The following is a 230,686-nucleotide window of genomic DNA, read 5'->3' on the forward strand; positions in this document are numbered from 1 at the left end:
AAGATGAGATATCCCTACGAAAGTAGTAAGACCCCTTGAAGACGACAAGGTAGATAGGGCAGAGGTGGAAGTGCAGCAATGTACGGAGCTGACTGTCACTAATCGGTCGAGGGCATAACCAAGAGGTAGGAAGGGAAAAATGGATGGAATGATTAGATTTGTATGCGGTTTTGAGGGTACACCGAAAGCAACTTAGTGAATATACAATATAATAGACAGACTAGCCTGTGGACTTTTTGTTCACAGGTTTTTTAATAACACAGATGGAGAACGGATATGCAGGAGAAGAGGTATACGGTCGGCGAGGTGAGCAAGATTACGGGGGTATCGAAGGATACCTTGCGGTTTTATGATAAAATTGACTTGTTTAAGCCATCCTTTGTGGACGAAAATAATGGTTACCGATACTATACATATGACCAATTTTGGAAAATAGATATCATTGTTTGCTGCCGTAAGCTAAATATTTCCACTCAGAAAATCCGGGAGATTCTGTCTTCTGAGGATAATGACATTGTCGTCAAGTTAATGAAAGAGCACCAAAAGGAGGCTCTGGATTTAAGTAATTATTTTAAACATGTGGCGGAGGACATCGAATGGTATGTGAAGCAGCACAGTCAAATATGTCAAGCGGAGCTGCACTAGGCGGTAAAGGTGAAAAAGCTTCCTAAAAAGACTGTTATTTATGGAAAAAATACGCAGGACGCACGGGCATATCATTTGAAACTTCAAGAGATATGTCGTGACGCTATTCACCATAATGATTCTATCAGACGGAATTATGGCTTTATCCTTGACTATAACCAGATCAGCCAAAATAAGTTTGTAAAACAAGGAGAGTACATAGAATTACCAGAGAGCGCACTTGCCTATGTGGATACGGAGTATGTTGTCACATTACCAGAAGGGTATTATGCCTGTTATATGACTCATGTTGTTCAGGATTCTGCGGATTTTACTGCGCTGCTCCAGTGGCTGCAGGAACATAAAATCAAGCCTCAATTCGTTGTAGCCGATGAAGTGGGGCTGCAGCTCTTTGAGTATCTTGAACATGGATATCCTTGTGAGGTAAAAGTTTTTTTAGGGGAAACGATGAAATGTGATTGACCTTGTAGTAACTCCAACCTTTATACTGAAATCAGAAAAGGAAACAGGATGCTGATTATAGTGTAAAGGAGGTTTTATTATGTCTTACAGTGCGACGAAATTGCAAGTCGAGGCGTTTCAGAAGGAGCATGACGAGTTAGGGACGAAACTGAATTTAGGAAAAGAAGTTTTGTGGCTGACGCAGGAAGAGTGTATCAAAGCGGGACCTAATGTGGAGGAAACCATTGAATTGATCAGGCAGGCGTTGGAGGCTCATGGGAAGAAGGAGTATGAGATGCCGGCTAAGATTGGGATACATCCATTCTCTGATGTGTTCTTTCATGCGATGCCTGCGTATGTTCCCAACAATCTGGCCTGCGGCATGAAATGGATAGAATGTTTTCCGAGAAATCCGTCAGAGTACGATCTGCCCCAGACTACAGGCCTTCTGATACTGAATGATATTCTTACAGGGATACCGATTGCCGTTATGGATTCCGCATGGCTTACCGCAATGAGAACGCCCGCGGTTACTGCTCTCGCGGCGGAAGCGCTCCATCCGGATGCAAAGACATTCGGAATGTTCGGCTGTGGTGTGCAGGGAATTGGGCATATTAGATATATCACCAAAACTTTAAAGAACCTTGAGAAAATATTTATCTACGATGTCAATGATAAGAGCATGGAAAATTTGATAAGTGAGGTGTCAGAAGAAGTTTCCGTTCCTATTGTCAAAGCATCAGGGCCGGAAGAACTTGTGAAGAGCTGCGAGGTGATAAGCTCGGCCACAATTATCTTGCTGGGGCCTTTAAAGGTAGTGAAAAAAGAATGGGTCAGAAAAGGGCAGACGATATTACCGTGTGATTTGAATACATTTTGGGAGCCTGAAATCTGTAGAATGGCTGATAAGTATATTGTGGACAGCATCGATGAGCATAAATTATTTGAGAACATGGGATATTTCCCGGACGGTCTGGCGGACATAACCTGTGAAACAGGAGAAGTGATTGCGGGGCTTCATGCGGGACGGACGAATGAAAATGAACTGATCGTCTGCAGCAATATCGGAATTTCAGTTAGTGATGTTATTATGGGGAAAGCAATATTAGACAGAGCATTTGAGATGGGGCTTGGAAGGAAAGTACCCCTATAGTCAAACATAAGATTTTTGAGGGTAAAATCAACAAAATGATTTTACCCTCTTTTATTTCTATTCAGAAGTCAGTTGATCAAGAGACTTGAAAGTATATCCCATTTCCTCCCATTTGGTGAGTAGTTCATCAAGAATTGCAGCGTTTGTGGAAGAGGTGCTGTGGAGAAGTACAATAGCTCCGGGATGAATACGGGTCAGCAGCTTGTCGAAGGCTTCTTCTTTGCTGGGCTGGTTATCTTGATACCAATCCACATAGGCAAGGCTCCAAAAAAATGTTTTATAGCCTAACTCCTGAGCCATTTTTAAATTATTTTCACTGTATTTTCCTTGAGGAGGACGGTAGTATTTAACCATTTCCTGCCCGGTAGTTTCCTTATACATCTTTTCTACAGATTGGACTTCCTCGGCAAAAGCTTCTTTTGTAGAAATCTGCGACATATCCTTGTGGTGATTCGTATGATTTCCAACAGTATGCCCCTCCGCAGCCATTTGTTTAATCAAGTCTGGATTCTCGGAGAGAAATGTACCAACGACAAAAAAAGTGGCAGGTACTTTATGCTTTTTGAGGGCCTCCAAAATGGGGGCAGTATTGCCATTTTCATAACCGCAGTCAAAGGTAAGATACAGAACTTTCTCCTCGGTATCCTCGGCGTAATATGCGTCATATTTCTTTAACTCCTCGAATGTAGCGTTAGCTACAGGAGGCTGCCCTTCGTCTTGAAAACTTAAGCCCCAGTTACCTTCGGCTGAAGTCATAACTGTTTCTGGCGCAATCTTTTCTTCAACACGCCCAGCTATATCACCTGCTAAAAAGGCCAGAGCAAAGACAAAGGCAACGGTGAGAATCTTTTTGATACGGGATTTGGGTATCATAAGCGCTCCATTTATGTACATAGTCTTTATAAATACTATGCATCTTTTCGGCCTGTTAAAACTAAAAATTCCCCCTTTAAAACAAAAGATTTTACATTTCCTACAAAATCTATTGCTCAGTTGTAAAAAATATATAAAATATAGATATAAACAGAACATATCCGGCCGGAATATGAGAGCAGAGTTCAAGAAAAAGGAATTAGGAAAAGGGGAAAGAAAAAGTGGAAAAAAAGAAAAAATTGTCAATATCCCTCACGACCCAGATACTTATAGCGACAGTAGGAGGTATTGTATTCGGTGCTGTTGTAGGTCCATGGGCTTCAAATTTAAAATTTATCGGTGATATCTTTATCCGGTTGATTCAAATGTCTGTTATTTTGCTGGTTATGTCTGCTGTCGCGGCGGCTGTAGGAAGTGGAGACGGACAGGATGTAGGAAAGATGGGATTCCATACTTTCAAATGGATTATTTTCTTTACTATTATTTCTGCAAGCTTAGGTATACTTTTATCGATGCTGGTACGGCCGGGCGTTGGAATACAGATCGCAAGTGCCGAAGAGATTGCGAAGGCCACGGTAGAATCTACGTCTCTGCAGGATACGGTATTAGGATTTGTATCTACAAACATTATAGGCTCTATGGCTGACAGCGCTATGGTGCCCTGCATCGTCTTTGCATTATTCTTTGGTGTGGCTATGGGTGCGTATACAAGACAGAGCGGCAACCGGAATATGGTAGAGTGGGTGACTGGCTTTAACTCAATTATCACGAACATAATTAAAACGGTCATGAACATAGCGCCAATCGGTATTTTTTGTCTTCTGGCAGACGTTGCCGGCTCCACCGGATTTAAAGTCATTATACCAATGATGAAGTTCTTAGGCGTACTTTTTATAGGCGATGTCATTCAGTTCCTTATTTATGGGCCTTTGACAGCCACTTTATGTAAAGTGAATCCAGCAAAGATGCCTAAGAAGTTCGCAAAGATGTCAATGATGGCTGTCACTACCACGTCAGGCGCGATTTGCCTGCCTACAAAGATGGAAGATGCGGTTACAAAATTCGGTGTGAGCCGTAAGGTGGCTGATTTTACTGGGCCCATCACCATGTCCATGAACAGTTGTGGCGCTGCAATGTGTTATGTCGTTGCAATTTTCTTTATGGCACAGTCCACAGGTATTAACTTGACAATCTATCAGATGGGGATGGCAATTCTCCTTTCCTGCCTCATGTGCATGGGAACCATCGTAGTGCCCGGCGGTTCTGTGATTGTATATACGTTTTTGGCTTCATCACTGGGGCTGCCGCTGGAAAGCATAGCTATATTGATTGGTATCGACTGGTTCTCAGGGATGTTCCGTACATTGATGAATGTAGACGTGGATGTCATGGTCGGAATGCTGGTTGCAAACAAACTGGGTGAACTTGACCGTGATGTCTATAATGGTAAAAAAGAAGTTACATATTAAAATATTTGAATTAATGTATGTCGACGTGAAAAAAATCATACAAAGCCTTGTGGCCTCCGGTATATCTCTGGGATGTACCGGGGGCTGCACATGTTTCTTGTCCCTTTATTTAAGATGTGCTATGATAGATTTACAAAAGTTATCTTTGGTACAGTGAGGGCGGAGCAGAGAGGAAGTTTATGCAAGCAGATAATTTGGTATTTCAACTGATATTAAATATTGGGCTGTTGGCGCTTGTGGCCAATCTCCTTTCTAAATTAAGGATTATCCAGAATATCATCCTGCAGGAGCGCAGAAGTGTCAAGAGTCAGGCGCTTTTATCACTGGTGTTTGCCGGAATTATTATATTGTCTACATATACAAGCATTGACATTGGAGGTTATAGCCTGAACACCCGGGTAATCGGGGCCATGGCGGCCGGAGTACTGGGTGGTCCTATTATAGGTTTGTACGCTTCTTTTTTGAGCGCTATCTATGTTTATTTTTTTTCACAGCCTCAGATGTTCGCGATGGCTTCCGCATTTTCCACTGTTTTGTTTGGATTGCTGGGGGGAGGTTTTTATCCCTATTTTCAACGGGGCAAATGGAAGTACCGGGATTTGTTTCTCTTGACGTGTTTTGCTGAAATCTGTGATATGATTGCCCTGCTAAGGCTCTCCTCTCCGTTTGACATTGCATTGAATACGGTGCTGGAGATTGCGGCTCCTATGATTTTGCTCAACTCAATCGGGATATTGATATTCATCTCCAGTTTTAATAATGTGTTTATTTTACAGGATATAGAGAGCAGCCGGCAGCTTCAGCAGGCTTCTGAGCTGTCTAGAAAATGCCTTCCATTACTGAGCCATGGGTTTCACGAAGGGGAGGACATGCATGAGCTGGCCTCGGTTATATTGAGAGAGACCGACTGGATGGGGGTCATGCTTACTGACAGAACAAAGATTTTAGAATGGCAGCAGAAGGGAATCGAATATCAGCCGGAAGATTTGACCCGGATTCCCAGAGTCGGGAAAGATGCTATGCGGGCCGGTGAGCTGATGACGATGTACCATGTGCCTAAGAGCAGTTCTTGGTACGAGTGGATGAAGGAATATTCTATGGTCGCCGCTCCGTTCATGCTGAAAGAACAGGCGGTTGGATGCTTGATTGTGTGGATGAAAAAGACGTGGGTCTTCCGGACAAGTGAATTGGAACTGCTCCAGCATGTCGTCACATTAGGCTCCTATCAGATTGCCATGGCAGAGCTGGAGCACCAGAAAGCTATGTGGCAGCAGGCAGAATTAAAGGCCCTACAATTTCAGATTAATCCTCATTTTCTGTTTAACGCACTTAATACTATTTCCAGCGTATGCAGGGAGGACTCGGAACGTGCCAGAGAGCTGCTGGTAATTTTGGCCAATTATTTCCGCTATAATCTGGATGGGACGACGGGCATGGTGCCGATGGAAGAAGAAATACGGCATGTAAGAGATTACCTTGCGCTGGAGAAGGGGCGATTTGAAGAAAAGCTGGAAGTAACTTACGAGCTGCCGCCCCAAATGGATATTCTGATTCCCACTTTGATTTTGCAGCCTGTCGTGGAAAACGCGGTAAAGTATGGCATTAATCATGAAGGGCGCCGAATCGTCAAAATAAAGGTGGAAGAAAACAAAGAAAAATTTGTAGTCAGTATCAGCGACAAAGGAAAGGGATTTCCGCCGAATGTGATTCAAGCATTAGAATCGGGAGAGAGCATGGGGAAGAGCGTAGGATTGAATAACGTGTATAAGCGAATGGAAAGTATCTATGGAGATGACTGTAGACCAAGGATAATTAGTTCTGACAAAGGAAGCTGTGTGCAGCTTACTTTCAAGAAAGGATGTTGAAACTATGGCTGTGAGGATAGGGATTATCGATGATGAAAGACCGGCGAGAAGTGAGCTCAGACACCAGCTAAAGGAGCTATTGCCGGAGGCTGTAATCGAGGAGGGGGACTCAGGCGCAGCGGCATTGGAACTTGCGGGAGAAGCTAAGTTCGATCTTTTTTTTCTGGATATAAATCTGGGCGATATCAATGGCACACTTCTGGTGAATGCACTGAAAAACATGAGACCGAAGATGAAAATCATCTTCGTGACGGCATATTCTGAGTATGCTGTTAAAGCTTTTGAGCTTGGTGTGGAAGATTACATATTAAAGCCCTATGACAAAGAACGCTTAAAAAAAGTCCTTAGAAGATTACATATGGAGTTCGCCAAAGAACAAGACAAAGATAACGGGCTGCTGAAACGCATCGCGATTAATTGCGAAGGGAAAACAATATTTGAAGAAGTTGACAATATTATATTTGTGGAGACTTACAATAGAGGATGCATTATCCACACAAAAGAAAAAGAATATTTTGAAGGCAAAAATATAGGAGAATTTGAAAAGAAACTGCCGGAAGAAAAATTTTTCAGGTGTCATAAAAGCTATCTTATTAATCTCGAAAAAGTAAGAGAAGTTTTTCCGTGGAGAAACAATAGCCTAGGGCTTAAACTGGAAGGATATGACAAAGATATCCTGCCGGTTGGAAGAGAGAAGACAAAAGTACTCCGCCAGCTGCTCGGAGGGTAGGATTACAAGAACTTCTAAATTTAGGGTTGACATTTAAAAAAAATGAGCATATACTATAGAACATCAAAGTGATAAACCGATGAACAAGAGAAGTAAGTAGAGATATTTATTCACAGAGAGCTGCAGGTGGTGTGATTGCAGTAATAACAGTTTTTACCGAATGGACTTGTGAGGGCAGCTTGAAACTGAGCATTCAGGAGTAGACGCTGACGGGATTCTCGCCCGTTACCAAGGAGATGTGTATGTCAGTACATAAAAGAGCGGTCGATATAATCGGCAATTTGGGTGGTACCGCAGAAGTAGATTACAAAGCTTTTGTCCCTTTCAACAAGAAAGGGGCAGAAGCTTTCTTTGCGTGCAGGAACTGAGCCGTGCGCCATCTTCGAAAAGACGGAAGCGGAATCGAGGTGCGTGCGCACGGCGGATGTCTCTTTTACATACACGAAGCAATATAAACATGAAAGCAGCAGGAGGACGAAAGTATGTATCCAGATTGTGACCAGATTCAAAAGCTAGCTTCGAGCTATGATATTATTCCAGTGAGCAGGGAGATTTTTGCCGATGTTATTACACCGATTACCCTTCTCGGGAAAATTGCAGCAGTCAGCAAGCGGTATTTTTTGTTAGAGAGTGTAGAGGGCGGAGAAAAATGGGGACGTTATTCTTTCCTAGGATTTGACCCACTTATGAGGATATCCTGCAGAGACAGAAAGGTAACGATTGAGACAAAAGATAGTACTGTAGAGCAGGAGAGTGAACGGCCGCTTGATGAAGTGAGAAGGATTCTTCAAAAATACAGGGCTCCAAAGCTACCGGGTCTTCCCCCCTTTGCCGGCGGGTTCGTGGGATATTTTTCTTATGCGATGATTGGATATACGGAGCCAAAGTTAAAAATAAAAAAAGGCGCCTTTGACGATTGTGATTTGATGCTTTTTGATAAGGTGATTGCTTATGACCATTTGAAGCAGAAGATCAATGTCATCGTAAATATGAAGACCGATAAAGTGATGGAAAACTATGGGAAGGCAGCGGCTGAGATAGAGGGATTGGTCAATTTGATAAGAAACGGAGAGGCGCCGGATATTTCAGGAGGGAACACAAAGGCAGACTTTACATGCAATGTAAGTAAAGAAGAATATTGCAGGATTGTAGAAAAAACAAAAGAATATATTGTGGAGGGCGACATTTTTCAGGCTGTAATATCCCGGCAGTTCACGGCTCCTTTTGAGGGAAGCCTGATGAATCCTTATCGTGTCCTTCGGACTACAAATCCTTCGCCTTATATGGTTTATTTGAACTTAGACGGTCTAGAGATTATGAGTACATCTCCTGAGACGTTAGTAAGGCTGCAGGACGGCCGGCTCACTACTTTTCCAGTGGCTGGCTCAAGACCGAGAGGAAAGGATGAGGGGGAGGACCGGCAGCTGGAAGAGGAACTTCTGTCAGACGAAAAGGAACTCTCGGAGCATAATATGCTGGTAGATTTAGGGAGAAATGATTTGGGGCGTATCTCGAAGTTTGGGACTGTTGAGGTCACGAAATATAAGATGGTGCACAAGTATTCGAGAATCATGCATATATGTTCACAGGTGGAGGGCGATATACGTAAGGAATGTGATGCGCTGAGTGCGATTGAGGCGGTGCTCCCGGCAGGAACTCTTTCTGGGGCACCCAAAATCAGGGCATGTGAGATTATTGAAGAGCTGGAAAGCGAGGCGAGGGGAATCTACGGAGGAGCACTTGGTTATATTGATTTCACCGGTAATATGGACACCTGTATCGCCATTCGAATGGCGGTGAAAAAGGACGGAAAAGTTTATGTGCAGGCAGGGGGAGGTATTGTGGCAGACAGCGTTCCGGAGATGGAGTATGAAGAGTCTGCCAATAAGGCCGCGGCTGTGATGAACGCCGTGAAAGCTGCGGGGGAGGTGTTGAAGTAATGGTACTTTTGATTGATAACTATGATAGCTTTTCCTATAATTTAGTTCAGCTTGCAGGAAGCATCAATCCTGATATCAGAGTCATACGTAATGATGAGATGGATGTGCAAGAGATAAGCGCAATGAAGCCGGAGCAGATTATTCTTTCACCCGGACCGGGATATCCAAGGGATGCGGGTGTCTGTGAAGAAGTGGTGAAAAATCTGCAGGGGAAGGTTCCAATCATGGGGGTATGCCTAGGGCATCAGGCTATCTGTGAGGCCTATGGCGGCCACATCCGCCATGCCAAGAAATTAATGCACGGAAAGCAGAGCCTGATTGAACTAGATTGTGAAACTTCATTATTTCAAGGACTGGAAAATACAATAGAGGCGGCAAGGTATCACTCTCTGGCCGTACTGGAGGAGAGCCTTCCGCAGGAACTGATTGTGACAGCGAGAACGGCGGATGGAGAGATTATGGGAGTGAGGCACCGGAAGTATCCGGTCTATGGGCTGCAGTTCCACCCGGAGTCTATATTGACACCAAAAGGAAGAGCAATACTAGAAAATTTTTTACAGGAGGCAGTGAGATGATTAGGGAAGCGATTGCAAAATTGACAGAAAATCAAGATTTAACATACAGTGAAGCGAAAGCGGTGATGGAAGAAATAATGGATGGCACAGCGACACAAGGACAGATGGGAGGATTTCTTATGGCCCTGAGCATGCAGGGGGAGACCATTGACGAGATTACGGCTTTTGCCACGGTGATGAGGGAGAAAGGTGTGAAAATCCAACCGGAACGTGAGGTGATTGACATTGTAGGCACAGGGGGAGATAAGGTAGGGACATTTAATATTTCTACAACAGCGGCCTTTGTGGTAGCAGCAGGCGGTGTGCCTGTGGCAAAGCATGGAAACCGCAGTGTATCCAGCAAAAGTGGAGCGGCGGATGTACTGGAAAAGCTGGGAATCAACGTGTCTTTAAGCGCCGAACAGAATGAGCGGATTCTCAATGAAACCGGAATGTGCTTTATGTTCGCCCCTGTCTATCACGCCTCCATGAAATATGCGGCTCCCGTCAGAAAGGAGCTGGGCGTGCGGACTGTATTTAATATTCTCGGACCGTTGTCCAATCCGGCGGCAGCTACCATGCAGCTTTTGGGCGTATATGACAAAAAATTAGGAAAACCATTGGCACAGGTGCTGGCAAATCTTGGAGTGACCAGAGGGGTTGCTGTCTGCGGGGAAGATGGATTGGATGAGATAACATTGACTGGAGAGACGGAGGTTCACGAGATTCGTTTCGGAGAAATCACTTCCTATTCTATCACTCCAGAGCAGTTTGGTTTGAAACGCTGTCCGCTGGAAGACTTGATAGGTGGCTCGCCGGAGGAGAACGCGGGGATTACGCTGGACATTCTTACTGGCAGAGAGACGGGGCCCAAGAGAGACGTAGTACTTTTAAATGCAGGGATGAGCCTGTATCTCGGAATCGATGGGATTACGCTGGAGGAGGGAATCCACATGGCAGAGGAGCTTATCGACAGCGGCGCCGCAATGAAAAAATATGAAGAATTTCGTATGGCCACACGGAGGTAATTATGATTTTAGATAATATAGCGGCGGACACAAAAATCCGTGTAGAAAAAGCAAAAAAGAAAGTGCCGTTTTCCGAGATGAGAATGCAGGCACATTTAAAAAACAGCAATACCGGATTTCCTTTTGAAAAAATGCTGGCAAAACCGGGTATTCATTATATTTGTGAGGTGAAAAAGGCATCGCCCTCGAAGGGAGTGATTGCGGAGAAATTTCCTTATCTTGAGATAGCGAAGGAGTATGAACATGCTGGAGCAGGGGCAATTTCCTGTCTGACAGAGCCGAAGTACTTTCAAGGACGAAACGAATATTTAATGGAAATCTCCGAGGCTGTCGATATCCCTGTCCTGAGAAAGGATTTTATAATTGATGAATACATGATTTATGAGGCGAAAGTATTAGGAGCCGACGCGGCGCTTCTGATCTGTGCGCTTCTGGATGACGAGTTACTAAAGCGGTATTTGCGCATTTGCCACCGGCTGGGGCTGTCGGCCCTTGTGGAGGTTCATGATGAGGAAGAGATGGATAGGGCGCTGGAAGCAGGTGCGAGGGTAATCGGCGTGAATAATCGGAATTTAAAGGACTTTACGGTAGATATAGAAAACAGCCTTCGTCTGCGGAATAGAGCGCCGGAGGAAATTCTTTTTGTGGCTGAGAGTGGGATTCAGACTGCGGAAGATGTTGCCCGGCTTCGGGCTGCGAAGGTGAATGGAGTATTGATCGGTGAAACATTGATGAGGAGTGAAGATAAAAAAGCTGCACTCTGTGCTTTGAACGGAGGCGGACTTTAGATGGTCAAGATTAAAATATGTGGTCTGAGACAGGATGCGGATATTAAGACGGTCAATAGATATCTTCCGGATTATGTGGGCTTTGTATTTGCCGAAAGCAGGAGGAAAGTAAGCGAGGAGCAGGCAGCAGAGTTAAGAAAGAATCTGGATGAGCGGATTATCCCCACAGGGGTGTTCGTGAATGAGCAGCAGGTAAAGATAGTCCGTTTAGTCAGAAAGGGGATAATTGATGCGGTTCAGCTTCATGGAGATGAAGGAGAAGCGTACATAAGGAGTCTTAAGGCGGAGATTCCCGAAGTGCCCATTATCAAGGCCGTAAGAGTACGAAATGGAAGTCAGATATTGAAGACAGAGAAACTGGATTGTGACTATCTGCTGCTTGATACCTTTACGAAGGATGTATATGGAGGCAGCGGGAAACAATTTGACAAAACCTTGATACCAGAACTGAGAAAACCTTATTTTTTGGCCGGGGGACTGTCTGCTGTTAATGTTATAGATAATTTGAAACTGTGCAGTCCCTATGCCGTAGATATAAGCAGCGCGGTTGAGACAGACGGCATGAAGGATGAAGGTAAAATAAAAGATTTTATAGAAAGGGTTCGAAACTATGAGTAAAGGAAGATTTGGAGGATATGGCGGGCAGTATGTTCCAGAAACACTGATGAATGCAGTGAATGAACTGGAAGAAGCTTATGAAATGTATAAAAATGACCCTGAATTTCAGGCAGAACTTGCTGATTTGTTGAAAAATTATGCCGGAAGGCCGTCACTCCTGTACGAGGCAAAGAAGATGACGGAGGATTTGGGAGGAGCTAAGATATATTTAAAAAGAGAAGACTTGAACCATACAGGGGCACATAAAATCAATAATGTATTGGGACAGGTGCTTTTGGCAAAAAAGATGGGGAAGACAAGAGTCATCGCTGAGACCGGTGCGGGGCAGCACGGAGTGGCCACGGCCACAGCCGCGGCGCTCATGGGAATGGAATGTGAAGTATTTATGGGGAAAGAGGATACGGACCGTCAGGCGCTCAACGTGTACCGCATGGAGCTTCTCGGGGCGAAAGTCCATCCTGTGACTTCTGGGACTATGACTCTCAAGGACGCGGTGAATGAGACCATGCGTGAATGGGCGAATCGCATGGATGATACCTTATATGTTCTCGGTTCTGTCATGGGGCCGCATCCATTTCCTACAATTGTGCGAGATTTTCAGAAGGTAATAGGTCAGGAAATAAAAGAACAGATGCTGGCAAAAGAAGGGCGTCTGCCGGATGCTGTAATCGCCTGTGTGGGCGGTGGCAGCAATGCCATAGGAGCCTTCTATGAGTTCATACCGGACGAGGAGGTACAGCTTATCGGATGTGAGGCGGCAGGTTTAGGAATTGACACAGAGAAACATGCTGCGACCATCGCCAAGGGGAGTGAAGGGATTTTCCACGGCATGAAGTCATTGTTCTGCCAGAATGAATATGGGCAGATCGCTCCGGTATACTCTATTTCAGCCGGGCTTGACTATCCGGGAATCGGGCCGGAACATGCTATGCTGGCGGCCGAAGGACGGGCGCAGTATGTGCCGGTAACAGACGAAGAAGCAGTGGAGGCCTTTGAGTATCTATCCAGAACGGAGGGAATTATTCCTGCGGTAGAAAGTTCACACGCGGTGGCATACGCCATGAAGCTAGCCCCTGAAATGGGAAGAGACAAGATTATCGTGATCAATATTTCCGGGCGGGGAGATAAGGATGTAGCGGCAATTGCAAGATATAGAGGAGTGGACATTTATGAATAGAATTAAAAAAGCGTTTGAAAATAAAAAAGCATTTATCCCCTTTATAACAGGCGGAGACCCGAATCTTGAGGTGACAAAAAAGCTGCTCATCGCCATGCAGGAGGCGGGAGCGGATTTGATAGAGATTGGAATTCCTTTTTCAGACCCCATCGCAGAGGGCGTGGTCATTCAGGCCGCGGACGAGCGGGCGTTAGCCGCCGGATGTACGACCGACAAATTGTTTGATATGGTAAAGACAGTACAGGATGAAATGAATGTGCCAATAGTTTTCATGACTTATGTGAATCCAATTTTTGCATATGGAAAAAGAAAATTCATGAAACGCTGTGTGGAATGTGGGATTGCGGGTGTTATTGTACCGGATCTGCCGTTTGAGGAGAAGGAAGAACTTGCAGAGAGCTGCCGGGAATACGGTGTAGAATTGGTGTCGCTGATAGCCCCCACATCCCATGACAGGATTAGGATGATTGCAAAAGAGGCGGAAGGATTTTTGTATTGTGTGTCGTCATTGGGTGTAACGGGGGTGCGGAGCGAGATTACGACTAATATAGAAGATATGATTGATAAAGTGCGCGAAGTTACCGACATACCCTGTGCGGTAGGGTTCGGCATAGCGGCGCCTGAGCAGGCCGAGCGGATGGCAGCAGTGTCTGACGGGGCAATTGTGGGTTCTGCAATTGTGAAGATAATAGCGCAGTATGGTGAAGAATGTGTGCCGTATGTAAAAGAGTATGTGAAGAAGATGAAGGATGCAGTATTGAGGGCTTAGAGACGGCCGCTGGGATTCTGCCCCAGCGGCCGGGAGTTTTACAGCTGTCTTATATTGAAGGCAGTGGTTTGTGGAGGAATACTGGCTGTTTGGAAATTTGCGTGTGTAACTCGAACCATCTGCCCCGGCATCAGATTGCGGAATCTTATGGGAGCGCCAGAGCGGTTTGTGAAAGTGGTTTCATTTGTAATATTGAATCTAGTTTGATTATTAATATTGTCGGGGTTCGCTGTAATGAGATAGTCATTGTCAAAATCAATCAGAACAATCCGTCCGGTCGTTACCGATGAGGGGCGCTGGGGCGGAGAGGGTGGACGCTGGGGCGTCATTTGAACCATGACCACAAGTGCGTTGGACTGAGGCGGTATACTTTTTGTCATGCGGGCGGAAAATATAACATTTACCCACATGCCTTTTTGAAGGCAGCACACACACATACTTTGTCCGAAGGAATTTAGAACGGTGGTGTTTCGTAACAAATTTAAGCGGAGTGTCTGTATGGAAGTTGTATTGTTTCTCTCGGGTACAGAATAAGAGACTAAGATATATCCGGTAGAATTATTAAAACAGGAAACCTCTTCGATAAAAGCGTTGTTTATCCGGCTGATGTTTCCTTGGGTAATTATAGTTCCCCTAGGATCATTGCGCATAGAATTCACCATCTGTAATTTTTATATATTGTATGTGTTTCAAGAAAAAAGGTGAGTTCAAACATGAAGAAAGAAGTGAAAAAATATTGACAATACTACAGGATTATGATATAGTATAACTCGGCTGTGAGTGAGCCACATACCATAAAGGGGATTGGTCAAATGGTATGACAGGAGTCTCCAAAACTCTTAGCGGGAGTTCGATTCTCTCATCCCCTGCTGGAAAAGCACCGTATTTACGGTGCTTTTTTAATGCAAATTTTTAGAGATTCTCTAGTAATATGATATACAGTGTTGTATCATAAACTAAAAGGAGGATATAGTAAATGGATAATAGAAATATGAAAGTACTTGGTGGTGTTGGAACAGTTATAGGTGCAGGAATCACAATCTTCGGAAAAACAAAATACGATGCGGCAGCAGGCCAGTACAGAGTGTCAGAAGAATTTGGACACGTTAATAGTGCCGATATTTGGTCAGGACATATGTCAAACTATAAAATTTGCATTATTATTGGAGCCATCGTATTATTGATTGGAATAATTATTTTAATAGCAGGTTTTTTGGCGGCTGGAAACAGTCAAGTCAATGAAAACGAAAATGTAAAAGAAAATAACAAAACTGCATCACAAAGATTAAAAGAATTACAGGAAATGAGAAATGAGAATCTAATAACTCAAGAGGAGTTTGACGAAAAGAAAAAACAGATTTTAGAATCAATGTAAAGTACTAGCATTCAAGCTGCAATAGTGCTCAGGAGGTGAATTGTATGTTTCAGATTTTAGTAGTAGAAGATGACAAAGAGTTACGTGACCTTTTCTGTACCGTTCTTGCAGAGAATGGCTACACCGCAATCCCGGCATCCAACGGCTTGAATGCATTTGACATTCTTGAGAAGAACTATGTGGATTTGATTATTTCAGATGTCATGATGCCTGTTATGGATGGGTTTGAAATGACAAGGACGATTCGTGAAGCAAAATATACGACTCCTGTGCTTATTATATCGGCAAGAGAAGATGCGCCCGATAAGCAGGAAGGATTTCAGGCCGGTATCGACGACTATATGGTTAAGCCGATCGATGTCAATGAAATGATTTGGAGGGTAGAAGCATTACTCCGCCGCTCGCAGATTGTAAGCCAGCGTAAAACGCACCTCGGCGCTACAGAATTTGACTATGATGCACTGACTGTCAGAACTCCCGAATCAGAGACGGAGCTGCCCCAAAAAGAATTTTTACTTCTTTTTAAGCTCGTGGCTTCCCCCAACCGTATCTTTACCAGAAGGCAGCTGATGGAAGAAATCTGGGGGCCTGACTCCAAGACGGACTCCCATACGCTTGATGTGCATATCAGCCGTCTGAGGGAAAAGTTTAAGACGAATCCCGACTTTGACATTTTGACAGTCCGGGGGCTTGGCTATAAGGTGGTGAAAAAGCAACATGAATAAACACTCATTTAAGGTCTCCGCCATGTTCTCCATTTTAGTTTTCATCATCCTGTTTATAACAATCGCTCTGATGGGATTTTTTACGATGATACTGCTGAACTTGGGAATTATCCATAATCCGCGGCTGGAAGTGATTTTCATTTTATCCGGTGTAGTAAGCATTCTGGCCGGTACTTTTTTCTCACGGGTTTTAGGTAAACGCCCTTTAAGTATTATCCTCGAGATTAATGAGGCCACAAAAGAAGTTGTAAAGGGTAACTTTGAGGTTCAACTAAATGAAGACATTCAGGTCACAGAGCTGCGCTCCATGGCCCACAACTTTAATGTCATGGTAAAAGAGTTGGAAAATACGGAAATCTTCCGGAAAGATTTTATAGAAAATGTATCCCATGAATTTAAGACACCGCTTTCGGCTATCGAGGGGTATGTGACGCTCTTGCAGAAAAGGTCTTTACCGGAAGAGCGGCGCGCTGAATATACGGAGAGAATTCTTTTAAATACCAGACGGCTTTCTACCCTGACGGGCAATATTTTGCTGCTCGCCCGGCTGGAGAATCAGGAAATTGCGGTGAAAAAGGAAACCTATTCTCTCGATGAACAGCTCCGTGAGGCAATTCTGCTTTTTGAATCCCAGTGGACGGACAAGGAACTGGAGCTGGATATCGATCTTTGCGCTGTCGATTACAGCGGCAATAAAGAACTGCTCATGCAAGTCTGGCAGAATATTTTAGAAAATGCCATCAAATTCGTACCACGCCAAGGTGAAATACATATTATTTTAAAGGATGAACACTCCAATGTGACAGTGTCTATTATGGATAACGGCATCGGTATGGATGAAGATGCGAAGAAAAGAATTTATGAAAAATTTTATCAGGCGGACTCCTCCCGCACAAATGCCGGAAACGGTTTGGGATTGACACTGGCGAAACGGATTGTGGATTTGCATAACGGCACGATAGAAGTTTCCAGCAAAATAGGAAAGGGCACTGCCTTTACCGTCACGCTTCCGCTTGCCGATTGCAGTGCCCCTTCTTCTTTTATTCAACCCTGAGTGCTGTCACCGGGTCATTCTTCGCCGCCTTGCTGGAAGGAATCAATCCTCCGATTATCGTCAGCAGTACACTGAGAAGAATCAGTATCACTGCAGACGGTACCGGCAGAACCGCGCTGATAGATGTTGTGTCAGCCAAATGATGAATCAATGCATTTCCCGGTATCAACAGCAGAAGCGTCAACACGATACCGATAATGCCCGCGCACAAACCGATGATAAATGTTTCTGCATTAAATATCTGGGAGACATTTCCTTTTGATGCCCCGATGGCGCGGAGGATTCCAATTTCTTTTTTCCGTTCCAACACGCTGATGTAAGTGATGACCCCAATCATAATAGACGAAACTACAAGTGAGATTGCCACGAAAGCAATCAGCACATAACTGATAATATCAATGATATTGGTCACCGATGACATCATAGTTCCGACGATATCCGTATAAGAAATCACCTGTTCCTCTTTTCCCTCTTCCTCCATACGGGCGTTATAATCGTCCAAGATGTCAACCACTTTTTCTTTACTTTCGAAATTCAGTGGATAAATGCTGATTCCGGTCGGCTGCTCAAAGTCCACATAGCCCAGCTTTTCCAGATTCCCTTCATAGGTTGCTCCTTTTGTAGACATAAGCGACATCAGAAGTTCTGTCATTTCCTCCTGATCCATGTTCATTTGGAATGCATTCGCAAAGGCAGTTTCATCAATTTTCATCGCCCCACCTAGAGCGTTCTCAAGCTGCCCGGCTATCTGATTCATGACTTTCTGGAGGGCGCCTTGCATATTGCCGCTGATTTGGCTGACCATCTGCTGCATCAAAGAAGAAACCTGACGCTCCAAGGTCTGTGATACAGCTTCCGTAAGACTGCCCATGGTTTTCTGCATATACTCCTGAATAACAGCCGAAATCTGACGTTCCAGACTGTCTGTATCGACCATGCTGTAAATCCCGTCGGACAATTGTTTCCGCCCCTCATCTGTATTCAGATATTCCATAAAATATTGCGCCAGCATAGCCGGTTCCGGAAGTCCGTTGTCTTTTGCATACTGGGGGTAGCCGGCCGCAATTTCCCCGGCCAGTTTCTCTATCTGCTCTTGAGAAACCGTTATATTCGAATTGTTCTGAAAAATCTCGTTTCCCCAGCGGATAAGAATCTCCTGTGCCTGTGCTGTCTGCAGATATTCAATCAGATACTGGTCGAACTTGTCTGCATCTGTATAGCCCTTCTCCGCTGCATACTGCTGATAGCCGGCCATGAGTTCCTTGACCATTGCCTGAAGCTGTTCCGTTGAAACCGTGATGCCGCCGTTTTCCTGAATGATGTCCCGTATATTATCTGACAAGATTTTCTGCACTTGCGGGGAGGCGAGATAGCCGGCTATTGCATCCCCAAGCTTCGTATAATCAGCCTGCGGATTCCCTGCGGTATACTTCTGATAGCCCTCCAGAAGACCGCTTACCATCTGCTCCAGTCCTTCTCTTGAAACTGTGAGATTCAGGCCGGACAGCAGCGTCTCCAAACTAAGTCCATCCATCTCCGGCAAATCCATGTTCAAATCTCCCATTTGGAGCATGCTGGATAAATCCAGAGAATTTCCGTCCAGCTGAAAAGCCCCGGAGAGATCCATAGAATCTGGCAATCCGCCGGAAAGAGCGCTCCCATCAAACTGAAAGGCCTTCTGAATCGCCTCTGTATCTACAGAAAACAGAGATTCCATATTCAAAGCATTCTGATTGTCTCTTTTATCGAAAGGCTCGTTGGTAAATACATTGACATCTGGCTGTTCCAGCTGTTGTTTTACGATTGTGCTGTTACCCGCCTGCTCTGCCGCATGCCGTGTCAGGGATACCGGATAGCCGATACCTGTTTTTAAGGCCGCAGCATTGGCGTCTTCTGACGGCTGTACTACCCCTACTACCTTTAAGTCTTCTCCGTTTGCCACCAGCTTCTTCATATAGTTTTCATTGTCCGTCTTGTCCGTCCAAACTTGATGCTGTCCGTCATATTCATAATAGTCTGTACTGTTCACTACCTTGAACGTGATTCCAAGTATATCTTCATAGTCATAATTTCCCATGTCTGAGGGCGTCTTTATGGCTTCCTCTTTGGCGAACTGCTGAATCATTTCATCCAGCTCCATAGCGTCTCTCAATCCGAGGCTGTAGAGCATGAAATCACTGATTCCGCCGCTTCCGCTCAGTACTACCACACATTCATTATAATTACTGGGCCAGCGTCCGGCTTTCACGTCATACTGACTGTCATATAAAGCGTCATTTTCCGGCATCTCATAGAACACATCCGTACTCATCATGGAGGACATCATGCTGTTTGAGCCTGCCGAAGAGCCCAGACCCAGCGAATCGAAGGACTTGTCGGGATTGACTTGACGAATCTTATCTCCATCCTGACGGTAAATCTGCGGTACGCCATTGTAGGAATATTCGATTGCTTTTGTATACTTATCCATCCCGCTGTCACCGCTGTCCAAGTACTGCTTCAAGGATTTCAGGTCATTGGAATTCATGGTGGAAAACATATCCGTCACCATCTGTACAACATGGATATCTCCCGAATCCTCTTTGCTTTTCCCGGGCCCACCATTGCCGACCATCAGCGAGGAAATATCAAATCCGGTACTCTGAATCTGCAGCGGATACTCGGAAAGTGTCTCCTCCTCCACAGACTGGATATAAGTATTTGCCCCCGTAGAAAGGGATAAAATCAAGGCGATTCCTATAATTCCGATAGAACCTGCAAAGGAGGTCAAAAGTGTCCTTGCCTTTTTCGTCCGAAGATTATTAAAACTCAGTGACAGTGCCGTCAGAAATGACATGGACGATTTTCCCATGTTCTTATGGACGGCCTCGTCAAGGCTTCCTTCCTCTATCTGAAAGGGGTTGGTATCAGACTGGATCACTCCGTCTTTCAGCCTTACGATGCGGTTGGCATATTGGTCTGCCAGCTCCGGGTTGTGGGTGACCATCACAACAAGCCGGTCTTTGGCCACTTCTTTTAAAAGCTCCATGACTTGTAAGCTGGTCTCACTGTCCAGAGCGCCTGTCGGCTCATCCGCCAGCACGATATCTGGATTATTCACCAGCGCTCTGGCAATCGCCACCCGCTGCATCTGTCCGCCCGACATCTGGCTGGGCTTTTTATGGAACTGTTCCCCCAGTCCCACCTGTTCTAAAGCTTCTTTGGCCCGTTTTCTGCGTTCTGCCTTGCTGATTCCCGAAATCGTCAGTGCAAGTTCCACATTTGCCAATATATTCTGGTGGGGAATCAGGTTATAGCTTTGAAATACAAACCCAATCGTATGGTTCCGGTAGGAATCCCAGTCCCGGTCTTTATATTTCTTCGTAGAAATTCCGTTGATAACCAAATCACCGCTGTCATAGCGGTCCAGTCCACCAATGATATTCAGAAGCGTTGTCTTTCCGGAACCACTGGGACCCAGAATTGCGACGAATTCATTATCTCTTAAATTCAGACTCACCTGATTAAGGGCCGTCTGAATCAAATCTCCCGTCTTATACTGTTTGCTAATTTCTTTTATTTGAAGCATATAGGTTTCCTTTCCTTGCTGGATGTTTCTGTATTCTTAACAAGAATACTTTCATATTCTCAACTGAACCTCAACTTTTAGGGGAGATTCCGTTTTTTATAAAAATTTAATGATGCAGGGATGTGGATAAGTTCATTTATTTACTCAACCGCTTTATCTAGGAAAATTTCTCCGTCCAAATGCTCTAACTCATGGCAAAAGCACTTAGCCATTTCGTCTTCAACAGTCATTATGACCTCTGCACCATCTTCATTCAGTGCTTGGACAGTGACTTTTTGAGGACGGATTGTTTTGACAAAACGATTCGGAAAACTAAGGCATCCTTCTATACATTCTTGAACACCACTGCATTCGATTATTTGTGGATTGACTAATTTGAGGACATAGTCGTAATAGTCTATCACAACTAACCGTTTTAAAATTCCCACCTGATTTGCCGCCAAAGCAGCGCCATTTTCAGTATTGTGAAGTGTGTCCATCATATCATCTAAAATCTGCCTGATTTTATCATCTATACAAGGTACTTTTTTACACTTTAAACGTAAAATTTTGTCGTCGTTATATCGAATATTCCTTATTGCCATTGGTATCCCTCCTGCTTCTGTCTGCACGTGACTTTCTAGGACTTTCTTCAAATAAAAATACTTCTTCGATAGGGCACTCAAATACTTGGGAAATATCATACGCGAGCCAGATCGAGGGTTCAAATTTTTCTGTTTCAATAGCGTTAATCGCCTGTCTGGAAGTTCCTACCATTTCGCCCAACTGCTCTTGAGTCAGCCCTTTTTGTTCTCTCAATTCCTTGATTCTATTTTTCACTTAATAATCTCCTTTGTGTCATGTTAACATTACTTGCAGTATAGCCACATTTGAGTGTAATGTCAACCTTACAGAGGAATATTTTATGGTATATATAAAACAGCCCCTTTTCCATGAGATTAGGGGCTGTTTCATTTGCTGTAAAATAGTTCTTATAAGGCTGTCGATTATACGGCATTAATATCCACTTGCAGCTTCTTCGCTAAGTGCATGATATCTTTTGACACGCCGGTATCGGTGATAATTTTATGGACTTGCCCAATAGGACATACCGTAAATAAATTGCTGCTCCCGAATTTGGTACTGTCTGCTATGACATATGTCTTACGGGCGCTCCGTATAATGGCTCTTTTCGTCTCCATCTGCGGCGTACCGATTGAAGTGAGCCCCACTTCCAGATTAATACCATTAACACCGACAAACGCTTTATCTACGTTAAAAGACTGCAGTGCGCTGATGGCAAAGCTGTCAAGGGTAGATGGGGGAGTGCCGATTGCCTGTCCTCCGATAACGAAAAGATCTACATGTTTTGCCAGAGATAATTCTGCCGCGGCATACAGAGAATTGGTGACAACAATGAGATGCTTATCAGAATGCTCCTTGATATAGCGGGCCAGATAGCATCCAGTGGTAGAATCATCAATAATAATAGAATCCCTGTGCTCAATACAGTCATAAGCCTTCTGGGCAATACGCTGTTTGGCGGCGCTGTTTAAAAAGAATTCGCCGGGCACGAAGGATACGGTAAGCCCATCTTCTTTGGGGACTGCGCCCCCATATGTTTTTTTTAGTACACCCTGCTCGTCCAGTTTTCTGATATCTGTACGGATAGTAACTTCCGAGCAGCCTAAAAGTCTGCTGATTTCAGATACTTTTACGATTCCGTCTCTCTGCAATGTTTCTATGATTTTCTCCAGACGTTCGCTCTGCTTCATATAGGTACCCTCTTTCAAACGAAAATATATATAGATTCATTATATAATGTTTGAAAGAAAAAGTACATAAAAATCTTGTTAGTAAAAATCCACAAAATATTCGATTGAAGAATGATGTATATTATAGCTATCGATTGAAAGTACAGGAGGTATAAAGGATTTATGAATGAAAATGAGTACAGACCGGTGCTTGCCATAACAATAGGTGATCCCTCAGGAATTGGACCGGAAATCATCTTGAAAGCACTGAATGAAGAGGAGATTTATGAGACATGCCGTCCACTGGTAATTGGTAGTGAAAAAGTATTAAGACGCGCGGCTGCCGTCATCGGCGCTTCTGAAATGAAGTTTCACACGATTGAAGAGCCGGAAGATGGGAAATATGAGTTTGGACAGGTAGATGTATTAGAAACCGCCGACTATGATATCACCGGGCTTCAATGGGGAAAGGAACAAGCGCTGGCCGGGCAGATTGCCATTGATGCTATTGAGAAATCAATTGAACTCGGAATGGCTCGAAAAATTGATGCAGTCACCACGGCACCTATCAACAAAGTTGCAATCAAGATGGTGGGCACAAAGCAGGAAGGGCATACTGAGATTTACAGGGATCTGACCGGCGCGCCATTTGTCCTGACTATGTTCGATTGTTTTAAGATGCGGGTCTTTCATCTAAGCAGACATATGTCTCTTAGCAATGCAATCAAATATGTAACAAAGGAACACGTCTTCAACGATATTGTCCGTATCAATCAAGAACTAGAAAAGGCCGGAGTTCCTAAACCGCAGATTGCAGTCGCCGGACTTAATCCTCACTGTGGAGAGGGGGGATTATTTGGCTCAGAAGAAATTGACGAGATAATCCCGGCAATTGAAAAGGCGCAAAAGCTGGGAATTAATGCGGTAGGGCCTGTATCGCCGGATACAATCTTTGCAAGAGGAAAAGCAGGTGAATTCGATGCTATCCTTGCACTTTACCATGATCAAGGACATATTCCGTGCAAGACTTTAGATTTGGAGGAATCTGTTTCTATTACGTTAGGACTTCCATTCCTCCGCGGTTCCGTGGATCATGGAACTGCCTTTGACAAAGCCGGAAAAGGCATCGCAACCAACAAGAGTATGGTAGCTGCTATTCATTCTACAGTGAAATATGCAAAAGCCATGCATGATTCAACGAAGTAAGAGGTGATGATATGGCAGTAATAGGTGTAGTAACAGATGATTTCACCGGAACCGCCAGCGCCGGTATGCTGATGGCCAAGGCACATGTTGAAACCGGCCTTTTCTCTGATGACGCTCAGATGAAGGAATTCAAAGAACTTAATCAATTGGAAGCTGTCTATGTCAGTACAAACAGCAGACATCTTCCGCCGCCGGAGGCATATCGGGTTGTATCTGATACGACTAGAACATTGGGCACTATGGGAGTAACCTACTTCTCCAAAAAGATTGACACCACTCTTCGAGGAGGAATCGGATATGAGATTGACGCAATGCTGGACTACCTTGGACAAGACGCCATCGCGGTCATGGTAACGGCAATGCCGCAGTCGAAACGAATCTGTGTGGGAGGATATTCCATTATTGACAGTGTGATTTTGAATGAAACACCTGTCGCCAGAGATGTAAAAACACCGGTAAAAGATTGTTATGTGCCGGAATTGATTGAGGCGCAGAGCAGACGTAAGGTGGACTGGATTTCAATAAGGGATGTGAAGAAAGGAAAGTCCCATTTGATGGAATGCCTGAGACAGAGCCGGTGCAGCGGCAGTGGTATTATTATCGTTGACGCTGTCAGCATGGAGCATGTACAGGTGATTGCAGAAGCATGTGCGGCGCTTCAGTGGCAGAATTTACTGGCTGTAGATCCAGGACCGTTTACTATGAAGCTGGCAGCCGTGAGGGGGATTGCGGATGAGACACCTGATCCGCAGACAAAAGAAGAAAACATTTCCTGTGATAAAACCACCCTCATGGTAGTCGGGAGCGCCAATCCACAGACCGGACTGCAGCTTCGTAAACTTTGTGAAGATGACGCGCAGAATATTCAGCTGAGTGCCGACCCAAAAGCTTTGGCAGGCGGTGGAGAGTCAAAAGACAGGGAAGTAGATAGGGTGGTAACGGAGTTTAGTATTTTGATGAAACAGCCACTGCCCCCAAAGTGTATTATTATTGAGACTGCATTTCACGGTTCACTCGTGGATCTTCAGGAAGAAGACCGGAGAAACGGGTATGAGAGCGGGAGGAGTTCTGACCTGATCAATCAAGGTCTGGCGGCTATAACTGAAAAAGTTTTGGAGAAATACAGCCAAAAGTTAACAGGACTCATGCTTACCGGCGGCGACACGATGGAATGTGTGGCTAGGAAAATAGGTGTAAGCTGCATCAAGGCTGTGGACAATATTGTCGCGCAGGTTGATGTGGGAAGAATCCTCGGTAAATATGAAGGGATGCCGATTGTCGTAAAAGGCGGTTTCTGTGGCTACGACACAATCGGTATAGATATTGTAAAACGTCTGCAGAAAGAAGCTGCAAAATAAAACAAATCAGGAAGGAGCTTTATTATGATACTTAATTTTTTAAAGAAAATCCCGGCGGGTATGATGGTAGTACCTCTATTATTAGGCAGTATTATTACAACGATTTTCCCGAATATCTGGGAGATTGGCGGACTCACGGCAGCTGTATTTTCCAGTGTGGGGACGAATACACTGCTTGGGGCACAGCTGTTCTGCATGGGAACGGCACTTCAAGTCAAAGATATGCCGGCTGTGCTAAAGCGTGGCGGAGTCCTTCTTATTGCGAAATTTGCAATCGGCGCAGGACTCGGAATATTAGTCGGAAAACTCTTCGGGGACGCCGGATTTTTTGGTCTCTCTACGCTGGCTATAGTCAGTGCGGTCACTAACTCCAACGGCAGTGTTTACCTGACATTGATGGGCAATTACGGCGACCGGGCTGATGCAGGATGTTTCCCGCTGCTGGCGCTCAATGACGGACCATTTTTTACACTGGTGGCACTTGGCGCGTCGGGTCTTGCCAATATTCCGTTCATGTCCCTGCTGGCAGCCATTATACCGGTAGCGCTGGGCATGCTTATCGGTAATCTTGACCACGGCATGAGAGATATTTTTGCTCCTATGGGAACGGCGATTATACCATTGATTGGCTTCGCCCTCGGTACAGGAATCAATCTGATGAATATTGTAAAGGGCGGTGCATCCGGAATCATTCTCGGTCTCATCACCGTATTTATCGGCGGTATCTTCATTGTTCTCTGTGACCGTTTTATATCCCGGCGGCCGGGGTATGCTGGATGGGCTGTCGCTACCACCGCGGGGAATGCAGTTGCGGTTCCGGCAGCAGTAGCGCTGGTAGATCCAAGTCTGGAAGCGGTTGCTGCAACTGCAACTGTTCAGGTCGCCGCGTCGGTAGTGGTAAGCTGTATTCTTGTACCGATTATCACGAGCTGGTGGGCCAAAAAATATGGATGTCCCCAGATGCCTTTAGAGGGTCAGGAATTCAAGTAAAATTATAGTACATATAAGAGTTGTTAAAGAGAGGACTGGTAAGGCTGCGGCATTACCAGTCCTTCTTTAGAATTTCTTTCGTTTTTTATTCTGCCGCATTTAAGATATTGCAGTTATATTAGTCTTATTAAGTTCCGGAGGTCTATCAGAAAGCGGCAGAATGTAGTATAATCTCTACGAAGACTATCAATCAGGCATAGTGCCGGCATATAGAAATAATGAGAGGGAGATATAGAAAGATGGAAATGAATCATGTATTAGTTGTAGAAGATGACAAGGAAATTCGGGAAGGTGTTGAGATATATCTGAGAAGTCAGGGATATGAAGTATTTCAGGCGGCAGACGGTGTGGAAGGGCTGGAAATTATTAATAAGGAAGAAATCCATCTTGCCATAGTAGATATCATGATGCCTCGGATGGATGGAATCGCCATGACCATTAAGCTGCGGGAAAAGTATGATTTTCCGGTAATCATGCTGTCGGCAAAGTCAGAAGAAGTGGATAAAATTATGGGACTGAACATTGGGGCGGACGACTATGTCACGAAACCATTTACACCGATGGAGCTTCTTGCGAGAGTGAATTCCCAGCTTCGCAGGTATAGAAAATTTGCAGAGCGTTTGGAGCAGAAGGAAGTCAAATCAAACATACATGTAATCGGCGGCTTGGAGCTGAATGAGGATACAGTGGAAGTGACGGTGGACGGGGAGCCGGTAAAGCTGACGCCGACAGAGTATAAAATATTGCTTCTACTGATAAAAAGCCCGGGACGTGTATTTTCAGCAGAGGAGATCTATGAGAGAGTATGGAACGAATATGCTATCTCTACAGATACAATTATGGTTCATATCAGAAACATCCGGGAGAAGATTGAAATCAACCCGAAAGAACCAAAATATTTGAAGGTGGTGTGGGGCGTTGGATACAAGATTGAAAAACAGGCATAAATTAGCAGTATTTTTAATAGTTTTGCTCATAATAATACCGGCCTCCGTGATAACGGGGGAATACGGTAAATTTTATTCTGAGACGGTAAAAGAGAAAGAAGTAACCGGAACGGACTACCGCAGTTCGGAGCAGTTCCTAACCCTTTTTATTGATAGTAATTATGTTCTGTTCAACCGCGGGAGCGGGCAGGATGAAGCGGCATTGGAGAAGACCTTCAGTAATGTTTGGAAAGCGTTTGACAGCATTTATCCCTATATGGATTATCAGGTGATGGATGAGAATAAGAAGATTCTTCAAAAAAGTATTTCCGGGTCAACGGAAGAGATGTCCATTGAGCAGATGGAAGATTATGAATTAGGTTTTATTATCAGCTATGATGCCCAAGGCACGCCGCAGGTGGAGGTTGTCACAGATGATGACAATGGAACACAAAACATCGTGTTGAAGCGGCTTGCAAATAATCCCCAAATAGAAGAAACTCATGGACAGGAAGAAGTTTCAGGGGAGGAGCTTGTACTGGAAACACCAAAAAACAGGACATTTATGTATGGAATTACAGAGGATAACCTTCTGAAGTTTATGGAGGAAGGGGATTATATTTACTATTATAACAGTGATAATGCACTTCCCTTGATGTCGGCGGAGATTATGGTACTTGTATTGATAGTGGGGGCGGGTGCCCTTCTGCTTCCGCAGTGGAAATCACTCAACACCGGACGGGAAAAAATCTTTCAGATGTCTTTTGAGATACCCGCAGTGTTATGTCTGTTCCTATCTTCATTCCTTGCGGAGAATATGCATTGGCTGGTCACGCGAGAGGGCGGGAACTCAACAGTTCTGGATTTTTGGATTTGGACAGTTTTCTTTGCGATAATATACTGGCTGGCAGGTTCTCTGCGCTGGGCGGGAGAATATGGATTCAAAAGATACGCAAAAGAGCGTCTGTGGACGTATAAACTTTGGCACGGCTTTAAGAGAATCTTTCCAAACATCAAAAATTGGAGCGGAAAACAGTTAAACCGTTTATACCATACTTTGGATGATATAAATTTAGACGATAAAAATAATAGAATCATTTTTAAAATAGTTCTTATAAATTTTGTCATATTAGTTATATTTTGTACGTTTGGGTACTATGGGACGCTGGGATTGCTTATATATTCTGCCATTCTATTCTATGTACTTCGCAAGTATTTTAATGATTTGAAAAATAAATACCGTCTTTTGTTAAATGCTACCAACGAAATTGCAGAGGGAAATCTTGATGTCCAGATAGAGGGGGAATTAGGAGTATTCAGTCCCTTCAGAACGGAGATAGAGAAGATTCAGTCCGGCTTCAAAAAAGCAGTGGATCAGGAAGTAAAAAGTCAGAAGATGAAAACAGAATTGATAACCAATGTGTCCCATGATTTAAAAACACCGCTGACCGCTATCATCACTTATGTCAATCTTTTGAAAGAAGAAAAAGATGAGGAGAGACGGAAAGATTATGTGGATGTGTTGGAGCGCAAGTCCCTGCGGCTGAAGGCGTTGATAGAAGACTTGTTCGAAATCAGCAAGGCCAGCAGTCAAAATGTGACGTTGGACTTGATGAGTGTTGACATTATCAATCTGTTCAAACAAGTAAAATTAGAACTGGACGATAAAATAAAAGAGGCGGATCTTGATTTTAGAATGACTTTGCCGGAGGAAAAAATTATTTTGACGCTGGACAGCCAGAAGACATACCGCATTTTTGAAAACCTGCTCGTCAATATTACAAAATATGCGCTGCCCCATACGAGGGTCTACATTGAGATGATGACAGAAGGGCAGGATGTTGTGATCCGTATGAAAAATATCTCGGCTGCAGAATTGAATTTTAATCCGGAAGAAATTACAGAGCGGTTCGTGCGGGGAGACGTTTCTCGAAATACGGAAGGCTCAGGGCTTGGGCTGGCTATAGCCAAAAGTTTTGTGGAGCTGCAGAGAGGCACGCTTAAGATAGAGACAGAAGCAGACCTCTATAAAGTGGAGATTAGATTTAAAAGGATAGAGATTCAAAACGAATAGTAAAAAGAAGCTTCCCTATATGGGAGGCTTCTTTCACGTTCATTCGATAAACCCTTCCGTGGTCTCACGGCGGATGAGGATTGGAGTTATCATTTTATGAATCGGCTCATTCAAAGGTACCGGTTTTCTTTTTTTACGCTCGTTCATCTGTTCTACGAGCAGGCCGACTGCTTCATAAGCCAGTTTTTCAATCTGCTGTCCTATTGTACTGATGGGGATGACTGCCTCCTCGGAAACAGGAGAATTATCAAAACCTATAATAAGATAATCATCCGGCAGGGTTCCGTATCTGCGGAACAAAAGATTGAGCAGTACGTTGGCATAGGTGTCGCTTGAGACGAAGATACCTTTTTTCTGATTTGGATAGTCCTTTTCTATCTCGCTGAGGATCCGCAGCATCTGTCTTTGACTGATTTCATGTGTGCTGCCTAATTCTTCGATGATTACCCGGTGGGGAAAGTGATGTTCCTCACAGAAATCTTGAAATCCTTTGATACGTCCGTAAGCGGGGCGCTCCTCAGGCGTGGGAGTATTTATGTGTATAAGGACATCACATTTATGTCTGGCCAGAAGGCTTGTGGCCTGAACAGCCCCCATATAGTTGTCGGTGTTGACACTGCAGACACGGCGGTCTTCACGCTCAATAGCAACAATAGGTATCTGGAGCCCCGCCAATTCTTCGGATGGAATCGTGTGGCTTAGGATAATCATGCCTTCTATCTGATAACTAAGCAATTCCTGAATGTAGCGGCGTTCACTTTCCTCGTTCCCATTACTGATAAAGACAAGGAATTTGTAACCGAAGGTCTCGTAGGTCGAGAGTATCTGATCCAGCATATCGGAGTAATATCTGAGGTAGAGATTGGGCACGATAATACCTATGAATTCTGTTTTGCCGCTTGCTAAGATACGCGCTACTTTATTTTCTTTGTAGTCGAGTTTTACAAGCGCATCGGAGATAATCTGCTGGTTTTCTAAGGTCAAAGAATCTGGATTGTTAAAATATCTGGAGATGGTTGTCTTAGAAAAATTTGTATATTTTGCAATATCGTCAAATGTAACTTTTTTTTTCGGAGTCATTGGATCACGCTGCTTTCTTTATAATGATTTCATGTAGTATTCTTATGTACAAGTATAACAAAATTCAAATATATGGGCAATAAGTAATCGGTTAAGTAACCGGTTTTGTGACATGTTTACAAATTTTGACCGTACCACTCGTATATAATTGCTGAAAATTAGCTTGCAGATTGACGGGGAAAAATATCTATGCTATGATATAAGCATAAAGTAACCGGTTACTTTACCGGTTACTGGAAAAAGAAAATGTTGGCATAATCGGAAGAAACATTATTCCGGAAAGAGCGATTAGGAGGATTGATGGAATGAAGAAGAGTGCAGGGGCAAAAGGGATAGCAGTGATTCTTGCGGCAGCGATGGCCGCAACGATGCTGACTGGATGCCGGTTTGGGTTTGCGAGCGATCCGGACGACCCGAATGAAGAGGTGAAGGAAGTGCCGATTGATACGTCTATTGACACGTTTGTGTATGACAGCAGCCTGCAGGGGACGAAAATTACTCTGCTGAATTCTAAGGCAGAGATACAGGTGGCTTTAGAGAAAATGTCTCAGGCATTTGAAGAGAAATCCGGGGTGCATGTGGAAGTTATGCCGGTGACGGACGGCGATTCTCCGTATACTAAGGTAGTCAGCATGTACAATTCAGGGACACCGCCTACAATGGCAATCTTAGACACAACAGATGTCATTGCACTGGCGGAAGAAAAGGCGGCCGATTTGACCGGGGAAGATTGGAATGCTGAGGCAGAGGAATACTTGACTGAGGTGAATGGAAAAATTTATAGTTTTCCACTTTGCATTGAAGGCAGGGGGATTATTTACAATAAAGCTGTAATTGAAGAGGCGCTGGGCAGGGAATTTGACCCGGAATCCATCAGAAGTCTGGATGAATTTGAAGAACTGCTGGAGACGTTGAAAGAGGCCGGAATAGAAAAACCGGTGTCGCTGGCAAAAGAGGATTGGTCCCTTGGAGCCCATCATCTGCAGTATATTTATGAGACATATGACGGCACATCAGAGGGAGCACAGGGAATTATCGATGAAATTAAAAACGGGAAGCTTAAGCTGGATACCTATGGGCGTCTTGGTGAATTTCTTGATATGTTCGATGTCTTGAAAGCGTATAATGTGGCGAAAGGTGACCCGCTGGGAGCAGATTATGACGAGATGGCTATCGATCTGGCAGACGGAAAGACAGCCTTTTGGTTCAATGGAAACTGGGCATGGCCGAATCTTGCCGAGGCCGGAGCAGAAGAGGAGGACGACTATGGATTTCTTCCTTACTTCCTGAATAATGATACCGATGATTTTGCCAATCAAAAAATACAGGCATCGCCGTCAAAACAAGTGATGGTGGACGGCCAGATGTCGTCGGAGAAAGAACAGGCTGCGGCCAAGGAATTTTTGAATTGGATTGTATTTTCAGAGATTGGACAGCAGATGCTTGTAAAGACTTGCAACGTCATACCGCCGTTTATCAATAACCCTTATGAGCCGGCGGACCCGCTGAGCCGGGATATCTACGAGAAGGTGCAGTCTGGAGGGACATTTAACGCATCGGCGATTGTGCCGAATGACCATTGGGCAGTACTTCTCTCCGCAATGCAGAAATACCTTGCGGAGAGAAGCGACCGGGAAGAACTGACTGAATCTATTATAGAATACTGGGCAGAGCAGAAGTAGGAAAGAAGGGAAAAGGATGAGAAATAAAAATAAAGGAAAAGATTTCTGTATGTTTGCATTACCGGGTATGTTTTGCTTCTTTGCCGTGGTAATCATACCGTTCGTCTATGGTGTTTATCTTACTCTGACAGATTGGAATGGTGTTGCGAAAGTAAAAAACTTTATCGGCCTTGAGAATTTTAAAGGAGTCATGAAGGACGGCCAGTTCTGGACTTCCTTGGGGCTGACTTTCAAATATGTAATATTGGTAGTTCTGCTCGTCAATGTAATCGCATTTTTACTGGCGTATTTACTGACCAGAGGAATCAAGGGACAAAACTTTTTCCGGGCAGGATTTTTTACTCCGAACTTGATAGGGGGCATTGTTCTGGGATATATTTGGCAGTTTGTATTTTCCAGAGTGTTCGTAAATGTTGGAGAGGCCACAGGCTGGAAGCTGTTCGGCGTATCTTGGCTGTCCGATCCGACGAAAGCCTTTGTGGCGTTGGTGGCTGTATCTGTGTGGCAGCTGTCGGGTTATATGATTCTCATCTACGTGGCAGGCTTTATGGGGCTCAGCGAGGATGTTATGGAGGCCGCAAGTATTGACGGAGCGTCCGGGTGGGTCAAGATGAAGAGCATTATCATGCCTCTTATGATGTCATCCGTTACCATTTGTTTATTCCTCACACTGTCCCGCGCATTTATGGTATATGACGTGAACCTTTCCTTGACGGCCGGCGCGCCTTATGGGACAACGGAGATGGCGGCAATGCATGTATATGAGAAGGCGTTTACATCCAGACAGTTTGGCGTAGGCCAGGCGGAGGCATTTATTCTCTTTATCATTGTTGCATGTATCAGCGGTATTCAGGTTTATCTGACGAAGAAGAAGGAGGTCGAAGCATAATGAAGCAGACATCTATTGGCGGAAATAAAAGAAAAGCGGCAAACATACTGGCTACCACTGGTTTGGTCATTATTTTCCTTGCATACATGTTTCCTTTTGTGATGGTAGTGATTAATTCTTTAAAACAGAAGCGGGACATCATCAAGAGTCCTTTTTCATGGCTCTATACAATTAAAGGCCTGTCTTTTGACAATTTTGTGAAGGCATTCACTCAGATGGACTTCCTCAATGCTTTTAAGAATTCATTGATAGTTACAGTATCCGCTACTTTGCTTGTCACACTGTTGGCAGCTATGCTGGCATACTACATTGTACGGCACAACAATATGATTTCTAAAATAACATTTGCCCTCATGGTGGCGTCGATGATTATTCCTTTTCAGGCAATTATGATTCCGCTGGTCAGCATTTATGGAGGGACTTTAAATGTTTTGAACCACAGGCTGACTTTGATATTCATGCATACTGGTTTTTCTATGGCAATGTCCGTGTTCATGTTCCACGGTTTTATCAAGGGCAGTGTACCGATAGCGCTGGAGGAGGCGGCTTACATAGATGGCTGCACACGGAGACAGACATTCTTTAAGATTGTATTTCCGCTTTTGAAGCCCATTATTTCTACCATGGTGATTTTAAATGCGCTTGCATTCTGGAATGACTTCCTCCTTCCGTCTCTGGTACTGACGGATAAGAAACTTCTGACACTGCCATTGTCCACGTACAGCTTTTACGGTACTTATTCCGCGGATTACGGAACAATCATGGCAGGGCTGCTCTTATGTGTCGTTCCGATTCTCATATTGTATATTATCTTGCAGAGACAGATAATCAGCGGTGTTGTTGCCGGTGCGGTAAAATAATAAATAGAAAGAAAAGGAAGAATATGATAAAAGATAGTTTACATCTCAAGGCTCCGGGAAACTGGATGAACGACCCCAATGGTTTTATCTATTATCAAGGAAAATATCATCTTTTTTATCAGCATTTCCCCTACGCTCCGGCGTGGGGGACCATGCATTGGGGGCATGCTGTCAGTGAAGATTTGGTTCATTGGCAGCATCAAGACATTGCATTGTTTCCGTCAAAAGACTATGACAGGAACGGAATCTTTTCGGGGAGCGCTGTGGAAAGAGACGGGCGCATGCTGCTCTATTATACAGCGGTGCGGTATCTGGAAGAAGACGCAGAAAATATACACAGATGCCCCGAGGGAAGATTTGAGAGCAGTCAGGCCATGATAAGCTCGGCGGACGGTTATATCTTCGACAATTGGATGGACAAAAGGCAGATTATTCCGGTTGTCAGAGACAGGAGATATGCCGATGCCACCCACACGAGGGATCCTAAAGTGTGGAAGTACGGAAATCAATATTATATGGTGCTGGGAAGTACTTTGGACGGACAGCAGGGACGTGTGCTGTTTTACCGGAGCGAGGACGGGAATGACTGGGAGTATGTCAGCCAATACAGCGACAAATCGTTCGGGGAGATACTGGAGTGCCCGGATATTTTCCGTGTTGGTGACAGATATGTATTTATCGGTTCCCCCATGGGAATTATGAATGACGGATTAGAGTATTCTGCTCATTCTATCTGTACAGAAGCGGAATTCACAGAGGAAGTCTGTGAGCTTAAGCTGGCGGGACAGCATCAATTTGTGGATTGTGGGCTGGATTTGTATGCGCCTCAGACTTGTCTTGACAAAGAGGGCAGGAGGGTCATGGTTGCGTGGATGAGGATGCCTTATGCGGCAGAGGCGGATGACAGAGCGATGTGGAGAGGGATGATGTGCCTTCCGAGAATTGTAGAACTAAAGGAGAGCCATGTTTATTTCTGTGTTCATCCCGAGGTCGAGTCATATTTTTGCAAAAGGGTGGAAGACAGAGAAGAGCTTGATTTCCGCACACCCTTTCGCCTGAAGACTAAGGTTCAGGCAGGGGAAACAATTGACATCGGCGGATACCGCATCTGGGTAGAGGATGACTGTATCAGGACAGACCGGAGCAAAGTGTTTGTAAGGACAGACTATGGAGCGGATACGAAGGACGTAGATAATTACCGTATGATAAGCAGTACGCCGGCACTTCATGGAAAGTATGAGCTGGATATTTTTGTTGAGCCGAACCTGATCGAGATATTTGTCAATGGAGGACAATATGTCTTGAGTAATATAGTGTATGGTCTGGGGAGCCGGCTTGACGGACATATTGAAGAGATTTATATAGGAGCGAGCGGTGACGTGTAGGGAGAGAGGATATGGGCAAAAAAGCAGATATTTTTGAGAAAAGAATGAAGCAGCACCATGACGAGCTTCGGTGGCTGTACATGGAGCTGTACCAGAACGGAGATATGTTTGCGGAACTGTGCTCCCAGATGTATGCCTATTATAATATGCGTCGTCAAAAGTTACATAACCGTGACGAAAGACGGGTGCGGGAGCCGGAATGGTTCAAGAAAAACGATATGCTGGGGATGATGCTTTATATTGACAATTTTGCGGGAGACCTGAAAGGGGTACAGAGGAAGCTGGATTACCTGAAGTCCTGTAATGTGAACTGTGTGCATCTGATGCCGTTTTTAGATTCACCCGAGGGACGCTCGGACGGCGGGTATGCCGTAGCAGATTTTCGGAAAGTGAAACCGGAGCTAGGGACGATGGAAGACTTGTCAGAACTCACGGACGCATGCCACACAAAAGGGATGAATGTCTGTATGGATTTTGTGATGAATCATACCTCTGACGAGCATGAGTGGGCAAGGCGTGCCAGAGGCGGGGACGGAGAATATATGAGCCGTTATTTCTTTTATGACAGCTATGAGATTCCCAGCCGGTACGAAAAGACAGTTCCTCAAGTATTTCCGACCACTGCGCCGGGGAATTTTACATACCTTCCGGAGCGGAACGCACATGTGCTGACTACGTTTTATCCATATCAGTGGGATTTGAATTACCGGAATCCACGGGTATTCAATGAAATGATGTACAACTTTTTATATTTGGCGAATCGGGGAATCGACATTATCCGTATCGATGCGGTGCCTTATATTTGGAAGGAGCTTGGAACATCCTGTCGTAATCTTCCGCAGGTACATACGATTGTCAGGATGATGAGGATAATCAGTGAGATTGTGTGCCCCAGTGTCATTCTTCTGGGGGAGGTAGTGATGGAACCGGCAAAGGTGGTCCCGTATTTTGGGACAGTTGAGAAACCGGAATGTCATATGCTCTACAATGTAACGACGATGGCTACTACTTGGAACAGTGTGGCGGCAAATGATATACGGCTCCTGAGAAAGCAGATGGATGTGGTGAACAGCCTACCCAAGGAATATACATTCTTGAATTATCTTAGATGCCATGATGACATTGGCTGGGGATTGGACTATGATACTTTAGAATGGTGGGGGATGAAAGAGATACCCCATAAGAGATTTTTAAATGACTTCTTTACCGGCAGAATACCGGGGAGCGTAAGCAGAGGTGAGTTATATAACGATGATCCGGTGACTCAGGACGCAAGATTTTGTGGGACAACGGCTTCCATGTGTGGAATCGAGAGTGCGGGATTCGAGTGCAACGCACTTAAGCTTAAGGAAGCAGTCCAGATGGATATCATGCTTCATGCCTATATGCTGACGCAGACAGGTATTCCCATGCTATACAGCGGAGATGAGATTGGGCAGGTCAATGATTACAGTTATAAAGAAAATGCGGCTAAATACATGGATTCACGGTACGTGCACCGTGGAAAATTCCACTGGGAGCTGGCGGAACTCCGTGACGATACAGCATCTGTAGAAGGCCAGATATTTCAAGCTCTTTTAAAATTAGAGAATATACGAAGGCGGGAAACGGTATTTTCACCGGCGGCAAATGTCTATACTTATGATGTAAAAGACGATGCGGTGCTCTGCATCATGCGGGAGCTGGGAGAAGATAAATTTTTTGCCATTTTCAACTTTGGAAGTCAGATGCGGACGGCTTGGATGCAGGAAGAGGGAGATTATATAGATTTGCTGACGGGGGAGGACAGGCAGATGAAAGATGTCTGGCTGCCGGCCCATGGCTTTGTGTGGGCGAAAAGGAAACCGGTAAAGAAGGATGAGAAAGGGGAATAAGTATATGGCGGATAACAGGAAAAAGGATTGGTGGAAGCAGGCGGTAATCTATCAGATTTATCCCCGCAGCTTTCAGGACAGCAACGGGGACGGTATCGGAGATATCCAAGGAATCATCGGCAGGCTTGACTACCTGCAGGAATTGGGTGTGGATGCGGTCTGGCTCTCCCCGGTATGCTGTTCGCCGCAGGATGACAATGGTTATGACATCTCGGATTATCAAGATATAGATCCCATGTTCGGCACACTCGCGGATATGGAGGAGCTGATCGAGGAGGCCGGAAGACGGAACATAAAGATTATCCTTGACTTAGTCCTCAACCATACTTCTGACGAGCACCGATGGTTTAAAGAGGCGCTGAAGGGGAAAGAGAATCCATATCATGACTATTATATATGGCGTGACGGGAAGGCAGGAATACTTCCCAATGGGCTGAAAGCAGGCTTTGGCGGATCTGCGTGGGAATGGGTGCCGGAACTTGAGCAGTATTATTTTCACCAATTTTCTGTAAAACAGCCGGATTTAAACTGGGAGAATCCGAAAGTACGCAGGGAGATATATGATATGATTCTCTGGTGGATGGAGAAAGGGATAGGAGGATTCCGGCTGGATGTCATCGACCAGATTGCCAAGGAGCCTGACCGGCTGATTACAAGCAATGGGCCGAGACTCCATGAGTACATCCGTGAACTGAGCAGAGAGACCTTTCAAAAGGGCTGTCTGATTACTGTAGGGGAAACTTGGGGGGCAGATGTGGAGCGGGCGAAGCTCTACAGCAGCCCGGACGGCAGCGAGTTCTCCATGGTGTTCCAATTCGAGCATATGGGTATTGACCAGCAGGAAGACGGTGAGAAGTGGGATATGGCGCCCTTCTCTCTGTCACGTTTCAAGGAGATTATGGAGAAATGGCAGACCGGGCTTTATGGATGCGGATGGAACAGCCTGTTCTGGGAGAATCACGATTTGCCCAGAAGTGTCTCCCGCTGGGGGGATGACGGGGAATACCGCAGACAGTCGGCCAAGATGCTGGCTATCCTGCTCCACGGGATGCAGGGAACACCCTACATATATCAGGGAGAAGAATTGGCCATGAAGAACGTAAAGTATGGGGAGGAGGACTATCGGGATATTGAGACGCTCAATATGTATAAAGAGCGGCTGGCAAAAGGGTACAATAAAGCGGATGTGATGCATGCTATCCATGCCAGAAGCCGGGATAATGCCAGAACACCTATGCAGTGGAGTGGGGAGGAGAATGCCGGATTTACAGAAGGGAATCCTTGGATAAAGGTGAATCCGGATTATACGGAAATCAATGTCAGGCAGCAGCTGGCAGATACCGATTCTGTTTTTTATTGTTATAAACAGTTGATTGCGCTGCGGAAGCAATACGCTGTATTCACGGACGGCAGGTTTGAAATGCTGATGAAGGAGGATGAACAGCTTTTTGCGTATACAAGAAGCAGTGAGAAGGATGAGATTCTGGTGTATGTCAATTTCAGCGGGGAAGAAGCCGCATTCACACTGCCTGAAAAGTGGGTAGGAGCAAAAGTTCTGATCTGCAATGAGAGAAGTAAGAAAAAAGAGGTAGTCAAACCATACGAGGCCGCTATTCTTTATAGGAAGAAATAAGTTCAATGATTCATTTATCGACTTATGCCCCTTTCTGTGATATTATAATCACTGTATTATAGAACACAGAAAGGGGCATTTTCTATGGAAAATACATCCGACAATAAACCAAAAAAACATATTTGTCTGGGGCTTCTGGCTCATGTGGATTCGGGAAAAACTACATTGTCAGAGAGCATCCTGTATATGAGCGGGGCAATCCGAAGTCTTGGACGGGTAGACCATAAAGATGCTTTTTTAGATACACATGAATTGGAAAGGCAGAGAGGGATTACTATTTTTGCCAAACAGGCGGTATTTCCCCTTGGGGACACGGAAGTGACACTTCTCGACACACCGGGGCATGTTGATTTCTCGGCGGAGATGGAGCGCACGCTTCAGGTGCTTGACTATGCAGTGCTTGTCATCAATGGAGCCAGCGGGGTGCAGGGTCATACGGTTACGCTCTGGAAGCTGCTGGAGCGATATGGGATTCCTGTTTTTCTGTTTATTAATAAGATGGATCAAGAAGGAACGGACAGGGACAGACTTTTAAACGAGCTGTCAAGTGAGCTGGATAACGGATGCATTGATTTTATATGTATAGGGGACGGCAAAGGGCAGAGTGTATCCGAAGCCAAGAGAGAGAAGGCTCTGGAGCAGCTGGCAATGTGCGATGAATCTGCTTTGGAGCATTATCTGGAGCACGGGTCGGTGAATAAGGGCGATATTATCAGGATGATTCATGAACGGAAGGTATTTCCCTGCTATTTTGGATCGGCCCTTAAGCTTACCGGGGTGGAGGAATTGCTGGAAGGTTTGAATCATTACACAGAAGCTCCTGAGTATCCGGATGCGTTTGCCGCCAAGGTATTTAAGATATCGAGAGATAAGCAGGGAAGCCGTTTGACCCACATGAAAATCACCGGCGGGACTCTGCGGGTAAAGGATGTGATCGGTGAAAAAATCAACCAGATACGCGTCTACTCCGGTGACAAATATGAGGTGGTAAATGAGGCGCCGGCGGGGGCAGTGTGTGCTGTCGCAGGATTGGAATATACCTATCCCGGGCAAGGGCTGGGGGCGGAGGCGGCGTCCGAAGCGCCGGTGCTGGAGCCAGTGCTCAGCTATCAGATCGTGCTGCCGCAGGGGGCGGATGTACATACAAGTTTAAAAAATTTGCGGCTGCTCGAGGAGGAAGAACCTCAGCTCCATATTGTCTGGAATGAACAGTTGAGTGAGATTCATGTTCAAGTCATGGGGGAGATACAGATTGAGATACTGAAAAGCCTTATGAAAGAACGTTTTGATATGGAGGTGGAATTTGGCGCCGGAAATATTGTATACAAGGAGACCATCTTAAATCCAGTGGAGGGAATCGGCCATTTTGAGCCTCTTAGGCATTATGCGGAAGTACATCTTCTTTTGGAACCGGGGGAACCCGGAAGCGGGCTAGTATTTGGCACAAAATTAAGTGAAGATGAACTGGACGGCAACTGGCAGCGCCTGATTCTCACCCATTTGAAAGAGCGGGAACATCTGGGAGTCTTGACCGGCTCTCCGATTACAGATATGAAAATTTCTCTGATTGCGGGACGGGCCCATAAAAAGCATACAGAGGGGGGAGATTTCCGGCAGTCTACCTACCGGGCAGTACGGCAGGGCTTAAAGAAGGCGGAGAGTATTCTTTTGGAGCCATATTATTCCTTCCGGCTTGAGATGCCCTCGGAATGTGTGGGAAGGGCTATGGCTGACATTCAAAAGATGAGCGGCAGCTTTGAACCGCTCCAGCCCGGGACAGATTTGGCAGTCTTGTCAGGCAGCGCACCCGTATCAGAGATGCGGGATTATCAAAGAGAATTTATTGCTTATACAAAAGGCAGAGGTCGTATGTCCTCCCGAATCAAGGGATATGAGCCTTGTCATAATACGGAAGAAGTTATAGAGGCTATAGGATATGATTCAGAGCGTGATCTGGATAATCCCACAGGTTCTGTCTTCTGTGCTCATGGCGCCGGATTCACAGTGAGCTGGGATGAGGTGGAACAATACATGCACGTGGAGAGCGGCTGGGAAGACGCGGACAAAGTGAGTGGAAAGAATGAGAGCAAAATAGTGGAACAGCCGGTATATGATGCACAGAAGTATGGGCAGAATGAAAAGGAGCTGGAAAGAATCTTTGAGCGGACGTATGGGCCCATCAAAAGAAGGCAGGTACCGGAGATAAGAAGAACAGCCGCAGGCGCGAAGGAGAGCGAGTATCGTCCGCCTAAAAAGAAGAAGCAAGAGGAAGAGAGTTACCTGTTGGTGGACGGTTATAATATTATCTTTGCGTGGGAAGAATTAAAAGAACTGGCGGAGATAAATATCATGAGCGCAAGGGATAAGCTGATGGATATTTTGAGTGACTATCAAGGCTATCGCAGGATGACATTAATTCTTGTATTTGACGCCTATAAAGTGGCGGGAAATCCGGGGACTATTTTCAAATACCATAATATTCATGTGGTCTACACAAAAGAGGCTGAGACAGCAGACCAGTATATAGAAAAGACAGTGCACAAAATCGGGAAAAAATATCATGTAACGGTGGCTACGTCAGATGCTTTGGAGCAGGTGATCATCCTCGGCCAAGGCGGACATCGGATTTCGGCGGAAGGGCTGAGGCAGGAGGTAGAAGCCGCAAAGACTGAATTGAGGGCGGAATACTTATCGAAAAAGCTGAGCGGACGCAGTTACTTGTTTGACAATCTGACCGGAGAGACAGCGGAGGCGGTTGAAGAACTGCGCCGCAGCGAGGAATAAGGGGAGTAAGCATATGCGGATAAAAGATTTGATATTATTTGAAAATCTAACAGAAGAAGAGATGCAAAAGAGTATCGCCTGTTCCCAGTCGACCACACAGACGTACAGAAAAGGAGAGATTATTTATCATGAGGAGGATAAGCCCGGTAAACTGTATTTTATATTAGAAGGAAGTGTGGAATTAGGGCAGAATAAGCCTATGGGCAGACTCAGCAATATTGAGCATCTAACGCAAGGACAAGCCTTTGGTGAAATTGAATTGTTTCTGGAGCACGAAACACATGCGTATTACGCAAAAGCAGAAGACGAAGTGACGCTTTTTGCAATATCCAAACATTTCTTTAAAAGTACTTGTGCTAAAAACTGTGCGCATCATAACAAAATTATCTATAATATGCTGCGCCTTTTTGCGCAGGAGGCGGAAAAGAATATCCAAAAATTACAGCTTTTGACGAGCGGCACTCTCCGTCAGAGGATAGCGCACTATCTCATGAGCCAGAGTCAGGGCAGCAAAACAATCGTGCTTTCGATGAAAAGAGAGGAATTGGCCGCCCATCTCAACACTACACGTCCCAGCTTATCGAGAGAATTGTCCGCCATGCAGAGAGAGGGAATGATAAAAATTAAAGACCGCACGCGTGTGCAGATACAAGACTTTACATGTCTGCAGAAAGAAATAGACGGCGTCTTTCATTGATTCAAGACGCCGTCATTAACAGATATGTATTATTCAACAATAAATACTTCTTTTCCCATGCCGCAGATAGGACAAACCCAATCATCCGGAATATCTTCAAAGGCTGTTCCCGGTGCGATTCCGCCGTCCGGATCACCTACTTCAGGGTCATATACATATCCACAAGGTTCACAAACATATTTTTTCATTTTAATATCCTCCTGATAAATTAATCAATTTTATATTTACAGAATACATAAAATGGAATTGAATTTCTGTAACAAATGTTACGAAATATAAAAATTAATACAAAAGTAGAGAAACAAATCCGGCAAATACTTGTAGGGACTGTTAGAATGGATTACAATGAGAGGATAGAAACAAATGAGCGGTTCACGAGGTAGCAAGTTATGGGAAAAGATAATTTATATGAACAGTTACTGCTGGAAACGGCTGCGTGGGACGAAATGACTAATGTGGCAAGCCGAAGATCAGGAAAAGCAAAATTAGAGAGAAAACTGCAGAAAGCAAGAGAAGAAAATAAAATTATTACGGTCGCTATGTATGATGTGAACGGATTACAGTCTATTAATGAGGTTTATGGCCGCACAGAGGGCGATAAGGTCTTGCGTTTCCTTGCGGATATGACCAAAAAAAATCTCGATGAACAGGATTATATATTCCGTCTAAGCAGTGATGAGTTTATTGTAGTCTTTTATGGGAAGAGCCGTAAAGAGGCTGACGGCCGCATAAAGAAAGCGTTGGAACAGATTAGAGATAACACGGGGTATTACTCCGGCCAGTCAGAGGTAGGGTATTGTTATGGACTGAAAGAGGTATGCCCGGAGGAGAACATTACAGTGTCCAACATTATCTCTGAGGCGGATGGGCAGATGTACCGTCAGAAGAAGCAGTACCACATTCTGCGGGCGCAGCGGGATATCCAGACAATGACAATCGGAGGCATGAAAGCGGAACTCTTTGAATATGACAAGGAGCATCTATACGAGGCTCTGATCGAGGGGACGGACGATTATATCTTTGTTGGAAATATGAAGACAGGGACGTTCCGTTATCCTCCTGCCATGGTAGATGAATTTGGGCTTCCGGGAGAAATCGTAGAAAATGCGGCGGCGTTTTGGGGAAAACTGATACATCCCCATGATGAAAAGGATTTTCTTGAGAGTAATCAGGAAATAGCTGACGGGCGCACAGAATATCATGACATTCAATACCGTGCCCGCAATGTTCTGGGAGAATGGATATGGCTCAGGTGCAGAGGGAAGATGATTCGTGACACGAACGGTGAGCCGGCATTATTTGCCGGAATGATATCTAATCTAGGAAAAAGGGATCAGATTGACCACATGACCGGTTTGATGAACCGATTCAAATTTGAGGGTGATATTAAAAAATATCTGGTAGATTATGAGAATGTGAAATCTCTTGGAATTATGATACTTGATATGGACACATTCCGGAATATTAATGATCTCTATAATCGCTCTTTCGGGGATGAAGTACTCCGGATAACGGGGCAGAGGATTGCGGACATGCTCCCTCAGGAAGCAGAGATTTACCGTTTGGACGGGGATGAATTCGGAATTATTATTGTGAACGGTAATGCAGAGGCGTGTGGCGGTATCTATGAAAAAATACAGAAAAAGTATAGAAAGCAGCAGGAGTATCTTGGGAAGAAATATTATTGTACGCTTTCCGCGGGTTCCGTATGTTATCCGCAGAACGCAGACACATACCTTGACTTGATGAAGTTTGCCAACTATTCGCTGGAGTCATCAAAGCATGCCGGAAAGAACAGAAATACTATTTTTTCCGCAGACATATTGGAGGGGCGAGAACGTAAACTGGAATTGACAGAGCTTCTTAGGGAAAGCGTGGAGAGAGGATTTGCAGGATTTTCTGTATACTATCAGCCACAGATTGATTCTCAGACGAGAGCGCTGTATGGAGCGGAAGCGTTAGCGAGATGGAAGTGCCCTAAATTCGGAACTGTTTCGCCGTTCGAGTTCATTCCAATATTGGAGGAGACCGGTATGATTATACCGTTCGGGGGATGGATATTCAGGAAAGCTGCAGAGCAGTGTAAAATATGGTGCCAGAAGATTCCGGATTTTCATATGAGCGTAAATCTTTCCTATCTACAGCTACTGGAAGGAGACATTACTTCGTTTGTGTTTGATACACTTGAGGACATTGGCCTTTCGCCGTCCAATATTACACTAGAATTGACGGAAACGTATCTTGTGAAAGCGGATAGAGACATCTTGGATATGTTGTGCGAAATGCGGGAAAAGGGAATCCGGATAGCCATGGACGATTTCGGAGTGGGATATTCTTCCCTGTATTCCTTGAAAAATATACCGGTGGATATCGTTAAAATAGACAAGGGATTTGCCAAAGATATTGTAAAAGATTTGTTCAGTGTGACTTTTGTCCGTTCCATCACGGAACTTTGCCATAATGTAGGGAAAACGGTCTGCCTTGAAGGGGTGGAGACGGAACCTGAATATTCCGTGGTAAGGGGGACGGGGCTGGAATTAATCCAAGGTTATTTTTTTGGAAAGCCAGTTCCGCCGGAAGTATTTGAGCAAAACTTTATCATATAGAATGAATGTAGATAGAGGGTGTGTATCTAAAAAAATAATAAAATTCTATTGACATTTATGAATTCGGAGTCTAAACTGAATAAGAAAACAAAAGAAACGGGGTGCTGGCGCGAAAGCCGGCTGAGAGTAAGACTGTAAGTGTCTTTAACCCATATACCTGATCTGGATAATGCCAGCGTAGGAACAAAAAATAACATTCATTTTTTGAGCGTAAAACCCTGTCAGGTTGTAACAGTAACCCGGCAGGGTTCTTTTGATTGCACGCATGTGCAATCTATTATACCATAGGAAACTTCGTTTCAGATTCTGCCGGAGAGATTAGAAAGAGGAGGAAATAAGATTATGAACGCAAGTGTAGCAATTCAGACACTGCCGGAAGCGGCAAATGACGAGGAGTTAATCCGTATTGTGGATGAGGTGATTGCCTATATTAAGAGCACCGGGCTTAACTGTTATGTAGGCCCTTTTGAGACGGCAATCGAAGGCGACTACGATGAGCTGATGGATATCGTTAAAGAGTGCCAGCACATCGCTGTCAGGGCGGGGGCGCCATCTGTGGCCGCTTATATCAAGGTGTCTTACAAACCGGAAGGAGACGTGCTGACCATTGAAAAGAAAGTCACAAAACACCACCAGTAAGATATGGCCGTTACTGGCTGTTGTGATGATTCTGGCTGTCTGGCAGACGGCGAGCGGTACCGGGCTCATATCGAAATTTATGCTGCCCTCGCCGCTTGATGTGGTGAAAGCATTTATTCAGGATTTCCCGCTTCTGATGGATAATGCAAAAGTAACACTTTTGGAAGCGTTTATCGGTCTGGCGATGGGAATTCTGATTGGATTTCTGATGGCCGTGCTCATGGATAGGTTTGACAAGATGTATCAGGCGATGTATCCGCTGATTGTGCTGACTCAGACCGTGCCTACGGTGGCGATTGCGCCGCTTTTGGTGCTGTGGTTCGGTTATGAGATGCTTCCCAAGGTGATTCTGATTGTAATTGTGACATTCTTCCCGATTACGGTCAGCCTGCTGGACGGATTCCGCGGGGCGGACAGAGATACAATCAGCCTCATGCGTTCCATGGGTGCATCAAAAATGCAGATATTTTGGTTCGTGAAATTCCCCGGTTCTTTGAGCCAGTTTTTCGCTAGCCTCCGTATTGCGGTCTCCTATGCGGTTGTAGGAGCGGTGATTTCGGAATGGCTGGGGGGATTTCAAGGACTTGGCGTATATATGACAAGAGTAAAGAAGGCATTTTCTTTTGACAAGATGTTTGCGGTTATTTTTTTGATATCTGCGATTAGTCTGCTGTTGATGTGGGCTGTAAATCTGCTGCAGAAGAAATGTATGCCTTGGGAGGAGAAGAAGTAGAATGAAGAAAAGAATATTAGCAATCGTATTGGCGGCTGCCATGACAGGCGCGCTGATTGGCTGTGCGGATAAAGGGAAAGATACGGAGAAAAAAGAGAAGATTACTTTCGTGCTTGACTGGACTCCGAATACCAATCATACGGGATTATATGTGGCGCAGGAAAAGGGATATTTTGAGGAGGCTGGTTTGGAAGTTGAAATCGTACAGCCGCCGGAAGACGGGGCGGAGGTGCTGGTGGCATCTGGAAAAGCCCAGTTCGGCGTATCCTTTCAGGACAGTATGATGCCGGCCATTACTGGAGAGGATGCCATGCCTATCGAGGCCGTGGCCGCCATTCTTCAGCACAACACGTCAGGAATCGTATCACGCAAAGGGGAGGGGATGGACCGCCCGAAGGGAATGGAAGGTAAGAAGTACGCTACATGGGATTTGGATTTGGAGAAGGCTACTATCAAAAACGTGGTGGAAGCCGACGGCGGAGACTTCAGCAAGATTGAGATGATTCCGAGTACGGTCACAGATGAGGTGTCCGCGCTGGAGAGCAAATCGGTGGACGCTATCTGGATATTCTATGGGTGGGCCGGAATCGCCTGTGAAGTAGCTGGACTTGAGACAGACTATTTTGCGTTTAAAGACATCAACCCGGCGCTTGATTTTTACACCCCGGTTATTATCGGCAACAGTGATTGGATGAAAGAGAACCCGGATTCAGCCAAGGCGTTTCTGTCCGCGGTTCAAAAGGGATACGAATATGCCGTGGAGAGTCCGGACGACGCGGCCGACATCTTGCTGAAGGCATCTCCTGAGCTTGACGAAGAACTCGTAAAAGCGAGTCAGGCGTATATGAAGGAACAGTACATCGCAGACGCCAAACAATGGGGCTATATTGAACCGGCACGCTGGAATGCATTTTATAACTGGGTAAATGAAAATGGCCTGTCTGAGTCAGAGATACCTGAGAATACCGGATTTACCAATGAATATCTGGAGAAATAAAACTTATGTCAGATTTAATAGTAACAGATGTTACGCTTTCATACGAAAAGAAGAATGTCATCGAAGATATTACCATTGAGCTCCATGACAATGAACTGGTCTGCCTTCTGGGCGCCAGCGGGGGCGGGAAGACTACCTTATTTAATGTAATCGCAGGGCTCAATACGCCTGATAAGGGGACGGTAGTGCTGGACGGGGAAGATATCACCGGACAGCCGGGGCATATCAGCTATATGCTGCAGAAGGATTTGCTGCTTCCATATAAGACAATCGAGGACAATGTGGCTCTGCCGCTTTTTATCAAAGGCGAAAAAAAGAAGGCGGCACGGGAGCGGGTAGGCGGATTCTTTGAGGAGTTCGGGCTGGAAGGAACACAGAAAAAGTATCCTCATCAGTTATCCGGCGGTATGCGCCAGCGGGCGGCACTTCTCAGAACCTACATGTTCTCAAGGAATATTGCGCTTTTGGACGAGCCTTTCAGCGCACTGGATACATTGACAAAGGCCGAGATGCACAAATGGTATCTGGATGTAATGGATAAGATTCACCTGTCTACGCTGTTCATTACACATGATATCGATGAGGCCATTCTTTTGTCGGATCGAATCTATCTTCTGACCGGGGTCCCGGGGCGTATTACGGAGGAGATTTTGATAAAAGAACCAAAGCCCAGACGGAAGGATTTTAATTTGACGGAAGAATTTCTTGATTATAAAAAAGAAATATTAGCAAAGCTTTAGGGAAAAAGAGCATTTCGGGTTGCGAAATGCTCTTTTCAAGTCTAAAATAGAGTCAGACAGTCACGAAAGGGAGAATGACATGATAAGAGATGCAGTCATAGAAGATTTGCCAGAGCTTCTGGAAATCTATAATTATGAAGTGCTTAATGGAAACGCGACCTTTGATGAGGTGGAGGAAACCTACGGGCAGAGGAAAGAATGGTTTTCTCATTTTACCGGTAAATATCCGCTTTTGGTCGAAGTGCGGGACGGGAAGGTCGTCGGATATGCAGGCGCTTACGAGCTGTTCCCAAAGCCTGCTTATCATATTTCTGCGGAGGTAACGCTTTATATTGCAAAAGAGTTTCGCGGTCAAGGCATCGGAGAAAGGCTCTTGGGAGCTTTAATCGAACGAGTGAAGGGGGAAGGGCAGATTGAAGCGCTGTTCTCACTGATTACCGCGACGAATGAGGGGAGTATCCGTCTTCATGAAAAGATGGGATTTTCCCACGACGGGGTCCTGCGCAGCTCTGGCATAAAGTTCGGGGAACGTCTGGATGTGGAAATTTACCGCTTAGATGTACGCACTGAGCGGTAGAGTATATAGAGAAGGAAAAGAATGAAAGAGAGGATTTTACAATGATTCTATTTAATTGCGATTACACAGAAGGAGCCCATCCGAGAATCATGGAGCGGCTCATGAAAACAAATATGGAGCAGACAATGGGATATGGCGAGGACGAATACTGCGAGCGGGCTCGCACGGCCATCCGTAAAGCCTGTGATGCTCCGGATGCGGATGTGCATTTTCTTGTGGGCGGGACACAGAGTAATCTGACCGTCATTTCATCCGTGCTTAAGGCACATCAAGGTGTGCTGTGTGCGGATACGGGACATATCAATGTACATGAGACGGGCGCAATCGAAGCGTGTGGCCACAAAGCGTTAGCGCTGCCCTGTGAAGAGGGAAAAATCACGGCAGAGCAGATTCAAAAGGAATACGACCTCCACTGGAGCGACGAGTCCCATGAGCATATGGTACAGCCGAAAATGGTTTATATTTCTCATCCTACAGAGTTGGGTACACTGTATACAAAGGCGGAGCTTCAGGCCATCCGCGAAGTGTGTCTGGCCTGCGGTCTTTATTTGTTTTTAGACGGAGCACGTATGGGGTATGGCCTTATGGCTCCGGGAACGGATGTGACCCTTGCTGATATCGCAGAGCTTACAGATGTTTTCTACATAGGCGGAACGAAGGTTGGAGCGCTGTTCGGGGAGGCTGTCGTTATCACCAATTCGGCAATGAAGCCTGATTTTCGCTATGTTATCAAGCAAAAGGGCGGCATGCTGGCAAAGGGCAGACTTCTGGGAATCCAATTTTTAGAGTTATTTGAGGACGGACTCTACTATGAAATATCAAAACATGCCATTGACATGGCGATGCTGTTGAAAGAAGGACTGAGAGAAAAGGGATATCCGTTCTTTATGGAGAGCGATACGAACCAGCAGTTTATTATAGTGGAGGATGGAAAGATAGAAGAAATCAGGAAAAAATACGGTGTGACCTATCTCCAGAGATATGACGAGTCACGCAGCGTCATCCGGCTGTGTACGAGCTGGGCGACGAAAGAGGAGAATGTAAAAGAATTTTTGTCAGATATGTAACAAAATAGAGAGAGTATTTGGCGCAGAAGCTCGTTCTAGGAACTGGCTCCTGCGTCTTTTTAATTACTTAGGTATGTAAACAAATATTTGGTAAAAAATATTATAAAATTATAAATTATATAGAAATCAGGTTGACATTTTTGGGTAATAGACATAGAATAACCGTTAGACATCTAACTAATGGAGGTGATAATGTGGAACCGGAGGATTTTGATCCGAAGAATATGAATCTTGAAAATATGCCATTGCAGATGTTGTTTCATCAAGTAGGGCATATGCATAAACATTATTTTATGCAGCTTCTGCAGCAGATGAACTTGAAGCCGGGGCAGGCGGGAATATTATTTGTGCTGAATAGATATGGAGAGCTTTCTCAGCGGGAGCTGGCGGACAGGATAGGTGTGAAGCCCCCGTCGGTGACGGTAGCGCTGCAGAAGATGGAGAAGAACCAGTATATAGTCAGGCGGCCGGATGAATGTGACCAGCGGATTACCCGCATCGGAATTACGGATAAGGGGAAAGACTGTGTAAGTAACATGAGCCAGATCGTAGGGCAGACGGAGGAGCTGCTTTTCTGCAATATGAGCAGTGAGGAGCTTATGCTTTTGCGGAGGCTGCTGCTCCAGATGCGTGACAATATTTTGGCTGTGAAGGGCTTTGACATGTCAGGTATTAGGAAGCCACCCCATATGGAGTGTGAACACGATGAATTTTAAGGATGACTGTTTTGACGCATCCATTATGTAAGAACTAGAAAGGAAGGACAACAGGTGTATGAGTAAATTATTTAAGTATTTGAAGCCTTATGCCGCATCGATTGCAGCGATTGTCGCTATTTTGATTGTGCAGGCATTTTGCGACTTATCTCTGCCGGCTTATACGTCCGACATTGTAAATGTTGGAATCCAGCAGGGGGGGATTGATGATAAAATTCCGCAGGCTTTGAGGGAAGAGGATATGGATAAGCTTCTTCTTTTCATGAGCGAGGAAGATGCCGCGGTTGTGAAACAAGCGTATGAGCTGAAGAGCACCGACACCGGGTATGACTATGACGGGGCCGTGTATGTACTGGATTCCAGTAAAAAGGAAGACGAGGAGACAGTAGATAAACTGGTTGAAATCATGGGAAAACCAATGCTTCTGACATCCGGTTTTGAGTCTGACAGCGATATGACAAAACAGATGGAAGACTCAATGAAGGAGAACATGAAGTCTGCCATGGAGCAGCAGGCGCAGGCTCAGATGGAGGCGGCGCAAAGCCAGATGACCGATGAGCAGAAGGCAATGCTTGCGGCAAATCCGGAGGCGGCACAGAAGCAGCAGGAAGAAGCGAAGGCAAAAATCGACGCTCAATTAAAGAAAATCGATGATGCAGATGCGTTCCAGCTCTTAGAAATGATTCCGGACGAACAGCGCTCGGAGATTACTGAAAATATAAGCAAGGGTATGGCAGATATGCCTGAGACGATGGTGGAACAGGCGGCTACGGCCTATATTAAGACGGCATATAAGAACCTCGGTGTAAACACAAATTCCATACAATATAAATATATTTTAACTACCGGGGCAAAGATGATTGGCCTCGCATTCCTTGGAATGGCGGCAAGTGTATTAGTTGGATTTCTCGCATCCAGAGTCGCTGCCAGCACTGGACGTGATTTGAGAGGAAGAGTATTCAAGAGAGTAGTTGGATTTTCTAATGGAGAATTCGATAAATTCTCCACCGCTTCGTTAATTACAAGAAGTACGAATGATATTCAGCAGATTCAAATGTTGGTAGTCATGCTCTTGAGGATGGTGCTCTATGCGCCGATTATTGCTGCGGGTGGTATCTTCAAAGTATTCCATACGAATGTGGATATGTCCTGGATTATCGCGGTGGCGGTAGGACTAATTCTCTTGATTGTTATTGTTCTCTTTACAACGGTCATGCCAAAATTCAAGATTCTGCAGAACTTGGTCGACAAACTGAATTTGGTGACAAGAGAAATTCTTACAGGCCTCCCGGTCATCCGTGCATTTAGTACAGAGAAGTACGAAGAGGGGCGGTTTGATTCCGCTAATAAAAACTTGATGAAGACACAGTTGTTTGTCAATCGTGCGATGACGTTCATGATGCCGGCCATGATGCTGGTAATGAATGGAATTTCTGTACTGATAGTATGGACCGGAGCGCACGGAATTAATGACGGACAGATGCAGGTCGGTGACATGATGGCGTTTATCCAGTATACGATGCAGATAATTATGGCCTTCTTAATGATTTGTATGATATCGATTATGCTTCCGAGGGCGGCCGTTTCCGCTAATCGTGTGGATGAAGTGCTCACCAGTAAAACAGCGATCCGTGATCCGGAGAATCCGGCACATGTACCGGAAAGCGGGAAGGGAGAAGTGGTATTCGACCATGTATCCTTTAGGTATCCACAGGCGGAAGAGGATGTACTCCATGATATCAGTTTTACCGCAAGACCCGGGCAGACAACTGCTATCATAGGAAGTACCGGAAGTGGTAAATCTACGATGATCAACCTGATTCCGAGATTCTATGACGTGAGTGAAGGGAAGATTACACTGGACGGAATGGACGTACGGGATATTTCCCAGCATGAACTTCGGGAGAAATTAGGCTATGTTCCGCAGAAGGGTGTACTTTTCTCAGGAACGATTGCTTCTAATATCATGTATGGAAACCCGGACGGTTCGGACGCGGAGATGGTAGAGGCAGCCGAAATCGCACAGGCGACAGAGTTCATCGAAGAGAAGAGAAAGAAATATGACAGCCCGATAGCCCAAGGCGGCTCTAACGTGTCGGGAGGACAGAAACAGCGTTTGTCCATCGCCAGAGCAATCGCGAAGAAACCGGATGTCTTTATTTTTGACGACAGCTTTTCCGCATTGGATTATAAGACCGATATCACCCTGCGTACGGCACTCAAGCAGAAGACACAGGACAGCACGGTGATTATCGTAGCACAGCGAATCAGTACCATTTTACATGCAGAGCAGATTATCGTACTGGACGAAGGAAAAGTAGCCGGAATCGGTACGCACAAAGAACTTTTGAAGTCTTGCGAGGCCTATTATCAGATAGCGGCTTCCCAGTTGTCGGAGGCAGAGCTTGCTGACCATATGGGAAATGACAGAATAGAAAACGACGGAAAGGGGGAGGCAGACTATGAGTAATCAGGGAACAAGACCAAGAAGAGGCCCGATGGGCCGAGGCGGAATGGGCCACGGAATGGGAGCCGGGGAGAAGGCAAAAGATTTTAAAGGTACCATGAAAAAACTGTTGAGCTATATGGGTGCATACAAAATCGGTATCTTCTTTGTGATGGCATTTGCCGTAGGAAGTACGATATTTACCATTGTCGGCCCCAAAGTTCTGGGAAAGGCGACCACAGAGATTTTCAATGGTCTGGTAGGTAAGGTTTCCGGAGGAGACGGAATCAATTTTACCAAAATCGGACAGATATTGTTGACCGTTCTCTGCCTGTACGCGGTGAGCGCGCTGTTCTCCTTCATACAGGGATATATTATGACCGGAGTCTCTCAGAAGATGACTTATCGGATGAGAAAAGAGATTTCTGAAAAAATCAACCGTATGCCGATGAATTATTTTGATACGACCACCCACGGCGAAGTGCTGTCCCGTGTCACCAACGATGTGGACACATTGAGCCAGAGTCTCAACCAGAGCGCCACACAGATGATTACCTCTGTCACAACGATTATTGGTGTCCTGATTATGATGCTCAGCATCAGCCCGCTCATGACACTGATTGCACTTTTGGTTCTTCCGCTCTCGATGGTCCTGATTTCTGCAATAGTGAAGCGTTCACAGAAGTACTTTAAAAACCAGCAGGAATATTTGGGACACATCAACGGACAGGTGGAAGAAGTATACGGCGGACATAATATTGTCAAGGCTTTTAATAAAGAAGAGGATGTCATTCAAGTGTTCGACGAGACAAACGCCGTGCTGTATCAATCAGCGTGGAAGTCACAGTTCCTTTCAGGAATGATGATGCCCATTATGCAGTTTGTCGGTAATCTGGGCTATGTAGGCGTATCTATCCTTGGGGGCTATCTGGCAATCAAGAATGTGATAGAGGTGGGAGATATCCAATCCTTTATCCAGTACGTCCGCTCCTTTACCCAGCCGATCCAACAGGTGGCACAGGTGGCAAACATGCTGCAGTCCACCGCTGCCGCATCAGAACGTGTTTTCGAATTTTTGGATGAGGAAGAGGAAGACCAGTTTGCGGAGAATCCCACTCCAATCGAAGGCTTGAACGGCAATGTGGAATTTGAGCATGTACACTTTGGATATCATCCAGATCATATAATTATCAATGATTTCTCTGCCAAAGTAAAACATGGACAGAAAATCGCAATCGTTGGACCGACAGGAGCCGGAAAGACAACAATGATTAAACTGCTGATGAGATTCTACGATGTGAACAGTGGAGCCATTATGGTAGACGGCCACAACATCAAAGATTTTAACCGAAGTGAACTGCGCCAGATGTTCGGCATGGTACTTCAAGACACTTGGCTTTTCAACGGGACAATCGAAGACAACATCCGCTACGGAAAACTAGACGCGACCCATGAAGAAGTAGTAGCAGCGGCCAAAGCAGCCCACGTACACCGCTTCGTCCAGACACTGCCAAACGGCTACAATATGGTACTAAACGAAGAAGCCAGCAACGTATCCCAAGGACAAAAACAGCTTCTCACCATAGCAAGAGCCATACTGGCAGACCCCAAAATACTCATTCTCGACGAAGCCACAAGCTCCGTAGACACAAGGACAGAAGTCCAGATACAAAAAGCAATGGATAACCTCATGAAAGGCAGAACCAGCTTCGTCATAGCACACAGACTATCCACAATCCGCGACGCAGACCTAATCCTAGTCATGAAAGACGGAGACATCATAGAACAAGGCAACCACAACGACCTAATAAAACAAAACGGATTTTACGCAGAATTGTATAATTCACAGTTTGCACAAGCATCAAGCTGTGCATAAAACAGAAGAGGCAGAAAGTATGTTTACATACTTTTCTGCCTTTGATGTTTTATATACGGCGCAAGCCGTCACCGAGATGAAGCGAAGCGGAATCGAGGTGGGCACAGCGTAACCATGAAACTGCTAAGTTAAGAGTTATCTTGAATCTTGATCATAATCTTCGTGACATATTCTGCTGAGTCAGAGATAGCAAATTCGTTCAAACCTATCTCGTAAGCATAGCCTGTAAGGATTAAGTTATTTTGTTTGGCATAATCAATCATTTTCTTATACATACATGGTAACTTGTCCCACGTTCCTTTTTGGTAACCACATAAATATTTGCCTTTTGGTTTGATTCGCTTCTTTGTTGATGAAGAATCTCTTAAAGCAGGGGTATAAAGTCCATCATATTTTTCAAAGTCTTCATTGATAACTTTATCGAGGGAAATAACCCCTCCAATTCCCATACGGATTTGTTCCATACTCCATATATCTTTCAGATAAACAAATAATTCTGATATATCAGCTTCGTCAAAATCAATAGGCACAAACAAAATACTTTCAGACGGGTACTCTTCAATTCTAATTGTTTGTTCCTGCAAGTTTTCGCAAAGAGTTATACTGTCTTTCTTTGCTTGCAATATCTTTTTGATAGTTTTCAATTTTTGAATTTCTACATCAATCTCTTTTATTTTGGAATTTGCGATTTTGAGAAAACTGTCATTAGTGGGATTTTTACGATATGCTTCAATTTCTTCGATACTCATATTCAATTCTTTCAGCATACGGATATACTCGAAGGCAATGCTTTGTGATAAGTCATAATATCTATACCCGTTATCTTTTTTGGTGTTAGGGGAGAAAAGACCGATACTGTCATAATAATGCAGTGTACGTTTATTCACTTCATGAAGTTTTGCAAACTGGGCAGTAGTTAACTGAATGTTACTTTTTTTCACTTTTTAATCTCCTTATTGACTTTACAGTAACTGTAAAGACTATTATACAAATTATAAACGGAAATGACAAGGAGGATTAAAAATGCAAATTACATTAAGAGAGTATCAAAAAGAAGATTTTAAAGTGTTAGAAAACATTATCCGTGAAACGTGGCACTATGATGAGTTTAGTAGTCCTAGGACAGCGGTAAAATTGGCAAGAGTATTTTTAAGCAGTTGCTTAACAAATCATACTTTTTCCCGTGTAGCTTTAATGAATGATAAACCCATTGGAATTATTCTAGTCAAAAATATAGCCATTCATAGGTGCCCTCTAAAATATAGATTGAAACAAATGAAGTCTATTTTATCGCTGTATCTTTCCAAAGAGGGAAGAAAAGTAACACAAATATTTGCTAACGTAAATGGTATTGATAAACGGCTTTTAGCTGATGTGGATAAATCCTATCCAGCCGAACTTGCGCTATTTGCGGTCGATACCTCTTGCAGAGGAAAAGGTATAGGAAAAAGATTGTTTGACTCTGCCCTTGGATACTTAAAAGAGCAAGGTCTCAATGAGTTCTATCTGTTTACAGATACAAGCTGCAACTATGGATTTTATGAACATCAAGGAATGGTTCGCCGCTGTGAGCGAGAACATGTTTTTATAATAAAAGGACAACAAGCAAAAATGAATTTTTTTATTTATGACTATAAAGTCTGAATGTTAACATGCGTTGCTTGTAGCAACGGGCAGTTTCCCATACAATAGTGGTAACGACAAAAAGAAAGGAAGTTATCACTAATGCTGAACGAAAACATAAAAGCAATCAGAAAATCAAAAGGTCTCTCACAAGAAGAACTTGCTGTCAAGCTGAATGTGGTGCGGCAAACCATCTCTAAATGGGAGCAAGGATTGTCAGTTCCTGATTCTGACATGTTAATTTTCATATCGGAAGCTCTTGAAACACCCGTAAGCACTTTACTTGGAGGGACGGTTGTGCCGGCAGAAGTTAGTGACTTAAAAGCGATTTCTGAAAAACTGGAGATTATAAACTTGCAGCTTGCACAAAAAAAGACTATGAGACGAAAAATACTTCATTGGCTGCTTATCTCATTGTGTGTGGCCATAGTAATCATTTCTGCAGTCTTAATTGTATTAAATAGTCCTTATTTGAGTTGGAATTATAATGACCCTGAAACCGCGGTCGCAGGGTCAGCTTTTCACGTGTTTGAATGGCTGTTTGTCAGGTTAGCGCCGGTTATTTTTGTAGGAGCCGCCGCTGGAATTTTCTTGACACGGAAGAAAGTATAAAGCCCTTCCCTTTTATTTCGCTGGGCGGCCGTATTCCACTGCCGCTTCAACGAAGCCTTTAAACAGGGGGTGGGGCTTGTTCGGACGCGATTTAAGCTCCGGATGTGCCTGCGTAGCAATAAACCAAGGATGTTCCGGAATTTCTATCATTTCTACAATCCTTCCATCGGGAGAAAGTCCGGACAGTTTCATACCGTTCTTTACCAGTGCCTCACGGTAGTCGTTATTTACCTCATAGCGATGACGGTGGCGCTCCCTAATCTCCTTGGTGCCATAAAGTTTGTAAGCCTTAGAATCTTCGTCAAGGATACAGGGATATGCGCCTAGCCGCAGCGTCCCTCCAATATCCTCAATACCTATCTGCTCCGGCATAATATGAATGACCGGATGGGTTGTATCCGGCTTCAATTCCACGCTGTGGGCATCATGATAGCCGGCCACGTTTCTGGCAAATTCCACTATTGATAACTGCATGCCAAGGCAAAGGCCAAGGAAAGGAATTTTATGAATCCGAGCGTATCTAATCGCTTCCAGCTTGCCGTCGATTCCTCTGTCGCCAAAGCCTCCCGGTACAAGGATACCGCTGACATCTTCGAATAGATGGGGCGCTGTCTCGCCGGTCACTGTCTCAGAATCAATCCATTTAATGTTGACGGTAGTGTGACTGTAGATTCCACCGTGTTTGAGCGCCTCTACCACACTGATGTAGGCATCGTGGAGCTGGATATATTTTCCCACAAGTGCCACGGTCACTTCTTGAGTCGGGTGGTGTAGGCAGTCAACCATCTCGGCCCAGTCCTTCAAATCTGGTTCCGGGCACTGCAGATGCAGACATTCACATACGACAGAGGCCAAATGCTCTTTTTCCATTGCCAGCGGTGCCTCGTAAAGATATTCCACATCAAGATTTTGAAGGACATGGTCTGCGGGCACATTGCAGAAGAGTGCGATTTTGTCCTTGATGCCGTCCTCCAGCGGGTATTCAGAACGGCAGACTATAATGTCAGGCTGGATTCCCATCCCTTGAAGTTCTTTTACACTGGCCTGTGTAGGCTTTGTTTTCATTTCCTGAGATGCTTTTAAATAGGGAATAAGAGTCACATGGATAAGGATTGCGTTATCCCGCCCGATATCATGCTGGAACTGCCGGATAGACTCGAGGAAGGGCTGGCTCTCAATATCGCCAACGGTGCCGCCAACCTCTATAATGGCAATCTCTGTGTCCTGAGCGGCAGGATTGCGGTAGAAACGACTTTTGATTTCATTGGTTATATGGGGAATGACCTGAACTGTGCCGCCGCCAAAATCACCCCGGCGCTCCTTTTGAAGAACAGACCAGTATATTTTTCCGGTTGTCACATTGGAATTCTTTGTAAGATTTTCATCGATAAAGCGCTCATAGTGTCCGAGATCCAAGTCCGTCTCAGCACCGTCTTCTGTCACAAATACTTCTCCGTGCTGTACCGGATTCATCGTACCGGGATCGATATTGATGTATGGGTCGAACTTCTGCATGGTAACGGTGTATCCACGGGATTTCAACAAACGTCCCAGAGAAGCGGCGGTGATGCCCTTCCCCAGACCAGATACAACTCCTCCGGTAACAAAAACGTATTTTACTGCCATAGTGTCCTCCTTAGCTGTCATTGCATGGTTATCTTGTTACATATAAAATAGAGATAAGCCACAAAAATAAATATTTATGTGGCTCACTCGTCATTTTCATGTTCTTTTTTGAACATGTCTTATATTAAGTTTTCAAAAAATACTTTTGAATTATACACCTTTTAGCAAAAAAATGAAACACCTATTTATTGGTAAATTGGTTTTTTTTCATATTTTGGTTCCGATGTGGCTTGTATGGAAAGTTTTTGGAATAATTTTACGTCCACACTTGCCAGCATAACGGAGGTATGCGCCTGACATCCTTTCAGCTTGGGAATCTGATTCAACGCTAATCCGGCTACCGGGTCAGCGGAGGCACTAATAGACAGGGCAATCAGTACTTCATCAATATGAAGCCGTGGATTTTTACTGCCAAGATATTCGGTCTTCACCTTCTGAATAGGCTCTATGGCTTCCGGAGAGATGACATGGACTTTATGGTCTATTCCTGCCAGCTCCTTCAGTGCATTCAAGATTAAGGAAGCAGAAGCGCCTAAAAGCTTAGAGGTCTTCCCCGTGACGATGCTGCCGTTGGGGAGTTCGAGCGCTGCCGCCGGTCCGTCGGTCTCCTCGGCCCTTGCAAGCGCGGCATCCACAACCCTGCGGTCATGGACAGTGACACCGGCCTGATTCATCAGCAGTTCAATCTTATACACTTCATCTTTCGGGCAGTCCCCCGTCAGAAAACGGTCCATAGTATGATAATATCTGCGGATGATCTCCTGACAGGATGCCTCACGGCACACCGCGTCATCACAGATACAATTTCCGGCCATATTAACGCCCATATCGGTAGGAGATTTGTAAGGGTTCTCTCCATAGATACGCTCAAAGATGGCGCTGAGAACCGGAAAAATCTCTACGTCCCGGTTATAATTGACTGTAGTTTCCCCATAGGCCTCCAGATGAAAGGGATCGATCATATTCACATCATTCAAGTCGGCAGTGGCGGCTTCATATGCCAGATTGACAGGATGCTTCAGTGGTATATTCCATATGGGAAATGTCTCGAACTTGGCATATCCGGCTCGGATGCCGTGCTTATGCTCATGGTAGAGTTGGGAAAGGCAGGTGGCCATCTTGCCGCTTCCCGGGCCGGGCGCCGTGATGACTACCAGTGGCCTTGAAGTCTCAATATAGTCGTTGCTCCCATAACCTTCATCGCTTACTATCAGCGGGATATTAGACGGATATCCCTCTATTACATAATGAAGATAGACTTTGATGCCCAGCTTTTCCAGACGCCCCTTAAAGAGGTCGGCGCTGTTCTGGCCGGAATACTGGGTGATGACAACACTGCCCACATAAAGCCCGCTCTCTTCGAATTCGTCTTTCAGGCGAAGTACGTCGGAGTCATAAGTGATACCAAGGTCACCGCGCATTTTATTGGTTTCAATATCAGAGGCGCTGATAACAATGACTATCTCAGCCATATCGGACAATTCCTTAAGAAGTCTCAGCTTACTGTCGGGGCAAAATCCCGGGAGAACACGGGAAGCGTGATAATCGTCAAAGAGCTTGCCTCCGAATTCAAGATACAGTTTATTGTCAAATTGATTGATTCGTTCACGTATATGTGAAGACTGCATTTTCAGGTACTTATCGTTGTCAAATCCAATTTTCATACAAAAATCCATCCTTCTCTGCTGTAATTAACATTACTAGTATACTATAAATTATGGCTAGTTTACAATCTTTTCATAATCTTTTTATTGATTTATGATTTTATGCTCCTTATAATAGAAGAGACAACGTGTAGGAGGTACTTATGGATAATCAGAATAATCGGAATAATCCGAATAATAGAAATAATAACCAGAACAATAAGAATAATAAGAATAACAAGCAAGGCTGGGGAGTTATCGCCATGACTGCGCTTATTGCGCTGGTTCTTGTTTTTGCCCTGAACCAGCTGAGACAGGATACGGGGGCGCAGCAGATAAGCTATGACCAGTTCCTTGATATGGTGGATGCAGGGGAGGTCAAAAAGGTAGTTGTACAGAATGACCGCATCGTCATCACGCCGAAAAGCGAGAAGGAGATGAAAAAAGACAGCTCCAAGAAAAACGATGAAAGTGATGTGGTGGAAGGGACGCTGGATGACAGTAAAACATCAGATTCAGAGGAGGAAGAAGGAGGACTGTTCAGTTCTCAGAAGCAGTACTATACCGGTATAGTAAGAGATGATACGTTGTCAGACCGTCTCTACAAAGCAGGTGTAAAGTATGAGCAGCAGATTCCGGATTCTACATCTGCCATGATGCTGAATATTTTTATCAGCGTGATTCTTCCAATCGGAATGTTCGTGATTCTGGCCAGCTTCATCATGAGAAGGATGTCCAAGGGCGGCGGTATGATGGGCGTTGGAAAGAGCAATGCCAAGATGTATGTGGAGAAGCAGACCGGTGTGACCTTCAAAGATGTAGCGGGGCAGGATGAGGCGAAAGAGTCCCTGCAGGAAGTTGTTGATTTCCTGCACAATCCGGGAAAATACACAGGGATTGGGGCAAAGCTTCCGAAAGGAGCGCTTCTAGTCGGTCCTCCGGGAACAGGTAAGACTCTTCTTGCGAAAGCAGTTGCTGGTGAGGCGAAGGTTCCGTTCTTTTCACTGTCAGGCTCCGCCTTTGTGGAGATGTATGTAGGTGTAGGTGCTTCGAGGGTACGTGACTTGTTCAAGCAGGCCCAGTCTATGGCGCCATGTATTATTTTCATCGATGAGATTGACGCCATTGGTAAGAGCAGAGATAATGCGATGGGCAGCAACGACGAGCGTGAGCAGACATTGAATCAGCTTCTTGCAGAGATGGATGGATTTGATACGAATAAGGGACTTCTTCTGCTGGCGGCTACAAACCGCCCGGAGATACTGGACCCGGCCCTTCTCAGACCCGGACGCTTTGACCGTCGTATTATTGTAGACAAGCCGGACTTGAAGGGGAGAATCGATGTACTAAAAGTACATTCCAAAGATGTAAGAATGGACGAGACAGTGAATTTGGAAGAGATTGCGCTGGCTACGTCCGGAGCGGTAGGCTCAGACTTAGCGAATATGATAAATGAAGCCGCCATCAATGCGGTTAAGAATGGACGGCATGTTGTTACGCAGGCAGATTTGTTCGAGGCCGTAGAAGTCGTTCTTGTAGGTAAAGAGAAGAAGGACCGTATCATGAGCCAGAAGGAGCGGCGCATTGTTTCCTACCATGAAGTAGGGCATGCACTGGTCAGCGCACTGCAGAAAGATGCGGAACCGGTACAAAAGATCACGATTGTGCCCAGAACTATGGGCGCGCTGGGCTATGTAATGCATACGCCTGAGGAGGAGAAATTCCTTAACACCAAAGCAGAGCTGGAAGCGATGCTGGTGGGGATGCTGGCAGGGCGCGCTGCGGAAGAACTTGTCTTCGACACTGTTACGACCGGGGCCTCCAATGATATTGAACAGGCCACAAAGGTCGCAAGATCAATGATTACCCAGTATGGTATGTCTGAGAAGTTTGGGCTTATCGGTCTGGAATCTATACAGCACCGTTACTTGGACGGCCGGGCCGTTATGAACTGTGGAGAAGCTACAGCCGCAGAGATCGATCAGGAAGTAATGGCAATGTTGAAGGCGTCTTATGCGGAGGCAAAGCGTCTTTTATCAGAACATCGGGAGACAATGGATCAGATTGCCGAATTCCTGATAGAAAAAGAAACTATCACTGGAAAAGAGTTTATGAAAATTTTCCGTAAATGTGAAGGGCTGCCGGAGCCGGAAGAGAAGGATACGGATAAAAAGGAACAGTTGCTGGAATCTCCGAAAGAAGAGGAACAGCATGAAGATACGACAGAGGATGTGAATCACCAGCTGCCAGAGCCGGAACAAGATAGTCCTAAGACAGATGAAAATGGGTTCATTCTTCCAGAATAGACTCTGAATATTGCGCAGGAGACAAAGAAGGTATCTTGAAAAAGGATACCTTCTTTTAGTATAATAAGCTTATGGAAAATCAAACATTTATTATTGAAGAAGAACTAAAAAAGCTTCCGCAAAAGCCGGGAGTATATTTGATGCACGATGAGAAGGATGACATTATCTATGTAGGTAAGGCCATAAGCCTTAAAAATCGTGTGCGCCAGTATTTCCAGAGCAGCAGGAACAAAGGAGCCAAAATAGAGCAGATGGTGACTCATATCTGTAGATTTGAGTACATCGTTACAGACTCTGAGCTGGAGGCATTGGTGCTGGAATGCAACCTGATCAAGGAACATCGTCCCAAATACAATACGATGCTGATGGATGATAAAAGTTATCCTTTTATTAAAGTCACAGTAAATGAAGCATACCCTCGGATTATGATGGCCCGGCAGATGAAGAAGGATAAGTCCAAATATTTCGGCCCGTATACCAGCATGGGAGCGGTGAAGGATACCATCGAGTTGATAAGAAAACTCTATCACATCCGGAGCTGCCACCGGAATCTGCCTAAGGATGTGGGGAAAGAACGGCCCTGTCTTTATTATCACATTAAGCAATGCGACGCCCCTTGTCAGGGGTATATTTCTCAGGAAGAATACAGACGTTCTATCGATGAGGTGGTACGTTTCTTGAATGGAAATTATGAGAAACTTTTGAAAAGTCTGGAAGAAAAGATGATGGAAGCTTCCGAAGAGCTTGAATTTGAGAAGGCGATAGAATACAGGGAACTGCTCAATAGTGTCAAGAAAATTGCACAGAAGCAGAAAATTACGGATACGGGAGGCGAGGACAGAGACATACTCGCAATTGCTTCGGAGCAGGAGGACGCAGTTGTACAGGTATTCTTTATACGAGGGGGCAGGCTGATAGGAAGAGACCATTTTTATCTGAAAATCGCGGAAGGCGACGGCGAAGGAGAAGTGCTGGGAAGCTTTATTAAGCAGTTTTACGGCGGCACCCCCTATATTCCCGGAGAGTTGATGCTTCCTGTGGAAGTGGAAGACAAAGAGGTGCTGGAGGAGTGGCTTAGTTCCCGCAGAGGGCACAAGGTCACGCTTAGGGTTCCTAAAAAAGGGGAAAAAGAGAAACTGGTGGAACTGGCAAAAAAGAATGCGGAGCTGGTATTGAGCAAAGACAAGGAGCGTCTAAAGCGTGAGGAAGGACGCACAATCGGGGCAGTGAAAGAGATTGAGCAGCTTCTGGGCTTGAAAGGAATCGTAAGGATGGAAGCGTTCGATATCTCAAATACCAATGGATTTGCTTCGGTTGGCTCCATGGTAGTGTACGAGAAGGGAAAACCGAAGCGTAATGATTACCGCAAATTCAAGATCAAGGGTGTGGTGGGAGCCGACGATTACGCCAGCATGGAAGAAGTGCTCACACGGCGGCTCCGGCATGGACTCGAGGAACAGGAGAGCGGAAAAGAATTGGGAAGTTTTCAAGTGTTCCCTGATTTGATTCTTATGGACGGGGGAAAAGGACAGGTCAATGTAGCTCTCAAAGTGATGGATAAGCTAAAACTTTCGATTCCAGTGTGCGGCATGGTCAAAGATGACAATCATAGGACGAGAGGGCTGTATTATAATAACGTTGAACTTCCAATCGACCGGAATTCCGAGGCTTTCCGTTTGATTACGCGGATACAGGACGAGGCCCATCGTTTTGCTATTGAGTTCCATAGAAGCCTCAGAAGCAAGGGACAGGTACATTCTATTCTGGACGATATTCCGGGTGTAGGGCCTGCAAGGCGCAAGGCGCTGATGAGACATTTTATGAGTCTTGACAATCTGAAAAGTGCAAGTGTGGAAGAGTTGAAAAAAATACCGTCTATGAATGAAAAATCCGCACAGGATGTCTATAATTTTTTTCATGAATGTGGTATGCTAAATAACAGTAAAGCTGATAAAAATGAAGAAGGAGAAAGAGATAATGGGAGTGAAACTGCAGAACGTAGTAGAGAAAATGAACCTGAAGAATCTGACACCTGATGTAGATATGACAAAGCGGGAGGTAAAGGTACCGGATATCAACCGTCCGGCGCTGCAGCTGGCAGGTTTTTTTGACCATTTTGAATCAGAAAGGGTACAGATTATCGGGTATGTAGAATACACATATCTGGAAACCTTGTCCGAAGAGCATAAGATGAAGATATATGACACCCTTCTTTCTTATGCTATACCATGTTTTATCTTCAGCAGGAACCTGCAGCCGGAGCCGGCGTTTCTTGAAAAAGCGGTTGCCAATGATATTCCGGTGTTCAGTACGGACCAGCAGACGTCTTCTTTTTCCGCGGAAATTATCCGCTGGCTCAAGGTGGAACTAGCGCCCTGTATCTCTATTCACGGAGTGCTTGTGGATGTTTACGGAGTCGGTGTTTTGATTATGGGAGAGAGCGGAATCGGTAAAAGTGAAGCAGCTCTGGAACTGATTAAAAGAGGACATCGTCTTGTCACCGACGACGTTGTTGAAATCCACAAAGTAAGCGATGACACTTTGGTGGGAACCGCTCCGGATATCACGAGGCATTTTATAGAGTTGAGGGGAATCGGAATCGTGGATGTCAAGACATTATTCGGAGTTCAGAGCGTCAAAGAGACACAGAATATTGATCTTGTCATTACACTCGAAGACTGGAATAAAGATAAAGAATATGACAGATTGGGATTGACGGAAGAATACACGGAATTTCTGGGGAACAAAGTGGTATGCCACAATATACCAATCCGTCCGGGAAGGAATCTGGCGATTATTGTTGAATCTGCGTCTGTCAACCACAGGCAGAAACAGATGGGATACAATGCAGCGCAGGAACTTTACCGCCGGGTGCAGGAGAATCTGAAGAGGAAATAGGAGGAGAGAGGCAGAATGAATTATTGTTTTGGGATTGATATCGGGGGGACGACCGTCAAGATGGGATTGTTTCAGTTTGACGGCAAGCTGGTAGATAAATGGGAGATTAAAACCCGCACTGAGAATAAAGGGGAGGCGATTCTTCCTGATGTGACAAAAGCAATCAATAAGAAAATGAGTGAAAAAGGCCTGACAAAGGATAATATTCTCGGAATCGGACTTGGAATTCCCGCCCCTGTGACGGAAGCGGGGATTGTACCGGACACGGCGAATCTCGGCTGGGGATACAAGGAAGTAAAGCGCGAGATGGAAGAGCTGACGGGCATGCATGTAGAGGCTGGAAATGATGCCAATGTGGCGGCGCTTGGAGAGATGTGGCTCGGCGGCGGACAAGGACACCGTAATATGATTATGGTGACCCTTGGAACTGGTGTGGGCGGCGGAGTTATCATAAACGGTGAGTGTGTGGTAGGAAAGCATGGGGCCGGCGGCGAGATCGGGCATACATGCGTGAACTACGAGGAGGAGGAGCACTGTGGATGCGGCGGAAAGGGCTGTCTGGAGCAGTATGCCTCCGCAACGGGAATTACCCGCCTTGCCAAGAGAAGACTGGCGGAGGACAGCGAGCCCAGCATCCTGCGTGAAGAGAACGCGCTGTCAGCTAAGGCTGTGTTTGATGCGGTAAAGAAAGGGGACAGGGTGGCAATAGAGATTGCCACTAAATTTGGAAAGATTCTTGGGTATGCGTTAGCCAACATCGCGGCCGTATGCGACCCGGCTGTAATCGTAATAGGAGGCGGAGTCTCCAAAGCGGGTCCTATTCTTTTTGAGTACATTGAGAAATCCTTCAAAGAGAAAGCATTTTTTGCGAACCGTGATACAAAGTTCGCTCTCGCAGAGCTGGGCAATGATGCCGGAATCTGTGGGGCGGCCAAGCTGATTTTGAAATAACAAGAATTTAGCATTTAAAAGCAGACAGGAATGGAGAACAATATCAATCCACCCTGTCTGCTTTTTATATGTATAAATTTTCATTGACAAAACAAACTGTATATGATATTGTTACAGTATAAAGTGTAACTAAAAAAATTACAGATATAAGAAAGGGTGAATGCAATGAAAAAATATACACATGTTATTATTGGTTTTGGAAAAGGTGGAAAGACATTGGCAGCGGCTTTGGCGGCTAAAGGAGAATCTGTCGCTCTCATAGAAAAGTCTGCAGATATGTATGGAGGTACTTGTATAAATGTTGCATGTATTCCCTCGAAATATCTGGAGGGAAAAGCCCGTTTTTCTATGGCGAGAGGCGGCAGTTTTTTCGATAAATCAATATTTTACAAAGAGGCAGTGGAAGAAAAACGTAAGCTGACGGCAGCGCTCAGACAGAAAAACTACGACAAGCTGATTGGGAGTTCGGCAGATGTATTGACGGGAATGGCGTCATTTATCGATGCGAATCATATAAATGTCAGCTATTCAGACGGGACATCTGAACAGATAGAGGCAGAAAAGTTCTACATCAATACAGGAGCCAGACCGTTTATACCGGATATACCGGGACTGGTGGAGAGCCGTTTTGTTTATACGAGCGAGAGCCTGATGGACGAGGAAAAACTTCCCCGGCATTTAGTTATTTTAGGGGGAGGTTATATTGGTCTGGAATTTGCCTCATACTATATTAACTTTGGAGCGGAAGTTACGGTTCTACAGAGGGGGAATGGATTTTTACCCAGAGAAGATGAAGAGGCTGCAAAGTATGTATATGACAGTCTAGTAGAGCGCGGTGTAAAGATTGTGGGAGAGGCGGAGATTGAAAAAGTAGAAGACTTAGAAGACAGGGCGGAAGTAGCATATCGGAGCCCGGAAGGCAGGCATGTGGTCATTGCGGACGCAGTTCTTGTGGCAGCGGGAAGGCGGCCTAACGTTGAGGGCCTGAATGTAGAGGCGGCAGGAGTTGAGCTTGACCGTCGGGGAGGCATAAAAGCAGACGCATATTTGCGGACCACAGCCCCTAACATTTGGGTCATGGGAGATGCAGCAGGAGGACAGCAGTTTACCTATATTTCACTGGATGATTCCAGAATTGTAAAGTCACAGGTGATCGGGGGAGCGGAAAGAAGTACGGAAAACCGTGGCGCTGTGCCATATAGTATTTTTTTGGATCCTCCATTTTCCAGAGTAGGATTGACTGAGAAAGAAGCTAAAGACAAGGGCTATCATATAAAAGTGGCAAAACTGCAGGCGCAGGCAGTCCCCAAAGCACAAGTGCTGGAAAAAACTACTGGTTTTATGAAAGCAGTTGTGGATGCAGACACAGGGCGTATATTAGGCGCGCATTTATTCTGCGCTGAGTCCCATGAAATCATAAATATAATTAAGCTTGCCATAGACGCAGATTTACCATACAATGTATTTCAAGACGGTATTTTTACGCACCCTACAATGTGTGAGGCTTTGAATGATTTGTTTGGCACATTGAGATAATAAAGTATCATATAAACATAGTTTAGATGGAGGTTGTTATGAACTTATCAATTAACACAGGAGTCCCGTTTCTTACGGTCTTCCTTCAGGGGCTGCTTAGCTTTTTCTCCCCTTGTATACTTCCGCTGGTTCCTCTATATATCAGTTATTTAGCAGGGGGGACAAAGACGGTAGATGAAAATGGAAATGTCCGCTATCCGAGGAAAAAAGTCATGATAAACACCGTGTTTTTTATTCTGGGTATCGGGTTCGCTTTTATATTGCTGGGGCTTGGATTCACAGCAATCGGACATTTTTTCAGTGGATACCGGGTCTGGTTCGTGCGGGCCGGCGGGATGATCATGATTCTCTTCGGGCTGTACCAGCTTGGTGTACTTGGAAAGGCAAAGGCTATTGAACGCGAACACCGCCTGCCTTTTAATATGGGGAAATGGGCGATGAGCCCAATCATGGCACTTTTACTTGGATTCACTTTCAGCTTTGCTTGGACGCCCTGTGTGGGGCCGGTGCTGGCAAGTGTACTTCTCATGGCATCATCGAGCAGTTCTGCTGTATCTGGATTTTTATTGATAGGTGTCTATTTGATAGGCTTTGTGCTTCCGTTTTTGGCGGTGGGACTGTTCACCAGCACGGTTCTGGGCTTTTTCAAGAAGCATCAGGGAGTCATCAAGTACACCGTAAAGGTTGGCGGCATACTTTTAATATTTATGGGTATTATGACCATAACGGGATGGATGAACGGTTTGACCGGATATCTGTCTTCCTTTGGCGGCGGGAGCAGCAGTGTCAGTGAGGAGAAGGATACCGTGAAAAAGGATGCCGGCCAAGATGAAAAAAAGGAGGAGAAGAATACTTCCAACAAAGAGGATTCGAAAGAAGAGAAGTCGGATGCCAAGACGGTAGCGGCTCCGGATTTTACTTTGACGGACCAGTCAGGAAAGACACACACCTTGTCGGAATATAAAGGGAAGACGGTATTTCTTAATTTTTGGGCTACTTGGTGCGGGCCATGCCGTCAGGAAATGCCCCATATACAAAAAATATATGAGGAGTATAATAAGAATGAAGATGATTTGGTAGTACTTGGAGTGGCAAATCCCAGAACAGATTCCCATCCTAAGAACTCTGATGTGAGCGAGGAAGAAATAAAGCAGTTCTTAGAAGATAACGGATATGACTATCCGGTCGCTATGGATACCACGGGAGATGTTTTCAGCACGTATGGCATCAGTTCATTTCCTACTACCTTCATGATAGATAAAGACGGCAATGTATTTGGATATGTGTCTGGCTCCTTGACCGAGGAGATGATAAGAAATATTATTGAACAGACAATGGAAGGAAAGACTTCCTCATAAGAAGGAAGGAGGTAAGAAATGATGAAAAGAAATAAGGTGATTTTGGGGGTCATGCTGGCGGCACTGGCATTTGGCTTTTCAGGGTGTGGCTGAGAGCGTGATAAGATTGCAGATAAGGAACCCAAAAAAGCAGGGTATAAAAAAATATCTGCAGAAGAAGCAAAAGAAAAAATGGACAATGACGAAAACATCGTTATATTGGATGTCCGCACACTGGAAGAGTATGATGAAAAGCATATTCCGGGGGCGGTGGTAATTCCCAATGAGACTATAAAAAAAGAAACTTTGAAGGAATTACCAGATTTGGAGCAAGAGATATTAGTGTACTGCCGGAGTGGAAACAGAAGCAGACAGGCGGCAGAAAAGCTGATAGAGGCCGGATATACGAATGTATATGATTTCGGGGGAATCAACGAATGGACGTATGAGACAGAATAGGAGGGGATGAAATGACAAGTGAATTCACAATAGCGGTACATGCGTTAGTATATCTTGACCATAAGAATACAACGCTTTCCAGTGAAGCGCTTGCGGAGAATGTATGTACAAATCCTGCGAGAATACGCAAGGTCATGGCCTGCATGAAGAGAGCGGGATTTGTCCATACCAAAGAAGGAATGAACGGTGGATATCAGATGGCGGCGCCTGCTTCGGATATCACACTTGCTAAAATCAGTAAAGTGCTGCATGCGGATATGGTCAAAGCGTCTTGGCGCTCCGGAGATCCGGATATGGAGTGCTTAGTAGCATCAGGAATGGCTGGGATTATGGACGGTATCACCGCTGAATTGAACACGGTATGCGTGGACTATTTGTCTCACATTACCATTCAAAATATTGAGGATTTAATATTTACAAATGAAAATTGACGACTGAGAGCGGAAAGACCGTATCTCCTGCTGAGTGCTGTAACTGCAGGAGGTACGGTCTTTTCGCTTTTAGTAAATTGATTTAAAATCTAAGCCTCTTGTCCCTGCGCCGCAGTAATATTTTCAGAGGCGGTGCGTTTCTTGCTCATATCAATACAGATGAACATCACGACAATCGTCAGTGCAGTCAGTGCAGCCAATATAATCAGGGCAGGCCTGTAAGACCCGGTAATGTCATAAATAAGGCCGATGCCTGAGCTTCCGATAGCGCTTCCGGTCATGGTGAAAGCGGAGACGAAGCCATAGAGTTCACTATAATTTTTAGCGCCAAAGATATTCGTAGTCATAATCGGGACGGCGATGGTCGCAGTGCATGTCCCGAAGCCATAAAGGACAGCAGCCACATACAACATGAGCGGACTGCCTTGAACCATGATAAACGCAACCAGAAAGAGGAAAAAGGTTCCACATCCGAAGAGAATACCGCCCTTTGGGCCAAAGCGGTCAAATATATGTCCCAAAACAAGCTTACCGATGATTGCAACGGCAGAGAAGAGTGAAATATAGGTCGCGATTGAAGCAGCGCTGAAACCTGTAGTCTGCAGATAATAGCTCATATGTCCCATGATACAGGAGGTGAAGTAGATTAGGAATCCACCGACAGCGAACATCCAGAGAATAGGCGTCTTTCGTGCTTCTTTCAGGGTCGCGTTCCAGCTGCTGGCAGGAACATTTTTTGTCTTTTTCTGCTTGCCTGCCGATTCTTCGCCGTGGCCATATGGGAGCAGCCCTACATCCTCAGGAGAGCGGCGGACAATAAAAGCAGAAATTGGAATCAGGACAATTAAGCTTGCCGCGCCAAGGATAAAATAAGCCTTGCGCCAGCCGTAGGAAGTGATTACCCATGAGAGGACTGGGCTTAGTACGGTTCCCCCGATACTGATGCCCATCATGGCAATGCTGATCATGAGACCGCGGTTTTTCTCAAACCAATTTGTGATAAGTACGGTTACCGGTATGGTGCAGGCTCCCATGGCGAAAAAACCTTGAAGCGCGCCTACCAGATAGAATTGCCAAAGTGAATGGCAGAGTCCGTAGCAGGAATAAAAGCCCATAGTCCCGATACAGCAGATGACGAAAGTAAGGCGCATATATTTACCGCGCAGCAGCTTACCGGCAACGGGACCAGTAAAAATACATATGACACTGGCAATAGTCGTACACAAAAAATAGGCGCTTGTTGCAAAGCCAGTCTCTTTGATAATTTCTGTGGTGAACAGCTGGGACAGGCCAAAACGTGTGGAATAGGCGAACATTAGCGTCAATACACAACAGACCAGTATTACCCAGTGATAGATGCTTTTATTCTTCTTAGTTGTTTCCATAAAAAATTCCTCCAATCAATATGATATGTGTTGTGCGGTTTGTTTGGTTTTGCACAATTATTTGGAAATTTATGCATAAAATTTGTTGAAATTATCTTAACATATATTTATGGCAAACGACTATTCTCAAATTTTTATTGACTATAAGCAATTACTTATAGATAAAATAGTTTTTAATATTAAAAAGAGCTGTGTATAATTTCTTATACACAGCCCTTCTGATATTACTGGTGACCAGATGCTACGGGGTAGTGGTGCTTCCTCCGGGATCCGGATTCGGATTCGGGTCAGGAGTGGGCTCGGGATCCGGAGTAGGTTCGGGATCCGGAGTGGGGTCAGGGTTCGGGTTCGGATTTGGATTTGGATCCGGAGTAGGAGTTGTCGGAGTCTGGTTGTCCGGATTTTCCAGATCCTTGTCTTTGTCATCGTCTTCCTCTTCCTCATCGGTAGAACCATGTCCCGGACAGCTTTGAGTCGGCGCTGTATCAGCAGCGAACCATTCAGTAACCGCTGGGCAGGAACCTGCCACCGCCAGAAGACCGGTCTCTGTACAGATTGTCTTTTTCACCAATGAGCTTGGCATGGTGAAATCTTTATACTGAAGCCCCATAGTGCTGTTAATACGATTCATAACATTGGCCCATATTTTAAAGTGATAATTCCACTGGTAGTCGGAAAGTTCTTTGTTTTCGTCATAACCTGTCCAAATAGAGCAGGTGTAGTAAGGAGTATATCCACAGAACCACAAATCCTTGTTGTCGGATGTGGTACCGGACTTACCGGCCGCCGGCATGTTACTGAGCTGTGCGTCGGTAGCGGTTCCTTTTGTCACGACATCTTCCATTGCGCTGGTAAGAAGAGCGGCTGTAGAATCCTTAAGCACGGTCTTAGATTCTCCGGTATTGTCGATCAGGACATTGCCGTCGTGATCCAGTACCTTTGTATAGAGAACCGGCTTGTTGTAAACGCCGCCATTGGCAATTGCGGCATAAGCTGCGGTAATCTCATAGTTATATACACCGTGGGTGATACCGCCCAGAGCCAGAGCCTGTACCTTATCGGTATCATCCATTGTTGTGAGGCCGAAATTCTGCGTACAGTAATCATAGCCGAGGTTAATGCCGATGTCATCCAGCATCTTGACCGCACAGATATTCATGGACTGCTCAATAGCTTTGCGCATGGTCACATTGCCGCGGTAGGAATCGCCCCACCAGTTACGGACAGATTTACCGTTTTGATACTTATATGGTTCATCCTTTATAACAGTCGCCAGAGACTTTCCGGCGGAGTCAAGGGCCGGAGCATACACGGCGAGAATCTTAAAACAAGAACCAGCCTGTCTCATAGAACCCTTGTAGGCACGGTTCAACCCGCGGTTCGTCGTCTTAGCGCCACGGCCGCCCACGAGGGCTTTAATTTGGCCGGTGGCCTGATCCATGACGGTGAGCGACGCCTGCGGCTGCGGGGATAGGTTCATATATTCATCGTAGGTATCCCCCTCCTGTGCGATGCTTGCCTTAAATGCATCAATACGCTCCTGAGCAGCCTCCTGAGAAGAGAACAGCAGCGGCTGGTCGTCGTTGTACTGCTCTTTCCCGAATTTTTTGATGTGCCCTGCACTGTAATTTTCTACAGTTCCGTCTGCCCGGGTAACGGTAAGCGCATAGTCAAGGCCCCATTCGACACCGGAAGGATAGTTGGAATCGTTGTTCATCTCTTCATCACAGATAGACTGGATGGTCATATTCTGGGTAGAGAAAATCGTCAATCCGCTGCTGTAGATCGTGTTATAAGCCTGTGTATCTGTGTAGCCCAGTTTAGTAGTAAAGTCATCCATGAGCTGCTCGGACAATGCGTCAACAAAATAGGAAGTGACGGTACTCTGCTGTTCGATTTCCGTGTTCACGGTCTGAATCCGGGCATAGACATCGTCTGCCAGAGCTTCGTCATGAGCCGCCTGATCGATATAGCCCTGCTCCAGCATATCATCCAAGACTTTTGTACGTCTCTTTACATTTTCCTCCTGATTGGTAATCGGGTTAAATCTTCCCGGATTCTGTGTGATTCCGGCGATTGTCGCACATTCGGACAAGGTCAGCTCGGACACGTCTTTCCGGAAGTATCTTTTTGCGGCGGACTGCACGCCCAGCGTGTTCTGCCCAAGATTGACCGTGTTCATATAGCTTTCGAGAATCGTGTCTTTGTCCATCTGCTTTTCTGCCTGAATAGCAAGATACTGCTCCTGAATTTTACGCTCCAGACTCTGCCAGAATGTATTTTCATTGACAAAGTTCGGGAATACGTTATTTTTAATCAGCTGCTGTGTTATCGTACTTGCACCTTCGGAAAAATTTCCTCCATTCTGCAAGCCGACTACAAAGGCACGGGCGATACCTTGAATATCAATACCGTTGTGTTTGTAAAAACGGGAGTCCTCGACAGCTACAAATGCATGCTGCAGATCCAAGGGTATCTCATCGATAGTTTTATAGACACGGTTAGCGCCGGCGGCGGTAAAGCTGGCTGTCGCTGTGGAACCGTCATCTGCGAGTACGGTGGACGAAAATTCGGACGGCTTAATACTGGCCGGTGTTATTTCCGGAGAGTCATCGATGATTTTCTTTAGAAAAACACCGCCCCCGATTACTCCGATTATACAAAAAGCCAGCAGACAGAGCAAAAATCCTTTGAACAGGCGAACGCCTATTTTTTTCTTTCGCATATTGGATTTTGATGTGATATCTTTTTGCTTTTTAGAAGCTTTTCTTTTTCCATAATTCATGAATATTTGCCTCCTTCATACTGCAATATTATAACAAACTTACCTATCTAAATAAAGCAAAATTTGAAAACTTCGTATTTCCTATGAAAAATTTAAGAAAAAGTTTGGAAAATTCTGTTGAATAAAGTCGGATGTAACATTTTTGTAATTTTCTTGCATCTTAATTCTAAGCTTTGTATACTGTTTATAGCAGATTTTATAATAGAAATATAAGGGACGACGGAGCGGGTGAATTTTAATGTTGTTGGAATATAAGACAGTTTATGAGGGAAAAGAATCAGAAATTGTAGAAAAGAAATCCAGATTTATTGCATCGGTAGAGGCGGTTGCCACGGAAGAAGAGGCAGTTGAATTTATAGAATATGTAAGAAAAAAATATTGGGATGCGAGACACCATTGCTTTGCCTATGTGATTGGAGAGAACCATGAGTTAAAGCGCTATAATGACGATGGGGAGCCGGGGGGAACGGCAGGGAAGCCGATGCTGGATGTGCTTCTGGGCGAAGATATCCATAATACAGTGGTTGTTGTAACCAGATATTTTGGAGGTACCCTCTTAGGGACCGGCGGGTTGGTCCGGGCATATCAGGGAGCGACAAAAGCAGGTATCAATGCCAGTGACATTATCACGAAGAAAAGAGGACACATGCTGGAAATTCTTACCGATTATACGGGGCTTGGCAAGATTCAATACATCTTAGGACAGCGAGGCCTGCGTATTATGGATACAGAGTACACGGACAGCGTTAAGCTAAGTGTATTGATACCGCTGGATGAAGAGCAGGCTGTCATCGGGGAGATAACAGAGGGAACGAACGGACAGGCAGGACTTACCGTGGGGAGAGCGTGCATGTTCGCAGAGCATGAGAAGGAAATCTTGATTTTTGAGGAATAGAAGAGGAAAGAAAAGTCAGATTCCATCCAAATTAACTCTATGTAACTAAAACAGTAAGTAAAGTTCTATAAAGGAGGGCTCAGCCATACAAGGGAATGGGGTTAAACTTCAATGAGAAAAAGAAGGAAAGTAGTTTTTGTGGTTTTAGTTATTATTGTAAGTAGCGGCATATTTCATTGTTACAGTGCTTTTAAAGATGTTGGTGTCTCTAATGCGCACCTATATTTTGTGGAGGCGACAATTATTAGTGTTAATAAAAATGAGAAAGAATTAACAGTGGAATTGTGTAATCAGTTTGAATTGTATGAAGAAAAGATAGTTATATTAGAATGTGATGAATATGAGAACTTAAATTTAGTAAAAGGAGATAAAATAGAGTATTCTGTTTTTCCCGGTGCGTTAAATAAGGTATTTGATTTAACGGTTATTCCGCATAAGGAGTACCATTATAGGTTCGTGTCCAGATAAGGAATGGGTGGCCGAGTTATTCGGCCACCCAAAAAAATTAATAAATTTACACACTTTACTTGACAAATCCTACGGACATTTATTGGAATTCAGGTTCAATTAATCCGTAAGTTCCATTTTTTCTCTTATATACAACGTTGACTTCGTCTGTCTCGGCATTGCTGAATACATAGAAGCTATGTCCAAGAAGCTCCATTTGGATGCAGGCATCTTCCGGAAACATAGGTTTGATGCCAAAACGTTTGGTACGGACAATTCTAATCTCATCTGCATCAAAACTAGAATTATCTTCTTCGATGAATTCCTGACGAAGGTCGTGCCCGCCCTGATGCTTAGCGACCAGTTTGGTTTTATACTTTCTCAGCTGACGCTCAATAATCTCTTCCACTAAATCAATCGATACATACATATCATTGCTTTCCTGCTCGGAACGGATGATATTACCTTTTACAGGTATCGTGACTTCAATTTTCTGGCGCTCTTTTTCTACGCTCAGAGTTACAATAATCTCAGTTCCAGGAGTAAAATACCTTTCTAATTTGCCTAACTTCTGTTCGATGGCTTGCTTTAAGCCAGGTGTGATGTCGATGTTTCTTCCGCTAATGATAAAATTCATACAGCTCAACTCCTTTTTTGGTATTTCCCGTGTAAGCAGAAATCAACTTTCACAGGAGTAGTACTAAGGGAGTATATATTCCTTAGCTATGACCATATTATACTCTATTTAGCTATGGACATGCAACGAAATTTCGGAAAAAAATCTTAAAAAATAATAAAAGACTGACAATTAGTGGATAGAACGGATAACTTCGACTCTGGAGATTTCACCATTGTGCATCTTAGCTACTCTCAGGCCAAAATTGTCATAGTATGTACATGCGCCGACACCGACATCGGTCTTTTCCTGAGCAAAGCGCTCTTTAAGGACATCCAGCAGTGTCTGCTCGTCGTGATAAGGGATGTGGACATGAATGATGCTGTTTACATGGCGCACTTTTGATGTAGCTCGGAAAATGACTTTCTCTGATTCTTCGAATTCTGAGAATAAAAATTTTCTTGTGGCAAATAAAATTGCGATGGCGATGACGCCGATTAAACTGTTGAGAGGATTGGCGTGGTCGATGATAATCTGTCTTGCGATGGCGAACAACAGCACTTCAAACACAGTTGACGGCCGGTGCTGGTAAAGCATACGGATTAATTCTACGCCGATTATTAAGTTAAAACATGTCTCAAGTAAATCTTCATAATTCGGGTAGATATCCAGATATGGGATATTCCGCAAAGAGAAAGCAAGTTTTATTGCCAGTAAAGTGATACCTACGGCAAGCATTAGAGATATGAACATTTCCAAAAACACAGAAACCTTCCGCAAAAAGGCAGTGGCATACTTTTTCATAAATGTCCCCCTTTTATCAAGTGTATAAATAAATTGTATCGAATAAAAGGGGAACTGTAAAGATAAAAAATTATTTTTTGAGTTTGCTGAAAATGCACGGATATAAAAAAATAATCCACAAGATTACTATAAAATGCTGTATTGTTTTGCCCGCCAGTGTGTGCCCGATCAAAGCCTTAAGTCCGAATTGAAGCGCGGCGGTAACGGCGAGGCCGGCGATAAAGCGGAGAATTTTTTCTGCACGTGTTCCGGTATGCGCCGAAAAATCTAAGTATTTTTGCTCAAGATACCATCCGGCCGCAAATCCTAGTGCGGCGCCGGAGGCTTTGAAACAGTCTGAGGCATAACGGGCTTCAATCACGCCGCCATGATACAAGATATAGGAATAGATACAGATTCCGACAGCGGCAGCAGTCACCAGCAGCGCTATCAAGCCGACATGTGAATCGGGACCTACAAATAAATCTTTGTATTTCCAAATCAGCCACGAAAACAGTAAGGAAACCCCGATGGCGGTCAATACATCTTTTGGAGTATGGCATCCCAGATACATGCGTGAAAACCCAATCAAAAGAAAAGCTGCCGTACATAAAAGCTTTATGCTGAGTTTCTTGGCATTCAATGCCAGCGGGGCAAAGAGGCTTGTGCCGCCCTGCGTGTGCCCGCTGGGAAATGAATATCCGGTTGCTGCGGGAATGGCGCTTTCTACAGCTTTAAAATCAGGATCTAAGACCCAAGGGCGGGGGATGCGGAACGTGATTTTTAGGCCTTGTACGCATAACCCTGCCGTGACATAGGTGAAGCCGATCTGAGTGGCCAGTTTTTTATCAACGCACCAATAGAGTGCGCAGATAACACCTATGAGGAGTAATTCCTGACCAAAATAGGTGATAAACTGAAACAAAGTATCCAGAAAGGGAGTTCTGATTTCAGACAGTGCCCATAAAAAATTCATACTATTTGATTCCTCGTTTTCTCATTTTAGAATCCAGAATTTTTTTGCGGATTCTCAAAGATTTGGGGGTTACTTCCAAAAGTTCGTCGGTGTCGATGAAGTCCAGAGCCTCCTCCAGACTTAAAATGCGGGGAGGTGTCAGCTTCAGAGCCTCATCGGCGCCAGATGAACGAGTGTTGGTCAAGTGTTTGCTCTTACATACGTTGAGCTCAATATCTTCGGCCTTTCCGTTTTGGCCAATGACCATACCGGCATATACTTTCTCGCCGGGCCCGATAAAGAGTGTTCCGCGCTCCTGTGCGCTGAACAGGCCATAGGTGACAGATTCTCCCGCCTCGTATGCTATCAATGAACCCTGACTCCGGTATTGGATATCACCTTTATATGGGGCGTAGCCGTCGAAGGAGGTATTCATGATGCCGTTACCTTTCGTATCCGTCAAAAATTCACCACGATAGCCGATGAGGCCTCTTGAAGGTATGGAAAACTCTAAACGTGTATAGCCGCCGTTAGACATTCCCATATTCTGAAGTTCCCCTTTTCTCTGGCTCAGCTTGTCGATGACGGTTCCGGTGAACTCATCCGGTACATCAATGTAAGCCAATTCAATTGGCTCCAGCCGCTTACCGTTCTCATCAGTTTTGTACAGAACCTCTGCTTTGCTGACCGCAAATTCATAGCCTTCACGGCGCATATTTTCAATCAGTACTGAAAGGTGTAGTTCTCCACGTCCGGCTACGGTGAAGCTGTCGGTATTCTCTGTCTCGGTAACACGGAGGCTCACATCGGTGTTCAGTTCACGGAAGAGACGCTCACGCAGGTGGCGTGAAGTGACATATTTGCCCTCCTGACCTGCAAAGGGGCTGTCGTTGACAACGAACTGCATTGCGATAGTCGGTTCGGAAATCTTCTGGAATTTGATAGGGCTCGGATTATCGGGAGAACAGATACTGTCCCCGATGGAAATATCTGCGATTCCGGAAATTGCCACAATAGAGCCAATACCGGCTTCTTTTACTTCTACTTTATTCAATCCGTCGAATTCATATAACTTACTGATTTTTACTTTTTTCTGTTTGTCCGGCTCGTGGTGGTTGACAACAATCACGTCCTGATTGACAGAAATCGTTCCGTTGTCTACTTTACCGACTCCGATACGCCCCACATATTCATTGTAATCAATCGTACTGATCAGCATCTGTGTGCCTGCATCCGGGTCTCCTTCCGGAGCGGGGATATAGTCAAGGATTGTCTCGAACAGGGGAATCATATCGGCAGGTTCATCCTCTTCGTTATATGTCGCGTACCCGTCTCTTGCGGATGCGTAGAGAAATGGACAGTCCAGCTGCTCGTCGGTGGCGCCCAGATCCATCAAGAGTTCCAGAACTTCGTCGATTACTCCATCAGGTCTTGCCTCCGGGCGGTCAATTTTGTTGATGCACACAATAACAGGGAGTTTTAACGCAAGCGCTTTTTTCAGCACGAATTTAGTCTGTGGCATTGCGCCCTCAAAGGCGTCAACAACGAGAACCACTCCGTTGACCATTTTCAGCACACGCTCGACTTCTCCTCCGAAGTCAGCATGTCCCGGTGTGTCGATGATGTTAATTTTTGTGTTTTTATAAAATACAGCTGTATTCTTAGAGAGAATTGTAATTCCACGTTCACGCTCAATATCATTGGAATCCATGACACGTTCTGCCACATCCTGATTTTCTCTGAATACGCCGCTTTGTTTCAAAAGTTCGTCCACCAATGTTGTCTTTCCGTGGTCAACATGGGCTATAATAGCGATATTTCTGATGTCTTCACGCTTTGTCTTCATATTAATATGTCCTTCTTCCTACCTATTTAATGTTGTAACCCGTATAGTGTATCACATTTTCGAAAATTTACAAGTACTAAAAAATTTTTTTGGATTTTAGTTCTAAATATGGAATTCCAATCATAGATTAAGTATTGACTAAAAAATACGTAAACGAAAAGGAAGGAGATTTACATTAAAATGTCAGATAAGATTATTGAAAACAATCAGGTAACTATTATGGGAGAGGTGGCGACAGGATTTACGTTCAGCCATGAAGTGTTCGGAGAAGGGTTCTATATGGTGGAGGTGAACGTAAAACGCCTGAGTAATTCCTGCGACACCATTCCGCTGATGATTTCCGAGAGGCTCATTGACGTGACACAGGATTATACCGGGGAATTCATCTCAGCACAAGGCCAGTTCCGCTCATACAACAGGCATGAGGAGCAGAAGAACCGCCTGATATTATCTGTTTTCGTAAGGGAAGTTTCATTTGTAGAGGAGGAGCCGGACGGGTCAAAGACGAACAGTATCCTATTGGACGGCTACATATGTAAAGAACCTATTTACAGAAAGACACCTCTTGGCAGGGAAATCGCGGACCTTCTGCTTGCAGTGAACCGTCCTTATGGGAAATCCGATTATATTCCCTGTATATGCTGGGGACGTAATGCCAGATATGCGTCCAGCTTCGAAGTGGGAGAGCACGTACAGGTTCTGGGACGGATTCAGAGCAGGGAATATGTGAAGAAATTATCGGAGACAGAAACCGATAAACGAATTGCCTATGAGGTTTCTGTGAGCAAGCTGGAATGTTTGGAAGAGGCAGAGTTGTAATACCCAAAGACAGGACTTCTTTGATTGACACGAGAATTAATTAATGATACACTTAATTTAGTCGATTAAAGCATGCGTGCCGCGCTGCTAATGGTCAAAAAGGTATAGTCAGGAGGTCATATTATGTCTATTTTTACGGGTTCAGGGGTTGCGATCGTTACGCCGTTTCATGCGGATGAGAGCGTTAACTATGATAAATTGGATGAACTGATCGAGTTTCAGATCAGTAACGGAACAGACAGTATTATTATCTGCGGTACCACGGGTGAATCTTCCACCTTGTCGGAAGAAGAACATATGGACTGCATCAAATTTGCTATTGAGAGAGTGAAAGGACGGGTGCCGGTCATAGCCGGAACCGGGTCCAACAGTACATACACGACGATTCAGATGTCGAAAGAGGCAGTGGAAGACGGGGCCGACGGATTACTTCTTGTCACTCCGTATTACAATAAGTGTACACAGGCCGGACTTGCGGCACACTATACGGCGGTTGCCAAAGAAGCTAAGGCGCCGATTATTTTGTACAGCGTAGCGAGCCGTACAGGTGTTAATATTGCACCGGAGACAGTGGCGTCCCTTGTGAAGGACGTGGAGAATATTGTGGCGGTAAAAGAAGCGTCAGGCAATATTTCTCAGATCGCGAAGATCATGCATCTCACGGACGGGAATGTTGATCTGTATTCCGGCAATGACGATCAGGTTGTTCCTCTTTTGGCGCTGGGAGGCAAGGGCGTGATTTCCGTACTTGCCAATATCGCACCGAAGTATACACACGAGATGTGTGCGAAGTATTTTGCCGGTGACACGAAGGGAAGCTGTAAGATGCAGCTGGATGCGATTCCTCTGATAGAGAAATTATTCTGCGAAGTAAACCCGATACCGGTGAAGAAGGCGCTCAACCTTATGGGGATGGAAGCCGGCCCGCTTCGTATGCCGCTCACAGAGATGACAGAAGCTAATGCGGCTAAGCTTGCCGGGGAGATGAAGGCTTTCGGTCTTAAGCTCGCATAAATATAGAAGGAACACAGCATAAAGTATAAGGCGAAATGTCGAAAGATATTTCGCCTTCATTGTATGTAGACAATTGTGAAAATATTTACAAAGGGAGGAAACAAAATGGTAAAAGCAATTATGCACGGATGTAACGGGAAAATGGGTCAGGTGATAACCGGGCTCGTCAGAGATGACAGTGGAATTGAGATTGTGGCCGGCATAGACAAGTACCGGGGAGTCGAGAACACTTATCCTGTATTTGATACGCTGGAAGCGTGTGATGTGGAAGCGGATGTAGTGATTGATTTCTCCAATGCCGCGGCGGTGGACGAGCTTCTGGCTGTCTGCGCGGAGAGGGTGCTTCCGGTGGTACTGTGTACAACAGGGCTTTCTGAAGAACAGCTGCAGAATGTACAGCGTATCAGTGAAAAAACGGCGGTGCTGCGCTCTGCCAACATGTCGCTTGGCGTGAACCTTTTAATGAAACTGCTGAAGGAGGCGGCGTCCGTACTTGCGCCGGCCGGATTCGACATTGAATTGGTGGAGAAGCATCATAATTTGAAAGTGGACGCACCCAGTGGTACGGCCATTGCTATGGCGGATTCTATCAATGAAGCGCTTGACAATGAATATGTCTATAATTACGACCGCAGCAAGGAGCGGAAAAAGAGAGAAAAGAAAGAAATCGGCATTGTCGCGGTGCGTGGGGGAACAATCGTAGGACAGCATGATGTAATCTTTGCGGGGGCAGATGAAGTCATTGAGTTCCAACATACAGCGTACTCTAAAGCTGTCTTCGGCAAGGGGGCTGTGGAAGCTGCTAAATTCCTCGCGGGAAAGCCTGCGGGGAGATATGATATGAGTGATGTTATCCAGTTCTAAATAGAAGAGATATACATTTGGGAGGAAATGAAAATGGAAATGTTGATGGAGAAGTATTTGGAAAGGCTGTCAGAGCTGTATCCGTCCATAGCGGCGGCTTCCACGGAGGTTATCAACCTGCAGGCTATTCTGAATCTTCCGAAGGGGACGGAGCACTTTCTTACCGATATTCACGGAGAGTATGAAGCGTTTTCTCATGTGCTGAAAAATGGCTCGGGTTCTGTGAAACGGAAAATTGATGATGTGTTCGCGAACACGATGAGCGCAAGAGATAAACAGACGCTGGCGACGCTGATATATTATCCGCGGGAGAAAATAGAGCGTATCAAAAAGGAAGAGCCTAATATGGACGATTGGTATAAGATCATGCTTTACCGGCTGATCGAAATCAGCAAAGGCGCGGCAAGCAAGTATACACGCTCCAAGGTGAGAAAAGCGCTTCCAAAGGATTTTGCCTATGTAATCGAAGAATTGATTACGGAAAAACAGGGGATGATGGATAAAGAATCTTATTATGCTTCCATCATCAGTACGATTATCCGCATCGGGCGTGCGGAAGAATTTATTGTGGCGCTTTGTGAGCTGATTCAGAGGCTTACGGTAGATCATCTGCATATTGTGGGGGACATTTATGACAGAGGGCCCGGACCGCATATCATTATGGATAAGCTTATGGAGCATCACTCTATCGACATTCAGTGGGGAAATCATGATGTGCTCTGGATGGGGGCGGCAGCGGGACAAAAGTGCTGCATCGCAAATGTGATCCGCATCTGCGCGCGCTATGGGAATCTGGATATCCTTGAGGATGGATATGGGATTAACCTCCTGCCTCTGGCAACCTTTTCCTGGAAAAAATACGCAAAGGATCCATGCGAGTGTTTCAAGCTGAAAGGCCAGGGGGAAGAAAGACCGCAGGAGACAGAGCTGAATATGAAGATGCATAAAGCCATCTCGATTATCCAGTTTAAAGTGGAAGGACAGATTTCACAGGAGTATCCGGAATTTGGATTTGAGCGGCGTAATTTTCTGCATCTGATTGATTATAATGAAGGTGAGATTACGATAGACGGGGAAGAGTACAGCCTGCTGGACGATTATTTCCCGACGATAGACCCGGAGAATCCATATGCCCTTTCGGAAGAAGAAGAGCATATTATGAACAGGCTTGTCAGTGCGTTCCAGAACTGCGAGAAACTTCAGTGCCATATGCGTTTCCTCCTGAATAAGGGGAGTCTGTTCAAGATTTATAATTCAAACCTCCTCTATCATGGCTGTGTGCCACTGGATGAAGAAGGGAATTTTAAAAGCGTTGTGGTCGATGGGAAGCGTTATAAAGGGCGTGCGCTCTATGAAATTTTAGAATCTTATGTGAGAAAAGGTTTTTTTGCCGTTGATCAAAGAGAAAAAGAGCTGGGCAAGAACTTGATGTGGTATATTTGGCAGGGAGAAAACTCCCCGCTGTTCGCCAAGGATAAGATGGCCACCTTTGAGCGGTATTTCCTTGCGGAGGAAGAACTGCATAAAGAGAAGAAAAATCCATATTATAACTTTTTGGAAAATGAGGCGGTCATGAACAAGATACTCACGGAGTTCGGCCTGTCCACAGAGCGGTCCCATATTATCAATGGACATATTCCCGTGAAAACAAAAAATGGAGAGAATCCTATCAAATGTAACGGGAAAGTTCTGGTCATAGACGGCGGATTCTCGAAAGCGTACCAGAAAGAGACGGGCATCGCAGGATATACCTTGATTTACAATTCATACGGATTGATTTTGGCCGCCCATGAGCCATTTGAATCCACAGAGGCAGCTATTGAAAAGGAAAAAGATATCCACTCAGACAGTGTGATCGTCAAGCGGGTCGTATCGAGAAAGACGGTGGGCGATACGGATGTCGGCAAAGAACTCCGAGAGCGTATTGAGGATTTGGAGGCTCTTCTGGCTGCTTACCGAAGTGGTACAATCATTGAAAAAGTTTAAGTTTGTAAAATTTTCCAAGGCATATTTTTCTGTAATCTGCAAATAGTATTAGTAACCTAAAATTTACATTTACAGAAAGGGAGATTAGGAAAATGAAACACTTAAAGAAAATGATAGCATTGCTTATCTGTGTACTGGCAATGGGATGTATGACAGCATGTGGAAGTAATAAGGACACAACAGACGGAACTACAGAGAATGGAACTACTGAAAACGGCACAACGAATAATAACGGAACCACAGACGGCGCCAATGATAAAAAGGACAACAACGTAAATGACGCTACAAATGGTTCAGACGATAATGGAAATCTTTTGGATGACGCGGCTGACGACGTGCGTGACGGCATAGATGACGCGGCTAATCATGTAGATGACGCAAAAGACAATGCTACCGACGGGAACAGGACACCGGCAGCAGAGTAACACAGTGAAAGGGAGCAGGGGAACCGGGAAACCGGTTCCCCCCTTTGTCTTTTTATTATGGAAAAATGTCCGCAGCTGTGATACAATTAGCGGGTAACAGAGGAGGAAATAAGATATGAAATTCCGGCCATGCATAGATATACATAACGGGGCGGTCAAACAGATTGTAGGTGGCAGCCTGAAAGACAAAAATGATACGGCCCAGACAAATTTTACATCGGTTTATGGAGCGGATTACTACGCGGATATGTATAAAAAGGATGGACTGAGGGGAGGGCACATTATTCTGCTCAACCCGGCCACATCTCCTTATTATGCAGATACAAAGGCGCAGGCTTTTAAGGCGCTTCGTGCATATCCCAGTGGAATGCAGCTGGGCGGTGGAATCACGGCTGAAAATGCGGAAGAGTATCTTGAGGCGGGGGCAAGCCATGTGATTGTGACTTCTTATGTCTTTCGGGACGGGGAAATTAAGTGGGACAATTTAAAGGCGCTGGCACAGGCCGCAGGGCGGGATAAGACTGTTTTGGATCTGAGCTGCCGCAGGCGGGGGAATGATTATTACATCGTGACTGAACGGTGGCAGACATTTACAAATGTATCGCTGAGCAGCGCACTGTTGGATACGCTTGCCGAATACTGTGCCGAATTCCTCATACACGGTGTTGATGTGGAGGGGAAAGGGGCAGGCATGGACGAAGGTCTGGTGCGCCTGCTGGCAACATGGGACGGTCTGCCCATCACCTACGCGGGAGGAATCGGGACGGTGCAGGATTTGGATAGATTCGCGGAGCTGAGCCAAAAGAAGCTGGATTTTACAATCGGAAGCGCGCTGGATTTGTTCGGAGGGAGTATTCCCTATGCGGACATAAGAAAGTTATGAACAAGCAGGAAAGAGTTTGTTAACATATTATAAATTGATTGAAGAAGTTAGCAAATAGTGCTAGAATGTGGAATAGAGTTGTGGATAAGGAGTTAATAAAATGGGCTTAATTGAAAAAATATTTGGAACACATAGTGAAAATGAGTTAAAAAGGATTTATCCGATTGTAGATCACATTGAAGCGTTGGAGCCGGAGATGCAGCAGCTGTCCGACATGGAATTAAAGGCCAAGACACGTGAGTTCAAGGAGCGTTTGGAAAAGGGTGAGACTCTGGATGATATTCTCCCGGAGGCATTTGCCGTTGTGCGTGAAGCGGCGGTCAGAAGCATTGGCATGCGCCATTACCGCGTGCAGCTCGTCGGTGGTATTATACTGCATCAGGGCCGTATTGCCGAGATGAGAACCGGTGAAGGTAAGACACTTGTCTCTACACTTCCGGCTTATTTGAATGCGTTGACCGGCGAGGGCGTACACATCGTCACGGTCAATGATTATTTGGCAAAGCGTGATGCTGAGTGGATGGGTCAGGTACATGAGTTTTTAGGACTTACGGTGGGCGTTGTGCTGAACTCTATGGATAATGATGAGCGGCGTGCGGCGTATAATTGTGATATTACTTATGTGACGAACAATGAATTAGGATTTGATTACCTGAGGGATAACATGGTAATTTATAAGGAACAGCTGGTACAGCGGGGGATGAAATTTGCCGTCATCGATGAGGTCGACTCTGTCCTTATTGACGAGGCGAGAACTCCTCTTATCATTTCCGGACAGAGCGGAAAATCTACCAAGCTTTATGAAGCTTGTGATATTCTTGCAAGACAGATGGAAAAAGGGGAAGCCAGCGGAGAATTCTCTAAGATGAACGCTATTATGGGCGAGGATATCGAAGAGACCGGAGATTTTATTGTCAATGAAAAGGAGCGCAATGTCAATCTGACAGAAGATGGCGTCAAGAAGGTGGAGAAATTTTTCCATCTTGACAACCTTGCCGATCCTGAGAATCTTGAAATCCAGCACAATATCATTCTGGCCCTCAGGGCACATAATCTGATGTTCCGTGATCAGGATTATGTGGTCAAGGATGACGAGGTTCTGATCGTGGATGAGTTCACCGGACGTATTATGCCGGGACGCCGTTATTCAGACGGCCTGCATCAGGCCATCGAGGCGAAAGAACATGTGAAAGTTAAACGGGAAAGCAAGACGCTTGCGACTATTACTTTCCAGAATTTATTCAATAAGTATGATAAGAAGAGCGGTATGACCGGTACTGCTTTGACAGAAGAAAAGGAGTTCCGTGACATTTACGGGATGGATGTTATTGAGATTCCGACCAATGTACCTGTACAGAGAATGGATTTAGATGATGTCGTATATAAGACAAAAAAAGAAAAATATAATGCGGTAATCGAGGAGATAATTGAGGCCAACAAGAAGGGGCAGCCGGTACTGGTCGGCACGATTACGATTGAGACTTCCGAGCTTCTGAGCAAGATGCTCACAAGACAGGGCATCAAGCATAATGTATTGAATGCCAAATTTCATGAGATGGAGGCTGAAATCGTCGCGCAGGCCGGACAGCATGGGGCAGTTACTATCGCTACCAACATGGCCGGACGTGGTACGGATATCAAGCTTGACGATAAGGCGAGGGAGGCAGGCGGCCTGAAGATTATCGGTACCGAGCGCCATGAATCCCGGCGTATCGATAATCAGCTGCGCGGCCGTTCCGGCCGTCAGGGCGACCCGGGTGAATCCAGATTTTATATTTCTCTGGAGGACGATTTGATGCGTCTGTTCGGCTCCGAGAGGCTGATGGATGTATTTACCACATTGGGAGTGGAAGAAGGCGAGCAGATCGAGCATAAGATGCTTTCCAATGCCATTGAAAAAGCACAGAAGAAGATAGAGAACAATAACTTTGGTATTCGTAAGAACCTGTTAGAATACGATCAAGTCATGAATGAACAGAGAGAAATCATCTACGAGGAGCGCCGCCGGGTATTGGACGGAGAGAATATGCGGGATTCCATCTTCCATATGATTACGGAGTATGTGGAGAATACAGTGGATTCCAATATATCTCCTGACGTGGACTATGAAGAATGGGATTTGAAGCCGCTGAATGTAGATTTGTTGAATGTCATTCCGATTCTCAAGCCGGTAAGCACGGATGACGTCAAAGGCATGGAGGTCAATCAGCTCAAGCACATGCTCAAAGAGCGGGCAGCAAAGGCTTACGAAGAAAAAGAAGCGGAATTCCCTGAGGCAGAGCATCTTCGTGAAGTGGAACGTGTATTCCTGCTGCGTGTAATTGACGCGAAGTGGATGGACCATATTGACGATATGGATCAGCTCCGCCAAGGAATCGGACTGCAGGCTTATGGGCAGAGAGACCCGTTGGTAGAATATAAGATGCTGGGATATGATATGTTCGGAGAGATGACCCGGGCTATCACTACAGATACAGTCCGTCTTTTGTTCCATGTGAAGATCGAGCAGAAGGTAGAACGTGAGCAGGTTGCCAAGGTGACTGGAACGAACAAAGATGACAGCGCCGTAAAAGCGCCTAAAGTGCGTTCCGAGAAGAAAGTATATCCAAACGACCCGTGTCCGTGTGGAAGCGGGAAGAAATATAAACAGTGCTGTGGACGCAAATAGGCAGATGCGGCAGCGGATAGGCGTTATCCGAAAAAAAGATTTGAGGTGAGAATGTGGTTGAATTAGACGGATATAAAATGACTTTGAATGCGTACGAAGAACCTCTGAAAGAATTGAGGGATTCACTTTGACTTACCGGCAAAAGAGCAGCGGCTGGAAGAGTTGGAAAGAAAGATAGAAGAACCGGGCTTTTGGGATAATGCCGATGAATCTCAAAAAATCATGAAAGAGATGAAAAGTCTGCAGGATTTTTTGAAAACGGTAGGCGGGTTAACTGCGTCGTATGAAGATATGGGGATGCTGATCGAGCTTGCCGAGGAGGAAGAGGACGCGGATATGATTCCCGAAATCAAAAAGGATTTGGAGGAGTTTGAAAAGAATTTTGAAGACTTTCGAATCCAGACATTGCTTTCGGGAGAATACGACCGCTGCAATGCGATTGTCACTCTGCACGCCGGTGCAGGCGGAACGGAAAGCTGCGATTGGGCGAATATGCTCTATAGAATGTATACACGCTATGCGTTTGCAAAAGGATTTTCCCTCACAGTGCTGGACTATCAGGATGGTGACATTACAGGACTTAAGGCCATTACGTTTGAAGTGAATGGGGAGAATGCTTATGGGTATTTCCAGTCCGAGAAGGGAGTGCACCGGCTTGTGCGGATATCACCCTTTAATTCGGCCGGCAAGCGGCAGACGTCCTTTGCGTCCTGTGATGTGATTCCGGATATAGAGGATGAAATCGATATCGAAATCAACGACGATGATTTGAAAATTGACACTTACCGCTCCAGCGGCGCGGGAGGCCAGCATATCAACAAGACCTCGTCGGCTGTGCGGATTACCCACCTTCCCACCGGGATAGTGGTGCAATGCCAAAATGAACGTTCGCAGTTGTTTAACAAGGACAAAGCGATGCAGATGCTGAAAGCAAAGCTTTATCTGCTGAAAAAGCAGGAGCAGGAAGAGATGGTTTCCGGTATCCGGGGCGAAGTCCGGGATATTAATTTCGGGAGCCAGATACGGTCGTACGTCATGCAGCCCTACACTCTGGTGAAGGATCACAGGACTAATGTGGAAAACGGTAATGTGAATGCCGTGCTTGACGGCGAACTGGACGGATTTATTAATGCGTATCTGAAGCAAAGGAGCAATCATGGATAATACCAAGTATTTTGTGCTGAAAAAGAAGGCGGTTCCGGAAGTGCTGTTAAAGGTAGTAGAGACAAAGCGTCTGTTAGCGACGAACAGAGGGATGACTATTCAGGAAGCAACAGACCAGATCGGAATCAGCAGAAGTTCTTTTTATAAGTATAAGGATGATATTTTTCCATTTCATGAGAATGAGAAAGGACAGAACGTTACCATGGTCATCCAGATGGATGACACACCGGGCCTGATGGCGAAGCTGCTGGGCAAGGTGGCCGATTATGGGGCTAATATTCTGACGATTCATCAGAGTATTCCAATCAACGGTATAGCCACCCTGACAATCAGCGTGGAAGTTCTCTCTACAACAGGCAATATGTCGGAACTTGTGGAGGAGCTGGAAGAAAACACAGGCGTTTATTATCTGAAAATAGTAGGCAGGGAGTAATGAGGATGAAAATAGCAGTATTGGGTTATGGGACGGTAGGCTCCGGTGTCGTGGAAGTTCTGGATGTGAACAAAGAGCTCATCAAGGCGCGTGCCGGGAAAGAAATTGAAGTTAAATATGTGTTGGATCTCAGGGACTTCCCCGGAGATAAAATTCAGGAAAAAATTGTACATGATTACGACTTGATTCTGACCGATGATGAGATTGAGGTCGTGGTCGAGGTGATGGGCGGAGTGGAGCCGGCCAATACTTTTGTGAAAAAAGCGTTGCTTGCGGGCAAGCATGTGGTCACATCCAACAAAGCATTGGTGGCAAAGACGGGAGCCCAGCTGCTGGCTGTGGCGAGGGAACAGGGAGTGAATTTCCTGTTCGAAGCCAGTGTGGGCGGAGGCATTCCTATTTTACGCGCTCTCGGCTCTTCTTTGACGGCAGATGAGATAGAAGAAATTACAGGTATTTTAAATGGTACTACTAATTATATGATGACAAAAATGTTCTATGAAGGCGCCGACTATCAGACGGTGCTCAAGGAAGCTCAGGCCAATGGGTATGCGGAGGCAGACCCGACGGCTGATGTGGAGGGGCATGATGCCTGCCGGAAGATTGCCATACTTTCTTCTATTATTTCCGGTAAAATGGTTGATTTTCAAGATATCTATACAGAGGGGATCACAAAGATTACTACGGAAGATATGGCTTATGCCAGAAAGCTGGGCATGAATATTAAGCTTCTGGCACAGTGCAGGCGGGAAGGCAGCCAGTTATCCGCAATGGTTGCCCCGTTTCTAGTGGGGGCTGAGCATCCGCTGTACAGTGTAAATGATGTGTTTAATGCGGTGTTTGTAAAAGGAAATATGCTGGGAGACGCGATGTTTTATGGAAGCGGCGCAGGGAAGCTGCCGACTGCGAGCGCAGTGGTGGCGGATGTGATCGCGGCGGTGAAGAACCCGGATAAAGATATTATGAACTTTTGGAGCATGGATAAATTGGAGCTCGAGAGCTACAAAGACACGGTGAAAAGATTTTTTGTCCGCATGGAAGGCGAGAGAGAAGCGCTCGAGGCGCGTGTGCGCTCGGATTTCGGCGCTGTAGAATTTGTGGAAGCCGGCGGGCTCAGCGGAGAGTTTGGTTTTATTACGCCGATGATGGACGAAAAGGGATATGAAGAAAAAGCAGATGCATATCGGAATATCCTGCATATGATAAGAGTAGAGTAGTGAACGATAGGGCTTAAGATGAGGTGGACTGGATGAAATATGTTATCGTACTGGGTGATGGAATGGCGGGGGAGCCTGTCGGGCAGCTGGGAGGCATGACCACACTGGAGGCTTCCAAAACTCCGGTTATGGATAGACTGGCTAAAATGTCGGAGCAAGGAATGGCCCGCATGGTGCCGAAGGGAATGGCTCCGGGGAGTGATACGGCTAACTTATCAGTGGCCGGATATGACCCGCAGGTATACTATACCGGCCGTTCGCCGCTTGAGGCACTAAGCATCGGGGTGGATATGAAGGCGGATGATGTCGCTTTCAGGTGCAATTTTGTGACACTCAGTGAAGAGGCGGGTGCATATGAAGACCGCATTATCATAGACCATAGCTCGGATGAAATCAGCACGGAGGATGCAGTCATTCTTTTAGAGGCACTGAAAAAGGAGTTCGCCCGGGAAGGCTACCACTTCTATGCAGGGACCAGCTATCGTCATCTGCTGATTCAGCATGGAGGAGAGGTTCTGGAACTTACGCCGCCTCACGATATTTTGACAAGACGAATTGGAGCATATCTTCCAAAAGACCCGGTACTTTTGGAGATGATGAAAAAAAGCTTCGATATACTTGAGAATCATCCGGTCAACTTAAAGCGTAGGCGGGACGGACTTCATCCCGCTAATTCCATCTGGTTCTGGGGCGCGGGCACAAGGCCGGCCTTGTCTTCTTTTTTAGAAAAGACAGGGAAAAAGGCGGTTATGATATCGGCAGTGGATCTGCTCAAGGGAATCGCTGTGGGCGCCGGCATGACGCCTCTCTTTGTGGAAGGGGCCAATGGAGGCCTTTATACGAACTACGATGGGAAGGCTAAGGCGGCTCTGAATGCACTGCTCAATGACGGATATGATTTTGCGTATATCCATGTGGAAGCGCCGGATGAGATGGGGCATCAAGGCAGTGTTGAAAATAAGATTCAGGCCATTGAGTGGCTGGATGAAAAGGTAATCAAGAATGTGGTAAAAGGACTTGGAGAAGCAGGGGAGGATTTTCGGATTTTGATACTCCCGGATCACCCCACGCCGATCTGTGCCAGAACGCATACAAAAGAACCTGTTCCCTATCTGCTTTACGACAGTAGAAAAGCAGTGGAAGGACAGGAGACATACAACGAGAAGAAGGCAAAGATAAGTGGAATTATGTGGGAGGATGGATATCGTCTCATAGAACATCTGCTGGGCGATTAGGAGGAAGTTATGCTGGTAGTGAAAAAATTTGGAGGCAGCTCCGTTGCGAATAAAGAACGAATTTTCAATGTAGCAGGACGCTGCGCAGAAGAATATCAGAAGGGGAATGACGTGGTCGTCGTGCTGTCAGCTATGGGGGACACGACGGATGAGCTTCTGGATAAAGCGGAGGATATTAATCCCAATGCGTCAAAAAGAGAGCTGGATATGCTGCTTACGACAGGGGAGCAGATATCGGTTTCGCTTATGGCCATGGCCCTTCAGGCGATGAATATACCTGCTATATCCTTGAACGCGTTTCAAGTTCAGATGCATTCCACATCAAGAAACGGAAATGCCCGGTTCAAACGGATAGACACGGATAGGATTCAGCATGAGCTTGGCAACCGTAAGGTCGTGATCGTGACTGGATTTCAAGGGGTGAACAAATACGATGATTACACGACCCTTGGACGAGGCGGCTCAGATACAACTGCGGTCGCGCTGGCAGCGGTGCTCCATGCGGACCAGTGCGAGATATATACAGATGTGGAGGGAGTGTATACGGCGGATCCACGGGTAGTAAAAAATGCCAGAAAGATTGAAGAAATTACATACGACGAGATGCTGGAGCTTGCCACATCGGGGGCAAAAGTCCTGCATAACCGTTCTGTAGAGATGGCAAAAAAATATGGAGTAGAACTGGTAGTACGTTCCAGCTTAAATACAGAAGAGGGAACCGTAGTCAAGGAGGTAGTGAAAGTGGAGAAGATGTTAATTACCGGCGTTGCGGCGGACAAAAATACAGCAAGAATTTCTGTGATCGGTGTGGAAGATAAGCCGGGAATTGCTTTTAAAATATTTAATACACTGTCCAGAAACAATATAAACGTGGATATTATTCTTCAGTCTGTAGGAAGGGAAGGAACGAAGGATATTTCATTCACTGTCTCTCAGGACGATTTGAAAGAGGCGCTTGCGGTGCTGGAAGAAAGAAAGCAGGCACTGACTATTAAAGATATTACTCATGATGAGAAGGTGGCAAAGATTTCAATTGTGGGCGCGGGCATGCTGAGCAATCCGGGTGTCGCAGCCACCATGTTCGAGTCACTTTGTAATTCAAATATTAATATAAACATGATTTCTACTTCTGAAATCCGCATCACCGTGCTGATTGATGAAAAAGACGCAGACAATGCGCTGGTAGCTGTTCATGATGGCTTTGGCCTAGAAGATTAATGCTAATATATAAAAGGCTCTGATCAGTTCAGAGCCTCTTTCATTTTACCTGAGATTCAAGAAAACCAACTACGATTTTCCTGCTATCCGGTGGTAAATCGCGATATTTCATAATTAAGTGAGTCTCATCGTCTGTAAGATATAAAGTATGCTTTGTCGTAATGTCGATAGCCGGCAGATCCGGCAGTGGATCCTCCGCTGATGAGCCACCAATGTTACGATTAACCAAATGGTCTAGCGTTACATTATAGAGACGGGACAAGTGAATCAAAGAATCTAAGTCAGGCGTACGCTTGCTATTCTCATAATTTGAATAGGCTTGTCTTGAAATATTCAATATTGCACTCAAATGAGCTTGAGTCAGATGGTGCATCTTGCGAAGCGTGCGCAAATTCTTTGACAATTGAATGTTGGGCATCGCTGTACCTCCGTTCCCTGTAAAATTACCCTCTCACACCAATACAGTATATCAGTTTTTATAACAAAAGTGGCGACAGGCAACGAAACGCAACATATACATTGGTGGCAACAAATTAGTTACGGTATTTCCCGGCTTAACATACTGTTATGGTACTTTTGAGAATAGGTGACTTCCTCGCCAAACCAGGAAGGAGGCTGGAATTCACTGGCAGATGTTTCGCTTTGGAACTCCACTTCAGCCATCACAAGAGGCGATAAGTCTCCTTTGAAAATATCCAGTTCAATTGTAAGATTATCTGCAAACGGGATACAATACCGCTCCTTTTGAATCAGGCGGCCGTCAATTTTCTCCCGCAGGTGTTCGTAAGATTCTTTTGTCAGGGGAAGATTATATTCTTCTCTTACAAGAAAGCCCTTGGACTTGTAAGTCAGAACATAGCTATCATCATCTTTCCGCACCCGCACCACTGGCTCTGTGGACAGATAACCTTGTTCAAGGGAACGGTGAGGGTAGTCGTCCAGACGGAAGGGGATAGAATGAATGAGGTATTTACGTTCGATTTCCATAATTTCTACTCCTTGCTATAGTATTTACTAATAGTATAAGAAATTATACAAGAGTTTACAAGTGCAAAGGATTTTGATAGAATCAACATATTAATTAAGCGTGGAAAGGATGGTACAATAAATCATGAGTGAAGTTTACGTGTTTTTGGCAGATGGCTTTGAGGAGATTGAAGGCTTGACAGTAGTGGATCTGTTGAGAAGGGCGGATATACGGGTCCAAACTGTATCCATCATGGGAAGGAAAGAGATTACAGGTTCACATCACATTAAAGTAGAAGCGGATATTCTATTCGAGGAGGCGGATTTTGCGACTGCAGAGATGCTGGTGCTTCCGGGGGGACTGCCGGGGACTGATTATTTAAAGGCTCACAAAGGGCTGCAGGAACAGATTCTGGCATTTAACAGCGAAGGCAGGAAGCTGGCGGCTATCTGTGCCGCGCCTACGGTCTTCGGAGCGCTGGGACTTCTGAAAGGGATGAAGGCGACCTGCTATCCGACGATGGAAGATGGGCTGACCGGAGCGGAGGTCGTGCGGGAGAGCGCCGTTACCGACGGCGCCATAACGACCGGAAGAGGCATGGGGGCAGCCATTGATTTTTCCCTGCGGCTGATTGAGATTCTCAGGGATAAAAGGACGGCCGATATGACGGCTGAAAAAATTGTATATAGACGAAACTAAGAGAGGCAGGAAATCAATGAAAAAATATGCGGCGGCCGGCATTGCTGTGGTCATAGTTGTGCTGGTGGTTATTCTGGGATTGAGAGCGTGCGGGGGAAGCAAAGTGGATGCGTCGGGATATGTGCAGGCGCAGTTAGATCTTACGTTTCAGGGTGAAACACAGGAAGCCCACCGGCTGACCGGAGCGGCAGTATCCGGGCTGGAGCAGATTTATGAGGACGGTATCAATGCATTTGTGCAGAGTTACCTCACGGGAGGGGTAGACACCGGGGAAGCATTTTCAGAGACCTATGGAAAAATAATCAAGAAAATATTTCTTGTTATGCATTATCAGGTCGGAGAGGCTCAGAAAAAAGATAAAAATACTTATGAGGTGACGGTTACCTATGAACCGGCTGATGTGTTTACTTCTTTTATTCCAAAGCTGAAGGAGAAATCGGCAGAGATAGAAGAGAAAGCGAAAAATGGAGGATACACCGGAACGGAAGATGAGATTCAGTCAGCGATGATTCTAGATTATATGAGCGAATCCTATACGCTTTTGGAAAGCGCATATCTGGACATACAGTACGGCGGAAAGCAGGAGTTTACCTTCACGCTCACCAAAGGAAAGGGAAGCAAGGTCACTATGGATAACGAGGAGATTGCCGCGTTTATTGAGAAGATTTTAGAACTTGATAAACTGTAAGAACTGTGTTATAGTAATAAAATGAGTGTAATGTAGATAAGTCTGCCCGACTTTTCTCATATAGCATATTAGGAGGAAATGGTAATGAGTTTACAAGTTGAGAAGTTAGAACACAATATGGCAAAACTTACAGTAGAAGTTTCAGCAGAAGAATTAGAGGGAGCGCTCCAGAAGGCATACCAGAAGCAAAAAGGAAAAATCAGTGTCCCGGGATTCCGCAAAGGCAAAGTTCCACGTCAGATGATTGAAAAGATGTACGGACCGGAGATTTTTTACGATGATGCCGCTAATGCATTGATTCCGGAAGCGTATTCCAAAGCTTATGATGAGAGCGGGCTGGATATCGTATCACAGCCGAAGATTGATGTTGTACAGATTGAAAAAGGAAAAGCATTTATCTTTACAGCGGAAGTGGCTGTTAAACCGGAAGTGACTCTTGGACAGTACAAAGGTCTGGAAGTAGATAAGATTTCCAACCGTGTAACGGCAAAAGAAGTAGATGCTAAATTAGAAGAAGAACAGCAGAAGAACGCGAGAACAATCACAGTAGAAGGACGCCCGGTACAGGATAAGGATGAAGTTATTCTTGACTTCGAAGGATTTGTTGACGGCGTAGCTTTCGAGGGCGGCAAAGGAGAAAATTATCCGCTGACTATCGGTTCCGGCGCATTTATTCCGGGATTTGAAGAACAGCTGATCGGAGCTGAACCGGAAAAAGAAGTGGAAGTAAAGGTTACGTTCCCGGAGGAATATCAGGCGGAAGAACTTCAGGGCAAAGATGCCGTGTTCAAATGTACAGTACATGAAATCAAAGCAAAAGAGCTGCCGGAACTTGACGATGAGTTTGCTTCCGAAGTTTCTGAATTTGATACATTAGATGAATATAAAGCAGATATCAAGGTTAAAATCAAAGAGCAGAAGACGAATGAAGGCAAGAGAGCTCAGGAAGATCAGGCGGTGGAAGCTATCATTGCAAATTCCGAGATGGATATTCCGGAGGCTATGGTTGATACGCAGACAAGACAGATGGTGGATGACTTTGCACAGAGACTGCAGCAGCAGGGCTTGAGCATGGAGCAGTATATGCAGTTCACAGGCATGACTGCGGAGAAGATGCTGGAAGAGATGCGTCCGCAGGCTGAGAAGCGCATCAAGACGAGACTGGTTCTCGAGGCAGTTGCAAAAGCAGAAAATATTGAGATATCTGACGAAAAGCTCGACGAAGAGATCGCTAAGATGGCAAAGGCATATCAGATGGAAGCCGATAAGCTGAAAGAGTTCATGGGAGATAAAGAAAAAGACCAGATGAAGCAGGATATGGCTGTTCAGGAAGCGATTACATTCGTTGTGGAGAATGCTGTAGAAAAATAAATAATTGTTAGTCAAGATTAGGAGGCGTGTACATGAGTTTAGTACCTTATGTCATTGAACAGACAAGCCGTGGAGAACGCTCTTACGACATTTATTCAAGACTTTTAAAAGAAAGAATTATTTTCCTTGACACCGAGGTGAATGATGCTTCAGCCAGCGTTATAGTTGCACAGATGCTGTTTTTGGAGGCAGAAGACCCGGAAAAGGATATTCAGTTCTATATCAACAGCCCGGGCGGCTCTATCACGGCGGGTATGGGGATATATGATACCATGAATTATATAAAATGTGATGTTTCCACTATGTGCATGGGGATGGCGGCCAGCATGGGCGCGTTCCTGCTGGCAGGAGGAGCTAAAGGCAAACGTTTCGCACTCCCTAATGCTGAGATTATGATTCATCAGCCATCCGGCGGCGCTCAGGGACAGGCAACAGAGATTGAAATCAATGCCAAACACATTTTAAAAGTGAGAGAGCGCATGAATAAGCTGATGGCCCAGAATACCGGTCAGTCATATGAGACGATTGCGGCAGATACGGAAAGAGATAACTGGAAGACTGCAGAAGAAGCAAAGGCTTATGGTTTAATCGACGAAGTAGTAGTAAGCCGTTAGAAAGGAAAGGGGGTGTCCGAAGAACCGGACATTCCCTTTACGTGTAAAATATGAGGTGAGAGTATGGCAGGTAGAAATGAAGACATTGTAAGATGTTCGTTCTGTAACAAGACGCAGGCGCAGGTGCGTAAGATGATAGCCGGGCCGAATGGTTCCTATATCTGTGATGAGTGCGTTGAAGTCTGTGCAGAGATTATTGAAGAAGAATTAGAATATGAAGACGCGGGAAAGTTTGACGATATCAACCTTTTGAAGCCTGAAGAAATCAAGGCGTTTCTGGATGAGTATGTAATCGGACAGGAGGAGGCTAAAAAGGTACTTTCCGTGGCTGTCTATAATCATTATAAAAGAATTATGGCGGAGAAGGATTTGGGGGTAGAGCTGCAGAAGAGCAACATCCTCATGGTGGGCCCTACGGGATGCGGAAAGACATTTTTAGCGCAGTCCCTTGCCCGCATTCTTAATGTGCCTTTTGCCATCGCCGATGCCACTGCTTTGACAGAGGCCGGTTATGTCGGTGAGGATGTGGAAAATATCCTTTTGAAAATTATTCAGGCGGCCGACGGTGATGTGGAACGGGCGGAATATGGAATTATTTATATCGACGAAATTGATAAGATTACAAGAAAATCTGAGAATCCGTCCATAACCCGTGATGTATCAGGAGAAGGCGTACAGCAGGCACTTTTGAAAATTTTGGAGGGCACTGTGGCCAACGTTCCGCCTCAGGGAGGAAGAAAGCACCCGCATCAAGAGCTGATTCAGATAGACACTACCAATATCCTGTTTATCTGCGGCGGAGCTTTTGAAGGTATTGACAAGATTGTGGAAAAGCGTGTGGACAGAAAGTCTATCGGCTTTGGCGCGGAGATCGGTGCGAAGCATGAATATGACATCGACCACCTGCTTCACCAGATTCTTCCGCAGGATTTAGTCAAATTTGGATTGATTCCGGAGCTGGTGGGACGTGTCCCGGTAAATGTTTCACTGAATCATCTGGATAAAGAAGCGTTGATGCGCATTCTTACAGAGCCCAAGAATGCTATCGTCAAACAATACCAGAAGCTTTTGGAGCTGGATGATGTGGCGCTGGAATTCGATAAGGAAGCATTGGAGGCAATTGCGGAGACTTCCCTCAAAAGAAAGACGGGGGCCAGAGGGCTTCGGGCCATCATGGAAAATGTTATGCTGGATGTCATGTACCGTGCGCCTTCCGATGAGGAGCTTAAGTACTGCAAAATTACCAAAGATGCGGTTCTAGGCAAGGGAATCCCTGAAACAGAGCAGGAAGATATAAAATCGCAGAGCGCATAATCAGCCTCGCAGGAGATGATGCATGTAACTGCGTTTATGAAAAGAGATTAACGGGTGCAAACGGGGAAACCAGATGCACCCTTTTCTTATAACAGTAGGAAACTTTGTTCAATTACAGAAGGAGATTACAAGATGAGGAAAAAGATAAGTATTCCCATGGTCGCACTTCGTGGAATGACGATTCTTCCGGAAATGGTGGTTCATTTTGACATCAGCAGAGAGCGGTCAATTGACGCGGTACAGGAAGCCATGGCGGAAGAGCAGAAGATTATGCTTGTGACGCAGAGGGACATTGAGGTGGAGAACCCGGAGGAGAGCGACCTCTACCGAGTGGGAACAATCGCGACGGTCAAACAGATTCTCAAGCTTCCACGTCAGATTCTGCGTGTGCTGGTTGCGGGAGAAGAACGTGCGATTCTTGATAACATAGAGGTGACCGACCCTTATATGCGGGCGAATGTCACTGTGATCGGAGAGGATGAACCTGAGATTGCCGGTGACATCAATAAAGAAGCTATGGTCCGGGGATTAAAAGATATGTATCTTGAATATGCCATGAGAAATCCCAAGGTGACAAAAGATATGGCCAATCAAATCAAGGATATTACAGATTTGAAGAAGCTGGTGAATCAGGTTTCTGCCAATCTCCCCATACACTATACAGAGCTGCAGGAGATTTTAGACGAAACGGATTTTATGAAGCGCTACGAACTTCTGGCTTTTAAGCTGGTAAATGAAGTCCAGATCATGAATATCCGCGATGAGATTCAGATTAAGGTGAAAGAGCGGGTGGACGAGCATCAGCGGGAGTACATTCTCAGGGAACAGTTGAAGCTGATTCGCGAGGAACTGGGGGAGGATACTACGATTTCGGATGCAGAAGAATTTGAGCAGTCTGTAGCGGAAATGCAGGCCCCGGACGAAATCAAAGAAAAACTGAAGAAAGAAATCAATCGATTTAAAAGTTCTATGCAGAGCCCGGCAGAGGCGGGCGTTATCCGCACCTATATTGAAACAATGCTGGAGATGCCTTGGGATAAGCGGGTTGATGACTTTACCGATATCAAATACGCGAAGGAACTTCTGGAGGCGGAACACTATGGACTGGAGGAAGTCAAGGAGCGTATTCTGGAATATCTTGCAGTCCGTGCATTGACAAAGAAAGGGGACAGCCCGATTCTCTGTCTTGTGGGGCCGCCGGGAACTGGGAAAACTTCTATCGCAAAATCATTGGCGAAGGCATTGAAAAAGCCGTATGTCAGAATCTCTCTGGGCGGTGTAAGAGATGAGGCGGAAATCCGCGGACATCGAAAAACATATGTAGGAGCCATGCCGGGGCGTATTGCCAACGGGATTAAAAGCGCCGGGATAAAGAATCCTTTGATGCTTCTGGATGAAATTGACAAAGTAAGCACAGACTATAAGGGGGATACATTTTCTGCACTGCTGGAGGTATTGGACAGTGAGCAGAACAATAAGTTCCGCGACCACTATCTGGAAGTGCCTCTGGATTTATCTGAGGTAACTTTTGTGACGACTGCCAATACGCTTCAGACGATACCACGGCCGCTGCTTGACCGTATGGAGGTAATTGAAGTCAACAGTTATACGGAGAATGAAAAGCTCCATATAGCGGAGCGCCACCTTATACCAAAGCAGCTTGCCCGCCATGGGCTGACAAAAGAACAAGTAACTATCAGCAAAGGCGCTGTGTGGAAGATGGCCCGCAATTATACAAAAGAGGCCGGTGTTCGTCAGCTTGAGAGGGAAATAGGCAATATATGCAGGAAAGCCGCAAGAGAAATATACGAGAGTAATAAAAAGAAAGTACAGGTGACGGAGCGGAATCTCTGGAAATACTTGGGGAAAGAAAAGTTTACATACCAGATGGCCAACGCGGAAGACGAGATAGGAATTGTCCGTGGCCTCGCGTGGACGAGTGTGGGTGGAGACACGCTTCAGATCGAAGTGAATGTTATGCCGGGAAAAGGCGATATCATGCTTACCGGACAGCTTGGCGATGTCATGAAAGAGTCGGCACAGACCGGAATCAGTTATATCCGCTCCATCAGCAGCAAATACAAGGTGCCGGAAAACTTTTTTGACGAGCATGATATTCACATCCATATTCCGGAAGGCGCGGTGCCGAAAGACGGTCCGTCGGCAGGTATAACTATGGCTACAGCTATGATTTCGGCAATCACCGGACGCAAAGCCCGGGCAGATATTGCTATGACCGGGGAAATTACACTTCGGGGAAGAGTGCTTCCCATCGGCGGCTTGAAGGAAAAGCTGCTGGCGGCGAAAAACGCAGGTATAAAGACGGTGCTGGTTCCGAAAGAGAATGAAAAGGATATCGAAGAGATTTCCACAGAAATCACAAAGGGTCTGGAGATAATCTTTGTATCCCAGATGGACGAGGTGTTGAAGGCGGCGCTCAAAGGCCGGTCGTCAGACTCCAAATAGAGAGGACATAAAAGATGGTAATAAAAAATGTAAACCTAGAGACAGTATGTGGAATTACAAGCGTACTGCCCGACAACCAAATGCCGGAGATTGCTTTTGCAGGAAAATCGAATGTAGGGAAATCTTCTTTAATTAACGGATTGATGAATAGAAAGGCGTATGCCCGGACTTCGGCAAAGCCGGGGAAGACCCAGACAATCAATTTTTATAATATTAATGAGGAATTGTATCTTGTGGATTTGCCGGGCTATGGCTATGCAAAAGTTTCGGTGAAGGAAAAAGAGCAGTGGGGAAAGTTGATCGAGCGTTATCTCCACGGCTCCAAGCAGTTAAAAGCGGTGTTCTTGTTGATCGATATCAGGCATGACCCGTCTGCCAATGACAAGTTGATGTATGACTGGATTGTCAGTCAGGGATTTGAGCCGATTATCATTGCCACGAAACTTGATAAAATCAAGCGGAGCCAGATTCAGAAGCAGCTAAAGGCCGTGAAGGACGGATTGAAGCTTTTGCCCGGAACCACTGTGATTCCCTTCTCGGCTGAGACGAAGCAGGGACGGGATGAGATTTGGGAATTGGTCGAGAGAGAGTTTTTATAGAATTTAGTTTACAACAGAAGAAGAGCGTGAACGGGGGGGCGTACTGCCTTCCCGCTCACGCTCTTCATTTGTCGTAAATAGAATCATTACCTTATTCCAGCACCTTTTTCTTGCGGTAAAAGTAGTAAGGGATCAGCAGCAGCGCTGTGGCTGACCATGCCATAGGGTAGCTGAAGAGCAGGGTAGATACCTCGTTGCGCATAGGTGTGACAAAAAGCACCCATGGAATCCGCACGAGCAGAACACCGCCCATGGTAATCAGCGCCGGTATCAGGACATCTCCGATTCCCCGCAGGGCGCCGGAATATATTTCTACGAATATGTAGATAAGGTAGCTCGGTGTAATCAACTTGAGCATGTATACTCCGATGTCGATGACCGCCTGATCGGAGGTGAATATATGGTAAAGGGGACGGCAGGCAATCATAAGGAAGACGACCATTGCCCCGCATATGGACAGCGCCATTAAGAGACAGACGCGTACACTTTTGCGTACACGGGCATACTGCTTTGCTCCGAAATTCTGACCGGCAAAAGTGGTGATGGAGATTCCGAAGGCCCCACATATCGTCCAGAAGATAGCGTCCAGTTTTCCGAAGGCGGCCCACGCCGCCGCTGTGTCTGTCCCAAAATTGTTGATAGATGTCTGAATGATGATGTTAGTTATGCTGTATGCGCATGATTGAAGTCCGCTGGGAAGACCGATGCGGAATTCTGCTTTCAGCAAATCGGGATGGATTTTTATGGCTTTTAGCCGCAGCTTCAACATGTCGTAGGAGCGCATAAGTGAGAAGGTGACCAGAAGAGCACTCACTGCCTGTGCGATAATAGTTGCAATTGCGACTCCGGCAATACCTAGATGGAACACCAGTACCATGACAATGTCCAGTACAATATTTAAGAAACAGCATACAATCAAATAGTAGAGCGGGCGTTTCGAATCACCGATCGCACGCATGATGCCGGAACCCATATTATAAATCAGTACAAATAAAATGCCAAGAAAGTAAATGCGCAGGTACAAAATAGAATCTGGCAATACATCCGCCGGTGTTTTCATCATAGTGAGAAGGGCAGGAGCGGAAAACCAGCCCACGACGGAGATGACCACGCTTGCTAAAATTGAGAAAGCGTATGCCGTGTGAAGTCCCTTGTTTAGATTCGCTTCATCTTTTGCACCAAAATATTGGGAGATGATTACCGTTGCTCCGGCCGAAAGTCCGGTGAAAAATCCAATGACTAAATTGGAGAGCACCGCCGCCGACCCTCCTACACTTGCCAGCGCCTGCTTGCCGATAAAACGCCCGACGATAACGGCATCTACCGTATTATATAGCTGCTGAAAAAAAGTTCCTATGACAATAGGAAAGAAAAAGATAAGTAATTGCTTCCAGATAACACCTTCCGTTATCTGATTCGTATTTGATTTCTCTTTTCTCATGACATATGTTCCTCTCGCTCTGTATAATAATTTGTGTAGACTCGGTTTAGACCAGTGTACAATCCCTATCTGCATCATATCACAGTATTGCTGAAAGGTCATTCATTTTCTCGATAAAGTGTGGGAAAAATAAAAGACAGCACCGTCCTGTAGTGGAAAATCCACCATAGGGCGATGCTGTTTTTGATTCATGATGGGGGGATACTTATTTATCTGCTGCGTGGGCGTCAAGCCAGTCCATGGCAGATTTTGCGTAGACAGCGGCGCCTAAAGGCAGACAGTCATCATTAAATAAAACCTTGGGATTGTGCTGTCCTACCCATTTGCTCTTATCCGGCACGCCTGCCCCCAGACAGAAGTAAGCGGAGGGAACTTTCTCACAGATAAAAGCAAAGTCCTCGGAGCCCATTACATGATACAGCGGATAGGTTTTAATAGAATCGCTGAGGCTGTGAATGCTGTTCAGACAAGCGTCTACCATCTGTGCGTCACAGGTGACGGCAGGCACATCACTCAAGACTTCTATTTCATAGGTAGTTCGGTAGGCCTTACAGACCGCGTCGATGACGTCATGAATTCGCTGTATGAGGTTGTCTCTCACCTCTGGTTTAAAGGTACGCAGTGTCCCTTCAAGTATGGCCCGCTCGGGGATGATGTTTGAGGCAGTTCCTGACACAAAGCGTCCGATTGTAAGAGCGGCCTCCTCGGCGGAAGAGACTTCCCGTGCAATCAATTCCTGCAGTCCAAGATATATGTGGACTCCCGTGTTGATAGGGTCGATTCCCAGATTTGGCGTTGAGCCATGAGCGCCTTTTCCTGTCAGAGTTACTTTGAAGCCGTAGACGGATGACATGGGCTGCGGTCCGTAGATGATGATATTGCTGGCCATCTCGGAAGCCACATGCATTCCAAAGGCTGCGTCCACCGTCGGTTTTTCTAGTATTCCGGCTTCAATCGCGGCCGATGCGCCGGCGAATATTTCCTCGCCGGATTGAAAGAACAGCTTTACGATTCCACTCAAATCCTCTTCGTGTGCTTTGAGCAGCTTGGCGGCCCCGAGCAGTGTGGCGGTATGCAGGTCATGTCCACAGGAATGCATGCAGCCATTCTGTGAGGCAAAAGAGACACCGGACTCTTCCGGCATAGGGAGCCCATCCATATCGCTGCGCAGTAAAAAGCATTTGTTTCCTTTTCCGATGCAGGCGGTGATACAGGAACTGTCTTCATAGACATGATAGTCGATTTCCATTTCTGTCAGTTTCTCTTTGACAAAGTCTACGGTTTTGGGGAGGTGCAGACCAAGTTCGGGGATTTGATGCAGCGCCCGGCGCCATTCGCTCAATTGTGCCTGCATTGCCTGAGCTTCTTTTAATAATTGATTTTCCATAGTGACTTCTCCTTAATCCTAGTTATTTTTTTGGCGCTTCCTTGATAAATCCAATTTTATACATACCTAGATAACATAGGAAGCTGACTACGATGAATCCAAGCATAAAATAGCTGTAGTTTGCCGACATAAAGCTGTAGCCCAGAATGAGATAGAGCAGGACAGCCGCTATGATGGTGGGTATGGATAGCTTTTTGTTCTTCATAAAATAGGGGGCTGCCAGCGCGCCTGTCAAAGCCGGCGTTACGTTGTTGAAAGCCGGCGCGAGGGCAGGGCCGGTGATAATCGGCACCAGCAGATTGCCCAGAAAGAGCATTCCCAGAAATAGGATGAGTGTGGTGACAATAGAGGATGCTCCGATGGCAAGTGTAGTGATGACTTCACCTTCATCTGTTCCGCGTTCCATGTCGTTGACACGAAGCGCGTTGGTGGCAGCAGGCAGCTTCATATTCATAATGTTACCGGTGATAAAAGACAGGTATGTACCGGCAGAGCCAAGAAATGGAGAGAAAGAGACAACCTCCACTATGCTGACTACACCATAAATTGCTGTTAAAGTAACGATTGCGCTTACTGTTTTAGGAATGTCGAATTCGATATCCTTGCCGTAAACGGCTGTTATGACGGTAGGAACCATGAGAATCAGTAAAATCGCGATGACAGTGCTGATTTTGCCGAGACGGTGCGTCGTATTGAGGTAAGCTTCGCTTTTATTCGTATCTTTATTTTTCATTATTTTCCTCCTTCATAAAAAGATTTACAGGAACAGATTGGCGATGTAAGAGCCGAGCATACCAATCAGCATACCGCCCGGAAAAGACATTTCCATAAAAAAATGCCGTCCTGTTTTTTTAGCCAGCCAATTCAGTACAAGTGCAGATATTCCGGCGGTGATAAGGGCAACCAAGGCAAGAATCTGCTCCGGTTTTTCCGTCCAGTAAGTTAAATATGGTGCACAGAACCATCCCATCATAGCGATAAAAATGCCGTCGATCAGAAGCGTGTAGACAACAGGCTTATGCTTGCGCAGGCTGGTCATGCCGCGGTCGAGGCTTTTTTTGCCGAAGACTACAAGCAGTGGCTCGTAGAGGATGCAGATGGACATTGCCCACATAGTGCTGACAAAGATAGAGGCATTGTATCCGCTGTCGGTGTATGACAGGAGTCCGAATGAACGCGCGGCGATATTGGCTGCCACATTTTCATAGGAGCTGGAGCCGATTACGGATAAACGCAGCCAAGGAAAATAATTTCCCAGTACGGACATCAGCATAACCAGTATAATTAGGATTGGTATGCTGGGAACAACGGAAAAAAGCCCGCTGCCAAGAATAGTGCTCTTCATTACCTGCGTTGACAGCCCGATTTCTTTGCCACGTTTCCAGGCACGCCTCATAAAGACGAAAGACTGGATGAAGACGTAGAGTATAACAATGGAACAGACAAAAAACATAACTGGTGAGTTTGCTATTGACAGATAGTTTTTCATAGGGCCTCCTTTGAGATGTGATTTTTTCTCTTTTAGTTTCTCCTTCACAATTCTTGCATTCGCCTGAATACTTATATATAATGAATGTTAATAAATAGAATTGATTTATGGCAAAAATGCATAATTGTTATAATAAAAATATACTATGTCTTGTGAAAAATTGGTAATCTACAAAATTTTAATATCTATAAGTTATTGGTTATGGACAATGGCATATTTAGAGAGAAGGGTGCAGAGGCTGAAACGTGTCTGCGGGGAGGGAACGAGATGAATTTTAACCATTTGGAATATGTTGTAAAGACGGCAGAATATGGCTCTATCAGCAAAGCGTCGGGGAAACTTTACCTATCTCAGCCATATTTGAGCGGGGTGATAAAAGGGCTGGAGGAAGAGCTGGGATATAAGATTTTCCATAGGAGTAAATCTGGAATTGAAGTGACAGAGCTAGGGGAAGAATTCATAAAAAGTGCAAAAATAATTTTGCTGGAATTAAAGAAAATCAGGGAACTGAACTATGCGGATGAAAAACCTTTAAGTATTTCCTGCTATTATGCAACGTACATAATGGAAATGTTCCTTAAATTTAAAAATAGTACGAAACTTAGGCTCCCGGATAAAATTCGGGAGATGGGCAACCGAGAAGTGCTGGAATCCGTTCTGGCGGGAGAAAGTACAATGGGAATTGTATTTTTTGCTCAAGAGAAAAAAGGAAAGTATTATAAATTAGCTGAAAATATGGGACTACAGATGGAGGGACTGTTTCAGCCTATGCCCATGTTCGCTATGATGTCGGAAAACCATAAGCTGGCAAAGACGGAGGAGATAGAGATAAAAGAATTGGGCGGGTATCCCTATGTATCTTACGATGATACTAGCTCCAAGATGTTCTTAAAACTATTAGGTATAGAAGAAAATGAACAGCTGTTGGAGGTCTCGGACAGGGGGAGTTTTTACGATGCGGTGATGAGCGGAGAATATCTCACTATCATGGCCTACAAAAATATTCCTCAAAAAAGTGGGGTGAAACTTATCCCCATAAGGGACAAGAAGCTTTACTTAACTTCCTGTTACGTGATTTCTAAGAATTATCAGCTTACAAAGAGAGAAAAAGAGTTTCTGGAATTTATGACGACGGATAGGAGAAAAACTGACGGCAACCTGTAGAATTGGGTGATTGACAGCTTTATTAAAGGAGGAACAGAAGATGCAGGCTAATGTGTTGGAACGGGAGCTGACAAAAGCCAATGAGAAGATGCAGGATATTATCAACGCCATACCGGGCGGGGTAGCAATATATAAGGTTTCTGACATTTTTGAAACGGTATATTTCTCCGATGGCGTGCCGGAACTGTCGGGGTATACGGTGGAAGAATACCATGAATTAATTAAGAAAGACGCGGCGGAAATGACTTACTGGGAGGACACAGAGATGGTGGTGTCAAAAGCCAGAGAAGTCATCCGTACTCATGAGGTTTCCCAGATTGAATTTCGTAAACAGCACAGAGACGGGCATATTGTCTGGGTACGTGTCCAAATCAAATGGATAGGGGAAGAGGACGGGTGCCCGCTTCTGCATTGTGTGTTCCATAATATTTCTGATTTAAAAGAAGCGAAACTGGAATTGGATCATCTTGTGAATTCCATTCCCGGGGGTATTGCCAGCTATCAGATTGAGGAATCACGCATTTCCCTTACCTACTTTTCTGATGGCGTTGCGTCATTGACGGGCCATACGAGAGAAGAGTATGAGCAGATAGTACGGCAGGATATGCCCGGTATTGTCTATTCTTGTGATAAAGAGAGGGTAAAAGCAGCGCTCAAGACGGCGCTTGAAAGCGGGGAGACGATGGATATATCTTTCCGGGTGTGGCACAAGGAAGGGAGGCTGATTTGGATTCACCTCAATGCCCGAAGAATGGGTCCGAGGGCAGGTAATATGAAGTTCTATGCTGTCTACACAGGAATGTCGGGTGAGTCACATTTGATGCAGGCTATTTCTAACGAAACTGCCGAGGGTATTTATGTGATAGATAAGAGCAACTATGATCTGCTCTATGCCAACGAAGCAAGCGGACTATTTCTGGAGGGAAGAGACTGTGTGGGGCAGAAGTGCTATGCCGCTCTTCACGGAAAAGATGCTCCTTGTGAATTTTGTACTCTGCAAAATCATGCGCCGGATGGGAAGGAGCATGTGATGAAAATCGAGGAGACCGGGAGATATTACAGTACCCGGTTCCGTGAGACAAATTGGAATGGTCTGGAGGCTTATGTCAGGTCTGTCAGGGAAATCACCGATGAAGTGCTGAGCCGCATGGAGAAAGAAAGGCTTGAAAAATATTTTCAAACTGTACTGCAGCATCTTCCGGGAGGGGTAGCGGTAGTCTGTTATGATAAAAAAGATGGTGTCATGAAACCAGAGTTTTTATCAGAAGGATTTGCCGCAATGACAGGCATGCCGCTGGAGGAGGCATGGGATTTATACCGGAACGACGCTATGTCGGGAGTGCATCCGGAGGATCAGAGATATGTCAATGAACAGATGGAGCTGTATATAGCCAGCGGGGAAAGCCACTGTGAGATTGTATACCGCATAAAAAAGGGCGCCGATGAATATGTGTGGGTGAAAAATGTACTCTCACTGATTGAAAGTAAGGGTGGAGAGAGAAGAATATATTCCGTATATCAGGATATGACAAAGCAGCTGGAAGAACAGAGCAGGCTTCGGCAGCAGTATCAGGATTTAATTATGCAGCATTATCGTGTTCAGGAGCCAAACACACTTGTTTTGGGACACTGTAATATCACCCAAAATTTAATTTTGGAAATTATCGACCACACGGATTCTGATCTGCTGGAGACATTCGGTGTTGTAAGGGAAGAATTTTTTACTGGAATAAGCAGCCTTATTGTAGAGGAAGAAGAGCGCAGTGCGTTTTTGAAAATGTACTTGAACAAGCCGGCGCTGGAAGCGTTCGAGAGGAAAGAAACGGAACAGAAACTTTCTTGTTTTGTCAAGCTTCCAAAGGAAGAGCGGGGAAGATATGTCCAGATAGTGGTAAATCTTGTGGCTACGCCGGACAGTGGAGATGTCACGGGGATTTTGACTATCACAGACATTACAGAGAAGACGATAAGGGAACGTATATTACACAGATTGTCGGCGGCTGGCTATGATTTTATCGTAGATGTGGATTTGACAGAGGATACTTACACGGTTTTAATGAGTAATGATGAGGATGGTTTGTCTCCCAAAAACAAAGGAAGCCATTCACAGTGGATTGCTTATATGATGGAGAAGAGAGTGGTTCCAAGCGACAGGCAGCGGTACATCGAAGGGCTGGCGCCTGAGCATATGCTGGAACGTTTGGAAAAAAGAGGGACTTATACGTTTGCGTTTTCGGTCTATGATGATTGTGGAAACATCCGGACAAAGAATATCACGGTTTCAGCCGCCGACCTCCGTCTGGGAAGGGTATGTCTTTCAAGAGCGGATATTACGGACTCGGTCAGGGAGCAGCAGGGGCTTTTGCATGTGATAGCTTACACGTTTGAATTGGCTGGTTTCGTCAATATTGAGAACCACAATCTCACTTTGTATTCAAGGAAGACGGTACTTGCCAATTTGCCGCCTTACTTCGTGGAAGATTATACGGAGGCGATTCAGCGTTTCGTGGGAAAGTATGGTGCGGATACGAATCTTAGTAATGCCCGCGAGGAGTTCCAGATTGATACGATGATAAGATGCCTGCGTGAAAAACCGCAGGGATATGATTTCCTTTTTTCCTATAAGAATGGGGAGGAGCGGTATAAACAGATAAATGTTATGTGGGGAGATGTGAACCACAAGACAATCTGTCTTGTAAGAGCGGATGTCACGGATATGCTTGCGGCCGAACGGCAGACAAAGAAGACGTTGGAAAATGCGCTTGCGTTGGCGGAGGAAGCAAGCAGAGCAAAAAGTGAATTTATGTCGGCCATGAGCCATGATATTCGTACGCCGATGAATGCTATCATGGGCATGACCACGCTGGCACAGGCTAATTTGGGGGACAGAGAAAAAGTAGAAGGATATCTGCGTACGATTGAGCTCTCTTCCAGACATTTGCTCAGTCTTATAAATGATATCTTAGATATGAGCAAGATTGAGCGGTCTCAGATAAGTTTGAACAGGATGAGAATTTCCATCAGAAAATTGATAGAACAGATTTCTGCCATTATGGAGCCGCAGGCGAGGGAGGCGGGCCTTGAATTCACAGTGGACTGCGGAGAGATAGAGCATACTTGGTTTTACGGGGACGGGCTGCGCATCAATCAGATTCTGATTAATATACTCAGTAATGCAGTGAAATACACACCCGAGGGAGGCAGCGTAGAGTTCAAGGTGGAGGAGATTCCATCCTTGAAGGATAGTGCTGGGATACGCTATCGTTTTATCGTGAGCGATACGGGGGTAGGGATGTCGGAAGAGTTTCTTGCCCATGTTTTTGAACCGTTTATGAGGAGCAAGAGTTCGTCGCTGGTGGAAGGCACAGGGCTGGGGCTCAGTATCACAAAGGGGCTGGTCGAGCTTATGGGAGGCCAGATTTCTGTGGAGAGCACAGTCCATCAGGGAACCAGATTTCAAGTAGAACTGGAAGTGGAAGGCCTGAAACAGTGGGAAGAGAATCCCCGGGAAACTGATACGGGACGTTCTCTCGATGTTGCGGATAAAGCAATATTTGAGGGACGTTTGTTTCTGGTGGCGGAAGACAATGCAATCAATGCGGAAATTTTGTGTGAGCTGCTGGCGATGTATGGGGCAAAGGCTGTGGTGAAGCGGGATGGATTTCAGGCAGTTCAGGAGTTTGCTTCTAAGCCGGCCGGAATATATGATGCAGTGATGATGGATATACAGATGCCTGTCATGAATGGATATGAAGCGGCCCGGGCTATCAGGAAGATGGAAAGGCCGGACGCCGCAGGCATTCCAATTATTGCGATGACTGCTAATGTCTTTGCGGAAGATGTGAGGGAGGCTGCTGCCGCCGGAATGAATGGACATATAGCTAAACCTATTGATATTGAAGTGATGAAGCAGACCCTTTGGAAGGTATTGAACTGCAGTTAGCCTTTCATGTTTGGAAAATAATAAAATTTATTGGAGGAGAACAGGATGTTTAAAGACAAAGCCGTGATTGGCATTATGCCTTTATATGATACGGAAAGAGATAGCTATTGGATGCTTCCCGGCTATATGAAGGCGCTGGAGGAGCAAGGGGCGGTTACACTTATGCTGCCCTTGACGGATAAGGCTGAGGAATTGGAGTACTTTCTGGAGACTTGTGACGGGTTTCTTATGACGGGAGGGCCTGATGTGGATCCGTCTTTATATGGCGAAGAGAAGAGCAGCAACTGCAAGGAAACGGTGCCTCTCCGTGATGCAATGGATAAGTATATTCTTATCCATGCAGTAAAGAAGAATAAAGCGGTGCTTGGAATCTGCAGAGGAATGCAGATGATGAATGCGGTTTTTGGGGGAAGCCTATACCAAGATTTGGGGACGGAGGTTCCGGAAAATATAGGACATCGCATGGAAGCCCCCTATGACAGAAAGGCCCATTGTGTGAAAGTGCTGGCGGATACGCCGTTGGCAGCAGTGCTGGGGGCTGAGGAATGCCCCGTTAACAGTTGTCATCATCAGGCAGTAAAGAAGCTTGCGGAGCCGTTCGGGATTATGGCGCAGGCCGAGGACGGGATTATTGAGTCCATCTACATGCCGGAGAAGCGTTTCGTATGGGGCGTACAGTGGCATCCCGAATTTTCGTATCGCAAAAGTGGGGAGAGCCGGAAGATCTTAGGAGCTTTTTTAGAAGCGGCAAAAGAGGATGATGCAAAGTAAAATGGCAAACAGAGATTTTAGGAGGTACATAACATGAGGAATATGATTGGATACTGTGGGCTGGACTGTGAAAAATGTGACGCATATATTGCAACAATCAATGACGATCAGGCATTGCGTGAGAAGACTGCAAATTTGTGGGCCGAGTTAAATAATGCCCCCATTCTCCCTGAACATATCAACTGTGAGGGCTGCCGTGTTGATGGGGTAAAAACGGTATACTGCAATAGCCTTTGTGGCATTCGTCAGTGTGCGTTGAAAAAAGGTATGGCAACATGTGGCGAATGTCCAGATATAGAAAAGTGTCAGACTGTTGCAATGGTAATCTCAAATGATCCGGACGCTCTGAAAAATCTGAAAGGATAAACGGTGTCATTTGAAGATAATATATGAGTGAATGGTAAATTCCGGTTCGTAGCACAGCGGGGTAGGTCAAACCTACCCCGCTGTGCTGGTTATGTCCACAAGTGTGTATATGGAAGAAAAACACAGAACAAATGTTCATATTTGCTCTATACTTTTTTTTGTTGTTATGGTATACTATCTACGTTAGTGAACAAGTATATTTTTAGGACTTTTTTACAGGTCACAGACGGAGGTGGATATATGCCAGAGTTTAAATTACAGGCCCCATATCAGCCGACAGGCGATCAGCCACAGGCTATTGAAGCCTTAGTAAAAGGTTTCAAAGAAGGCAATCAATGCCAGACTTTACTAGGGGTTACGGGTTCAGGAAAGACATTTACAATGGCGAATGTCATTCAGGAATTACAAAAACCAACGCTCGTAATCGCTCATAATAAAACACTTGCTGCTCAGTTGTATGGGGAGTTCAAGGAGATGTTCCCAGAGAACGCGGTGGAGTATTTCGTCTCCTATTACGATTATTATCAGCCGGAGGCATATGTTCCGTCTTCTGACACATACATTGCCAAGGATTCGGCTATCAACGATGAGATAGATAAGCTGCGCCACTCTGCCACAGCGGCACTTTCAGAGAGAAATGACGTTATCATCGTAGCCAGCGTATCTTGTATATATGGATTGGGAAGCCCCATCGACTATCAGGAGATGGTTATCTCACTGCGCCCGGGGATGACGAAAGACCGGGACGAAATGTTAAAAAAACTAATTGAGATTCAATATGAACGGAACGATATGGATTTTAAGCGTGGTACTTTCCGGGTACGGGGGGATGTGGTGGAGATTTTTCCTGCATACTCTGAAAAGATTGCGTTCAGGATTGAATTTTTCGGCGACGAGATAGAACGGATTACAGAAATCGATGTTTTGACCGGAGAGATTCTTAATTCGATTGGCCATGTTCCTATTTTCCCGGCCTCGCACTATGTTGTATCTAAGGACAGCATGGAGCGTGCTATCGTGGAAATTGAGAAGGAACTGGAAGGGCAGATACGCTATTTCAAAGGCGAGGACAAGCTGCTCGAGGCACAGCGTATATCGGAGCGGACGAATTTTGATATAGAGATGATGCGTGAGACAGGATTTTGTTCAGGAATTGAAAACTATTCCCGCCATTTGACCGGGTTGAAAGAGGGAGAGCCGCCCCACACGTTAATTGACTATTTTCCGGATGATTTTTTGATGATTATTGATGAATCCCACAAAACAATTCCTCAGATTGGAGGCATGTATCACGGAGACCAGTCGAGAAAATCAACCTTGGTGAATTATGGGTTCCGCCTTCCCTCGGCCAAAGACAACCGGCCGTTGAATTTTGAAGAGTTCGAGGGTAAAATTGATCAAGTCATGTTTGTGTCCGCGACTCCCGGGACGTATGAGGAGGAGCATGAGTTGCTGCGTGCAGAGCAGGTCATCCGGCCCACGGGGCTTCTTGATCCGGAGGTGGAAGTGCGCCCGATAGAGGGACAGATCGACGATTTGGTCGGGGAAGTCAATAAGGAGACCGCAAAGAAGAACAAGGTGCTTATTACCACGCTCACGAAACGAATGGCGGAGGATTTGACGGACTATATGCGGGAGCTGGGAATCAGAGTCAAGTATCTTCATTCCGATATCGATACACTGGAACGCTCTGAAATTATCAGGGATATGAGGCTTGATGTGTTTGATGTCCTTGTGGGAATCAACTTGCTGAGAGAAGGACTGGATATACCGGAGATTACGTTGGTTGCCATACTGGATGCGGACAAGGAAGGATTTCTGCGTTCTGAAACTTCACTGATTCAGACGATAGGGCGTGCGGCACGTAACGCGGAGGGACATGTTATCATGTATGCCGATAAGATTACGGATTCTATGCGTGTTGCTATCGATGAGACAAAGCGCCGGCGCGCGGTACAGATGGCCTATAACGAAGAGCATGGCATCACTCCTCAGACAATCCAGAAGTCTGTTCGTGATCTTATCAGCATCTCGAAGAAGGTGGCGGCCGAAGAGCTCCGCATGGAAAAAGATCCAGAATCTATGAGCAGACAGGAATTGGAAAAACTAGTGAAGGATATCACAAAACAGATGAAGAAGGCGGCTGCGGAACTTAATTTTGAGGCGGCTGCGGAGTTGAGAGATAAATTAATAGAGCTGAAAAAGCAGCTCAATGATATGGAGTAACAGAGGTAAAGAGATGACGATGAAAAAGGATAACAGACAATATATTAAGATAAGAGGTGCCAATGAGCACAATTTGAAGAATCTGGATGTCAATATTCCCAGAAATGAATTGGTAGTGTTGACAGGGCTCAGCGGCTCAGGGAAATCTTCCCTTGCGTTTGATACGATTTACGCGGAGGGACAGAGAAGATATATGGAATCTCTGTCCTCTTACGCGAGGCAGTTTCTTGGACAGATGGAAAAGCCGGACGTTGAAAGTATCGAGGGGTTGTCGCCGGCCATTTCCATTGACCAGAAATCAACAAACAGAAACCCACGTTCTACGGTTGGGACGGTGACGGAAATCTATGATTATTTTCGTCTGCTTTATGCCAGAATCGGAATTCCCCACTGCCCAAAGTGCGGGAAAGAGATAAAAAAACAGACGGTAGACCAGATGGTGGACCATGTGATGGAACTGCCGGAAGGCACGAAGATCCAAGTGCTTGCACCTGTCGTAAGGGGAAGGAAAGGAACCCATGCTAAGCTGTTTGAACGGGCAAAGCGCAGTGGTTATGTGCGCGTGCGTGTGGACGGTAATATGTATGAGCTGACGGAGGAAATAACCCTCGACAAGAATATTAAACATAATATTGAAATTATTGTGGACAGACTTGTAGTCAAGCAGGGGATAGAGAAACGGCTCACGGACTCCATAGAAAGCGTACTGGCTTTATCAGAAGGGCTGCTGGTGATCGATGTGATCGGTGGGGAACCGATGAATTTCAGCCAGAGTTTTTCCTGCCCGGATTGTGGCATCAGCATTGATGAGATTGAGCCGAGGAGCTTTTCGTTTAACAATCCCTTCGGAGCGTGCCCGGAGTGTTTTGGTCTGGGGTATAAGATGGAATTTGATGAAGACTTGATGATTCCGGATAAAAGCATGAGTATTAATGAAGGGGCAATCGCGGTGACCGGCTGGCAGTCCTGCACGGATAAGTCGAGCTTTACCCATGCCATTTTAGAAGCACTCTGCGAGGAATATAAGTTCAGTCTGGATACGCCCTTTGAAAATTATCCGAAAAAGATTCACGACGTGTTGATTTACGGAACGAACGGGAAGGAAGTAAAGGTTCATTATGCCGGGCAGAGGGGCGTTGGTATATATGACGTTGCTTTTGAAGGCTTGATAAAGAATGTGGAACGGCGTTACCGTGAGACTGGCTCGGAGACGATGAAGGCAGAATACGAAAGTTTTATGCGTATTACGCCATGTCGTGAGTGTGGGGGGCAGAGGCTGAAAAAGGCAGCGCTGGCCGTGACGGTCGGGGATAAAAATATTTTTGAGGTGACGTCCATGTCCATTGAAACTTTGAAGACATTTATGGACGGTCTGGAACTAACAAAGACTCAGCTGCTGATTGGCGGACAGATTTTAAAGGAGATTACTGCGAGGATTCAGTTCCTTATTGACGTGGGATTGGATTACCTGACGCTTGCGCGTGCGACAGCCAGCCTGTCGGGCGGGGAGGCACAGCGAATCCGTCTTGCCACACAGATCGGATCAGGTCTGGTCGGAGTGGCCTATATACTGGATGAGCCAAGTATCGGGCTGCACCAGAGAGATAACGATAAACTTCTCGGCACATTGAAGCACCTGCGGGACTTGGGGAATACCTTGATTGTCGTAGAACATGACGAAGACACCATGCTGGCTGCGGACCATGTGATTGACATCGGCCCCGGCGCCGGAGAACACGGCGGCAGACTGGTCGCGCAGGGGACTGCCGAGGAGATTATGAAGGTGAAGGACTCCATTACAGGCGCTTATTTGAGCGGCGCAATCAAGATACCGGTGCCGAAGGAGAGGGCGGTGCCCTCCGGATGGATTAAGGTAGTAGGAGCGGCAGAAAATAACTTGAAGAACATTGATGTAAAATTCCCATTGGGAGTCATGACTTGCGTGACTGGTGTTTCGGGCTCAGGGAAAAGCTCCCTTGTCAATGAAATTCTATATAAGAAAATGGCCCGCAAGCTGAACCGGGCAAGGGTGATTCCCGGTAAGCATAAGGCCGTGGAGGGATTGGAACAGCTGGATAAGGTCATTGATATTGACCAGTCCCCTATCGGAAGAACACCCCGCTCTAACCCGGCTACTTATACCGGGGTATTCGATTTGATTCGTGATTTATTTGCGGCTACCGCGGATGCCAAGGCTAAGGGTTACAAAAAGGGGAGATTTAGTTTTAATGTGAAGGGCGGCAGGTGTGAAGCCTGCAGCGGAGATGGTATTCTTAAAATCGAGATGCATTTTTTGCCGGATGTTTACGTGCCCTGTGAAGTCTGTGGAGGAAAACGGTATAATAGAGAGACTCTGGAGGTAAAATATAAGGGAAAGAGCATCTATGATGTGCTGGATATGACGGTGGAGGAGGCGCTGCACTTCTTCGAGAATGTGCCCAGTATCCGAAGAAAGATGGAGACACTGTACGACGTTGGCTTGTCCTATATCAAGCTGGGGCAGCCGTCTACGACTTTGTCGGGCGGAGAGGCACAGCGAATCAAGCTGGCCACAGAGCTGAGCAAGCGCAGCACAGGTAAGACAGTGTATATTTTAGACGAACCTACCACGGGGCTTCATTTTGCGGATGTGCATAAACTGACGGAAATCCTGCATCGGCTGTCTGCGGACGGCAATACGGTGATTGTCATTGAACATAATCTGGATGTCATCAAGACGGCGGATTACATTATTGATATTGGCCCGGAGGGAGGAGACAGGGGCGGCACGATAGTGGCTACCGGAACACCGGAAGAAATAGCCGCCAATCCTAAGTCCTACACAGGAAAATATATCAATGCGATGCTGAAAAAGGGATAAACCTTAAGAAAATCTAAAATTAAAAAAAGTTCTTTCCATTTATTACAATTTTTATTATAATGAGATATGTATGTGACCCATACAGGTTTGTGGAGATGAAGTAACGAAAGATAATGGATATAGATAGTATAATGAAAGGGGAATCAGCATGTCAGTTGATATAGGAATCGATTTAGGAACAGCGAGTGTGCTCGTTTATGTAAAGGGCAAAGGTGTTGTGCTGAAAGAGCCTTCTGTAGTTGCATTCGACAGAGACACCAATGTTATCAGGGCTATCGGTGAAGATGCAAGAATGATGCTTGGACGGACTCCGGGCAATATTGTGGCTGTAAGACCGCTGAGACAGGGAGTTATTTCCGACTATACAGTTACTGAGAAGATGATTAAATATTTTGTTCAGAAGGCGCTGGGCAAGCGTACCTTTAAGAAGCCGCGCATCAGTATCTGCGTACCCAGCGGAGTTACGGAGGTAGAAAAGAAGGCGGTGGAGGAAGCCACCTTTGCTGCCGGAGCGCGAGAAGTGAATTTGATTGAAGAGCCGGTGGCTGCGGCTATTGGCGCAGGCATTGATATTGCTAAGCCATGCGGCAATATGATTGTGGATATCGGAGGAGGGACTTCTGATATTGCAGTTATTTCATTGGGCGGAACGGTTGTCAATACTTCTATTAAAATTGCAGGGGATGACTTCGATGAAGCCATTGTCCGTTATATGCGTAAAAAGCACAATCTTTTGATTGGAGAGCGCACAGCGGAGGATATCAAGATTAAAATAGGGACAACTTATCCTCTCGTGGAGGATGAGATGCTTGAAGTGCGTGGACGTAATCTGGTGACTGGCCTTCCTAAGACCGTGACTGTCACTTCCTCTGAGACAGAGGAAGCGCTCCGTGAGACTACGAGTCAGATTGTTGAGGCAGTTATTGCGGTTCTGGAGCGCACCCCCCCAGAGTTATCAGCGGACATTCTTGACAGAGGGATTGTCCTTACGGGTGGAGGCGCCATGCTGCGCGGGCTGGAGGAGTTGATTGAAGAGAAGACAGGAATCAATACTATGACAGCAGAAGATCCCATGAAGGTAGTGGCAATCGGTACAGGCCAGTTCGTGGAGTTCATGAGTGGAAGAAAGGACCTTTAATTGATAGCTGATAAGGTCTTGGGTTAGTTTGATATTGTCGCATATACATGTAGGCTGTCTCTGAGTAGGAGACAGCCTTTTTGGCAGGAGACTATATGGAAGTTATAAAAGGCTACGTGGAGCATATCGTGTTCCGCAACGAAGACAATGGTTATACAGTTTTTAATTTGAATAATGATGACGGTGATTTGACTTGTGTGGGCAGTTTTCATTATATTGCTGAAGGTGAGATGCTGGAACTGAAAGGCGAATATACGATGCACAGCGTTTATGGGATGCAGCTTAAAGTAAGCTCCTATGAAGTCAAAGCGCCGGAGGATCTGCTGTCAATTGAGAGATATCTAGGTTCCGGCGCTGTAAAGGGAATCGGAGCGGCGCTGGCAGGACGTATCGTGAAGAAATTCCGCGAGGACACATTCCGCATCATTGAGGAAGAGCCAGAAAGACTTGCGGAAATCAAGGGAATCAGTGAGCGTAAGGCCAGAGAGATCGCGGAGCAGGTGGAAGACAAAAAGGATATGCGTAAGGCCATGATCTACCTTCAAAAGTATGGAATCAGCACTACTCTGGCCGCTAAGATTTATCAGCATTACGGCCAGAATATTTATAAGGTGATGGAAGAGAACCCTTATCAGATGGCGGATGAGATTCAAGGAATTGGCTTTAAGACGGCGGATGAGATAGCGGCCCGCATTGGTATTCATACAGATTCAGATTTCCGTATTCGAAGCGGTATTTTTTATACACTGCAGCAGAGTGTGGCAGAGGGACATATTTACTTGACAAAAGATGCGCTCCTCTGCCGTGCAGCAGAATTGCTTGAGGTGGAAATACCAGATATGGAAAAATACCTTATGGACTTATCCATGGAGAAGAAGATTATTCTAAAAGAAGGAAATGACGGACTCCGGGTGTATGCGGCCCATTTCTACTACATGGAGCTGAATACAGCCAAGATGCTCCATGACTTGAATCTGGATTACGAGGAGGCGGATGTGGTAATCACGAACCGGTTATCGCAGATAGAGAAGAATACCGGGATGGAACTGGATGAGAAGCAGCAGGAGGCAGTAATCTCAGCCGTGAGGCACGGCATTATGGTGCTAACCGGGGGACCCGGAACAGGTAAGACCACCACGATCAACACGATGATTCATTATTTTAAGAGCGAAAATATGGAGTTGATGCTGGCAGCGCCTACAGGGCGTGCCGCCAAGAGGATGACGGAAGCTACCGGCTATGAAGCCCAGACAATCCACCGCCTTCTGGAGGTCAGTGGGAATCCGGAGGATGAGAATGCAAGAAATGGATTTGCGAAAAATGAGGAAAATCCGCTGGAAGCCGACGTGATAATAATCGACGAGATGTCCATGGTGGATCTGCCTCTGATGCATGCCCTTCTCCGTGCGGTTATTCCCGGAACAAGGCTGATTCTAGTGGGAGACTGTAATCAGCTGCCCTCCGTAGGCCCGGGGAGTATTCTCAAAGACCTCATTGCGTCACAATGTTTTTCGGTGGTGATGCTTACGAAAATATTCCGGCAGGCAAGGGAAAGCGATATTGTGGTCAATGCACATAAGATAAACAGGGGAGAACCCGTTGTACTTGACAATCAAAGCCGTGATTTCTTTTTCCTGAAGAGACAAGATGCCAATGTAATTATCAGTGTCGTGCTCACGCTTATACAAAAGAAACTGCCCAAGTACGTGGATGCCCAGCCATATGATATTCAGGTGTTGACGCCTATGAGAAAAGGACTGCTGGGCGTGGAGAGATTAAACGGAATCCTGCAGGAGTACTTAAATCCGCCGTCTCCCCAGAAGGCAGAGAAAGAATACGGGGACAGAATCTTCCGTGTCGGGGATAAAGTGATGCAGATAAAGAATAACTACCAGCTGGAGTGGGAAATCACCACTAAATTCGGGCTTGTTGTAGACCGAGGGACTGGGATATTTAATGGCGACATGGGAATTATTCGTGAAATCAATGCATATACTGAAACGTTGGAGGTCGAGTACGATGAGAAGCGTAAGGTGAAGTATCCGTTTGAACTGCTTGAAGAGCTGGAGCTTGCCTACGCGATTACGATACACAAATCTCAAGGCAGCGAGTATCCGGCGGTAGTGATTCCCCTTCTAAAAGGGCCGAGACAGCTGTTTCATCGGAACTTACTTTATACTGCGATAACAAGGGCAAGAAAGTGCGTGACATTGGTTGGAAGTGAGGAGACATTTCAGGGAATGATACAGAACACCAATGAACAAAACCGGAATACAAGTTTAGATGAAAGAATACAAGAATTTATTTTATGAGCTGCTCTATCCAAATGTATGTCCCTTCTGCGGCAGCCTTGTCAGGGAAGGAATGTGCGGAAAATGTGAGGAAAAAGTGGTCTATGTTCAAGAACCATATTGTAAAAAATGTGGCAAGCCCGTGCGTACAGAGGAGCAGGAATACTGCTTTGACTGTGGGAAAAACAGACATTATTTCACAGAGGGCAGAGCATTGTTCTTACATAAAAGTCCAGTTTCAGAAGCAGTTTATGCCATGAAATATCAAAACAGGAGAGTGTATGGACAATTTTTTGGCAGGGAGCTGGCAGAGAAGTATAATGGATTCATGGAAAAAAGAGGGGTTGAGCTTATCATACCCATACCGCTTCATAAGAGCAAAAAACGCCTGCGGGGATATAACCAGTCTCAAATTGTTGCCGGTGAATTGGCCAAACGGACTGGAATTCCTATGGATATGACGAAACTGGCGCGCAGAAAAAAGACAAAACCCCAGAAGAGCTTGGATGATAGACAAAGGAAAGCAAATATCAGCGGCGCGTTTTCCCTAAAGGGGGAGCTGGGGGGGAAGAAAAATATTCTGCTTGTAGACGACATATATACAACGGGGAGTACTCTTGATGAGGCGGCACGTGTGCTGCTGAACGGAGGGGCTGAAAATGTCTATTTTTTGACCATTAGTATTGGACAAGGATACTGATTTTTGCTATACTAAAAATAGCGCATATACGAGAGGAAAATATATCGAGGTGACTCTATGCTAAATGAAGACAAAGTAAAACTGATGACAAGAATGGCGATGTACGAAAGCAAGGAAGGCACGGAAGATTTTAAAATCAGTGCTTATTATAGAAAGGATTATTCGGGATTTCATACAATAGTTACGATAATATGGGTGACTATCGGCTATATCATTGCCGTAGGAATCGGGGCGGTCGCCTTTATGGATGAGATTATCAAACGCTTCAACATGTCGTTTCTCATTATGCTCTGCATTTGTCTGGTGACCGGATATATTGTAACGGTTGTCCTATACGGGATAGTTGCCTCCCAATTTTATCAAAAAAAACATAACGACGCCCGTCAGCGGGTGAAAAAGTTTAATCACGATTTGACCAGATTGAACAGAATGTATGAAAAGGAGATAAGATAATGAGCAGTTTGTTGGAATGGAAAGAGAAGTTACAGAAGTTTTATGCAAACCAATCCATTTATGTCGATAAAGCAATTCAGTTCATTCTGGGTTTTGTGACATTTTACTTGATTAATTCCAATATTGGATTGATGAAGGCCGCGTCAACGCCGGTGGTCACGGCGGCACTGGCAATCATTTGCATGTTTTTGCCGCCAGTATTTACCGCTCTCGCAGCGGCAGCGTTAATTCTGGCCCACTTATTTACACTCTCCATCGGAGTGACTGCAGTTTCAGCGGCAATCTTTATCATGATGTTTATCTTTTACTGCAGATTCACGCCGAAGCGGGCGTTGATCCTGCTGATTGTCCCGGTTGCGTTTATGCTGAAGATTCCTTATGTGGTGCCGATTGCCTGTGGGCTCGTGATGACTCCGGTAACGGCAATTCCTATTGTCTTTGGTACGATTGTTTATTATATGATATTTTGCGTAAAGAACTCAGCGGCGGCTATCACCGGGGCTGAAGGAATTAACGGACAGATTTCTTTGTTTGTCAAACTGGTTTTCCAGAACAAGGAGCTGTGGATAACGGCAGTTGCATTTATTATATGTGTTTTTGCCGTATATTTTCTGCACCGCATGTCCGTTGACCATGCGTGGAAGATTGCCGTGGCAGCGGGAGCTGTGATTAATATTGTCGTTATAGTGATTGGTGATATTGCGTTCAATATACATACATCTTATGCCCAGCTTATATTGGGCAATGTGGCAGCAGTGGTGATTGGGCTTGTGCTGGAATTCTTTGTGTTTTCTGTGGACTATTCCAGAACCGAACATTTGCAGTATGAAGATGATGAATATTATTACTATGTAAAAGCCGTACCAAAAATTTCTATTGCGGCGCCTGAAAAAACTGTGAAACGAATCAATGAACGGCGCAATACGCAGGATTTGGAATCCGAGGAAATCCGCAGAAGGGCACCGCGCAAATCAGAGGCCAGAAGGAATGTGAAAAGACGTCCTGATAGAGTAGAGCGCAGACCAGTGCAGCAGCGCAGGCCTCAGGTCTTGGATAACACAGATGAGCTTCTGCTTGCAAAGAGCCTGAAGGAAGAATTGGATATACAGAATATTGTCAATAAAGAATTAGAAGATAAATAAAACGTATACTGACACAGTATACAGGAAGGAGAATCAAGAATGAAGCAGTTCATCATGAAGTATTTGAATGAGTATATGACTGGATTTTATCTGCCCACATTGCGGTTGACAGATATTCTGGAAATCATTATCATTGCTTTTCTGCTTTATCAGATTATACTCTGGATCAAAAATACAAAAGCATGGATGCTTTTAAAAGGAATTCTTGTATTAGGTGTGTTCATTCTTGGCGCTGCAATTTTCCGTATGTACACCATATTATGGATTGCACAGAATCTTCTTCCAGTCATGGCCACTGCGGCTGTTATTATTTTCCAGCCCGAGCTGAGGAGAGCGCTGGAAAAGCTTGGGGAGAAGCAGTTTCTTACATCGGTCGTTCCGTTTGATAAAAAAGGGAGAGACAATGTACGTTTCAGTGAAACGACGGTAGACGGAATCGTGGAAGCTTCATTCGCCATGGGAGCTGTAAAGACAGGAGCCCTTATCGTGGTAGAACAGGCTATTATGCTCTCGGAATATGAAGTGACAGGAATCCGTCTGGACTGTATCGTGTCTCCGCAGGTTCTGCTCAATATTTTTGAGCATAACACACCGCTTCACGACGGCGCGATTATTATACGTGGGGACAGAATTGTATCGGCAACATGTTATCTGCCGCTTTCCGACAATATGGGAATCAGTAAGGAGCTGGGAACCAGACATCGCGCCGCCATCGGAATGAGCGAGGTGAGCGATGCTATGGTAATCGCCGTGTCAGAAGAGACAGGGTATGTATCGGTCGCGCTTGGCGGACAGCTGGTGCGCAATATTACTCCGGAATATTTGAGGGAAAGATTGGAGTCAATCCAGAATAGAAGGGCAGAAACAAGTAAATGGAAGACATTGTGGAAAGGAAGGCAGAAACATGAAAAAGGCGCTGACTAAGAATCTGGGTCTTAAAGTTTTGGCTTTGGTCTTTTCTGCACTTCTTTGGCTGCTCGTAATGAACATGGAAAATCCAATCATGAAAAAGACTTTTACCGGAATTCCGGTGGAAGTCATTCACGGTGAAGTGATTACCAATAAGGCCAAGACCTATCAAGTGTCGGATGATACAAAGACAGTATCTGTGGAGATTGAAGCGAAGCGTAAGACATTAAACTCAATACGAAGCGAAGATATAAAAGCTATTGCAGATATGCGGAACCTTACTAACAATTCGCTGGTAGAAATCAATGTAACAGTACCAAAATATGTAATAGAAGATGCCAAGGCGACACCGGCCAACGTTCAGGTGTCTATTGATGCCAACAAAAGTAGAAAAATGGCAATTACTGCCGTTACTTCAGGAACTCTGCGGGACGGGTATGTACTTGGTGAAGTGAAGGCTGATCCGGAGAAAGTGGAAATCAGCGGTCCGGAGACTTTGGTGAACTCAATCAGCAAGGTGGTTGCGGAAGTGGATGTATCCGGCTTGTCTCAGGATGAAGAGCTGAATGCAGAATTAATTATGTATGACGCAAACAACAAGATTATTGATTCTACTATGCTGGAGACCAATATTGGGCAGAAGGGTACCATTGTCAAAGTCAGCGTGAAGAAGACTGCAGCCGTAAAATTGGACTTTGATACCTCGCTGGTCAAGGCGGCAGCAGGATATCAGGTGGAGGAGATTACGATAGAGCCGCAGACCGTGCGTATTTCAGGGACAACGGAACAGCTGGCGTCTATAAGCAACATCGAGATACCAGCGGGAGTACTGGCAGTGAGCGGTTTGGAAGAGAAAACAGAAAAGAATATTCCACTGGAAGAAATCGCAGAGTACCTGCCGGATTGGGCAGAGGTGATAGAAGACAACCCGGGCAACATCGTGGTGACAATAGGGATTTCCATGCAGGGTACTAAGAATTTTGAAGTTCCGTTCAGCTCCATTTATTTGAAAAATGTACCGACTGGATTTAAAGCGGTTCTGGGCACTACGGGTTCTGTTGAAATTGTGGTTCAAGGGCCGGAAGAAGAACTGGAAAAATTGGAGCTGGATCAATCGGATGTGTCAGTGAACCTGCTGACGTATACGACCGCGGGAACGTATGAAGTGCCGCTGGAAGTCAATCTTCCGGAAAAGTGTTCCTTGGTATCGAATAATTATACTATTCAGATTACCATGGAAAAACAATAGAGGAGGCAGTTTATGGTTAGTCAAAAAGTAAAAATAATCAATCCTACGGGCTTGCATTTGCGCCCGGCAGGGCTGTTTTGTACAAAAGCATTGTGCTTTGAATGCAAAGTGACATTTTTGTACAAAAATGCAGAGGCAAATGCCAAAAGCGTTCTCAGCGTTCTGGGGGCTTGTGTGAAAGAAGGCGATGAGATAGAAATTATCTGTGATGGTGCCGATGAAGTAAAAGCTCTAGAGGCAATGGTGGAGCTGGTGGAAAGCGGGCTGGATGAATAATGGATATACGAGTAGGCCTGATTTTACGGGATATAGGGATAACGTCCCGGTATTCGGGTTATAGATATTTGCTGGATGCTGTACTTCTTGCCGTTGAGAACAAGGAAGGTCTGGAGCATATCACTAAGGACATATATCCTGAGCTTGCGAAACAGCATCATGCATCTGTCTGGATGATAGAGACTGATATACGTAAAGTGATTGAGAATTGCTGGAAAAAGACAAGGCCGGAGCGGCTTGAAAAATATTTTGATGAGAAAGCTTACGACAAACGGCCCACGAACACAGAATTTATTGGACGTTTGGCAGATTATCTGAGTACCGATAGTAATTAAAAGGTTAACATAATAAAAAGTGCCCGATGTGGCACTTTTTATTATGTTATGTGAAAGTAGTCCAAGAATGTCCGATATACAATATCCACGGGCAACGTGCTGCACAGTGGTGCTGGGCTGATATAGCCTGTCTGCATTAGCATAGAATCTGGATTATGTATCCAAAGTCCTACAATAACCGACCAAAGCATCAATCAGTTCGCTGGCACTTGGGCGGGATACTAATGGATATGGGAATATGGTCTCAAGGAGAGCTCGATTCCCCCTCTCCCAACAAGCATTAATTACCGTACGTAGATTGCGCTCCACGTTGTCCGGTGTGGTATGAAATTTCTCAGCGATTATCGGGTAGAGCTTTGTGCATACGGAGAGGAGAATGTCCTCGTTTTCTGATGCAAGATATACAGCTTCGATTAAGTAGCGGTATCCCAGATAAGTGGCGTTGATGCCGAGTGCGCGCACAGTTTGAGTTACTGTATCCATAATACTCCTTTCTCCTTACATTGAAAATCATATATTATAATACAACAAAAAAGCCAAAAAAGTAATATGGGGACGTAAAAAGTCATTGTTCGACAAAGAAAGACAGGCGATTATAAAATGCTGCATAAATTCGTGGAAACACAACTACGAAAGCTCAAACAGAGAAAAGGTTTTCAAGAATAAATGAGTATGTTATAATAAAAAATGTCAGTTGTAGATTTTTTTTAGAAACGAGGAGCATTAGAATATGAAAAAAAAGGGAATTGTATGTGGAATAATGTTACTTTTGATTAGTTTGACATCATGTGGACAGCAGAAGAATGCTAATAATGAGGTGGACAAACCGCAAGATTCTGTTGTGAGTGAAAAGGATAATGAACAAGAAACATCCAAGGAAGAAGATGAGGAGAACGGTAATAATGAATTGAATGAGCCGGACCATGAAGTAGAAACGGAATCGCAAGGTACTATAAGTATTAGTGTGTATTATCCACACGAAGAAAGCGGAGAATTAGTTTCTAAGTCTGTGGCGATAGAAAAGTTAGATGCACAACTTATATGGGAAGAGTTGCAGAAAGTGGGAGTGGTAGAAGATAAGACAGCCGTTCTGGGAATAGAAATTAACAGTGGTAATAGCACAATAGACTTGGATTTGAACGAGGCATTTGGTATCCAATTAAGAAGTATGGGGACAACAGGAGAAAAGGAACTTCTAAATTCTATTGTTAATACTTATCTGGATGCGTTTCAATGCGATAAAATAAAGTTAACAGAAGAAGGGGGCGTGTTAGCTTCTGGACATAAAGAGTATGAAGGATATTTGGGTAGAGAATAAGGAGAATAGACTATGAGACAAAAGTTATCAAGGATATTGGCAGCATGTCTGGTGACAGCGATGATTTTTAGCGGAAATATTTCAGGAACTGCATTGGCATTTGAGGGAGATGAAGCAGGAACTCAGAAAGAAGAAATGCAGACTAACAAGCAAGAAAATGTAAATAATGAAGACATTCAGGAAGAAAAGAATACCGGAGGAAGTGATAATACCGAGTCAAAAACGGGGTCGGAGGGGGAGCCTGCTCTCCAAGAACCGGAAGAGGAGAAGCAATCATCGGATGATGCGGCAATAGATGTGGAAACCGAGACACAAACGCCGGAATTACAAAAATCACAAGAGACACAGTTGAGCGTTAACTATATCTATATGGATAAGTTGAGCGTATATTCGGGAGAAATACAGAATGTAGTTCTTTCTCTGAATCAAGGAACATCTCAGATTGAAAATGTGGTTTTAGTTTATTCTGACGATGCAGGGAATAAATATCAATGGCAAAGTGAAAAAGACAATTCGGGACTGTTTTTGTTTGAAAAAACTGTTGCAGAAGAAACAAAAGGAATTTATCACATTATATCTATTAATTACACTGAAAGTGGAGAGGAAAAAGAAATGTTACTTTCAGACATAGATATGAATATTTCTTTTGGGATAAATTGTGAATATGATGGAAATAACTCAAGTGAGAGCTTGGAGATGGAACCTATGGGTCAGGAGCCTGAAGTTTCGGCAACAGTCGCAACAATTGACGAGAATGGTATTTTAAATGAAACAGCTGAGTTAGGAGTTGCAGAGGCACTGACAGAACTAGGAAAAGAAACAAAAAGTACGCAATTGCGTTATCGCTCTGCTAAAAGTGGAAATGTAGTAGTTGTGTTGGATCCTGGGCACGATTCTGGACATGCAGGAGCACAGGGAAATGGAGTGCAGGAAGAAATCGCTACATTAAAAATTGCACAGTATTGTAAAGAGGAATTGGAAAAATATAGCGGTGTAACTGTTTATATGACAAGGACAACTGCTGCGTGTCCCTTTCCAGAAACTGTAGGAGTAGGAAGCGGAAATATTTTGGATATAAAAAAGCGGGTACAATGGGCAGCTTCTAAAGGAGCAGATGCTTTTGTGAGTTTTCATTTAGATTCCGCAGGTGCTTCAGCACATGGGGCACATGTTTATTACCCGGGCGATTGGTTCGCAAATAATAATATTGTTAGTCAGGGCGCAAATTTGGCAAATGCCATTCAAAATGAACTGGTAGGGATAGGGCTTTATAATAGGGGGACTGAATCGGCAGATTATTCTGTGAATACAGAATCTGCTATATACGGTTTTCCAGGATTGATTATTGAGCATGCCTTTTTGACAAATGTGAATGATGCCAATACATATTTAAAAACTGAAGCCGGATTAAAAAAGTTGGGTGTTGCAGATGCGAATGGAATTGTTAAGTATTTTGGGTTGACTAAGGGGCAATGGGTGCAGGAGGGAGATAAATGGAAGTATAAAGAAAATGGAGTTTTTGTAGTTAGTGATTGGAGAAGCATAAACGGGAGAGAATATTATTTCAACAAAAGTGGATATCGTGTTACTGGGTGGGAGAATATTGGAGGAAAAGAATATTATTTTATGCCGGAAGGCTATATGTGGACCGGTTGGGCAAGCTTTGGAGGAACAAAATATTATTTTATGCCGGAAGGCTATATGTGGACCGGCTGGGCATCTTTCGGAAATGAGAAATACTATTTTGATGCCGCAGGCCGGATGCAGACCGGCTGGCAAGACATAGACGGCAAGAGATATTATTTCATGCCTGAAGGTTATATGTGGACTGGCTGGGCAAGCTTTGGAGGAACAAAATATTATTTTATGCCTGAAGGTTATATGTGGACTGGCTGGGCGAGTTTTGGAGGAGCAAAATATTATTTTAACAATCAGGGCCGTATGCTAACAGGGGAGCAGACAATAGAAGGGGAGAAATACATTTTTAACAGCGAAGGAATACTTCAGAGTAATCAGAAGAGTGGCTGGGAGACAAAAGAAGGGAAAAAATATTATTATAGGAATGGACAGATGCAGACCGGCTGGCAGGACATAGACGGCAAGAGATATTATTTCATGCCGGAAGGCTATATGTGGACTGGCTGGGCAAGCTTTGGAGGAACAAAATATTATTTTATGCCTGAAGGTTATATGTGGACTGGCTGGGCGAGTTTTGGAGGAGCAAAATATTATTTTGACAATCAGGGCCGTATGCTAACAGGGGAGCAGACAATAGAAGGGGAGAAATACATTTTTAACAGCGAAGGAATACTTCAGAGCAATCAGAAGAGTGGCTGGGAGACAAAAGAAGGGAAAAAATATTATTATAGGAATGGACAGATGCAGACTGGCTGGCAGGACATAGACGGCAAGAGATATTATTTCATGCCGGAAGGCTATATGTGGACTGGCTGGGCAAGCTTTGGAGGAACAAAATATTATTTTATGCCGGAAGGCTATATGTGGACTGGCTGGGCGAGTTTTGGAGGAGCAAAATATTATTTTGACAATCAGGGCCGTATGTTAACAGGGGAGCAGACAATAGAAGGGGAGAAATACATTTTTAACAGCGAAGGAATACTTCAGAGCAATCAGAAGAGTGGCTGGGAGACAAAAGAAGGGAAAAAATATTATTATAGGAATGGACAGATGCAGACTGGCTGGCAGGACATAGACGGCAAGAGATATTATTTCATGCCGGAAGGCTATATGTGGACTGGCTGGGCAAGCTTTGGAGGAACAAAATATTATTTTATGCCGGAAGGCTATATGTGGATTGGCTGGGCAAGCTTTGGAGGAGAAAGATATTATTTTGATGGAAATGGCCGTATGATAGAAGGGGTTTATACGGTGGAGGGAATCCAATATCAGTTTAATAGTAAGGGTATACTGATTGGAGAATGCTCAAAGTATTATATGATAGAAGGTGCCACAGAAACAACAATCAATCAAATGATTAATTATTACCAAAGTAGTGGGCACAGATATCCAGCGGAAGTACTGAAAAAAGGTGGAGCAGAAACGCTTGAAAAATTTTGTACTATATTTTATAATGAGGCGTTGAAAGAAAATATAAAAGCAGAGGTTGCTTTTGTGCAAACAATGAAGGAAACAGGTTGGCTTCAATTTGGAGGGGATGTAAAAATAGAGCAATTTAATTTTGCCGGATTGGGGGCTACTGGAAATGGTGTCAGTGGAAATAGCTTTAAAGATGTTGAGACAGGAGTAAGAGCCCAAATACAACATTTAAAGGCATATGGCTCGGTATTACCATTAAATCAGATCTGCGTTGATCAACGTTTTGAATATGTAAAAAGGGGTAGTGCGATTTATGTCGAGTGGCTTGGGATTCCTGATAATCCTGATGGAAAAGGATGGGCAAGTGCTGAAGGGTATGGGTTTGATTTACATAAAATGATTGATAAGTTGCTTGCTTGCGGTAGATAAAATATGTAGTGGAAAGTGTTTCTTAGTAGTTTAGGAAGAGGTAAAATAAAGAGGGATAGCTGAAAGGATTAAGCCATTAGCTATCCTTTTTGTGTATCTATTTATAAGGCTTATAAGACATAATTGACAAAATTGTTCACAAGACACTATATGTATGATATAATAAATCGGCATTGGTCATCTATGGTAGGTAGGGAATGCAAAATGTAACATTACAAAAATGTTACAAAAAGATGAAAAAAATTGAAGATTAACGAAAACATCATTGTATAATGAATGCGTATTTGATACAATAATAATTGTATGTAAAAAAGATGTAACAATTTGATGAAGAGGTTTGCAATGAAAAGAATAATAAATTTAAGAAGTTCAAGAACAAGAATGTTTATTTTAAGTATTGTCGATATTATTACTATTATAGTTAACTCATACCTTTCTCTTTTGATAAGGCATGAGTTGCATTATGATTGGATACCACATGAATATATTCATGACATTTGTACCTATATGGTAATCAATATTATTACAACAATTATCATATTTATTTTAATGAATCTGTATCGTAGTGTTTGGACGTTTGCTGGACTTCATGAAGCAATTCTTATTGTGGGGGCTTGTGTTTTATCTACGGCATTTCAAGCGTTGGGTATGACATTCCTTGTACTGCAAGTACCAAGAAGTTATTATGTATACTATTGTTTTTTGTTGATTTTAACCACTATGGTTACACGATTCTCATATAGAGGATTACGTATTATTAGAAAAGAGTGGGGAAGGACAGGTCAAAGGGCAGCGTACAACACCATGGTCATTGGGGCAGGTGAAGCTGGAAGCATTATTATCAATGAACTGAAGACAAGTGGAAGATTGAGTAGCAGGGTGGTTTGTGTTATTGATGATAATCCTTCTAAGAAAGGAAAGTATTTGCATGGAGTACGAATAGTTGGGGATAGAAGTACAATTGTTCACTTTGCAGAGAAATATGACGTTAATGAAATAATTTTGGCAATTCCATCTGCAAAGGCCAAAGATACAAAAGAAATTCTGCGAATTTGCAATCAGACCAATTGCAAGCTGAAAGTGCTTCCGGGAATGTATCAATTTATTACTGGCGAAGTGACAGTTTCAAAACTTAGAGATGTATCTATTGATGATTTACTAGGGCGCGATGCAATAAATATTGATTTAGATAGTGTTGCTGCATATATTAAAGGGAAAACAGTTTTGATTACAGGCGGGGGAGGTTCTATTGGAAGCGAATTGTGCCGTCAGATTGCTGCGTATGGCCCCCATCGTTTGATTGTTTTTGATATTTATGAAAATAATGCTTATGACATACAGCAAGAGTTGAAAAAAAAGTATCCTGAATTACAGCTTGAAGTTTTGATTGGGTCAGTGAGAAATACAAAAAGAATAGAAACGGTGATGGAGTATTATCGTCCAGATGTTGTATATCATGCAGCGGCACATAAACACGTGCCCCTTATGGAAGATAGTCCTAATGAAGCAATCAAAAATAATGTTTTTGGAACATATAAAACCGCACGTGCGGCTGATAAATATGGGGTGAAGCGTTTTGTGTTGATTTCAACAGATAAAGCAGTCAATCCAACGAATATCATGGGAGCTTCTAAACGAATGTGCGAGATGGTAATCCAAACATTTAACCGATATTCTTCAACTGAATATGTTGCAGTACGTTTTGGCAATGTACTTGGAAGTAATGGAAGTGTAATACCTTTATTTAAGAAGCAGATGCTGGAAGGAGGTCCAGTTACAGTAACACATCCGGATATTATTCGCTATTTTATGACAATCCCAGAAGCTGTATCTCTTGTGCTTCAAGCAGGAGCCTTTGCTAATGGAGGAGAAATCTTTGTGTTGGATATGGGGGAACCAGTGAAAATAGCCGATTTGGCGAAGAATTTAATTCGCTTATCGGGGTATACTTTAGGTGTAGATATGGATATAGTCTACACAGGTTTAAGACCGGGGGAAAAGTTGTATGAGGAAATTTTGACTGAGGAAGAAGGACTACAGAAAACTAAAAACGATTTGATATATATAGGTAAACCGTTGGAATTTGATGAAGTACATTTCCTTTCTGAATTAAAAAAGCTTGAACAGGCAGCAATAGAGGAATCTTGGGACATAAAACAAATAGTTTCTGGTATTATTCCAACATATCATATTCGCCCTGAAGATCAGAAAAGAGATGAAGAGACAAAAAGACAATTATGTAATTTGGGAAAGTTTAGCCATGAAGGGCCAGTTGTGGAGGAATAAAAATGGAAAATAAACATATAGCTTTTTCACCGCCGGATATCACGGAAGAAGAAATTAAAGAAGTTGTGGATACATTAAAAAGTGGATGGATAACGACAGGACCCAAAACAAAACAATTTGAGACACAGTTAGCACAATATTGTCATGTAAATAAAGTGGCGTGCCTTAATTCGGCTACGGCTTGTGCGGAACTGGCATTGCGTGTCCTTGGAATTGGGGGGGGGGATGAAGTGATAACGTCAGCATATACGTATTCAGCTTCAGCCAGTGTTGTGTGTCACGTAGGAGCTAAACTTGTATTAGTAGATACGGCGAAAGATTCTTTTGAAATGGATTATACAAAACTGGAAGATGCCATAACTGAAAATACAAAGGCTATCATACCAGTAGATATTGCAGGAATTTTATGTGATTACGATAAGATATTTGAAATAGTTGAAAGAAAAAGTTTTCTGTTTAAGCCTAATAGTGAAATTCAAAAGAAAATAGGGAGAATTGCCGTTGTCGCTGATAGTGCGCATGCTTTCGGCGCACATAAAAATGGGAAATGTGCGGGTGAGATTGCAGATTTTACCAGTTTTTCTTTTCATGCTGTAAAAAATTTAACGACTGGTGAAGGTGGAGCTTTGGCTTGGAGAAGTATAGATGGGATTTCGGATGAAGAAATATATAAAGAAATTATGCTTATGTCTCTTCATGGACAATCTAAAGATGCTTTATCTAAAATACAATTAGGAGCATGGGAATATGATATTGTTGCTCCTTATTATAAGTGCAATATGACAGATATAATGGCTTCTATCGGATTGGCTCAGCTAAAGCGATATACACAGTTGCTAAATCAAAGAAAGCATATTATAGAAAAGTATAATCAGGGATTTCAGAATCTTCCTGTGACTGTACTAGAACATTTTGGAACAGATTATTCGTCAAGCGGCCATTTGTATCTGACTCGTATTAATGGCAAGAATAGAGAAGAATGTAATCAGATTATTGTTGAAATGGCCAATTTAGGTATAGCTACAAATGTACATTATAAACCATTACCAATTTTTACTGGATACAAAAAAATGGGATTCAATGTTCAAGATTTTCCCAATGCATATTCACAATATGAAAACGAAATTACTTTGCCGCTGCATACAAAACTCACAGATGAAGAGATTGAGTATATTATTCAAGAGTTTGCGCGGCTTGTTAGTTAAGGAAGAAATTACATGAGAAAATGGGATGAATTACCTCGAGATATGAAAAATATGGAAGTAAAATATTATTATCAAATACTGCAGAGTAGAAAAGCTAGTTTAATAATGAAACGAGTAATGGACATTTTACTTTCTGCTATTTTACTTATTATTTTACTTCCGCTATTTCTATTAGTTGGAATTATAATCAAGGTGGATTCACATGGGCCTGTAATGTTCCGTCAAATGCGTATAACACAGTATGAGAGAAAATTTCGGATTTTTAAGTTTCGTACAATGGTGGAAAATGCTGAGCAGGTTGGAACTCAGGTTACTACAAAAGGGGATATGCGTGTTACTCGGGTGGGAAAGTTTTTGCGAAAATATAGGATTGACGAAATCCCACAGTTAATTAATATATTTTTGGGAGATATGACTTTTGTAGGAACGCGTCCAGAAGTTGAAAAGTATGTGCATTATTATACAGATGCTATGAAAGCAACACTGCTTTTACCAGCCGGGGTAACATCAAGAACAAGTATATTGTATAAAGATGAAGAGAAACTGTTGGATGAGGCAAAAGATGCTGATGAAGTATATGTTAATATTATTCTTCCAGAAAAAATGAAGTATAATTTAGCTTTGATAGAAGAGTTCAATTTTTGGGAAGACATTAAAACAATGTTACTTACAGTGAAAGCAGTTATTAAGAGATAGGATATAGACAAGGAGAGACAAGAATGAATGTCTGGATTGTAAATCATTATGCTATACCTCCAAGTATGGGAGGGTTGGTGCGACATTACTATTTTTCAAAGTATCTTCAAAAGAAAGGGCACAATATTAAGATATTTACTTCTGGCATTATTCACAATACAAATATCAATTTAGTTAAAGGTAAAGAATTGTTTAAAGAAAGCTATCAGGATGGTATTGAATATACATTTGTAAAAAGCAGAGCATATCATGGAAATGGAATAGATCGTATAATAAATATGATTGATTTTCCTTTTAAAATGTGGAAAACATTGAAGATTTTTTTCAAGCAAAACAGGCCAGATGTTATTTATGCGTCATCTCCAGATTTGTTTGTTGCTTTTTTTGCTTTGCTTTTTGGGAAAAGGTATAAACTACCAGTGGTGTTGGAAGTAAGGGATTTATGGCCGGAATCAATTGTTCACTATAATGGTATGAAAAAGAGCAATCCTATTATTTGGACATTGTATCAACTGGAAAGATGGATGTATAAGGAAGCTGATAAACTTATATTTACATTTGAAGGCGGGAAAAAGTATATTATTGACAAAAAGTGGGATAAAAAAATATCTTTAGATAAAATTGAGTATGTCAATAATGGAGTGGATTTAGCTGAGTTTGCAATAAACAAAGATAAATATAAAGTTAGTGATGCAATTCTTGAAAATGCTAGTTTGTTTAAAGTTGTGTATGTTGGTTCAATTCGTTTGGTTAATCATCTGAGCGATTTAGTGGAGGCGGCAAAGGTAATACGGGAATGGGGATATGATAATATTGTGTTTTTAATATATGGAGATGGAACAGAAAAAGAAATGTTAGAAGAAAAATGTAAACAAGAAAATCTTCGGATGTTTTTTAGAGGACGGGTTGAAAAAAAATATGTGCCATATATTTTGTCTAAATCAGATTTGAATATTGTCAATGTTAAGAATTCTGGATTGGTAAAATATGGGTGCAGTTGGAATAAATTATTTGAATATGCTGCGAGTGAAAAACCAGTATTAAGTAATTTGCCAACCAGTTATGATTTAATTTGTAATTACCACTTTGGCGAAAGTAAAATGTTTAATACGGCGGAAGAATACGCCAGCGCAATTATACAATTTTCTAAATTGTCGACTTCTGAATATGAAGAGTATTGCAATAATGCTAAAGCAGTAGGAACTTATTTTGATTATACAATTTTGACAAATGAAATTGAACGTATACTTGAAGAGAGTATTCAATGCAAAGGAGAAAGTAGATGAAAGTATTGACCGTTGTGGGCGCTAGACCACAATTTATTAAAGCAGCAGCAGTTTCAAGAATTATTAGAAGTGAGATAAACGAATTTTTAGTTCATACTGGTCAGCATTATGATAATAATATGTCGAAAGTGTTTTTTGATGAGCTACATATTCCTATACCAAATGTAAATCTAGGAGTGGGATCTGCTTCACATGCAAAACAAACAGCGGAGATGCTTGTAAAATTGGAAGAAGTGATGATTAAAGAAAACCCGGATGCTGTTCTTCTATATGGAGATACTAATTCAACCTTAGCAGGGGCTATTGCAGCTGGAAAATTAAATATACCGATTGCACATATAGAAGCAGGTGTACGGTGTGGAGTTAAGGATATGCCAGAAGAACAAAATAGGATTATTACAGATCATTTGGCGCAATGGAATTTTGCACCCTCTATAGATGGAATAAAGGGACTGGAGAGTGAAGGAATCGGAGAAACGGGATATTTTGTTGGAGACGTAATGTATGATGCGTTGTTATATTATGGTAAAATGGTGGACAAAGTAGAATCTTGGATATTTTATAATAAACTTGAACTTTTGGATGGCAAAAAGATAGAAATTAATTTAGAGAATGGATGGTATCTAAGCACTATACACAGACCCGAAAACACGGATAAGGCTGAAAAGTTTATTGAAATAGTAGAAGCATTGAATGCATTGGATAAGCCAGTTGTTTTTCCGGTACATCCCAGAACGCAAAAGAGCGTTTTGAATAACAAAATGGCAGATAAGTACACTAATATTTTATTTGTTGAACCATTAGGATATATGGAGATGATTTTCTTCTGTAAGAATGCATGTAAGATAATTACAGATTCAGGTGGACTTCATAAAGAAAGCTATTTGATGAAAGTGCCGGGGGTTGTTATTCTTCGCAATACGGGGTGGGTAGAGACCTTGGATGGTAGTTGGAATGTGCTTGCTTCCCCTGATAGAAAGGATATTTTGCAAAAAGTATATGATACAAAGATTGATGAGTCAAAATGGAAAAGATGTTATGGTAATGGAGACGCAGCAAAAAAGATTCTTGAAATATTGAAGAAAGGGTAAATATGAATAAAAGATGTATTTTTCATGTACCCAATTATATTGATCCACAAGGAAAGTCAGGGTCTCAGGTTAGACCAATGAAAATAAAGAAGGCTTTTGAAAATATAGGGTTTCAAGTGGATTTCGTGATGGGAGAAAGTAAAGCGCGGAAAGCTGCGATTAAAAAAATCAAACATAATATAAACAATGGAGTCAGATATGATTTTTTATACAGTGAGAGTAGCACAATGCCTACACTATTAACAGATAAGAATCATTTGCCGTTGCACCCATTTTTGGATTTCGACTTTTTTAAGTTTTGTAAAAAAAGAGGAATAAAAATTGGACTTTTTTATAGGGATATGTATTGGAAGTTTGGTGAATATAAACAGGCGGTTCCGGTACACCAGAGAACGATAACAGTGCCAATGTATAAATATGATTTAAAAATGTACAATAAATTGTTGGATATTTTATATATTCCATCTTCTGGTGTTAGGTCATATCTGCCAGAATGCTATACTCCTAATGTTGTATGCCTGCCGCCCGGAGCTGTGTTGAATCAGCATATTTTGGAAAAACGAAGAACATATTTTGAAACAAGACAAAAAGGAAGTATCAAAATATTTTATGTTGGAGGAGTAAATGGAGTATATGATTTGTCGTTGACATTAAAAGTATTGAAGCAAAAACCGTTTGTAAACATGACTATATGCTGTAGAGAGAAAGAGTGGGAAGAGTATAAAAGTTATTATGCACCATATTTAACAGAACGGATACAGATTATACATAAATCAGGAGAAGATTTGCAGCCATACTATTTACAGGCAGATATATGTAGCTGCTTTTTTGAAGCTACCGAATATAGAAGTATGGCTATGCCAATCAAACTTTTTGAATATGTAAGTTATACGACGCCTATTATAGCTACAAAAAATACTGAAGCAGGACGGATTATGGAGGAACATCAAATAGGATGGAGTCTAAAGTATGAAGAAAACGAATTCTCTGATTTCTTGGATAAACTTTATGAGAACCAAGATGTTTTAAAGGAAAAGCACTTGAAAGTAGTGTCTTATCTATATGAAAACACATGGGAATGTCGGGCGAAGAAGGTTGCAGTAGAGTTAGGGGGATAAAATGCGAATATTGTTTTTATCGGCAGCGAGCAGTGTGCATACAGTTAAATGGGTAAATGCATTGGCGATGCGTGGGCATGAAGTACATTTGATTTTTAATAAAGGGCACGAACCGAAAAATGGTGAAATTGATAGGCAGGTTACACTTCATCAATTGAAATTTCAAGGGATTGTGGCGTACTATTTGAACGCTAAAGAATTAAAAAAGATAACACAACGTATAAAACCTGAGATAATCAATGTTCATTATGCCAGTGGATATGGAACATTGGCAAGAATAGCTGGGATTGGACCGGTTTTATTGTCGGTGTGGGGAAGCGATGTTTATGATTTTCCGTATGAAAGTAAATTGAAAAACCAAATTTTGAAAAAGAATGTACGTTATGCTAAACGGTTAGCATCTACAAGTAATTGTATGGCAGATAAGCTACGAGAGGTAATGGATGATAGTTCTCTGGAGGTGACAATCACTCCCTTCGGTATAGATTTGGAATTGTTTAATCCAGAAAGATTCGAAAAACAAAAAGATAAAATTGTCATTGGTAATGTCAAAGCATTAAAAGCTAAATATGGAATATTAGAGTTTATAGATGCGGTGGCGATGCTTTTGGATATGCTTAAGGAGGCTGGAGAAAAGGATATAGCGGAAAAAATTCAGGTAGAAATATATGGGGACGGCGAACAGAAGAAGTTGATTTTACAAAAAATAATGCTCAATGGGTTAGAGGATGTTGTACTGATAAAAGGGAAAATACCCAATAATGAAGTCCCGAATGCATTGAGTCATTTTGCGATTTTTTGTGCAACTAGTATGTATGAAAGTGAGAGTTTTGGGGTGGCTGTGGTTGAAGCAATGGCGATGAAGTTACCAGTGGTGGTTACTGATGTTGCAGGATTTAAAGAAGTTGTAGTGGATGGAGAAACAGGAGTCATAGTTAATCGACAAAAGATAAGTGAAATAGCGGGAGCACTTAAGCATTTGGTTTTAGACGAAAAGGAACGAGAGCGTTTAGGTGAAAATGGACGAAAACGAGTGGAGAAGCTATACAATTGGAAGAAAAATGTTGATGTAATGGAGCTTTTGTACAATAAACTCAAACAAGAGTCAAAAGCGGTAATAGGAGGAAAAAATGAAAGAACAATTATTGAAAAAGATTAATGAGAAAAAGATTAAAGTTGGTGTGGTGGGACTTGGGTATGTAGGCCTTCCATTGGCAGTAGAAAAGGCAAAAGCAGGGTTTGTGACCATTGGATTTGATATTCAGAAAGATAAAGTTAATATGGTCAACCAAGGGCATAATTATATTGGAGATGTAGTAGACACCGATTTGAAAAAGCTGGTAGAAAGAAAAATGTTGAAAGCTACTACGGATTTTAGTTTTGTAAAAGATGTGGATTTTATTGCTATTTGTGTACCTACTCCACTGGATCTTCATCAACAGCCAGATATTAGTTTTGTACAGTCTTCCACAGAAGAAATTTCAAAGTATTTAACTAAAGGAACTATGGTAGTTTTGGAGTCGACAACGTATCCGGGAACAACAGAAGAATTGATTCGGCCAATTTTGGAGCAGGGGTCTGGATTAAAATGTGGCGAGGATTTTTATTTGGGATTTTCACCGGAGAGAGTAGATCCGGGAAACTTGATATATAAAACTAAGAATACGCCTAAAGTTGTAGGCGCAATTGGTGCAGATGCAACAGAGGTAATTGCAACTATGTATCGTGCAGTCTTGGAGGGGGATGTATATGAAGTGTCATCTCCGGCCATTGCAGAAATGGAAAAAATATTAGAAAACACTTATAGAAACATTAATATAGGATTGATTAATGAATTGACAATGCTCTGTCAAAAGATGGGCATCAGTATGTGGGAAGTAATAGATGCTGCAAAGACAAAACCCTATGGTTTTCAAGCGTTTTATCCTGGCCCAGGACTTGGCGGTCACTGTATACCATTAGATCCATACTATCTCACATGGAAAGCAAGAGAATATGGATTTCATACTTCAATGATAGAAAGTTCTATGATGATTAATGATCAAATGCCAGAATATTGCGTCGAGAGAGCAGGTAAAATATTAAACCGGTATCAAAAATCTTTAAATGGAGCAAAGATACTTATCTTAGGAGTTGCTTATAAGCAGGATATTGATGATTACAGAGAAAGCCCTGCACTCAAAGTTATTGAGGTCTTAAAAAGAGAAAAAGCCAAAGTAGACTTTTTCGATCCATGGATTGCAGAATATAAATATAAAGGGGAAAAACATAGTGGACTCAAAAATATTACAGAAGACATTATAGCATCTTATGATTTGATTATGGTGACGTCTGCACATTCGAATGTTGATTATGAAATGGTGCAGAAGAATGCGAAAGTAGTTTTTGATACAAAAAATGTAATGAAAAATTTAAAAAATCAAGAGAATATAGAAATCCTATAGGAGGATATAGAATGAAACTCAATAAAATATTGAAGACTATGGAAAATTCTTTAGAATACTTGCTGAAAAATGAACAGGATTTTGAGACACTTGCATTGAGTGCATCAAACATACCGGAATCTTGTTGTATTTTCTTGGATGATGTTAAATATGCAAAGGATATCCGGGAAAATGTAACAATGGTGCTTACCACAGAAGAAATAGAAACCTATGTGAAAGAGCAAACAGAATATAAAGGTGGTTTTTGCGTTGTAAAACAACCACGTTTGTTATTCTTTGAAATTCATAATTATTTAGAAAATAGTGTTGATTATGTGCGACCCGTGTTTGAAACCAAAATGGGAAAAGCTTGTCAAATAAGTCCATTAGCTTCAATCAGTGAATCAAATGTTGTTATAGGGGATAATGTTATTATTGAAGAATTTGCTGTTATACGTGCGAATACAGTTATAGGTAATAACAGTATTGTTCGTGCAGGGGCAAAAATAGGTGGTCAGGGATTTGAATTTAAACGAACTCAGGACAGTATTGTAAGTGTAGCACATTTGGGAGGAGTTATTATTGGACATCATGTTGAGATACAATATAATACATGTATTGACAGAGCTGTTTATCCGTGGGATAATACTGTGATTGGTAATTATTCTAAAATAGATAATTTGGTTCACATTGGCCATGCTGTAAAAGTTGAAGAAAATGTTATGATTGTGGCACAAAGTGGTATTGGAGGAAGAACAATCATTAAGCCAGAAACGTGGATAGGGTTTGGTGCTACTGTTAGCAATGGACTTATTATAGGGAGAAATGCAAGAGTAAATATTGGTTCAGTTGCTACACGAAGTGTACAAGATGAGCAGAGTGTTACAGGCAATTTTGCTATTGAACATAGTAAGTTTATAGAAAATCTAAAAAATAACAGATGATAGAGGAGAAATTGAGATGAAATATGCACTAATAGGATGCGGAAGAATCGCTACAAACCATATCAAAGCAGCTGTGAATAATAATTTAGAACTGATTGCGGTCTGTGACATTGTTCCTGAGCAGATGGAGGAATTGTTGGAGAAACACGGATTACAAGAGCAAAATACAATTAAAAGATATATGGATTATAAACAAATGCTCCGAGAAAACAAGATTGAGTTAGTTGGTATTGCGACAGAGAGTGGTAAACATGCAGAAATTGCATTGTATTGCATAGAAAAAGGGGTTCATTGCATTATTGAAAAACCTATGGCTATGAGTATTTCTGATGCAGATCAAATTATTGAATTGTCAGAGAAAATGGGGATAAAGGTATCTGCATGTCATCAAAATCGTTTTAATGTTGCTATACAAGAGATGAGAAGAGCATTGGAGGCGGGGAGATTTGGAAAGTTATCTCACGGTTCTATTCATGTTCGCTGGAACAGAAATGAAGAATACTACACACAGGCTCCGTGGAGGGGGACTTGGGCGCAGGATGGAGGAGCGCTGATGAATCAATGCATTCATGGTATTGATTTGTTGCGTTGGATGCTGGGAAGCGAAATTGATGAGGTGTATGGAGTTACCAGACAGCAGTTTCATCATTATCTTGAAGCAGAAGATGTTGGTGTGGCGGTCGTCAAGTTTAAAAACGGAACTGTAGGAACTATAGAAGGAACGACTAATGTTTATCCACGTAATTTGGAAGAAACTTTGTATTTATTTGGCGAAAAGGGTACTGTTAAAATAGGTGGGAAATCCACTAATAATATTGATGTATGGGATTTCGCTGATGAGACAGAAGCGGATACACATAATAAAGGATTGGTAGAAGAGACCAGTAATGTATACGGGAATGGGCATACAAGCTTATACCAAGATATGATTTCGGCCATCAATGAAAATCGTACACCGTACGTGGATGCTCATGCTGGAAAAGATGCCTTAGAACTGGTATTGGCAATTTATAAAAGCCAGAAGGAAGGCAGAGCAGTAAAAATACCCATGGAGCATTTCGCAAGTACAGATATGCAGGGAGAATTTTAAGTGTTTGAAGAAAGGATTGGTATTCATGGAGTTCAGAGATTTGAAAGCTCAATACACTGAATTAAAGCCAGCGATGGATCAGGCGATTGCAGCTGTGATAGATAAAGCGAATTTTATAAGTGGAAGTCAAGTCAGCGATTTGGAAACAACTCTGGCGGATTATGTGGGAGTCAAACACTGTATAAGTTGTGGAAATGGAACAGATGCGTTGACGATGATGATGATGGCGTGGAATATTGGAGAAGGAGATGCGATATTTGTTCCAGATTTTACATTTTTTGCGTCAGCGGAAGTGGTGGCTTTCGAAGGTGCAACACCAATCTTTTACGATGTGTGTGAGGAGACATTTAATGCGGATATACTTTCATTAGAATCAGCAATACAAGCGGTGCTCAAAGAAAACAAATTGCATTTGAAGGCTATTATAGCAGTTGATTTATTCGGACAGCCGGCGAACTATCCACAACTTGAACAAATTGCAAAAAAGTATAATATGTTGTTGCTGGAGGATGCTGCTCAAGGATTTGGAGGGAAAATTGGCAATAAAAAAGCGTGTAGTTTTGGCGATGCGGCAACTACATCATTTTTTCCGGCTAAACCTTTGGGATGTTACGGAGATGGCGGTGCTATATTTACTGATGATGATGAAACAGCAGATTACTTACGTTCTATTCGTGTTCATGGAAAAGGGAATTATAAGTATGATAATATAAGGATAGGATGGAATTCAAGGTTGGATACTCTTCAAGCCGCAATTCTGCAAGTGAAATTTTCTCATTTCAAGAATTTCGAATTACAGGCAGTTAATAATGTCGCGGAAGAATATACAAATATGCTAAACGGAATTGTAAAAACTCCTAAAATACTAGAGGGTTTTTATTCAAGTTGGGCACAATATACAGTTTTAACTAGAACACAGGAAGAAAGAGCGTTACTGCAAAATTATCTGAAACAAAAGGGTATTCCGACAATGATTTATTACCCCAAAGGAATGCACGAGCAAGAGGCATTTGCAAATTCCAGACAATATACTGAGCTCACTATATCAGAAAAATTATGTGGTTGTGTTTTGTCATTACCGATGCATCCATATTTGACAGAACAAGAAGTTGAGTCGGTAACTGATAATATAAGAAAATTTATTGAATATTATAGAAATGATAAATCTTAGACCGCAAGAAAATGAGGATTAGATAAATGACAGTATCATTTTGCGTAATTGCATATAATGAAGAGAAAGCGATTTCGTCTCTCTTTCAGGACATAAGGAATCAAGAATATCCTCATGAAAAAATGGAGATTATATTTGTTAATTCCATGTCTACAGATAATACAAAAAAGATGATGGAAAGGTTCGCAGAGGAAAATAATCATTTTATACGTGTGCTAATTGCTGATAATCCTAAAAAAGTTCAGGCGGCAGGATGGAATATTGCGATTAACACAGCTCGGGAAGATATTATTATACGGATAGATGCCCACACTCAAATACCAAGCGATTTTGTGAAAAAAGTAGTAGAATGTATGGAAGAAGGAGAATCGGTTGTAGGTGGGCAGAGACCTAATATAGCCGAAGAAGATACCCCTTGGAAACATACACTGTTACTTGCGGAGAAGTCTATGTTTGGAAGTAGTATTGCACCATATAGGACAGGACACCACAAAACGTATGTGAAATCAGTGTTTCATGGAGCATACAGACGTGAAGTGTTTGAAAAGGCTGGATTATTTAATGAAAATTTAGGTCGTACAGAAGATAATGAAATGCATTATAGAATTAGAAAAGCGGGGTATCGGATTTGTTATAACCCTAAAATTATATCTTACCAGCAAACAAGAAGTTCTTGGAAAGAAATGATAAAACAGAAATATGGTAATGGGTTATGGATAGGATTGACTACTGGGATATGTCCAAGGTGTTTTTCTTTATTTCATTTTGTGCCATTACTTTTTTTGGTGGGGATTATATTATGTGTGATTCTTCTGATTGTGGGCTTTCCTATTTGGTTTAAAACACTGGGAATTATTTATGGAAGTATGAATGTTTTGATGTCAATTGCAACGGCTTTAAGAGAAAAGTGGCATTGGTGTTACTTACTTTTGCCGATTATATTTTTATCCTTGCATCTTTCTTATGGGATAGGAACCTTAATAGGAATATTTAAAATGCCTTATTGGAGAAAAAAACTAAAAGTGCATATAAACAATAATAGATAAAAGTGAGGTAAGTAGCATTGCTGAAGAATATGGAGTTTAAAATGCAGTTTGTGTTATGTTGCATTTTAAATAAATGTGCGACTATAACGGCACAGCTTGATGAAAAAAGACGAGAATTCTTTTTAAGTTGTTGCTTTGGATTGATTAGTATAACTTCTTATATATATTCTATTTTTCCAATCTATGTGCATTTGCTATATAAATGTATCATAGGAGCAGTAATTATGTTTGGCATTCTTCTTTGTTCGATAGAGCGAGAGGTAAAACCGGTTAGATGGAGCAAGCCCATTACAGTACTATGGTTTATGTTTGGTATATTACGTTTAAGTTCCGGCATTGTTACCTCAATAGAATTTATTCCGTTAGCGTGCATTTGGCTAATAGCATTTCCAAGTATATTTTTAGTATGGAATAACAGAAAGGACTACAATGTTCTATTTAAATCTTTATATCATGGATTTGTATATCCCAGCATTGCGTTTTTTTGCATTTCCATATTATTTGCCCCGATAGGAACAGAAGCGTATACAGGTATTACAGTAAATCCTAATTCCCTTGGACAACATTTGGTTGCTATTGTGGCACTGGTGGTGGCAAGATTCTTATATGCAGCTAATAAAAAAGAACAGATAGAAAATGGGATTATTTTTGGTGTTATTGTGAGTTTTGCGTTCTTTTCAAGAAGTAGAACTGCTACAGTTACCATTGCAGGGACGTTTTTGGCTGGAATGTTAGTAAACATTATTTTTAAGAAAAAGCCATTTCGACAGACTTTGGCGGATTTAATTATAATCATTGCAGGGAGTGGTTTGATTTGTGTTTCTCTGTGGGGAATAAATACATTGTCAGTAAAATATCTACCTAATTTTCAGCATTATGAGCAAAAAACTGAGACAGAGAATCCGAAAAAGATTTTGAATAACTATATAGATAGGATTGAAGGTAATGATAAGCATGAGTCGGGAATTGAAAATTATTCGTCTGGTAGAACGGGAATATGGGAAGAAGTTATTCGCAAGTTAAATATAAAAGGACATCCAAGCCGTGATCACATTATTACTGTACGGAACGGTGATGTGGGCAATAATGCACATAATGTTTTTTTGCAGTTTGCTTATGATCATGGGGTATTTGCAGGCATTTTATTTAGCGTTTTATACATTGTGGCTCTTTTTAAATGCTTCTTGTTGGTTAAAGAAAAAAAACATTCCGCGGGAATCGGAGAAGAAATATTGTTGGTTCAAATTGCGTATCTAGGCTTATCACTTTTTACCAGTACAAATTTACCATTTTTGTATGAGACTAGTTTTGTATATTATTTTACTTATGCAATCCTATTTAGCGATGACTCGTTTTGGGACAAATCAGAGATTTCAGTATCAAGAAAAGGGAAATGATTATGGAAGATATAAAGGGGAAGATAAACTTATTGATACAGAGAGGTTTATTTCATATATTTGGAACAAGTATAGTTAATAATATTATACAGTTTTTGACAAATATTTTTATTGTTCATTTAGTTTCGAAAAATGAATATGGCGTATATACTTATGCTAATAATATTATGAGTTTCTTTCTCTTAGTGCGAGGATTGGGATTGGTAAGCGGCCTTTTACAGTTTGCATCAGAGGAGTCTTCTGTTGAAGAGCGTATAAAAATTTATAAATATACACTTGTTAAAGGTAATCAGATTAATATTCTTTTATCAATCGGGTTATTGCTTTGGTCAATTTTTGGATATGTGAAGCTTGATTCATCAAGAATATATTTGGGAGCTATGGCAATTGTACCAATTTTACAATGGATGTTTGATTATGTCACATCAATTTTTCGAATTAAACAGAACAATATATGGTATGCCCGTATTACTAACATTAATACAGTGATTTATTTTTTTTGCTCTGTTATAGGGGCCAAGATGTTTGGGGTGATGGGAATTATAATTGCCAGATATTTTGCTTTTATAGCCTCTATTTTAATAGCATTTATATATTTAAAAGAAGATATCAGAGCAATGTGTCTTGTGAACGGTAAACAATATAGGCAGTCAAAAGTTCTTATGAAATATTCTGTTACAGCATGTGCCAGTAATTCTATCTCGGAATTATTATATCTTTTAGATGTGTTTCTGATTGGAGTTTTTGTTGGAAGTCCTGCAATTATTGCATCTTATAAAGTGGCAACTCAGATACCAACAGCTTTAATTTTCATACCAAGTGGCATTATGGTGTTTATTTATCCGTATTTTGCAAGTCATAATAAAGATATGGAATGGATTAAAAAAAATTATAGGCGGGTTATAGGTGTGCTGGCTGTAGTGAATGGGGTCATTAGTCTTGTGGGAATAATTTTGGCGCCTTTTATAGTTAAATTATTGTGGGGGGATACATATAGTGATGCTATTTTACCGTTTCGTATTTTGATGTTTAATTATTTTGTTTCAGGTACGTTGCGAATCCCCTGCGGAAATATTTTGGCTATGTTAAGGAAAGTAAATGTAAATCTTATTGTTAGCATTGTCTCGGGGATTTGTAACATTATATTTGATATCATACTGATTAAATTGTGGGGGTCTGTAGGGGCAGCCATTGCTACACTATTAGTAGTTTTTGTTTCTTCTTTTATCTCACTCCCATATTTAATCTTTTATGTCAATAAAGCGATAAAAAAGGAGAAAAAAGAATGCTTGGATGGATTATAGAAGAAAATGGTACTAAGCGACTGGGCAAGAAGCAAATTATTGGAACAGAATTGTGGTTTGAATATAAACATAATGGAAGATTTCTAGAAGATAAGGTATGTATTGATAATGAGTATGTTTTTTTACTTCTGGATGGGGTTATATTTAATGTGGATGAACTATTAGCAGACTCACCAATGGGATGGGAGGAATATGCGTTAACAAGTATTCAAAAAGATCAAGAGAATTTTTTGAAAAGTTTAAGAGGTAGTTTTAATGGGATATTTATTAATAAAATAGAGCATTCGATAAATGCTTTTGTAGATCAACTTGGGGAACGTCCAGTTTTTTATTACAGTGGTGAGGAAAAATTGGTGGTCTCTTCTAATTTTAATTGGTTGGTTGAGAATTTGAAGAATAATGGATTAGAATGTAAGCCAGATTACGATGCCATAAAAAATATGCTTTATTTTGGTTATATGATGGATAACAAGACATTTGTGAAGTGTATAAAAAGAGTATTTCCAGGTAATATAGTGCATTATAAGAAAGGAGTACCAGAAGAGCAGAAATATTTCAGGTTTGACAATTCAGACGTACTGGATGTTTCCGACGACGAACTTATAGAATTGATTGATACAACTTTTGTAAAAGCAGTAAGAAGAGAATTCGAAAAAGATAAAAAATACGGATACAAACATTTAGTAGATATTAGCGGAGGAATGGATGCAAGAGCAATTTGTTTTGTTGCTAAAGCACTGGGGTATACCGATGTTACTAATATTTGTTACAGCCAAATGAATGCAGATGAGCGAAAGATAACAGAAGAGCTAATCAGACAGCTTGGTAATGATTATATTTTTAAATCTTTGAATAATGCAAGCTTTTTGTATGATATTGATGAGACAATAAAAGAAAATTATGGTTTAACATTTTATGCGGGGATTACAGGTGGACGTTCACTATTAAAGACTTTAAATCCTAATCAATTTGGTATTGAACATACTGGAATATTGGGAGATGTATATGGCGGAAGCTTTAGTGTGCATCCTGTTTATGAAAAACCATATATTATGGACAAGCAGCGTTTCACCCATTTGCTGGATATAGATATAAAAACAGACTTTCTTAATGAATTTGCTGAAAACGAACTCCTTTGGTTTTATACAAGAGGACTTTTAGGGGCCGTAACCACACATTTAATCCGACAAAATTATTTTGAGACATATTCACCTTTTGAAGATATAGAAGTTTTAGAATTGATGTTTAAAATACCTTTGGAAAAAAGGATTACAGATAGAATATATGTGAAATGGTTGGAGAAAAAATATCCTGAAGCAGTTAAGGTTAAATATGCACAGACGTTATGTAAGCCGACAAGCTCTAAATGGAAAATTAAGTGTATGGCAGCTTGGAAAATCGCGTATTTTAAAGTGATTCTCCCCATTTTGCATAAGTTTAATTCGAAGATAGAATTAAATTATAGAGGAACAATGAATCCCGTAGATTATTGGTGTAATACTAATGAAACACTTGCAAATTTTATAGAGCAATATTTTCAGAACACTATAGAATTAGTAGATAATGTTGAGATAAAAGAAAATTTGTATACAATGCATAACGAAGGAAATGCAGTAGATAAAATGATAATGTTAACGGTGTTAGGAGTTTATAATGTGTATTTTAAATAAAGTAGAGGTCAAAAATGAAGGTTAATAAGAAGGCAAAAGAGGTTATTCAATTAGTATTGCTTATACTGGGGGGGGCAGTAACAATAACGGGAGGAACAACTGGTAATTTAGATGTCATGTCATCAGGAGTGATTATTCTTTGGCTTGATAATGTTTGGTATGCAGCTATGGATTTTCAGAAAAGATTTCACTTTTTTGTATTTCAAATAACCTTCTTTACTTTTTTGATGGGAAGAATGGTAGTAAATTACTTAGATGGTAAAAAATGGTGGCTTGAAGCAGAACAGGTAACAAAAAATAATGTGTTTGCATTAACTGTAATGGCGCTATCTTTAGTTGCTATGTTGATAGGAGCATATCTGACTGAAAAGCTTTGTATTAAAAGTAATAAAGCAATAAAAAAGGAAAAAGAAAAAAAAGCTCAGTTTAAAAAAAATTTACAGTCCGTTGCATTGTTGATGTTTTTTGTTACAATGATATTTTTTGCTATACAGGAAGGCGAAAAATTAATTTATATGGCGGGAAAATCATATTTAGATTACTATACCGGATTTCATAGTCAACTTCCGGGAATTGTATATACTATCGCATCATTTATGAAATATAGCTTGTGCATTTATTTAGCAACTATGCCATATAAAAAAAGAACAATTATCCCGTTGGTGTTGTACGAGTTTTCTGCTATACCATCTTTATTAGTAGGAATGCGCAATCCATTCATACAAAACGCATTGTTTATTTTGGCCTATTATGTATTAAGAAATGTAATTGATAATAAAGAGAAATGGATTGGAAAAATTGAAAAGATTATTTTAGTGGTTGGAATTCCTTCAACATTAATTTTCATGACTGCATTTGCATTCATACGTTCAGGGGCTTCTGTAAGAAATGCCAATCCGTTTAAACTTTTACTCGGATTTTTTGAGGGACAGGGGGTTACAATAAATGTTTTGAGCAGAGGATATGGTTATTGTTTGAATTTGCCAGAAAGAGATTTTAGAAATTATACCTTTGGTGGAATCATTGATTATTTTGTTCATGGGACGGTTGGGCAGCGTTTGTTTGGTACATCTCCGTTGCCCGATGGGAATTGCTATACAAATGGCAGATTAAGCAATAATCTAGCACATAATCTTTCCTATACGGTTATGCAGGATAATTATCTCAAGGGACAAGGGTTGGGATCCAGTTATTTACTGGAAAATTACATTGATTTCGGATATATTGGCGTTGCAGTCTTTAGCTTAGTATTAGGAGGGATTCTTATTTATTTTATGAGGGGAATTAAATATAATAATCTTCTAAATATTATAATTATGGTTTCTCTTACAGGGATTTTTTATATACCCCGGGCCGAGGCAACAGGGTGGCTCACTTTTATAGTTACAATTCAGTTTTGGGCGTGTACTGTTGGATGTTATGTAGGGGCATGGATTATAGAAAATAATCAATGGATATATGTCTTATTTAAAAAATTAAGGTTGTTTCCTAAAGAATAGTTAATGCATTATTGTTTAGCAGAAAGGGAAGTATGAAAAAAGAAATTTGAATGTGGATTTAATTCGGTATGTTACAGTGTTTTCTGCTATTTCTGCATATATTTCCTTAATAGTATCTTTTATAATACATTATTATTAGGAAGATGATAAAATACAATTTTGATCATGTTGCTATTTGCGATTCTAAAAACTAAATTTAGATAAAATACCTAAAAATGCGGAAAAGATTATTACTATAGTATTTGAATGTATTAAACCATAATACAAAAATATAAAAGAAAGGAAAGTGTGATAATTTCGTTGAGCAATTGTCATACAACATTAAAATGAAAATTTTGGTTATACCATCGTGGTATCCAAGTGAAAAATATCCCAATAATGGTGTTTTTTTTAAAGAACAAGTAAAAGCGTTGAAAAAACAGGGAATAGATATAACAGTTTTGTGTATAAATATACCTTATAGAAAAACACCAAAAGAGTTTCCTTACTTTAAACTTTGTCATTGTGTTGAAGAAGGTATAGAGGTGTATCGCTTTTGCTTACCACCAGTAGGAATCAGACATTTTTCTAATATATATTATTTTTTGCTGAGAAAAATAGCAATATATTTATATAAACGAGAATTGCAGAACAAAGGGTTTGATCTTATTCATGCACATTCATTCATTAGTGGTGGTTATATTGCAATCCAGCTAAAACAAAAATTTGGTTGTAAATGTGTAATAACTGAGCACAGTTCAAAGATATTATTGCATCAATTAAATGATTATGAAGAATCTATTCTTAAAAAGTGTGTTGAGAACAGTGATATTTTTATTTCTGTTTCAAATAATCTAAAAAAAGCAATTGAAAATATTACTGGTGAGAAAAAGAAAATTTTGGTAATACCTAACATGGTAAATTGCATTTTTTCTTTTAAAGAGAAAATGCAAAAGGATTTCATATTTGCCAGTGTAGGAAATTTGATACCATTAAAACAGATGAATTATTTGGTGGAAGCATTTTCAGAAGCATTTAAAAACCAAAAAAATGTTTTACTGTATATTGCTGGAGATGGTCCAGAACGAGATAGATTGAACCAATTAATAGTCAAATATCAAATGCAAAAACAAATTCTCCTCTTAGGGGAGATATCAAGAAAAGAGGTAGTGAGATTATTGCAAAGAAGTAAAGTGATGGTCTTACTAAGTAAGGTGGAAACATTTGGAATTGCTTATATTGAAGCGCTGGCTACAGGGAATGTTATATTAGGTAGTAATAATGGTGGGATAAATGATATTGTTAATAAAGATAATGGTGTAATTTTGGACAGTTTAGATATTGAAAGTATAGTTAGGGGGCTTAAAAAGATATATGTAAACTATGATTTATATAATCCGAAGGAAATAAGTATGTTATGTAAAGAAAATTATGGCTCAGAAAAAATTTGTTCACAATTACGATGCGAATATGAGAAACTGATTAACGAAAAATAGGGAGATAGTAAAATATGACTTTTACAAGTATAGTATTTTTATTTGTTTTTTTACCTATAACTCTTATGATATATTATTTTTTTTATGCACTAGAAGCGCATTGGAGAATGTTAAAAAAATTTCGGTTACTAGATTGTATATTAGTAATACTAAGCTTGTTCTTTTACAGTTGGGCGTGCTTTGATGATGTGTTTAAGTTAATCGTCTATGTAATAATAGTTTGGGGAGCTGGTATTTGTTTACATAAAGTAAAAGCAAAGAAAAAATTGCCGACTATTATGTCTGTGATTGCATTAATTGCCGTGCTATTTTATTTTAAGTATTATAACTTTTTTATAGAAATTTGGAATAATCTGTTAGCCACTGGTGTGAAGGAAAAAAATATTCTAGCCCCATTAGGAGTGTCTTTTATTGTGTTTTCCACAATTTCATATATTGTGGACATTTATAGAGGGGAAGCTGAGGCAGGGAATATTCTGGACACAGCATTGTATCTAACTTTTTTCCCCAAAGTGATTTCGGGACCTATTATGCTTTATAAAGATTTTAAATTTCAGAATCGTGACAGGATAATAAATTTAGAAAAATTTGTATATGGTATCAATCGAATTATTATTGGTTTAGCTAAAAAAGTAATTTTAGCAGATACATTTGGTATATTAGTTGAGACTATTCAAGCAGATTCCGTTTATGGAATTGATGTTCTGACTGCATGGGGAGGCGCGTTGCTGTATATGTTTCAAATATACTATGATTTTTCAGGATATTCGGATATTGCCATAGGACTTGGTAATATGTTTGGCTTTCGAATTAAGGAAAATTTTAACTTTCCGTATATATCAAGTTCAATAACTGAATTTTGGAGAAGATGGCATATTTCGTTGGGAACATGGTTTCGAGAATATCTCTATATACCGTTAGGTGGGAATAGAAAAGGTAAGATAAGAACCTTATTGAATCTATTTGTTGTATTTACAGTTACAGGTATTTGGCATGGTGCGGGATGGAATTATATTATTTGGGGAGCATTTCACGGAGTTTTTATTGTAGCGGAGCGTTGTATTAGAAATACTAGAATTTATTGTAAAATACCTAAATATATCAAATGGAGTTTTACAATGTTTATAGTCTATATTGGATGGGAAATTTTCCGACTACAAAGTTTGTCAGAAATTATAAGATATGTAAAAATTATGCTTGGCAATATTTCATTCCCAACAGTTAACTTTACGTTTGCTTATTATTTTGATTTTAGAATCCTTGTATTATTGGTTATAGCCGTATTTGGAGCTACAATTTTTTCGACAGAATGTTTTGTCAAATGCAAGAAGCAAATAGAAAAATACAATATAGCTTTTTTAGTACAGGAAATAGGAGCATTATTTTTGTTCATATTAAGTATATTATTTATGATTAATTCGACGTATAGTCCATTTCTTTACTTCCAATATTAGGAGAGCACGTTATGAAAAAAATAAGGATTTTGATAATTACAATATTTTGCTTTTTGCTCGTTGCACCAATGGTTTTATTTAATTGGGAAGAAAACTCTATATCGACTATTGATAATAGAGCACTGATGAATAATCCATTTGGAAATAACTATATTCCTGAGGATGGAGAGGAGCGAGATATTACAGAAGAGATTGAACAATATTTACAAGATCGGATAGGTTTGAGAGATCAGATGATATATGCATATACTGTATTAAATGATGCATTATTACATAATATGGTACATCCTTCATATGAATATGGTAAAGACGGATATGTTTTTATGAAGTCTGATAGAAATAGAAAATTTGGGGACTTTGAACTGGCATATGTAGATATGCTTGAAAAAATCAATACATATTGCTCAGAAAGAAGTATTCCTTTTATTTTTGTATTAAATCCTTCAAAGATTTCTATATTGAGAAATGAATTAAAGGATGGGATAAATTATAATAATGAGTGGTTGGAGACGTTTTTTGATGAGCTGGATAAACGTGGTATTAAATATGTTGACAATTCTGAAATTTTACAGCAAAAAATTAACGAGGGTGAGATGGTATTTAATAAAAAGTATAATGCAGGTCACTGGAATGATTTGGGAGCGTTTTTTGGTGTAAATAATATATTGAAAGGTATGCAGGAATCTTATCCTCAATTACACATAAATAGTAAGGAAGAATTTTTAATTAATGAGGTTTTAAATACTAGTTTACCGGTTTCTGAGTTTCCAATTCATGAGTATGAGCCGGTTTTTGAACTTAAGGATGAGGTAGAGAATAGGTCAGATTTATATAGAGATGAATTAAGTATGCACCCAGATTTTCCAACGTTTGGGTACTTTGTGAATGAAAATAGGAAGAGTGAAGAAAATCCCAAAACTTTAGTTTTTCAAGGTAGCTATATGAATGGAATGGGATATAAATTTATGATGAATAGTTTAAATGAATATATTTATGTGCATGCCTATCAAAATGCGATAAATTTTGACTATTATTATAATATTTTTAAACCAGATTTTGTGATTTTGGAAAACGCTGAAGCTACATTGTCGGGTAGCTTTTTCTTTCAAGAAGGGATGGAAAAAATGGAGTTGCCACCATCCTTAAAAGCATTTGAAGCGTATGTGGTAGAAGAAGATGAATTAAAAAAGGATTCTATAAATATTGAAGAGGAAAAACAGTTGGCAAATATTACCGTGAAAAATTTGGGGGATGATGTAGAGTATGCATATTTGATTATTGGCGACGAAGAATTCAGCATGGCAAAGGCAGATAACACTTATAGAGTAACGGTAGAGAAGACTAAAATAAATAAAGGGGAGATAAATGTCATTACAATTTGTAATGGTATTAAAAAAATATATAAGTTGATAGCCTGAGAATGTGAAAATGCCAATATGATATTTTCCCGTAAGCTATAAATGAATATAGTTTGAGGAAAAGGTGGTAATGTGGATTGTATTTATGCACAAAATCTTGTATTATAAAGCATATGGAGACCGACATGAAAAAATTATGTTTCGTAAATTATGATATGACAGTTACAGGAGGCGTTGAGCAGGTGACTACTTCACTTGCCAATGCCTTCTGCAATGATTATGAGGTTTATATTTATGCAATATTTGGAAAAGGTAAAAAAGTACCATATGATTGGGATAAGCGTATCATCTATAAGGCTGAGTTGACAGAAGACTGTAGAATCAGAAAACGTATAATGCAGGTGTTTACCCCTTTTAAGAAATTTGTCATAGAAAATAAGATAGATATTGTTTTCTTGATGGAAAATCATCCGGCACTTATTGTCTCACCAGTTAGGTTTTTTACAAAAGCGAAATATATATTTTGTGATCACGGGGCACTGATGAACGAATGGAAGAAAAAAGATATTACGTTGTTTCGATTTTGGGATTCACTAATTTCACATAAAGTGGTAACATTAACAGAACAAACGCGTTTGGACTATATAAAAAAATTTCATTTAAATCCTAAAAAAATACAAAGTATATATAATTGGATTCCACAGGAAGTACTATGCGCCAGACGGCCATATGACTTGAATACAAAAGAAATAATAACAGTTGGGAGATTCAGTGAAGAAAAAGGTTATGATATGCTGGTGGAAGTTGCAAAAAAAGTATTGCCGGAATTTCCTGACTGGACATGGCATCTGTATGGGAATGGAGACACTCTTGAGAAAACAGTAAATAGGGTGAAGGAATTTAAATTGGATGCTCAAGTGATTTTTGAAGGAAATATAAAGAATGCATATCAGCACTTTCACAAGTATGCCTTTTTGGTTCTTCCTTCTTATCGGGAAGGACTACCGCTTACTTTACTGGAAGCAAAAGCATGTGGTCTTCCGATGGTAAGTTTTGATGTCACTACAGGCCCGGGAGAAATTATAGAGGATGGAAAAGATGGGTATTTGGTTGCACCATATGATTTGGAGCAAATGGCAGAGAGAATGATTGAGTTGATGGAAGATAGTGTAAGAAGGCAAAGATTTTCTGAATACACACAGAAGAACATTCAAAAATTTGAAAAAAACCAGATATATAAGCAATGGATAGAGCTGATAGAGGAGTTGTTACATGATTGAAAAGGAAACAAGCATGAGGGTATTGCAGGTAGGGTTATCCTATAATCCCGGAGGAATTGAAAGCTTTGTAATGAATTATTATCGTCAGATTTCCCGGGAGGGTGTACAATTTGATTTTGTCAGTATGTTTCCTAAGCTTGCTTATGAGGATGAGATTCTGCAAATGGGTGGCAGAGTGTATCATACTGTAGATGCGAGAAAATATCCTTTGAAATTCAGAAAGCAGCTCATGGAGATACTGACAAATGAAAAATATATGGCTGTACATGTAAATATGCTTTCAGCAGCAAATATTGTACCATTGATTGTAGCAAAAAAAACGGGGATTCCGAAGGTAATTGCACATTCACATAATTCATCTTCTCCAGGAATTATACGAAATGTTCTACATTATGTGAATAAACATCTTATTCCGAGGTATGCTACCGATTATTTTGCGTGTAGTAACGTGGCAGGACAATGGCTATTTGATGAAAAGCGTCTTCAGAGTTCTGAATTTCATGTTGTGCATAATGCGCTGGATATAAAAAAATTCTTGTATTCAGAGCCAGAGAGTGTAAACATAAGAAAAGAACTTGCTATAGAGGAAAAATTTGTGATAGGGCATATTGGTAGATTTGAAGAACAAAAAAATCACAAATTTTTGCTGGAAATCTTTCATGAAGTGGTGAAGAAGCGGGATGATGCTGTACTTATATTGGTAGGGAACGGGGAACTGCTGGAAGAATCAAGAAGAGTAGTAAAGGTGTATGGAATAGAGGATAAAGTGAAGTTTCTTGGCATTCGTAATGATGTGGAAAGAATTTGGAAAGCGATAGACTTGTTCTTGTTTCCCTCCTTATTTGAAGGATTACCGATTGTTGCACTGGAAGCACAGGCTGCAGGTGTATATAGTATCTTATCGGATGCTATCACACAGGAAGTAAAAATAACAGATAATGTAAAGTTTGTATCGTTAAACAAAGGTAAAGAATACTGGGTGCAACAGATTCTGCAGTGTGCAGATTATCAACGAAACGACATGCAAAATGCTATTATTCTAGAACAGTTTAAAAAAGCAGGATATGATATTTGTGAAGAGGCCAAGAGATTAAAGAAATACTATTTAGCTTAAATGGAGGAGTATAATATGCCGGAGATAAGTGTAATTGTTCCAGTGTATAAAGTGGAAAAATATATTCATAAATGTATAGACTCCATTTTAGCACAGACTTTTACTGATTTTGAAGTGATTTTAGTTGATGATGGAAGTCCGGATAGTTGTGGAGAAATTTGTGATGAATATAGCAAACAGGATATGCGCATACAGGTTATTCACAAACAGAATGGCGGATTAAGTGATGCGAGGAACGTAGGAATGCGATATGCCTCTGGGAAATATGTAATTTTTATAGATAGCGATGATTATATTGAATTGGATATGTTTGAATATATGCACAACAATATTCAAAAATCGGATGCAGATATGGCGACTTGCGGAATCTATGAAGTTTACAGCGACAGAATCGAAGCACAAAAAGAGGAAGCAGACTTTATATGTTCAGGAGAGGAAGCATTTCGTTGCATACTTCGAGGCCATACAATTAGGGGGGAGATATGGAATAAGCTTATAAAAAAATGTTGTATTAAAAGTTTGCAGTTTCCCAAAGGAAGATTATATGAAGATATCTATTATACGGTTGATTTAATGCAAAACATTAAAAAAGTTGCTGTAGGCACAAAACCGAAATATTATTATCTGCATCGTCAGGAGAGTATTACCGGCAGGGCGTATACACCTCAGCTGTTTGATATCATAGACGGATATACCAAGAATTATCAAGTGGTAAAAAGGGTATTTCCGTCACTCGAGAAAGAAGCGCAGTGCTTGTGGATATGGTCTAGATTTATTGTCTTGGATAAAATGCTGTTGGAGCCGGATTACCAGTCGCTGGATGGATTTAAAGATTTGGTTTTGTTTATACGCAGGCACACAATCCGGATTTTAAAAAATCCATATTTTTTGAGAGAACGTAAACTGTCATCGCTAATTTTATTGTTCAGTATAACAGCATATCGTAAATTAGTATTTATTAGTGAGTCAAAAAAGAGATAATTGGAGTTAATGAATAGTATGAGAAGTAAACAAGCAATGAAAAATATGATTGCTAATGTGTTCCTACAAATAGTGATTTTTACTTCTGGAATTATACTTCCGCGTTTTTTCATGGAGGCATATGGTTCAGGGGTGAATGGAATGATTACGTCAGTTAATCAGTTTCTTGCCTATTTGGGATTAGCGGAGGCGGGAGTGGGAACCGCTTCTGTTGTTGCGTTATATTCACCTTTGGCTTGCGATGATAAAGAAGAAGTTAACTCTATTCTGTCGGCTACTCGGAAGTTTTATAATCGTTCAGGAGTGCTTTTCTTGGTGTTGGTATTAGTGCTTGCTTTCTTTTATCCCATATTGATTTCGCGGCAATTGGATTCAGGGATGGTTCGGGGGATGGTTTTAGTATTAGCTAGTAGTACTCTGGTAGATTATTTTTTCCTTGGAAAATATAGAGTACTTTTGACTGCAAATCAAGAAGGATACGTGGTCGCAATTATTCAATCAATTGGAACAGTTGTAAATATAATTGTTTCTATTCTGCTAATTTATCACCATACACCGGTAATATTGGTAAAAGCGGTTGCAACTGGAGTATATATGCTCCGTTTGATATTAGTGAGGATATATGTGAGGAAGAGATATCCCCACTTGAATTTTAAAGCAGCACCCAAGCCGGAAGCGTTACCCCAGCGGGGCGCTGCGCTTCTTCATCAAGTTGTAGGCGTTATTGTGAACAATACAGATGTGGTATTACTTACGATATTAATTGGCCAGAATTCTTTGCTGGAGGTAAGCGTGTACGGTGTTTATAACCTTGTGGCTACCGCAGTGAATATGTTTATGACGTCTTTTACAAATGGATTGACGGCTGGGTTCGGTGAGGTGATATCGAAAGGAGAAGATGAAACACTTGAAAAGAGTTATGCCAGCTATGAGTATGTGTATATGATTGTTTTGGCTATAGTAGTGATATGTATGGGGGCACTAATTTTGCCGTTTGTTTCTATATATACTAAAAACATGTCGGATGTGAGTTATGTGCGTCCTGTGGTAGGATTTTTATTTACTGTTATTGTTTTCTTGCAGAATTTGAGGATACCTGGCCTTACGATTATATGCGCTGCCGGTCATTATAAAGAGACAAGATATCAGGCAATAGCAGAGGCCGTTATTAACATTGTTGTTTCGATTTTACTTATAGGGAAGTTGGGAATATCCGGTGTGCTGATAGGAACAATTTGTTCATATGGATACCGGTCGTTTGATGTAATTTTATATAATAGCAAATATCTGGTCAGAAATTCCAGAAAAAAAACAATGTCAAGATTTTTAAGAAATTTTGTTTTAATTATTTTGTTAATGATGTTGAGTTGGAGTCTTGTGCCTCAGAATCTGACATCTTTTATAATGTGGTTTATATATGCAATAATTTTAGGTTTACTGAGCACGGTATTGTTTGGAATTGTAAATTATATTGCTGAGCCGAATGAATGTAAAGACTTGTATATGAGAATAAAAAGAGTTATTTGGCACTAAAAACTTTTAGGTATAATATATAGACAATCATTTAAAAAAAAGATATAATGGACAAGGAACATTTCAAATTTAAGATTAAAGAGATAAAATATTATAGAAGAGAGAGGAAAGCACATGAAGATAATGAAAAGAATTGCGAGCATGTTGCTGGCAATATGCTTAATCGTACCATGCTTTTCCATGGTAACAAAAGCGGCAGAAGGAGTAATATTTTTCACTGATTTGGAAACCAAGGTCGGCGATACGTTTGACATTACTGGTACGGTAGTATCAAAGGGCGGAACGTTGAAAGATGTATCTGTTCAGATGTCCTATGATACTTCATATATGAGATTTGTAAGTGGCGATGGTGTTAACGCTGACAGTGAAGGAAAGCTCACTTATACAGGAACTGGAAGTAGTGACAGATTAGAATTCACCATGACATTTCAGGCACTGCAGGAAGGCAGTTCAAGAATGACACAGGAGGCAGCTACGGTTACCACTACAAGTGGGGAGACACTCAGCTGTACCAATGGCTATTCTGATGTGACCATAGGTGCCGGTGACCCAAGTAAGATTGTTGATACGGGTAATACCAGTGAAGTTACAATTGACGGACAGTCCTATACGCTTTCAGAAGCATTTTCTGACAATGAGATTCCGGCAGGGTTTACAACGGGCGATATAACTTATGAGGGGACTACATACAAGGGCGCAGTTCAGGCAAACAGTGATATTGCGCTGGCATATCTCATCGACAGTAATCAGGCGGGAAAGTTCTGGGTATATAATTCTACGGATGGAACATTTTCTCCGTGTGACGAACTCCTTATATCTGATGAGTACTCCATTATTGTTTTGAATGGAAGAAATGAAGTAAAGATGCCCGATAAATATGAAGAGGTTTCGATGGAGATTAACGGAACATCGTATCCAGTATGGACTGAACCAGACAGAGATGGATTCTATATATTGTATGCTGTAAATAATGAGGGTGAAAAGTCACTATACCTTTATGATTCATTAGAACACACATATCAAAGAATGGAAACTCCCAAAGCAGTAAGTTCTGAAAAGAAAACTGCGTCTAATTTATGGGGAAAAATGTCTGAGGTTATTACAAATTATTTGGTTTGGTTCGTTGTTGGAGTGGTATGTTTATTATTAATACTTGTTATCTTCCTGATAGTTTTTGCTGTTAAATTACATCATAGAAATGTTGAACTGGACGATTTATATGATGAATATGGGATTGACGACGAACAGGATTCTCAGTCGCTGCCTAAAGGTACAAACAGAAATCATGCTAGAGCGTCCTATGAGGATGACGAAGATGATTTTGATGACTATTATGAGGATGACGAATATTATGATGACGATGATAATGAAGACGATTTATCAGAGCTTCGCAGGGATTTCATGTCAGAATTAGATAGAAAAAAGACTTATGATGAATATTATGATGACGACGATTTTGAAGAAGGTTATGAAGATGAACGACCAAGGAAATCTAGTAAATCGAAGGATGACACATTTACAATGGATTTTATTGACTTAGATTGAACGCAGAAAGGTATATGATAGGGGATAGAAAACGATATTGCTGTCCTCGATATTGATATTTTACATGGCGCGCTGAAAAGCAAAACAGCAAATGGTATGACCTGTTCCATAAATCAAGGAAATTTTTAAGGGCTTTTTTGGAGGGCAGAGAAGTGATGCTGGATAAATAAGGAGCCACTCTTAGGAGTGGCTCCTTAAATTAGAGGAACGTGTTATTATGGTGCGTTTACGATAAAATTACGGAAATTCAAGAAAAAAGTAGATGTGTATTTTCTTATGATGAAATGAAAAAATGCAAAGTAGTTATGTGCGAAAGGTAAATAGAATGTGCAAGGTAGCAGTGCTAATTCCGTGTTACAATGAGAGTGTAACAATTAAAAAGGTTATAGAGGATTATAAGAAGGTTCTTCCAGAGGCAGATATATATGTATATGACAATAATTCTACGGACAGTACCGACAAGATTGCCAAGCAGGCAGGGGCAATTGTCAAATATGAATACCGACAGGGAAAGGGAAATGTTATAAGAAGCATGTTCCGTGATATTGATGCGGATTGTTATTTGATGATAGATGGAGATGATACATATCCTGCTGAGAATGCCAGACAAATGGTCAATCTTGTACTGGAAAAAGGGGTGGACATGGTTATTGGGGATCGTTTGTCTTCTACTTATTTTAAAGAGAATAAACGGCCCTTTCATAATGTCGGAAATAGAACAGTGCGTTTTTTTATTAATAAACTATTTAAAAATGAGATACAGGATATTATGACTGGATACAGGGCATTCAGTCGATTATTCGTAAAATCATTTCCAGTACTTTCTAAAGGTTTTGAAATAGAAACAGAGATGACAATTCACGCGTTAGATAAAAATTTTTTGTTGGAGGAGATTCCGGTCGCATACCGCGATAGACCGGAGGGGAGCGAGTCAAAGCTTAGTACAGTGTCAGATGGAGCAAAAGTATTAAAGACAATAGCTACATTATTCAGAGAATATAAACCATTTACTTTTTTCTCTGTAATCTCGGGATTTCTTGCAACTTTAGCATTGGTACTGTTTATTCCTATATTAATCGAATTTTTAAATACAGGGGTTGTTCCTCGTTTTCCAACGTTGATTGTCGCGGGTGTTGTTGGTCTTTGGTCAATGTTGATGTGGATATGTGGGATTATTTTACAGGTAATTGTACAGAAACACAGACAGTTGTATGAATTGAAATTGAATGAGATTCAAGAAGTAAGCCGGAGAAGTGTTCATGAATGATAATAATTTGGGAAAGCAGATTCTGAAATTTACAGTTGTCGGAGGCAGTGCCTTTGTCATTGACTATCTGCTTCTATTTTTATGTACAGAATTTATAGGGATGCCCTACTACATCTCAAATATTATATCTTTTTCAGTGTCTGTAATTTTTAATTACATTTTAAGCGTTAAATGGGTTTTTGATGTTGAAGACAAAAGAAATAAGAGTGCAGAGTTTGTAGTGTTTATTATTCTAAGTGTCATAGGACTTGGAATTAATCAGGTTGTTATGTGGGCCGCAGTTGAATATATAAAAATATACTATATGCTGGCTAAAATAGGGGCAACTGCAATTGTGATGGTTTATAATTTTATAAGTCGAAAAATGGTTTTGGAAAAATAGAGGTTTAACTATGCGAGTAAAAATGAGAAAATTTTTGAAAAGTTGCTATTTTAAAATATTATTATCAACGATAGCGGTTATTTGGACATTGGGATTAAAGACATCTAATTTTGCATCCGTTCTTTTGGTTGTTCTTTTTTATTTTTTTTATAAAAATGAAATAAATTGTTCTGAAAAGAGGGAGCGAATAATTGCAGGAGTCTTGTCTGTACTGTTGGCAGTTTTTCAAGTGGCGGGTAATTATGATGATTTCCTTTTACTTGTAGATGTAAAATTAGTGTTGTTGATTAAATATATCTTAGCTATAGCTGGTTGGTGCTGCATTTTTTACACATTAATAGCAATTATCTTTAAAATGGCAGAAGAGAAGGATTTGGTGTGTGCGGCACAGAAGAATTCTAAAGGAATAAAGGTTTTTGGAGCATCATTTGGCATTCTAATACTGTGCTGGCTCCCCTATTTTATTGCCTATTATCCGGGTATATTGACATGGGATACAGAATGGCAGTTTGAGCAGGCTTTAGGAATCAGTTCTTATAGTAATCACCAGCCGGTGCTTCATACATTGTTTTTAAAGTTGTTTTACAATTTGGGAATTAAGATTTTTCATAATCCTAATGGAGGGATGGCAGTTTGTGTTTTTGTACAGATGATAGTAATGGCCTCTATTTTTGCATTTTTGATAGTAATTTTATATTGGCGTAAAATCAGAAAACAATACCTTGCATTGTGCATAATTTTCTTCGGTATTATGCCCTTTAATGCTTTGTATTCTATAGCCATTTGGAAGGACATTTTTTTTGCGGGAAGTATACTTCTTTTTTCCATAATTTTATGGGAACTACAGGATAGTCATGATGACAATAGACTCACGAAGATTGGACAGATTATTGGATTTATAGTCGTGGGGATATTGGTATGTCTTTTGAGAAGTAATGGCTTTTATGCATATTTATTTTGTATTCCTTTTATGGTCTTAATGTTGAAAAAGAGGAGGGCAGGAGTTATTTTAGGCTGTATTGTTACTTTAAGTATAGTTGGGATTGTGAAAGGTCCGGTTATGGAAGCTAAGCATGTTATTCAGCCCGACATAGTTGAAAATCTGTCCATACCGATTCAACATATTGCCCGTGTAGTCGCTGATGGATGTGAGTTAACGGATGAGGAGGAAAAATTACTGGGACAAGTGATTGAGATAGACAGAATACCTGAAGAGTATCTGAATTATATTTCAGACCCAATAAAAACTCTGATTCGTGAAAAAGATAATCAACAGTATATTAAAGATAATAAAAAGGAATTTTTCTTTCTATGGTTAAAGCTTGGACTGCGCTATCCAGAGGAATATATAAAAGCTCAAATAGACCAAACAAGAGGGTACTGGACTACGGATGAGCAGTATTGGGTAATAACTACTGAAGTGACAGAACATGCGGAAATATTAGGAATGTACAGGGATTCGAAATTGCCTTCAGGAATAGTACGTATAATGGAGTGGGGGGAAAATGCATATATGGAAATACCTATTTATGGAATTTTGTGGAGTATAGGATTTTATTTTTGGATTATGCTGCTAATGCTGGCAATAACAATAAAAAAGAAGAAAAACATACTTCCATTTTTACCGGTATTGGCATTATGGGGATCGCTAATGATAGCTACCCCGGTTTATGCAGAATTTAGATATATATATTCGTTGATTATAGGAATTCCTCTTTTTATAGCAATCAGTTTTTCTTCTGAAGAAGAGAGGAATTACGTATCTGATGCAGAGACAATTACAAACAAGGAATGTTTGTAATCGCAGACACTGAATATAAGTAAGAGAAACTGCAAATGAAGCATAGACTAATAATGAATAAAGATTTGGGATAAGGAGAACGATACCTGTTGGAAAACAGCTCGTTTTCTATACTTATAGAATTGTAAAAATCCGATAGCACTTATAAAATACTGAGGCTATCGGATTTTTTTTGCTAAATATTGTTTAATGGGTACTAGCTTAACACTTTTCTATTTACAAAATATTACGAATTTGTTACAATACATAACATAGTGCAAAAAAAGTGGTCTTTTGTACAAATAAAATGGAGGTAAGGCAGATATGTGTGGAATCGTAGGATATATTGGAAAAGAACAGGCAGCATCGATTCTTTTGGATGGATTATCAAAGCTGGAATATAGGGGATATGATTCAGCCGGAATGGCTGTTTATAATGGAGAGGATATAGAAGTTGTAAAGTCAAAGGGGCGTTTGAAGGTATTGAGTGAGCTTACCCATGATGGTGCAACCATGCCGGGAACGTTGGGAATAGGACATACAAGATGGGCAACTCACGGGGAGCCCTCTGATGTAAACGCACATCCTCATTGCAATAAGGATGAGAGCATTGTCGTAGTCCATAATGGAATAATTGAAAATTATCTGAAGCTAAAAAGGAAATTGGAGGATAAGGGATATAAATTTCTATCGGATACAGACACCGAGGTAATCGCACATCTTTTAGATTACTATTATACCGGGAATCCGCTGCAAGCTGTCACTAAGGTCATGCACCGTATGGAGGGATCTTATGCGCTTGGAATTATTTTCAAAGACCATCCGGACGAACTTTACGCTGTCAGGAAAGATAGTCCGCTTATTGTAGGCCATACTAAAAGTGGTAGTATTATTGCCTCTGATGTGCCGGCGGTACTTAAATATACAAGAGATGTTTTCTTTATTGAGAATGAAGAAATTGTCAGAATGACAGATCAGACGATGGAATTTTTCACAGTGGACGAAGAGCCGTTGGAGAAGAAATCTACCAGAATAGAATGGGATGTGAATGCAGCCGAAAAGGGCGGCTATGAGCATTTTATGCTGAAGGAAATGTATGAACAGCCTAAAGCTATAACAGATACATTTTCACCTAGGATCAAGGAGGGGAAAATTGTAATAGATGAGCTTAATATGTCGGATGAAGAAATTAAGGCAATTAAAAAAATTATGATTGTTGCATGTGGTTCTGCTTACCATACGGGAGTGACCAGTAAATATATTCTTGAGGGATTGGCGAGGATTCCTGTTGAAGTAGATTTGGCCTCAGAGTTCCGATATCGTGACCCACTGCTTGAGGAAGGAACGCTGGTGATTATTGTAAGCCAGTCGGGAGAAACAGCGGATTCTTTGGCAGCTTTGCGGGAGGCAAAAGCGAGGGGGGCAAAGGTGCTGGGAATTGTTAATGTGGTTGGCAGCTCTATTGCCAGAGAAGCAGATAATGTCATGTACACATGGGCGGGGCCCGAGATTGCCGTTGCCACAACAAAAGCATATACCGCGCAGTTGATAGCAGAATATTTACTGGCGATGAAATTTGCTTATGTAAGAGGAAAACTGAATGATGCAGAACTTGCAGCGTTAATTGATGATATGCGGAAACTTCCGGCACAGGTGGAGATGCTGTTAAATAATAAGCAAAAGATTCAGAAATTTGCTAACAGATATTTGGCTGCTAAAGATATTTTCTTTATTGGACGAGGCATTGATTATGCGATTTCGTTAGAAGGTTCTTTAAAATTAAAAGAGATTTCCTACATTCACTCTGAAGCTTATGCCGCAGGAGAACTGAAGCATGGAACGATATCCTTGATTGAGGAGGGGACTTTGGTTGCCGCAGTTCTTACACAGGAAGAACTGTATAAAAAAATGATAAGTAATATGGTGGAGGTAAAGACCAGAGGTGCGTTTGTTCTGGCGGTTACCAACACCGAAAATACTGAAGTAGAAAAAGCAGCTGATTATGTTATTTATATTCCAAAAACTAACAAGTATTTTACAAACTCATTAGCGATTATCCCCTTGCAATTGTTTGGATATTATGTTTCAATAGGAAGAGGATGTGATGTGGATAAACCTCGTAATCTTGCGAAATCTGTGACAGTTGAATAGTATTGCATCCTAAAAAGCAGTGATCAAGGATGAGTATATGAGAAAAAGGATTTTATCAAATAGTTTATATGTTCTGTATTGTGTGTTAATGCTATTGATATCAACTATTGGGTTGATTATTTATAATTTGGTTATATGGGTGTCCGATACATGGGGACTCCTTTCAATGGATGAAATCGTATTTCATTTGAAGGTTCCTTTAGAAGGAACGAACTCGGATTTTATAATGGATGCTATAAGTACATGTTTACCTTCTGCGCTTTTATTGTTATTGCTAGTTTTTACATTTATTCTAGGAATGAGAAAAAGGAAACTGATAGCGGGAACAATTACATTGGTGGTCTGTTGTCTGTCTGTAGGAACAGCGGTACAAGGTGCGTATAATCTGTATACGGAATTGGATGTGAAAGAGTATCTTGATAAACAGAAGACAGAATCTATGTTCATACAGGATAATTACGTTGATCCAAGGAATACGATAATAAGTTTTCCGGAACAGAAAAGAAATTTAGTATATATTTTTTTAGAATCAATGGAAAACACTTTTATGTCAAAGGAGCAAGGCGGCGGTTTTGGATATGACTGTATACCAGAGTTGACAGATATAGCCTTGAAATATACTAATTTTTCTAATACAGACAAATTAGGCGGAGGGTATCCTTCAGCGGGGAGTACATGGACAATGGGAGGGATTTTTGCTCAAACATCTGGACTGCCAATTAAAAATATAACTGGTAGCGAAAATCTTAATGTGACTTTAGGAAACCAAGGTGGTTTTTCTTCGATGGCATATAACCTAGAAGATATCTTAGCTGAAGAGGGATACAATCAATGCTTTTTGATAGGGTCTGATGCCACATTTGGTGGAAGAAAGGCTTATTTTGAAAGTCATGGGAAGTGCAACATATGGGATTATAATACAGCGAAAGAATTAGGATATATAGATTCTGATTATTATGTTTGGTGGGGATACGAGGATAAAAAATTATTTACATATGCACAAGAACAATTGATGAATCTAAGTCAACAGGAGGAGCCATTCAATTTAACGATGTTGACTGTAGACACTCATTTTGAAGATGGATATGTATGTGAATATTGCGGCAATGAATTTGGAGATAACCAATATGCCAATGTCATGGCTTGCTCTAGTCGTCAGGTATCTGAATTCATTCAATGGATTCAGCAACAGCCATTTTATGAAAACACTACAATAGTTCTCTGTGGTGACCATCTGACTATGGACTCTGATTTTTGTGAGGGCTTAGATGACTATGAGCGAGGTGTCTATAATGCATTTATCAATCTTCCGGAAGGTTTAGACACTACATATGAAAAGACTCATTATCGGGAATTGTCAACAATGGATATGTTTCCGACAACACTGGCAGCATTGGGTGTTCAAATAGAAGGTGATCGTCTTGCATTGGGGGTAAATCTGTTTTCAGATACAGAGACATTAGCTGAAAAGTACGGACGGGATGGACTGGATGAAGGCTTATTGGCAAAATCTACATTTTATGAGATGCTGATAAACGATATCGAAGAATAATGATTCAAGGCAGGAGTTATGTATTAATTCCTGCCTTTTTCAACATTTTTTAACCCTTTAATCACAATTTCATCACAATTATAGGTTAAACTTTTCTACAGAAAGATAAAAGAAAGGAGTCTTAGTTATGGACAATCAATACAACTACTATAGACCGGATGAAGATAGAGCACCAGAAAATAATTATTATCAGGAGGCGCCGAAGCCTCCGAAAAAGAACAAAAAAGCCCCCAAGAAAATATTGGCAGTCGCAGGTCTGGCCGTGATGTTTGGCGTAATCGGCGGCCTGACCTTTCAGGGAACCAGTTATGTGACAGGCAGACTGTTGGGAACCAACAATAAGAAAACTGAAAATTCAACATCAGTAAGCAATACGCAGCTTACGACGGCAAAGAGCACCATCAGTTCCGATGTATCCGATGTAGTCGACAGTACGATTCCATCAATCGTATCTATCACGAACATGAGTGTACAGCAGGTACAGAGCTTCTTCGGCGGTACAAGCCAGCAGGAGAGCAAGAGCGTCGGCTCCGGTATCATTATCAGCCAGAACGACTCAGAGCTTCTTATAGTGACGAATAATCACGTTGTAGACGGCAGTGACACCCTTACGGTAACATTTAACGATGAGACTAGTGTGGAAGCTCAAATAAAGGGCACAGACGCGGCCAGAGACCTTGCAGTGGTGGCAGTGCCTCTTGAAAATATCTCAAGTGAGACAATGAACAATATTAAAATTGCAACATTAGGTGATTCCGATGAGCTGAAAGTTGGAGAACCTGCAATCGCAATTGGTAACGCATTGGGCTATGGACAGTCAGTCACTACCGGTATCATCAGCGCTACCGGGCGTACCATCGAAGGATTTGACGGCAGCTATATCCAGACTGACGCGGCAATCAATCCGGGAAACAGCGGTGGAGCCCTCTTGAATGCAAACGGTGAGGTCATAGGTATCAATTCTGCCAAGATTAATAATTCGGCGGTTGAAGGCATGGGATATGCCATTCCAGTTTCCGATGTGAGTGATATCATAACGAATCTGATGAACAAGGAGACCAGAACGAGGGTCGCAGAAAGTGAACGAGGATATCTTGGAATCAAAGGATACGATGTAAATTCAGAAAGTGCTCAGATGTATAACATGCCGATAGGTGTCTATGTGTCTGAAATTATAGCCGGCGGCGGCGCTGATAATGCCGGACTTGCAAAAGGCAGCATTATCACAGAGATAGACGGTTCTGCGGTAAATAATATGGAAACACTCAAGAACCAGTTGAGTTACTACAAAATTGGTGAGAAGGTTACGGTTAAGGTGCAGGTTCCGGGCAATAATGGTGATTACACGGAAAAGGAATATACTATAACATTAGGTGAAAACTCATAGTAGATAGGGATTAAGCATAAGGGCAGTGTATCGAGGAGATATACTGCCTTTATATATTATGTGAATAGTCTTATTGAGAAAAATAGGCTCTTGACAAACTGGAAAATCAGGACTACTATATACCTATACAAGGTATATGTATATATCGAGTTGATATAATAATCATCCTGACAAAAAGCAGGAGGAAAGGGGAAATATATGATTACGGAACAATATGACATCACCGGAATGAGTTGTGCGGCCTGCAGCAGTGCGGTGGAGCGTGTGACTAGGAAATTAGAAAGTGTCACTGAAAGCAGTGTGAATCTGACTACGGCGCTTCTGACAATTACCTATGACGAACATGTGCTCACACGGGACGCTATTATACAGAAAGTTGAAAAAGCGGGGTTTGGCGCCGCGCTTCATCTGGAGCAGACAAAACAAGAAAAGGAAAAAAGTGAGGAACACCTTGACCAAGAGGTGAAAAAAACAAGGCAGCATTTAATTACGAATATTATATTCGCAGTGCCGCTGCTCTATATATCTATGGGACATATGGTACCGTTTCCCATGCCGCTTCCTGCGTTTCTGGATATGCATGAGAGCCCGTTGAACTTTGCCTTGGCACAGCTCTTGTTGACGACCGTTATCTTGTTTAACGGCAGGAAGTTCTATCTGGTAGGTTTTAAAAGCTTATTTCTAGGACATCCGAATATGGATTCACTGGTCGCGATAGGCACGGGCAGTGCCTTTCTCTACAGTCTTGTAATGACTGTGCGCATACCTTCCGATATGAACGCGGTGCATCAGCTGTATTATGAATCCGCTGCCATTGTCGTAACGCTGGTCATGGTAGGCAAATATATGGAGGGGAGAAGTAAGAACAAGACTTCCGAGGCTATCAGGAAATTGATGCAGCTGGCCCCCGATACGGCGATTGTGATTAGCGGAGGTATTCAGGAAGAGGTGCCGGTGGAAAAGATACAGGCCGGTACACAGATTCTGATTCGCCCGGGCAGCAGGATTCCCTTGGATGCGGTTGTGACAGAAGGGAACACAACTGTAGACGAGTCTATGCTTACCGGAGAGAGTATACCGGTGGAGAAGGCTGAGGGTGATGAGATTATCGGCGGCAGCATGAACTACCAAGGCGCTGTGATTGCCAAGGTCATGAGGACCGGGCAGGACACCACCCTTGCTAAGATTGTGAAGCTTATGGAGGATGCGCAGGGCAAGAAAGCGCCCATCTCCAAGCTGGCAGATACGGTCGCAGGGTATTTTGTGCCGGTTGTGATGGCAATCGCAGTTGTAGCGGCTATTATTTGGTCGATTCTTGGATATGATTTAGCTTTCGTGTTAAATATTTTTGTGTCAGTGCTTGTGATTGCCTGCCCTTGCGCTCTGGGACTTGCGACACCCACTGCTATCATGGTAGGAACAGGGCTTGGCGCCAGCAGAGGGATATTGATTAAGAGCGGAGAAGCGCTGGAAATCAGCCACAAGGTGGACGCGGTTGTTCTTGATAAGACAGGAACGATAACCGAAGGGCGGCCGAAAGTCACAGAAGTTATCAGCCATACCCTGCCGGAGGAGGAGCTGCTGCAGATAGCAGCGTCGTGTGAGACTGTATCTGAGCATCCACTTGGTCGGGCTATCGTGGAGGGTGCAAAGGAGCGGGAACTCTCTCTTCTAAAGATAGAAGACTTCCAAAGTATTACCGGTCAGGGAATTGCGGCTAAGATTCCGGCCAAGGATTCGGAAGCAGTGTACTACATCGGAAATCGAAAGCTGTGTGAGGAACAGGGATTGAAGATGAATGCGTATGTGGAAGAGGCGCAAGGACTTGCCGGAAAAGGACAGACGCCTATGTTCGTGGCGAAGAACAAGGAAGTAATCGGACTGGTTTCTGTGGCGGATACGGTCAAAGAGACCAGCAAGGGTGCAATCGCTAAAATAAGAAGCCTGAATACAGAAGTTTATATGCTGACAGGCGACAATGTCCGTACCGCAGAATATATCGGCAGTCAGGTGGGAGTAGACCATGTTATTGCGGAAGTTCTTCCTCAAGATAAGGCTGGGGTTGTAGAACGATTGCAAAAGGAAGGAAAGCGCGTTATGATGGTAGGAGACGGAATCAATGATGCTCCGGCGCTTGTTCAGGCAGATGTTGGAGCCGCAATTGGAAGCGGAAGTGATATTGCGCTGGATTCCGCGGACGTAGTGTTGATGAAATCGAACTTGTTGGATGTTTACCGGACCATCAAACTGAGCCATGCTACCATACGAAATATTAAACAAAACTTATTCTGGGCATTTTTCTACAATTCCTGTGGGCTTCCGCTGGCCGCAGGAGCGCTGTATGCAGTCAGCGGACATCTGCTGAATCCCGTTTTCGCGGGACTGGCCATGTCCCTGAGTTCGGTTACCGTTGTAGGAAATGCTTTGCGGCTCAGGACTTTAAAGCTAGATGAATAAACAAATACGAGGAGAAAGGGGAATAGGATGGAGACAAAAGAACGCAGGAAACACAGGGAGACGGATGAATACCAAAAGCTGATAAACAGACTGAACCGGATAGAGGGGCAGGTGCGCGGAGTGAAGAAAATGGTGGAGGACGAGCGTTATTGTGTGGACATTATCACACAGGTCGCGGCTATCCGGGCTGCGCTGGATTCTTTTAACCGCCAGCTTTTGGAAGCTCATATCCATACTTGTGTGGTGGAAGACATAAAAAATGATAAGGCGGAGAGTGTAGATGAGCTCTGCCAGTTGATTGGTAAAATGATGAAATAAGAATGGAGGAAAAAGGAAATGACGATTATCAATGTAGAAGGAATGCACTGTGGGAAATGTGTGGAGAGAATCACAAAGGCGATGGAAGAAGCAAAGCTTGATTTTCAGGTAAGTCTGGAGGATAAGACGGTCACTGTAGAGGGATGCGGCCAATGCGTGAAAACAGCGCTGGAGATTTTGGATGATTTGGGTTTTGACGGCAGCGTGGCATAATAGGGTAACCATTTTCGGGTAATAGCCATACTATAATAGTGCAAACCATTATGGAAGGAGCTATTACTCATGCAAAATTATCGCTGTAATACGAACGATTATATGAGGCGTGGAAACAACGGGCGGAACTGTGGAGCAAACCAGAGTGGAAGACCAGTTGTTCCCACGCCTTATCCGGCATATAATGACGCATCTCCCTGCTGTGACAGAGATGACGCATTAGAGGGCATGCCGCTTGCCATGGCTTATGTACCGTGGCAGAACTGGAGGAAAGTCTATGATCCTGAAAAAGCATTGTGCAGAGGAACTATATTTGAAGAATTGGATAAGCCATTTAGAGGGATGGGAGGGTGTAATCAATGAGTGATATGAATAATGGAAAACCTTGCCGCAAAGATTTACTCTGTACGATCAATCAGGCCAGCTTCGCAGTGGACGATGTGAAATTATATCTTGATACCCACCCGTGTGATGCCGCTGCTTTGGAATATTTTCACGAGTATAACAGGGTCCGTAATCAGGCACTCAAGGAATATGCAAAGTATTATGGACCTCTGACAATTGACACTACCGTTGCCTCCTGTACCGACAGGTGGAACTGGATCAATGAGCCATGGCCGTGGCAGGAAGGATGGTGCTAGATTATGTGGAATTATGAGAAACGTTTACAGTATCCGGTAAAAATCACACAGACTAACCCAAAGATGGCGCAGGTAATTATCAGCCAGTTTGGCGGACCTGACGGTGAGCTGGCTGCGTCCATGCGCTATCTCTCTCAGAGATATACGATGCCTTACAAAGAGGTTACTGGTATCCTTACCGATATCGGCACAGAAGAACTGGCTCATATGGAAATGGTATGTGCGATTGTTTATCAGCTTACCAAGGACTTGTCTCCGGAGGAAATCAAGGCTTCAGGTTTTGACAAATACTATGTAGACCATACACTTGCCCTTTGGCCGCAGGCGGCCAGCGGTACGCCGTGGACGGCAACCTATTTTCAGTCTAAAGGCGATCCGATAACAGACCTTCATGAGGACATGGCAGCAGAGCAAAAAGCGCGTACAACGTATGACAATATTCTGAGACTGATTAAAGACCCGGAAATCTGCGATCCGATTCGATTCCTGAGACAGCGTGAAATCGTGCACTATCAGCGGTTCGGGGAGAGTTTGAGAATCGTTCAGGATAATCTGGACAGTAGAAACTTCTATGCAATCAACCCTGAATTTGATAAAGGTCCGTCTTGTGGGTGTAAATAAGTATGAATAAAGTGCTGAATGAAACATTAATAATTCTCATGCAGCGAGAACCAGAAGCCTTTGCGGAGGTGGAAGGAAGTCAAGAGTATCCTGATATTAAGGGAGAGGTTATCTTTTATCCGCTTTGGAGGGGGAGCCTTGTTGTCGCCAGCATCTCCGGTCTTCCAAAGGGTGAAAAGCCATGTGGGGAACGTTTTTTTGGTTTCCACATTCACGAGGGATCGTCCTGTACCGGCAATGAGGAAGACCCCTTTGCAGATACCGGAAAGCATTATAATCCGGCAGACTGCGGGCATCCTGAACATGCGGGAGATTTTCCACCGCTTATGGGAAATGACGGTTATGCATTGAGTGTATTTTATACCGACCGGTTCTATCCGGAGGAGATTATTGGCAGGACAGTGGTAATTCATGATAAGCCGGATGATTTTAAGACACAGCCGTCAGGGGACAGTGGAAAAAAGATTGCGTGCGGAGTAATAAAATAGTATTTCATTTTACAAAAAAATGTGATACAATAACGGCATGGGGCATTGGCGCAGCTGGGAGCGCGATACGTTCGCAACGTATAGGCCACGGGTTCGAATCCCGTATGCTCCATGCCAGAAAAAGGAATTTCCAGATGGAAATTCCTTTTTGACATGTACAAGGGAACTTTTAGGTTCAAGGATGCCAACATATGACTTGTTGTTTCCTATCTTACCGCTGATCTCTTAAATAATCTGCAAGAATAGATATAAGTTCACTTGCGGTAGGTTTGTCAAACAGCGGAAAGCCGATGACGGATTTGAGGATTTTATCGCTGTTCAGATTCCAGTAGTTGGTAATCAGTGTGCGAAGCGCGGCTTCCACACAGTACCCGGTAACGCCATATTCCTCCCCTACTTTCGTATAAAGTGTTTTTGTTACATTCCTCAGATAATCGGGATGTTCCAGAACTAACGTTACTGCATAGGCCAGATAATTATATCCGGAATAAGTGGAACGCATACCGATTCTCCGAAGCAGCTGTAATGCCTTCTCCATATTTTTCCTCCTTTGTATGGACCTCTTGAGAAAACCACTAATCAATACAATACTGGAAAAATATGACAAAATACAGATTTCGATTCAATTCGAGACGATTCGATAAAAAATCTTTTATTTTTTATCCGGAATTATAAACAGACCGATATCCGGGGGATGATAGGTGAAAATAAAAAAGCCTACCATAAGGGTGATTGTCAGCGCTACCAGCAGTGGAGTGGGAACAGGACGACAGTTCTGTACGGCCAGCTGATAGCTCAGGCAATAGTCGATTAGTACGCTGGCCAAAAAGGTTATGATGTCTAAGATAAGATAATGGGTTCCGAGGATGCCGGTGTACGAATAAAATATGACTGCCACGGCCAGTGTGCCGGTAAAGGTTCCTGCCAGATAGGAAGGAAAAAAAGCTGGATAAGATTTATAAAAAAAGGGCCATCCGGCAAGCATATAGAGGAAGGACGGGAAGAAAACCAGCTTCATATGCTCCCAGGTGGACTCGCTGACAGGGACAAACATGCCGACGATTGGGTTTTGCCCGCTGAACTCATATGCAAAATGTAAAAGAGTGCCAGTTACAGTTGTGAAAATAATACCGATGATTGTGTAGTAAAATAGTTTTTTATTCATAGACAATACCTCATAGATTCAAGTGAATGCGGTGGTGGCCGAACAGGCCATTTATCATTTAGTATGCCGCGCACCGTGGGATTTATGCAGGATAAGAGGATAGTGATATGAGGATCCATTATAGAAAAATAGAGCAAGGCGTGCAGCTGGTGCGTCTTTGGGGGCAGGAAGGGACAGTCAAGGTGCCGGAGAGTATAGCGGGGGAGCCGATTGTGGAAATCGCGCCATATGCGTTTTCGGCACGGAAGGACTGTGAAGATTTAGATGTCTTGATTTGGGAGGACGAATCATGTGAGGAGTATATTTTCGGGGATGATTTATCCATATTATGTGGGGAGAATATTCAGGAGATACATCTGCCTGAATATGTACGGAAAATCGGTAACTACGCGTTTTATGGCTGTAGGAATCTAAGACTGTTTCATGCCACGGACAGGCTTGTTTCAATGGGGAGCGGTGTGTTTACCGGCTGCAGGCTTTCCGAGGTCCAGATTGATTTTTATGACGGAGAGCAGTCCTGCCTTAAGGAAATACTTACAGAAATACGCTATGAGGTGAGGGCGGTGTTGTGCTGCCATGGCGATAAGAATGCTGTGGCGAAGGTATTGTTCCCGGAGTATTATGCGGATGCGGTGGAAAATACGCCTGCAAGAATCGTAGAGACCCATTATTATGGTTCGGGCGGAGATTACAGGGAGTGTTTTTATAGAAAACAATTAGATTTTGAAAAATATGACAGTATGTTTATTTTGTCTCAGGCGCGGGATGAGATAAGCGCGACTGCGTCGCTGGCTGTAGGCAGGCTTCTATATCCTTACAGGCTGTCGGACAGTGCGAAGGCGGTGTATCAAGAGTATCTTAGGACTCACATGGCAGAACTTGTGGCCGTTTGGCTGGAGACGCTCAGGGAAGAAAGCGCGGCCATACTGGATTACTGCTGCCGGGAGCATTTGTTTACGGAACAGACGCTGGAGGCCGCCCTGCATACAGCTATGGAGCACGGACAGGCCGAGATAGCCGGAATTTTGATGGACGAGCGGCGCAGACTGGGTGTCAGGAGAAAGAAGGTATTTGAGTTATAAACATTTTGCGGCGGGCAGGAGGACAGGCAGACGTGGGAAATAAAGAGACAGAAGAAAAAATAGAACAAGTAGGCAGGCAGATTTTAATGCTGGCAAGAAACGAGCTGTATCTTCGCATGCGTTTTATGGATGTGGCCCTCTCAAGCTTTGCGTATGTGCGTGACGATTCTGTAGATTTGGCGGCCACCGATGGGTTCTGCATTTACTATCGTCCGTCCCAGCTTGGGGGACTCTTCAGGGAGAGCAGGGTGAAGGTCAACCGGCTCTATCTTCACATGGTGCTTCACTGCCTTTTCCGGCACATGCTCCGAAGGAATGGAAGGGAAGAGAGCCGTTGGAATCTAGCCTGCGATATTACGGTTGAGTCTGTCATAGATGAATGGAGCTTGAGCAGTATCCGGAGTCCCCAGTCTTGGCTGAGGCAGAAGACGTACCGCAGGCTGAAAGAGGGCAATCCGGTGTTGACCGCGGAGCGGGTCTACCGTGCGCTGGAGGCGTGGGAGCTTGCAGAGAGGGAGTTTCTTGCGCTGTCCGGGGAATTCGTGGTGGATGACCATAAGTACTGGGCCAAGGATGAGGAGAAGGATAAAAAGAGTGAGCTGAACCAAAAGTGGCAGGATATCAGTGAAGAGATGCAGACGGACATGGAAACGTTCTCGCAGGAGGCTTCTTCGTCCACGGGACATTTTCTCAAGCAGGTTCAAGTGGAAAACGCAGACAGATATGATTATAGAAAGTTTTTGAGGAAGTTCGCGGTCTTAAAAGAGGAGATGTCGGTGGATGAGGATACGTTCGACTATGTATTTTACACGTACGGCCTCCAGCTTTATGGCAACATGCCTCTCGTGGAGCCGCAGGAGTGGAAAGAAGTTTCAAAGGTAGAGGATTTTGTCATCGTCATAGACACCTCCATGTCCTGCTCTGGGGATTTGGTGAAAAAGTTTCTCGAGGAGACATACAGTATCTTGCGTGAGAATGAGAGCTTTTTCCAAAAAGTTAATATCCATATTCTTCAATGTGATGAGGAGGTACAGATGGATAGGAAGATAACGAATCAAAGGGAATTGAAGGAATATATGGACAATCTGGAACTTGTGGGGGAGGGCGGCACGGATTTCCGGCCGGCATTCGCTTATATTAACAGCCTGATAGAGGCGGGGCAATTTTCCAGACTGAAGGGTGTTATATATTTTACGGACGGTCAGGGCGTTTTCCCTGCGCAGAAGCCGGCTTATGAGACGGCCTTTGTATTTATGAGAGAGAACTATGAAGAGGTGGATGTACCGCCATGGGCGATGAAACTGATTATAGAGGAAGAGGAGATTGAGAGATATGGACATTAAGCGTGCAAAGAAGGAGATTAAGGATTCTATCGAGGCATATTTGCACAAGGATGTATTTGGAGAGTATATGATTCCGGCCATTAATCAGAGGCCTATTCTGCTCATGGGGCCTCCCGGAGTGGGGAAGACCCAGATTATGGAGCAGATTGCAAGGGAGTGTAAAATAGGACTGGTGGCATATACGATAACCCATCATACCCGGCAGAGCGCCATCGGCCTTCCTTTTATTGAAAAGAAGGAATTTGGGGGCAGCCTGTATTCAGTGACCGAATATACTATGAGTGAAATCATAGCTTCGGTATATGAGAAGATAGAAGAGAGCGGACACAAGGAAGGGATTTTATTTATCGATGAAATTAATTGTGTCTCGGAGACATTGGCTCCCACCATGCTTCAGTTTTTGCAATGTAAGATGTTCGGCAATCAGCGTGTGCCGTCGGGGTGGATAATCGTGGCGGCAGGCAATCCGCCGGAGTATAACAAGTCTGTGCGGGAGTTTGATGTAGTTACGCTGGACAGAATCAAGAAGATTGACATAGAAGCCGATTTTGAGGTGTGGAAGGAATATGCTTATCAGGCCGAAGTGCATCCGGCAGTGATTTCCTATCTAGATATTAAAAGGGACTATTTTTACAAGATAGAGACTACGGTAGACGGTAAGCTGTTCGCCACGGCCAGAGGCTGGGAGGACTTGTCCAGACTGATTAAAGTCTATGAGAAGCTGGGGAAGAAAGTGGACAGGGATGTAGTCTATCAGTATATTCAGCATTGGAAGATCGCGAAGGATTTCGCTAATTATCTGGAGCTGTATACTAAGTATAAGAAAGACTATGGTCTGGAGCGCATTCTGGCGGGGCAGAATGATGAGAGTACGCTTGAAAAAATAAAATTTGCCGCCTTTGATGAACGACTCAGCGTGGTGAGCCTGCTCCTTGGCAGGCTGGGCGAGATGATGAAGGATTCTTATGCGTGCGACCGCTATGTCACGGAGATTTACGGTTATATGAAACAGTATAAGGAAATGCTCGGGGACATTGAGTGGGAGGGGATGGACGAAAAGCTTTACGCCAACGGCGGAGTCATGAAAACTATTTACCGGCAGGCGGCGGCTGACTTGGAGGAGACAAAGCGGAAAGAAGAGCTGAGCCGACAAGAAAGGGGTATGAAAGAGCGGGTAGTCCACACTTTGGAGACATACTGGAAGCATTTGAAGGAACACCGCCTTTCAGGAGAAGCCGGTTTCGAAGAGATAAAGAAGCTGTTCGCCAAGGAGACGGAAAACAGAGAAGTGTTGATTGAGAATGCCGCCCGAGCCCTTGACGCGGCCTTTGATTTTATGGAAGATGCCTTTGGAGAAGGGCAGGAGATGGTTGTCTTTATTACGGAGCTGAACACAAACTTCTATAGTGTACAATTTCTAAAAGACAATGACTGCGATAAATATTACAAATATAATAAGGGACTGCTTCTCGATGAGCGGAGAAAGAGATTTTGGATCAAATGGATGAAATTGAATCTGAAGTTGAGAGAAAGCTTATGTAGACACCCACGGCGGTTTTTTGAATATACTGATAGTAAGTATGCTGCCGAATGCAGGTGAATCTATGAGAAGCCGCAAAAGAGAGAGGGAGGTTGTACTCCCGGATATGCAGCCGGGGACATACCGGCTTTTGTATCCACTCAGACTGAGAAAGGGCGCTGGTTTGAATTATGACTGCCGGACGGCAAAAAAAATGAAAACTGACGGTACACTTCCTGCCGGAACGATTGTCAAGATAGACGAAATTAAATATTTGAGCGTGTCTGTTTGGGGAAGGTCCGATGATGGATGGCTGTGCCTTTATATGAGCCACACACCTTATGTGATGTAAGGGGGACGGGTCCCAACGCGTTGGGACCCGTCCCCCTCTACAATTCAGGAAATATTCATACAACTATTGCCCTTAATCTACCAATTGTAGTTCGTACAGTTTTTTATACAAACCATTCTGACGCAGCAGCTGTTGATGGGAGCCGGATTCTTCGATGCGCCCTTTGTGCATGACCATAATCTTGTCTGCATGCTGAATGGTGGAGAGTCTGTGTGCGACCATGATCGTGGTGCGTCCTTCCATGAGTTTTTCCAGCGCGGAGGTGATGAGGCTTTCTGTCTCGGTATCGATATTTGCAGTCGCTTCATCCAGAACAAGAATGGCGGGGTTATATGCCAGAGTTCTGGCGAAGGAGAGAAGCTGGCGCTGGCCTGCGGAGAGGGTGCTTCCTCTTTCCGTGACTGGCGCATTGTATCCGCCGGGCATTTGAGTGATGAAGGAATCCGCGTTGACAACTTGGGCCGCTCTTTTAACTTCTTCTATGGAAATGGCATCGTTGTTCAGTGTGATGTTGCTTTTTATATCTCCGGTGAAAATAAATACATCCTGCTGGACCTGACCGATGGCGCGTCTCAGGACATCTGTGTCTATAGAACGGATATCCACGCCGTCAATGAGGATTTCACCTTTTTGTATATCGAAATAGCGGCCAATCAGATTTAAAATCGAGGTTTTGCCGGCCCCGGTTGCTCCGACAAACGCTGCCTTTTCTCCGGGTTCAATCACGAAGCTAACATCTTTTAAAATGTAGTCATCCTTTTCATAGGCAAACCAGACGTACCTGAATTCGATACGGCCTTTTATAGAGACGTCAATAGGGCGCACTGGGGACACGATTTCCGGTTCGACGTCGAGGATGGAAAATATTTTATCCGCGGACGCCAGAGAGGACTGCAGTGTGCCGAACTGCTCGGCCAGTTCTTGAATAGGTTCAAAGAAGGAACTGATATAGGTGATAAATACAAAAAGTGTACCGAGGGACAAGGTGTTGCCAAGCACAGACAAACTTCCGGTTCCGATAACGATAACCATTGCCAGCACGGAGACAAGATAGATGGAAGGGCGGAAGATGGCAAATGTCATGACCTCCCTCCAGTTAGCTCGATACAATTCCCAGGATTTCTGCTTAAACTCTTGATATTTCACCTCTTCTCTGGCAAATATCTGTATCAGCTTCATTCCTGATATATGTTCTGACAAGAAGGTATTGATTTCGGTGATTTTCGTTCTGGTCAGCTGATAGGCTTTTCTGGATAGAAAGCGGAAGAAGAAGGTGAGTACCGTTACCAGTGGCAGGAGAAGAAAGGAAACTCCGGCCATGCGCACATCAATAGAAAGCATGATGACAGCGTAACCTAAAATTTTGACGATGTTTTTAAACAGTTTTACTAATATGGTAGAAAACAACTCATTGACGGCCTCGGTATCATTGGAGACACGGGTCACTAATTTCCCCACAGGGGTGTTGTTGAAAAAGTTTAGCGAAAGGCTGTGAATGTGGGTAAATACTTCCTCTCTCATCTGATAGACAATCTTTTGTCCCATTTTCTGAAGCATCCATGTGTCAAGGGCATTCAAAACAAAACCGATGAGAAGAAGGGAAAGGAAGAGGCCGGCGGCTTTCAAGATGCCTACAAAGTCGTAATGGCGCAATTCTTTCAATTCATTTTTCGTGAGCTTTGAAGCACCGTTTTCTACATATGTTTTTGACAGCGCGTTGTCTCCGGCTGAAAGCTGCTCACATTCTTTGGCAGTGAGTTCTTCGGCCATATAATATTCATCCTGATAGAGCAGGATTTGATAGTAGGCCTCACCGTTTTTTAAAGCACCACGGGTCTTCGTAAGCCACTGTCCCCGGTACTTCACCGCTTCGGGTGCAGAGGGGGAGGCAGTCTGATAGGGGTGGTAGTAGCCGTTGATATTGTCGTCGATTGCGTCGCCGATAATAATTGGGCGGTATAATTCCACGACGATGATAAGAAGCACCAGAAGGGTAGCCCCCGTCATTACCCATTTATGCGGTTTTAGATAGGCGAGTAATCGTTTCATAGACTGTCACTTCCTTCCAACTGCTGTTTTTCGAAAATGTCCCGGTAAATTCCGTTTATTTCCATTAACTCTGCATGACTGCCAATCTCTTTTGCCTCCCCGTTGTCCAGAACCATAATAATATCGGCATTCTGTATGGTGGAAATGCGGTGGGCGATCAATATGGTCGTCTTGTTTTTGCGGTTTTCTTTTAAATTTTTCAGGATATGCTCTTCGGTGTCTGTGTCCACAGCGGATAATGCGTCATCCATAATTAAGATGGGCGCGTCTTTAATCAGGGCTCTGGCAATGGAGCTGCGCTGTTTCTGGCCGCCGGAGAGGGTGACGCCGCGCTCGCCCACGATGGTCTCATAGCCATCCGGGAAAGCGGTGATATTATCGTGGACGCAGGACAGGCGGGCAGCCCTCGTGATAGCCTCCATATCCTCGTCCTCCGCGCCAAAAGCGATGTTGGCTTTCAAGGTATTTGAAAATAGGAAATTGTCTTGGGGGACATAGGCAATGTTTTCACGTAGCACTTTTAAGGGGATACTGTTGATATCCCGCCCGTCAATCAAGAGCATGCCCGGCTTCGTGTTATATAAGTGGAGCAGAAGATTCACCAAAGTGGACTTGCCGTTTCCGGTGCGCCCCACAATCGCGAGCGTAGTACCCACAGGGACGTGAAGCGTAATATCTTTGAGCGTTGGTTCGGTATGCCCTCTGTGGATAAACGTGAGATGGGAAAAATCAATCTCGCCTTTGATTTCGTCCACATCAGCCACATCGTGGCGGTCGAAAATTTCTGGTTCTTCGTTAAATACCGTCTGAATCCGCTCCAGAGACGCACCACCCTGCGAAAACATGTTAATCGCTTCCCCGCATGCAAGCATGGGCCAGACGAGCATATTAATATATTGGTTGAACGCGACAAAGCGTCCCAGAGAAATGGAGCCGGTCAGCGCTAAGTATCCGCCGTATATGAGGGTAATCAGACTGGAGAGGCCGATTACGACATCCAAGAGCGGCATCACGACAGCCTGCAGTTTGATGACGTGCAGGTTTTTATCCATAGCATGTTTGTTGGCCTTCGCAAATGCATAGCGCTCCGCCTTTTCCCGGACAAACGCTTTAATGACACGGACGCCGGAGAAGCTTTCCTGAACAAAATCCGTAAAATCCGAGACGGCGGCCTGTCGTTCCAGATAACGCTTGTGTATCATTTCCCCGTAATAAAGTTCCCCCACACAGATGAAGAACATAGGAATAACGGCCAAGAGTGTCAACTGTACATTCACATAATACATCATCTGGCAGATAATCATGATTGTCATGACGACCGCGTCGAAAATACAGATGACAGCCGGACCGATAGAGAGCCGGACTGCATTTAAGTCACTGGTGAATCTGGTCATCAAATCCCCTGTTTTATGCTCATTGTAGTACTCCACGCTCATTTTTTCCAAATGGGCAAACATATCGTTGCGCAGTTCGTATTCGATGGAACGTGAGGCCCCGAACAGGAAATAGCGCCAAAGGAAACGCCCCACCGCCAGAGTTAGGCCTAGAAGGAAAATAAAAATCAGGCAGCGCTTAACACCCTCCCAGTCCATCGTACGTGCGGTCAGCCCGTCGGTAATCGTACCCGTCAGTCTCGGAATAAACAAATTAGCAAAATCCACAATGAATAAAGTGATAATTCCCGCCAGATATTTCTTTTTATGTTTTTTTATGTAATGGAAAATAAATTGAAATGTATGCATACCCACCTCCAAAAGGTCCCCCAAGGGTTGTCACTTTATTTTATAACAGAAGTGAAAAAGCTTCAAGACTATTTGGAGCTAATTGTCAGATTATATTCAGAATTGTAGAGGGGGACAGGTCCCAACGCGTTGGGACCTGTCCCCTTTGAAGATTTAATCTATTTCAGCCATTTTCATTGCGCGAACTTTCAACGGCAGTCCGAAGAGGGTAATAAATCCGGATGCATCGTTGTGGTCGTACAATTCACCTGTTGTGAAGCTGGCCAGTGATTCGCTGTACAGTGAGTAAGGAGAAGTTGTTCCGGCTTTGATGATATTTCCTTTGTAAAGCTTGAATTTCACTTCACCTGTTACATATTCCTGTGTAGATTCTACGAATGCCTGAATGGCTTCGCGGAGTGGTGTGAACCATTTTCCTTCGTAAACGATCTGAGCAAATTTGTTGCCCATATCTTTTTTGACTTCCATGGTGGCACGGTCGAGTACGAGTTCTTCCAGCTGATCGTGTGCTTCCATTAAAATGGTTCCGCCGGGTGTTTCGTATACGCCGCGGGACTTCATGCCTACTACACGGTTCTCCACGATGTCAATGATTCCTACACCGTGTTTGCCGCCAAGTGCGTTAAGCTTGCGGATAATATCGGCTACTTTCATTTTTTCACCGTTGATGCTTGTGGGAACTCCTTTTTCAAATGTCATGGTCACGTATTCCCCTTCGTCCGGAGCCTGTTCCGGTGTGACGCCGAGTACGAGCACGTTGCTGTAATCCGGCTCATTGGCAGGGTCTTCCAGCTCTAAGCCCTCGTGGCTGATATGCCATAAGTTACGGTCACGGCTGTAGCTGTGGCTTGCGTCGAAAGGCAGGTCGATGCCGTGGGCCTTACAATATTCGATTTCGTCTTCACGGGACTGCATGGTCCAGACGTCTGTCATTCTCCACGGAGCGATAATCTTTAAATCCGGGGCAAGAGCTTTGATGCCGAGCTCAAAACGAATTTGGTCATTTCCTTTACCGGTAGCGCCGTGGCAGATAGCGGTAGCGCCTTCCTTGCGGGCGATTTCCACCAGCTTTGCCGCAATGCCCGGGCGGGCCATAGATGTTCCCAGCAAATATTTGTTTTCATAAACAGCGCCGGCCTGAACGCAGGGTACAATGTAATTTTCACAAAAATCATCGGTAATATCTTCTATGTATAATTTAGAAGCACCGGATAATTTAGCTCTCTCTTCCAATCCGTCCAGTTCCTCTTCCTGTCCGCAGTCGATGCAGCAGCAGATAACTTCGTAATCAAAATTTTCCTTTAACCATGGGATGATTGCGGTAGTATCAAGACCACCGGAATATGCTAAAATAACTTTTTCTTTCATTGCTATATGCCTCCTAAAATATTTCGTTCGTAATTTACAAAAATTACTATACACCACTTTTTATAATTATGCAATATAAAAATGAAAAAAGTTTTAAATATGCATTAAAAATGAAAAAATATGCACTAATGATGAATAAAATACAACAAAAGAATAAAACGATGAAGCTTCTGATGTGGCTTTACGGTGATTTTACGATGACTTTATGAGTGGATAATATTAGTATGATAGGCTGTGCTGTGACTAAAGTAATGTAACAAAATGAAGGAGGGCAATATGAGAACAAGACAATTGATAAGTATAGTGCTGGCTGCAGGGATTCTGATTTCCAATACGGGAGCCTTGAGCCCGAAAGTGAAGGCGGCGGAAAATAAGCCGGAAGCGCTTACACAGGAAAAAGTGGACAAGGAGAATAATAAGTATAATAATAACGAAAATGCTGTGATTGAATTCATCAGCATGTCGGATACCCATGTGGCGAGCTATGAATCAAAAAAGTGGGCATTTGAAAATATTGGAGCATGGTCTGAGAAGATTGGGTTTTCAGCAGATACTGTTATGGTGGACGGGGATATAGAGGCAAACGAGCGGGAGGAATCACCGGGAAACAGTGTGAGGTTTTATACAGCGGTAGAAGAGCTCTTTGAAGAAACGTTCGGGCAGCTGCCGGTACAGTTTGCCACTGGTAATCATGACATACAGAAAAATATGGAACAGGTATTTGACGATGCTGGACAGAATGAGTACTGGCATTACCGATCCAAAACAGGAAACCGCTATAACAATTATCATTTAAAAATAAATGGCATTGACTTTATTACGCTTGATTACCATAGTGCCGGTACCTATAATACATTTTTGAAAGATACATTACAAAGCATAAGCAGGGAAGAAGATTATGATTCCAGTAAGCCGATTTTCATTCAGATACACAGTGGCCTTTCCGGCACCACGACGGGAAGCTATCAGGACTGCGGAAATACGGCGGCATACTTGCAGAAAACGTTGACGGAATGGCCGCAGGCAGTGGTCATGACAGCCCATTCTCACTACAGCGCAGAGGTAGAGACGGGAATCTATCAGAAGAACTTTACTGTTGTAAATAACGGCTCCATGGACTATGTGGAAGTAGACAGTACAAATGGCATAGAAAATGAAGTTGTCAACTGGGTACAGGGTAATCTGGAAGATAAGCGTAACGAATTAACTTGCAATTATGTCACAGTTCAGGAGGATGGTACCACGATAATCAGACGGTTCGACGTGACCAATAAGCGCTGGATGGGAATTCCATGGGTGATTGATACCAGTGCGGGCAAAGAAGGATTCCGCTACACTGCAGAAAAGTACAATAAAGTATCTCCATGGTTTGAAAATAATGATATGACAGTGGACCAGATAGGGGAGACGACAGCGAATCTGACTTTTGGACAGGCCGCAGATGACCAGCTGGTTGAGTACTACAAGATCACAGTACGCGATTTCCTCACCAATGAGGAGGCAGCATATAAGGTTCTGCCTGAAAATGCAGACTATGCAGGAAATGCGGATTATGAATCACCAAAGGGTATGACAGGAAGCTTTAAGGCATATTCCAGATATTATCTGCGTCCCTATCCGGAGCAGATGAAATTTTATTTTTCTGGCTTACAGCAAAACACGCGGTACCGTATTCTTGTGCAGGCATATGATTCTTTTGGCAATGCATCCAAGGTGCAGGACATTGTGTTCAAAACGGAGGGTGTGACGGAAGTACTGCCGGATACTTTGCCGGAAACAATCGAAAATGGCAAGTTTTTGGATATGAGTTTTGACAACAGCGATTTGACAGACAGCGAAGGGCAGGTTCAGGGAGAGGCTGCAGGAAATGTAACTTACGAAAAAGGAATGAAAGGTAAAGCAGCCCATGTGCCTGCGGGAAACCGTAATTATATCAGCTTAGGGCAAAATCCAAATATGAATTTGGAGAACGGAGGAAGCCTTACAATTAATTTCTGGGTGAATTCTAAAAGTACCAGCGGTGACGCTGCCGTTATTAGTAACAAGAACTGGAACAGCGGAAAGAATCGGGGATGGTATGTAGGATACCGGCTTAGTAATTTGAATTCAATCGGCGTCAATGCGGCCGACGGAAGCAACAGAATTGATTTTGATGGATATTCTGGATTTTCAAGTAACTGGAAGATGGTCACAATTTTATTTGACAGAGAAAATAAAGTGAGCAAGATTTATATTGACGGGAGAGAAAGTTCACAGAAGGATATGTCAGCAATAGGAGAATTGTCCACAGATTATCCGGTAAAAATTGGTGTTGATGGAAACGGCGGCAATGGAAATGCAGATTTTCTCATGGATGAACTTCAGATGTGGGGAAGAGTGCTGACAGATGAAGAGATTTTCGCAATGTACGGCACTATGGTTTACGAAGAAGATACAACGGATTACGGAGAAAAGCTGCAGGAGCTTTTGAAAGAAGCAGAGACTGTCATTGCAGAGTACGAAAGCGGAATTGAAGGCGTTTACTTCGATGAGAAAACAGCTGTACGGTTGTATGAAGAAATAGCGGTTGCAAAAAATGCACAGACGAAAGAGGAAATGCAAGTTTCCTGTGCAGAATTGAGCTATTTGATTGAGAAGATGAGGACGGAGAGCACTTGGAATGCAATCGACAAGAGCGGATTTACCGTAGAAGCGTGCGATAGCTGGCATGGGGATCATGATGAAAACGATTATGGAACAACCCGTCTATATGCACCGGAGCAGGCGATTGACGGAAATAATAATACGGCATGGCATACAAACTGGAGTGCAGGCAATGGTGGGGCGGCGGCATATCCATTTCCACACTATATCATTATTGATATGAAGGAAGACTACTCTTTAAGTGGAATTGAACGACTTGGAAGAGAAAACCGGGACTATATCAAGAATTTTATTGTCGAGATATCAGATAATATGGAAGCACTAATATCCGGAAGCGGAGAGATCCAAAGGGCAGAGGGAAGCTTTGCGGATAAGACGGATGCATTTGCTGCATTTGGAAAATCCATGACTGGAAGGTATATAAAAGTTGCTATGCTGGATACATATCTGTCACAGGAAGAAGGCTCCGAAGGAAAGCAATGGGCATATACGGCGGAACTTAATTTTACCGGTCATAAGATTGCTGATGAGAGAAAGATTACGGCTGTGGCTGATGCAAATGGAAAAATTAGTCCTTCAGAGATGACGGTATTGGCTGGAGCAGAGGCAAAGTTTACGCTGATACCCAATGAGGGATACAAAGTAAAAGAGGTGATTGTTGCCGGGGAAAATGGGCCGAAAGCGTATACGCTTGCAGAGAATCTACTTACAATCGGTAATGTAGAAGAAGATTTGTCCGTAGCAGTTAGATATGAAGCTAAGGAAACGGTAACGCCGGCAGACAAATCCCAGCTGAGCAGCGCAATCGCGGCGGCGCAGTATATCCTTGACAGGAAGGAGAACTATCAGGCCGCAACACTGGAAGGACTTGCAGAAGCATTGGAATCAGCTCGTTTGACGGCAGAAAATCCAGAAGCATTACAGGAAGAAATCAATCAAAAAACGGCGGTTTTGGAAAAAGAAATAGCAGAGGTAAGACCGTTGAATGAAGAAGGAAATCCGGGAGACAATGTAGGCGATAAGACAGATGGAAACAGTGCCGGAGCGAATGATAGTGGGAGGGCAGGTGGTGGAACAGACGATACACAAAAAACATCAGCTGTTGAAACTGGGGATACAAGAGAGGCGGTATGGATAGGTTTGGCTTTGTTTATTTCAGGAACATTGGCAGCAGGATTTTGGAAAAAAAGAAAAAAGGGGCTTGACATTTGACCATAGTTAAGTAAAATAGTAAAAAAAGAAACTGTATCAAAGTAGCGCGGCGAAGGAGTGAAAAGGATGAGCTTTATGTTTGACATAATAAATTGCTATTGTATGACGGATTTGGAATACCGCTGGAAAGACATATGTGCTTCATCCGCTCATGAGCTGCGTGTTTCCCGCAGTATTCTTTTGGTGCCGTGCCGACCGTGTCCCTTCGGGGTATACTAGGACGAATTGAATACGGACGGGGAACGGGTATCGTTGTACTTCATAGATAATTTGTAAAAGGTAAAAGTATAGCTATATACGTTTACCTTTTTTTGTTGAAAAATATTTATGGAGGTATATGAAAAATGGAAGCAAGAGAAGCCTTGAGAGGCAAAAAAAGAATTGTAATAAAAGTGGGTACATCCACTGTGACCTATGAAAAAACGGGTTATATCAATTTGGAAAAGATGGAAAAGTTCGTTCGAATTTTGATTAATCTTAGAAATCAGGGGAAGGAAGTCATTGTAGTTTCCTCCGGAGCAGTAGGCATCGGTAAGAATGTATTAGGGATAGAAGGGCGTCCGAAAGGTTCTGTTAAGCAGGCCTGTGCAGCGGTGGGACAGGGCAGGCTTATGATGATATACGAAAAGTTTTTTGCAGAGTACAGTCAATTGACAGCACAGGTTCTACTGACCAGAGAGTCGGTCTATAATGAGACGTGCAGAAGACATGCAAAAAAGACGTTTGAGGAACTGCTGGCCATGAATGTGGTCCCGATAGTCAATGCCAATGATGCAATTACCGTCGATGAGGACAGCTATGGAAATTTTGGAGATAACGACACCATGTCGGCGGATGTGGCGGCGCTTGTGGGGGCGGACTTACTGATTATGATGTCTGACATAGAGGGACTTTATACCGATGACCCAAAACTGAATGCGAAGGCACGCTTTGTCCATACAGTTTACCAGATTGACGAGAGACTGGAGCGGATGGGGAAGGGGGCCGGCAGTGAACTTGGAACAGGCGGCATGACGACCAAGATTGAGGCGGCCAGAACAGCAGTGGCAGCGGGGACTGATATGGTGTTAGCCAATGGGGATAATATTTATATTATCAATGACATCATGGCAGGGAAACGGATTGGAACATTATTTGTGTCCGGCGGCGTCGAAAATGAAAATGAGATGGCTCCTGAGAAGGAAACATACCGTGGGATAGCACGTCACCAGAGAAAAATGGAAATACAGAAAAGTGCAGCAGGGGGGCGGTAGCTATGATGACACTTATGGAAATTGGGAAAAAGGCAAAGCGGGCAGAGAAGCGGACGGCGTTCTTGCGAGCGGAAGAAAAAAACAGAGGACTTTTTCGTGCTGCGGAAGAACTGGTAAGGAAATCAGCATATATAATAGAAGAAAATAGAAAAGATATTACCAACGCACATATAAGAAATATAAGCGAACCCTTGATAGACCGCCTGACATTGGATACGGGCAGGATTGAAGCCATGGCCGAGGGACTGCGGCAGATTGCATTACTTCAGGATCCTGTCGGGGAGACGCTTGCCGCAAAGGTTAGGCCTAACGGGCTTCGGATTGGGAAGAGAAGAGTTCCGTTGGGAGTAGTGGGAATCATCTATGAATCTCGTCCAAATGTGACGGCAGACGCATTCGGATTGTGCTTTAAAACTGGAAATGTAGTAATTCTAAGAGGAGGAAGTGATTCCTACAATTCGAACAAGGCAATTTCAGATATCATACGGAGCGCACTTGCCGTGGAGGGACTGCCGCAGGATGCCCTGCTTTTTGTGGAGGATACGGGAAGGGAGGCTGTCAGAGAACTGATGCGTATGAATGAGTACGTAGATGTGCTGATTCCGAGAGGCGGAGGTGGACTGATACGCACCGTTACGCAGAACAGTACAGTGCCGGTCATTGAGACGGGGACGGGAAATTGTCATATCTATGTGGATGAATTTGCAGATATGAAAATGGCGGTAGACATTATTGAAAATGCGAAGACTCAAAGGCTTGGCGTATGCAATGCCTGCGAGTCATTAGTGATACACGAAAAGGCAGCGGAAAAAGCAATACCGGCTATCTGTGAAAGGCTGCTGGCAAAAAATGTGGAGATACGCGGTGATGAGAGTGCACAGGCGCTGGACAGACGAATTTTGAAAGCTACGGATGAGGACTGGGGCACAGAATATCTGGACGCAGTTATCTCTGTGAAAGTGGTAGATTCTATTGAGGAAGCAGTGGAACATATCAATAAGTATAACACGGGTCATTCGGAATCCATTATCACGAAAGATTATGAAAACGCCCTTTATTTTCAAGAGCGTATTGATGCGGCGGCAGTCTATGTCAATGCATCTACACGTTTTACAGACGGTTTTGAGTTCGGATTTGGAGCGGAAATCGGTATAAGTACTCAGAAGCTGCATGCCAGAGGGCCTATGGGTCTGGAGGCACTGACCTCCACAAAATATGTAATATTTGGAAATGGGCAGATAAGAGACTGAGGATTCAGTCTCTTATCTTTTGGCATAAGAAACTGCAGTCTTTATATCACGAAAGCTCTCCGGAGACGCATAATTTTATACGTTTAGATATACGGAAAAATCTAGTTTATGCAAGAAAAAACAGAAAACATACAAAAATACTTGAATAATATACAATAATGATGTATACTTATGCAAACATTTAACAATGAAGGACAAAAACAGGAGTGTAAAATAGGATTTCCACAATAGAAACTCTTTACTTTAAAAGATATTAGGTTTATAGTATTTATGATTATGCCCATATTTAGGGCATGTATGAAAGGAAGGATTGCATGATTAGAGCAGGAATTATCGGATCGACCGGATATGCCGGAGGCGAGCTGGTCAGAATTTTGACAAGACATAAGGACGTAGAAATCAAATGGTTCGGCTCCAGAAGCTACATAGACCAGAAATACGCATCCGTTTACCAGAATATGTTTCAGATTGTAGACGCCGTATGCATGGATGATAATATGGATGAGCTTGCCGGGCAGGTAGATGTGATTTTTACCGCGACGCCTCAGGGGCTATGCGCATCACTTGTGAATGAAGAAATACTTTCTAAAGTAAAGATTATAGATTTGAGTGCAGATTTTCGTATCAAGGATGTGGCGACTTATGAGAACTGGTACGGCATTTCGCACAAGAGTCCTCAGTTTATCGAGGAAGCGGTTTACGGACTCTGTGAGATTAATAGAGAAGACGTGAAGAAGGCAAGGCTTATCGCCAATCCGGGATGTTATACGACCTGTTCTATCCTGACGGCATATCCTCTGGCAAAAGAAGGGCTGATTGATATGAGTACCTTGATTATTGACGCAAAATCAGGAACCTCCGGTGCAGGCAGGGGGGCCAAGGTGCCCAATCTTTACTGTGAGGTGAACGAGAATATCAAGGCTTACGGTGTGGCGACGCACAGACATACACCGGAAATTGAAGAGCAGCTTGGATACGCTTCCGGGGAAGAGGTGGTGCTCAATTTTACACCTCATCTGGTGCCGATGAACCGAGGAATCTTGGCTACAGAGTATGCAAAACTCACGAGAGAAGTTTCCTATGAAGAGGTGAAGGCTGTTTATGATAAATATTATGCAGATGAAAAGTTTGTCCGTGTTCTGGATAAAGATGTCTGCCCCGAGACCAAGTGGGTGGAGGGAAGCAATTATGTAGATATTGGCTTTAAGATTGACACGAGGACCAATCGCATCATCATGATGGGGGCCATTGATAATTTAGTGAAAGGTGCGGCAGGGCAGGCAGTTCAGAATATGAATCTGGCTTTTGGGTTACCAGAGGACGAAGGACTCAATTTGGTGCCCATGTTCCCGTAGGCGGTGAAGACAGATGATACGAGAGATGACGATTGACGATTACGAAGAAGTATACACACTCTGGAAGAAAATCAAAGGCTTCGGACTGCGGAGCATCGACGATTCCAGAGAAGGAGTCGACCGGTTTCTAAAACGGAATCCCACCAGCAGCGTTGTGGCAGAGGAAGACGGCAAGATAGTAGGCAGCATCCTGTGCGGGCACGACGGGCGAAGAGGATGTTTCTATCACGTATGCGTGGACAAAGATTACCGGAGACGCGGGATAGGTAAAAATATGGTAGTTTTTGCAATGGAAGCACTGCGCAGAGAAAAAATCAACAAAGTATCCCTGATAGCGTTTACAAAGAACGATGTAGGAAACGCATTCTGGAATACCATAGGCTGGACACAGAGATTAGATTTGAACTATTACGATTTTACTTTAAATAAAGAAAACATAACGGCATTTAACGAACAATAAATAGTCACGCAATTCTCAGAATTGTAGAGGGGGACGGGTCCGAACGCGTTGGGACCTGTCCCCAACGGAGAAAGGAGCATATTATGAAGATTATAAATGGTGGTGTTACGGCACCGAAGGGATTTGAGGCGGCAGCGACGGCTGCGAAGATTAAGTATCAGGACAGGACGGATATGGCGATGATTTACAGTCAGGTGCCATGTGAATGTGCGGGCACTTTTACGACGAATGTGGTGAAAGCGGCCTGTGTGAAATGGGACCAGCAGGTGGTGAACAGCGGTGTGAAGGCGCAGGCGGTGATTGTGAATTCTGGGATTGCCAATGCCTGTACGGGCGCAGAGGGCTTTGGTTACTGTAAGGACACTGCGGCAGCGGCTGCGGAGGCTCTGGACATTTCTGCCGATGGAGTTCTGATTGGCTCTACCGGGGTCATAGGAAAGCAGCTTCCGATTGACCGGATTACGGCTGGCGTGAAGGTTTTGGCAGGGAAGAAGAATGATACGACGGAAAATGGTACTGAGGCGGCCCGGGCGATTATGACTACCGATACGTTTGAAAAGCAGCTTGCGGTGGAAATCGAAGTGGGTGGCAAGACGGTTACGATTGGCGGCATGGCCAAGGGCTCTGGCATGATTCACCCGAATATGTGCACGATGCTGAGTTTTGTGACGACGGATGCTGTTATCACAAAAGAGGCGCTGCAGAAGGCGCTCAGCGATGACGTGGACGACACATACAATATGATTTCCGTCGACGGGGACACCTCCACCAACGATACCGTGGTCGTTCTGGCGAACGGCATGGCGGGAAATGAGGAGATTACCGTGGATTCGGAGAGCTATCCGGTATTTGCTTCCGCGCTCCATGAAATCAACGAGTATCTGGCAAAGAAAATCGCAGGCGACGGCGAGGGGGCCACTGCCCTGTTCGAAGTGCAGGTGGTTGGCGCGGATACGAAGAAAACTGCAAAAGTGCTGGCAAAATCTATCGTCTGCTCCAATCTGACGAAGACTGCAATCGCAGGACACGATGCCAATTGGGGACGGATTTTGTGCGCGATGGGATATTCGGGAGCACAGTTCGACCCGGAGAAGGTAGATTTGTATTTTGAGAGCAAGGCAGGGAAGATTCAGATTATAGAAAACGGTACCGCGGTGGACTACAGCGAGGAGAAGGCCACAGAGATTCTCTCCCAGCCAGAAGTAAAAGCGGTGGCCGACGTGAAAATGGGAACCGAAGAGGCGACGGCATGGGGCTGCGACTTGACTCACGGCTATATTGACATCAACGCAGATTACAGAAGTTAATGCCGGCAACACGCATGTTATAAAGGAAGGGAAAAATATGAATCAGAATATGCAGAAATATCTGGACAAAGCAGAAGTGCTGATAGAGGCGCTCCCATATATCCAGCGCTTTAACCGGAAAATTATTGTTGTAAAATACGGCGGAAGCGCCATGATTGACGAAGAGCTGCAGAAAAATGTTATCAAAGATGTGACACTGCTGAAGCTGACCGGATTCAAGCCGATTATTGTGCACGGAGGCGGAAAAGAAATCAGCCGCTGGGTAGGCAAGGTAGGAATGGAGCCGAAATTCATCAACGGGCTGCGGGTGACCGACGAGGACACGATGGAAGTGGCCGAGATGGTTCTCAATAAGGTAAATAAAGGCCTTGTCCGCATGGTAGAAGAACTGGGCGTGCGAGCCATCGGCATCAGCGGAAAGGACGGCGCACTGCTGCGCGTCGACAAAAAGTATTCCGACGGAGAAGACATCGGCTACGTGGGAAATATTAAGTCCGTCAACGCAGATATTCTCTTCGACTTGCTGGAAAAAGATTTCCTCCCCATCGTCTGCCCTATCGGTTTGGACGACGACTACAATACATACAACATAAATGCAGACGATGCCGCATACGCGATCGCAAAGGCAGTGCACGCAGAAAAACTGGCATTTCTCTCGGACATCGAAGGCGTTTACCGCAATTACGAAGACAAAGACTCGCTCATCTCCGAGCTGACAGTTGCAGATGCCCGCAGCCTTATCGAGGACGGAAGCATCAACGGCGGCATGATTCCGAAGATACAGAACTGCATAGGAGCTATCGAAAACGGAGTTTCCAGAGTTCATATTCTGGACGGAAGAATTCCCCACTGCTTACTCCTTGAGATATTTACAAAGAAAGGCATCGGTACGGCCATTCTCCATAATGAGGATGACATGTAGAAGACGGAAAGAAGGGATTTATATGGAAAATAAATACATACACGATACAGAAGACGCTCTCTTGAAGACTTACAACCGTTTTCCCGTCGTGGTGGAGCACGGCGAAGGGGTCTATGTGTATGATACGGAAGGAAAAAAATATCTGGACTTTACAGCTGGGATTGCAGTATGCTCACTGGGATACAGCAACGAGGAGTATAAAAATGCCTTGAAGAGCCAGATCGACAAGATCATGCACACGTCGAACCTCTATTACAATACTGCCTGTGGCGAGGCGGCAGAGGCGCTCAAGGACATTTGCGGCATGGATAAAGTTTTCTTTACCAACAGTGGCACGGAGGCAAATGAAGGCGCCCTAAAAGCGGCCAGAAAATACGCTTACGCAAAAAAATCCGGACGGTACGAATTTATTGCCATGGAACATGCATTTCACGGAAGAACCATAGGAGCAGTGTCCGTCACGGGACATAAAGAATACCGGGAACCCTTTGAACCGATGATGGCAGGCGTGTCCTTCGCGGAATTCAATAATCTGGACAGCGTAAAAGCACTTGTGACAGATAAGACCTGCGCCATTATTGTGGAGCCGATTCAGGGAGAGGGCGGCATCAACCCGGCGGAACCAGAATTTTTGGAAGGGCTGAGAACGCTCTGCGACGAAAATGACATGCTGCTCATCTTTGACGAGATTCAATGCGGGATGGGAAGAAGCGGTTCCTATTTTGCATGGCAGGGGTATGGCGTGAAGCCGGATATTTTGACGATGGCCAAAGCGATAGGGAACGGAATCCCCGTGGGGGCATTCGCCATGACGGCGAAGGTGGCAGAGCATTCGCTGAAGCCCGGAGACCACGGCACTACTTATGGCGGAAATCCGCTGGCCTGCGCTGCGGTGGCAAAGACCATTGAGATATTCAAAAAAGAAAAACTTGTGGAGCATGTAAATGAAATCGCTCCCTACGTGAAGGAAAAGCTGGAGGAAATCGTACAGACCGGCGGCTGTGCCGTGAAGGCAAAGGGCAAGGGGCTGATACAAGGACTTCAGATAACAAAGCCCGTCTCAGAAGTATCGGCAAAGGCACTGGAAGAAGGTCTTTTGGTAATCAGCGCCGGAAGCGATGTGCTGCGCATTATTCCACCTCTTATTATAGAAAAAGAGCATGTGGATGAGATGGCGGAAAAATTAAAAAAAGCATTGGCATAACAGGTATAATAACCCAGCTGCAGGGCATACTCTTAACATAAAAGTTTGGAGGAATATAAGGCATGGCTGGGTTTTTTATTGCCCTGATTTCGGGGGCGCTTATGAGTGTACAGGGAGTTTTTAATACACAGGTCACAAAGACGACGGGAATGTGGGTGAGCAATGCTTGGGTGCAGCTGAGCGCATTTGCCCTCTGCCTCGTGATGTGGTTCATTATGGGAAGGGACAGCATTGCGGCAATCGGCAAAGTGGAGCCTAAATATGTGCTGCTTGGAGGCGTGATAGGCGCGGGAATCACATGGACTGTCATCAAGAGCATGTCTCAGCTGGGACCGGCGAAGGCGGCGCTTTTAATTGTCATTGCGCAGTTGATCGTGGCTTACGTGATTGAGCTTCTGGGACTGTTCGGTGTGGATAAGCAGCCGCTTGAATGGCGCAAGGTAGGCGGAATGGCGCTGGCGCTGATCGGCGTGGCAATTTTCCAATGGAAATAGCGGTAATTTTGTAAAATCTGTTGTAAAAGACTCAAAAATCCGATACAATGAAACTGTCTTAGTAATACGCGAGGGGTAACATCCGCGGAAGCGGAGGAGACATGTGTAAGATAAGACGGACATTGTGGTTTGTATGGATTTTTTGGATACTGATATTTATTCTATGTGGCTGCACAAGGCAGGAGGAAGGACTCCGTGAGGTGTCCCTGTCTGAGAACAGTCAAGCCGGGCAGGATGTGGAAAAAGCAGACGGCGGCCCGGAGGATGAAAAGACGGAAACAGAGAGAAACGGCGAAGAGGCTCAGACGCAAGGTCAGGAGCCTTCTATTATTTGTGTCTATGTGTGTGGCCAAGTAGCGCGCGCAGGGGTCTACGAGCTGGAGTCAGGGGATAGAATAGTTGACGCCATAGAAGCGGCAGGCGGCATGACGGAAGAAGCGGCGGCCGACTGGCTGAATCAGGCGGAACTGCTCAGCGATGGGCAGAAGGTATACGTGCCCGACCGGGAAGAGGCCTTGAGCATGGAAGATATGCCGGCCGGTGGCGGGGCGGAGGGGGAAGCTTCGGCGGAGACCGAGGGAAAGGTGAACCTTAACACAGCCTCCAAAGAAGAACTGATGACACTTGCCGGGATAGGCGAGACAAGGGCAGAGAGTATCCTCGCATACCGCAGGGAACACGGAAAATTCCAGAGTATCGAAGAGATACAGCAGGTAGAGGGAATCAAGAGCGGTATATACAGCCGCATTAAAGATAAGATTATGATATAAGGGAGAGAAAGAATGAGCAGGAAAGTATTGGTAGTGGACGATGAAAAATTGATTGTAAAAGGGATTCGTTTCAGTCTGGAGCAGGATGATATGGAAGTGGACTGCGCTTACGACGGAGAAGAAGCACTTGAGATGGCAAAACGGAAGGCGTATGATATTATACTTCTGGATGTGATGCTCCCAAAGATTGAGGGGTTTGATGTCTGCCGCCAGATCAGGGAATTTTCAGATGTCCCCATTGTCATGCTGACTGCGAAAGGCGAGGATATGGACAAGATTCTTGGACTGGAATACGGAGCAGATGATTACATAACTAAGCCGTTCAATATTCTGGAAGTCAAAGCGCGGATAAAAGCGATCATGAGACGGACAAGCAAAAAAGAAGTGAGCGCGCCGGTAACGAAGGTGATTACCAAAGGGGAACTGAAAATCGACTGTGAGAGCCGCAGAGTGTTCTCCGGAGACCGGGAGCTGAATCTTACCGCTAAGGAGTTCGACTTGCTGGAACTTCTTGCCACCAATCCCAACAAGGTCTACAGCAGGGAAAATCTACTCAATATTGTGTGGGGCTATGAGTATCCGGGCGACGCAAGGACGGTGGACGTACATATCCGCCGGCTCAGAGAGAAGATCGAGGTAAATCCGAGTGACCCGAAGTATGTATACACAAAGTGGGGAGTTGGTTATTATTTCAGGGGTTAAAATAAAATTACGGCCAAAGTTTTTAAAAAGTATGCAGCTGCGCATCGTTGTACTTTTGAGCTTGTTCGCGATAGTTTCCAGCGTACTATTGAAGGGACTGGTGCTGAAGAATTCGGAACAGCGCTCCGTGCAGACGCGCACGGCAGACATTCAGAATCAATGTACGATTCTATGTAATCAGCTTGTGAGCTCTAATTATCTTGCGGACACACAGTCTGAAGTCGTAAATGCCGAATTAACACAATTGTCAAACATCTACAACGGCAGAGTGGTGGTAATCAACGACGAGTTCCGTATAATTAAAGATACATACAATCTTCAGGAAGGCAAGACCATTGTCTCTGAGGAGGTTGTGAAATGTTTCAAAGGAAAACAGATTACTAATTATGATGCAAAAAGCCGCTATATAGAGGTCGCTACGCCAATCGTGAATCCGGAAAGCATGCAGGTGGCGGGAATGATGCTTGTGAGCGTCTCCACGGACACTATAAGGGACAGCGTCATGGTGCTTCGGGGAAAGGCCGATATAGCGCAGGCCACCATCATCATCATCTTTATCATCCTTGCGGTATTCATCGGCATGCTTCTTGTACGTCCGCTGAAAAGGATGACTCGTTCTATCGATGAGATGACGGAGGGATATGGTGAAAATTATTTGCATGAAGACGCTTACAATGAAACAAAACAAATTTCGGATGCATTCAATAAGCTGTGGGACCGCTATAAAGTGCTGGACGCATCCCGAGAGGAGTTTGTGGCAAATGTGTCCCATGAATTAAAGACGCCCCTTACGTCCATGAAAGTGCTGGCCGATTCCCTTTTGGCACAGCCTGAGGCTCCGGTGGAGCTTTATCAGGAGTTCATGGGTGATTTGTCGCAGGAAATCGAGCGGGAGAACAAGATTATCAATGATCTGCTCTCACTTGTCAAGCTGGACAAGCGGGGGGCAAACTTAAACATTAAAAGTGAAAATATTAATGAACTGGTAGAGCGGATATTGAAAAGGCTTCGGCCGCTGGCTGCCACAAGGAATATTGAGCTTGTATTTGAGAGCTTTCGAACGGTAAGTGCAGAGGTGGATGAGGTGAAACTGTCTCTGGCGGTCACGAATCTGGTGGAGAACGCTGTAAAGTACAATAAAGAAGATGGCTGGGTCCATGTGGCCCTGAATGCAGATCACAAGTATTTCTACTTGAAGGTTGCAGACTCAGGAATCGGAATCCCAAAAGAGGAGACGGAACATATATTTGAACGCTTTTACCGGGTGGACAAATCCCATTCCAGAGAGATCGGCGGTACAGGACTCGGCCTTGCCATTGCCAGAAATGCGGTGGTCATGCACCGTGGGGCAATCAAGGTATATAGTGAGCCGGGAGAAGGAACTACATTTACTGTAAGAATTCCACTCACCTATATATCCCAATAGATGGAGGACAACATGAAAAAACGGACGCGGGCAGGTATCAGCCTTGCACTGGCGGCAGTGACAGCGGTATTGGCATGTGGCTGCCGTGATAAAAAGGCTGATATCCAAAATGCAGAATATACAATATTTCATATCAATGCAGAGGGAAGCGGTCTCGTTGAGAGTGTTTATACCGGAAGCATGAAAGAGCCGGAAAAGGCCGTGGATCAGATGCTGTCAGCACTGAAAAAACCGGACGAATCTATTGAAGAACAGCCGGCAATCCCCAAAAAGGTGAAGGTGGAGCGCTTTCATCTGGAAGATGAAAAGCTGGAGCTTTTTTTCAATGCGGAGTACGGCAAGATGGACACGGTGCAGGAGGTGCTTACAAGGGCAGCGCTGGTAAGGTCCCTCACACAGATTCCCAGTGTGTCGCTGGTAGCCTTTTTTGTAGACGGCGTGCCACTGACCAATAAGGACGGCGCGGAATTGGGCTATATGCAGTCGGAGGATTTTGTGCAGAATACAGGCTCAAATATTAATTCCTACGAAGTCACGGACCTGACGCTTTATTTTGCCAATGAGACCGGAGATAAGCTGGTGGAAGAGACGGTGAGCGTGCGGTACAATAGCAATCTCTCAAAGGAGAAGCTTATCGTAGAGCAGTTGATGAAGGGACCGTCTTCACAGGAACATCAGCCCACGATTCCGCAGGGGACGAAGCTTCTGGGGGTTTCTGTAAAAGACGGAGTCTGCTATGTGAACTTTGATGAAGGAATGAACCGTACTATTCCGGGGGTAAAACCGGAAATGATGGTTTATTCGGTTATCAATTCTGTGACGGAAGGTGGTTCTGCGGGACGGGTGCAGATTTCAATTGACGGGGACAGCAATTTCAATTTTCAGGAGAGTGTGAAGCTCTCCGAGCCTCTCACCAGAGATTTGGATTTGGTGGAGGAAAAAGAGGGAGATTGAGAAGAAGATACTTATGCCAGATTTGTCTGGGCCTGATTATGATAATCGTACTGTTGAGGACGGCGGACGAGGCGCGCTTTTTTCCGGAACTGCGGCCTGCCGTCTCCCAACAGAACCTAAAGGAAAAAGAGGAAATCCGGGTGAGCGGGACTGTCCGCAAAAAATCAGAAAAGGATGGAAGGCTCACACTGGAACTACAAGATATTACATGTAATGGGACGCTGGTATGTGACGAAAGAATACTGGCTTATCTGGAGGAAGAATCACTTCCTTACATACCGGTCATGGGGGAAAGGCTCCTTGTGTCCGGGAAAATCAATTTTTATCATCAGCCCCGCAATCCGGGGAATTTCAATCAAAAATTTTATTATCAAAAACAGAATATACACGCATTTATCGGAGACGCACGGCTGGATTCCGATTCGCCGGGAAAAAGACAGAGAAATAATAGTATGCTGTATCGTCTGAAAGAATGGCTTTGGATGGTGAGAAAGAAGGCGGCTCTGGTGATGGAATCCTATTTGGGAGAAGCGCGGGGCGGAATGTTAAGCGCCATGCTGCTGGGGGAGAAGGGACTTTTAGATTCGGATATTTCGGAGGCTATGAGCAAAAGCGGCATAGGCCATCTATATGCGGTGTCGGGCCTGCATGTTTCTTTCTTTGGATTTGGGGTTTACCGGATTTTGCGGAAAACAGGTCTGCCGATTGGCATCTGTGCGGCAGGGGCCAGTTTGTTTTTGCTGCTCTATGTGGAGCTTACAGGAAACGGTGTTTCGGCCGTCCGCGCTTATGTCATGTTTGTGATACGGATGGGGGCGGAAGTGAGCGGCAGAGTGTATGACGGGCTGACCGCTCTGGCGGCGGCCGCAGTTTTTCTGCTTATAAAGCAGCCGCTCCTGCTGTGGGACGCCGGGTTCTTATTGTCGTTCGCGGCGGTAGGCGGAATATATGGTGTTCTTCCCATTCTGAAAAGTTGCTTTGAGGGCCGGGCGGAGGGGAATCTTTTGCCGGGATTTTTGACAGTGGCAGCGGTCAATCTTGTATTAATTCCGTTGATGCTGCGGTTCTATTTTGAGCTTGCGGTGTATTCTCTCATCTGGAATGTCATCGTGGTTATGCTGGCCCCGGTTGTGCTGACGGCCGGAATTGGGGGTATGATACTGGGAACGGCATCCGGCTGCCTGCCTCTGGCGGGTGGTGTGGCAAAGCTGTTCTTCTTTGTGGCAGACAAGATATTATGGTTTTACGAGAGGGGGAGTAAGCTTATGCTGCTGATTCCGGGGAGCCGCTTCGTGGCAGGCTGTCCGTCCATGTGGCAGGTGGCTTTGTACTATACCGCTCTTTTCACAGGACTGGCAGTCGCTGCTGCGAGGAAAAGGAAAAAGAGAAACGGTGGGACAATGCTCAGGCTGGCCGTCTGCAGTATCATTTTAATTGGTTTCGGCATACTGTTTCTGCCTCACGGGAAACGGGGACGGACCGAGGTGGTGATGCTGGATGTGGGACAGGGAGACTGCTTTTTTGTACGGGGGCCAGAGGGCGGGACATACTTGATAGACGGCGGTAGCAGTACGGTCAATAAAGCCGGGCAGTACCGGATAGAGCCTTTCCTAAAATCACAAGGAGTGGGCGTTTTGGACTATGTTTTTGTATCCCATGGGGATGCGGACCATTTGAATGGGATTTTAGAGCTTCTGACGAGACAGGAGGTCGGAATTGAAATAAGAAATGTAGTGCTTCCCAACGAGGAGGTTTGGAATACGGCACTCACGGAACTCACTGAGACGGCAATGAGGAAAGGGACAAAAATTTATGTCATGGAGCAAGGACAGTCACTGAAAGAGAAGGGACTGACGCTCACCTGTCTGTGGCCAGAGACGGAATATACGGGGGAGGCCGGAAATCAAGCCTCCATGGTATTGAGTCTGACATACGGCGCATTTGATATGCTGTTTACCGGGGATTTAGAGAAAGAGGGGGAGGAGGCCTTTGTCCGCTGGGCTATGGAAAGACAGCGGGAGGGAGCTCTGCAGGCTTCCTATGAAGTGCTGAAGGCCGGCCACCACGGCTCTAAGAATGGAACCGCACAAGCCATGCTTGAATTCACAGCGCCTCGGGATGTATTTATATCGGCGGGGCAGGGAAATTCTTATGGACATCCCCACAGGGAAGTGCTAGAAAGGCTTGCAAAATGGGGGTGTACACTATATAATACGAAAGAGCAGGGGGCAGTTTCCCTTTCCACCGACGGGAAGTCTTACCGGGTAAAACTGCCTATGCAAAGAAGGAGAATTATTGTATACTGATACCATGAAGAGTTTAAATGAAGATTTAAAAACAGGGAATTTTAAGCAGATATATCTCCTGTATGGTGAGGAGGCTTATCTGAAAAAACAGTATAAAGAACGGTTTGTAAAGGCTATCGTACCTGAGGGCGATACGATGAACTATTCCTACTTTGAAGGGAAGAACACCAATCAGAAGGAGATTATCGACCTTTCTGAAACCATGCCCTTTTTTGCGGAGAAGCGTCTGATTGTTCTGGAGAATACTGGGTTTTTCAAAAACGCCGCGCCGGAACTTGCGGAGTATGTTAAAGATATGCCGGAGACCACCCATTTGATTTTCGTCGAAGAAGAAATCGACAAGCGGGGGAAGCTCTACAAGGCTGTCAAGGCCTGTGGACATATTGTGGAGCTGAAGCGGCAGGATGAGTCTACATTGATCCGGTGGATTCTGGGCATTGTGAAAAAGGAAGGCAAGCAGATAAGCGAATCGGCGGTCCGTTACTTTATCGCCAAAGTGGGGGATGACATGGAGAAGATTCAAAGGGAGCTGGAAAAGCTTTTTTGCTTCTGTATGGAACGGTCTGAGATAACCGTTGCCGATATAGATGAAATCTGTTCGACCCAGATTACCAACCACATATTTGATATGGTTGACGCGGTGGCTAATAAGCAGCAGAAGAAGGCGCTGGATTATTACTATAATCTGCTGGCGCTGAAAGAACCGCCCATGCGAATCTTATATCTGCTCACGAGACAGTTCAAGCTCCTGCTTGAAGTCAAGGAATTAGAGCGGCTCGGCTACGGACAGAAAGATATGGCCTCCAAGGCGGGACTCATGCCCTTCTTGGTGGGTAAATACCGGACACAGGCCAAGGCTTTCAGGCGCAGTGAACTGCGGCAGATTGTGGAAGCGGGCGTACAGACAGAAGAAAATGTAAAGACAGGGCGTATGGGGGATGTGCTTTCCGTGGAACTTTTCCTCGTAAAGTACAGCCATAAATGAAATAGATAAGGAGCGTATTTGGCATATGCACATGGAACAAAGTAAAATCAGGAATTTTTGTATTATTGCACATATCGACCATGGAAAGTCTACTCTGGCAGACAGAATTATTGAGAAAACCGGGCTTTTGACCAGCCGTGAGATGCAGTCTCAGGTACTGGACAACATGGATTTGGAGCGCGAGAGAGGAATCACTATTAAGTCTCAGGCCGTCCGGACAGTCTACAAGGCGCAGGATGGGGAAGAGTATATCTTTAACTTGATAGATACCCCCGGACACGTGGACTTTAACTATGAAGTCTCAAGGAGTCTGGCCGCGTGCGACGGCGCTATTTTGGTGGTGGACGCGGCGCAGGGCGTGGAGGCGCAGACACTGGCCAATGTATATCTGGCTTTGGATCATGATTTGGACGTGATGCCTGTCATCAATAAGGTGGACTTGCCAAGCGCCATGCCGGAGCGTGTCATTGAAGAGATCGAGGATGTGATCGGCATCGAAGCGGAGGATGCTCCTCGAATTTCAGCCAAGACCGGGCTCAACGTGGACGAAGTGCTGGAGCAGATCGTCAGAAAGATTCCGGCGCCCTCAGGCGACCCGGAGGCGCCCCTTCAGGCGTTGATTTTTGATTCACTGTATGATCCTTATAAGGGCGTTATCGTTTTCTGCCGCATCAAAGAGGGCCGCGTTGCAAGGGGCACTTCCATTAAGATGATGGCTACGGGCGCGAAGGCCGATGTAGTGGAAGTCGGATATTTTGGGGCAGGGCAGTTTATTCCCTGTGAAGAATTATCTGCCGGAATGGTAGGGTATTTTACAGCCAGCTTGAAAAACGTCAAGGATACCCGTGTGGGAGATACCGTGACCGATGCCCAGAATCCTTGCGCGGAGCCGCTGCCCGGCTACAAAAAGGTGAATCCTATGGTGTATTGTGGGATGTATCCGGCGGACAGCGCCAAGTATCCGGATTTGAGGGACGCGCTGGAAAAGCTGCAGTTAAATGATGCGGCGCTTCAATTTGAGCCGGAGACATCGCTGGCTTTAGGCTTCGGATTCCGATGCGGTTTTCTTGGGCTTCTGCATCTGGAAATCATCCAAGAGCGTCTGGAAAGAGAATATAATCTGGACTTGGTGACCACCGCGCCGGGAGTTATCTATAAAGTATACAAGACAAACGGAGAGATGATCGAGCTGACGAACCCTTCTAATCTGCCGGATCCCGCAGAGATAGACTATATGGAGGAGCCGGTGGTGAAGGCGGAGATTATGGTGACCTCTGAATTTATCGGAGCTATCATGGACCTTTGTCAGGAGCGGCGAGGCGTGTATCAAGGAATGGAATATATCGAAGAGACAAGGGCGGTACTGCACTATCACCTGCCGCTCAATGAGATTATCTACGATTTCTTTGACGCGCTGAAATCCCGTTCCCGCGGCTATGCCTCCTTTGATTATGAGCTGCTGGGATATGAGCGGTCAGAGCTTGTGAAGCTGGATATTCTGATTAATAAGGAAGAAGTGGACGCCCTTTCCTTCATCGTATTTGCCGGAAGCGCTTACGAGCGGGGAAGGAAAATGTGCGAGAAGCTGAAGGAAGAGATTCCACGGCAATTGTTCGAGATTCCCATTCAGGCGGCGGTCGGAAGCAAGATTATCGCCAGAGAGACGGTAAAGGCAATGCGTAAAGACGTGTTGGCCAAATGCTACGGGGGAGATATCACCCGTAAGAAAAAGCTTCTGGAAAAACAGAAGGAAGGCAAGAAGCGTATGCGTCAGGTGGGCAGCGTAGAGATTCCACAGAAAGCGTTTATGAGCGTGCTGAAGCTGGATGACAAATAAAGGACAGGGAGTTGACGTGATGCCACCATTGGAGATATATGTTCATATTCCTTTCTGTATAAAAAAGTGCGCGTATTGTGATTTCTTATCTGCGCCTTCGACTGCAGAGGAAAGAGAGGCTTACGTGGCGGCGCTGTGCAGGGAAATCGAGTCCTGCGGCAGCCGTGTGGAAGACTTTGACGTCACCAGCATATTTTTCGGAGGGGGCACGCCTTCCCTTCTGGACGGAGCCCAGATGACACGGATTATGGGTAAAATCCGCAAAAATTTCAGGATTGCTGGAGACGCAGAGATTACTGTGGAGATGAATCCGGGAACCGTGACAGAGGACAAGCTGGAGCGCTATAGGCAGACTGGCGTCAACCGTCTGAGCATAGGCCTTCAGTCCGTTCACGACGACGAATTAAAGATGCTGGGCAGAATACACACCTATGAGGAATTTCTGCAATCTTACCGAATGGCAAGAGACGCAGGGTTCGAAAATATCAATATTGATTTGATTTCTGCCATACCGGGGCAGTCTCCAAGAAGCTGGCAGGAGGCTCTTGAGACGGTGGCAGCTTTAAAGCCGGAGCATATCTCCGCCTACAGTCTGATTATAGAGCCGGGGACACGCTTTTACGAATGGTATGGGGAGGATGACCGGCGGAGAGAAGCCGAATTGCCGGGCGAAGAAGAAGAGCGGCAGATGTACCGGCTGACGGCAGAGGTGCTGGGGAAAACCGGATACAAGCGATATGAGATATCCAATTATGCACGGGACGGTCATGAATGCAGACATAATCTTGGCTATTGGGACAGGGTACCCTATCTGGGCTTCGGAATAGGCGCAGCTTCCTTTTTTCCTGAGAGCGGAGGGGAACCGGGGAAGATGACCCGGTTTACAAACCCGGAGACAATGCAGGAATATGAAGAGTCGTTTCAGGAAAAGTTCAAGGCTCCTCCGCTGAGCACAGAGGAAGAGATGGAGGAATTCATGTTCTTGGGGCTCCGCAAAATAGACGGGATATCAAAAGAAAAATTCTGCGGATATTTTCATGTTGGAATAGAAGAAATCTACGGAGAGCAGATAGAGAAGCTGATAAGCTTAGAATTGCTGGAAGAAGACGGGGATGCCATCAGGCTGACCGAACGGGGAATTGATGTCAGCAATGCAGTATTTGTAGAATTTATGTTTTAAAAAGTTCCAGAGGGACGGGCTGCGGGTAGGCGGCCCGTCCCTTTGTGTGTTATGCTTTAATGTCCCGGCTTTTCAACAGCCGCCAAAGTGTACTTCTGCTGATGCCAAGCCGTTTGGAAGTCTTTTCTTTGTTTCCCTGCTCTTCTTTCAACACCGTCTGTATGATTTGATAATTGATGTCATCCAGTGTCTGCGTCAAATCCAAAGAGGTGGTAAAACTATCGGCATGGGAGGAAGGCTCTTGCGCTATAATATTTTTCACCACCCTGTAAGAAATGTATGGAGTAGATGTGAGAGTGACTAATTCTTTCAGGACGCGGTGGAGCTGGTCGAGGTTGCCGGGCCATTGATATGAGGTCATTACTTCCATGGCTTCCGTCTCAAATCCGATAATCTGTTTGCCCAGAGACACATTTAATTTATGGAGATATAAGGCGGCTATGCTGGAAAAGTCGGAAAGCCGCTCCCGCAATGGAGGCAGCAGCAGTGTCAGACATGACAGACGGTTTTCCAGACAAGTGCGTACGCAGTCGGTGTCATGTGGTTCTCCATGCCGGGTGACAAGAGAGAATATCAATCGGTTTCTTTTGATAAGATTCGTACTTTCCACATAAGAAAATAGTTTCTCCAGTTGTACTTTCGATAATGTGTCACAATTTTTGATGTATATAGTGGCGTGCAGCGAGCTGAGGGGAGAATTATCACTGGTGAGTAAATTGTTCCATTTCCGCTCGCCCATGAACTTACAGTCGATCACATAGAAAGGGGAATGGGCGAAGGGGCCGTTTTCGTACATCATAGAGGCCACTTTATCCTTCCCGGTTCCTGTTTCCCCTGCGATCAGGACCGGCAGTTTGCTCCTGCTGTATTCTTCTATCATATAAGCCGTGTCCCCGGTGCGGCTTGAGCTGCTGTAGTAAGTCGGAGAATCTTCAGCCAGGTAATCCGGTTTGTTGTATATTTTGATTTCCGGATTTTCCTCTGCAATTATTGCATCTGTCAGCCGGATTATGACAGCTGTATATTTTTGCCCACTGTAGTACAGATGACGGCTGCTGATCGTATAAACTTTGTCGCGGATCTGACGGGCAACGGTCTGGTCGGGAACTTTTAAAAATGCTTTTAGATAAGTCTGCACAAGGTTCATCAATGAGTCATTCATCTCGTCCACGGCAAGGCTGGAGAACCACAGACTGCCTGCTGGGTCATAAATCAAGAATTCTTGTTCTTGGTCTGTGAGAAGTGCCTGAAACAAGTCCTTCTGTTTGTGTACATGAAGAGAGGAGCGCACGAGCTTTACAGCCCCCTCAATTGCGGTTTTGATACTCTCCGTTCCGGAAGAAATAAGAATGGAATTCATACCAAGTTTTTTGGCCGCGCTGACGGCGGTCATATCACCGAGAGTAAGAGTACAGCCTCGTTTTTCGGCATCCCGCAGCGCAGGGAGGGCATCCTCCTCACCGGTAAATGTGAGGATGTCGATATCGTATTGGAGCAGATCGCACAGCACACGGGCGCTTCCGGTAATTCCTGAAAATCCGGCGATAACATATCTGCCGGAATAAGTCTCCGCAAGTTTGATTGCACGGAGAATGTCATAGCCGGAAATGGAAATATCTATCACTGGAATCTCAACGGTAGAACGAATCAATTCGGCGGTCCCGCCCCGGGAAATAATAACATCATAATTTTTATGTGCCAATTCAACAGCAATTTTTCTTCCGGTATCTAAATCACCGATCTGAACGGTCAATTCAATGTCATTGAAGGTTCCGGCGATGGAACTGATGGCTTCTGCCATTCCTTCATAGGGTGCGACGGCAAGTATCTTTATTTTCTGCATAGAATCTTCCCCCTTTGAGAGCAATTGATTATGAAATATATGTTTATTATAAGTTGAAATGTTTTAAAATGCAACGTTTTTGTGAGAATACTGTTTTAAAATAATACAAAAATAATAAAATTAAAACTTGAGATAGAAATACACAGGGAGTATTATAAATTTAAAGAACATAAAAAGAAATAATGTTTCAATATAGAACAAAAAGGAGGACGAAAATGAGTTTTCAAATTAAAATTCCATCCTGTATCTATGGTGGTGTGGGATGCATAGAAAATGTAAAAGGGATTGTGGAGAAGGAAGGCGCGCGGCGAATAATCGTTTTTACTGACAAGGGGGTGCGTGCCGCTGGTCTTCTGGATATGCTCACAAGCCTTCTCGACAAGACGAAAGTGGAATATCAGGTGTTTGATGATTTGACACCGGAACCTGCATATCAGGATGTGGAGCGGGTCGTGAAGGAAGTGGAAGGATACGATGGAGAACTTATCATTGCACTTGGCGGAGGCAGTGTCATGGATGCCGCAAAGCTGTGTAGTGTTTTAAAAGGGGCACGCTACACGGTGAAGGATTTGCTGGACGAGCCGTCACAGGCTGTGAAAATGGTGCGGACTGTTATGATACCTACAACGTGTGGGACTGGCTCGGAGGCCACCTGCAACGCTATTGTGGCAGTTCCGGAAGAGCAGTCAAAGAAAGGAATTGTAAATGACAATATGATACCGGACTATGTGCTGCTGGACGCGCAGATGATACGCGGGCTTCCGAAATCGATTGTAGCGGCGACAGGGGTCGATGCACTGGCCCATGTGGTAGAATGCTTTACGTCAAAGAAGGCAACTCCCTTTTCCGACACCTATGCCGCGGCGGGGGCAAAACTGATATTTCATAATATCAGGGAGGCGTATCATAATCCCGACAACATGGAGGCGAAAAATAACATGCTTCTCGGTGCTTTCTATGGCGGCGTGGCGATTACAGGAAGCGGAACGACAGCAGTTCATGCCTTATCTTATCCGCTGGGTGGAAAATACCATATTGCACACGGGGTGTCCAACGCAATCTTGTTTGCACATGTGATGGAGTTCAACATGAAAGCCTGTGAGGAACGGCTGGCACAGCTATGTGACATTGTATATCCTCAGAAAGTAGAGGAGAGCACCAATGACAAAGCCAGATATATCATCGGCCAAATTGCGGGCATTGTAAAGGACACCGGTATTCCTACGGATTTAAGTGAATTCGGTGTAAAACGGGCGGATCTGGATGTTCTCGTAGACGCAGGAAGTAAACAGCAGCGTCTGCTTGTCAATAACAGGAAGTCCTTAAGTCTCGAAGATATCCGCAATATTTATCTTAAAGTTTTGAAATAAGGAAAGGGAACAGTCATGAAGAAGAGACCTATTATTGGAATTACTATGGGAGACCCGGCCGGTAACGGGGCGGAAATCACAGTGAAGGCGCTGTCTGATCCGGCAGTGTATGAGAAGTGCCGTCCGGTCGTCATAGGTGACGCAGGCTGTATGGAGCAGGCGGTGAGTCTGGTAAATAAAAGCAGCCACATAAAAATCCATCCTATAAAAGAAGTGAAGGACGCCTGCTTCGAGCCGGGGATTATCGACGTTTATGATATGGGGCTCGTAGATATGCAAAGGCATGTCTATGGGAAATTATCAAAAATGTGCGGGGAGGCGGCCTTCCAGTATGTAGTCAAAGTGATAGAGCTGGCACTCAAAGGTGAGATAGACGCCACCGTGACAAATGCTATCAATAAAGAAGCAATTAACATGGCGGGACACCATTATTCCGGGCACACAGAGATCTATGCAGACTATACACATACGGATAAGTATACGATGATGCTGGCACATGAAGAACTGCGTGTCGTTCATGTATCTACACATGTGTCACTGAGGCAGGCCTGTGACAGAGTGAAGAAAGACCGGGTGCTGGAGGTAATACGAATCGCCAATGATGCCTGCAAAGCGATTGGCATCACAGAACCGAAAATCGGTGTGGCCGGACTCAATCCCCACTGTGGAGAAAATGGCATGTTCGGAGTAGAAGAAATAGAAGAGATACAGCCCGCCATCGACGCTGCCATGGAGGAGGGAATCTGTATCCCTGAGAAGAAGCCGACGCCGCCGGACAGTATTTTCTCGAAGGCATTGGGCGGGTGGTATGATATCGTTGTAGCCATGTATCACGATCAAGGCCATATTCCTCTGAAAGTAAAAGGCTTTGTATATAACAAAAGTTTAAAGAAGTGGGACGCGGTAGCCGGAGTCAATGTGACACTGGGGATTCCTGTCATCAGAGTATCGGTGGATCATGGAACCGGATTTGATTTGGCGGGCACAGGGGAATCCAGTGAGGTAAGCCTTGTAAATTCTATAGACTATGCTATTCGGCTCGCAGTAAATAGAAATTAATGGGGGAGATAGCATGGTGAAGCTGTTGGTCATAGCGGACGATTTTACCGGAGCGTTGGATACAGGAATACAATTTGCAAAACGCGGAATCAGGACACAAATATTTACAGAGTGCAGACCGGAAAGCAGGAAGATAAAAAAGGATACAGAGGTTCTTGTAGTGGACACGGAATCCAGACCGATGTCACCGGATGATGCGTATCGGGTTGTAAACGAGACGGCCCTCTGGGCAGTTGAGATGGGGGCCAGCCTCATTTTTAAGAAGACGGACTCTGCTCTTCGGGGCAATATAGGCGCAGAACTTCAGGCCGTGGCGGACGCACAGCCCGGGCATACACTCTATTTCCTGCCTGCATACCCTGAGATAGATAGAATAACAGTGGACGGAACCCAATATATCCAAGGGAGGCTTCTGCAGGACAGTGTTTTTGGCAATGACCCTTTCGAGCCGACAACATTATCCTATATTCCGGATATAATCCGGACGCAAAGTGAGATACCGGTAATATGTCTTGGGGGCACAGAACGTGCCCAGACCGGTACAGACTGGATGAAGGGGCAGCAGATTGCGGTATGTGATGTCGCAACGGCAGAAGATATGGACAGAAGGGTAGAGGAACTGCTGGGAGACGCCGGCTTGAAGCTGGTCGCGGGGTGCGCGGCTCTGGCGGATTGTTTGGCGGAGAAGCTCTCTTTTCACCGGACAATAGTAAAAAAGTTTCGTAAGACAGACAGTATTTATATTGCCTGTGGAAGCTTAAATAAGATAACCGAAGAACAAGTAGAATATGCGGAGAACAAAGGCGGATTTGTCCGCAGGCATTTGACTATGGAGCAGAAACTGAGTCCCGCGTATTATAGTACTTCAGAAGGAAAGCGTTTTTTGGATGAAATCTGTTCAAATTTGCAGACGGAAAAAAAGATGATTGTGGATACCTTTGATATAGAAGAAGAAAAAGAAAAATATTTACACGGTCATAATGTGGCAAAGGAGGATGTACGGCGTCTGATTGCCTGCGCGCATGGCTGTATAGTCAGGGAAATTATAGAGCGGCAAATGGATGCCACGGTACTGATGACCGGAGGAGACACGCTGATGGGATGTATGAGGCTGATTGGCTGTACACAGATAGAGCCTGTTTGTGAGGCCGGACAGGGAGTGGTCGTCTCGATGCTGGAATGGAATGGGCGCCGGCAGCAGGTCATTTCAAAATCAGGCGGATTTGGAACTGTGGATATACTGTGCAAGACCGCACAAAAAATATTAAAAGAGAATATTTAATTCAAGGAGGACATGGGAATGAAAAAAACGGAATTAAAAGGAATTATCACACCTATTTTGACACCGATGAACGCTGATGAGAGTGTGAATCTGGACGAGTTATGCAGACAGATCGACCGTCTCATTGACGGTGGAGTACATGGTATTTTTCCCTTTGGGACAAATGGTGAAGGTTACATATTAAATGAAAATGAAAAAACAGAGGTCTTGGAGGCGGCTATAGCCAGAGTGAAAGGAAGAGTGCCAGTATACGCAGGCTCCGGCTGCATTTCAACAGCCGATACAATCCGAATGAGCAAAAAGGCAGAGGAACTAGGGGCAGATGTACTTTCGATTATCACACCGAGCTTTGCGGTTGCGTCACAAAAAGAATTGTACGATCATTATGTAGAGGTGGCAAAACATGTGGACACTCCCATTGTGCTTTACAATATTCCGGCCCGGACAGGCAATAAGCTGCTTCCGGAGACCGTCGCAAAATTGGCAAAAGATGTTGACGTAATTGTAGGAGCAAAAGATTCCAGCGGGGATTGGGAGAATCTGAAAGCCTATATCACCCTGACTCGTGAACTGGACAAAGATTTTTATGTGCTTTCAGGCAACGACTCCTTGATTCTTCCGTGCTTGAAGGAAGGAGGACGGGGAGGAATCGCAGGATGCTCTAATGTATACCCCCATGTACTTTCTTCTATTTACAATCTGTATATGGAAGGAAAGCTGGAGGAGGCTGAGGCGGCGCAGGATTCTATCGCAAGCTTCCGGGCGGTGTTCAAATATGGCAATCCGAATACCGTTGTAAAAAAAGCTGTTTCCATGCTGGGATATCCCGTCGGTGACTGCCGCAGGCCTTTCAACTATCTCTGCGGTGAAGGGATTGAGGCGCTCGATAAGGTCTTGAAAGAAAATTCAGAAAAAGGAATGAATTAAAAAGAAAAGGAAGAGAGGAGACAGCACAGATGAAATTTGTTATGACGCAGGCAGTCTGTCCAGAAGGGATGAAGATGCTTGAAGGAAAAGCCGATATTTATGTGGCGGATAATCAAGACCCCAACAATTATCTGAATGAGATGAGGGAGGCGGACGCATTGATCGTGCGTATTGCCAAATGTGACGGCCATGTGATTGAGAACAGCCCTAATTTGAAGGTGATTGGGCGTACAGGCGTAGGATATGATACTGTGGATGTCAAGACGGCGTCTGCCCACGGGATACCAGTTGTAATTACGCCCGGAGCCAATAATAGAAGTGTGGCGGAACATGCGGTGGCAATGATGTTTGCACTGTCTAAAAATTTGATAGAGGGACAGACAGAACTGTGTGCGGGTAACTGGGAAATCAGGGGCGCAAAAAAGGCTTTTGAGCTGGAAGGAAAAACAATAGGGATACTGGGGCTCGGGGCAATTGGCCGTGAAACGGCCAAAATCTGCAGTGGGTGCGGAATGAAGATTGCGGCTTACGACCCGTTTATGACGAGAAATCAAGTCGAGGACTGCGGCGCGGTATTCTATGAAGATTACAGAGAACTTTTGAGAGACAGCGACGTTGTCAGCATCCATGTGCCGCTCACAGAACAGACAAAAAATATGATTTCGGGGGAAGAATTAAAGCTGATGAAAAAAACTGCCCTTCTCATCAACTGCAGCAGAGGGGGAATCATCGATGAGGACCAGTTAGTACAGGCATTAAAGAATGGTATTATTGCGGGGGCGGGGACGGATGTATTCTGCAATGAACCGCCGAAAGCAGACGATCCTATGCTGAATTGTCCGAACCTGATAGTCAGCCCGCACTCGGCGGCACAGACAAGAGAAGCGGTCATAAAGATGGCGCAGATGTGCGTGAAGGGCTGTCTGGCAGTTGCAAATGGGAAAAAGTGGCCCTATGTGGCTGACAAAACAGTATATGAGCACCCGAGGTGGGCAGGTACAGAATGGGAAGAAGTATAGAATAACATAATGGAGGAATGAAAAATATGGACTCAAGTATTATTGCAATTATTATAGCGGCTGTCACCATCATACTATTTATGATGAATAAACTTCCCATGAGTGTTGTTGCAATGGGGAGTTCCGTGGCAATGGGAATCTTCATACCGGAGATGGAACTCTCGTCGGTGTATGCCGGCTTTTCTGCTCCCGGGTGGGCTATGGTAGTAGGAATGTGTATTGTAAGCGCCGCGCTGTTCGAGACGGGGGTCGCCAAGCGCATAGGAGATTTGATCGGGAATTCTTTTCTGGCAAAGACGGAGAGGCGCTTCATTATTACTGCCAGTGCAGTGTGCACTTTGATGTCTGCATTTATGAGCAACAATGGAACCGTGGCTATCTGGATGCCGCTTATCGCGGTGGTAGCGGCCGGCTCAGGCGGCCATATCCGCTCTAAAATGGTAATATTTCCGGCAGGGACTGCCGCTATTATCGGAGGAGCGTGTACGCTTGTGGGCTCCACATCACAGCTTGCCGCAAACGCGGTACTTCAGGGATATGACGGATTTGAGGCCGGTCTGGGGATGTTCGATACCGCAAAGGTCATGGTTCCGGCAGCGATTGTCCAGATTATCTTCTGGGGAACGATTGGCTATACACTGCTGAAAAAAGTGCTAAAGCCCGAGAGCCCGGATTTCAATAAGGGCAACATGTATGCCACCGTGCCTGTGGGCGCTCAGGACGATCAATATGCGGATGTACCTAAGTGGAAAGGAAATGTAGCGCTGGGGACCATGCTGCTGTGTATTTTCCTGTTTGTAGTTAGCGGATTTGCGCCTTTTAACAGTCACTTTAACATCGGTGTAATCGGAATGCTGGGAGCTGCCATTGTATTGGGAACAGGGTGTCTGCCGGTGGGTAAAGCTTACTCTGAACTGCCTTGGGATGTACTGATCACAATCGGAGGGATTGCAGGGCTTGGCACAGGTTTGGATGTGTCGGGCGGGGGAGCTTTGATTGCCAATTTTGTGCTGAACCTGTTCGGAGGAAAGAGTGCTTCTATTGTGGTTCTGACGATTGTAATTGCAGTGCTGACCAGCATCCTGACGAACTTTATGTCGAACAACGCTACAGCGGCCATGCTCAGCCCTATCTGCATTGCTATGGCCTTGTCACTTGGCATCAGTCCCATTCCGTGGGTCATTGTTATCGCCGCATGTTCGAATCTTGCAATTGCTACTTCTTATGGTACTGCGGTTAATATGCAGATATTGCCGGCAGGTTATAAATTTTCAGATTTTGTAAAAATAGGCGGTCCGCTACTCGTTATTATGATTGCAGTAGTGACCGTGAGCAGCCTGATAGTACTTTTTTAAAAGTACCGGGGAGGATGATTTGTTATGTCAATGCAATCAGATTATAAAAAGTATTTAGAAGGCCAGAATGAAATTAAGGGACGTCCCACAGGACGTTTTTGGGTCAATCAGGAAAAGCGGTATGTGAAGCCTTTTCGAATCTATGGAAATTTATATTATGTAGGTGACAGCTGGGTATGCGTACATTTGATAGACACCGGCGCCGGCCTGCTTATGCTGGATGCGGGCAACAGTGGTGCACAGGCGATGCTGGTGCAATCTATTTGGGAAATGGGATTTAATCCTGCGGATGTGAAGTGGATCATACTTTCCCATGGCCATGTGGATCATTTCGGCGCGGCAGGTTTCTTCCAGCGCATGTTCGGGACTAAGATTTATCTGGGTGCACCGGACGCCCGCATGTTTCGCCAAACACCGTATCTCAGCATGATTCAGGAAAGCGGGAACTGCATGGACACTCTGGCGGATATAGACGTGGAAATCGAAGACGGTGATTTTTATAGATTTGGAAATGTGGAGGTAAAGTTCCGCCTTGTTCCGGGACACACGAAAGGATGCATAGCCTGCTTTTTTGAGGTGACGGATGGAGTGGAGAAAAAGCGTGCCGGCTATTATGGAGGGTTTGGATTTAACACGCTGCAAAAGGATTTTTTGCTGCAATTGGGCGATACTGATTTTGATATGAGAAAGGTGTATTTAGATTCTCTAAAAAAGGTCAGGGATGAACAGGTGGATATCTTTATAGGAAATCATGTATCTAATGTAGATTTACTCAATAAACGTAAGTACATGCTGGACCACCCCGCGGAAAATCCATTTGTCGATAAGAAGGCATGGAAAAGCTATTTGGATTGTAAAAGAGATGAGCTGACAGTCTGGATGAGAGAACAGGATAAAGAATAAGGCATAAGATACCTTCTGCAATATTATGTAGAAGGTATTTTTTATTATATAGGAAAGTCCTTCGAACTTTCCTAATATAATAAAACCCTCCGGGGGGATGCACACAATGTGCAGAGGAAAGCTGCTTCGCAGCCGCACATTGGCGCGCAAAGTGTACAAGTCCCTTATGAGGGAGGGATATAGGGAGTTGAAGTGGACTTGTCCACTTTGTTCTGATTAATTTAAAAAAATGAACTCATAAATAAAATAATTATAAACAGTGTTGACAAAGTGATTTTAGAGTGATACATTTATAAACGAAGTAAATATTAGCACTCAAAACAAACGAGTGCTAATAAGCAAAATAAAAGGAGGCGTACATGGAATCAATCAATGAATTAGATGGGCGAAAGAGTAAAATCTTACATGCTATCATTCAGAATTATTTAGAGACCGGCGAACCGGTAGGCTCCAGGACAATTTCTAAATATACGGATTTGAATCTCAGCTCAGCTACCATCCGCAATGAGATGGCGGATTTGGAAGAGCTTGGTTACATTATGCAGCCTCATACATCAGCAGGACGTATTCCTTCCGATCAAGGTTATCGGTGGTATGTAGACAGGCTGATGGCCGAAAAAGAACAGGAAGTCACTGAAATCAGAGAGCAGATGCTGGAGAAGGCAGACAAGATGGATCAGCTTCTCAAACAGGCGGCTAAAGTATTGGCGAACAATACCAATTACGCTACTATGATTTCCACTCCCACTTACAACCGGAACAAGATTAAGTTCATCCAGTTGTCACAAGTTGATGAGACACAGCTGATCGCGGTGATTGTGATGGAAGGCAATATCGTAAAAAATCAGATTGTGACTGTCGATGAGCCTCTTGGCAGCGAAGCTTTATTGAAGCTGAATATGCTGCTCAATACCACGCTGAATGGTATGTCCATCGAGGCCATCAATCTTGGGTTGATCGCTAGACTGAAAGATCAGGCAGGCATCCACAGCGGAGTGATGAATGATGTGCTGGATGCGGTGGCCAATGTCATCCAGCTCAGTGATGACATGGAGATTTACACAAGCGGCACAACCAATATTTTCAAATATCCTGAACTCAGTGATAAGCAGAGCGCGCAGGAGATAATCAGTGCCTTTGAGGAGAAGCAGCAGCTGACCGCATTGGTGACGCAGACTATGCAGAGTTCGGAAAACAAAGGGATTCAGGTTTATATTGGAGATGAGTCCAAAGTAGCAAATATGAAAGACTGCAGTGTTGTGACTGCGACCTATGAATTAGGTGAAGGTATGCAGGGAACAATTGGTATAGTAGGACCGAAGCGTATGGATTATGAGCATGTGATGAAAACGCTGAAAACACTGATGGCTGAACTGGACGAAATCTATCACAGGCGGGATTAGCACAAAAGTTAGAAAAGAATGAAATAAGAAAGGTGGAAGTCCGTTGGATAAGAAGATGAGCCAAGAAGAAATGGTAAAAGAAGCGGTAGAGGAAGCAAAAAAAGCTGCAGGTGAAGCGGCGCAGGAGGAAGTTCCCGAACCGGCGGAAAGCAAGAAAGAAGCAGAGGAAGCTGCGGAGGAAATGTTAGGAGAAGCAGAAGAGCTTGACGGTACACAGGAGGAGAACCAAGACTCAGAGGAAGAGCAGGAACCGAAGAAGAAAAAGTTCTTTGAAAAGAAGCCGAAAAAGGATAAGAAGGATGAAAAAATAGAAGAACTGACCGATAAGCTCACACGCCAGATGGCGGAATTTGATAATTATAGGAAGCGGACAGAAAAAGAAAAGTCTGCGATGTATGAAATTGGGGCTAAGGATGTAGTGGAAAAAATTCTTGCGGTAGTTGATAACTTTGAGAGAGGACTGCAGTCCGTGCCAGAGGAAGAAAAAGACGCTCCCTTTATGCAAGGGATGGATAAGATCTATAAACAACTGATGACTACACTGGAAGAAATCGGGGTGAAGCCGATTGAAGCGGTAGGTCAGGAGTTCAATCCGGATTTCCACAATGCGGTGATGCATGTGGAAGATGAAGGATTTGGCGAAAACATTGTCGCCGAAGAATTCCAGAAGGGCTACACATACAGGGATAGTGTCGTGAGACACAGTATGGTCAAAGTAGCGAACTAATGTTATACCGTGTACCTCCCTCAGGCAGGTATACTTTATATAAAAAAGATTATAACAATTTCAAATATTATTTTAGGAGGAAATTCATCATGGGCAAAATCATTGGTATTGATTTAGGAACAACAAACAGTTGTGTAGCGGTTATGGAAGGCGGACAGCCGGTAGTTATCGCAAATACAGAAGGAGCAAGAACAACACCGTCTGTGGTAGCATTTACAAAGACGGGGGAACGTCTCGTGGGAGAACCGGCGAAACGTCAGGCTGTAACAAACGCGGAGAAGACAATCGCATCAATCAAAAGAGAGATGGGAACGGATCACAAAGTTGACATTGACGGAAAGAAATATTCTCCGCAGGAAATCTCCGCTATGATTCTGCAGAAGTTAAAAGCTGACGCAGAAGGTTATCTGGGAGAAAAAGTAACAGAAGCGGTTATCACTGTTCCTGCTTATTTCAATGACGCTCAGCGTCAGGCAACCAAAGACGCAGGTAAGATTGCCGGACTTGATGTTAAGCGTATCATCAACGAGCCGACAGCGGCAGCGCTTGCTTATGGGCTGGACAATGAAAAAGAACAGAAGATCATGGTATACGACCTTGGAGGCGGTACATTTGACGTTTCCATTATCGAGATTGGTGATGGCGTTATCGAAGTTCTTTCTACTGCCGGAAATAACCGTCTTGGTGGAGATGATTTCGACCAGAAGATTACAGACTATATGCTTGCAGACTTCAAGGCAAAAGAAGGGGTAGACTTATCTTCAGATAAGATGGCGCTTCAGAGATTGAAAGAGGCGGCTGAAAAGGCTAAAAAGGAACTTTCTTCTGCGACTACGACAAATATCAACCTTCCGTTCATTACTGCGACATCAGAAGGACCGAAGCATTTTGATATGAATCTGACAAGAGCAAAATTCGATGAACTTACACATGACTTGGTTGAGAAGACAGCTGAGCCTGTAAAACGTGCATTATCCGACGCAGGTATCGCACCGTCTGAACTGGGGCAGGTACTGCTGGTAGGTGGTTCTACACGTATCCCGGCAGTTCAGGAAGAAGTAAAACGACTGACAGGAAAAGAGCCGAGCAAGAGCCTCAATCCTGATGAATGTGTAGCATTGGGAGCATCTGTTCAGGGCGGTAAACTGGCAGGCGATGCTGGTGCAGGCGATATCCTCCTTCTGGATGTTACTCCGCTTTCACTTTCTATTGAGACTATGGGCGGCGTGGCAACAAGACTGATTGAAAGAAATACAACGATTCCGACTAAGAAAAGCCAGATTTTCTCCACAGCAGCGGATAATCAGACCGCAGTTGATATCAACGTAGTACAAGGAGAAAGACAGTTCGCGAAAGACAACAAGTCCCTCGGCCAGTTCCGTCTGGATGGAATTCCTCCGGCACCACGTGGAATCCCTCAGATTGAAGTTACGTTCGACATCGATGCAAACGGTATCGTAAACGTATCTGCTAAGGATTTAGGTACAGGTAAAGAACAGCACATTACAATCACGGCAGGCTCTAATATGTCCGATTCTGATATTGACAAGGCTGTAAAAGAAGCGGCTGAATTCGAGGCTCAGGATAAGAAGCGTAAAGAAGGCATCGATACAAAGAATGATGCGGACGCCATGGTATTCCAGACAGAAAAAGCTCTGAAGGAAGTAGGAGACAAGATCGATGCCGCTGATAAGACGGCAGTAGAAGCTGACGTTCAGGCATTAAAAGACATTTTGGCTAAGGCAAACACCGATGATCTTACCGATGCGCAGGTAGCTGAAATCAAGGCTGCAAAAGAAAAATTAATGGAGAGCGCACAGAAGCTGTTCACCAAAGTATACGAGCAGGCAGGCGCGGCAGCAGGTGCACAGGGCGGACCGGCACCAGAAGCAGGACCGGCTCCGGAAGGCTTCACAGGCGACGACGTAGTAGACGGAGATTATAAAGAAGTCTAAGCACTTAGCGATTTGCTGCAAGGCGGAGTTTTCCGCCTTGCAGATTTCCATGTATACGAAATGAGGTAAAACAGTATGGCAGAATCAAAAAGAGATTACTATGAAGTTTTAGGTGTCTCCAGAGATGCAGACGACGCGACTTTGAAAAAAGCATACAGGGCGTTGGCGAAAAAATACCATCCGGATATGAATCCGGGAGATACAGAGGCTGAAAAAAAGTTCAAAGAAGCATCTGAGGCCTATGCGGTTCTGAGTGATCCGGATAAGCGCCGTCAGTATGATCAGTTTGGCCATGCTGCCTTTGAAGGTGGTGCGGGCGGAGCAGGCGGCTTCGGCGGCTTTGACTTCAGCGGAGCAGATTTCAGCGATATATTTGGCGACATATTTGGCGATTTGTTCGGCGGGGGCAGAAGAGGCGGCCGTGCGAGCAACGGGCCCATGAAGGGCGCCAATATCCGTAAGGGCGTGCGTATCACTTTTGAAGAGGCAGTCTTTGGCTGTGAGAAAGAAATAGACGTAGTATTGAAAGATCCCTGCCAGACTTGCAGCGGAACTGGGGCGAAGCCGGGGACATCACCGGAGACTTGCTCAAAGTGCGGTGGAAAGGGTCAGGTGGTCTATACATCACAATCATTTTTCGGGACGGTGCAGAATGTCCAGACCTGTCCGGATTGTCACGGAAGCGGAAAGATTATCAAAGAGAAGTGCTCGGATTGTGGCGGTACTGGCTTTGTTTCCAGCCGCAAAAAAATCAAGGTATCAATTCCGGCCGGTATTGACAATGGGCAGAGTGTCCGAATCAGGGAAAAGGGCGAGCCGGGTACCAATGGCGGGCCGAGGGGCGACCTTCTCGTGGAGGTTACTGTCTCCAGACATCCGATTTTCCAGCGTCAGGATGTGCATATTTTCTCTACGGCGCCGATTTCGTTTGCACAGGCAGCCTTGGGCGGCGATGTGAGAATTAAAACGGTGGATGGAGATGTCCTGTACACAGTTAAGGCGGGGACTAAGACCGATACAAAGGTGCGCTTAAAAGGTAAGGGAGTTCCTTCTCTGAGGAATCCACAGACAAGAGGAGACCACTATGTGACACTGGTCATCCAGACCCCGGAAAAGCTGAGCCCGGAGGCCAAAGAAGCCTTGCGCAAATTTGATGAGCTGACAGGAAATACATTGAATCAGGAGACCGGAAGCCCAGAAAATAAAGGGAAGACTAAGAAAAAGGGTTTCATGGACAAATTGAAAGAAACCTTTGAAGAATAAGAAAAGTGGGAACATTCCCAGAGGAAACAAGTGGCGCAGGCAGCCGGATTTCCTCTGGGAATGTTTTTTGTTTAGTTCTGTCAGAATATAGCAATTTAGTGATACTTATGCTAAGATATTTTGTAGGGTAAGTAATGAATTATGAGATTATTATCATCAATAGATTATGAAGAGGGGAGACAGGATTTATGAAAGAACAGGTCAGACAATGGATTTGTGAATATATAGAGAACTACGGACAGCGGCCGGATATCGTGACAAAGTGGGGAGAGCCGTTGGTTGGCTTTGCGGATGCGTCGCATCCGTATATCCTAAATCTGAAAACGATTATAGATACAACACATGAACTTCCAACAGATGTACTGGAGGACGCCTCTGTCGTCATCGTCTATTATGTTCCGTTTACACGCGAACTGGCTGAGACAAATGAGACGGGAACGCAGTACGCTTCGGCAGAATGGGCAAGGGCATATGAAGAGACCAACGCAATGTTTAAAAATCTGAACGCATTTCTGATTAAGCAGTTGGAAATGCGTGGATGGCATGCGGGAATTTCTCCAAAATCGGCAACATTTGACCAAAAGAGGCTAAAAAGCGACTGGTCTTACCGCCATTTTGCTTATGCGGCCGGTCTGGGAAGCTTTGGCCTTAATAATATGCTGCTCACCAAGAGTGGATGCTGTGGGCGTTTTAATACGCTGGTGACTAATTTGGAGGTAGAACCTGATCAGCCTATGACGGATGAATACTGTCTGTATAAGAAAAATGGTTCCTGTGCGGTGTGCGTGAAGCATTGTCCTACAGGCGCACTGACAACAGAGGGATATGACCGCCACAAGTGTTATGAGCTGTTGATGAAAAATGCCCGTATACATACGGAATATGGCTCTTCCTATGTGGACGAAAGCGGAAAAAAGGCAAATAGCGTAGGAAGTGATGTGTGTGGTAAATGTGTGACACAGTCCCCTTGCGCCTTTTGGGAACTGAAGTAGAGGACTGAAATGCTAATGCGCAAAGAACAAAAGGGGGAAATGCGTGAAGGTTATCCAGCAAATTAAAAAAGAAGGGAAATTGGTCTACTATTTTTTACAGGAAACTTTTGTGTGGAAGTATTATGGAATGATGATACTTCTGATTATATTGTCTATTATTACAAATCTTAGCTTTTCTTATAGCTTCTCGACGATTCTGTCCGGCGGTTTGGGGTTCATGAAATGGTGGACATCCATTTTGCTGGTGTTCGTGTGCGGTAAGATTGCATGTACCGTGTGCGGATTTCTGTATTCTCAACTATCTTTAAAATTTAAGATGCGTCTGAAAGAGCTGTATCTGCACAGGATTTCAGACAAGCTTTTGAAAGCGGACTATACATGGATTGTGAAGCAGAGGGGCGGGGACCTGATCGGGAGGAGCTGCGAGGATATCAACTGGTGCGCGGAAACGGTGGCGGTTTATATACCGAAACTCATAAAAAGCGTGGGGCTCCTCACCTTCAATACGGTGTTTTTGAGTCTTTTTCATCCGCTTCTCGGTGCGGCTTTTCTTATTCCGATTCCAGTCTTATTCTTTTCAGAGTGGAGGGGGAGACAGATATGCCAACGATTTTTGCAGCAATCGACGGAAGTGATGAGCGAGAGAAATGCGGTGTTCGAGGATATCGTTTCGCACCATGAACTGGTTGCCCACTCTGCCGTGCAGGAGGAGATGCTGGGGCGCACGGAGAAAGTGGTTCAGCGGTATGCCAAGATGTTTGGCCGTTCGATGGGAGCCCTTGTGGGGTGGATGAGTCCTGCAATTCTGCTGAACAAAGTACCGCTCATCCTGATTGGAATCTTAGGAAGTGTGTTTATTTATCAGGGGAGAATCTCGGTGGAGGCCTTTTTGACGGCGTTTTTGTTTACCTATTTATTCAATGCAGAGTTGGCAGAACTGGATGATTTTATGGCCAATTTTCCGACGCTGGCTGTATTTTTGGAGCGGGTGAGAGAAATTATGGAATGTCCGCAGCAAAATTTTGGCGCTTGTGACAGCTTGCCGGACAGTCAGGTGATGATTCGATTTGATGGGGTTTCCTTCCGGTATGGGGACGGTCCTCAGGAGCGGATGATTTTTGAAAATCTTTCTTTTGAGGCCAGACGCGGGGAACATGTATTGCTGTTGGGAAGAAATGGCTGTGGGAAGACGACGGTCTTAAAGTTGGCATGTGGTATATACCAGACTCTGGAAAAAGGGTGCATTACGCTCTGTGGGCATTTGCCGGAGGAGTATACGCTGCCGGCAATGTACCGCATGATATCCTATGTGCCGTCAGAGCCTGTCTTGTGGGAGGGGACGTTAGAGGGAAATCTTACATTTGAAAATGAACTGCCGGAAGGGCAGCTATTGGATGCCCTCAGGGAATTTGATTTTCATGCCGTATTTCCAGAAAAGAAAGATAGGGAGATACTGGATTTGCACGTGGAAAATAAGGGCAGCAATCTATCGGGTGGTCAGAGACAGAGAATCGGTCTGGCGCGGGCGTGGCTTTCGGGCACTCCGATACTTCTCATCGACGAGGCGACCAACTCTTTGGACAGTCAAGGGGAGGAACGTATTATCCAGTTCCTTTGTGCGTCGGACAGAACCATCTGCATGACCACACACCACGCAGGGTTATCCGGCTTTTTTGATAAGGGACTTGATATGGAAAACGGAAAAGAACTTCTTTGGAAGGAGAAATGCCATGACACATGTTAGGAAAGGAAAAGAAGTTTGGGAGGATTTTAAAATCATTACTGCGGTCAGGCCAAAAGATACGGTGAAGGCTGTTGGCGGCTCTGTCCTCGTGGCCGGGGCGTGGTTTCTCATCCAGTTTGTCAATTCTTGTCTGCTTCGTACCGTGGCGGGGTTAAATGAGATGAGGCAGAGCATTTGGGCGCCGCTGGTGTTCCTTTTCGGGCTTTACTGTGTGGCGAGGATACCAACTATATTAGGATACAGGATTTCCGGATACTGTGCAGAGCGTATTGTCGGTACAGCCAATCAAAACCTTTTGCGTACATGGCTCTATAGCTCGCACGAAAACCGGAGGCAAGTCGCTTCGGGCAAGATACTATCACTTCTGTTGAACGACAGTGGAAGCGTGTTGAGCGATTTCTTATTCATGGGATTCACTATTAATTTTGTTGAGCCATTTTTACTTGGTATCCTATCGATGCTGGTGTTTGTTTTTTGGAAACCGGTCGTATTAGTACCGTTTCTTCTTCTCGGGCTGCCTTCTATTCTGCTGAACTACTTTTTCCAGCGGAAGATTCAGAGCTATTCGGTAGAGGAGCGGGAAACTTTTGATGAGTTGACTGGATTTTTTCAGTATTTGACGGAACAGCTCGTCTCCATTCGTGAGAGCGGGATTTATACCTTGTTCCTTCAAAAAAGCAGTCATGTCGCCAGCCTTGCTGTGACGGCTGAGAAGAGAAAAGAGAATACCATCCGTTATGCACGGTTTGTTTCCAAGTTGCTGGAGGATTTCGGTCTGCTCAGCAGCGTGCTGCTCTGTATATTTTTAGCTTCGCGGCAACATATCGAAATGGCAGATTTGGCATTTATCTTTGCCTTTTCTCCGTTCATTTTCCGGTTCTTCAACTGTTTTACCAATACGTGGAATTATCTGACGGATGTACACACTTCCGTCCGCAGGGTGAAAGAGGTTACAAAAAGGGAGGCAGAAGAGAAAACAAAAGACCCACTTCTTCATCTGGAAGGAAAAGCGGGAGAAATTCAGGTACGGAATGTGACCTTTGCTTATGGGGGACAGGAGCCGGTATTGAAGGACGTTTCCTTTTCTGTTCCTTTTCATGAGCGCCATATCTTGAGCGGGATGAATGGCGCAGGGAAATCTACGCTGATGAAAATCTTTCTTGGGGATTTGAAACCCCAGACTGGGGAGATTTCTATTGTTGTGGGAGAGAAAGTATATCCCTGTCCGCAAAAGTTTTTTACATATATTCCACAAGAACCGGAGCTTCTGAATATCAGTTTCCGGGAAAATATGATTTTGGATTGTTACCGCTTTGATGAGGAGCCGGAAAGCGCCCGGGTGGAGGAAATCGCAAAAATGCTCCACCTTCATGAGCTGATTGTGTCTTTCCCGGAGAAATATGATACCGCCGTGGTAGAAAACGGAAAAAATCTGTCACTGGGGGAAAAGCAGAAAATTTCTCTTGCAAGGGCTTTACTTTCTCCAGCACCGTGCATTCTTCTGGATGAGCCGGAGCATGGATTGGATAGAGAGACTGTGCGCGCTTTTTTTGACTATGTGTCGCAGAGTAAAAAAACAATTATCATGATATCTCATTCTAAGGAGAATCTATCATTTTTTGATATCATACAAACTTTAGATAACGGCAGGATAAAGAGTACAACACACACATCACAAACATTCGTGGATAATATATAAAAAATGATTGAAGTAAGAAAAAAGAACATTCCTACGAGAAATACAGGAGGATAGGGGCCTCTTGATTTCTGTCAGAATGTTCTTTTTGTTAGTCATTATCTTCTTCTTCAATCTCTCCGCCAATTACACCGGCAGCAGACGCTGTGACTGCCGCAACAATAACTGCTGCAAGGATAGCAATGGCGATGAGAGCTACCAAAAGTCCCATAAGCAATACCTTCCTTTCGTTTCATGCATCAATTATAGCACATTTTGCATAAGAAACCTACTAAAATTTAGGGAAAATTCTACATGAATAAACCCCAAATGCGGCCTTATACAGGGGAATAAATGTGACAACCGCATGTAATTGTGCTATAATGTGCAGATAGGCAGTCCGGAAGAACTGGAATGCTGTGGCAACATGCAGTTACTTGGAATCAAGGAGGGTACTATATTATGGCGACAAGAAGACAGGCAAAAAAGACAACGAAAGCAGCAGAAGTAAAGACACAAGAAGTAAAGGCACCAGTTGAAAAGGCAGAAGAAAAGATAGCGAAAGCCGTGGACGACAAAAAAGAGGAAATCAAAGAAACTGTTGAGACAATAGCAGAAGAGATAAAAGAGGCTGCAGAAACGAAAACAGAAGAAGTGAAAAAAGCAGCGGCAACAAAAGTAAAGGAAGTAAAGAAAACAGCTGCGAAGGTGAAAAAGACCGTAGCTGCCAAAAAGGAAATTAAAACAGATATTGTTTTACAATATGGAGAAAAAGAAGTAAATACGAAAGATATGATTGCAGCAGTCAAGAAAGAGTGGACAAAATCAAAAAATAAGGTGGCTGATATTAAGAGCATTGAGCTTTACATTAAGCCAGAAGACTATGCAGTATATTATGTTATCAATGGAGATACAACAGGAAAGATTTGGTTGTAAAAGGCAAAAGTGGCCTAAAGTTTTGAGGACTGGCCAAATCACGTTATAAAGAATCCATGTTAATGTATATTGCCATTGTCCGTTTTCCGGGATTGACACTGTTTTTGGGGCTGGTCTCGGAGACGGCGGACAAAAACACTTCATTTCGGGAAAATCATTCCATAATTTCCAAACTTTTAAAACAAATATTCTTCATTATTCGGGAGGAATCATCATGCAAAATTTTGTACAATACGCGCCGACAGAGATTGTATTCGGGAAGGATACGGAGCTTAAGACTGGGCAGGAGGTCAAAAAGTGGGGAGGCCATAGAACGCTGATTGTCTTCGGCGGGGGAAGTGCGGTTAGAAGCGGTCTGATTGACCGTGTAGAAAATTCTCTTACGGAAGCAGGAATTGTCTCTGAAAGATTAGGGGGCGTACAGCCGAATCCGCGGCTTAGCTTTGCGCGTCAAGGTGTGGCTAAAGCGGTGGAGATGGAAGCGGACTTCATTCTCGCGGTGGGAGGCGGGAGCGCGATCGACACGGCCAAGGCGATTGCCCACGGAGCGGCGAATCCGGAATTTGATTTGTGGGATATCTGGACGCAGAAAGTACCGCTTACCAAGTCGTTTCCAGTAGGATGTGTGCTGACCATCGCGGCGGCGGGAAGCGAGACAAGTGATTCGGCAGTTCTTACAAACGAAGAGCTGGGGAGAAAGTCAGGTATCGGAACAGAGTTGAACCGTCCCCGCTTCGCTGTCATGAATCCGGAGCTCACGTATACTTTGCCGAAATACCAGCTTGGATGCGGCATCGTTGATATCATGATGCATACGCTGGAGCGGTATTTTATACCGAACCAGAAGAACCAGATGACAGATGAGATTGCGGAGGGACTTCTTAGAGTTGTCATAGAAAATGGAAGAAAGGCAATGGAGAACCCTTCAGATTACGATGCCATGAGTGAGATTATGTGGTGTGGAAGTTTATCTCATAACAACCTTACAGGGCTGGGGAGAGAAAAGGACTTCTCGGTACATAAGCTGGGCCATGCGCTGAGCGCTAAATATGACGCAGCCCATGGAGCCACGTTATCGGCTGTGTGGGGAGCATGGGCCGAATATGTCTGTGAAAGTGATTATGCCAGATTTGCGCATTTTGGAGAGAAAGTGTGGGGAATCCGCGCAGAAGATGAAAAAGAGGCGGCAAAGCTGGCAATCGGCCGGACCGTCGCTTATTTTAGAGAAATCGGCATGCCCGTGGGATTAAAAGAGTTAGGGATAGGAGAGATATCAGAAAAAGAATTGAGAGAGCTGTCCATGAATGCTACTATGGGCGGAACGGTTAAGTTATCAAAGATAAAGGAGCTTGGGGTGGACGATGTTTATCAAATCTTTCAGGAGGCGAACAACTGACAAAAATACAATCAATGTAGACTGGGGAAGGTTTTACCGGCAGGTGCTTATGCTTGTCGTTCCTATGGCCATTCAAAATCTCATCAACGTAGGGGTCACGGCAGCGGATGTCCTCATGCTGGGATGGGTCGGAGAGAAGGTACTGTCCGGCGCATCGCTGGCTGGGCAGGTGCAGTTCATCATGACACTCATTCTCTATGGAGTGACTTCGGGGGCGACGGTGCTTACGGCGCAGTACTGGGGGAAGAAAGACACCCGCACGATTGAGAAGATTCTCGGAATCGGCCTGACGATAGGAGCGGTCAGCGCGGTCGTATTTACACTGGCGGCAGAACTCATTCCACAGTACCTGATGAGAATCTATACTACCGACGCAGAAGTAATTGCGGAGGGTGTAAAATATTTAAGAATAGTAGGGATTTCTTATCTGTTTATGGCGGTGACACAGATTTATCTTTATATCATGCGAAGTATTGAGCGGGTGGTCGTGGCCACGGTAGTATACAGTGTATCCCTTGTCAACAATATAGTGATCAACGCGATACTGATTTTCGGGCTTTTGGGATTCCCCAAAATGGGAATTATGGGGGCTGCCATAGGGACACTTTCCTCGAGAGTCATAGAGCTTTGTATTGTAATATGGTACGCAAAAGTAAAGAATAAGACGGTGAG

At 43.9% G+C, this 230,686-nt stretch carries 191 protein-coding genes, 2 tRNA genes, 1 rRNA gene, 1 pseudogene and 1 other annotated feature (1 of these 196 cut by a window edge); of the genes and pseudogenes, 165 read left to right on the plus strand and 30 right to left on the minus strand.

Translation table 11 applies throughout. The annotated features are described in order from the left end of the window. The 4 genes from BN6465_RS01735 to BN6465_RS01745 form a co-directional block, all read left to right on the plus strand. Positions 1-122: ribosomal RNA gene (locus BN6465_RS01735) — 23S ribosomal RNA — on the plus strand; the annotation flags it as partial. 154 nt (positions 123-276) lie between these two features. Continuing rightward, positions 277-645, plus strand: a complete 369-nt coding sequence (locus BN6465_RS20900; protein ID WP_199882778.1) for a MerR family transcriptional regulator — start codon at positions 277-279, stop codon at positions 643-645. A 9-nt stretch (positions 646-654) separates the two neighbouring features. After that, complete coding sequence (locus BN6465_RS20905; RefSeq protein WP_199882779.1) at positions 655-1,107, plus strand: hypothetical protein; 453 nt, start codon at positions 655-657, stop codon at positions 1,105-1,107. Positions 1,108-1,186: 79 nt separating this feature from the next. Next, a complete protein-coding gene (locus tag BN6465_RS01745; protein WP_066731129.1) occupies positions 1,187-2,239 on the plus strand; it encodes an ornithine cyclodeaminase family protein in 1,053 nt (350 codons plus the stop codon). 57 nt (positions 2,240-2,296) lie between these two features. On the opposite strand, the gene pdaA is transcribed toward BN6465_RS01745, so the two are convergent. Further along, positions 2,297-3,112, minus strand: a complete 816-nt coding sequence (gene pdaA, locus BN6465_RS01750) for a delta-lactam-biosynthetic de-N-acetylase (RefSeq protein ID WP_066731131.1) — start codon at positions 3,110-3,112, stop codon at positions 2,297-2,299. Positions 3,113-3,333: 221 nt separating this feature from the next. Here pdaA and BN6465_RS01755 point away from each other — a divergent pair, with 221 nt between their 5' ends. The 10 genes from BN6465_RS01755 to trpA all read left to right on the plus strand — a co-directional run bounded on the left by BN6465_RS01755 (position 3,334) and on the right by trpA (position 14,050). After that, on the plus strand, positions 3,334-4,581 hold the full coding sequence (locus tag BN6465_RS01755; protein ID WP_066731132.1) for a dicarboxylate/amino acid:cation symporter: 1,248 nt from the start codon (positions 3,334-3,336) through the stop codon (positions 4,579-4,581). A 179-nt stretch (positions 4,582-4,760) separates the two neighbouring features. Beyond that, entirely contained in the window at positions 4,761-6,446 is a 1,686-nt protein-coding gene (locus tag BN6465_RS01760; RefSeq protein WP_066731134.1) for a LytS/YhcK type 5TM receptor domain-containing protein, read from the plus strand. A 10-nt stretch (positions 6,447-6,456) separates the two neighbouring features. Continuing rightward, on the plus strand, positions 6,457-7,176 hold the full coding sequence (locus tag BN6465_RS01765) for a LytR/AlgR family response regulator transcription factor (protein ID WP_066732701.1): 720 nt from the start codon (positions 6,457-6,459) through the stop codon (positions 7,174-7,176). 70 nt (positions 7,177-7,246) lie between these two features. Then, positions 7,247-7,502, plus strand: a binding site (T-box leader). A 156-nt stretch (positions 7,503-7,658) separates the two neighbouring features. Continuing rightward, positions 7,659-9,116: an anthranilate synthase component I gene (gene trpE, locus BN6465_RS01770; protein WP_066731140.1), complete on the plus strand. Its 1,458-nt coding sequence runs from the start codon at positions 7,659-7,661 to the stop codon at positions 9,114-9,116. Then, a complete protein-coding gene (locus BN6465_RS01775) occupies positions 9,116-9,691 on the plus strand; it encodes an anthranilate synthase component II (RefSeq protein WP_066731141.1) in 576 nt (191 codons plus the stop codon). The genes trpE and BN6465_RS01775 overlap by 1 nt, the downstream gene beginning before the upstream one ends. Next, a complete protein-coding gene (gene trpD, locus BN6465_RS01780; protein WP_066731142.1) occupies positions 9,688-10,698 on the plus strand; it encodes an anthranilate phosphoribosyltransferase in 1,011 nt (336 codons plus the stop codon). Before BN6465_RS01775 ends, trpD begins: the two co-directional genes overlap by 4 nt. 2 nt (positions 10,699-10,700) lie before the next feature. Beyond that, positions 10,701-11,486, plus strand: a complete 786-nt coding sequence (gene trpC / locus BN6465_RS01785; RefSeq protein WP_066731143.1) for an indole-3-glycerol phosphate synthase TrpC — start codon at positions 10,701-10,703, stop codon at positions 11,484-11,486. Beyond that, complete coding sequence (locus BN6465_RS01790) at positions 11,487-12,104, plus strand: phosphoribosylanthranilate isomerase (RefSeq protein ID WP_066731144.1); 618 nt, start codon at positions 11,487-11,489, stop codon at positions 12,102-12,104. Then, the gene (gene trpB, locus BN6465_RS01795; protein WP_066731146.1) at positions 12,097-13,281 is read left to right on the plus strand and encodes a tryptophan synthase subunit beta; all 1,185 of its coding nucleotides are present in this window, start codon (positions 12,097-12,099) and stop codon (positions 13,279-13,281) included. Before BN6465_RS01790 ends, trpB begins: the two co-directional genes overlap by 8 nt. Continuing rightward, the gene (gene trpA / locus BN6465_RS01800; protein WP_066731147.1) at positions 13,274-14,050 is read left to right on the plus strand and encodes a tryptophan synthase subunit alpha; all 777 of its coding nucleotides are present in this window, start codon (positions 13,274-13,276) and stop codon (positions 14,048-14,050) included. Before trpB ends, trpA begins: the two co-directional genes overlap by 8 nt. A gap of 38 nt (positions 14,051-14,088) precedes the next feature. Here trpA and BN6465_RS21545 read toward each other — a convergent pair whose 3' ends face one another. After that, positions 14,089-14,700, minus strand: a complete 612-nt coding sequence (locus BN6465_RS21545) for a hypothetical protein (RefSeq protein ID WP_074017754.1) — start codon at positions 14,698-14,700, stop codon at positions 14,089-14,091. A gap of 148 nt (positions 14,701-14,848) precedes the next feature. Between BN6465_RS21545 and BN6465_RS01805 the strand changes: the two genes are divergently transcribed. The 4 genes from BN6465_RS01805 (at position 14,849) to BN6465_RS01820 (ending at position 17,204) form a co-directional block, all read left to right on the plus strand. Beyond that, a tRNA-Trp gene (locus BN6465_RS01805) sits at positions 14,849-14,919 on the plus strand. A 107-nt stretch (positions 14,920-15,026) separates the two neighbouring features. After that, positions 15,027-15,425, plus strand: coding sequence for an SHOCT domain-containing protein (locus BN6465_RS01810; RefSeq protein WP_066731149.1), 399 nt, complete (start codon positions 15,027-15,029; stop codon positions 15,423-15,425). 44 nt (positions 15,426-15,469) lie between these two features. Beyond that, complete coding sequence (locus BN6465_RS01815) at positions 15,470-16,150, plus strand: response regulator transcription factor (protein ID WP_066731151.1); 681 nt, start codon at positions 15,470-15,472, stop codon at positions 16,148-16,150. Further along, positions 16,143-17,204, plus strand: coding sequence for a HAMP domain-containing sensor histidine kinase (locus BN6465_RS01820; RefSeq protein ID WP_066731153.1), 1,062 nt, complete (start codon positions 16,143-16,145; stop codon positions 17,202-17,204). The genes BN6465_RS01815 and BN6465_RS01820 overlap by 8 nt, the downstream gene beginning before the upstream one ends. Here the strand turns inward: BN6465_RS01820 and BN6465_RS01825 are convergent. From BN6465_RS01825 to BN6465_RS01845, 4 genes are all read right to left on the minus strand, one after another. Beyond that, positions 17,191-20,772 carry an ABC transporter ATP-binding protein/permease gene (locus tag BN6465_RS01825; protein ID WP_066731154.1) on the minus strand — a complete coding sequence of 1,194 codons (3,582 nt, stop codon included), beginning with the start codon at positions 20,770-20,772 and terminating at the stop codon, positions 17,191-17,193. The two genes, BN6465_RS01820 and BN6465_RS01825, sit on opposite strands and share 14 nt — an antisense overlap. Before the next feature lie 140 nt (positions 20,773-20,912). Next, on the minus strand, positions 20,913-21,356 hold the full coding sequence (def, locus tag BN6465_RS01830) for a peptide deformylase (protein ID WP_066731156.1): 444 nt from the start codon (positions 21,354-21,356) through the stop codon (positions 20,913-20,915). After that, entirely contained in the window at positions 21,331-21,591 is a 261-nt protein-coding gene (locus BN6465_RS01835) for a helix-turn-helix transcriptional regulator (RefSeq protein ID WP_066731157.1), read from the minus strand. The genes def and BN6465_RS01835 overlap by 26 nt, the downstream gene beginning before the upstream one ends. 167 nt (positions 21,592-21,758) lie before the next feature. Next, complete coding sequence (locus tag BN6465_RS01845; protein ID WP_066731161.1) at positions 21,759-22,526, minus strand: DeoR/GlpR family DNA-binding transcription regulator; 768 nt, start codon at positions 22,524-22,526, stop codon at positions 21,759-21,761. A 162-nt stretch (positions 22,527-22,688) separates the two neighbouring features. On the opposite strand from BN6465_RS01845, the gene pdxA (BN6465_RS01850) reads away from it, so the two are divergent. From pdxA (BN6465_RS01850) to BN6465_RS01870, 5 genes are all read left to right on the plus strand, one after another. After that, positions 22,689-23,711: a 4-hydroxythreonine-4-phosphate dehydrogenase PdxA gene (gene pdxA / locus BN6465_RS01850; protein WP_066731162.1), complete on the plus strand. Its 1,023-nt coding sequence runs from the start codon at positions 22,689-22,691 to the stop codon at positions 23,709-23,711. A gap of 11 nt (positions 23,712-23,722) precedes the next feature. After that, positions 23,723-25,069 carry a four-carbon acid sugar kinase family protein gene (locus tag BN6465_RS01855; protein WP_066731164.1) on the plus strand — a complete coding sequence of 449 codons (1,347 nt, stop codon included), beginning with the start codon at positions 23,723-23,725 and terminating at the stop codon, positions 25,067-25,069. A gap of 24 nt (positions 25,070-25,093) precedes the next feature. Beyond that, positions 25,094-26,059: a 2-keto-3-deoxygluconate permease gene (locus tag BN6465_RS01860; RefSeq protein WP_066731166.1), complete on the plus strand. Its 966-nt coding sequence runs from the start codon at positions 25,094-25,096 to the stop codon at positions 26,057-26,059. A 239-nt stretch (positions 26,060-26,298) separates the two neighbouring features. After that, positions 26,299-27,006 (plus strand): response regulator transcription factor, encoded by a 708-nt coding sequence (locus BN6465_RS01865; protein ID WP_066731167.1) that lies wholly within the window; start codon positions 26,299-26,301, stop codon positions 27,004-27,006. Further along, on the plus strand, positions 26,978-29,059 hold the full coding sequence (locus BN6465_RS01870) for a sensor histidine kinase (protein WP_066731169.1): 2,082 nt from the start codon (positions 26,978-26,980) through the stop codon (positions 29,057-29,059). Before BN6465_RS01865 ends, BN6465_RS01870 begins: the two co-directional genes overlap by 29 nt. 39 nt (positions 29,060-29,098) lie before the next feature. Here the strand turns inward: BN6465_RS01870 and BN6465_RS01875 are convergent, their stop codons facing one another. Next, entirely contained in the window at positions 29,099-30,139 is a 1,041-nt protein-coding gene (locus BN6465_RS01875; RefSeq protein ID WP_066731171.1) for a LacI family DNA-binding transcriptional regulator, read from the minus strand. A gap of 305 nt (positions 30,140-30,444) precedes the next feature. Between BN6465_RS01875 and BN6465_RS01880 the strand changes: the two genes are divergently transcribed. From BN6465_RS01880 to BN6465_RS01915, 8 genes are all read left to right on the plus strand, one after another. Continuing rightward, the gene (locus BN6465_RS01880) at positions 30,445-31,821 is read left to right on the plus strand and encodes an ABC transporter substrate-binding protein (RefSeq protein WP_066731173.1); all 1,377 of its coding nucleotides are present in this window, start codon (positions 30,445-30,447) and stop codon (positions 31,819-31,821) included. A gap of 16 nt (positions 31,822-31,837) precedes the next feature. Beyond that, complete coding sequence (locus BN6465_RS01885) at positions 31,838-32,710, plus strand: carbohydrate ABC transporter permease (protein ID WP_066731175.1); 873 nt, start codon at positions 31,838-31,840, stop codon at positions 32,708-32,710. Further along, positions 32,710-33,570 carry a carbohydrate ABC transporter permease gene (locus BN6465_RS01890; RefSeq protein ID WP_066731176.1) on the plus strand — a complete coding sequence of 287 codons (861 nt, stop codon included), beginning with the start codon at positions 32,710-32,712 and terminating at the stop codon, positions 33,568-33,570. The genes BN6465_RS01885 and BN6465_RS01890 overlap by 1 nt, the downstream gene beginning before the upstream one ends. Before the next feature lie 23 nt (positions 33,571-33,593). Further along, positions 33,594-34,955, plus strand: a complete 1,362-nt coding sequence (locus BN6465_RS01895) for a glycoside hydrolase family 32 protein (protein WP_199882780.1) — start codon at positions 33,594-33,596, stop codon at positions 34,953-34,955. Between the two features lie 11 nt (positions 34,956-34,966). After that, entirely contained in the window at positions 34,967-36,829 is a 1,863-nt protein-coding gene (locus tag BN6465_RS01900) for an alpha-amylase family protein (RefSeq protein WP_066731179.1), read from the plus strand. A 4-nt stretch (positions 36,830-36,833) separates the two neighbouring features. Then, a complete protein-coding gene (locus BN6465_RS01905) occupies positions 36,834-38,462 on the plus strand; it encodes an alpha,alpha-phosphotrehalase (RefSeq protein WP_066732705.1) in 1,629 nt (542 codons plus the stop codon). Positions 38,463-38,546: 84 nt separating this feature from the next. Then, positions 38,547-41,246, plus strand: coding sequence for a translation factor GTPase family protein (locus BN6465_RS01910; protein ID WP_066731180.1), 2,700 nt, complete (start codon positions 38,547-38,549; stop codon positions 41,244-41,246). A 13-nt stretch (positions 41,247-41,259) separates the two neighbouring features. Further along, positions 41,260-41,943, plus strand: coding sequence for a Crp/Fnr family transcriptional regulator (locus tag BN6465_RS01915; RefSeq protein WP_066731182.1), 684 nt, complete (start codon positions 41,260-41,262; stop codon positions 41,941-41,943). A gap of 29 nt (positions 41,944-41,972) precedes the next feature. Here BN6465_RS01915 and rd read toward each other — a convergent pair whose 3' ends face one another. Continuing rightward, positions 41,973-42,131, minus strand: coding sequence for a rubredoxin (rd, locus tag BN6465_RS01920; RefSeq protein ID WP_066731184.1), 159 nt, complete (start codon positions 42,129-42,131; stop codon positions 41,973-41,975). Positions 42,132-42,332: 201 nt separating this feature from the next. Between rd and BN6465_RS01925 the strand changes: the two genes are divergently transcribed. The 10 genes from BN6465_RS01925 (at position 42,333) to BN6465_RS01970 (ending at position 54,340) form a co-directional block, all read left to right on the plus strand. After that, positions 42,333-44,549, plus strand: coding sequence for a bifunctional diguanylate cyclase/phosphodiesterase (locus BN6465_RS01925; protein WP_066731186.1), 2,217 nt, complete (start codon positions 42,333-42,335; stop codon positions 44,547-44,549). Positions 44,550-44,891: 342 nt separating this feature from the next. Then, the gene (locus BN6465_RS01930) at positions 44,892-45,188 is read left to right on the plus strand and encodes a thiamine-binding protein (protein WP_066731188.1); all 297 of its coding nucleotides are present in this window, start codon (positions 44,892-44,894) and stop codon (positions 45,186-45,188) included. Beyond that, positions 45,157-45,921 carry an ABC transporter permease gene (locus BN6465_RS01935; protein ID WP_066731190.1) on the plus strand — a complete coding sequence of 255 codons (765 nt, stop codon included), beginning with the start codon at positions 45,157-45,159 and terminating at the stop codon, positions 45,919-45,921. Before BN6465_RS01930 ends, BN6465_RS01935 begins: the two co-directional genes overlap by 32 nt. Before the next feature lies 1 nt (position 45,922). Next, positions 45,923-46,918 carry an ABC transporter substrate-binding protein gene (locus tag BN6465_RS01940; protein ID WP_066731191.1) on the plus strand — a complete coding sequence of 332 codons (996 nt, stop codon included), beginning with the start codon at positions 45,923-45,925 and terminating at the stop codon, positions 46,916-46,918. A gap of 5 nt (positions 46,919-46,923) precedes the next feature. After that, entirely contained in the window at positions 46,924-47,658 is a 735-nt protein-coding gene (locus BN6465_RS01945; RefSeq protein WP_066731193.1) for an ABC transporter ATP-binding protein, read from the plus strand. Positions 47,659-47,737: 79 nt separating this feature from the next. Continuing rightward, positions 47,738-48,235 carry a GNAT family N-acetyltransferase gene (locus BN6465_RS01950; RefSeq protein WP_066731198.1) on the plus strand — a complete coding sequence of 166 codons (498 nt, stop codon included), beginning with the start codon at positions 47,738-47,740 and terminating at the stop codon, positions 48,233-48,235. Positions 48,236-48,276: 41 nt separating this feature from the next. Beyond that, positions 48,277-49,302, plus strand: coding sequence for a threonine aldolase family protein (locus tag BN6465_RS01955; RefSeq protein ID WP_066731200.1), 1,026 nt, complete (start codon positions 48,277-48,279; stop codon positions 49,300-49,302). Positions 49,303-49,496: 194 nt separating this feature from the next. Next, positions 49,497-50,018, plus strand: a complete 522-nt coding sequence (locus BN6465_RS01960) for a MarR family winged helix-turn-helix transcriptional regulator (RefSeq protein WP_154670174.1) — start codon at positions 49,497-49,499, stop codon at positions 50,016-50,018. 58 nt (positions 50,019-50,076) lie between these two features. Further along, positions 50,077-52,488, plus strand: coding sequence for an ABC transporter ATP-binding protein (locus tag BN6465_RS01965; RefSeq protein WP_066731202.1), 2,412 nt, complete (start codon positions 50,077-50,079; stop codon positions 52,486-52,488). Beyond that, positions 52,481-54,340, plus strand: coding sequence for an ABC transporter ATP-binding protein (locus BN6465_RS01970; protein WP_330384721.1), 1,860 nt, complete (start codon positions 52,481-52,483; stop codon positions 54,338-54,340). Before BN6465_RS01965 ends, BN6465_RS01970 begins: the two co-directional genes overlap by 8 nt. Before the next feature lie 128 nt (positions 54,341-54,468). On the opposite strand, the gene BN6465_RS01975 is transcribed toward BN6465_RS01970, so the two are convergent. Further along, positions 54,469-55,281 (minus strand): MerR family transcriptional regulator, encoded by an 813-nt coding sequence (locus BN6465_RS01975; protein ID WP_066731204.1) that lies wholly within the window; start codon positions 55,279-55,281, stop codon positions 54,469-54,471. An 82-nt stretch (positions 55,282-55,363) separates the two neighbouring features. Between BN6465_RS01975 and BN6465_RS01980 the strand changes: the two genes are divergently transcribed. Together BN6465_RS01980 and BN6465_RS01985 are read left to right on the plus strand one after the other, a co-directional pair. Then, positions 55,364-55,984, plus strand: a complete 621-nt coding sequence (locus BN6465_RS01980; RefSeq protein ID WP_066731206.1) for a GNAT family N-acetyltransferase — start codon at positions 55,364-55,366, stop codon at positions 55,982-55,984. 81 nt (positions 55,985-56,065) lie between these two features. Continuing rightward, positions 56,066-56,575 carry a helix-turn-helix domain-containing protein gene (locus BN6465_RS01985; RefSeq protein ID WP_066731208.1) on the plus strand — a complete coding sequence of 170 codons (510 nt, stop codon included), beginning with the start codon at positions 56,066-56,068 and terminating at the stop codon, positions 56,573-56,575. A gap of 12 nt (positions 56,576-56,587) precedes the next feature. Here BN6465_RS01985 and BN6465_RS01990 read toward each other — a convergent pair whose 3' ends face one another. Together BN6465_RS01990 and BN6465_RS01995 are read right to left on the minus strand one after the other, a co-directional pair. Further along, entirely contained in the window at positions 56,588-58,201 is a 1,614-nt protein-coding gene (locus tag BN6465_RS01990) for a CTP synthase (RefSeq protein WP_066731209.1), read from the minus strand. 185 nt (positions 58,202-58,386) lie between these two features. Further along, positions 58,387-59,865: a DUF1846 domain-containing protein gene (locus BN6465_RS01995; RefSeq protein ID WP_066731211.1), complete on the minus strand. Its 1,479-nt coding sequence runs from the start codon at positions 59,863-59,865 to the stop codon at positions 58,387-58,389. Positions 59,866-60,008: 143 nt separating this feature from the next. On the opposite strand from BN6465_RS01995, the gene ftsH reads away from it, so the two are divergent. The 8 genes from ftsH (at position 60,009) to BN6465_RS02035 (ending at position 69,762) form a co-directional block, all read left to right on the plus strand. After that, positions 60,009-62,150: an ATP-dependent zinc metalloprotease FtsH gene (gene ftsH / locus BN6465_RS02000; RefSeq protein ID WP_066731213.1), complete on the plus strand. Its 2,142-nt coding sequence runs from the start codon at positions 60,009-60,011 to the stop codon at positions 62,148-62,150. Positions 62,151-62,221: 71 nt separating this feature from the next. After that, a complete protein-coding gene (uvrC, locus tag BN6465_RS02005; protein ID WP_082891565.1) occupies positions 62,222-64,186 on the plus strand; it encodes an excinuclease ABC subunit UvrC in 1,965 nt (654 codons plus the stop codon). Further along, complete coding sequence (gene hprK, locus BN6465_RS02010) at positions 64,128-65,048, plus strand: HPr(Ser) kinase/phosphatase (RefSeq protein WP_066731216.1); 921 nt, start codon at positions 64,128-64,130, stop codon at positions 65,046-65,048. The genes uvrC and hprK overlap by 59 nt, the downstream gene beginning before the upstream one ends. A gap of 15 nt (positions 65,049-65,063) precedes the next feature. Beyond that, positions 65,064-65,999, plus strand: a complete 936-nt coding sequence (locus tag BN6465_RS02015) for an ROK family glucokinase (protein ID WP_066731219.1) — start codon at positions 65,064-65,066, stop codon at positions 65,997-65,999. A 165-nt stretch (positions 66,000-66,164) separates the two neighbouring features. Further along, positions 66,165-67,535, plus strand: a complete 1,371-nt coding sequence (locus tag BN6465_RS02020) for an FAD-dependent oxidoreductase (protein WP_066731226.1) — start codon at positions 66,165-66,167, stop codon at positions 67,533-67,535. Between the two features lie 38 nt (positions 67,536-67,573). Then, the gene (locus BN6465_RS02025; RefSeq protein WP_066731228.1) at positions 67,574-68,893 is read left to right on the plus strand and encodes a cytochrome c biogenesis protein/redoxin; all 1,320 of its coding nucleotides are present in this window, start codon (positions 67,574-67,576) and stop codon (positions 68,891-68,893) included. A 144-nt stretch (positions 68,894-69,037) separates the two neighbouring features. Next, positions 69,038-69,331, plus strand: coding sequence for a rhodanese-like domain-containing protein (locus BN6465_RS21135; protein WP_308013068.1), 294 nt, complete (start codon positions 69,038-69,040; stop codon positions 69,329-69,331). A gap of 11 nt (positions 69,332-69,342) precedes the next feature. Beyond that, positions 69,343-69,762: an RrF2 family transcriptional regulator gene (locus BN6465_RS02035; RefSeq protein ID WP_066731230.1), complete on the plus strand. Its 420-nt coding sequence runs from the start codon at positions 69,343-69,345 to the stop codon at positions 69,760-69,762. An 89-nt stretch (positions 69,763-69,851) separates the two neighbouring features. Here BN6465_RS02035 and BN6465_RS02040 read toward each other — a convergent pair whose 3' ends face one another. Then, entirely contained in the window at positions 69,852-71,147 is a 1,296-nt protein-coding gene (locus BN6465_RS02040; RefSeq protein WP_066731232.1) for an MFS transporter, read from the minus strand. 241 nt (positions 71,148-71,388) lie between these two features. Further along, complete coding sequence (locus BN6465_RS02045) at positions 71,389-73,932, minus strand: transglycosylase domain-containing protein (RefSeq protein WP_066731236.1); 2,544 nt, start codon at positions 73,930-73,932, stop codon at positions 71,389-71,391. A gap of 238 nt (positions 73,933-74,170) precedes the next feature. Here BN6465_RS02045 and BN6465_RS02050 point away from each other — a divergent pair, with 238 nt between their 5' ends. Continuing rightward, positions 74,171-74,827 carry a YigZ family protein gene (locus tag BN6465_RS02050; RefSeq protein WP_066731237.1) on the plus strand — a complete coding sequence of 219 codons (657 nt, stop codon included), beginning with the start codon at positions 74,171-74,173 and terminating at the stop codon, positions 74,825-74,827. Between the two features lie 111 nt (positions 74,828-74,938). Next, positions 74,939-75,295: a hypothetical protein gene (locus BN6465_RS02055; protein ID WP_066731238.1), complete on the plus strand. Its 357-nt coding sequence runs from the start codon at positions 74,939-74,941 to the stop codon at positions 75,293-75,295. A gap of 79 nt (positions 75,296-75,374) precedes the next feature. Here the strand turns inward: BN6465_RS02055 and hpf are convergent, their stop codons facing one another. From hpf to typA, 4 genes are all read right to left on the minus strand, one after another. Further along, positions 75,375-75,911, minus strand: coding sequence for a ribosome hibernation-promoting factor, HPF/YfiA family (gene hpf / locus BN6465_RS02060; RefSeq protein ID WP_066731239.1), 537 nt, complete (start codon positions 75,909-75,911; stop codon positions 75,375-75,377). Between the two features lie 171 nt (positions 75,912-76,082). Further along, positions 76,083-76,694: a transporter gene (locus BN6465_RS02065; RefSeq protein WP_066731244.1), complete on the minus strand. Its 612-nt coding sequence runs from the start codon at positions 76,692-76,694 to the stop codon at positions 76,083-76,085. A gap of 70 nt (positions 76,695-76,764) precedes the next feature. After that, entirely contained in the window at positions 76,765-77,649 is an 885-nt protein-coding gene (locus tag BN6465_RS02070) for a phosphatase PAP2 family protein (RefSeq protein ID WP_066731246.1), read from the minus strand. Position 77,650: 1 nt separating this feature from the next. Next, positions 77,651-79,474, minus strand: a complete 1,824-nt coding sequence (typA, locus tag BN6465_RS02075) for a translational GTPase TypA (RefSeq protein ID WP_066731248.1) — start codon at positions 79,472-79,474, stop codon at positions 77,651-77,653. Between the two features lie 180 nt (positions 79,475-79,654). On the opposite strand from typA, the gene BN6465_RS02080 reads away from it, so the two are divergent. The 12 genes from BN6465_RS02080 (at position 79,655) to BN6465_RS02135 (ending at position 93,400) form a co-directional block, all read left to right on the plus strand. After that, positions 79,655-80,293: a single-stranded DNA-binding protein gene (locus BN6465_RS02080; protein ID WP_066731253.1), complete on the plus strand. Its 639-nt coding sequence runs from the start codon at positions 79,655-79,657 to the stop codon at positions 80,291-80,293. Positions 80,294-80,416: 123 nt separating this feature from the next. Next, positions 80,417-81,307, plus strand: coding sequence for a 4-hydroxy-tetrahydrodipicolinate synthase (gene dapA / locus BN6465_RS02085; RefSeq protein ID WP_066731255.1), 891 nt, complete (start codon positions 80,417-80,419; stop codon positions 81,305-81,307). Positions 81,308-81,412: 105 nt separating this feature from the next. After that, positions 81,413-82,171 (plus strand): 4-hydroxy-tetrahydrodipicolinate reductase, encoded by a 759-nt coding sequence (dapB, locus tag BN6465_RS02090; protein WP_066731256.1) that lies wholly within the window; start codon positions 81,413-81,415, stop codon positions 82,169-82,171. Positions 82,172-82,204: 33 nt separating this feature from the next. Next, positions 82,205-84,157, plus strand: a complete 1,953-nt coding sequence (locus BN6465_RS02095) for a fructose-bisphosphatase class III (RefSeq protein ID WP_066731261.1) — start codon at positions 82,205-82,207, stop codon at positions 84,155-84,157. Between the two features lie 92 nt (positions 84,158-84,249). Then, positions 84,250-84,582 carry a hypothetical protein gene (locus BN6465_RS02100; RefSeq protein ID WP_066731262.1) on the plus strand — a complete coding sequence of 111 codons (333 nt, stop codon included), beginning with the start codon at positions 84,250-84,252 and terminating at the stop codon, positions 84,580-84,582. 115 nt (positions 84,583-84,697) lie between these two features. After that, a complete protein-coding gene (gene hisA / locus BN6465_RS02105) occupies positions 84,698-85,465 on the plus strand; it encodes a phosphoribosylformimino-5-aminoimidazole carboxamide ribotide isomerase (RefSeq protein WP_066731263.1) in 768 nt (255 codons plus the stop codon). Between the two features lie 100 nt (positions 85,466-85,565). Beyond that, the gene (gene secA / locus BN6465_RS02110; RefSeq protein ID WP_066731265.1) at positions 85,566-88,133 is read left to right on the plus strand and encodes a preprotein translocase subunit SecA; all 2,568 of its coding nucleotides are present in this window, start codon (positions 85,566-85,568) and stop codon (positions 88,131-88,133) included. A gap of 53 nt (positions 88,134-88,186) precedes the next feature. Then, a protein-coding gene (gene prfB, locus BN6465_RS02115) for a peptide chain release factor 2 (RefSeq protein ID WP_154670176.1) occupies positions 88,187-89,297 on the plus strand; the annotation gives its coding sequence in 2 pieces (ribosomal slippage) (positions 88,187-88,261 and positions 88,263-89,297; 1,110 coding nt in all). After that, positions 89,290-89,730 carry an ACT domain-containing protein gene (locus BN6465_RS02120; RefSeq protein ID WP_082891566.1) on the plus strand — a complete coding sequence of 147 codons (441 nt, stop codon included), beginning with the start codon at positions 89,290-89,292 and terminating at the stop codon, positions 89,728-89,730. The genes prfB and BN6465_RS02120 overlap by 8 nt, the downstream gene beginning before the upstream one ends. 5 nt (positions 89,731-89,735) lie before the next feature. Continuing rightward, on the plus strand, positions 89,736-90,947 hold the full coding sequence (locus tag BN6465_RS02125; protein ID WP_066731268.1) for a homoserine dehydrogenase: 1,212 nt from the start codon (positions 89,736-89,738) through the stop codon (positions 90,945-90,947). A 32-nt stretch (positions 90,948-90,979) separates the two neighbouring features. Beyond that, the gene (locus BN6465_RS02130; RefSeq protein WP_066731274.1) at positions 90,980-92,182 is read left to right on the plus strand and encodes a cofactor-independent phosphoglycerate mutase; all 1,203 of its coding nucleotides are present in this window, start codon (positions 90,980-90,982) and stop codon (positions 92,180-92,182) included. Positions 92,183-92,191: 9 nt separating this feature from the next. Continuing rightward, positions 92,192-93,400 carry an aspartate kinase gene (locus BN6465_RS02135; RefSeq protein WP_066731276.1) on the plus strand — a complete coding sequence of 403 codons (1,209 nt, stop codon included), beginning with the start codon at positions 92,192-92,194 and terminating at the stop codon, positions 93,398-93,400. Positions 93,401-93,440: 40 nt separating this feature from the next. Here the strand turns inward: BN6465_RS02135 and BN6465_RS02140 are convergent, their stop codons facing one another. Both BN6465_RS02140 and BN6465_RS02145 read right to left on the minus strand, forming a co-directional pair. After that, complete coding sequence (locus BN6465_RS02140) at positions 93,441-93,818, minus strand: helix-turn-helix domain-containing protein (protein WP_066731278.1); 378 nt, start codon at positions 93,816-93,818, stop codon at positions 93,441-93,443. A gap of 119 nt (positions 93,819-93,937) precedes the next feature. After that, positions 93,938-94,387, minus strand: a complete 450-nt coding sequence (locus tag BN6465_RS02145; RefSeq protein WP_066731280.1) for a CYTH domain-containing protein — start codon at positions 94,385-94,387, stop codon at positions 93,938-93,940. A 124-nt stretch (positions 94,388-94,511) separates the two neighbouring features. Between BN6465_RS02145 and BN6465_RS02150 the strand changes: the two genes are divergently transcribed. The 7 genes from BN6465_RS02150 to yihA all read left to right on the plus strand — a co-directional run bounded on the left by BN6465_RS02150 (position 94,512) and on the right by yihA (position 102,118). Continuing rightward, positions 94,512-95,066 (plus strand): DJ-1 family glyoxalase III, encoded by a 555-nt coding sequence (locus BN6465_RS02150; protein WP_066731282.1) that lies wholly within the window; start codon positions 94,512-94,514, stop codon positions 95,064-95,066. Positions 95,067-95,082: 16 nt separating this feature from the next. Continuing rightward, positions 95,083-95,754: a hypothetical protein gene (locus BN6465_RS02155; RefSeq protein WP_066731283.1), complete on the plus strand. Its 672-nt coding sequence runs from the start codon at positions 95,083-95,085 to the stop codon at positions 95,752-95,754. Positions 95,755-95,838: 84 nt separating this feature from the next. Next, positions 95,839-97,125, plus strand: coding sequence for a trigger factor (gene tig / locus BN6465_RS02160; RefSeq protein ID WP_066731285.1), 1,287 nt, complete (start codon positions 95,839-95,841; stop codon positions 97,123-97,125). 32 nt (positions 97,126-97,157) lie between these two features. Beyond that, complete coding sequence (clpP, locus tag BN6465_RS02165) at positions 97,158-97,739, plus strand: ATP-dependent Clp endopeptidase proteolytic subunit ClpP (RefSeq protein WP_066731287.1); 582 nt, start codon at positions 97,158-97,160, stop codon at positions 97,737-97,739. A 63-nt stretch (positions 97,740-97,802) separates the two neighbouring features. Next, a complete protein-coding gene (gene clpX / locus BN6465_RS02170) occupies positions 97,803-99,053 on the plus strand; it encodes an ATP-dependent Clp protease ATP-binding subunit ClpX (RefSeq protein ID WP_066731289.1) in 1,251 nt (416 codons plus the stop codon). A 132-nt stretch (positions 99,054-99,185) separates the two neighbouring features. Then, positions 99,186-101,519, plus strand: a complete 2,334-nt coding sequence (lon, locus tag BN6465_RS02175) for an endopeptidase La (RefSeq protein ID WP_066731291.1) — start codon at positions 99,186-99,188, stop codon at positions 101,517-101,519. Positions 101,520-101,533: 14 nt separating this feature from the next. Then, a complete protein-coding gene (gene yihA, locus BN6465_RS02180; RefSeq protein WP_066731293.1) occupies positions 101,534-102,118 on the plus strand; it encodes a ribosome biogenesis GTP-binding protein YihA/YsxC in 585 nt (194 codons plus the stop codon). Between the two features lie 91 nt (positions 102,119-102,209). Here the strand turns inward: yihA and BN6465_RS02185 are convergent, their stop codons facing one another. The 4 genes from BN6465_RS02185 to BN6465_RS02200 form a co-directional block, all read right to left on the minus strand. Then, positions 102,210-103,559: an MATE family efflux transporter gene (locus tag BN6465_RS02185; protein ID WP_066731295.1), complete on the minus strand. Its 1,350-nt coding sequence runs from the start codon at positions 103,557-103,559 to the stop codon at positions 102,210-102,212. Between the two features lie 205 nt (positions 103,560-103,764). Next, positions 103,765-104,946 carry a M20 metallopeptidase family protein gene (locus tag BN6465_RS02190; protein ID WP_066731297.1) on the minus strand — a complete coding sequence of 394 codons (1,182 nt, stop codon included), beginning with the start codon at positions 104,944-104,946 and terminating at the stop codon, positions 103,765-103,767. Positions 104,947-104,968: 22 nt separating this feature from the next. Then, positions 104,969-105,679 (minus strand): hypothetical protein, encoded by a 711-nt coding sequence (locus tag BN6465_RS02195; RefSeq protein WP_066731298.1) that lies wholly within the window; start codon positions 105,677-105,679, stop codon positions 104,969-104,971. Between the two features lie 24 nt (positions 105,680-105,703). Then, the gene (locus BN6465_RS02200) at positions 105,704-106,435 is read right to left on the minus strand and encodes a DUF5058 family protein (RefSeq protein ID WP_066731299.1); all 732 of its coding nucleotides are present in this window, start codon (positions 106,433-106,435) and stop codon (positions 105,704-105,706) included. Positions 106,436-106,702: 267 nt separating this feature from the next. Between BN6465_RS02200 and BN6465_RS02205 the strand changes: the two genes are divergently transcribed. The 15 genes from BN6465_RS02205 to BN6465_RS02275 all read left to right on the plus strand — a co-directional run bounded on the left by BN6465_RS02205 (position 106,703) and on the right by BN6465_RS02275 (position 126,258). After that, positions 106,703-107,599: a LysR family transcriptional regulator gene (locus BN6465_RS02205; protein ID WP_066731300.1), complete on the plus strand. Its 897-nt coding sequence runs from the start codon at positions 106,703-106,705 to the stop codon at positions 107,597-107,599. 40 nt (positions 107,600-107,639) lie between these two features. Then, a complete protein-coding gene (locus BN6465_RS02210) occupies positions 107,640-111,542 on the plus strand; it encodes a PAS domain-containing hybrid sensor histidine kinase/response regulator (protein WP_082891568.1) in 3,903 nt (1,300 codons plus the stop codon). Between the two features lie 45 nt (positions 111,543-111,587). Then, positions 111,588-112,313, plus strand: a complete 726-nt coding sequence (locus tag BN6465_RS02215) for a gamma-glutamyl-gamma-aminobutyrate hydrolase family protein (RefSeq protein ID WP_066731305.1) — start codon at positions 111,588-111,590, stop codon at positions 112,311-112,313. Positions 112,314-112,346: 33 nt separating this feature from the next. Beyond that, positions 112,347-112,679: a DUF3795 domain-containing protein gene (locus BN6465_RS02220; RefSeq protein ID WP_066731306.1), complete on the plus strand. Its 333-nt coding sequence runs from the start codon at positions 112,347-112,349 to the stop codon at positions 112,677-112,679. Positions 112,680-112,919: 240 nt separating this feature from the next. Further along, the gene (uvrB, locus tag BN6465_RS02225; RefSeq protein WP_066731308.1) at positions 112,920-114,905 is read left to right on the plus strand and encodes an excinuclease ABC subunit UvrB; all 1,986 of its coding nucleotides are present in this window, start codon (positions 112,920-112,922) and stop codon (positions 114,903-114,905) included. Between the two features lie 13 nt (positions 114,906-114,918). Further along, on the plus strand, positions 114,919-117,765 hold the full coding sequence (uvrA, locus tag BN6465_RS02230) for an excinuclease ABC subunit UvrA (protein ID WP_066731310.1): 2,847 nt from the start codon (positions 114,919-114,921) through the stop codon (positions 117,763-117,765). A 148-nt stretch (positions 117,766-117,913) separates the two neighbouring features. After that, positions 117,914-118,903 (plus strand): rod shape-determining protein, encoded by a 990-nt coding sequence (mreB, locus tag BN6465_RS02235; RefSeq protein ID WP_066731312.1) that lies wholly within the window; start codon positions 117,914-117,916, stop codon positions 118,901-118,903. 95 nt (positions 118,904-118,998) lie between these two features. Continuing rightward, positions 118,999-121,215: an SF1B family DNA helicase RecD2 gene (recD2, locus tag BN6465_RS02240; RefSeq protein WP_066732713.1), complete on the plus strand. Its 2,217-nt coding sequence runs from the start codon at positions 118,999-119,001 to the stop codon at positions 121,213-121,215. Next, positions 121,187-121,894 carry a ComF family protein gene (locus tag BN6465_RS02245; RefSeq protein WP_066731313.1) on the plus strand — a complete coding sequence of 236 codons (708 nt, stop codon included), beginning with the start codon at positions 121,187-121,189 and terminating at the stop codon, positions 121,892-121,894. Before recD2 ends, BN6465_RS02245 begins: the two co-directional genes overlap by 29 nt. A gap of 57 nt (positions 121,895-121,951) precedes the next feature. Continuing rightward, positions 121,952-122,347, plus strand: coding sequence for a hypothetical protein (locus tag BN6465_RS02250; RefSeq protein WP_066731316.1), 396 nt, complete (start codon positions 121,952-121,954; stop codon positions 122,345-122,347). Next, the gene (locus BN6465_RS02255) at positions 122,347-123,489 is read left to right on the plus strand and encodes a hypothetical protein (RefSeq protein ID WP_066731317.1); all 1,143 of its coding nucleotides are present in this window, start codon (positions 122,347-122,349) and stop codon (positions 123,487-123,489) included. Before BN6465_RS02250 ends, BN6465_RS02255 begins: the two co-directional genes overlap by 1 nt. A 39-nt stretch (positions 123,490-123,528) precedes the next feature. Further along, complete coding sequence (gene cdaA, locus BN6465_RS02260) at positions 123,529-124,413, plus strand: diadenylate cyclase CdaA (RefSeq protein WP_066731319.1); 885 nt, start codon at positions 123,529-123,531, stop codon at positions 124,411-124,413. Continuing rightward, positions 124,394-125,647: a CdaR family protein gene (locus BN6465_RS02265; RefSeq protein WP_066731320.1), complete on the plus strand. Its 1,254-nt coding sequence runs from the start codon at positions 124,394-124,396 to the stop codon at positions 125,645-125,647. Before cdaA ends, BN6465_RS02265 begins: the two co-directional genes overlap by 20 nt. Before the next feature lie 12 nt (positions 125,648-125,659). Beyond that, positions 125,660-125,923 carry an HPr family phosphocarrier protein gene (locus tag BN6465_RS02270; protein WP_066731322.1) on the plus strand — a complete coding sequence of 88 codons (264 nt, stop codon included), beginning with the start codon at positions 125,660-125,662 and terminating at the stop codon, positions 125,921-125,923. Continuing rightward, positions 125,923-126,258, plus strand: a complete 336-nt coding sequence (locus BN6465_RS02275; RefSeq protein ID WP_066731324.1) for a sporulation initiation factor Spo0A C-terminal domain-containing protein — start codon at positions 125,923-125,925, stop codon at positions 126,256-126,258. The genes BN6465_RS02270 and BN6465_RS02275 overlap by 1 nt, the downstream gene beginning before the upstream one ends. Before the next feature lie 153 nt (positions 126,259-126,411). Here BN6465_RS02275 and BN6465_RS02280 read toward each other — a convergent pair whose 3' ends face one another. Further along, the gene (locus BN6465_RS02280; protein WP_066731325.1) at positions 126,412-126,741 is read right to left on the minus strand and encodes a sporulation initiation factor Spo0A C-terminal domain-containing protein; all 330 of its coding nucleotides are present in this window, start codon (positions 126,739-126,741) and stop codon (positions 126,412-126,414) included. Between the two features lie 247 nt (positions 126,742-126,988). Here BN6465_RS02280 and BN6465_RS02285 point away from each other — a divergent pair, with 247 nt between their 5' ends. The 40 genes from BN6465_RS02285 to BN6465_RS02480 all read left to right on the plus strand — a co-directional run bounded on the left by BN6465_RS02285 (position 126,989) and on the right by BN6465_RS02480 (position 175,397). After that, positions 126,989-127,576 (plus strand): GerMN domain-containing protein, encoded by a 588-nt coding sequence (locus BN6465_RS02285; protein WP_066731327.1) that lies wholly within the window; start codon positions 126,989-126,991, stop codon positions 127,574-127,576. A 12-nt stretch (positions 127,577-127,588) separates the two neighbouring features. After that, complete coding sequence (locus BN6465_RS02290) at positions 127,589-131,062, plus strand: N-acetylmuramoyl-L-alanine amidase (protein ID WP_066731329.1); 3,474 nt, start codon at positions 127,589-127,591, stop codon at positions 131,060-131,062. 342 nt (positions 131,063-131,404) lie between these two features. Continuing rightward, complete coding sequence (locus BN6465_RS02295) at positions 131,405-133,348, plus strand: polysaccharide biosynthesis protein (RefSeq protein WP_227183684.1); 1,944 nt, start codon at positions 131,405-131,407, stop codon at positions 133,346-133,348. Positions 133,349-133,350: 2 nt separating this feature from the next. Then, positions 133,351-134,553 (plus strand): DegT/DnrJ/EryC1/StrS family aminotransferase, encoded by a 1,203-nt coding sequence (locus BN6465_RS02300; protein ID WP_066731330.1) that lies wholly within the window; start codon positions 133,351-133,353, stop codon positions 134,551-134,553. A gap of 12 nt (positions 134,554-134,565) precedes the next feature. Further along, on the plus strand, positions 134,566-135,249 hold the full coding sequence (locus BN6465_RS02305) for a sugar transferase (RefSeq protein WP_066731332.1): 684 nt from the start codon (positions 134,566-134,568) through the stop codon (positions 135,247-135,249). A gap of 23 nt (positions 135,250-135,272) precedes the next feature. Then, a complete protein-coding gene (locus tag BN6465_RS02310) occupies positions 135,273-136,535 on the plus strand; it encodes a glycosyltransferase family 4 protein (protein ID WP_066731334.1) in 1,263 nt (420 codons plus the stop codon). Further along, positions 136,532-137,626: a non-hydrolyzing UDP-N-acetylglucosamine 2-epimerase gene (gene wecB / locus BN6465_RS02315; protein ID WP_066731338.1), complete on the plus strand. Its 1,095-nt coding sequence runs from the start codon at positions 136,532-136,534 to the stop codon at positions 137,624-137,626. Before BN6465_RS02310 ends, wecB begins: the two co-directional genes overlap by 4 nt. A 2-nt stretch (positions 137,627-137,628) precedes the next feature. Then, the gene (locus tag BN6465_RS02320; protein ID WP_066731340.1) at positions 137,629-138,744 is read left to right on the plus strand and encodes a glycosyltransferase; all 1,116 of its coding nucleotides are present in this window, start codon (positions 137,629-137,631) and stop codon (positions 138,742-138,744) included. Between the two features lies 1 nt (position 138,745). After that, positions 138,746-139,903, plus strand: coding sequence for a glycosyltransferase (locus BN6465_RS02325; protein WP_066731342.1), 1,158 nt, complete (start codon positions 138,746-138,748; stop codon positions 139,901-139,903). Beyond that, positions 139,875-141,188, plus strand: a complete 1,314-nt coding sequence (locus BN6465_RS02330) for a nucleotide sugar dehydrogenase (protein WP_066731344.1) — start codon at positions 139,875-139,877, stop codon at positions 141,186-141,188. The genes BN6465_RS02325 and BN6465_RS02330 overlap by 29 nt, the downstream gene beginning before the upstream one ends. A gap of 11 nt (positions 141,189-141,199) precedes the next feature. After that, positions 141,200-142,111, plus strand: coding sequence for a UDP-3-O-(3-hydroxymyristoyl)glucosamine N-acyltransferase (locus BN6465_RS02335; RefSeq protein WP_066731346.1), 912 nt, complete (start codon positions 141,200-141,202; stop codon positions 142,109-142,111). A 16-nt stretch (positions 142,112-142,127) separates the two neighbouring features. After that, the gene (locus tag BN6465_RS02340) at positions 142,128-143,201 is read left to right on the plus strand and encodes a Gfo/Idh/MocA family protein (RefSeq protein ID WP_066731350.1); all 1,074 of its coding nucleotides are present in this window, start codon (positions 142,128-142,130) and stop codon (positions 143,199-143,201) included. A 25-nt stretch (positions 143,202-143,226) separates the two neighbouring features. Next, entirely contained in the window at positions 143,227-144,372 is a 1,146-nt protein-coding gene (locus BN6465_RS02345; protein WP_066732717.1) for a DegT/DnrJ/EryC1/StrS family aminotransferase, read from the plus strand. A gap of 26 nt (positions 144,373-144,398) precedes the next feature. Then, entirely contained in the window at positions 144,399-145,418 is a 1,020-nt protein-coding gene (locus BN6465_RS02350) for an ExoA family glycosyltransferase (RefSeq protein WP_066731352.1), read from the plus strand. A 41-nt stretch (positions 145,419-145,459) separates the two neighbouring features. Next, complete coding sequence (locus BN6465_RS02355; protein ID WP_199882781.1) at positions 145,460-146,815, plus strand: O-antigen ligase family protein; 1,356 nt, start codon at positions 145,460-145,462, stop codon at positions 146,813-146,815. A gap of 2 nt (positions 146,816-146,817) precedes the next feature. Further along, positions 146,818-148,119: a lipopolysaccharide biosynthesis protein gene (locus BN6465_RS02360; RefSeq protein ID WP_199882782.1), complete on the plus strand. Its 1,302-nt coding sequence runs from the start codon at positions 146,818-146,820 to the stop codon at positions 148,117-148,119. Then, on the plus strand, positions 148,101-149,789 hold the full coding sequence (locus BN6465_RS02365) for an asparagine synthetase B family protein (RefSeq protein WP_066731359.1): 1,689 nt from the start codon (positions 148,101-148,103) through the stop codon (positions 149,787-149,789). The genes BN6465_RS02360 and BN6465_RS02365 overlap by 19 nt, the downstream gene beginning before the upstream one ends. A gap of 14 nt (positions 149,790-149,803) precedes the next feature. Next, on the plus strand, positions 149,804-151,288 hold the full coding sequence (locus tag BN6465_RS02370) for an O-antigen polysaccharide polymerase Wzy family protein (RefSeq protein ID WP_066731361.1): 1,485 nt from the start codon (positions 149,804-149,806) through the stop codon (positions 151,286-151,288). Positions 151,289-151,614: 326 nt separating this feature from the next. After that, positions 151,615-152,763: a glycosyltransferase gene (locus BN6465_RS02375; RefSeq protein WP_154670177.1), complete on the plus strand. Its 1,149-nt coding sequence runs from the start codon at positions 151,615-151,617 to the stop codon at positions 152,761-152,763. Between the two features lie 14 nt (positions 152,764-152,777). Beyond that, positions 152,778-154,217 carry an MBOAT family O-acyltransferase gene (locus tag BN6465_RS02380; protein ID WP_066731365.1) on the plus strand — a complete coding sequence of 480 codons (1,440 nt, stop codon included), beginning with the start codon at positions 152,778-152,780 and terminating at the stop codon, positions 154,215-154,217. An 11-nt stretch (positions 154,218-154,228) separates the two neighbouring features. Beyond that, complete coding sequence (locus tag BN6465_RS02385) at positions 154,229-155,635, plus strand: hypothetical protein (RefSeq protein WP_066731367.1); 1,407 nt, start codon at positions 154,229-154,231, stop codon at positions 155,633-155,635. A gap of 125 nt (positions 155,636-155,760) precedes the next feature. Next, positions 155,761-156,855, plus strand: coding sequence for a glycosyltransferase family 4 protein (locus BN6465_RS02390; protein WP_199882783.1), 1,095 nt, complete (start codon positions 155,761-155,763; stop codon positions 156,853-156,855). Further along, on the plus strand, positions 156,848-157,969 hold the full coding sequence (locus BN6465_RS02395; protein WP_066731374.1) for a glycosyltransferase family 1 protein: 1,122 nt from the start codon (positions 156,848-156,850) through the stop codon (positions 157,967-157,969). Before BN6465_RS02390 ends, BN6465_RS02395 begins: the two co-directional genes overlap by 8 nt. A 15-nt stretch (positions 157,970-157,984) precedes the next feature. After that, complete coding sequence (locus BN6465_RS02400; RefSeq protein WP_066732718.1) at positions 157,985-158,950, plus strand: glycosyltransferase family 2 protein; 966 nt, start codon at positions 157,985-157,987, stop codon at positions 158,948-158,950. Positions 158,951-158,968: 18 nt separating this feature from the next. Further along, complete coding sequence (locus BN6465_RS02405; protein ID WP_066731376.1) at positions 158,969-160,483, plus strand: polysaccharide biosynthesis C-terminal domain-containing protein; 1,515 nt, start codon at positions 158,969-158,971, stop codon at positions 160,481-160,483. A gap of 114 nt (positions 160,484-160,597) precedes the next feature. Continuing rightward, positions 160,598-162,028 carry a hypothetical protein gene (locus tag BN6465_RS02410; protein WP_066731378.1) on the plus strand — a complete coding sequence of 477 codons (1,431 nt, stop codon included), beginning with the start codon at positions 160,598-160,600 and terminating at the stop codon, positions 162,026-162,028. A gap of 325 nt (positions 162,029-162,353) precedes the next feature. Next, positions 162,354-163,295, plus strand: a complete 942-nt coding sequence (locus BN6465_RS02415; protein WP_066731380.1) for a glycosyltransferase family 2 protein — start codon at positions 162,354-162,356, stop codon at positions 163,293-163,295. Then, the gene (locus BN6465_RS02420) at positions 163,288-163,677 is read left to right on the plus strand and encodes a GtrA family protein (RefSeq protein ID WP_066731382.1); all 390 of its coding nucleotides are present in this window, start codon (positions 163,288-163,290) and stop codon (positions 163,675-163,677) included. The genes BN6465_RS02415 and BN6465_RS02420 overlap by 8 nt, the downstream gene beginning before the upstream one ends. 10 nt (positions 163,678-163,687) lie before the next feature. Further along, a complete protein-coding gene (locus BN6465_RS02425; RefSeq protein WP_066731384.1) occupies positions 163,688-165,478 on the plus strand; it encodes a DUF6020 family protein in 1,791 nt (596 codons plus the stop codon). A 303-nt stretch (positions 165,479-165,781) separates the two neighbouring features. Next, entirely contained in the window at positions 165,782-167,608 is a 1,827-nt protein-coding gene (gene glmS / locus BN6465_RS02430) for a glutamine--fructose-6-phosphate transaminase (isomerizing) (protein WP_066731386.1), read from the plus strand. A 166-nt stretch (positions 167,609-167,774) separates the two neighbouring features. Then, the gene (locus BN6465_RS02435; protein WP_227183682.1) at positions 167,775-169,160 is read left to right on the plus strand and encodes an LTA synthase family protein; all 1,386 of its coding nucleotides are present in this window, start codon (positions 167,775-167,777) and stop codon (positions 169,158-169,160) included. Positions 169,161-169,287: 127 nt separating this feature from the next. Continuing rightward, positions 169,288-170,547 carry a S1C family serine protease gene (locus BN6465_RS02440; protein ID WP_066731390.1) on the plus strand — a complete coding sequence of 420 codons (1,260 nt, stop codon included), beginning with the start codon at positions 169,288-169,290 and terminating at the stop codon, positions 170,545-170,547. Positions 170,548-170,745: 198 nt separating this feature from the next. Beyond that, entirely contained in the window at positions 170,746-173,004 is a 2,259-nt protein-coding gene (locus tag BN6465_RS02445; RefSeq protein ID WP_066731392.1) for a heavy metal translocating P-type ATPase, read from the plus strand. A 27-nt stretch (positions 173,005-173,031) separates the two neighbouring features. Continuing rightward, entirely contained in the window at positions 173,032-173,322 is a 291-nt protein-coding gene (locus BN6465_RS02450; RefSeq protein WP_066731394.1) for a metal-sensing transcriptional repressor, read from the plus strand. 18 nt (positions 173,323-173,340) lie between these two features. After that, the gene (locus tag BN6465_RS02455) at positions 173,341-173,535 is read left to right on the plus strand and encodes a heavy-metal-associated domain-containing protein (RefSeq protein ID WP_066731395.1); all 195 of its coding nucleotides are present in this window, start codon (positions 173,341-173,343) and stop codon (positions 173,533-173,535) included. Between the two features lie 69 nt (positions 173,536-173,604). Continuing rightward, on the plus strand, positions 173,605-173,898 hold the full coding sequence (locus BN6465_RS02460) for a spore coat associated protein CotJA (RefSeq protein ID WP_227183680.1): 294 nt from the start codon (positions 173,605-173,607) through the stop codon (positions 173,896-173,898). Positions 173,899-173,903: 5 nt separating this feature from the next. After that, the gene (locus tag BN6465_RS02465; protein WP_066732720.1) at positions 173,904-174,176 is read left to right on the plus strand and encodes a spore coat protein CotJB; all 273 of its coding nucleotides are present in this window, start codon (positions 173,904-173,906) and stop codon (positions 174,174-174,176) included. Between the two features lie 3 nt (positions 174,177-174,179). After that, positions 174,180-174,797, plus strand: a complete 618-nt coding sequence (locus BN6465_RS02470) for a manganese catalase family protein (protein ID WP_066731396.1) — start codon at positions 174,180-174,182, stop codon at positions 174,795-174,797. Positions 174,798-174,799: 2 nt separating this feature from the next. Beyond that, positions 174,800-175,285, plus strand: coding sequence for a superoxide dismutase family protein (locus tag BN6465_RS02475; RefSeq protein ID WP_082891572.1), 486 nt, complete (start codon positions 174,800-174,802; stop codon positions 175,283-175,285). 39 nt (positions 175,286-175,324) lie between these two features. Continuing rightward, positions 175,325-175,397 (plus strand) — tRNA-Ala (locus BN6465_RS02480). Between the two features lie 99 nt (positions 175,398-175,496). Here BN6465_RS02480 and BN6465_RS02485 read toward each other — a convergent pair. Continuing rightward, positions 175,497-175,823, minus strand: coding sequence for a sporulation initiation factor Spo0A C-terminal domain-containing protein (locus BN6465_RS02485; RefSeq protein ID WP_066731397.1), 327 nt, complete (start codon positions 175,821-175,823; stop codon positions 175,497-175,499). A 114-nt stretch (positions 175,824-175,937) separates the two neighbouring features. Continuing rightward, complete coding sequence (locus BN6465_RS02490; RefSeq protein ID WP_066731398.1) at positions 175,938-176,450, minus strand: DUF6512 family protein; 513 nt, start codon at positions 176,448-176,450, stop codon at positions 175,938-175,940. 107 nt (positions 176,451-176,557) lie between these two features. On the opposite strand from BN6465_RS02490, the gene BN6465_RS02495 reads away from it, so the two are divergent. From BN6465_RS02495 to BN6465_RS02510, 4 genes and pseudogenes are all read left to right on the plus strand, one after another. Further along, positions 176,558-177,532 carry a leucine-rich repeat protein gene (locus BN6465_RS02495; protein WP_066731399.1) on the plus strand — a complete coding sequence of 325 codons (975 nt, stop codon included), beginning with the start codon at positions 176,558-176,560 and terminating at the stop codon, positions 177,530-177,532. Positions 177,533-177,618: 86 nt separating this feature from the next. Further along, positions 177,619-178,875: a vWA domain-containing protein gene (locus BN6465_RS02500; protein ID WP_066732726.1), complete on the plus strand. Its 1,257-nt coding sequence runs from the start codon at positions 177,619-177,621 to the stop codon at positions 178,873-178,875. After that, a pseudogene (locus BN6465_RS02505) lies at positions 178,865-180,417 on the plus strand (AAA family ATPase). Before BN6465_RS02500 ends, BN6465_RS02505 begins: the two are co-directional and overlap by 11 nt. Positions 180,418-180,434: 17 nt before the next feature. Then, positions 180,435-180,746 carry a hypothetical protein gene (locus BN6465_RS02510; RefSeq protein ID WP_227183678.1) on the plus strand — a complete coding sequence of 104 codons (312 nt, stop codon included), beginning with the start codon at positions 180,435-180,437 and terminating at the stop codon, positions 180,744-180,746. 72 nt (positions 180,747-180,818) lie between these two features. Here the strand turns inward: BN6465_RS02510 and BN6465_RS02515 are convergent, their stop codons facing one another. From BN6465_RS02515 to BN6465_RS02525, 3 genes are all read right to left on the minus strand, one after another. After that, a complete protein-coding gene (locus tag BN6465_RS02515; RefSeq protein ID WP_066731402.1) occupies positions 180,819-182,795 on the minus strand; it encodes an ABC transporter ATP-binding protein in 1,977 nt (658 codons plus the stop codon). After that, positions 182,792-184,537 (minus strand): ABC transporter ATP-binding protein, encoded by a 1,746-nt coding sequence (locus BN6465_RS02520; RefSeq protein WP_066731404.1) that lies wholly within the window; start codon positions 184,535-184,537, stop codon positions 182,792-182,794. Before BN6465_RS02520 ends, BN6465_RS02515 begins: the two co-directional genes overlap by 4 nt. Positions 184,538-184,690: 153 nt before the next feature. Beyond that, positions 184,691-185,905: an argininosuccinate synthase gene (locus BN6465_RS02525; protein WP_066731406.1), complete on the minus strand. Its 1,215-nt coding sequence runs from the start codon at positions 185,903-185,905 to the stop codon at positions 184,691-184,693. Between the two features lie 276 nt (positions 185,906-186,181). Between BN6465_RS02525 and BN6465_RS02530 the strand changes: the two genes are divergently transcribed. From BN6465_RS02530 to hemW, 17 genes are all read left to right on the plus strand, one after another. After that, the gene (locus tag BN6465_RS02530) at positions 186,182-189,760 is read left to right on the plus strand and encodes a LamG-like jellyroll fold domain-containing protein (RefSeq protein WP_066731408.1); all 3,579 of its coding nucleotides are present in this window, start codon (positions 186,182-186,184) and stop codon (positions 189,758-189,760) included. A 344-nt stretch (positions 189,761-190,104) separates the two neighbouring features. Beyond that, positions 190,105-191,013, plus strand: coding sequence for a glutamate 5-kinase (proB, locus tag BN6465_RS02535; RefSeq protein WP_066731409.1), 909 nt, complete (start codon positions 190,105-190,107; stop codon positions 191,011-191,013). 2 nt (positions 191,014-191,015) lie between these two features. Beyond that, positions 191,016-192,263: a glutamate-5-semialdehyde dehydrogenase gene (locus BN6465_RS02540; protein WP_066731410.1), complete on the plus strand. Its 1,248-nt coding sequence runs from the start codon at positions 191,016-191,018 to the stop codon at positions 192,261-192,263. A 314-nt stretch (positions 192,264-192,577) separates the two neighbouring features. Beyond that, complete coding sequence (argC, locus tag BN6465_RS02545; protein WP_066731411.1) at positions 192,578-193,618, plus strand: N-acetyl-gamma-glutamyl-phosphate reductase; 1,041 nt, start codon at positions 192,578-192,580, stop codon at positions 193,616-193,618. A gap of 13 nt (positions 193,619-193,631) precedes the next feature. Then, positions 193,632-194,078, plus strand: coding sequence for a GNAT family N-acetyltransferase (locus BN6465_RS02550; protein ID WP_066731416.1), 447 nt, complete (start codon positions 193,632-193,634; stop codon positions 194,076-194,078). Positions 194,079-194,161: 83 nt separating this feature from the next. After that, positions 194,162-195,385, plus strand: coding sequence for a bifunctional glutamate N-acetyltransferase/amino-acid acetyltransferase ArgJ (gene argJ / locus BN6465_RS02555; protein ID WP_066731418.1), 1,224 nt, complete (start codon positions 194,162-194,164; stop codon positions 195,383-195,385). A 37-nt stretch (positions 195,386-195,422) separates the two neighbouring features. Beyond that, positions 195,423-196,307, plus strand: coding sequence for an acetylglutamate kinase (gene argB, locus BN6465_RS02560; RefSeq protein ID WP_066731420.1), 885 nt, complete (start codon positions 195,423-195,425; stop codon positions 196,305-196,307). Positions 196,308-196,329: 22 nt separating this feature from the next. Next, entirely contained in the window at positions 196,330-197,511 is a 1,182-nt protein-coding gene (locus BN6465_RS02565; protein ID WP_066731422.1) for an aspartate aminotransferase family protein, read from the plus strand. Between the two features lie 62 nt (positions 197,512-197,573). Then, positions 197,574-198,005, plus strand: coding sequence for a DMT family transporter (locus tag BN6465_RS02570; RefSeq protein ID WP_066731424.1), 432 nt, complete (start codon positions 197,574-197,576; stop codon positions 198,003-198,005). Between the two features lie 101 nt (positions 198,006-198,106). Beyond that, positions 198,107-198,775, plus strand: a complete 669-nt coding sequence (locus BN6465_RS02575) for a ComEA family DNA-binding protein (RefSeq protein ID WP_066731426.1) — start codon at positions 198,107-198,109, stop codon at positions 198,773-198,775. A gap of 12 nt (positions 198,776-198,787) precedes the next feature. Continuing rightward, positions 198,788-199,477, plus strand: coding sequence for a response regulator transcription factor (locus BN6465_RS02580; protein WP_066731428.1), 690 nt, complete (start codon positions 198,788-198,790; stop codon positions 199,475-199,477). Beyond that, complete coding sequence (locus tag BN6465_RS02585; protein WP_066731430.1) at positions 199,434-200,903, plus strand: sensor histidine kinase; 1,470 nt, start codon at positions 199,434-199,436, stop codon at positions 200,901-200,903. The genes BN6465_RS02580 and BN6465_RS02585 overlap by 44 nt, the downstream gene beginning before the upstream one ends. A 12-nt stretch (positions 200,904-200,915) precedes the next feature. Continuing rightward, entirely contained in the window at positions 200,916-201,857 is a 942-nt protein-coding gene (locus BN6465_RS02590; RefSeq protein ID WP_066731431.1) for a GerMN domain-containing protein, read from the plus strand. Continuing rightward, positions 201,854-204,163 (plus strand): DNA internalization-related competence protein ComEC/Rec2, encoded by a 2,310-nt coding sequence (locus tag BN6465_RS02595; RefSeq protein ID WP_066731432.1) that lies wholly within the window; start codon positions 201,854-201,856, stop codon positions 204,161-204,163. The genes BN6465_RS02590 and BN6465_RS02595 overlap by 4 nt, the downstream gene beginning before the upstream one ends. 4 nt (positions 204,164-204,167) lie before the next feature. Next, complete coding sequence (gene holA / locus BN6465_RS02600) at positions 204,168-205,148, plus strand: DNA polymerase III subunit delta (protein WP_066732728.1); 981 nt, start codon at positions 204,168-204,170, stop codon at positions 205,146-205,148. 25 nt (positions 205,149-205,173) lie between these two features. After that, positions 205,174-206,985 (plus strand): translation elongation factor 4, encoded by a 1,812-nt coding sequence (lepA, locus tag BN6465_RS02605; RefSeq protein ID WP_066731433.1) that lies wholly within the window; start codon positions 205,174-205,176, stop codon positions 206,983-206,985. Between the two features lie 19 nt (positions 206,986-207,004). Continuing rightward, complete coding sequence (gene hemW / locus BN6465_RS02610; protein ID WP_066732730.1) at positions 207,005-208,165, plus strand: radical SAM family heme chaperone HemW; 1,161 nt, start codon at positions 207,005-207,007, stop codon at positions 208,163-208,165. Between the two features lie 49 nt (positions 208,166-208,214). Here the strand turns inward: hemW and BN6465_RS02615 are convergent, their stop codons facing one another. Continuing rightward, on the minus strand, positions 208,215-210,008 hold the full coding sequence (locus BN6465_RS02615; RefSeq protein ID WP_066731434.1) for a sigma-54-dependent transcriptional regulator: 1,794 nt from the start codon (positions 210,006-210,008) through the stop codon (positions 208,215-208,217). A gap of 215 nt (positions 210,009-210,223) precedes the next feature. On the opposite strand from BN6465_RS02615, the gene BN6465_RS02620 reads away from it, so the two are divergent. From BN6465_RS02620 to BN6465_RS02700, 17 genes are all read left to right on the plus strand, one after another. Then, positions 210,224-211,378, plus strand: a complete 1,155-nt coding sequence (locus tag BN6465_RS02620; protein ID WP_066731436.1) for an iron-containing alcohol dehydrogenase — start codon at positions 210,224-210,226, stop codon at positions 211,376-211,378. A 15-nt stretch (positions 211,379-211,393) separates the two neighbouring features. Then, on the plus strand, positions 211,394-212,437 hold the full coding sequence (gene pdxA / locus BN6465_RS02625; protein WP_066731438.1) for a 4-hydroxythreonine-4-phosphate dehydrogenase PdxA: 1,044 nt from the start codon (positions 211,394-211,396) through the stop codon (positions 212,435-212,437). 13 nt (positions 212,438-212,450) lie between these two features. Then, positions 212,451-213,719 (plus strand): four-carbon acid sugar kinase family protein, encoded by a 1,269-nt coding sequence (locus BN6465_RS02630; RefSeq protein WP_066731440.1) that lies wholly within the window; start codon positions 212,451-212,453, stop codon positions 213,717-213,719. A gap of 18 nt (positions 213,720-213,737) precedes the next feature. After that, positions 213,738-214,646: a 4-hydroxy-tetrahydrodipicolinate synthase gene (dapA, locus tag BN6465_RS02635; protein WP_066731441.1), complete on the plus strand. Its 909-nt coding sequence runs from the start codon at positions 213,738-213,740 to the stop codon at positions 214,644-214,646. Positions 214,647-214,675: 29 nt separating this feature from the next. After that, the gene (locus BN6465_RS02640) at positions 214,676-215,665 is read left to right on the plus strand and encodes a hydroxyacid dehydrogenase (protein ID WP_066731444.1); all 990 of its coding nucleotides are present in this window, start codon (positions 214,676-214,678) and stop codon (positions 215,663-215,665) included. Positions 215,666-215,691: 26 nt separating this feature from the next. Beyond that, on the plus strand, positions 215,692-217,020 hold the full coding sequence (locus BN6465_RS02645) for an SLC13 family permease (RefSeq protein WP_066731446.1): 1,329 nt from the start codon (positions 215,692-215,694) through the stop codon (positions 217,018-217,020). A 24-nt stretch (positions 217,021-217,044) separates the two neighbouring features. Beyond that, positions 217,045-217,923, plus strand: coding sequence for an MBL fold metallo-hydrolase (locus BN6465_RS02650; protein WP_227183674.1), 879 nt, complete (start codon positions 217,045-217,047; stop codon positions 217,921-217,923). 359 nt (positions 217,924-218,282) lie between these two features. After that, on the plus strand, positions 218,283-219,326 hold the full coding sequence (gene hrcA, locus BN6465_RS02655; RefSeq protein WP_066731451.1) for a heat-inducible transcriptional repressor HrcA: 1,044 nt from the start codon (positions 218,283-218,285) through the stop codon (positions 219,324-219,326). A 55-nt stretch (positions 219,327-219,381) separates the two neighbouring features. Beyond that, on the plus strand, positions 219,382-220,053 hold the full coding sequence (grpE, locus tag BN6465_RS02660; RefSeq protein ID WP_066732734.1) for a nucleotide exchange factor GrpE: 672 nt from the start codon (positions 219,382-219,384) through the stop codon (positions 220,051-220,053). Positions 220,054-220,142: 89 nt separating this feature from the next. After that, positions 220,143-222,008, plus strand: a complete 1,866-nt coding sequence (dnaK, locus tag BN6465_RS02665; protein ID WP_066731452.1) for a molecular chaperone DnaK — start codon at positions 220,143-220,145, stop codon at positions 222,006-222,008. Between the two features lie 75 nt (positions 222,009-222,083). Continuing rightward, entirely contained in the window at positions 222,084-223,271 is a 1,188-nt protein-coding gene (gene dnaJ / locus BN6465_RS02670) for a molecular chaperone DnaJ (RefSeq protein WP_066731454.1), read from the plus strand. A gap of 188 nt (positions 223,272-223,459) precedes the next feature. Beyond that, complete coding sequence (locus tag BN6465_RS02675; protein ID WP_066731455.1) at positions 223,460-224,263, plus strand: epoxyqueuosine reductase; 804 nt, start codon at positions 223,460-223,462, stop codon at positions 224,261-224,263. Between the two features lie 43 nt (positions 224,264-224,306). Further along, a complete protein-coding gene (locus BN6465_RS02680) occupies positions 224,307-226,007 on the plus strand; it encodes an ATP-binding cassette domain-containing protein (protein WP_066731457.1) in 1,701 nt (566 codons plus the stop codon). Continuing rightward, on the plus strand, positions 225,994-227,706 hold the full coding sequence (locus BN6465_RS02685) for an ATP-binding cassette domain-containing protein (protein WP_066731461.1): 1,713 nt from the start codon (positions 225,994-225,996) through the stop codon (positions 227,704-227,706). The genes BN6465_RS02680 and BN6465_RS02685 overlap by 14 nt, the downstream gene beginning before the upstream one ends. A 438-nt stretch (positions 227,707-228,144) precedes the next feature. Beyond that, complete coding sequence (locus BN6465_RS02690) at positions 228,145-228,618, plus strand: DUF6465 family protein (protein WP_066731466.1); 474 nt, start codon at positions 228,145-228,147, stop codon at positions 228,616-228,618. A gap of 214 nt (positions 228,619-228,832) precedes the next feature. Continuing rightward, a complete protein-coding gene (locus BN6465_RS02695) occupies positions 228,833-230,014 on the plus strand; it encodes an iron-containing alcohol dehydrogenase (RefSeq protein ID WP_066731468.1) in 1,182 nt (393 codons plus the stop codon). Then, on the plus strand, positions 229,980-230,686 hold the 5' portion of the coding sequence (locus BN6465_RS02700) for an MATE family efflux transporter (RefSeq protein WP_066731470.1). The gene runs 706 nt beyond the window's last position; 707 of the gene's 1,413 nt are visible here — the first part of the coding sequence; the start codon lies at positions 229,980-229,982; its stop codon lies off the right edge, out of view. Before BN6465_RS02695 ends, BN6465_RS02700 begins: the two co-directional genes overlap by 35 nt.

The organism is Bariatricus massiliensis (assembly GCF_900086725.1).
Classification (GTDB): Bacteria; Bacillota; Clostridia; order Lachnospirales; family Lachnospiraceae; genus Allocoprococcus; species Allocoprococcus massiliensis.

Excerpts from the sequence above, each read along its gene's own strand:
- BN6465_RS20900 (WP_199882778.1), top strand. The coding sequence starts at position 277 with ATGCAGGAGAAGAGGTATACGGTCGGCGAGGTGAGCAAGATTACGGGG.
- BN6465_RS01745 (WP_066731129.1), top strand. The coding sequence starts at position 1,187 with ATGTCTTACAGTGCGACGAAATTGCAAGTCGAGGCGTTTCAGAAGGAG.
- pdaA (WP_066731131.1), bottom strand. The coding sequence starts at position 3,112 with ATGATACCCAAATCCCGTATCAAAAAGATTCTCACCGTTGCCTTTGTC.
- BN6465_RS01760 (WP_066731134.1), top strand. The coding sequence starts at position 4,761 with ATGCAAGCAGATAATTTGGTATTTCAACTGATATTAAATATTGGGCTG.
- trpE (WP_066731140.1), top strand. The coding sequence starts at position 7,659 with ATGTATCCAGATTGTGACCAGATTCAAAAGCTAGCTTCGAGCTATGAT.
- BN6465_RS01775 (WP_066731141.1), top strand. The coding sequence starts at position 9,116 with ATGGTACTTTTGATTGATAACTATGATAGCTTTTCCTATAATTTAGTT.
- trpD (WP_066731142.1), top strand. The coding sequence starts at position 9,688 with ATGATTAGGGAAGCGATTGCAAAATTGACAGAAAATCAAGATTTAACA.
- trpC (WP_066731143.1), top strand. The coding sequence starts at position 10,701 with ATGATTTTAGATAATATAGCGGCGGACACAAAAATCCGTGTAGAAAAA.
- BN6465_RS01790 (WP_066731144.1), top strand. The coding sequence starts at position 11,487 with ATGGTCAAGATTAAAATATGTGGTCTGAGACAGGATGCGGATATTAAG.
- trpB (WP_066731146.1), top strand. The coding sequence starts at position 12,097 with ATGAGTAAAGGAAGATTTGGAGGATATGGCGGGCAGTATGTTCCAGAA.
- trpA (WP_066731147.1), top strand. The coding sequence starts at position 13,274 with ATGAATAGAATTAAAAAAGCGTTTGAAAATAAAAAAGCATTTATCCCC.
- BN6465_RS21545 (WP_074017754.1), bottom strand. The coding sequence starts at position 14,700 with ATGCGCAATGATCCTAGGGGAACTATAATTACCCAAGGAAACATCAGC.
- BN6465_RS01810 (WP_066731149.1), top strand. The coding sequence starts at position 15,027 with ATGGATAATAGAAATATGAAAGTACTTGGTGGTGTTGGAACAGTTATA.
- BN6465_RS01815 (WP_066731151.1), top strand. The coding sequence starts at position 15,470 with ATGTTTCAGATTTTAGTAGTAGAAGATGACAAAGAGTTACGTGACCTT.
- BN6465_RS01820 (WP_066731153.1), top strand. The coding sequence starts at position 16,143 with ATGAATAAACACTCATTTAAGGTCTCCGCCATGTTCTCCATTTTAGTT.
- BN6465_RS01825 (WP_066731154.1), bottom strand. The coding sequence starts at position 20,772 with ATGCTTCAAATAAAAGAAATTAGCAAACAGTATAAGACGGGAGATTTG.
- def (WP_066731156.1), bottom strand. The coding sequence starts at position 21,356 with ATGGCAATAAGGAATATTCGATATAACGACGACAAAATTTTACGTTTA.
- BN6465_RS01845 (WP_066731161.1), bottom strand. The coding sequence starts at position 22,526 with ATGAAGCAGAGCGAACGTCTGGAGAAAATCATAGAAACATTGCAGAGA.
- pdxA (WP_066731162.1), top strand. The coding sequence starts at position 22,689 with ATGAATGAAAATGAGTACAGACCGGTGCTTGCCATAACAATAGGTGAT.
- BN6465_RS01855 (WP_066731164.1), top strand. The coding sequence starts at position 23,723 with ATGGCAGTAATAGGTGTAGTAACAGATGATTTCACCGGAACCGCCAGC.
- BN6465_RS01860 (WP_066731166.1), top strand. The coding sequence starts at position 25,094 with ATGATACTTAATTTTTTAAAGAAAATCCCGGCGGGTATGATGGTAGTA.
- BN6465_RS01865 (WP_066731167.1), top strand. The coding sequence starts at position 26,299 with ATGGAAATGAATCATGTATTAGTTGTAGAAGATGACAAGGAAATTCGG.
- BN6465_RS01875 (WP_066731171.1), bottom strand. The coding sequence starts at position 30,139 with ATGACTCCGAAAAAAAAAGTTACATTTGACGATATTGCAAAATATACA.
- BN6465_RS01880 (WP_066731173.1), top strand. The coding sequence starts at position 30,445 with ATGAAGAAGAGTGCAGGGGCAAAAGGGATAGCAGTGATTCTTGCGGCA.
- BN6465_RS01885 (WP_066731175.1), top strand. The coding sequence starts at position 31,838 with ATGAGAAATAAAAATAAAGGAAAAGATTTCTGTATGTTTGCATTACCG.
- BN6465_RS01890 (WP_066731176.1), top strand. The coding sequence starts at position 32,710 with ATGAAGCAGACATCTATTGGCGGAAATAAAAGAAAAGCGGCAAACATA.
- BN6465_RS01895 (WP_199882780.1), top strand. The coding sequence starts at position 33,594 with ATGATAAAAGATAGTTTACATCTCAAGGCTCCGGGAAACTGGATGAAC.
- BN6465_RS01900 (WP_066731179.1), top strand. The coding sequence starts at position 34,967 with ATGGGCAAAAAAGCAGATATTTTTGAGAAAAGAATGAAGCAGCACCAT.
- BN6465_RS01905 (WP_066732705.1), top strand. The coding sequence starts at position 36,834 with ATGGCGGATAACAGGAAAAAGGATTGGTGGAAGCAGGCGGTAATCTAT.
- BN6465_RS01910 (WP_066731180.1), top strand. The coding sequence starts at position 38,547 with ATGGAAAATACATCCGACAATAAACCAAAAAAACATATTTGTCTGGGG.
- BN6465_RS01915 (WP_066731182.1), top strand. The coding sequence starts at position 41,260 with ATGCGGATAAAAGATTTGATATTATTTGAAAATCTAACAGAAGAAGAG.
- rd (WP_066731184.1), bottom strand. The coding sequence starts at position 42,131 with ATGAAAAAATATGTTTGTGAACCTTGTGGATATGTATATGACCCTGAA.
- BN6465_RS01925 (WP_066731186.1), top strand. The coding sequence starts at position 42,333 with ATGGGAAAAGATAATTTATATGAACAGTTACTGCTGGAAACGGCTGCG.
- BN6465_RS01930 (WP_066731188.1), top strand. The coding sequence starts at position 44,892 with ATGAACGCAAGTGTAGCAATTCAGACACTGCCGGAAGCGGCAAATGAC.
- BN6465_RS01940 (WP_066731191.1), top strand. The coding sequence starts at position 45,923 with ATGAAGAAAAGAATATTAGCAATCGTATTGGCGGCTGCCATGACAGGC.
- BN6465_RS01945 (WP_066731193.1), top strand. The coding sequence starts at position 46,924 with ATGTCAGATTTAATAGTAACAGATGTTACGCTTTCATACGAAAAGAAG.
- BN6465_RS01950 (WP_066731198.1), top strand. The coding sequence starts at position 47,738 with ATGATAAGAGATGCAGTCATAGAAGATTTGCCAGAGCTTCTGGAAATC.
- BN6465_RS01955 (WP_066731200.1), top strand. The coding sequence starts at position 48,277 with ATGATTCTATTTAATTGCGATTACACAGAAGGAGCCCATCCGAGAATC.
- BN6465_RS01965 (WP_066731202.1), top strand. The coding sequence starts at position 50,077 with ATGAGTAAATTATTTAAGTATTTGAAGCCTTATGCCGCATCGATTGCA.
- BN6465_RS01970 (WP_330384721.1), top strand. The coding sequence starts at position 52,481 with ATGAGTAATCAGGGAACAAGACCAAGAAGAGGCCCGATGGGCCGAGGC.
- BN6465_RS01980 (WP_066731206.1), top strand. The coding sequence starts at position 55,364 with ATGCAAATTACATTAAGAGAGTATCAAAAAGAAGATTTTAAAGTGTTA.
- BN6465_RS01985 (WP_066731208.1), top strand. The coding sequence starts at position 56,066 with ATGCTGAACGAAAACATAAAAGCAATCAGAAAATCAAAAGGTCTCTCA.
- BN6465_RS01990 (WP_066731209.1), bottom strand. The coding sequence starts at position 58,201 with ATGGCAGTAAAATACGTTTTTGTTACCGGAGGAGTTGTATCTGGTCTG.
- BN6465_RS01995 (WP_066731211.1), bottom strand. The coding sequence starts at position 59,865 with ATGAAAATTGGATTTGACAACGATAAGTACCTGAAAATGCAGTCTTCA.
- ftsH (WP_066731213.1), top strand. The coding sequence starts at position 60,009 with ATGGATAATCAGAATAATCGGAATAATCCGAATAATAGAAATAATAAC.
- uvrC (WP_082891565.1), top strand. The coding sequence starts at position 62,222 with ATGGAAAATCAAACATTTATTATTGAAGAAGAACTAAAAAAGCTTCCG.
- hprK (WP_066731216.1), top strand. The coding sequence starts at position 64,128 with ATGGGAGTGAAACTGCAGAACGTAGTAGAGAAAATGAACCTGAAGAAT.
- BN6465_RS02015 (WP_066731219.1), top strand. The coding sequence starts at position 65,064 with ATGAATTATTGTTTTGGGATTGATATCGGGGGGACGACCGTCAAGATG.
- BN6465_RS02020 (WP_066731226.1), top strand. The coding sequence starts at position 66,165 with ATGAAAAAATATACACATGTTATTATTGGTTTTGGAAAAGGTGGAAAG.
- BN6465_RS02025 (WP_066731228.1), top strand. The coding sequence starts at position 67,574 with ATGAACTTATCAATTAACACAGGAGTCCCGTTTCTTACGGTCTTCCTT.
- BN6465_RS02035 (WP_066731230.1), top strand. The coding sequence starts at position 69,343 with ATGACAAGTGAATTCACAATAGCGGTACATGCGTTAGTATATCTTGAC.
- BN6465_RS02040 (WP_066731232.1), bottom strand. The coding sequence starts at position 71,147 with ATGGAAACAACTAAGAAGAATAAAAGCATCTATCACTGGGTAATACTG.
- BN6465_RS02045 (WP_066731236.1), bottom strand. The coding sequence starts at position 73,932 with ATGAATTATGGAAAAAGAAAAGCTTCTAAAAAGCAAAAAGATATCACA.
- BN6465_RS02050 (WP_066731237.1), top strand. The coding sequence starts at position 74,171 with ATGTTGTTGGAATATAAGACAGTTTATGAGGGAAAAGAATCAGAAATT.
- BN6465_RS02055 (WP_066731238.1), top strand. The coding sequence starts at position 74,939 with ATGAGAAAAAGAAGGAAAGTAGTTTTTGTGGTTTTAGTTATTATTGTA.
- hpf (WP_066731239.1), bottom strand. The coding sequence starts at position 75,911 with ATGAATTTTATCATTAGCGGAAGAAACATCGACATCACACCTGGCTTA.
- BN6465_RS02065 (WP_066731244.1), bottom strand. The coding sequence starts at position 76,694 with ATGAAAAAGTATGCCACTGCCTTTTTGCGGAAGGTTTCTGTGTTTTTG.
- BN6465_RS02070 (WP_066731246.1), bottom strand. The coding sequence starts at position 77,649 with ATGAATTTTTTATGGGCACTGTCTGAAATCAGAACTCCCTTTCTGGAT.
- typA (WP_066731248.1), bottom strand. The coding sequence starts at position 79,474 with ATGAAGACAAAGCGTGAAGACATCAGAAATATCGCTATTATAGCCCAT.
- BN6465_RS02080 (WP_066731253.1), top strand. The coding sequence starts at position 79,655 with ATGTCAGATAAGATTATTGAAAACAATCAGGTAACTATTATGGGAGAG.
- dapA (WP_066731255.1), top strand. The coding sequence starts at position 80,417 with ATGTCTATTTTTACGGGTTCAGGGGTTGCGATCGTTACGCCGTTTCAT.
- dapB (WP_066731256.1), top strand. The coding sequence starts at position 81,413 with ATGGTAAAAGCAATTATGCACGGATGTAACGGGAAAATGGGTCAGGTG.
- BN6465_RS02095 (WP_066731261.1), top strand. The coding sequence starts at position 82,205 with ATGGAAATGTTGATGGAGAAGTATTTGGAAAGGCTGTCAGAGCTGTAT.
- BN6465_RS02100 (WP_066731262.1), top strand. The coding sequence starts at position 84,250 with ATGAAACACTTAAAGAAAATGATAGCATTGCTTATCTGTGTACTGGCA.
- hisA (WP_066731263.1), top strand. The coding sequence starts at position 84,698 with ATGAAATTCCGGCCATGCATAGATATACATAACGGGGCGGTCAAACAG.
- secA (WP_066731265.1), top strand. The coding sequence starts at position 85,566 with ATGGGCTTAATTGAAAAAATATTTGGAACACATAGTGAAAATGAGTTA.
- BN6465_RS02120 (WP_082891566.1), top strand. The coding sequence starts at position 89,290 with ATGGATAATACCAAGTATTTTGTGCTGAAAAAGAAGGCGGTTCCGGAA.
- BN6465_RS02125 (WP_066731268.1), top strand. The coding sequence starts at position 89,736 with ATGAAAATAGCAGTATTGGGTTATGGGACGGTAGGCTCCGGTGTCGTG.
- BN6465_RS02130 (WP_066731274.1), top strand. The coding sequence starts at position 90,980 with ATGAAATATGTTATCGTACTGGGTGATGGAATGGCGGGGGAGCCTGTC.
- BN6465_RS02135 (WP_066731276.1), top strand. The coding sequence starts at position 92,192 with ATGCTGGTAGTGAAAAAATTTGGAGGCAGCTCCGTTGCGAATAAAGAA.
- BN6465_RS02140 (WP_066731278.1), bottom strand. The coding sequence starts at position 93,818 with ATGCCCAACATTCAATTGTCAAAGAATTTGCGCACGCTTCGCAAGATG.
- BN6465_RS02145 (WP_066731280.1), bottom strand. The coding sequence starts at position 94,387 with ATGGAAATCGAACGTAAATACCTCATTCATTCTATCCCCTTCCGTCTG.
- BN6465_RS02150 (WP_066731282.1), top strand. The coding sequence starts at position 94,512 with ATGAGTGAAGTTTACGTGTTTTTGGCAGATGGCTTTGAGGAGATTGAA.
- BN6465_RS02155 (WP_066731283.1), top strand. The coding sequence starts at position 95,083 with ATGAAAAAATATGCGGCGGCCGGCATTGCTGTGGTCATAGTTGTGCTG.
- tig (WP_066731285.1), top strand. The coding sequence starts at position 95,839 with ATGAGTTTACAAGTTGAGAAGTTAGAACACAATATGGCAAAACTTACA.
- clpP (WP_066731287.1), top strand. The coding sequence starts at position 97,158 with ATGAGTTTAGTACCTTATGTCATTGAACAGACAAGCCGTGGAGAACGC.
- clpX (WP_066731289.1), top strand. The coding sequence starts at position 97,803 with ATGGCAGGTAGAAATGAAGACATTGTAAGATGTTCGTTCTGTAACAAG.
- lon (WP_066731291.1), top strand. The coding sequence starts at position 99,186 with ATGAGGAAAAAGATAAGTATTCCCATGGTCGCACTTCGTGGAATGACG.
- yihA (WP_066731293.1), top strand. The coding sequence starts at position 101,534 with ATGGTAATAAAAAATGTAAACCTAGAGACAGTATGTGGAATTACAAGC.
- BN6465_RS02185 (WP_066731295.1), bottom strand. The coding sequence starts at position 103,559 with ATGAGAAAAGAGAAATCAAATACGAATCAGATAACGGAAGGTGTTATC.
- BN6465_RS02190 (WP_066731297.1), bottom strand. The coding sequence starts at position 104,946 with ATGGAAAATCAATTATTAAAAGAAGCTCAGGCAATGCAGGCACAATTG.
- BN6465_RS02195 (WP_066731298.1), bottom strand. The coding sequence starts at position 105,679 with ATGAAAAATAAAGATACGAATAAAAGCGAAGCTTACCTCAATACGACG.
- BN6465_RS02200 (WP_066731299.1), bottom strand. The coding sequence starts at position 106,435 with ATGAAAAACTATCTGTCAATAGCAAACTCACCAGTTATGTTTTTTGTC.
- BN6465_RS02205 (WP_066731300.1), top strand. The coding sequence starts at position 106,703 with ATGAATTTTAACCATTTGGAATATGTTGTAAAGACGGCAGAATATGGC.
- BN6465_RS02210 (WP_082891568.1), top strand. The coding sequence starts at position 107,640 with ATGCAGGCTAATGTGTTGGAACGGGAGCTGACAAAAGCCAATGAGAAG.
- BN6465_RS02215 (WP_066731305.1), top strand. The coding sequence starts at position 111,588 with ATGTTTAAAGACAAAGCCGTGATTGGCATTATGCCTTTATATGATACG.
- BN6465_RS02220 (WP_066731306.1), top strand. The coding sequence starts at position 112,347 with ATGAGGAATATGATTGGATACTGTGGGCTGGACTGTGAAAAATGTGAC.
- uvrB (WP_066731308.1), top strand. The coding sequence starts at position 112,920 with ATGCCAGAGTTTAAATTACAGGCCCCATATCAGCCGACAGGCGATCAG.
- uvrA (WP_066731310.1), top strand. The coding sequence starts at position 114,919 with ATGACGATGAAAAAGGATAACAGACAATATATTAAGATAAGAGGTGCC.
- mreB (WP_066731312.1), top strand. The coding sequence starts at position 117,914 with ATGTCAGTTGATATAGGAATCGATTTAGGAACAGCGAGTGTGCTCGTT.
- recD2 (WP_066732713.1), top strand. The coding sequence starts at position 118,999 with ATGGAAGTTATAAAAGGCTACGTGGAGCATATCGTGTTCCGCAACGAA.
- BN6465_RS02245 (WP_066731313.1), top strand. The coding sequence starts at position 121,187 with ATGAAAGAATACAAGAATTTATTTTATGAGCTGCTCTATCCAAATGTA.
- BN6465_RS02250 (WP_066731316.1), top strand. The coding sequence starts at position 121,952 with ATGCTAAATGAAGACAAAGTAAAACTGATGACAAGAATGGCGATGTAC.
- BN6465_RS02255 (WP_066731317.1), top strand. The coding sequence starts at position 122,347 with ATGAGCAGTTTGTTGGAATGGAAAGAGAAGTTACAGAAGTTTTATGCA.
- cdaA (WP_066731319.1), top strand. The coding sequence starts at position 123,529 with ATGAAGCAGTTCATCATGAAGTATTTGAATGAGTATATGACTGGATTT.
- BN6465_RS02265 (WP_066731320.1), top strand. The coding sequence starts at position 124,394 with ATGAAAAAGGCGCTGACTAAGAATCTGGGTCTTAAAGTTTTGGCTTTG.
- BN6465_RS02270 (WP_066731322.1), top strand. The coding sequence starts at position 125,660 with ATGGTTAGTCAAAAAGTAAAAATAATCAATCCTACGGGCTTGCATTTG.
- BN6465_RS02275 (WP_066731324.1), top strand. The coding sequence starts at position 125,923 with ATGGATATACGAGTAGGCCTGATTTTACGGGATATAGGGATAACGTCC.
- BN6465_RS02280 (WP_066731325.1), bottom strand. The coding sequence starts at position 126,741 with ATGGATACAGTAACTCAAACTGTGCGCGCACTCGGCATCAACGCCACT.
- BN6465_RS02285 (WP_066731327.1), top strand. The coding sequence starts at position 126,989 with ATGAAAAAAAAGGGAATTGTATGTGGAATAATGTTACTTTTGATTAGT.
- BN6465_RS02290 (WP_066731329.1), top strand. The coding sequence starts at position 127,589 with ATGAGACAAAAGTTATCAAGGATATTGGCAGCATGTCTGGTGACAGCG.
- BN6465_RS02295 (WP_227183684.1), top strand. The coding sequence starts at position 131,405 with ATGAAAAGAATAATAAATTTAAGAAGTTCAAGAACAAGAATGTTTATT.
- BN6465_RS02300 (WP_066731330.1), top strand. The coding sequence starts at position 133,351 with ATGGAAAATAAACATATAGCTTTTTCACCGCCGGATATCACGGAAGAA.
- BN6465_RS02305 (WP_066731332.1), top strand. The coding sequence starts at position 134,566 with ATGAGAAAATGGGATGAATTACCTCGAGATATGAAAAATATGGAAGTA.
- BN6465_RS02310 (WP_066731334.1), top strand. The coding sequence starts at position 135,273 with ATGAATGTCTGGATTGTAAATCATTATGCTATACCTCCAAGTATGGGA.
- wecB (WP_066731338.1), top strand. The coding sequence starts at position 136,532 with ATGAAAGTATTGACCGTTGTGGGCGCTAGACCACAATTTATTAAAGCA.
- BN6465_RS02320 (WP_066731340.1), top strand. The coding sequence starts at position 137,629 with ATGAATAAAAGATGTATTTTTCATGTACCCAATTATATTGATCCACAA.
- BN6465_RS02325 (WP_066731342.1), top strand. The coding sequence starts at position 138,746 with ATGCGAATATTGTTTTTATCGGCAGCGAGCAGTGTGCATACAGTTAAA.
- BN6465_RS02330 (WP_066731344.1), top strand. The coding sequence starts at position 139,875 with ATGAAAGAACAATTATTGAAAAAGATTAATGAGAAAAAGATTAAAGTT.
- BN6465_RS02335 (WP_066731346.1), top strand. The coding sequence starts at position 141,200 with ATGAAACTCAATAAAATATTGAAGACTATGGAAAATTCTTTAGAATAC.
- BN6465_RS02340 (WP_066731350.1), top strand. The coding sequence starts at position 142,128 with ATGAAATATGCACTAATAGGATGCGGAAGAATCGCTACAAACCATATC.
- BN6465_RS02345 (WP_066732717.1), top strand. The coding sequence starts at position 143,227 with ATGGAGTTCAGAGATTTGAAAGCTCAATACACTGAATTAAAGCCAGCG.
- BN6465_RS02350 (WP_066731352.1), top strand. The coding sequence starts at position 144,399 with ATGACAGTATCATTTTGCGTAATTGCATATAATGAAGAGAAAGCGATT.
- BN6465_RS02355 (WP_199882781.1), top strand. The coding sequence starts at position 145,460 with ATGCAGTTTGTGTTATGTTGCATTTTAAATAAATGTGCGACTATAACG.
- BN6465_RS02360 (WP_199882782.1), top strand. The coding sequence starts at position 146,818 with ATGGAAGATATAAAGGGGAAGATAAACTTATTGATACAGAGAGGTTTA.
- BN6465_RS02365 (WP_066731359.1), top strand. The coding sequence starts at position 148,101 with ATGCTTGGATGGATTATAGAAGAAAATGGTACTAAGCGACTGGGCAAG.
- BN6465_RS02370 (WP_066731361.1), top strand. The coding sequence starts at position 149,804 with ATGAAGGTTAATAAGAAGGCAAAAGAGGTTATTCAATTAGTATTGCTT.
- BN6465_RS02375 (WP_154670177.1), top strand. The coding sequence starts at position 151,615 with ATGAAAATTTTGGTTATACCATCGTGGTATCCAAGTGAAAAATATCCC.
- BN6465_RS02380 (WP_066731365.1), top strand. The coding sequence starts at position 152,778 with ATGACTTTTACAAGTATAGTATTTTTATTTGTTTTTTTACCTATAACT.
- BN6465_RS02385 (WP_066731367.1), top strand. The coding sequence starts at position 154,229 with ATGAAAAAAATAAGGATTTTGATAATTACAATATTTTGCTTTTTGCTC.
- BN6465_RS02390 (WP_199882783.1), top strand. The coding sequence starts at position 155,761 with ATGAAAAAATTATGTTTCGTAAATTATGATATGACAGTTACAGGAGGC.
- BN6465_RS02395 (WP_066731374.1), top strand. The coding sequence starts at position 156,848 with ATGATTGAAAAGGAAACAAGCATGAGGGTATTGCAGGTAGGGTTATCC.
- BN6465_RS02400 (WP_066732718.1), top strand. The coding sequence starts at position 157,985 with ATGCCGGAGATAAGTGTAATTGTTCCAGTGTATAAAGTGGAAAAATAT.
- BN6465_RS02405 (WP_066731376.1), top strand. The coding sequence starts at position 158,969 with ATGAGAAGTAAACAAGCAATGAAAAATATGATTGCTAATGTGTTCCTA.
- BN6465_RS02410 (WP_066731378.1), top strand. The coding sequence starts at position 160,598 with ATGAAGATAATGAAAAGAATTGCGAGCATGTTGCTGGCAATATGCTTA.
- BN6465_RS02415 (WP_066731380.1), top strand. The coding sequence starts at position 162,354 with ATGTGCAAGGTAGCAGTGCTAATTCCGTGTTACAATGAGAGTGTAACA.
- BN6465_RS02420 (WP_066731382.1), top strand. The coding sequence starts at position 163,288 with ATGAATGATAATAATTTGGGAAAGCAGATTCTGAAATTTACAGTTGTC.
- BN6465_RS02425 (WP_066731384.1), top strand. The coding sequence starts at position 163,688 with ATGCGAGTAAAAATGAGAAAATTTTTGAAAAGTTGCTATTTTAAAATA.
- glmS (WP_066731386.1), top strand. The coding sequence starts at position 165,782 with ATGTGTGGAATCGTAGGATATATTGGAAAAGAACAGGCAGCATCGATT.
- BN6465_RS02435 (WP_227183682.1), top strand. The coding sequence starts at position 167,775 with ATGGATGAAATCGTATTTCATTTGAAGGTTCCTTTAGAAGGAACGAAC.
- BN6465_RS02440 (WP_066731390.1), top strand. The coding sequence starts at position 169,288 with ATGGACAATCAATACAACTACTATAGACCGGATGAAGATAGAGCACCA.
- BN6465_RS02445 (WP_066731392.1), top strand. The coding sequence starts at position 170,746 with ATGATTACGGAACAATATGACATCACCGGAATGAGTTGTGCGGCCTGC.
- BN6465_RS02450 (WP_066731394.1), top strand. The coding sequence starts at position 173,032 with ATGGAGACAAAAGAACGCAGGAAACACAGGGAGACGGATGAATACCAA.
- BN6465_RS02455 (WP_066731395.1), top strand. The coding sequence starts at position 173,341 with ATGACGATTATCAATGTAGAAGGAATGCACTGTGGGAAATGTGTGGAG.
- BN6465_RS02460 (WP_227183680.1), top strand. The coding sequence starts at position 173,605 with ATGCAAAATTATCGCTGTAATACGAACGATTATATGAGGCGTGGAAAC.
- BN6465_RS02465 (WP_066732720.1), top strand. The coding sequence starts at position 173,904 with ATGAATAATGGAAAACCTTGCCGCAAAGATTTACTCTGTACGATCAAT.
- BN6465_RS02470 (WP_066731396.1), top strand. The coding sequence starts at position 174,180 with ATGTGGAATTATGAGAAACGTTTACAGTATCCGGTAAAAATCACACAG.
- BN6465_RS02475 (WP_082891572.1), top strand. The coding sequence starts at position 174,800 with ATGAATAAAGTGCTGAATGAAACATTAATAATTCTCATGCAGCGAGAA.
- BN6465_RS02485 (WP_066731397.1), bottom strand. The coding sequence starts at position 175,823 with ATGGAGAAGGCATTACAGCTGCTTCGGAGAATCGGTATGCGTTCCACT.
- BN6465_RS02490 (WP_066731398.1), bottom strand. The coding sequence starts at position 176,450 with ATGAATAAAAAACTATTTTACTACACAATCATCGGTATTATTTTCACA.
- BN6465_RS02495 (WP_066731399.1), top strand. The coding sequence starts at position 176,558 with ATGAGGATCCATTATAGAAAAATAGAGCAAGGCGTGCAGCTGGTGCGT.
- BN6465_RS02500 (WP_066732726.1), top strand. The coding sequence starts at position 177,619 with ATGCTGGCAAGAAACGAGCTGTATCTTCGCATGCGTTTTATGGATGTG.
- BN6465_RS02515 (WP_066731402.1), bottom strand. The coding sequence starts at position 182,795 with ATGAAACGATTACTCGCCTATCTAAAACCGCATAAATGGGTAATGACG.
- BN6465_RS02520 (WP_066731404.1), bottom strand. The coding sequence starts at position 184,537 with ATGCATACATTTCAATTTATTTTCCATTACATAAAAAAACATAAAAAG.
- BN6465_RS02525 (WP_066731406.1), bottom strand. The coding sequence starts at position 185,905 with ATGAAAGAAAAAGTTATTTTAGCATATTCCGGTGGTCTTGATACTACC.
- BN6465_RS02530 (WP_066731408.1), top strand. The coding sequence starts at position 186,182 with ATGAGAACAAGACAATTGATAAGTATAGTGCTGGCTGCAGGGATTCTG.
- proB (WP_066731409.1), top strand. The coding sequence starts at position 190,105 with ATGGAAGCAAGAGAAGCCTTGAGAGGCAAAAAAAGAATTGTAATAAAA.
- BN6465_RS02540 (WP_066731410.1), top strand. The coding sequence starts at position 191,016 with ATGATGACACTTATGGAAATTGGGAAAAAGGCAAAGCGGGCAGAGAAG.
- argC (WP_066731411.1), top strand. The coding sequence starts at position 192,578 with ATGATTAGAGCAGGAATTATCGGATCGACCGGATATGCCGGAGGCGAG.
- BN6465_RS02550 (WP_066731416.1), top strand. The coding sequence starts at position 193,632 with ATGATACGAGAGATGACGATTGACGATTACGAAGAAGTATACACACTC.
- argJ (WP_066731418.1), top strand. The coding sequence starts at position 194,162 with ATGAAGATTATAAATGGTGGTGTTACGGCACCGAAGGGATTTGAGGCG.
- argB (WP_066731420.1), top strand. The coding sequence starts at position 195,423 with ATGAATCAGAATATGCAGAAATATCTGGACAAAGCAGAAGTGCTGATA.
- BN6465_RS02565 (WP_066731422.1), top strand. The coding sequence starts at position 196,330 with ATGGAAAATAAATACATACACGATACAGAAGACGCTCTCTTGAAGACT.
- BN6465_RS02570 (WP_066731424.1), top strand. The coding sequence starts at position 197,574 with ATGGCTGGGTTTTTTATTGCCCTGATTTCGGGGGCGCTTATGAGTGTA.
- BN6465_RS02575 (WP_066731426.1), top strand. The coding sequence starts at position 198,107 with ATGTGTAAGATAAGACGGACATTGTGGTTTGTATGGATTTTTTGGATA.
- BN6465_RS02580 (WP_066731428.1), top strand. The coding sequence starts at position 198,788 with ATGAGCAGGAAAGTATTGGTAGTGGACGATGAAAAATTGATTGTAAAA.
- BN6465_RS02585 (WP_066731430.1), top strand. The coding sequence starts at position 199,434 with ATGTATACACAAAGTGGGGAGTTGGTTATTATTTCAGGGGTTAAAATA.
- BN6465_RS02590 (WP_066731431.1), top strand. The coding sequence starts at position 200,916 with ATGAAAAAACGGACGCGGGCAGGTATCAGCCTTGCACTGGCGGCAGTG.
- holA (WP_066732728.1), top strand. The coding sequence starts at position 204,168 with ATGAAGAGTTTAAATGAAGATTTAAAAACAGGGAATTTTAAGCAGATA.
- lepA (WP_066731433.1), top strand. The coding sequence starts at position 205,174 with ATGCACATGGAACAAAGTAAAATCAGGAATTTTTGTATTATTGCACAT.
- hemW (WP_066732730.1), top strand. The coding sequence starts at position 207,005 with ATGCCACCATTGGAGATATATGTTCATATTCCTTTCTGTATAAAAAAG.
- BN6465_RS02615 (WP_066731434.1), bottom strand. The coding sequence starts at position 210,008 with ATGCAGAAAATAAAGATACTTGCCGTCGCACCCTATGAAGGAATGGCA.
- BN6465_RS02620 (WP_066731436.1), top strand. The coding sequence starts at position 210,224 with ATGAGTTTTCAAATTAAAATTCCATCCTGTATCTATGGTGGTGTGGGA.
- pdxA (WP_066731438.1), top strand. The coding sequence starts at position 211,394 with ATGAAGAAGAGACCTATTATTGGAATTACTATGGGAGACCCGGCCGGT.
- BN6465_RS02630 (WP_066731440.1), top strand. The coding sequence starts at position 212,451 with ATGGTGAAGCTGTTGGTCATAGCGGACGATTTTACCGGAGCGTTGGAT.
- dapA (WP_066731441.1), top strand. The coding sequence starts at position 213,738 with ATGAAAAAAACGGAATTAAAAGGAATTATCACACCTATTTTGACACCG.
- BN6465_RS02640 (WP_066731444.1), top strand. The coding sequence starts at position 214,676 with ATGAAATTTGTTATGACGCAGGCAGTCTGTCCAGAAGGGATGAAGATG.
- BN6465_RS02645 (WP_066731446.1), top strand. The coding sequence starts at position 215,692 with ATGGACTCAAGTATTATTGCAATTATTATAGCGGCTGTCACCATCATA.
- BN6465_RS02650 (WP_227183674.1), top strand. The coding sequence starts at position 217,045 with ATGTCAATGCAATCAGATTATAAAAAGTATTTAGAAGGCCAGAATGAA.
- hrcA (WP_066731451.1), top strand. The coding sequence starts at position 218,283 with ATGGAATCAATCAATGAATTAGATGGGCGAAAGAGTAAAATCTTACAT.
- grpE (WP_066732734.1), top strand. The coding sequence starts at position 219,382 with ATGAGCCAAGAAGAAATGGTAAAAGAAGCGGTAGAGGAAGCAAAAAAA.
- dnaK (WP_066731452.1), top strand. The coding sequence starts at position 220,143 with ATGGGCAAAATCATTGGTATTGATTTAGGAACAACAAACAGTTGTGTA.
- dnaJ (WP_066731454.1), top strand. The coding sequence starts at position 222,084 with ATGGCAGAATCAAAAAGAGATTACTATGAAGTTTTAGGTGTCTCCAGA.
- BN6465_RS02675 (WP_066731455.1), top strand. The coding sequence starts at position 223,460 with ATGAAAGAACAGGTCAGACAATGGATTTGTGAATATATAGAGAACTAC.
- BN6465_RS02685 (WP_066731461.1), top strand. The coding sequence starts at position 225,994 with ATGACACATGTTAGGAAAGGAAAAGAAGTTTGGGAGGATTTTAAAATC.
- BN6465_RS02690 (WP_066731466.1), top strand. The coding sequence starts at position 228,145 with ATGGCGACAAGAAGACAGGCAAAAAAGACAACGAAAGCAGCAGAAGTA.
- BN6465_RS02695 (WP_066731468.1), top strand. The coding sequence starts at position 228,833 with ATGCAAAATTTTGTACAATACGCGCCGACAGAGATTGTATTCGGGAAG.